Annotated in this window: 204 protein-coding genes, 4 tRNA genes and 5 pseudogenes; 107 read left to right on the top strand and 106 right to left on the bottom strand. The window is 62.3% G+C overall.

The genetic code is table 11. The features are described 5' to 3' along the window. Positions 1–42: 42 nt before the first annotated feature. Positions 43–1614 (top strand): DNA methyltransferase, encoded by a 1572-nt coding sequence (locus NKH21_RS15255; protein ID WP_352865906.1) that lies wholly within the window; start codon positions 43–45, stop codon positions 1612–1614. 33 nt (positions 1615–1647) lie between these two features. Here NKH21_RS15255 and NKH21_RS15250 read toward each other — a convergent pair whose 3' ends face one another. From NKH21_RS15250 to NKH21_RS15240, 3 genes are all read right to left on the bottom strand, one after another. Then, positions 1648–1893, bottom strand: coding sequence for a DUF982 domain-containing protein (locus NKH21_RS15250; protein ID WP_352865904.1), 246 nt, complete (start codon positions 1891–1893; stop codon positions 1648–1650). A gap of 17 nt (positions 1894–1910) precedes the next feature. Continuing rightward, positions 1911–2186 (bottom strand): hypothetical protein, encoded by a 276-nt coding sequence (locus NKH21_RS15245; RefSeq protein ID WP_352865902.1) that lies wholly within the window; start codon positions 2184–2186, stop codon positions 1911–1913. 159 nt (positions 2187–2345) lie between these two features. Beyond that, positions 2346–2573 carry a hypothetical protein gene (locus tag NKH21_RS15240; RefSeq protein ID WP_352844998.1) on the bottom strand — a complete coding sequence of 76 codons (228 nt, stop codon included), beginning with the start codon at positions 2571–2573 and terminating at the stop codon, positions 2346–2348. A 553-nt stretch (positions 2574–3126) separates the two neighbouring features. On the opposite strand from NKH21_RS15240, the gene NKH21_RS15235 reads away from it, so the two are divergent. The 3 genes from NKH21_RS15235 (at position 3127) to NKH21_RS15225 (ending at position 5202) form a co-directional block, all read left to right on the top strand. Then, complete coding sequence (locus NKH21_RS15235; protein ID WP_352865900.1) at positions 3127–3306, top strand: hypothetical protein; 180 nt, start codon at positions 3127–3129, stop codon at positions 3304–3306. 551 nt (positions 3307–3857) lie between these two features. After that, entirely contained in the window at positions 3858–4682 is an 825-nt protein-coding gene (locus NKH21_RS15230; RefSeq protein WP_352865898.1) for a GP88 family protein, read from the top strand. Positions 4683–5052: 370 nt separating this feature from the next. After that, positions 5053–5202 carry a hypothetical protein gene (locus NKH21_RS15225; protein ID WP_352865896.1) on the top strand — a complete coding sequence of 50 codons (150 nt, stop codon included), beginning with the start codon at positions 5053–5055 and terminating at the stop codon, positions 5200–5202. A 126-nt stretch (positions 5203–5328) separates the two neighbouring features. Here NKH21_RS15225 and NKH21_RS15220 read toward each other — a convergent pair whose 3' ends face one another. The 3 genes from NKH21_RS15220 to NKH21_RS15210 form a co-directional block, all read right to left on the bottom strand. After that, the gene (locus tag NKH21_RS15220; RefSeq protein WP_352865894.1) at positions 5329–5856 is read right to left on the bottom strand and encodes a hypothetical protein; all 528 of its coding nucleotides are present in this window, start codon (positions 5854–5856) and stop codon (positions 5329–5331) included. A gap of 181 nt (positions 5857–6037) precedes the next feature. Next, positions 6038–6220, bottom strand: coding sequence for a hypothetical protein (locus NKH21_RS15215; protein ID WP_352865892.1), 183 nt, complete (start codon positions 6218–6220; stop codon positions 6038–6040). Between the two features lie 36 nt (positions 6221–6256). Further along, entirely contained in the window at positions 6257–6544 is a 288-nt protein-coding gene (locus tag NKH21_RS15210) for a hypothetical protein (RefSeq protein ID WP_352865889.1), read from the bottom strand. 50 nt (positions 6545–6594) lie between these two features. On the opposite strand from NKH21_RS15210, the gene NKH21_RS15205 reads away from it, so the two are divergent. The 7 genes from NKH21_RS15205 (at position 6595) to NKH21_RS15175 (ending at position 9845) form a co-directional block, all read left to right on the top strand. Then, positions 6595–6762 carry a hypothetical protein gene (locus NKH21_RS15205; RefSeq protein ID WP_352865886.1) on the top strand — a complete coding sequence of 56 codons (168 nt, stop codon included), beginning with the start codon at positions 6595–6597 and terminating at the stop codon, positions 6760–6762. Between the two features lie 83 nt (positions 6763–6845). Continuing rightward, complete coding sequence (locus NKH21_RS15200; protein ID WP_352865883.1) at positions 6846–7265, top strand: helix-turn-helix domain-containing protein; 420 nt, start codon at positions 6846–6848, stop codon at positions 7263–7265. A 92-nt stretch (positions 7266–7357) separates the two neighbouring features. Then, positions 7358–7816, top strand: coding sequence for a hypothetical protein (locus NKH21_RS15195; RefSeq protein WP_352845010.1), 459 nt, complete (start codon positions 7358–7360; stop codon positions 7814–7816). A gap of 5 nt (positions 7817–7821) precedes the next feature. Next, positions 7822–8187 (top strand): hypothetical protein, encoded by a 366-nt coding sequence (locus tag NKH21_RS15190; RefSeq protein ID WP_352865881.1) that lies wholly within the window; start codon positions 7822–7824, stop codon positions 8185–8187. A gap of 118 nt (positions 8188–8305) precedes the next feature. Next, a complete protein-coding gene (locus NKH21_RS15185; protein ID WP_352865878.1) occupies positions 8306–8662 on the top strand; it encodes a MarR family transcriptional regulator in 357 nt (118 codons plus the stop codon). A gap of 2 nt (positions 8663–8664) precedes the next feature. Continuing rightward, positions 8665–9699, top strand: coding sequence for a tyrosine-type recombinase/integrase (locus NKH21_RS15180; RefSeq protein WP_352865875.1), 1035 nt, complete (start codon positions 8665–8667; stop codon positions 9697–9699). 57 nt (positions 9700–9756) lie between these two features. Further along, a tRNA-Leu gene (locus NKH21_RS15175) sits at positions 9757–9845 on the top strand. A 131-nt stretch (positions 9846–9976) separates the two neighbouring features. Here NKH21_RS15175 and NKH21_RS15170 read toward each other — a convergent pair. Then, positions 9977–10555 (bottom strand): NUDIX domain-containing protein, encoded by a 579-nt coding sequence (locus tag NKH21_RS15170; protein ID WP_254817694.1) that lies wholly within the window; start codon positions 10553–10555, stop codon positions 9977–9979. Between the two features lie 153 nt (positions 10556–10708). On the opposite strand from NKH21_RS15170, the gene NKH21_RS15165 reads away from it, so the two are divergent. The 8 genes from NKH21_RS15165 (at position 10709) to NKH21_RS15130 (ending at position 17404) form a co-directional block, all read left to right on the top strand. After that, entirely contained in the window at positions 10709–11812 is a 1104-nt protein-coding gene (locus tag NKH21_RS15165; RefSeq protein ID WP_352865873.1) for an NADH:flavin oxidoreductase/NADH oxidase, read from the top strand. Between the two features lie 107 nt (positions 11813–11919). Next, a complete protein-coding gene (locus tag NKH21_RS15160; RefSeq protein ID WP_352865870.1) occupies positions 11920–12237 on the top strand; it encodes an SH3 domain-containing protein in 318 nt (105 codons plus the stop codon). A 62-nt stretch (positions 12238–12299) separates the two neighbouring features. Next, the gene (locus NKH21_RS15155; RefSeq protein ID WP_352662432.1) at positions 12300–12593 is read left to right on the top strand and encodes a DUF982 domain-containing protein; all 294 of its coding nucleotides are present in this window, start codon (positions 12300–12302) and stop codon (positions 12591–12593) included. 28 nt (positions 12594–12621) lie between these two features. After that, positions 12622–12861: a DUF2188 domain-containing protein gene (locus NKH21_RS15150; protein ID WP_023674770.1), complete on the top strand. Its 240-nt coding sequence runs from the start codon at positions 12622–12624 to the stop codon at positions 12859–12861. A gap of 164 nt (positions 12862–13025) precedes the next feature. Next, positions 13026–14111, top strand: a complete 1086-nt coding sequence (locus NKH21_RS15145) for an ABC transporter ATP-binding protein (protein WP_352865866.1) — start codon at positions 13026–13028, stop codon at positions 14109–14111. Between the two features lie 33 nt (positions 14112–14144). Further along, positions 14145–15470 (top strand): ABC transporter substrate-binding protein, encoded by a 1326-nt coding sequence (locus NKH21_RS15140; RefSeq protein WP_352865863.1) that lies wholly within the window; start codon positions 14145–14147, stop codon positions 15468–15470. 187 nt (positions 15471–15657) lie between these two features. Then, the gene (locus NKH21_RS15135) at positions 15658–16509 is read left to right on the top strand and encodes a carbohydrate ABC transporter permease (protein ID WP_376705884.1); all 852 of its coding nucleotides are present in this window, start codon (positions 15658–15660) and stop codon (positions 16507–16509) included. Position 16510: 1 nt separating this feature from the next. Further along, complete coding sequence (locus tag NKH21_RS15130; RefSeq protein ID WP_352865860.1) at positions 16511–17404, top strand: carbohydrate ABC transporter permease; 894 nt, start codon at positions 16511–16513, stop codon at positions 17402–17404. Positions 17405–17442: 38 nt separating this feature from the next. On the opposite strand, the gene NKH21_RS15125 is transcribed toward NKH21_RS15130, so the two are convergent. After that, on the bottom strand, positions 17443–18429 hold the full coding sequence (locus NKH21_RS15125) for an alpha/beta fold hydrolase (RefSeq protein WP_352865858.1): 987 nt from the start codon (positions 18427–18429) through the stop codon (positions 17443–17445). 149 nt (positions 18430–18578) lie between these two features. Between NKH21_RS15125 and NKH21_RS15120 the strand changes: the two genes are divergently transcribed. From NKH21_RS15120 to NKH21_RS15100, 5 genes are all read left to right on the top strand, one after another. After that, on the top strand, positions 18579–19328 hold the full coding sequence (locus NKH21_RS15120; RefSeq protein ID WP_352865855.1) for a competence/damage-inducible protein A: 750 nt from the start codon (positions 18579–18581) through the stop codon (positions 19326–19328). 77 nt (positions 19329–19405) lie between these two features. Beyond that, positions 19406–20239 (top strand): universal stress protein, encoded by an 834-nt coding sequence (locus NKH21_RS15115; RefSeq protein WP_352865852.1) that lies wholly within the window; start codon positions 19406–19408, stop codon positions 20237–20239. 214 nt (positions 20240–20453) lie between these two features. Next, the gene (gene gpt, locus NKH21_RS15110; protein ID WP_023674762.1) at positions 20454–20954 is read left to right on the top strand and encodes a xanthine phosphoribosyltransferase; all 501 of its coding nucleotides are present in this window, start codon (positions 20454–20456) and stop codon (positions 20952–20954) included. 220 nt (positions 20955–21174) lie between these two features. Next, entirely contained in the window at positions 21175–21663 is a 489-nt protein-coding gene (locus NKH21_RS15105; protein ID WP_352865849.1) for an NUDIX hydrolase, read from the top strand. 624 nt (positions 21664–22287) lie between these two features. After that, on the top strand, positions 22288–26052 hold the full coding sequence (locus NKH21_RS15100) for a vitamin B12-dependent ribonucleotide reductase (protein WP_352865846.1): 3765 nt from the start codon (positions 22288–22290) through the stop codon (positions 26050–26052). 180 nt (positions 26053–26232) lie between these two features. Here NKH21_RS15100 and NKH21_RS15095 read toward each other — a convergent pair whose 3' ends face one another. The 3 genes and pseudogenes from NKH21_RS15095 to NKH21_RS32810 form a co-directional block, all read right to left on the bottom strand. Then, positions 26233–27243, bottom strand: coding sequence for an MBL fold metallo-hydrolase (locus NKH21_RS15095; RefSeq protein WP_352865843.1), 1011 nt, complete (start codon positions 27241–27243; stop codon positions 26233–26235). Between the two features lie 742 nt (positions 27244–27985). Beyond that, positions 27986–28777, bottom strand: a pseudogene (locus NKH21_RS15090) (glycoside hydrolase family 25 protein); the annotation flags it as partial. Between the two features lie 87 nt (positions 28778–28864). Further along, positions 28865–29005 (bottom strand): annotated as a pseudogene (locus tag NKH21_RS32810) (glycoside hydrolase family 25 protein); the annotation flags it as partial. A gap of 256 nt (positions 29006–29261) precedes the next feature. Here NKH21_RS32810 and NKH21_RS15085 point away from each other — a divergent pair. Beyond that, positions 29262–30176, top strand: coding sequence for a hypothetical protein (locus NKH21_RS15085; RefSeq protein ID WP_352865839.1), 915 nt, complete (start codon positions 29262–29264; stop codon positions 30174–30176). A gap of 13 nt (positions 30177–30189) precedes the next feature. Here the strand turns inward: NKH21_RS15085 and NKH21_RS15080 are convergent, their stop codons facing one another. The 5 genes from NKH21_RS15080 to NKH21_RS15060 all read right to left on the bottom strand — a co-directional run bounded on the left by NKH21_RS15080 (position 30190) and on the right by NKH21_RS15060 (position 32951). Further along, entirely contained in the window at positions 30190–30402 is a 213-nt protein-coding gene (locus NKH21_RS15080) for a hypothetical protein (RefSeq protein WP_023717422.1), read from the bottom strand. Positions 30403–30520: 118 nt separating this feature from the next. Continuing rightward, entirely contained in the window at positions 30521–30919 is a 399-nt protein-coding gene (locus NKH21_RS15075) for a GFA family protein (RefSeq protein ID WP_352865837.1), read from the bottom strand. A gap of 194 nt (positions 30920–31113) precedes the next feature. Then, entirely contained in the window at positions 31114–32070 is a 957-nt protein-coding gene (locus NKH21_RS15070) for an alpha/beta fold hydrolase (protein WP_352865835.1), read from the bottom strand. 24 nt (positions 32071–32094) lie between these two features. Next, positions 32095–32580: an SRPBCC family protein gene (locus NKH21_RS15065; RefSeq protein WP_352865833.1), complete on the bottom strand. Its 486-nt coding sequence runs from the start codon at positions 32578–32580 to the stop codon at positions 32095–32097. A gap of 122 nt (positions 32581–32702) precedes the next feature. Beyond that, entirely contained in the window at positions 32703–32951 is a 249-nt protein-coding gene (locus NKH21_RS15060; protein WP_023674751.1) for a ParB N-terminal domain-containing protein, read from the bottom strand. A 156-nt stretch (positions 32952–33107) separates the two neighbouring features. Between NKH21_RS15060 and NKH21_RS15055 the strand changes: the two genes are divergently transcribed. Genes NKH21_RS15055 through NKH21_RS15035 form a run of 5 tightly spaced genes read left to right on the top strand, consistent with a single transcriptional unit; the run spans position 33108 to position 38606 of the window. Further along, positions 33108–34748 carry a N,N-dimethylformamidase beta subunit family domain-containing protein gene (locus NKH21_RS15055; protein WP_352865830.1) on the top strand — a complete coding sequence of 547 codons (1641 nt, stop codon included), beginning with the start codon at positions 33108–33110 and terminating at the stop codon, positions 34746–34748. 1 nt (position 34749) lies between these two features. Next, positions 34750–36117 (top strand): aminotransferase family protein, encoded by a 1368-nt coding sequence (locus NKH21_RS15050; RefSeq protein WP_352865827.1) that lies wholly within the window; start codon positions 34750–34752, stop codon positions 36115–36117. Between the two features lie 9 nt (positions 36118–36126). Further along, positions 36127–37056 carry a 3,5-dioxohexanoate:acetyl-CoA acetone transferase gene (kce, locus tag NKH21_RS15045; RefSeq protein ID WP_352865825.1) on the top strand — a complete coding sequence of 310 codons (930 nt, stop codon included), beginning with the start codon at positions 36127–36129 and terminating at the stop codon, positions 37054–37056. 9 nt (positions 37057–37065) lie between these two features. After that, positions 37066–37578, top strand: coding sequence for a GNAT family N-acetyltransferase (locus NKH21_RS15040; RefSeq protein WP_352865822.1), 513 nt, complete (start codon positions 37066–37068; stop codon positions 37576–37578). Beyond that, positions 37575–38606 (top strand): histone deacetylase family protein, encoded by a 1032-nt coding sequence (locus NKH21_RS15035; RefSeq protein WP_352865820.1) that lies wholly within the window; start codon positions 37575–37577, stop codon positions 38604–38606. Before NKH21_RS15040 ends, NKH21_RS15035 begins: the two co-directional genes overlap by 4 nt. Before the next feature lie 18 nt (positions 38607–38624). Here NKH21_RS15035 and NKH21_RS15030 read toward each other — a convergent pair whose 3' ends face one another. Both NKH21_RS15030 and NKH21_RS15025 read right to left on the bottom strand, forming a co-directional pair. After that, the gene (locus tag NKH21_RS15030) at positions 38625–39890 is read right to left on the bottom strand and encodes a cysteine desulfurase-like protein (RefSeq protein WP_352865818.1); all 1266 of its coding nucleotides are present in this window, start codon (positions 39888–39890) and stop codon (positions 38625–38627) included. Positions 39891–39938: 48 nt separating this feature from the next. Further along, complete coding sequence (locus NKH21_RS15025) at positions 39939–41006, bottom strand: aldo/keto reductase (protein WP_352865815.1); 1068 nt, start codon at positions 41004–41006, stop codon at positions 39939–39941. A gap of 384 nt (positions 41007–41390) precedes the next feature. Between NKH21_RS15025 and NKH21_RS15020 the strand changes: the two genes are divergently transcribed. Then, positions 41391–41555, top strand: a complete 165-nt coding sequence (locus NKH21_RS15020) for a hypothetical protein (protein WP_023674744.1) — start codon at positions 41391–41393, stop codon at positions 41553–41555. 51 nt (positions 41556–41606) lie between these two features. Here the strand turns inward: NKH21_RS15020 and NKH21_RS15015 are convergent, their stop codons facing one another. Next, positions 41607–42113, bottom strand: coding sequence for a DUF1993 domain-containing protein (locus tag NKH21_RS15015; RefSeq protein WP_352663333.1), 507 nt, complete (start codon positions 42111–42113; stop codon positions 41607–41609). Positions 42114–42236: 123 nt separating this feature from the next. Here NKH21_RS15015 and NKH21_RS15010 point away from each other — a divergent pair, with 123 nt between their 5' ends. After that, positions 42237–43274, top strand: a complete 1038-nt coding sequence (locus tag NKH21_RS15010; protein ID WP_352865813.1) for a DUF1176 domain-containing protein — start codon at positions 42237–42239, stop codon at positions 43272–43274. Here NKH21_RS15010 and NKH21_RS15005 read toward each other — a convergent pair. The 6 genes and pseudogenes from NKH21_RS15005 to NKH21_RS14985 all read right to left on the bottom strand — a co-directional run bounded on the left by NKH21_RS15005 (position 43271) and on the right by NKH21_RS14985 (position 47598). Continuing rightward, on the bottom strand, positions 43271–44128 hold the full coding sequence (locus tag NKH21_RS15005) for an alpha/beta hydrolase (RefSeq protein ID WP_352865810.1): 858 nt from the start codon (positions 44126–44128) through the stop codon (positions 43271–43273). The genes NKH21_RS15010 and NKH21_RS15005 overlap by 4 nt on opposite strands. A gap of 92 nt (positions 44129–44220) precedes the next feature. Next, positions 44221–45831, bottom strand: coding sequence for an NTP transferase domain-containing protein (locus NKH21_RS15000; RefSeq protein WP_352865807.1), 1611 nt, complete (start codon positions 45829–45831; stop codon positions 44221–44223). Further along, on the bottom strand, positions 45828–46532 hold the full coding sequence (locus tag NKH21_RS14995) for an XdhC family protein (RefSeq protein ID WP_352662501.1): 705 nt from the start codon (positions 46530–46532) through the stop codon (positions 45828–45830). The genes NKH21_RS15000 and NKH21_RS14995 overlap by 4 nt, the downstream gene beginning before the upstream one ends. 6 nt (positions 46533–46538) lie before the next feature. Next, positions 46539–46877, bottom strand: a complete 339-nt coding sequence (locus NKH21_RS14990) for an XdhC family protein (protein ID WP_352662504.1) — start codon at positions 46875–46877, stop codon at positions 46539–46541. 63 nt (positions 46878–46940) lie between these two features. Continuing rightward, positions 46941–47070: pseudogene (locus NKH21_RS32805) on the bottom strand (AAA family ATPase); the annotation flags it as partial. 33 nt (positions 47071–47103) lie between these two features. Beyond that, complete coding sequence (locus NKH21_RS14985) at positions 47104–47598, bottom strand: flavin reductase (RefSeq protein ID WP_352662507.1); 495 nt, start codon at positions 47596–47598, stop codon at positions 47104–47106. Between the two features lie 179 nt (positions 47599–47777). Between NKH21_RS14985 and NKH21_RS14980 the strand changes: the two genes are divergently transcribed. After that, complete coding sequence (locus tag NKH21_RS14980) at positions 47778–48851, top strand: branched-chain amino acid ABC transporter substrate-binding protein (RefSeq protein ID WP_352865804.1); 1074 nt, start codon at positions 47778–47780, stop codon at positions 48849–48851. A 14-nt stretch (positions 48852–48865) separates the two neighbouring features. Continuing rightward, positions 48866–49885, top strand: a complete 1020-nt coding sequence (locus NKH21_RS14975) for a P1 family peptidase (protein ID WP_352865924.1) — start codon at positions 48866–48868, stop codon at positions 49883–49885. 47 nt (positions 49886–49932) lie between these two features. On the opposite strand, the pseudogene NKH21_RS14970 reads toward NKH21_RS14975, so the two are convergent. After that, a pseudogene (locus NKH21_RS14970) lies at positions 49933–50085 on the bottom strand (DUF2171 domain-containing protein); the annotation flags it as partial. A 140-nt stretch (positions 50086–50225) separates the two neighbouring features. Here NKH21_RS14970 and NKH21_RS14965 point away from each other — a divergent pair. The 4 genes from NKH21_RS14965 to NKH21_RS14950 are packed head-to-tail and all read left to right on the top strand — an operon-like array spanning position 50226 to position 53402. Then, the gene (locus tag NKH21_RS14965) at positions 50226–50951 is read left to right on the top strand and encodes a DUF2259 domain-containing protein (RefSeq protein ID WP_352865802.1); all 726 of its coding nucleotides are present in this window, start codon (positions 50226–50228) and stop codon (positions 50949–50951) included. Positions 50952–50962: 11 nt separating this feature from the next. Further along, entirely contained in the window at positions 50963–51463 is a 501-nt protein-coding gene (locus NKH21_RS14960) for a hypothetical protein (protein WP_352865921.1), read from the top strand. A gap of 59 nt (positions 51464–51522) precedes the next feature. After that, positions 51523–52830 carry an adenylosuccinate lyase gene (gene purB / locus NKH21_RS14955; RefSeq protein WP_352865800.1) on the top strand — a complete coding sequence of 436 codons (1308 nt, stop codon included), beginning with the start codon at positions 51523–51525 and terminating at the stop codon, positions 52828–52830. Next, complete coding sequence (locus NKH21_RS14950; protein WP_352865797.1) at positions 52830–53402, top strand: alpha/beta hydrolase; 573 nt, start codon at positions 52830–52832, stop codon at positions 53400–53402. The genes purB and NKH21_RS14950 overlap by 1 nt, the downstream gene beginning before the upstream one ends. Before the next feature lie 70 nt (positions 53403–53472). Here the strand turns inward: NKH21_RS14950 and NKH21_RS14945 are convergent, their stop codons facing one another. Then, complete coding sequence (locus tag NKH21_RS14945; RefSeq protein WP_352865794.1) at positions 53473–54285, bottom strand: VOC family protein; 813 nt, start codon at positions 54283–54285, stop codon at positions 53473–53475. Between the two features lie 271 nt (positions 54286–54556). Between NKH21_RS14945 and NKH21_RS14940 the strand changes: the two genes are divergently transcribed. After that, positions 54557–55105: an RBBP9/YdeN family alpha/beta hydrolase gene (locus NKH21_RS14940; protein WP_352663339.1), complete on the top strand. Its 549-nt coding sequence runs from the start codon at positions 54557–54559 to the stop codon at positions 55103–55105. On the opposite strand, the gene NKH21_RS14935 is transcribed toward NKH21_RS14940, so the two are convergent. Beyond that, a complete protein-coding gene (locus tag NKH21_RS14935; RefSeq protein WP_352662523.1) occupies positions 55102–55875 on the bottom strand; it encodes an HpcH/HpaI aldolase family protein in 774 nt (257 codons plus the stop codon). The two genes, NKH21_RS14940 and NKH21_RS14935, sit on opposite strands and share 4 nt — an antisense overlap. 120 nt (positions 55876–55995) lie before the next feature. Then, entirely contained in the window at positions 55996–56316 is a 321-nt protein-coding gene (locus tag NKH21_RS14930; RefSeq protein ID WP_023674726.1) for a DUF1476 domain-containing protein, read from the bottom strand. 269 nt (positions 56317–56585) lie between these two features. Between NKH21_RS14930 and purC the strand changes: the two genes are divergently transcribed. The 7 genes and pseudogenes from purC (at position 56586) to NKH21_RS14895 (ending at position 60362) form a co-directional block, all read left to right on the top strand. Then, entirely contained in the window at positions 56586–57380 is a 795-nt protein-coding gene (gene purC, locus NKH21_RS14925) for a phosphoribosylaminoimidazolesuccinocarboxamide synthase (protein ID WP_023674725.1), read from the top strand. A gap of 40 nt (positions 57381–57420) precedes the next feature. After that, positions 57421–57663 carry a phosphoribosylformylglycinamidine synthase subunit PurS gene (gene purS / locus NKH21_RS14920; RefSeq protein WP_352865917.1) on the top strand — a complete coding sequence of 81 codons (243 nt, stop codon included), beginning with the start codon at positions 57421–57423 and terminating at the stop codon, positions 57661–57663. A gap of 18 nt (positions 57664–57681) precedes the next feature. Further along, positions 57682–57936 carry a hypothetical protein gene (locus NKH21_RS14915; protein ID WP_352492450.1) on the top strand — a complete coding sequence of 85 codons (255 nt, stop codon included), beginning with the start codon at positions 57682–57684 and terminating at the stop codon, positions 57934–57936. Beyond that, positions 57933–58601, top strand: a complete 669-nt coding sequence (gene purQ, locus NKH21_RS14910) for a phosphoribosylformylglycinamidine synthase subunit PurQ (protein WP_352662532.1) — start codon at positions 57933–57935, stop codon at positions 58599–58601. The genes NKH21_RS14915 and purQ overlap by 4 nt, the downstream gene beginning before the upstream one ends. Positions 58602–58632: 31 nt before the next feature. Next, positions 58633–59298 (top strand): glutathione S-transferase family protein, encoded by a 666-nt coding sequence (locus tag NKH21_RS14905; RefSeq protein WP_352662535.1) that lies wholly within the window; start codon positions 58633–58635, stop codon positions 59296–59298. Positions 59299–59300: 2 nt separating this feature from the next. Further along, entirely contained in the window at positions 59301–59711 is a 411-nt protein-coding gene (locus tag NKH21_RS14900) for a hypothetical protein (protein WP_352662538.1), read from the top strand. 4 nt (positions 59712–59715) lie between these two features. Then, a pseudogene (locus NKH21_RS14895) lies at positions 59716–60362 on the top strand (Pr6Pr family membrane protein). Between the two features lie 22 nt (positions 60363–60384). Here NKH21_RS14895 and NKH21_RS14890 read toward each other — a convergent pair. The 3 genes from NKH21_RS14890 to NKH21_RS14880 all read right to left on the bottom strand — a co-directional run bounded on the left by NKH21_RS14890 (position 60385) and on the right by NKH21_RS14880 (position 61417). Further along, positions 60385–60792 carry a hypothetical protein gene (locus tag NKH21_RS14890; protein WP_352662544.1) on the bottom strand — a complete coding sequence of 136 codons (408 nt, stop codon included), beginning with the start codon at positions 60790–60792 and terminating at the stop codon, positions 60385–60387. After that, positions 60785–61036, bottom strand: coding sequence for a type II toxin-antitoxin system prevent-host-death family antitoxin (locus tag NKH21_RS14885; protein ID WP_352662547.1), 252 nt, complete (start codon positions 61034–61036; stop codon positions 60785–60787). The genes NKH21_RS14890 and NKH21_RS14885 overlap by 8 nt, the downstream gene beginning before the upstream one ends. A 135-nt stretch (positions 61037–61171) precedes the next feature. Continuing rightward, on the bottom strand, positions 61172–61417 hold the full coding sequence (locus NKH21_RS14880; protein ID WP_352467262.1) for a DUF1127 domain-containing protein: 246 nt from the start codon (positions 61415–61417) through the stop codon (positions 61172–61174). A gap of 93 nt (positions 61418–61510) precedes the next feature. Between NKH21_RS14880 and NKH21_RS14875 the strand changes: the two genes are divergently transcribed. The 4 genes from NKH21_RS14875 to NKH21_RS14860 all read left to right on the top strand — a co-directional run bounded on the left by NKH21_RS14875 (position 61511) and on the right by NKH21_RS14860 (position 66385). Then, positions 61511–62923, top strand: coding sequence for an aminotransferase-like domain-containing protein (locus NKH21_RS14875; RefSeq protein WP_352865789.1), 1413 nt, complete (start codon positions 61511–61513; stop codon positions 62921–62923). A gap of 149 nt (positions 62924–63072) precedes the next feature. Then, the gene (purL, locus tag NKH21_RS14870) at positions 63073–65310 is read left to right on the top strand and encodes a phosphoribosylformylglycinamidine synthase subunit PurL (protein ID WP_352865915.1); all 2238 of its coding nucleotides are present in this window, start codon (positions 63073–63075) and stop codon (positions 65308–65310) included. 86 nt (positions 65311–65396) lie between these two features. After that, entirely contained in the window at positions 65397–65630 is a 234-nt protein-coding gene (locus tag NKH21_RS14865) for a BolA/IbaG family iron-sulfur metabolism protein (RefSeq protein ID WP_023674714.1), read from the top strand. Between the two features lie 20 nt (positions 65631–65650). Further along, the gene (locus tag NKH21_RS14860; RefSeq protein WP_352865787.1) at positions 65651–66385 is read left to right on the top strand and encodes a class I SAM-dependent methyltransferase; all 735 of its coding nucleotides are present in this window, start codon (positions 65651–65653) and stop codon (positions 66383–66385) included. Positions 66386–66392: 7 nt separating this feature from the next. Here NKH21_RS14860 and NKH21_RS14855 read toward each other — a convergent pair whose 3' ends face one another. Beyond that, positions 66393–67187: a phosphodiester glycosidase family protein gene (locus NKH21_RS14855; protein ID WP_352865785.1), complete on the bottom strand. Its 795-nt coding sequence runs from the start codon at positions 67185–67187 to the stop codon at positions 66393–66395. Positions 67188–67349: 162 nt separating this feature from the next. Here NKH21_RS14855 and grxD point away from each other — a divergent pair, with 162 nt between their 5' ends. Both grxD and NKH21_RS14845 read left to right on the top strand, forming a co-directional pair. Next, the gene (grxD, locus tag NKH21_RS14850; RefSeq protein ID WP_023674712.1) at positions 67350–67685 is read left to right on the top strand and encodes a Grx4 family monothiol glutaredoxin; all 336 of its coding nucleotides are present in this window, start codon (positions 67350–67352) and stop codon (positions 67683–67685) included. A 200-nt stretch (positions 67686–67885) separates the two neighbouring features. Beyond that, a complete protein-coding gene (locus NKH21_RS14845) occupies positions 67886–69085 on the top strand; it encodes a multidrug effflux MFS transporter (protein ID WP_502911895.1) in 1200 nt (399 codons plus the stop codon). Between the two features lie 19 nt (positions 69086–69104). On the opposite strand, the gene NKH21_RS14840 is transcribed toward NKH21_RS14845, so the two are convergent. The 4 genes from NKH21_RS14840 to rpsD all read right to left on the bottom strand — a co-directional run bounded on the left by NKH21_RS14840 (position 69105) and on the right by rpsD (position 72016). Beyond that, the gene (locus NKH21_RS14840; RefSeq protein ID WP_352865780.1) at positions 69105–69512 is read right to left on the bottom strand and encodes a UCP034077 family protein; all 408 of its coding nucleotides are present in this window, start codon (positions 69510–69512) and stop codon (positions 69105–69107) included. A gap of 50 nt (positions 69513–69562) precedes the next feature. Continuing rightward, positions 69563–70390 carry an inositol monophosphatase family protein gene (locus NKH21_RS14835; protein ID WP_352662567.1) on the bottom strand — a complete coding sequence of 276 codons (828 nt, stop codon included), beginning with the start codon at positions 70388–70390 and terminating at the stop codon, positions 69563–69565. Beyond that, the gene (gene ttcA / locus NKH21_RS14830) at positions 70380–71261 is read right to left on the bottom strand and encodes a tRNA 2-thiocytidine(32) synthetase TtcA (RefSeq protein ID WP_352662570.1); all 882 of its coding nucleotides are present in this window, start codon (positions 71259–71261) and stop codon (positions 70380–70382) included. Before ttcA ends, NKH21_RS14835 begins: the two co-directional genes overlap by 11 nt. Before the next feature lie 137 nt (positions 71262–71398). Beyond that, positions 71399–72016, bottom strand: a complete 618-nt coding sequence (gene rpsD / locus NKH21_RS14825) for a 30S ribosomal protein S4 (protein ID WP_352865777.1) — start codon at positions 72014–72016, stop codon at positions 71399–71401. Positions 72017–72394: 378 nt separating this feature from the next. On the opposite strand from rpsD, the gene NKH21_RS14820 reads away from it, so the two are divergent. Beyond that, the gene (locus NKH21_RS14820) at positions 72395–72607 is read left to right on the top strand and encodes a hypothetical protein (RefSeq protein WP_023674706.1); all 213 of its coding nucleotides are present in this window, start codon (positions 72395–72397) and stop codon (positions 72605–72607) included. 87 nt (positions 72608–72694) lie between these two features. On the opposite strand, the gene NKH21_RS14815 is transcribed toward NKH21_RS14820, so the two are convergent. The 4 genes from NKH21_RS14815 to NKH21_RS14800 all read right to left on the bottom strand — a co-directional run bounded on the left by NKH21_RS14815 (position 72695) and on the right by NKH21_RS14800 (position 75519). Next, entirely contained in the window at positions 72695–72883 is a 189-nt protein-coding gene (locus NKH21_RS14815) for a DUF3008 family protein (protein ID WP_023674705.1), read from the bottom strand. 76 nt (positions 72884–72959) lie between these two features. Then, positions 72960–73772, bottom strand: coding sequence for a glutamate racemase (gene murI / locus NKH21_RS14810; protein ID WP_352865774.1), 813 nt, complete (start codon positions 73770–73772; stop codon positions 72960–72962). A gap of 156 nt (positions 73773–73928) precedes the next feature. Then, positions 73929–74573 (bottom strand): DUF805 domain-containing protein, encoded by a 645-nt coding sequence (locus tag NKH21_RS14805; RefSeq protein ID WP_352865771.1) that lies wholly within the window; start codon positions 74571–74573, stop codon positions 73929–73931. A 79-nt stretch (positions 74574–74652) separates the two neighbouring features. Then, the gene (locus NKH21_RS14800; RefSeq protein ID WP_352865769.1) at positions 74653–75519 is read right to left on the bottom strand and encodes an RNA methyltransferase; all 867 of its coding nucleotides are present in this window, start codon (positions 75517–75519) and stop codon (positions 74653–74655) included. A gap of 206 nt (positions 75520–75725) precedes the next feature. On the opposite strand from NKH21_RS14800, the gene NKH21_RS14795 reads away from it, so the two are divergent. Both NKH21_RS14795 and NKH21_RS14790 read left to right on the top strand, forming a co-directional pair. Then, positions 75726–76937 carry an NADP-dependent isocitrate dehydrogenase gene (locus NKH21_RS14795; protein WP_096445278.1) on the top strand — a complete coding sequence of 404 codons (1212 nt, stop codon included), beginning with the start codon at positions 75726–75728 and terminating at the stop codon, positions 76935–76937. A gap of 11 nt (positions 76938–76948) precedes the next feature. After that, the gene (locus tag NKH21_RS14790; protein WP_352865766.1) at positions 76949–77575 is read left to right on the top strand and encodes a glutathione S-transferase family protein; all 627 of its coding nucleotides are present in this window, start codon (positions 76949–76951) and stop codon (positions 77573–77575) included. 279 nt (positions 77576–77854) lie between these two features. Here NKH21_RS14790 and NKH21_RS14785 read toward each other — a convergent pair whose 3' ends face one another. From NKH21_RS14785 to recA, 3 genes are all read right to left on the bottom strand, one after another. Continuing rightward, positions 77855–78649 carry a PhzF family phenazine biosynthesis protein gene (locus NKH21_RS14785; protein WP_352662585.1) on the bottom strand — a complete coding sequence of 265 codons (795 nt, stop codon included), beginning with the start codon at positions 78647–78649 and terminating at the stop codon, positions 77855–77857. A 63-nt stretch (positions 78650–78712) separates the two neighbouring features. Further along, positions 78713–81379, bottom strand: a complete 2667-nt coding sequence (gene alaS, locus NKH21_RS14780) for an alanine--tRNA ligase (RefSeq protein ID WP_352865913.1) — start codon at positions 81377–81379, stop codon at positions 78713–78715. 259 nt (positions 81380–81638) lie between these two features. Beyond that, entirely contained in the window at positions 81639–82736 is a 1098-nt protein-coding gene (gene recA / locus NKH21_RS14775) for a recombinase RecA (RefSeq protein WP_023674696.1), read from the bottom strand. Positions 82737–83013: 277 nt separating this feature from the next. Between recA and NKH21_RS14770 the strand changes: the two genes are divergently transcribed. Continuing rightward, the gene (locus tag NKH21_RS14770) at positions 83014–83946 is read left to right on the top strand and encodes a PfkB family carbohydrate kinase (protein WP_352865762.1); all 933 of its coding nucleotides are present in this window, start codon (positions 83014–83016) and stop codon (positions 83944–83946) included. A 34-nt stretch (positions 83947–83980) separates the two neighbouring features. On the opposite strand, the gene NKH21_RS14765 is transcribed toward NKH21_RS14770, so the two are convergent. Next, positions 83981–84304 (bottom strand): TfoX/Sxy family protein, encoded by a 324-nt coding sequence (locus tag NKH21_RS14765; protein ID WP_023717364.1) that lies wholly within the window; start codon positions 84302–84304, stop codon positions 83981–83983. A 91-nt stretch (positions 84305–84395) separates the two neighbouring features. Here NKH21_RS14765 and NKH21_RS14760 point away from each other — a divergent pair, with 91 nt between their 5' ends. Continuing rightward, entirely contained in the window at positions 84396–84893 is a 498-nt protein-coding gene (locus tag NKH21_RS14760) for a GFA family protein (protein WP_352865759.1), read from the top strand. 232 nt (positions 84894–85125) lie between these two features. Here NKH21_RS14760 and sufA read toward each other — a convergent pair whose 3' ends face one another. The 7 genes from sufA to NKH21_RS14725 all read right to left on the bottom strand — a co-directional run bounded on the left by sufA (position 85126) and on the right by NKH21_RS14725 (position 92347). Next, a complete protein-coding gene (sufA, locus tag NKH21_RS14755) occupies positions 85126–85506 on the bottom strand; it encodes a Fe-S cluster assembly scaffold SufA (protein WP_006206001.1) in 381 nt (126 codons plus the stop codon). A gap of 111 nt (positions 85507–85617) precedes the next feature. Continuing rightward, complete coding sequence (locus tag NKH21_RS14750; protein ID WP_292663164.1) at positions 85618–86010, bottom strand: SUF system Fe-S cluster assembly protein; 393 nt, start codon at positions 86008–86010, stop codon at positions 85618–85620. 5 nt (positions 86011–86015) lie between these two features. After that, positions 86016–87257 (bottom strand): cysteine desulfurase, encoded by a 1242-nt coding sequence (locus tag NKH21_RS14745; protein ID WP_352474718.1) that lies wholly within the window; start codon positions 87255–87257, stop codon positions 86016–86018. Positions 87258–87380: 123 nt separating this feature from the next. Beyond that, positions 87381–88649 (bottom strand): Fe-S cluster assembly protein SufD, encoded by a 1269-nt coding sequence (sufD, locus tag NKH21_RS14740; protein WP_352662594.1) that lies wholly within the window; start codon positions 88647–88649, stop codon positions 87381–87383. A gap of 43 nt (positions 88650–88692) precedes the next feature. Continuing rightward, on the bottom strand, positions 88693–89448 hold the full coding sequence (gene sufC / locus NKH21_RS14735; RefSeq protein WP_023674687.1) for a Fe-S cluster assembly ATPase SufC: 756 nt from the start codon (positions 89446–89448) through the stop codon (positions 88693–88695). Positions 89449–89477: 29 nt separating this feature from the next. Next, positions 89478–90995 (bottom strand): Fe-S cluster assembly protein SufB, encoded by a 1518-nt coding sequence (sufB, locus tag NKH21_RS14730; RefSeq protein ID WP_352662597.1) that lies wholly within the window; start codon positions 90993–90995, stop codon positions 89478–89480. A 188-nt stretch (positions 90996–91183) separates the two neighbouring features. Next, positions 91184–92347 (bottom strand): cysteine desulfurase family protein, encoded by a 1164-nt coding sequence (locus tag NKH21_RS14725; RefSeq protein WP_352662600.1) that lies wholly within the window; start codon positions 92345–92347, stop codon positions 91184–91186. 237 nt (positions 92348–92584) lie between these two features. Here NKH21_RS14725 and NKH21_RS14720 point away from each other — a divergent pair, with 237 nt between their 5' ends. After that, the gene (locus NKH21_RS14720; RefSeq protein ID WP_023674683.1) at positions 92585–93259 is read left to right on the top strand and encodes an alpha/beta hydrolase; all 675 of its coding nucleotides are present in this window, start codon (positions 92585–92587) and stop codon (positions 93257–93259) included. A gap of 6 nt (positions 93260–93265) precedes the next feature. After that, a complete protein-coding gene (locus NKH21_RS14715; RefSeq protein ID WP_352865754.1) occupies positions 93266–93934 on the top strand; it encodes an FMN-binding negative transcriptional regulator in 669 nt (222 codons plus the stop codon). Between the two features lie 41 nt (positions 93935–93975). Here the strand turns inward: NKH21_RS14715 and NKH21_RS14710 are convergent, their stop codons facing one another. The 3 genes from NKH21_RS14710 to NKH21_RS14700 form a co-directional block, all read right to left on the bottom strand. Then, entirely contained in the window at positions 93976–94308 is a 333-nt protein-coding gene (locus tag NKH21_RS14710; protein ID WP_023674681.1) for a lipid-A-disaccharide synthase N-terminal domain-containing protein, read from the bottom strand. Then, complete coding sequence (locus NKH21_RS14705) at positions 94301–95029, bottom strand: glycosyltransferase family 2 protein (protein ID WP_352662606.1); 729 nt, start codon at positions 95027–95029, stop codon at positions 94301–94303. Before NKH21_RS14705 ends, NKH21_RS14710 begins: the two co-directional genes overlap by 8 nt. Before the next feature lie 78 nt (positions 95030–95107). Then, positions 95108–95332: a hypothetical protein gene (locus NKH21_RS14700; RefSeq protein ID WP_352865751.1), complete on the bottom strand. Its 225-nt coding sequence runs from the start codon at positions 95330–95332 to the stop codon at positions 95108–95110. Here NKH21_RS14700 and tyrS point away from each other — a divergent pair. Beyond that, positions 95319–96572, top strand: coding sequence for a tyrosine--tRNA ligase (gene tyrS, locus NKH21_RS14695; RefSeq protein ID WP_352865749.1), 1254 nt, complete (start codon positions 95319–95321; stop codon positions 96570–96572). The genes NKH21_RS14700 and tyrS overlap by 14 nt on opposite strands. A gap of 77 nt (positions 96573–96649) precedes the next feature. On the opposite strand, the gene NKH21_RS14690 is transcribed toward tyrS, so the two are convergent. Continuing rightward, complete coding sequence (locus tag NKH21_RS14690; protein WP_352865746.1) at positions 96650–100027, bottom strand: hypothetical protein; 3378 nt, start codon at positions 100025–100027, stop codon at positions 96650–96652. Positions 100028–100123: 96 nt separating this feature from the next. Between NKH21_RS14690 and NKH21_RS14685 the strand changes: the two genes are divergently transcribed. The 14 genes from NKH21_RS14685 to NKH21_RS14620 all read left to right on the top strand — a co-directional run bounded on the left by NKH21_RS14685 (position 100124) and on the right by NKH21_RS14620 (position 113081). Further along, a complete protein-coding gene (locus tag NKH21_RS14685) occupies positions 100124–100591 on the top strand; it encodes a peroxiredoxin (RefSeq protein WP_352566127.1) in 468 nt (155 codons plus the stop codon). A 115-nt stretch (positions 100592–100706) separates the two neighbouring features. Then, positions 100707–101999 carry a M23 family metallopeptidase gene (locus NKH21_RS14680; protein WP_352865743.1) on the top strand — a complete coding sequence of 431 codons (1293 nt, stop codon included), beginning with the start codon at positions 100707–100709 and terminating at the stop codon, positions 101997–101999. Between the two features lie 222 nt (positions 102000–102221). Next, on the top strand, positions 102222–103658 hold the full coding sequence (locus tag NKH21_RS14675; RefSeq protein ID WP_352865740.1) for an FAD-binding oxidoreductase: 1437 nt from the start codon (positions 102222–102224) through the stop codon (positions 103656–103658). Further along, a complete protein-coding gene (locus tag NKH21_RS14670; RefSeq protein ID WP_352865737.1) occupies positions 103655–104395 on the top strand; it encodes a FadR/GntR family transcriptional regulator in 741 nt (246 codons plus the stop codon). The genes NKH21_RS14675 and NKH21_RS14670 overlap by 4 nt, the downstream gene beginning before the upstream one ends. A 2-nt stretch (positions 104396–104397) precedes the next feature. Next, on the top strand, positions 104398–104835 hold the full coding sequence (locus NKH21_RS14665) for a VOC family protein (protein WP_352865735.1): 438 nt from the start codon (positions 104398–104400) through the stop codon (positions 104833–104835). 79 nt (positions 104836–104914) lie between these two features. Next, entirely contained in the window at positions 104915–105943 is a 1029-nt protein-coding gene (locus tag NKH21_RS14660) for an ABC transporter substrate-binding protein (protein ID WP_352865911.1), read from the top strand. Further along, positions 105943–106716, top strand: coding sequence for an ABC transporter ATP-binding protein (locus NKH21_RS14655; protein ID WP_352662630.1), 774 nt, complete (start codon positions 105943–105945; stop codon positions 106714–106716). Before NKH21_RS14660 ends, NKH21_RS14655 begins: the two co-directional genes overlap by 1 nt. Beyond that, entirely contained in the window at positions 106713–107468 is a 756-nt protein-coding gene (locus NKH21_RS14650) for an ABC transporter permease (protein ID WP_352865733.1), read from the top strand. The genes NKH21_RS14655 and NKH21_RS14650 overlap by 4 nt, the downstream gene beginning before the upstream one ends. A 120-nt stretch (positions 107469–107588) precedes the next feature. After that, positions 107589–108755, top strand: coding sequence for an ROK family transcriptional regulator (locus tag NKH21_RS14645; RefSeq protein WP_352662636.1), 1167 nt, complete (start codon positions 107589–107591; stop codon positions 108753–108755). Then, positions 108752–109516: an ATP-binding cassette domain-containing protein gene (locus NKH21_RS14640; RefSeq protein WP_023717343.1), complete on the top strand. Its 765-nt coding sequence runs from the start codon at positions 108752–108754 to the stop codon at positions 109514–109516. The genes NKH21_RS14645 and NKH21_RS14640 overlap by 4 nt, the downstream gene beginning before the upstream one ends. 39 nt (positions 109517–109555) lie before the next feature. Continuing rightward, complete coding sequence (locus NKH21_RS14635; protein ID WP_352865729.1) at positions 109556–110596, top strand: sugar ABC transporter substrate-binding protein; 1041 nt, start codon at positions 109556–109558, stop codon at positions 110594–110596. A gap of 162 nt (positions 110597–110758) precedes the next feature. After that, entirely contained in the window at positions 110759–111754 is a 996-nt protein-coding gene (locus tag NKH21_RS14630; protein WP_352865726.1) for an ABC transporter permease, read from the top strand. Further along, on the top strand, positions 111751–112536 hold the full coding sequence (locus NKH21_RS14625) for an SDR family oxidoreductase (protein ID WP_352865724.1): 786 nt from the start codon (positions 111751–111753) through the stop codon (positions 112534–112536). The genes NKH21_RS14630 and NKH21_RS14625 overlap by 4 nt, the downstream gene beginning before the upstream one ends. Further along, positions 112533–113081: a GNAT family N-acetyltransferase gene (locus NKH21_RS14620; RefSeq protein WP_352865722.1), complete on the top strand. Its 549-nt coding sequence runs from the start codon at positions 112533–112535 to the stop codon at positions 113079–113081. Before NKH21_RS14625 ends, NKH21_RS14620 begins: the two co-directional genes overlap by 4 nt. Positions 113082–113296: 215 nt before the next feature. Here the strand turns inward: NKH21_RS14620 and NKH21_RS14615 are convergent, their stop codons facing one another. Both NKH21_RS14615 and NKH21_RS14610 read right to left on the bottom strand, forming a co-directional pair. Continuing rightward, positions 113297–113614, bottom strand: a complete 318-nt coding sequence (locus tag NKH21_RS14615; protein WP_352662653.1) for a hypothetical protein — start codon at positions 113612–113614, stop codon at positions 113297–113299. Positions 113615–114349: 735 nt separating this feature from the next. Further along, a tRNA-Val gene (locus tag NKH21_RS14610) sits at positions 114350–114425 on the bottom strand. 217 nt (positions 114426–114642) lie between these two features. Here NKH21_RS14610 and NKH21_RS14605 point away from each other — a divergent pair. Next, positions 114643–114719: transfer RNA gene (locus NKH21_RS14605), tRNA-Asp, on the top strand. Between the two features lie 91 nt (positions 114720–114810). On the opposite strand, the gene rbsK is transcribed toward NKH21_RS14605, so the two are convergent. The 3 genes from rbsK to NKH21_RS14590 are packed head-to-tail and all read right to left on the bottom strand — an operon-like array spanning position 114811 to position 117295. Further along, on the bottom strand, positions 114811–115752 hold the full coding sequence (gene rbsK / locus NKH21_RS14600; protein ID WP_352865720.1) for a ribokinase: 942 nt from the start codon (positions 115750–115752) through the stop codon (positions 114811–114813). A 4-nt stretch (positions 115753–115756) separates the two neighbouring features. After that, positions 115757–116209: an RbsD/FucU family protein gene (locus NKH21_RS14595; protein ID WP_352865717.1), complete on the bottom strand. Its 453-nt coding sequence runs from the start codon at positions 116207–116209 to the stop codon at positions 115757–115759. A 30-nt stretch (positions 116210–116239) separates the two neighbouring features. Further along, positions 116240–117295, bottom strand: coding sequence for an ABC transporter ATP-binding protein (locus tag NKH21_RS14590; protein WP_352865909.1), 1056 nt, complete (start codon positions 117293–117295; stop codon positions 116240–116242). Positions 117296–117589: 294 nt separating this feature from the next. On the opposite strand from NKH21_RS14590, the gene NKH21_RS14585 reads away from it, so the two are divergent. The 3 genes from NKH21_RS14585 (at position 117590) to NKH21_RS14575 (ending at position 121418) form a co-directional block, all read left to right on the top strand. Next, positions 117590–119266, top strand: coding sequence for an ABC transporter substrate-binding protein (locus NKH21_RS14585; RefSeq protein WP_352865714.1), 1677 nt, complete (start codon positions 117590–117592; stop codon positions 119264–119266). Positions 119267–119352: 86 nt separating this feature from the next. Next, positions 119353–120474, top strand: coding sequence for a carbohydrate ABC transporter permease (locus tag NKH21_RS14580; protein ID WP_352865711.1), 1122 nt, complete (start codon positions 119353–119355; stop codon positions 120472–120474). A gap of 26 nt (positions 120475–120500) precedes the next feature. Next, positions 120501–121418, top strand: coding sequence for a carbohydrate ABC transporter permease (locus tag NKH21_RS14575; protein WP_352865708.1), 918 nt, complete (start codon positions 120501–120503; stop codon positions 121416–121418). Between the two features lie 60 nt (positions 121419–121478). Here NKH21_RS14575 and NKH21_RS14570 read toward each other — a convergent pair whose 3' ends face one another. Then, positions 121479–122222: a creatininase family protein gene (locus tag NKH21_RS14570; protein ID WP_352662668.1), complete on the bottom strand. Its 744-nt coding sequence runs from the start codon at positions 122220–122222 to the stop codon at positions 121479–121481. A gap of 5 nt (positions 122223–122227) precedes the next feature. Continuing rightward, the gene (gene hxlB, locus NKH21_RS14565; RefSeq protein ID WP_352865704.1) at positions 122228–122794 is read right to left on the bottom strand and encodes a 6-phospho-3-hexuloisomerase; all 567 of its coding nucleotides are present in this window, start codon (positions 122792–122794) and stop codon (positions 122228–122230) included. Positions 122795–122978: 184 nt separating this feature from the next. Between hxlB and NKH21_RS14560 the strand changes: the two genes are divergently transcribed. Further along, positions 122979–124001 carry an aldo/keto reductase gene (locus NKH21_RS14560; RefSeq protein WP_352865701.1) on the top strand — a complete coding sequence of 341 codons (1023 nt, stop codon included), beginning with the start codon at positions 122979–122981 and terminating at the stop codon, positions 123999–124001. 73 nt (positions 124002–124074) lie between these two features. Here the strand turns inward: NKH21_RS14560 and NKH21_RS14555 are convergent, their stop codons facing one another. The 4 genes from NKH21_RS14555 to clpP form a co-directional block, all read right to left on the bottom strand. Beyond that, on the bottom strand, positions 124075–124347 hold the full coding sequence (locus tag NKH21_RS14555) for an HU family DNA-binding protein (protein ID WP_006201846.1): 273 nt from the start codon (positions 124345–124347) through the stop codon (positions 124075–124077). A gap of 196 nt (positions 124348–124543) precedes the next feature. Continuing rightward, the gene (gene lon / locus NKH21_RS14550) at positions 124544–126955 is read right to left on the bottom strand and encodes an endopeptidase La (RefSeq protein WP_352865699.1); all 2412 of its coding nucleotides are present in this window, start codon (positions 126953–126955) and stop codon (positions 124544–124546) included. A gap of 281 nt (positions 126956–127236) precedes the next feature. Beyond that, on the bottom strand, positions 127237–128511 hold the full coding sequence (gene clpX / locus NKH21_RS14545) for an ATP-dependent Clp protease ATP-binding subunit ClpX (protein ID WP_006332719.1): 1275 nt from the start codon (positions 128509–128511) through the stop codon (positions 127237–127239). Positions 128512–128816: 305 nt separating this feature from the next. Then, positions 128817–129446, bottom strand: coding sequence for an ATP-dependent Clp endopeptidase proteolytic subunit ClpP (clpP, locus tag NKH21_RS14540; protein ID WP_352516802.1), 630 nt, complete (start codon positions 129444–129446; stop codon positions 128817–128819). 347 nt (positions 129447–129793) lie between these two features. Between clpP and NKH21_RS14535 the strand changes: the two genes are divergently transcribed. After that, positions 129794–130384, top strand: coding sequence for a hypothetical protein (locus NKH21_RS14535; protein WP_352865697.1), 591 nt, complete (start codon positions 129794–129796; stop codon positions 130382–130384). A gap of 4 nt (positions 130385–130388) precedes the next feature. Here NKH21_RS14535 and NKH21_RS14530 read toward each other — a convergent pair whose 3' ends face one another. Next, a complete protein-coding gene (locus tag NKH21_RS14530; RefSeq protein WP_352865694.1) occupies positions 130389–131492 on the bottom strand; it encodes an NAD(P)/FAD-dependent oxidoreductase in 1104 nt (367 codons plus the stop codon). Positions 131493–131589: 97 nt separating this feature from the next. On the opposite strand from NKH21_RS14530, the gene NKH21_RS14525 reads away from it, so the two are divergent. After that, positions 131590–132837 carry a cytochrome P450 gene (locus tag NKH21_RS14525; RefSeq protein WP_352865692.1) on the top strand — a complete coding sequence of 416 codons (1248 nt, stop codon included), beginning with the start codon at positions 131590–131592 and terminating at the stop codon, positions 132835–132837. Positions 132838–132871: 34 nt separating this feature from the next. On the opposite strand, the gene NKH21_RS14520 is transcribed toward NKH21_RS14525, so the two are convergent. The 6 genes from NKH21_RS14520 to NKH21_RS14495 form a co-directional block, all read right to left on the bottom strand. Then, a complete protein-coding gene (locus NKH21_RS14520) occupies positions 132872–133222 on the bottom strand; it encodes a cupin domain-containing protein (RefSeq protein ID WP_352865689.1) in 351 nt (116 codons plus the stop codon). 5 nt (positions 133223–133227) lie between these two features. Then, on the bottom strand, positions 133228–134508 hold the full coding sequence (locus NKH21_RS14515; RefSeq protein WP_352662687.1) for an O-acetylhomoserine aminocarboxypropyltransferase: 1281 nt from the start codon (positions 134506–134508) through the stop codon (positions 133228–133230). 151 nt (positions 134509–134659) lie between these two features. Beyond that, positions 134660–135181, bottom strand: a complete 522-nt coding sequence (locus NKH21_RS14510) for a CoA-binding protein (RefSeq protein ID WP_352865686.1) — start codon at positions 135179–135181, stop codon at positions 134660–134662. Beyond that, positions 135178–135954, bottom strand: a complete 777-nt coding sequence (locus NKH21_RS14505; RefSeq protein WP_352663353.1) for an AAA family ATPase — start codon at positions 135952–135954, stop codon at positions 135178–135180. The genes NKH21_RS14510 and NKH21_RS14505 overlap by 4 nt, the downstream gene beginning before the upstream one ends. A 12-nt stretch (positions 135955–135966) precedes the next feature. Further along, the gene (locus tag NKH21_RS14500) at positions 135967–136389 is read right to left on the bottom strand and encodes a VOC family protein (protein ID WP_352865684.1); all 423 of its coding nucleotides are present in this window, start codon (positions 136387–136389) and stop codon (positions 135967–135969) included. Positions 136390–136398: 9 nt separating this feature from the next. Beyond that, positions 136399–137220 carry an enoyl-CoA hydratase gene (locus NKH21_RS14495; RefSeq protein ID WP_352662695.1) on the bottom strand — a complete coding sequence of 274 codons (822 nt, stop codon included), beginning with the start codon at positions 137218–137220 and terminating at the stop codon, positions 136399–136401. 150 nt (positions 137221–137370) lie between these two features. Between NKH21_RS14495 and NKH21_RS14490 the strand changes: the two genes are divergently transcribed. From NKH21_RS14490 to NKH21_RS14465, 6 genes are all read left to right on the top strand, one after another. After that, positions 137371–137826 (top strand): PaaI family thioesterase, encoded by a 456-nt coding sequence (locus NKH21_RS14490; RefSeq protein ID WP_352865682.1) that lies wholly within the window; start codon positions 137371–137373, stop codon positions 137824–137826. 54 nt (positions 137827–137880) lie between these two features. After that, a complete protein-coding gene (locus tag NKH21_RS14485; RefSeq protein ID WP_352865680.1) occupies positions 137881–138066 on the top strand; it encodes a type II toxin-antitoxin system HicA family toxin in 186 nt (61 codons plus the stop codon). A gap of 27 nt (positions 138067–138093) precedes the next feature. Continuing rightward, the gene (locus NKH21_RS14480; RefSeq protein ID WP_292654201.1) at positions 138094–138492 is read left to right on the top strand and encodes a type II toxin-antitoxin system HicB family antitoxin; all 399 of its coding nucleotides are present in this window, start codon (positions 138094–138096) and stop codon (positions 138490–138492) included. Between the two features lie 255 nt (positions 138493–138747). Next, complete coding sequence (gene rplM, locus NKH21_RS14475; protein ID WP_023674645.1) at positions 138748–139212, top strand: 50S ribosomal protein L13; 465 nt, start codon at positions 138748–138750, stop codon at positions 139210–139212. 1 nt (position 139213) lies between these two features. After that, a complete protein-coding gene (gene rpsI, locus NKH21_RS14470) occupies positions 139214–139696 on the top strand; it encodes a 30S ribosomal protein S9 (protein ID WP_023717316.1) in 483 nt (160 codons plus the stop codon). 220 nt (positions 139697–139916) lie between these two features. Next, a complete protein-coding gene (locus tag NKH21_RS14465) occupies positions 139917–140447 on the top strand; it encodes a hypothetical protein (protein WP_352865677.1) in 531 nt (176 codons plus the stop codon). A gap of 87 nt (positions 140448–140534) precedes the next feature. Here NKH21_RS14465 and NKH21_RS14460 read toward each other — a convergent pair whose 3' ends face one another. Continuing rightward, positions 140535–141443 carry a LysR family transcriptional regulator gene (locus NKH21_RS14460; RefSeq protein WP_352865675.1) on the bottom strand — a complete coding sequence of 303 codons (909 nt, stop codon included), beginning with the start codon at positions 141441–141443 and terminating at the stop codon, positions 140535–140537. A gap of 95 nt (positions 141444–141538) precedes the next feature. On the opposite strand from NKH21_RS14460, the gene NKH21_RS14455 reads away from it, so the two are divergent. Then, positions 141539–142423, top strand: coding sequence for an aldo/keto reductase family oxidoreductase (locus NKH21_RS14455; RefSeq protein ID WP_352865673.1), 885 nt, complete (start codon positions 141539–141541; stop codon positions 142421–142423). Positions 142424–142453: 30 nt separating this feature from the next. On the opposite strand, the gene NKH21_RS14450 is transcribed toward NKH21_RS14455, so the two are convergent. Further along, complete coding sequence (locus tag NKH21_RS14450; RefSeq protein WP_352865670.1) at positions 142454–143512, bottom strand: glycerophosphodiester phosphodiesterase family protein; 1059 nt, start codon at positions 143510–143512, stop codon at positions 142454–142456. 283 nt (positions 143513–143795) lie between these two features. On the opposite strand from NKH21_RS14450, the gene speB reads away from it, so the two are divergent. From speB to NKH21_RS14435, 3 genes are read left to right on the top strand one after another with little or no spacing between them, the layout of a single operon-like run. After that, positions 143796–144803 (top strand): agmatinase, encoded by a 1008-nt coding sequence (gene speB / locus NKH21_RS14445; protein ID WP_352865668.1) that lies wholly within the window; start codon positions 143796–143798, stop codon positions 144801–144803. A gap of 29 nt (positions 144804–144832) precedes the next feature. Further along, positions 144833–145759, top strand: a complete 927-nt coding sequence (argC, locus tag NKH21_RS14440) for an N-acetyl-gamma-glutamyl-phosphate reductase (protein WP_352865666.1) — start codon at positions 144833–144835, stop codon at positions 145757–145759. Continuing rightward, positions 145760–146599 carry an aminoglycoside phosphotransferase family protein gene (locus NKH21_RS14435; RefSeq protein ID WP_352865663.1) on the top strand — a complete coding sequence of 280 codons (840 nt, stop codon included), beginning with the start codon at positions 145760–145762 and terminating at the stop codon, positions 146597–146599. Here NKH21_RS14435 and NKH21_RS14430 read toward each other — a convergent pair. Then, on the bottom strand, positions 146589–147683 hold the full coding sequence (locus tag NKH21_RS14430) for a COX15/CtaA family protein (RefSeq protein WP_352865660.1): 1095 nt from the start codon (positions 147681–147683) through the stop codon (positions 146589–146591). The genes NKH21_RS14435 and NKH21_RS14430 overlap by 11 nt on opposite strands. A gap of 151 nt (positions 147684–147834) precedes the next feature. On the opposite strand from NKH21_RS14430, the gene NKH21_RS14425 reads away from it, so the two are divergent. After that, positions 147835–148062: a DUF2842 domain-containing protein gene (locus NKH21_RS14425; RefSeq protein ID WP_352865657.1), complete on the top strand. Its 228-nt coding sequence runs from the start codon at positions 147835–147837 to the stop codon at positions 148060–148062. On the opposite strand, the gene NKH21_RS14420 is transcribed toward NKH21_RS14425, so the two are convergent. Next, entirely contained in the window at positions 148059–149120 is a 1062-nt protein-coding gene (locus NKH21_RS14420; RefSeq protein WP_352865655.1) for a polysaccharide deacetylase family protein, read from the bottom strand. The two genes, NKH21_RS14425 and NKH21_RS14420, sit on opposite strands and share 4 nt — an antisense overlap. 89 nt (positions 149121–149209) lie before the next feature. On the opposite strand from NKH21_RS14420, the gene NKH21_RS14415 reads away from it, so the two are divergent. Beyond that, positions 149210–150439 carry a GNAT family N-acetyltransferase gene (locus NKH21_RS14415; RefSeq protein WP_352865652.1) on the top strand — a complete coding sequence of 410 codons (1230 nt, stop codon included), beginning with the start codon at positions 149210–149212 and terminating at the stop codon, positions 150437–150439. 21 nt (positions 150440–150460) lie between these two features. On the opposite strand, the gene NKH21_RS14410 is transcribed toward NKH21_RS14415, so the two are convergent. Further along, complete coding sequence (locus NKH21_RS14410; RefSeq protein WP_352865649.1) at positions 150461–152710, bottom strand: GumC family protein; 2250 nt, start codon at positions 152708–152710, stop codon at positions 150461–150463. Between the two features lie 255 nt (positions 152711–152965). On the opposite strand from NKH21_RS14410, the gene NKH21_RS14405 reads away from it, so the two are divergent. The 7 genes from NKH21_RS14405 to NKH21_RS14375 all read left to right on the top strand — a co-directional run bounded on the left by NKH21_RS14405 (position 152966) and on the right by NKH21_RS14375 (position 159078). Continuing rightward, positions 152966–153529, top strand: coding sequence for a polysaccharide biosynthesis/export family protein (locus NKH21_RS14405; RefSeq protein WP_254817578.1), 564 nt, complete (start codon positions 152966–152968; stop codon positions 153527–153529). A 12-nt stretch (positions 153530–153541) separates the two neighbouring features. After that, positions 153542–154666, top strand: a complete 1125-nt coding sequence (locus tag NKH21_RS14400; RefSeq protein ID WP_352865646.1) for a glycosyltransferase family 4 protein — start codon at positions 153542–153544, stop codon at positions 154664–154666. A gap of 112 nt (positions 154667–154778) precedes the next feature. Beyond that, positions 154779–156314, top strand: coding sequence for an undecaprenyl-phosphate glucose phosphotransferase (locus tag NKH21_RS14395; RefSeq protein WP_352865643.1), 1536 nt, complete (start codon positions 154779–154781; stop codon positions 156312–156314). After that, on the top strand, positions 156311–157600 hold the full coding sequence (locus NKH21_RS14390) for an O-antigen ligase family protein (protein ID WP_352662739.1): 1290 nt from the start codon (positions 156311–156313) through the stop codon (positions 157598–157600). Before NKH21_RS14395 ends, NKH21_RS14390 begins: the two co-directional genes overlap by 4 nt. A 36-nt stretch (positions 157601–157636) precedes the next feature. After that, positions 157637–157713, top strand: a tRNA-Pro gene (locus NKH21_RS14385). A 789-nt stretch (positions 157714–158502) separates the two neighbouring features. Then, positions 158503–158736 (top strand): hypothetical protein, encoded by a 234-nt coding sequence (locus NKH21_RS14380; protein ID WP_352662742.1) that lies wholly within the window; start codon positions 158503–158505, stop codon positions 158734–158736. A gap of 147 nt (positions 158737–158883) precedes the next feature. After that, positions 158884–159078: a hypothetical protein gene (locus NKH21_RS14375; RefSeq protein ID WP_352865639.1), complete on the top strand. Its 195-nt coding sequence runs from the start codon at positions 158884–158886 to the stop codon at positions 159076–159078. Between the two features lie 38 nt (positions 159079–159116). On the opposite strand, the gene NKH21_RS14370 is transcribed toward NKH21_RS14375, so the two are convergent. Together NKH21_RS14370 and NKH21_RS14365 are read right to left on the bottom strand one after the other, a co-directional pair. Further along, entirely contained in the window at positions 159117–159575 is a 459-nt protein-coding gene (locus tag NKH21_RS14370; RefSeq protein WP_352662748.1) for a YbaK/EbsC family protein, read from the bottom strand. Positions 159576–159695: 120 nt separating this feature from the next. Beyond that, positions 159696–159974: a helix-turn-helix domain-containing protein gene (locus NKH21_RS14365; protein ID WP_352566102.1), complete on the bottom strand. Its 279-nt coding sequence runs from the start codon at positions 159972–159974 to the stop codon at positions 159696–159698. A 316-nt stretch (positions 159975–160290) separates the two neighbouring features. Between NKH21_RS14365 and NKH21_RS14360 the strand changes: the two genes are divergently transcribed. Next, entirely contained in the window at positions 160291–160482 is a 192-nt protein-coding gene (locus NKH21_RS14360; RefSeq protein WP_352662754.1) for a hypothetical protein, read from the top strand. A 126-nt stretch (positions 160483–160608) separates the two neighbouring features. Here NKH21_RS14360 and NKH21_RS14355 read toward each other — a convergent pair whose 3' ends face one another. The 7 genes from NKH21_RS14355 to NKH21_RS14325 form a co-directional block, all read right to left on the bottom strand. Continuing rightward, positions 160609–160950 (bottom strand): hypothetical protein, encoded by a 342-nt coding sequence (locus NKH21_RS14355; RefSeq protein WP_352662757.1) that lies wholly within the window; start codon positions 160948–160950, stop codon positions 160609–160611. A 74-nt stretch (positions 160951–161024) separates the two neighbouring features. Further along, a complete protein-coding gene (locus NKH21_RS14350) occupies positions 161025–161567 on the bottom strand; it encodes a MerR family transcriptional regulator (RefSeq protein ID WP_352662760.1) in 543 nt (180 codons plus the stop codon). Positions 161568–161811: 244 nt separating this feature from the next. Beyond that, positions 161812–162135, bottom strand: coding sequence for an integration host factor subunit alpha (locus NKH21_RS14345; protein WP_352662763.1), 324 nt, complete (start codon positions 162133–162135; stop codon positions 161812–161814). A 104-nt stretch (positions 162136–162239) separates the two neighbouring features. Further along, positions 162240–163211, bottom strand: coding sequence for a beta-ketoacyl-ACP synthase III (locus NKH21_RS14340; RefSeq protein WP_352662766.1), 972 nt, complete (start codon positions 163209–163211; stop codon positions 162240–162242). 9 nt (positions 163212–163220) lie between these two features. Further along, a complete protein-coding gene (gene plsX, locus NKH21_RS14335) occupies positions 163221–164291 on the bottom strand; it encodes a phosphate acyltransferase PlsX (RefSeq protein ID WP_352449317.1) in 1071 nt (356 codons plus the stop codon). 123 nt (positions 164292–164414) lie between these two features. Beyond that, positions 164415–164963, bottom strand: a complete 549-nt coding sequence (locus tag NKH21_RS14330; protein ID WP_352662769.1) for a YceD family protein — start codon at positions 164961–164963, stop codon at positions 164415–164417. Between the two features lie 41 nt (positions 164964–165004). After that, positions 165005–165544, bottom strand: a complete 540-nt coding sequence (locus NKH21_RS14325) for a ubiquinol-cytochrome C chaperone family protein (RefSeq protein WP_023674506.1) — start codon at positions 165542–165544, stop codon at positions 165005–165007. A gap of 114 nt (positions 165545–165658) precedes the next feature. Here NKH21_RS14325 and NKH21_RS14320 point away from each other — a divergent pair, with 114 nt between their 5' ends. Then, complete coding sequence (locus NKH21_RS14320) at positions 165659–166192, top strand: outer membrane protein assembly factor BamE (protein ID WP_352662772.1); 534 nt, start codon at positions 165659–165661, stop codon at positions 166190–166192. Positions 166193–166311: 119 nt separating this feature from the next. Here NKH21_RS14320 and NKH21_RS14315 read toward each other — a convergent pair whose 3' ends face one another. Continuing rightward, positions 166312–168453 (bottom strand): sodium-translocating pyrophosphatase, encoded by a 2142-nt coding sequence (locus tag NKH21_RS14315; protein WP_352662774.1) that lies wholly within the window; start codon positions 168451–168453, stop codon positions 166312–166314. Positions 168454–168705: 252 nt separating this feature from the next. Continuing rightward, positions 168706–169206, bottom strand: coding sequence for a DUF2165 family protein (locus tag NKH21_RS14310; protein ID WP_352662777.1), 501 nt, complete (start codon positions 169204–169206; stop codon positions 168706–168708). Positions 169207–169285: 79 nt separating this feature from the next. Between NKH21_RS14310 and NKH21_RS14305 the strand changes: the two genes are divergently transcribed. Continuing rightward, positions 169286–169519 carry a hypothetical protein gene (locus tag NKH21_RS14305; RefSeq protein ID WP_352662780.1) on the top strand — a complete coding sequence of 78 codons (234 nt, stop codon included), beginning with the start codon at positions 169286–169288 and terminating at the stop codon, positions 169517–169519. Positions 169520–169544: 25 nt separating this feature from the next. Here NKH21_RS14305 and NKH21_RS14300 read toward each other — a convergent pair whose 3' ends face one another. The 16 genes from NKH21_RS14300 to NKH21_RS14225 form a co-directional block, all read right to left on the bottom strand. Next, a complete protein-coding gene (locus tag NKH21_RS14300; RefSeq protein WP_352865632.1) occupies positions 169545–170294 on the bottom strand; it encodes an ABC transporter permease in 750 nt (249 codons plus the stop codon). Then, the gene (locus NKH21_RS14295) at positions 170291–171229 is read right to left on the bottom strand and encodes an ABC transporter ATP-binding protein (RefSeq protein WP_352865630.1); all 939 of its coding nucleotides are present in this window, start codon (positions 171227–171229) and stop codon (positions 170291–170293) included. The genes NKH21_RS14300 and NKH21_RS14295 overlap by 4 nt, the downstream gene beginning before the upstream one ends. Then, positions 171226–172401, bottom strand: a complete 1176-nt coding sequence (locus tag NKH21_RS14290) for an ABC transporter permease (protein ID WP_352865628.1) — start codon at positions 172399–172401, stop codon at positions 171226–171228. Before NKH21_RS14290 ends, NKH21_RS14295 begins: the two co-directional genes overlap by 4 nt. Positions 172402–172444: 43 nt before the next feature. Continuing rightward, positions 172445–173356 carry a glycine betaine ABC transporter substrate-binding protein OsmF gene (osmF, locus tag NKH21_RS14285; protein ID WP_352865625.1) on the bottom strand — a complete coding sequence of 304 codons (912 nt, stop codon included), beginning with the start codon at positions 173354–173356 and terminating at the stop codon, positions 172445–172447. 159 nt (positions 173357–173515) lie between these two features. Further along, the gene (locus NKH21_RS14280) at positions 173516–174733 is read right to left on the bottom strand and encodes an MFS transporter (protein WP_352865623.1); all 1218 of its coding nucleotides are present in this window, start codon (positions 174731–174733) and stop codon (positions 173516–173518) included. After that, complete coding sequence (nusB, locus tag NKH21_RS14275) at positions 174730–175230, bottom strand: transcription antitermination factor NusB (RefSeq protein WP_352662798.1); 501 nt, start codon at positions 175228–175230, stop codon at positions 174730–174732. The genes NKH21_RS14280 and nusB overlap by 4 nt, the downstream gene beginning before the upstream one ends. Then, a complete protein-coding gene (gene ribH / locus NKH21_RS14270; protein ID WP_352449305.1) occupies positions 175227–175721 on the bottom strand; it encodes a 6,7-dimethyl-8-ribityllumazine synthase in 495 nt (164 codons plus the stop codon). The genes nusB and ribH overlap by 4 nt, the downstream gene beginning before the upstream one ends. A 130-nt stretch (positions 175722–175851) precedes the next feature. Further along, on the bottom strand, positions 175852–176469 hold the full coding sequence (locus NKH21_RS14265; RefSeq protein WP_352662801.1) for a riboflavin synthase: 618 nt from the start codon (positions 176467–176469) through the stop codon (positions 175852–175854). A gap of 30 nt (positions 176470–176499) precedes the next feature. Beyond that, positions 176500–177630, bottom strand: a complete 1131-nt coding sequence (gene ribD / locus NKH21_RS14260; protein WP_352662804.1) for a bifunctional diaminohydroxyphosphoribosylaminopyrimidine deaminase/5-amino-6-(5-phosphoribosylamino)uracil reductase RibD — start codon at positions 177628–177630, stop codon at positions 176500–176502. Between the two features lie 2 nt (positions 177631–177632). Beyond that, entirely contained in the window at positions 177633–178142 is a 510-nt protein-coding gene (gene nrdR, locus NKH21_RS14255; RefSeq protein ID WP_292658679.1) for a transcriptional regulator NrdR, read from the bottom strand. Between the two features lie 153 nt (positions 178143–178295). Continuing rightward, positions 178296–178880 carry an invasion associated locus B family protein gene (locus tag NKH21_RS14250; protein WP_352662808.1) on the bottom strand — a complete coding sequence of 195 codons (585 nt, stop codon included), beginning with the start codon at positions 178878–178880 and terminating at the stop codon, positions 178296–178298. A gap of 70 nt (positions 178881–178950) precedes the next feature. Continuing rightward, the gene (gene glyA / locus NKH21_RS14245; RefSeq protein ID WP_352662811.1) at positions 178951–180264 is read right to left on the bottom strand and encodes a serine hydroxymethyltransferase; all 1314 of its coding nucleotides are present in this window, start codon (positions 180262–180264) and stop codon (positions 178951–178953) included. A 297-nt stretch (positions 180265–180561) separates the two neighbouring features. Then, on the bottom strand, positions 180562–181815 hold the full coding sequence (locus NKH21_RS14240; protein WP_352662814.1) for a L,D-transpeptidase family protein: 1254 nt from the start codon (positions 181813–181815) through the stop codon (positions 180562–180564). Positions 181816–182153: 338 nt separating this feature from the next. Beyond that, entirely contained in the window at positions 182154–182669 is a 516-nt protein-coding gene (ldtR, locus tag NKH21_RS14235; protein ID WP_023674486.1) for a transcriptional regulator LdtR, read from the bottom strand. Between the two features lie 202 nt (positions 182670–182871). Beyond that, a complete protein-coding gene (locus tag NKH21_RS14230; protein ID WP_352662817.1) occupies positions 182872–183294 on the bottom strand; it encodes a DUF6163 family protein in 423 nt (140 codons plus the stop codon). Next, positions 183291–184334, bottom strand: coding sequence for an enoyl-CoA hydratase/isomerase family protein (locus NKH21_RS14225; RefSeq protein WP_352662820.1), 1044 nt, complete (start codon positions 184332–184334; stop codon positions 183291–183293). The genes NKH21_RS14230 and NKH21_RS14225 overlap by 4 nt, the downstream gene beginning before the upstream one ends. Before the next feature lie 145 nt (positions 184335–184479). Between NKH21_RS14225 and NKH21_RS14220 the strand changes: the two genes are divergently transcribed. The 4 genes from NKH21_RS14220 (at position 184480) to NKH21_RS14205 (ending at position 188198) form a co-directional block, all read left to right on the top strand. Then, positions 184480–185298: a DUF2066 domain-containing protein gene (locus tag NKH21_RS14220; RefSeq protein ID WP_352662823.1), complete on the top strand. Its 819-nt coding sequence runs from the start codon at positions 184480–184482 to the stop codon at positions 185296–185298. A gap of 84 nt (positions 185299–185382) precedes the next feature. Then, positions 185383–186414 carry a porphobilinogen synthase gene (gene hemB / locus NKH21_RS14215; RefSeq protein WP_352865614.1) on the top strand — a complete coding sequence of 344 codons (1032 nt, stop codon included), beginning with the start codon at positions 185383–185385 and terminating at the stop codon, positions 186412–186414. Between the two features lie 9 nt (positions 186415–186423). Next, positions 186424–187368: a cobaltochelatase CobT-related protein gene (locus NKH21_RS14210; RefSeq protein ID WP_352662829.1), complete on the top strand. Its 945-nt coding sequence runs from the start codon at positions 186424–186426 to the stop codon at positions 187366–187368. A 182-nt stretch (positions 187369–187550) separates the two neighbouring features. After that, the gene (locus tag NKH21_RS14205) at positions 187551–188198 is read left to right on the top strand and encodes a dihydrofolate reductase family protein (RefSeq protein ID WP_352662832.1); all 648 of its coding nucleotides are present in this window, start codon (positions 187551–187553) and stop codon (positions 188196–188198) included. Positions 188199–188357 lie beyond the last annotated feature (159 nt).

Here is a 188357-nt window from a genome sequence, read left to right as displayed (position 1 = left end):
GGAACGCTACTACGCCATGTTGGATGAACCAGCCATAGCCGCGTGACTCAAACGAAACGGCCTCCGGAAAACCCGGGGCGGTTCAACCCGCCATTTAAGTCCGACGCGAATTACAATCTGCTCTACAAAAATATGACTGGCAAACCGGTGCCGGAGCAGGCGGAGGCATTCTTCGACACTTGGGACCTCGATGCAACGAAACTGGAAATCGCTCGGACGATGCCAGTTCTGATGCGAGAGCATGGCGTGGATGATCACTACGTTGCGTTTTGGAGCATCTGGATGCAGGCCCTGCGCAATACTCAGCCGGAGCTGCTGGCGTATCTGATCTATATGGTCCAAAGATTGCTCTACATGAAGAGCATCCTACGCCCGACAGGGTCCATTTACCTGCACTGCGACCCGACTGCTAGCCATTACTTAAAGGTGATGATGGATGGTATATTTGGGCATCGGAACTTCCGAAACGAAATTATCTGGAGGCGGACACACTCCCACGGCGACACGAAGCGAAAGTTTGGGGCCGTCACCGATACGATCCTATACTACACCGTCTCGGACAAATATATTTTCAACCCGCAATATCGCCCGTTCAAAGCGGACTACATCGACGACACCTTCAAGAAGGATGCCAGCGGCCGCCATTGGCAATCCGTGACGTTGCGAAGCCCGAGCCTACGACCCAACCTGCATTACCCGTACGCAGCTTCGAATGGCGTAACCTACCATCCGCATCCCAATGGATGGTCCTGTGATATCGACAGGATGAGGACATATGACGCAGAGAAGCGGCTCCACTATCCAAGCAAATCCACGGGAGCATTGCGGCTCAAGATGTTCCTGGATGAGTCCTCAGGCGTAAAGGTCCAGAGCCTCTGGGACGACATTGACGCCATCCCGGCTAAGTCGCAAGAGCGGTTAGGTTATCCTACGCAGAAGCCAAAGGAGCTTTTGAAACGGATCGTGGCAGCCTCAACGAACGAGGGGCAAGTCGTATTCGACCCGTTTTGCGGATGTGGGACAGCAATATACGCAGCTCACGAGCTCCATAGAGAATGGATCGGCTGCGATATCGCCATACTGGCCGTTAAACTGATCAGAGAAGTTTTACAGGAACGGTACGCGCTCGCGGAGGGCGCGCACTTTGCGCTGGATGGGATCCCGGTGAGCGTCGAGCAGGCTGACGAGCTCTTCAAAGTCGACCCATTCCAGTTCCAACACTGGGTTGTCGAGCGAGTAGGCGGCTTCCCTATGCAAAAGAAGGTTGCGGACCGAGGGATAGATGGTCGCGTGTATTTTGAAACACGAAACACACTGGAAGAGATGATTATTTCGGTCAAAGGCGGGAAGCTTCGCCCAACCGATATTAGAGACCTCCGTGGAACAATGGAGCGAGAAAAAGCAGCTATGGCTGGATTTCTCAGTCTTCAGGAGCCATCCAAGGCAATGCGAGCCGAGGCGGCCGATGCGGGCGTATATACATACAACGACGTGGGGTACCCGCGCCTTCAATTGTTGACTGTCCGAGACATCCTCGAAGGTAAACGGGAGTTCCACATGCCAACTCGCGTCAATACCAAGATCAGCACCGGCCAACAGTCTCTTGCACTGTGAGGGCGTAGCCGAGGGCACAAGGACATAGAAGACCTAACCAGAGGAGCGTAGCACCCCCTCCTCCTTGGCAGCTGCCTCGAAGGCCTTACGGGCCTCCTCCGGGGTCGCCCGGTCCTCGACAGCGTCGATGCATAGTTGCACAGCCTTCCGCCACTTGGGCCCCATCTTGGTCCACTTCAGGAGTTCCTCGGCGGCACCCTCGACATTGTTGCAGCCGTAGGTGACCCCAGGTCGGTCGGTCTTGACGTACACCGGTGGGGAGAACCAATGGGTTGTCATGGGGGAATGTAGGGCGACTATGGAATTTCGTCGGCCGATTCTTGCTTCCGCAGCTCAAACTCTTCTGAAAGCTCCCGCGCCAGTGCGGCAAGCGCCATAGAAACCTGCGCTGCCAAAGTGGTGGCGCTCCAATCGACCTGCTCGCGCCGCTCAAGCTCCTGCAACAATGCAGCAAGGGACGCCGGCAGTTTCTCGTCGACTTCAAGACCAAGCCTGTTGCGGAGCATCTGACGATTATCTTCTGAGCTGATCAGCCGTCGGAAGGCTGTCCCTGCTGTTGGTCGTGCCGGCATAAGGTCGTCCCCAGATTCGGTCTCAAACACTTTCGTTGCGAAAGGGTTCCGAAGGGGAGCGAAATAATTTTGTTGAAATTTCTGAGCGGGGGATCGCGCGAAGACCCCCCGTCGCCCCTCTCGATCCCATAGAGGGTGAGCCAATGGGCTGCCATGCGGCTATTCGCGAAGATCGAACCCGACAAACAGGCCAAAGGCTGGGGCAATCTCGACAATAAGCTCGACCAGCGCGCAGTCACTTTCCACCAGATGCGGCGCGTCTCGGCGCACCGCTGCGATGGTCTCTTTGACGGAGATGATTTGCCCGCGACCGGCTTGTAAGATCAGCTCTTCAACAAGCTTATGGGCAGTCACTTTGCTCGGTCGGCAGTTCGTCAGAACGTTCATCCGAGGCCTCCCACCCCAGCGAGAACCCAAGGGAACATTGATGATCCTGTTGGGAAAAATCAAGGGGAATGTTGGGTAGAAATTTCTGAGCGGGGGATCGGATCACTGGCTCGCGCGAAGACCCCCCGTGCCCCCTTCGTTTCCCACACCGCGCCGCTCGGATCGCCTTCCCTCCCACAATCATTCCCACAACACGGCAGATTGTCGAATGATTTCAAAGGGGCAAACAGGATAATGCATCTCTTATGGCCATGAGGGGCGCATAGCGGTGTGATCGAGGCGCGAAGAGGTGGCAAGGCATAGGCAAATGTTCCTACGCTTCCCTTTCAATCGGTGCTTTTGCCAATTGACAATCTGTCACAAAATGACCCGGCGATAACCCCACGGTTCAACGCTAGGTGCAACGCTAGGGGCACATCGGCAACGCACATCGGCAAACCTTGCCCTGTCAGTAGCTCCGCGCAAATACGTAGGGGCTGCCAGTGGCGGTGGCGGGCATTTCGTGGGATTGATGCACTGAATTTGGGGCCGCGCCGGCCAGGGGGAAAAGACCATGAAAACCGCCATCAGAGTACTCATTGTTCTGCAAGTCGCCAATTTGGCGGCCACGCTTGGGGCCGATTACTTTGGTCGTCGCCGCGCCACGGCTATTCGCTGCCTGATCTATGCCACGCACGCCATGGGCGAGCCGAAGGCTTGCACGGAGGCATTTCCACGGCCCGAGCTGCCATAGGACGCGCGTGCCTAGGCGCGACCCATTGCGGTGAGCGTCCCAAGAAACAGGCCACAAATAAGCCCGCGCGCATGGTTTCCCTTCAGTGGGACTGATAGGTCAATCCGCGGCAACATTCTCAAACTTTCTTTCTCAATGATTTCAGCATCTTAGGCTAAAAATTCACCTCATCTGTCGTTTTTTTAAATCATCCCACTTGCGGGATAATCCCACTTGTGAGACAAAATGTCATCGAACGAGACGGCAACGCCAACTGGTTCGAGGCCGGGGACAAACCCTCGGCGCACGGCAAGGCCACCCTGGCCTTGGACCTTACAGCGGAACCAAAGGTCAGACTGGCGCGGAGCCGGGAGACAGCGCTTAACCGGGATGGTTGCGAGATAAGAGCCTAGAGCGAAAGCTGAAGAACTAGGTGGACCGTAACCAACGCAGTGGCAAGGCCGAAAGGCTGAACCGGGCGGCGCGACAAGTTTGACCTTGTCTATCCACTGTCGGGACATTCCCATTAGTGCAGCGGATTGACAAGCTCACGCAAACCACGGGTTTCCATCATGTATCGCGGAACGCTTATCCGTAGTGGCGGCAACGCCAAGACAATCAAGGGCGACAAGGCCGGCGAGTACGAAACAGCCATCATGTACCTAGCGCCGGCTGCACAATCGGGCATGGGCAACGTCTGCCCAATGGCTGCCACGGCAGGCTGTGAAATGGGCTGCCTGTCAAAGGCTGGCCGCGCGGCAATCTTCAATTCCATCGTCAACGCTCGGATCGCCAAGACGCGGCGCTATTTCAGCGACCGTGCGGCGTTCATGGCCGAACTGGTCAAGGACATTGAAGCCTTCGTTCGCTACTGCGAGCGCAAGGGCGTCAAGCCAGCGGTGCGGCTGAACGGTACCAGCGACATTCAATGGGAAGTAGCGCACCCATGCGTTCGCTACATCAAGCCTAAGCACCCTCAGCAGGAACGCGAGGCGCACTTCGCGTCGATCTTCTATGCGTTCCCCGAGGTGCAATTCTACGATTACACCAAGATCACCAAGCGGGCTTACCGCTCGCTGCCGGCTAACTACGCGCTGACCCTGTCCTATAGCGAGGCCAATCCGGCCTATGCTGCGGCTGTCATCAAGACTGCCTGCGAGACCGGCATGAATATGGCTGTCGTCTATCGGTCAAAGGCCCTCCGCGATAACATGCTGTACAGCGGCGATGCCTTCGGGGATGCCTCCAACGGCGTTGTGTCGACCACCCGCGTCATCCGCCAAGTCATCGACGGCGACGAAACAGACATGCGCTTCAGCGATCCTCGGGGGGTCATCGTCGGGCTCTACGCCAAGGGACCGGCCAAGCGCGACAGCTCGGGCTTTGTCGTCGGCTAACCTCTCCACTCACGCAACAGTTCCCTGAGCGCATCGGTCGGCAGCCTCCAGTTGCTGGCCGGTGCCGCTCGGGCAAACCCTCAAGGAAACCGCATGCCCACCGAGACAATCGTCGCCGCTGTCCTGTGGTCGGCCCTGATCACCGGCTGCGCCGTGTTCTTCATCGCAACCCTTCGGAGCCCGTCATAATGGACACCTCACTGCTAATTCACGATGGGACGACTGTAAGGGGCGTCCAAAAACGAGAGCAGCGCGTAAGTCTCCGGAGTGATCCGAAACCCTACGCGCTGCATTACGCGTACCGTCCATATAGTGAGTCGGGAATTACTTCCCCTTCTTCTCATCCTGGCTAAGCGCGGAGGCCGCCAAGGTGGCGATCTGGGCTTTGCTAGGCTTTATTGCGCCGGACAGGACTTTTCCGGCAAGACTCGAAACCTTTGGTGAAGATTGCTTTTTCGACATGATTTTTTCCATGAAAGGGTTGAGTTTTCCGCAAGGATCAAGCCGCAGAAAACGTTGACTGATTCGAATTTTACTGCTAGTAAAGTGCCGTAGCCAAAAGGCCACGGCACCCGAGCTTCGGATGCTAACGCAGAGCCTTAGCCCTGCTTAGTGTAACAACTCGGCTTGCCACATGGGATACTCCTTAATCAAAGACCGCTCCGGTCGGGTTGGGAGTTTGAACAGGACGGGAATCCTGTTCGACGTCTGGGGGGGCACTTGCCTCCCCATTCTCGTTCGGAGGCAACGACTCCGCGATTTCTTTCTTGCCGCTTTCTGTAACCCGAAATGTTCCGGGCGTTACGCGTTCAAGGACGCCACGCGTAACCATGTTTGCGGCTTGCGTACGTACGCTTGGACGCTTCATGTCCGGGTGTCCGATAATGTCCCCAGCCATCACAATGTCGTCTATGCCAAATTCGCTGGTTCCCTCATCGGACGCTAAAGACAGAAGTTGTGCCCATTGGACTGAAATCCCGCGTTCGCGCGATGCCGACGCCCGGCGCGTTCGGGCGCCACTCGACTGTGGGTTCAGATATTGCAGTGCATCGCGGTATGCGGCGATTTCCGCCTTGAGCGCGTGCCGCGACATCTCAAGCCCTTTAATCTGGGCATCAATATCTTCGAGCTGCGCTTGACGCTCTGCGATTCGTCTTTCGATAGGGTGTGCCATTACGGGTCTATAGCAAAATTCGCCTCACGCGTCAAGTGTACAGTCAACCTTAACCGACTGCAAACGATACGGCCGCCCAGCGTCAAGTGAATACGTTAAACGCGTAACAAGCGGTATTTGACTGTACGGTCAAATTTTGATGGGGAATGGCAGACCGGTCACCTATTGAGAGACCGTGCGTTCAGGCGTCGAACTTCAGCGGCTCGTGGCCTTCATCTTCGTGCCACATGACCTGGGCTAGATCGCGCATGTCGACGAGTTGGCCACAGTGAGCACACCGATAGAAATGCTCACGCTCGTCTACCACCGGCTTGCCATGTTTCTTGCCGGGATACGAGGGATCGAGGTCGGATAGCTTTGTCATAGCCGGTCAAACCACCGGCTCCCGCGAAGGTTCCCGTCAGTGACCCTTTGCAGTCACCTTCCTGGCCAGCACTGCCACACCCCTAGTGAACCATATTTCCTCGACTTCCCTCGCGGCCTCGCGGGGGGTGTCTTGGAACCCACCGTGGCTGAAGCCTGTGTGCCCGATCATGGCATTCATTGTCCAATACCAGCGTCGACCCTGCGGGCCACCAGCCATTTTGTAGATGCGGCCTACTCCCTGCTCCTCGGCAAAGGCCGAGAAGTCGTCGGGATGGTCATCCCACGTCCGCCTCCACCTCAACTTCAACTCGATCTCGCTCATGCCTGGGCAAATAGGGCCTCGCCGTGAACGGAGCAAGAACAGGAGACACCATGCACATCATCAACGAGCAGTTCCTGACCGAGGGCAAGGCCTTCGCGTTCATGCGCGGATACACCGACCGCTATCGCCCGGCGATCTTCGGGACTCGCCTCGTGAAGCGCCGCTCCCGCTGCGGCCAGTACTGGGAGGTGGTCGGCTCCCGCTTCGCCATCAACTGATGGCACATCTCTTGCATTTCGTAAGCCCGGTTCGGGTGGTCCGCCCGGGTCAAAACTCTCAGCAACTCTCAAAGGCAACTGACATGCTCAAGAAGGAATTTTTCAAAGGCCAGCGCATCCGCATCATCGTGCCGGCGTGGGCCGACCACACCGATGGCTTCGCTACGGGCAACACCGTGACCATCACCGAGCCGGACCTTCACGGGCTGGTCGAAGCGGTCAGCGCCACGACAGGCAACACCGGCATACTTTACCCCGACGAGTTCGAGGTGATCGACGCCAAAGAGCCCACCGCACCAATGACGAAGTCGGTCCTCGATCTGCTGCGCCGCAAAGGTGCGATCACCTCGCTCGAAGCTCAGGGTGTCCTGCGCTGTCGCCAGTTGCCGGCCCGCATCCTAGAGCTGAAGCGCCTGGGTCACAGGATTGTCACCGAACTGAAGTTCGACCCGACCGGCCAGAAGTACGCCCGGTATCACCTTCAGAAGCCCGCCGCGGCATAAATGCCACAGGCGCGTGAGCCGCCACTAATGGGCCCTCGCGCTTCCTTCCGCCTGATCCTAAGTCTGCCCAAAGAACAGACAGGGATTACCCCATGCCTAACATTCCAGCAAAAGAGCGACTGAGGCGTGTCGCCGTAATCGAGCTTATCCTCGGTACGAACGCAGAGTTGGCCGCGCTGGGTGATAGTCGAGACCTGCATGTCGTCCTGATGGCGATCCGCCTCGGGAACTACCAGAAGCGACCAATGGATGTGACGGCGCTCGCTGCGGCAACGAGCCTGCCACGGACGACTGTGATCCGCCACATTAAGGCTCTGGAGGGGCTGGACAGGATCAAGGTGGTGAACGCCGGTCGCCGGGCAATCCCGATCCTCATTGGTACTGATCGCCCGCTGACAAAGGGCTTCTACAGGAGGCTGGAGCAGCTCGTTCTTCAAGCATCAGCTAACCTGTCCAAAATGGACAGTTCACCGATAGACACAAATCGTAATGAAGTGTTAATCGCCCGCCAGCCGTCCCGCAAACGGGATAGAGGCCAACCCAGGGAATAACTATCATGCTACAGAAGTTCGAGGCGATCCTCGTTCAGCTTACCCGTATTGCAGACGCATTAGAGAATGTTGGAGGGTCCGCGTTGGGGGTCGGCGCGGCAGTACCCAGCAACCCCTACACCAGCCCCGAAGTGCCAGCCGGCTACGACACGGTGCTGAACTACCTTGCAAGAACTAACCCGGAAGCTCTTGATTTAATGGGTGATCCGGTCGCTGACACACAGCGCGATGGCTTCTGGTTGAAACACCAAGCCAGCCGCCGCGACCTTCAGATCACCTCGGTCGAGGCCCCAGCTCCGTTGAAGGAAGTGGGTATCGAGATGGTCAATGCATACCCAATCGAACTGCTGCGGGAACGTCTCGGGGACTAAGAGATGCAACGCAGGGAGGCATTCGGGGGACCTTCCCTAACGTGGGATGGTCCCCTTATTGCAAAGGGTGCGGCTCAGGAGTAATCAACACCACGTAACACCATGTGGAGGACTACCAATGAACACCTTTGCCGGTCGTCAGACCGAGAACAAGACCGCGCGTCGACTGCTCTCCTTCATTGAGGAGTTCGGCAAACTCGACCCGGAAATGCAAATCCAACAGATCGCCGTCTTCCTGCACGTCATGGGCAAGCCGGGGGTCACTATGCGGGAACTGGAACAGCTTACGGGGCTAAGCTCGTCGTCAGTCAGCCGCAACGTGTCGGCCCTGTCCAAGACACACCGAAAGGGACAGCCAGGACACGACCTTCTCGCAACCGTCGAGGACCCGATGGACCGGCGCATCAAGCGCATCAGCCCAACGTCGAAAGGCACCAAGGTCTTCAACACACTCATCAACATTCTCGGGAGTTGAACATGGCTGTCGCCAAGCGAGGAAAAGGATTTCAGGCTGAGTTCGTGGTGGCAGGCCAGCGCTTCCGCGAACAGTTCGAGACTGAGGCGGCAGCGGAGAAGTGGGAGTTCGACACCCGCGCCGCTTTGAAGGCCGGCAAGGCGCTGCCTGAGGGTCCTGCCAAGTCGACCGGGGGCAAGGATGTCGGCACCCTCGGTGAGGTTCTGCGGTCGGCCATCAAGTTCCGCTGGACCAGCGACAAGGGCTGTGTTGGTCAAGTCAGGAACGCCACGACGTTCGTCAAATGGGCGGGCGAGAAATCCGACCCGGCGCAGACCCTCAGCACGGGCAGCGTGTTGGACTTCGTCGAGCATCTGATGGACGAGCGCAAGGTCGCAAACCAGACGATCAACCGCTACCTGTCCGCAATCTCGGTCCTCGCCAAGCAGGCTCGGGTGGCCAAGCCTGATCTGCCTTGGCAGAAGGGAAAGAAGGGCCGGCTGCGGTTCTTCACCGAGGAGGAAGTGGCGCTGGTCATCCAGACCCTCACGCTGTGGGGGAAGGATCGCATCCGCGACCTGTTCATCTTCCTCGTCGACACTGGCGCCCGCCCGTACTCCGAAGCAACCGCCTTCAGGTGGCTCGATCTACGCGGCAACGTGGTGACCTTCGAGCAGACCAAGAACGATCTGCCTAGGAGCATTCCGCTGACCAAGCGCGCCCTCGAAGCGGTCGAACGGCAGCGGCCCTACACGGGCCACCTCGAAGGCCCGTTCTGCGACATCGGCAAGTGGGAGGTCATTGAGGTGTGGCGCAGCATCCGCGAACACATACCGGGGCTGTCCGACACCGTAGTCTACACCACGCGGCACACATGCTGCTCGTGGCAGATCATCCGTGGGATAGACATCCGTCGCGTCCAAATCTGGATGGGTCACAAGTCGATCCAGACCACCCTGAACTACGCCCACCTTGCGCCGAACCATCTGCTCGACAACCTCACCGCGCTCGAAGGTGGCGCGGCTCCGAGGCTCGTGGTAGTGAACGGCAAATCCTAAGCCGACCGTGTGGGAAACCATGTGGGAGACCGGTGGGATTTCCCCACAATGTGGGAGGTGGGCGTGGCGGAACTGGTATACGCAGCAGACTTAAAATCTGCCGGTGTTTCAAGCACTTACGGGTTCAAATCCCGTCGCCCACACCAAGCTTCGCAACGGACTTAAAATCCCTCGATCTCTGATCGTACGGGTTCGATTCCCGTCGTCCGCACCAGATTGGTCTTCGTTTTTAGTTTCGTAACTGGAGACCAGGGCGCTCGACCCGGTTCTGGCCGCCTCACCTCCCGATCGGGTTCAGCTTCAAATGCTGGATCAGGATAATCGTCTTGGCGTCGATGATCCGACCGTCGTGGATACCGGCCAGCGCCTCGTCGAGCGGCATTTCCAAAACTTCGATGTCCTCGCCTTCGTCGTGGGCGCCGCCGCCGTCGGAAATGCGGTCGGCGGGCGAATAACGGGCGACGAAGAACCAGAGCCGCTCGGTCACGCTGCCGGGGCTCATATAGGGCGAAAACAGCCGCTGCACGTCCTTCAGCCGGTAGCCGAGTTCCTCCTCGGCCTCCTTGCGGATGCAGGTTTCGGGATCGTCTTCGTCGAGCAGGCCGGCACAGGCCTCGATCAGCGGCTCCTTGTGGCCGGTGACATAGGCCGGATAGCGGAACTGCCGCACCAGAAGCACCGTCGAGCGCTCCGGATCGAAAGGCAGGATCACCGCGCCGTCGCCGCGATCGTAGGTCTGGCGGGTGTGCGTTTCCCATTTGCCGTCGCGCCGGCGGTAGTCGAAGACGGTCTTTTTCAAAACCGCCCATTCGTCGGAAAGGACTTCCTCAGAGCGGATGCGAATGCGATCTTCCATGGTGGACTCCCTGCTGCCGCGGCAAGGCGTAGCCGCGGACGCCCGTTCGTGCAATCCGGCCAGCTATTGGTCCAGAGCACCGGTTCACCGTCTCGTGTCTGGCGCTGGCACAATCGGCTGCATAAATAGCGGCAACCCTTCGCGGAGTTTTTTATGACCTCATCGCTTTTCCAGCCGATCACCCTCGACGGCCTCACCTTCCCCAACCGCATCGCCGTCGCGCCGATGTGCCAGTATTCGGCCGAGGACGGCTCGGCCAGCGATTGGCACCTTTATCACTGGATGAACCTGGCGATGTCGGGCGCCGGCATGGTCACCGTCGAAATGACCGATGTCGAGCGGCGCGGCCGCATCTCGCACGGCTGCCTCGGCCTCTATTCCGAGGACAACGAGGCGGCCGCCCGGCGCACCCTGGATGCAGCCAAGCGTGTCGCCGCACCGGGCACGAAATTCGGCACGCAGCTTGCCCATGCCGGCCGCAAGGCCTCCAACCGCGAACCCTGGGAGGGCGGCGGCCCGCTAAGCGCCGATCAGGACCCGTGGCCGATCGTGTCGGCCTCGGCGATCGCCTACGACACCGGCTGGCAGGTGCCGCGGGCGCTGGAGGACGCCGAGATCCTGCAAATCATCGAACGCTTCGCCGAAGCGGCCCGGCGGGCCGAGCGGGCCGGCTTCGACTTCATCGAGTTGCATGCCGCGCATGGCTATCTGATCTTCCAGTTCCTGTCGCCGCTCTCCAACCGGCGCACCGACCGCTGGGGCGGCTCACTGGAAAACCGCATGCGTTTCGCCGTCGAGATCGCCAAGGCGGTGAAGAAGGCAGTGCCCAGGCTGATGCTGGGCGCGCGTCTGTCGATCAAGGAATGGGTCGATGGCGGCTTCGAGGTCGAGGATGCGATCGAAGTGGCAAAAGCGCTGAAGGAAGCCGGCGTCGCCTATCTCTGCTGCTCGAGCGGCGGCAATTCGCCGTTGCAGAAGTTGCCGTCCGGGCCCGGTTACCAGGTGCATCTGGCCGAAGCGGTGCGCAAGGCCGTCGGCATCCCGACGCGGGCCGTCGGCCTTATCGACGATCCGAAACAGGCCGAGGCGATCGTTGCCGACGGCCGCGCCGACATGGTGGCGCTGGCGCGCGCCTTCCTTGCCGATCCGCGCTGGGGCTGGCGCGCCGCGGCCACCTTCGGCGAAAAAATCCACCCGGCGCCGCAGCTTGCCCGCTCGGTGACGACGATGCAGCACTGGATGAAGGCGGCGAACTGACGCCGGGTTCGTCTCGCTGGACGGGCCAGCACAGCTTCGCATTGATCCACTGCCGGTGTAGAGTGGCCGGCCGCGGCTGGGCGCGGCGGGTTGGGGGGAGCAGAGACATGTCGTTCAGGGGGATTTCCATTGCGGCCGCCGCCGCGGTTTTGGCCGGGCTGTCGTTCGGCGCATCGACGACGGCCGGGGCGCAATATTGCGAAGGTACGGTGCACGGACTTTCCAGGCACTACAATCTGGCAACGGGAAGCGGCTTTCTCGCCGTTCGAGCCCGACCGAACTCGTCGTCACGCATGATCGGGCAATTGTTCAACGGCGACCAAACCGAGATCTTCGACCGCCGCGGAAACTGGTACCAGGTCGATTTCGGCGGCCGCACCGGCTGGGCGAATGCGCGCTGGCTGCGCAATGACTGCGGCTATTGAGCTATTTTCGCCTGAGCTAAAATAGCAGTTGCAACCAAATCGGCCGCTCCGCGTTGGCGGCGATGATGGACAGCAAGCCATTTGAAAAGCCGGTCGTGGTCGAACTCGGCCATGTCGGCAAGTATCGCCACATCCGCAGCGCCCAGGAGGCGGCGGAGTGCCTGATGACGATCTGGCCGCTCAATCGCGGGCCCCGTCATCGTGATGCCCTCGACACTTGCCTAAAAGTGCTGGAAGGTTATCGTTCGACGGCGGATGCGCGCCGGGCACTGATCGAAGCCGCCAGGGAATCGGACGTGCTGGTCGCAGACGACAGGCTGCCAGACGACAGACTGGCCGACGACAGGCTGCATTGAGGCAACGGGCTTTCAACCGGAGGGTTTCATGGCGAAACTGACCTACAAGATCGTCGAGCATGACGGAGGCTGGGCCTACAAGGTCGGCTCGACATTCTCCGAAACGTTCCCGACCCATCAGGACGCGTTGCGCGCCGCCGAGATCGCTTCCGCCGAACAGCAGGTCGCCGGCAACACCGACGGCATCCAGTACGAGGACGCCGACGGCAAATGGCACGACGAGCTCGCCGACGGCCGCGATCGGCCGCAGACCGAGGTTTCGGATTAGGGTGTATCGATATCCCAGTGATGCCGGCGTGCTTTACAGGTCGGTTTGGTAGCGCTACCGTCTCACATCGCGCGTGACCAGGGAGGAGCCTGGGCGCTGTCGCGGGCCAGGCAGGAAAGCGGTTTCCTTCGAAGTCGTTGCAGGAATCAATCGGGAGGAGATCGATGGCGTCTGTCGCAATCGGCGATGTCTACAAATCATTCGGGAACGTCGAGGTCCTGCACGGGGTCAGCGTCGATATAAACGACGGCGAGTTCGTCACGCTGGTCGGTCCTTCGGGTTGCGGAAAGTCGACCCTTCTCAGAATGATCGCCGGCCTGGAAAAGATCTCGCGCGGCCAGATTGCGATCGGCAAACGTGTCGTCAACAACGTTGCGCCAAAGGAGCGCGACGTCGCCATGGTCTTCCAGAACTATGCGCTCTACCCGCATATGACGGTCGCCGAGAACATGGCGTTTTCGCTGATGCTCAAGGGCGTTCCCAAGACGGAGAGCGATGCCGGCGTGCGGCGTGCGGCCGAGATCCTGGGACTGGTGCCGCTGCTCGACCGCTATCCGCGCCAGCTTTCCGGCGGCCAGCGCCAGCGCGTCGCCATGGGCCGGGCGATCGTGCGCGATCCGCAGGTCTTCCTGTTCGACGAGCCGCTGTCCAATCTCGATGCTAAGCTCCGGGTGCAGATGCGCGCCGAGATCAAGGAACTGCACCAGCGCCTGAAAACGACGACGGTCTACGTCACCCACGACCAGATCGAGGCGATGACCATGGCCGACAAGATCGTCGTCATGCATGACGGAATCGTCGAGCAGATCGGGCCGCCGCTCGAACTCTACGACCGGCCGAACAACCTTTTTGTCGCCAGCTTCATCGGCTCGCCCGCCATGAACATGCTCAGGGGCGAGATCGTAACCGACGGCTCGCCGTCGTTTCGCGGCGCCGGCGGAATTTCGGTCCCGTTGGCCTCGGCACTTTCCATCGGCAATGGTGAGCCGGTCGTGCTGGGAATACGGCCCGAGCATTTACGGCTGTCCGACCATCAGGGCATTCCGGTCACCGTCGTGGTGGTCGAGCCGACAGGGTCCGAAGTGCAGCTCATCGGCCGCACCGCCGGCGGCGAGGAGATCGTCGCCAATTTCCGGGAACGCCATTCCTTCACGCCGGGCGAAACCATCCGGCTTACGGCCGAGCCTGGCCTCATCCATCTCTTTCACGGCAAAACCGGACAGCGGTTCGAAACACCCATCGAGCAGTAGGACGGCAAGGACAATAAGCAGGAGGAAGCGAGCATGAAATTCAGCAGACGCGACGTGATCCGCACCACCGCCGGCGTGGCGGCGGGAGCCTTGGGAAGCCGGCTCATCGGTTCTCCCGCCTTTGCCCAGGAGGGGTTGAAATACAAGCCCGAGGACGGCGCCAAGCTCAGGCTGCTGCGCTGGTCGCCTTTCGTGCAGGGCGACGAGGATCAATGGCTGGCCAACACCAAGCGCTTCACCGAAGCGACCGGCGTCGAGGTCCGCGTCGACAAGGAAAGCTGGGAGGACATCCGTCCCAAGGCGGCGGTCGCCGCCAATGTCGGCTCGGGCCCGGACCTGATGTTCGTCTGGTTCGACGACCCGCACCAATATCCCGACAAGCTGCACGACGTGACGGAACTGGGCGAATATCTCGGCTCGAAATATGACGGTTGGCACGATGGACCGCACCAATATGCGACGCGGCAAGGCAAGTTCCTCGGCCTGCCGCTGGCGACCATCGGCAATGCCATCGTCTATCGCGAAAGCTGGGTGAAGGAGGCCGGCTTCTCCGAATTTCCGAAGGACACGGCAGGCTTGCTCGAACTTTGCAAGGCGTTGCAGGCGAAGGGCCATCCGGCCGGCTTCACGCACGGCCACGGCGTCGGCGACGGCAACAACTACGCCCACTGGCTGCTGTGGAGCCACGGCGGCAAAATGGTCGACGAGAGCAGCAAGGTGACGATCAACAGCCCCGAGACGCTGAAGGCGATCGAATACGCGCAGGAGCTCTACAAGACCTTCATTCCCGGTACCGAAAGCTGGCTCGACGTCAACAACAACCGCGCCTTCCTAGCCGGCGAATTGAGCGTCATCGCCAACGGCATTTCGGCCTACAACACCGCCAAGGTCAACAAGGACAAGGATCCGAAACTGGCCGAGATGGCCAAGGACATCCGCACGACCAACCTGCCGATCGGCCCGGTCGGGAAATCCGTCGAGCTGTTCCAGGTGACCACGGCCGTGATCTTCGACTACACACCCTACCCCAACGCCGCCAAGGCCTACCTGCAGTTCATGTTCGAGGAACCGCAAATGGCCAAGTGGATCACGTCCTCGGCGGGCTATTGCTGCCAGACGCTCAAAGCCTTCGACAATAACCCGGTGTGGACGGCCGATCCTAACAATGCCGCCTATGCCAAGGCCTCGGCGACGCTGCGGCCCAACGGCTATGCCGGCCCGCTCGGCTATGCCTCGGCGGCGACCATGGCCGACTATGTGCTGGTCGACATGTTCGCAAAGGCGGTGACCGGCCAGGCGACGCCGCAAGAAGCGATGGAAGAAGCCGAGAAGCGCGCAAACCGCTACTATCGCGTTTGAGCCGGATTCAGCCGGGCAGCCATGCTGCCCGGCTTCGAATCGCGCATGGCCGCCTGGCCGATCAATGAGACCTTAGAGGAGCCGACCCATGGCCGTGACCTCCGCTGCCGCTCAGCCACGCCGGTCGACGCTGTCGCGCATTTTGACGTTCGTGTCTGAAAGTCATAACGCGCTTGGCTTCGGCTTCATGCTGCCGGCGGCGGCACTGCTGCTGGTCTTCCTGACCTATCCGCTCGGGCTCGGCGTCTGGCTCGGCTTCACCGATGCCCGCATCGGCCGCCCCGGCATCTTCATCGGCATTGAGAACTACGAATATCTGTGGGACGACGCCGTCTTCTGGCTCTCCGTCTTCAACACCTTGCTCTACACGATCAGCGCCTCGATCCTGAAGTTTGCGCTCGGCCTCTGGCTGGCGCTTATCCTCAACCAGAATCTGCCGTTCAAATCGTTCTTCCGCGCGATCGTCCTGCTGCCCTGGGTGGTGCCGACGGTGCTGTCGGCGATCGCCTTCTGGTGGATCTACGATTCGCAGTTCTCGATCCTGTCCTGGGCACTTATGGAAATGGGCCTGATCGACCATCGCATCAATTTCCTCGGCGACCCGGAGAATGCGCGGGCTTCGGTCATCGCCGCCAATGTCTGGCGCGGCATTCCTTTCGTGGCGATCACGCTGCTTGCCGGCCTGCAGACGATTCCGCAGTCGCTCTACGAGGCCGCCACGCTCGACGGCGCCAGCCGCTGGCAATTGTTCCGTTACGTGACGCTGCCGCTGCTGACGCCGATCATCGCCATCACCATGACGTTTTCGGTGCTGTTCACCTTCACCGATTTCCAGCTGATCTATGTGCTGACGCGCGGCGGGCCGGTCAACGCCACCCATCTGATGGCGACGCTGTCGTTCCAGCGCGGCATTTCCGGAGGCCAGCTTGGCGAGGGCGCCGCGATCGCAGTCGCCATGATCCCGTTCCTGCTGGCGGCGATCCTGTTCAGCTATTTTGGCCTACAGCGCCGCAAATGGCAGCAGGGCGGCGGAGATTGACATGACCGCGATCGAAACGAGCAAACGCCCGGAACTCGACGAAGGCGGTATGGGCTACCTGCAGAGTTTGCCGCGCCGCGTGGTGACGGTCTACCTGCCGCTGCTGATATTCGTCATCGTGCTGTTGTTTCCGTTCTACTGGATGACGATCACAGCGGTTAAGCCCAACCTCGAGATGACCGACTACGCCAATTTCAATCCGTTCTGGGTGGTGCATCCGACGCTCGAGCATATCCACTATCTTCTTTTCGAGACATCCTATCCAGGCTGGCTGCTCAACACGATCATCATCTCGACCGCTGCCACTGTGCTCTCGCTGCTGGCTGCGGTGTTCGCCGCCTATGCGATCGAACGCTTGCGGTTCTCCGGGGCGCGGCAGGTCGGCCTCGCGGTGTTCCTCGCCTATCTCGTACCGCCCTCGATCCTGTTCATTCCGCTGTCGGTGATGGTGTTCAACCTTGGGCTTTACGACACGCCGTTCGCGCTCATCCTCACCTATCCGACCTTCCTGATCCCGTTCTGCACATGGCTGCTGATGGGTTACTTCCGCTCGATCCCGTTCGAGTTGGAAGAATGCGCGCTGATCGACGGCGCGAGCCGCTGGCAGATCCTCACCAAGATCGTGCTGCCGCTGTCGGTGCCGGGGCTGATTTCCGCCGGCATCTTCGCATTCACCCTGTCATGGAACGAGTTCATCTACGCCTTGACCTTCATCCAGTCGTCCGAAAACAAGACCGTGCCGGTCGGCGTGCTCACCGAGCTGGTGCGCTCGGATGTCTATGAATGGGGGGCGCTGATGGCGGGAGCGCTGATCGGTTCATTGCCGGTCGTGGTGCTCTATTCGTTCTTTGTCGAGCACTATGTTTCCTCGATGACCGGAGCCGTGAAGGAATAGGCGGCATGGTCAGGAATGCGTGAGCTTCCCGGAGGGTGTCAGCTGCTAGTGTCGGACTTCGGCGCAAATGCGCGGTCGGCAATGCGTTCGATGAAAGCGACGACCCGTTCCGGCTCGACGAATTGTGGCATGTGGCCAAGCCCCTCGACCGGCTCGAAATCGAGCCCGCTGATCTTTTCCATCAGCGGCCAGCCATGGATATCGATCCCCAGGACGATGTCGGAAGCACCAAACAGAATGCCGGCTGGCATGGCGATCTCACCATAGCGTTGTTCGATGCGGCCAAGGTCGTGCTCGATGGCCGCGACGTCGGTCGAGGTTGCATAGAAATGGCTTGGCCTCAGCCCGCACCAGCCGCCGCCCTCGACCATATAGTCGGCCGGCGCGGTCTGCGGCGCGAAAATGAAGGCAAGCGTCGCTTCGGCATATTTGAGAGCCGCCGGGATCGCCACCGTATGCGCCATGATCCGCCGCCGCAGCGGCGACCTGACGTATAGCGGGCCGAACTTCTCGCGCACCTCCGGCTCCAGATGGGTCAGCGGTGCCAGCAAGGCGATACCGGAAATCGCCTCTGGACACTCGACAGCCAGCGTCAGCGCGATGGCGCCACCCAGCGAATGGCCGACGACCAGAGGCTTTTCCAGCCCAAGCGCCTCGATAAAGCGCCGCACGATCTCGGCCTGCTCGGGCAGCCGTCCGCTGGCGCCGCTGGCCCGCACCGAATAGCCGGAACCCGGACGGTCGAGCGCGATCAGCCGATAATTCGGGCCGAACCGTCCGAACAGCGTGTGGCCGAATTGATGAAGCTGCGCGCCAAGCCCGTGTAGGAAGACGATCGGCCGCCCCTCGCCCGTCTCGACATAATGGATGCGATTGCCGTCGACCTCGATGAATTTCCCGCTGGCCGGCACCAGCCTTTCGGCCTTCGCCGCGATCCGCCGCGTCGCCAGTATCGGATAGGCTGCCACGACGAGCGCCAGCAGAAGCAGCGCGCCGGGCAGCCATAGAAGAATCGAGACCGGCATGTCTTGCTCATGGCTCCAAACCGGCACGCAGCATCACCCGCCGAAGGGTCCACTGCAAGGGAGGTGGCACAGGTGGATCCGTCGTTTGGCGGCATTGCCGCCGGCCGTCCGCCGCGCTATCTCAGGCGACCCGTTTGCCGGAGCTAGTCATGACCGAAATCGTCACCGCCGCCATGCTCGTCATCGGCGACGAGATTCTGTCCGGCCGCACCAAGGACAAGAACATCGGCCACCTCGCCGACATCATGACCGCGATCGGCATCGACCTGAAGGAAGTGCGCATCGTTGCGGACGAGGAAGACGAGATCGTCGCTGCGGTGAATGCGCTGCGCACCCGCTATACTTATGTCTTCACCACCGGCGGCATCGGCCCGACGCATGACGACATCACCGCCGATTCGGTTGCCAAGGCCTTTGGCGTGCCATGCGAATACGACGCCAGGGCCTACGCCCTGCTGGAAGCAAGCTATGCAGCCCGCGGCATCGAATACACCGAAGCGCGCAAGCGCATGGCGCGGATGCCGCGCGGGGCAGACCACATCGACAATCCGGTGTCGGTTGCGCCGGGCTTTCGCATCGGCAACGTCCATGTCATGGCCGGCGTGCCGGCGATTTTCCAGGCGATGCTCGACAATGTCGTGCCGACATTGCGGGCCGGCACCAAAATGCTGTCGGCAACCGTGGAATGCCCGTTCGGCGAAGGCCTGATCGGCGGGCCGCTGGGCGACATCCAGAAGGCGCATCCGGACACGATCATCGGCTCCTACCCGAAATATGGCGACGGCAAATTCTGGACGGAACTGGTGGTGCGGGCCCGCAGCCAGCCGGCGCTGGACTCGGCACGCGCCGACGTAGAGGCTATGGTGGCGAGCTTGATCAGGGCAAGCAGAGTGGGTTGATCGGCCGGCCTGACGGAACCAGCATCGCGCAGTGACGTTTGTCACGAGTGGGATCGCCGTAAAACTGAGGGATTGCCATGCGCTTCAAGACCATCGTTGCCATATTGCAGAATGAACAGGATGCCGAGCGCGTCCTCGACTGCGCGATCCCGCTGGCCAGCCGATTCCAGAGCCATCTAATCGGCATTCATGCCGAGGCGCTGCCCGTGCCCTACACCTCGGCCACCGGCTTTCCGGACACCGAGTTCCTGCAGGTTTCCGCCGACATGAACCGGGAGCGCGCCGAGAAGTTGCAGGCCGCCTTTTACAAGCGCATCGAGAATTCCGGCCTGTCGTTCGAGTGGCGCAGCCTCGAGAGTTTTTCCGGCGACAGTGCGCTGACCGGCATCTCGACCGTTCGCACCGCGGACCTGATCATCGCCGCCCAGCGCGAATCGGGCAGCGATCCGAGCGCCGACGTCGACACGCTGGTCTACGATGCCGGCCGGCCGGTGCTGGTGGTGCCGCATTTGGGTCCCCTCGTCACCAGCTTCAAGCATGTGCTGCTCGCCTGGAACGGCAGCAAGGAAGCCGCGCGCGCGGCCTTCGACGCCCTGCCCTTCATCATCGAGGCCGAGAAGACGGACATCGTCGTCATCGATCCGCCGGATACGCTCGACGAGGCGCCGGAAACGGCCGGCGCAGAGATCGCCGCCTCGCTGTCCAGGCACGGCGCGACCGTCAGCGTCTCGGTGCTGAGGTCAGGCGGCGCCTCGGTCGACGACATCATCCAGACCAGGGTCGCCGAGTCGGGTGCGGACCTGCTCGTGCTCGGCGCCTACAGCCATTCCTGGCTGCGCCAGCTGCTGTTCGGCGGGGTGACGCGGACGGTGCTGCGCACCGCCCCGGTGGCGGCTTTCCTGTCGCGGTAGAGCATGATCCCGAAAAGTGGAATCCGGTTTTCGGAAAGATCATGCTCAAGAAAAAAGAATAGAGCCCCATCCCGATCATGTCGGGATGGAACAGGCTTTAGGTTCACAGGGATAGCTTTGCCACTCCCCTTGCCAAGGCCAAGCCTTTCCAGTTAATTCCGCGCGCATTCCATAGTGTCTGCGCGCGATGCGCGCTTTGCGGAGTGCGCGAAAGATGTCCCTGCCCGAAAAAGCCTTCCCGGTCTCCTGGGACCAGTTCCACCGCGACGCGCGCGCGCTCGCCTGGCGGCTTGCCGGCGCCAACAAGGGGCAATGGAAGGCGATCGTCTGCATCACGCGCGGCGGCCTGGTTCCGGCCGCCATCATTTCGCGCGAGCTTGGCATCCGCATCATCGAGACGGTCTGCGTCGCCTCCTACCATGATTATACCAGCCAGGGGCAATTGCAGGTGCTGAAGGAGGTCACGCCGGCGCTGCTCGCCGATGACGGCGCCGGCGTGCTGATCATCGACGACCTCACCGACACCGGCAAGACGGCGGGCATCGTGCGCGCGATGATGCCCAAGGCGCATTTCGCCACCGTCTATGCCAAGCCAAAAGGCAGACCGATGGTCGACACTTTCGTTACCGAGGTCAGCCAGGACACCTGGATCTATTTCCCTTGGGACATGGGCTTCACCTACCAAAAGCCGATCGCCGACGACCACGCCGGCTGATTCGCGGCAACGCCGCTCATTGCAGCCGGTCGCCCAAGGCACCATCCGCGACCGACAAATGCCTGCGTGATGCTCGCGCGGCCGCGCCATTTGGGCGAGACCGACGTAAATTGGCGCAATTTCGTTGGTCCATGAAAGATTTTTTACTTTTATTGCTCATGATTAGCCGTAAGATTCGTAAGACGGCAAACGATTCTGGAAGCTGGGGCAAGCTTCTCCGATGTTGACAAGGCCAACGACGCATAACCATCTGGCCGAAAGGGTCCGGCGACTCTTCGGCACGGTGCCGTCCCGCCTGCAGGTTGCCGCCCTGCCCTGGCGCGATAGCGGCGACGGCGTCGAAATCATGCTGATCACCAGCCGCGACACCGGCCGCTGGGTGCTTCCCAAGGGCTGGCCGGAAGCAAAGGAGCCGCTTTGCGAGGCGGCGGCGCGCGAAGCCGGCGAAGAGGCCGGGCTGCGCGGCACGATCTCGCATCACGAGGCCGGCCGCTATTTCTATGCCAAGGTGCTGGATTCCGGCGAGGAAGTGCCGTGCGAGGTGCTGGTGTTCCCGCTGCAGGTCGACAAGGTCGCCGACCGATGGAAGGAAAAGCGGGCACGCACCCGCAAGTGGGTCAGCGCCGCCGAGGCTGTGGGCATGGTGCATGAACCGGACCTTTGCCAGATCATCGCCCATTTCTGCGCCGATCCACGCCGGTTCTCCTGAGCCCGAGCCGCGCATAGCCGCGATCAGGTGCCGCTATGCGGAGGCGAACCTCCCTCGCTGCGCTCCGTTTCTATCCCCGTTATCCACATATGTGACACACAAGATGTTGGGGTCATAAAAGCTACGCAAACGAATCCTTGACGCCGCAAAACGAGTCGCCTTTTATAGGCCATGCGCTCCTGTTGAGAGTGCGACCGGAAAAGTTTCGAGGCCGGTCTTTTTCCCGGAATATGTGCGTTTTGAACCGCATTCCCGCCTGTTCACGAGGCCGGCGAAGGCGTGGAATTTTGAAGCTCTTTTGGGGCGAAAGGGAGGATTGTCGGACTTGAATAAATTGTCTGTTAATACTATATTTAGTGTTTGCAGGTAGGTTCGACGCTAGATAATGTGAAGTTCCCTCGACCGAGGGTGTTACAAAAAGTTTTCAGTTTTGAGGGACCCACAGGGTCCGTGAGCGCGTTGGACAGCGGCCTCGCAAGAGGTTCGACCGGCAGGGCGGCGGAGACTGTGACGATGAGAGCCGGCGGTTTTCGAGCGCCGGCAGACGGCGGACATGCGCGTTTCGTCAAGAGGGCAGAAATCCTCTGGGAAAAGCGCTATATGTAGACAAAAGGGACCGGACCAATGCGCATCGAGCGTCGTTTCACCAAGCAGGGACAATCTGCCTATGCGGAGATCGAATTCCGCAAGGCGCTTTCGGAGATCAAGAATCCGGATGGGTCGGTGGTGTTCCGCTTGGACAACATCGACGTGCCGGCGCAGTTCTCCCAGGTTGCCGCCGATATCCTGGCGCAGAAATATTTCCGCAAGGCGGGCGTCCCGGCACGGCTGAAGAAGGTCGAGGAGACGCAAGTCCCCTCCTTCCTGTGGCGCTCGGTCGCCGACGAAGCTGAACTGGCAAAGCTGCCGGAAGCCGAGCGCTACGGTTCCGAGACCGACGCCCGCCAGGTCTTCGACCGGCTTGCCGGCACCTGGACCTATTGGGGCTGGAAGGGCGGCTACTTCAAGTCGGAGGAAGACGCGCGCGCCTTCCGCGACGAGCTCGCCTATATGCTGGCCACCCAGCGCGTCGCGCCGAATTCGCCGCAATGGTTCAACACCGGCCTGCACTGGGCCTATGGCATCGACGGTCCGAGCCAGGGCCATTTCTATGTCGACCCGTTCACCGGCAAGCTGACCAAGTCGAAGTCCTCCTACGAGCATCCGCAGCCGCATGCCTGCTTCATCCAGGGCGTGCAGGACGACCTCGTCAATGAAGGCGGCATCATGGACCTGTGGGTGCGTGAGGCGCGCCTGTTCAAATACGGCTCCGGCACGGGCTCCAACTTCTCGTTCCTGCGCGGCGAAGGCGAAAAGCTGTCGGGCGGCGGCCGCTCGTCGGGGCTGATGAGCTTCCTCAAGATCGGCGACCGCGCGGCGGGCGCCATCAAATCGGGCGGCACGACGCGTCGCGCGGCGAAAATGGTCATCGTCGACGCCGACCATCCCGATATCGAGGAATTCATCGACTGGAAGGTCAATGAGGAGCAGAAGGTCGCCTCGCTGGTAACCGGCTCGAAGATCGTCAAGAAGCACCTCGAAGCGATCATGAAGGCCTGCATCAACTGCGAAGGCAATGGCGACGATTGCTTCGATCCGGCGGTCAACACCGCGCTGAAGCGCGAGATCAAGGCGGCCAAGAAGGACGCGGTGCCGGAGAACTATATCTACCGCGTCATCCAGTTCGCCAAGCAGGGCTATACCTCGATGTCGTTCAAGACCTACGACACCGACTGGGATTCCGACGCCTATCTCACCGTTTCGGGCCAGAACTCCAACAATTCGGTGTCGCTGAAGGACGATTTCCTGCGCGCCGTCGAGCAGGACGGCGACTGGCATCTCACCGCCCGCAAGGACGGCAAGGTGCTGAAGACGCTGAAGGCACGCGATCTCTGGGAAAAGATCGGCTATGCCGCGTGGGCATCGGCCGATCCAGGCCTGCATTTCAACACGACGATGAACGACTGGCACACCTGCGCCTCGGCCGGTGCGATCCGGGCGTCCAACCCGTGCTCGGAATACATGTTCCTCGACGACACCGCCTGCAATCTCGCGTCGATCAACCTCCTGCCCTACCGCAACGCGGACGGCACGATCGACATATCAGCCTACGAGCACACGGTACGGCTGTGGACCATGGTGCTGGAAATCTCCGTCATGATGGCGCAGTTCCCGTCGAAGGAGATCGCCAAGCTTTCCTACGAGTACCGCACGCTCGGCCTCGGCTACGCCAATATCGGCGGCCTGCTGATGACCTCGGGCATTCCCTATGATTCCGACGAGGGCCGCGCCATCTGCGCCGCCCTCACCGCGATCATGACCGGCACCGCCTATGCCACCTCGGCTGAAATGGCCGCCGAGCTCGGCGCCTTCCCCGACTACGACCGCAATGCGCAGAACATGCTGCGTGTCATGCGCAACCATCGCCGCGCTGCCTATGGCGAAAGGGATGGCTACGAGAAGCTCGCCGTCAACCCGGTGCCGCTGGTCGCCTCGGATCTCAAGCAGCAGGAACTTGCCGACCATGCCAAGGCCGCCTGGGACCGCGCCATCGAGCTCGGCGAGGAGCATGGCTACCGCAATGCGCAGGCAACAGTGATCGCGCCGACCGGCACGATCGGCCTGGTCATGGATTGCGACACCACCGGCATCGAGCCCGACTTCGCGCTGGTAAAATTCAAGAAGCTCGCGGGCGGCGGCTATTTCAAGATCATCAACCGTGCGGTGCCCGAAGCGCTGCGCACGCTTGGCTATTCCGAGAGCCAGATCGCCGAGATCGAGGCCTATGCGGTCGGCCATGGCAATCTCAACCAGGCGCCGGGCATCAACCCCGGCTCGCTCAAGGCAAAAGGCTTTACCGACGAAAAGATCGCCGCGCTCAATGCGGCGTTGAAATCGGCGTTCGATATCAAGTTCGTCTTCAACCAGTGGACGCTGGGCGCCGACTGGGTGAAGGAGACGTTCGGCTTCACCGACGAGCAGCTCAATGATTTCTCGTTCGAGATGCTGCCGGCGCTGGGCTTCTCGAAGAAGGACATAGAGGCCGCCAACATCCATGTCTGCGGGGCGATGACGCTGGAAGGCGCGCCGTTCCTGAAGGTCGAACACCTGCCGGTGTTCGACTGCGCCAGCCCGTGCGGCAAGATCGGCAAGCGTTCGCTGTCGATCAACAGCCACATCATGATGATGGCGGCGGCACAGCCCTTCATCTCCGGCGCCATTTCCAAGACCATCAACATGCCGAACGACGCGACGGTGGAAGACGCCAAGGGCGCCTACATGCTGTCGTGGAAGCTGGCGCTGAAGGCCAACGCGCTCTATCGCGACGGCTCGAAGCTCTCCCAGCCGCTCAATGCCTCGCTGCTCGCCGATAGCGAGGACGACGAGGACGAAGCGGTCGAGCAGCTGATCGCGGCGCCGGCGGCACAGCGCGCCGTACAGGTGACCGAAAAGATCGTCGAGCGCGTCGTCGAACGCCTCTACCGCGACCGCGAGAAACTGCCGAACCGCCGCAAGGGCTATACCCAGAAGGCGGTCGTCGGCGGCCACAAGGTCTATCTCAGGACCGGCGAATTCGATGACGGCCGTATCGGCGAGATCTTCATCGACATGCACAAGGAAGGTGCCGCCTTCCGGGCGATGATGAACAACTTCGCCATCGCCATCTCGCTCGGCCTGCAATACGGCGTGCCGCTCGAGGAATTCGTCGAAGCCTTCACCTTCACCAAATTCGAGCCGGCCGGCATGGTGCAGGGCAACGACGCCATCAAGAACGCCACATCGATCCTCGACTATGTGTTCCGCGAACTGGCCGTCTCCTATCTCGGCCGCCACGACCTCGCCCATGTCGACCAGTCGGACTTCGACAAGACCGCACTCGGGCGCGGCATCAACGAAGGCAAGGCGACGCCCTTCTCCAAGGGCCTGACCCGCGGTGCCTCGCCGGTCAAGCTGGTGTCGGGCATGGGCGCCGAGCCGAAAGGCTTTGCCGGTTCGGGCTCCGGAACTCCAGCCCGTACCGCCCCGACCGCCTTCTCCGGCTCCAACGTGCTGACGCTAAAGCCGGCCAGCGACGAGGCCATCGCCTACAAGCGCGACTACGAGGAGCGCGCCAGGGAACTGGTCGAGGACATCGTCTACGCGGAAGCGTCCGACCCGACGGAGCTGTTCACCGACGAGGCCGCCAAAGAAGCAGCCGAAGCAAAAGCCCTTGCCGCCAACCGGCGCCAGCAATCGTTGATGCAGGGCTACACCGGCAACGAATGCTCGGAATGCCACAATTTCACGATGGTGCGGAACGGGACTTGCGAGAAGTGCGATACTTGTGGGGCTACGAGCGGGTGTAGCTGAGACAGCTGATAGGCAAGTTGATCGCTTGGAGGTGGGTTGACGGCAACCCACCTCTAACGGCCAAAGCAAGCAAATTGCCACCACCCGATCAGGCACGCCCGATGCCTAGCTACTCAAAGCTCGCGACGTTGCTCGTGCGGTCGTTCAAACGCTGTGCTCGGCCCTAACCCAATAAGCGGGTCAGTAGTCCCAGACAGCCGGCACGCAACGAAAGACATCGCCGTCCACCGCCACATGGCAGATAGACGGGAACGGCAGGTGAGTGGCCACCAGCGGCTCGCGGGTCGCCGCCAGCTCCCGCAAAAGATTGATCCGGACGCGGGCCGCCTCCTCGGGGTCGTGTTCGAAGCCGTTGTGCCAGTCGGGTTGGTCGAACCCGACCTGGAACACGGCGTCGCCGGCGAAGGTCAGCCGATCGCCGCCGGACGCCAGGCGGACCACGCTGTGCCCAGGGGTGTGGCCGCCGGTGAGCGTGACGACCACCCCCGGCGCCACCTCGTGCTCCGTCTCAAACGGCCGCAACTGGCTGTGGTAGTCGTTCACGAACCGCTTGGCCGCCCGCCGCAGCGCATCCGGGAACCCCGTTGGCATGGAGACGTGGGAGAAATCGGGCGACTCCCAGAACTTGAGCTCGGCGGCCGCCACGTGAATCCGCAGATCCGGACGCAGCCGGTCCTTCACCCCGTCGATGAGTAGCCCGCCGATATGGTCCATGTGCATGTGGGTAAGCACCACGTCGGTGACTGATGCGAGATCGATGCCGGCGGCCTCCAGTCGCGAGACCAACCGCCCGGCCCTCGGCAAGTGCAAGTCCGGGTCCATCCCCAGCCCGGCGTCCACCAGTATGGTCCGGTCGCCGCTGCGTACGACGACCACGTTCAGCGGCCACTCGAGCACGTCCGGCGGCAGGAACATGTCGTCCAGCCAGGCCGCCCGGAGGGCCGGGTCGACGTTGTATGCCATAACCGGGGCTGGTATCGGCAGCACTCCATCGCTGACCACCAGCACGTCGATGTCGCCGACCTGCAGCGCGTAGCGCGACGGAACCAATTCGGGCTCCGGTCTACCGTTGCTGTGCTTGGCGTTCAGGCTGTCGGCGCAGTGCTGGATCGAGGGGTGTGAAATGTTGTCCAAGCTCATGTTTGTCTCCTGCTGACCAGTCGTGCGGGTTTTTGTTTCTACCTGCGACATGATGCGCTCCTGTTTTGCGTGATCGAGACGTGTCGGTCACGAGCCACGTCGGGGACCCTATGGGGAAGCGTGTCGGCTATCGAGCTACACCTGAGGATGGGTCAGCCTGTGCTCTCAGTGGACCCCAGCGAGGATTTGGTGGTGAAGACGCTGGCATGAGGGAGTAGACGCTCTCGCCCACCGAACCGCGCCCCGCGCTCAGCGTTGACTCGAAGCCGTCCTCGATATCCGCGACGATGTGCTCTTTAGAGCAGGAAAGATCTCAGGAGGAGCTGCCGTTCAACTACGTCGGTGTAGATGATCGGCCGCTGGCCATAATGACATTTCCAACCGAAGAGGTTGCGCCAGGAACACTGAACAGCATCCTCGAGCATTCCGGACGCTTTCATATCGAAGGCTTGCGTGCGGATGGACTGCATGTGCCCAAAGGTGTCAGCCTGGCGGAATATGTAGAGGCGTAGAGCCGTCAGCCGAACCAGGGCTGGTAGCTATCACCGCGCGTTTCGCTTCGACGGCACGGCCTGGATCCCAGGGTCTGCGTTCCGCTTCGCGTTCGCTCCGCCCTAGGATGACGAAGACACGGAGGCCGAAGGCCAATCGCCAAGGCCGGTAGTAGCGGGAACGTCCCTTTCGTCATCCTAGGGCGGAGCAGGAGCGAAGCGACGTTGCGGAGACCCTAGGATCCATGCCGTGCCCCACGCGGCGGACGCCGACGGTGGAAACCAAGCACTCGACCGATGTGCTACTCCGCCTCGGCCACCATCTGCCGGCCACCGACCCAGTCGCGCCAGCTCTTCTCGTCGCCGTGGAAGACGTTGAGGTCGATGCGGCCCCTCACCCCGTGCGACAGGCCGGAACCGGAATATTGCCAGAACAGCCATTTGCGGTCGGGATAGACCTTTGACGGATGCGCGGCCACCGCGCGCAGCCAGAATGGATAATCCGGGAAGGCGCCGCGCAGGTTGTCGCGGTAGAAGTCGGGCGCGGTGTAGATGATCGGGCGCTGGCCGTAGTGGCGCTCGAGCTTGTCCATGAACACCTGCATTTTTTCCAGCACCTTTTGCCGCGAGGGGCGGCGCTTGCAGCTGGATTCGCCGTTCCACTCGACGTCGATCACCGGCGGCAGCGCGCCCTCGACCCGCGGCACATTGCGGATGAACCAGTCGGCCTGCTCGCCGGCGGTGCGGCACCAGTAGAAGAAATGATAGGCGCCGCGCTTAAGGCCGGCGGCGTCGGCATTGCGCCAGTTCCTGGCAAACATCGGGTCGAGATGATCGCCGCCGTCGGTCGCCTTGATGTAGGCGAAGTTGGCGCCCTGGGCGCGCAGCTTTTGCCAGTTCACATTGCCCTGCCAGCGCGAAACGTCGACGCCATGGACGGCAAGGCGCCTTGGCGAGGAGGACTTGCCGAAATTGATCGGCTTGGCGTCGCGAAAACCATAGCGCGTGACCGGCTCGGCAAGCATCGCCGGTGCTGCGCGTGTCAGCCGCTTCGGCGGCGACACCAGCGCGATCACCTCGGCCGGCGGTTCGACGCCCTGGTCGGGTACGTCCATCGCGACCGGCTGTTCGTCCTGCTCCTGGTCGGCGAAGGCTGGCGCGGCGTCGGCAATCGCCGGCGATGCAATCGGCGCTGGCGGCCGCACAACCGAGCTGGTGGTCTCGCTGGACGGCACTTGCAGCGCATCGACGCCGGAGGTCGACGTGCAGCCGGCAAGGCACAGCGCTGCGATCGAAAAGATGACGACGCCTGATATCCGCATCTGGACCTGTACGCAAAACACAACAGACCGAAGGCAGGACAACGCCGCCGGACAAACCAAGCTGGATTCCTAACAAGAAACTACCAACAAAGTTTGAATCGAATTGTTAGGGCTTTGCATCGGGACGCTGGTCCGGAGGTGCGCTATCCCCAAACGTTCGGCCACGTCGCTGCCTCGCAATGCCGCTTGACAACTCACGGCATGAGATTAGTCTTCACTAATCTTACAGTGTAAGGCCCGTACTTGGGAGGAAGTGATGCAGCCCGCCGCCCTGTCAGAATTGCAGCCCGTAGCCCCGCCGGAGCCACACTCGCCCGCCATCGGGATCGACGAGATATCTGGCGATCTCAGCCGCACCATCGAACGCGCCGAGGTCAAGGCCTGGCTCGATCTCTATCGCGCCGCCCCGGCAGACTTTGCCGCAAGGCAAGGCTTAGCCATCGCCGAAGATGGCGATCTCGTCTGGGCCACCTGCACGACGATCCCGTTCATCCATTTCAACTGCGTCAAGAATTTCGGCGTCGAGAGCGCGGCCACCGAGAGCCGGCTCGATGCGCTTCTGACGCATTATCGCGACGCCGGCATTCTGCGGCCCTGGTTCTACACCAATCCACACACCGAGCCCGCGACGCTCAGCTGCTGGCTCGAGGCGCGCGGCCTGCAGCGTCAGGGCGGCTGGGAACGCATCTTTCGCGACGCCACGCCATTGCCAGCGGAGCCGCTTTTCCCGACTGAGAACGTCTCGGTCGAGCGGGTGACGCCGGCAACGGCAAGGGAATGGGCGGGGTTCATCGACAGCCAATATCGGTTGCCGACTTCACCGTGGTTGCTGGCGCTGGCCGGCCGGCGCGGCTGGTATCATTACATGCTGCGGCGGGAAGGCGCGGTGGCGGCGGTGCGCTCGATGTTCATCGGTGCCGACGGCGTGGCCTGGAGCGGCATCGACGCGCCGGTTCCCGGCATCATGGCGCCGAGCTTCGACCTCGATGCAATGCTCGGCGAAGCGATGGTGCGCGACGGACTTGCGGCCGGTGCAAAACTGTTCGTGGCCGACATCGAGGCGCCGCACGCCGAACGAAACGGGCCGGCGTATCGCAACTATGCGCGCCTCGGCTTCAGGCTCGCTTATTTCCGCAGCCATTACAGCTATTTGCCGGCAAATTCCGGCTGACCGCTTCAAGACCCTAGCCGCACAGCCACAGCTTGTGGCAGGTCGTGGCCATCAGGTGGGCCGGCGGTACAAAACGATCGTTGACCGCCACATCATCGTCGGCCCGGCGGACCTTTTCCTCGAGCAGCGTGCGAAGTTCTGCCGGCTGCACGCGGTCGCGCTCCATCACCAGCTTGATCATCGGATCGCTCAAGAGCTCGTCCAGGGTGTTGATGCTGTCGTTCATTCCGTCGCCTCCTCGACTGCTGCCCGCACGCAATAGATAGGCAGCAATGATGGCCCGCCAATGACGCTTTGCCGGCTATCTCGTGTCGCTTCGGATTAAATTTTGTCCAGATTTCACCTCAAGCCGGAGGTGGCGCGCCTTCATATTGCGGCAGGCCGTCGTCGATCTGCACCCAGGGCTGCTTCGAGGCGGTCCAGATATGCATCTCAGGCCTGAACACGCTGGGATCATCGAGCGAACCGGTGGTGACGCCGATGATGCCGGCGGAATCGCGCCGGGAAAACATCGTCGTGCCGCAGCGGGGACAAAAGCCGCGCTTGAGATCGGGCGAGGAATTCACCGTCGCCAGCGGTCCGTCGACCGTCACATCGTCGATGCGGAACAGCACGCGCGCGTTGAAGGCGGCACCCAGCGCCTTCTGGCAGAGCCGGCAATGGCAGACGCGCTCATTGATCGGTGCCGCCTCGGCACGGTAGCGCACCGCACCGCACAAACATCCACCCTGATATATTCCCATCGCCCGCGTCCCTTCCCTGGAGGATAGGCGATACCTATCGATAGGCGTGGCACCGTCAATTGAAAAGCTTTGATGGCGCCATCTATAGCTGTGATGCGGCTGATGGGCGATTGACTCGATGCGCCGCGCCAAGGCCTCATCGACGAAATGCCGGCCATCTCGCGGGAGATGGCCGGCAGACAATTGATTGGGCGTCAGTTCGTTTCGTTGACGACCTCGTCCCAGGTCTTGACCTTGGTCTCGCCATTGAGGAACGGCAGCGCGGCAGCTGTCAGTTCCGGCGCGAAGAACACGTCGTAATGGGTGCGGTTCGGCAGGATCGCCAGGCGGTTTTGCGACAGGTTCTCGCGCATCCAGCCGGCGTCCTTCAACCCGCCGCCAAGCATCTGATAGAACTTGATCTCGTGCTCGGGCCGGTACATGTCGCTGTCGCCGAACACCAGCATCACCGGCATTTTTAGCTTCGGCACGTCGGCCGAATAGTCGTAGTCCTTGCGCATATAGGCGCCGAGCTGGTCCAGCAGTTTCGGAAAATCCTCCGGATGCGGCGCAACCGCGACGTAGGATTTGTACATCGGCGTGTCCTTCATCATGTCGGCCATCGCCGCGCCGACCTGTGCCTGCTGGCCACGCATCTCGGCATAGAAGCCATCCGCGGCGTAGCCGGTCGAGACCAGCACGAGGCGGCGCACCGTTTCGGGATGCTGGACGGCCATGCGGAAGGCGACGCCGCCACCCAGCGAATAACCCATGACGTCGACCTTGTCGTAGCCGAGCGCCTTGACGATCGCCGCCATGTCGTCGCCCATCGCCTCCAGGCTGAGGGGCCGGTCGCCGAGCGCGGTACGGCCATGGCCCTGCAGGTCGACGCCGATGACGGTGCGGTTTTCGGTAAGCTTCGGCAGGATCGGCGCGAACATGTCGGTCGTGCCGAGACCGCCATGCAGCAGAAGCAGCGGCTCGCCCTTGCCATAGACGGCGTAATAATAGTTCAGGCCGTTGATCGGCAGCAGGCCGGATTTTTCCGGCGTCGGCAGTGTTGCGGTTGCGGTCGTCATGGCGGGCTTGGCCTCCTCTGCGTTGATGGTGCCCGGCGCGGCAAAGAACGCGGCGGCCGAGGCGAAAATGGCAAAAAATATCGATCTGGACATATCAGTCTCCCTCTCCCGTTTGCATCAAAGTCGCTTTGCGACCTCCTCGAGCTGTTCGGCGCACAGGCCCCAGCCCTCGTGAAAACCCATTTTCTCGTGCTGTTCGCGGTCGGCGACCGACCAATGCGCAACCCGGGCGATGTAGCGGGTCTTGCCCGTGCCCTCGTCCTCGAGTGTCACAATCCCGGTCATGAACGGTTTGGCCGAAGGCTCCCACGCTTTTGTATAGGCATCGGTGAACACGAGCTTCCTGCCCGGCACGACTTCGAGGAAGACACCGGGGTTCGCAAACTCGTTGCCGTCGGGACCGGCCATGACGACCAGGCTGGTGCCGCCGGCGCGAACGTCCATCTCCGCGCGCGGCGTCGTCCACGGCTTCGGCGCGAACCATTGCGTCAACAGCTTCGGCTCGGTCCAGCAGCGATAGACGTTCTCGCGCGGCGCATTGATGATGCGCGCGAGAACCAGCTCGCGGTCCGAGTTGGGGGCGATGTCGAGCCTGGTGGTCATGATGTTTCCTCACATGTCGGTTTTGGCTTTCGTGTCTAGGACGAACCGACAAGACGCAAGCCGACACGGTCCGTGAAAAAATCCGCGGGACCGGCGATTCGAACGAGCGAAATAAAGTGGCTTCAGTGGCGCTTGGCTTGCACCAGATAGGCGTCAATCTCGGTCTCGCCGAGCCACTTGGCCGCTTCCAGCCGATGCAACCCTTCGACCAGGATGTGGCGCTTGCCGTCATGGCGCACCTGGATCGGCATCTTCATGCCGTTTTCCAGAATGTCCTCGGCTAGATGGCGGACGGTCTCGGGATGCAGCGTCTTCTTGCGCGCGGTCGGCACGTAGATGTCATTGACCCTGACCTTTTGCACTCTCAGCATATCGGCTCCCGTGGCGGACAACGCCGCCCTTTGTGAGATAGTCTGTTTGGCCGGCAAGGCCAAGGGAGCGGCCCGGCAATGGCTGGCCCGATCGTTTCCAATTGACGCTTGGCCGCCCGATGGCCGAAATGGCGGCCTTCGACCTTAGCGGTGTCCATGAACCATCTGCCGACCGAGTTTCCCGATTTCGGACTGACGCCGGAGCAGCGACGCGAGGCGGTGCGCAGCCATTACTGGGAATGGCCCGGTATGGATGGCGGGCGCGGCGAAATCTGGTGCTACAGCGACCGTCTTTCCTATCGCCCTGGCGAGATGGTGGCGCTGCATGTCAGCTCGACGGCCGCCAGTTTCGGCGTCGCGATCATCCGCGACGGCGGCGCGGAAGCGACAATGTTCGAGGAGGCCGGTATCGCGGCGCGCTGGCAAGATACGCCGGACCAATGTTCGGTCGAAGGCTGCGGCTGGCAAGCGTCGTTCGAGTTTCGCATCGGCGACGATTGGCCGTCCGGCGCCTATCGCGTCACGCTTGAAGCGGACGGTCGCGACGGCAAGCCGATCCGCGGCCATCATCTTTTCATCGTCGCGCCGCAGCCCGGCAAGAAGCCCGGCCGCGTGCTGCAGGTGGCGGCCACCGGCACCTGGCTCGCCTATAATACATGGGGCGGTTCCAACCATTATGAAGGCATCACCGGGCCAGGCCGTGACCAGTATGCACGAATGGTGTCGACGCAACGGCCGTGGTGCCGCGGCTTCGTCGTGCTGCCCAAGGACGCGCCGCGGGTGCCGCTCGAAGTCGCGGTGCCGCCGAAAGCCGTGCCGCGCTATCCGCATATGGAATGGGCCTTTGCCACCGGCCATTCGAAGAAATACGCCTCGTCAGGCTGGGCAAGCTACGATAGCCATTTCTTCCGCTTCGCCGAGCGTGCCGGCTACGCCGTCGATCTCGCCAGCCAGCACGATCTGCATTTTTCGCCCGACATCCTCGACGGCTACGACTGCGTCGTCTTCGTCGGCCACGACGAATATTGGACCTGGGAAATGCGCGATGCGGTCGACAGCTATGTCGAGCGCGGCGGTCATGCGGCGCGCTTTGCCGGCAATTTCATGTGGCAGACCAGGCTGGAGGACGAAGGCCGCCGGCAGGTCTGCTACAAATACCGCGCCCGCGCCGAGGACCCGGCCTATCGCGGCGGCGATATAAGGCGCGCCACCAATTCCTGGGAAGCGCCGGAAATCGGCCGGCCGGGTGCGGCGACCTTCGGCCTCAACGCGACACGAGGCGTCTATGCCGGCTGGGGCGGCTGCGCGCCGCGCGGCGTGCGCGGCTTTCCGGTCTACCGGCCGGAGCATTGGGCGTTTGCCGGTACCGGCATCTACTATGGCGACCTGCTCGGCGCCGACAGCCATGTCTATGGTTACGAGGTCGACGGGCTCGACTTCGAGATCCGCGGCGGGCTACCCTACCCCACGCCGGACAGCGGCGCACTGGACGGCCTGCAGGTGCTCGCGGTCGGCATGGCTGCCCAGGTCGAGGAAAGTGCCGACATTCCGTTCGAGGACCAGTTCCTCGGCGACGAGGATGGACGCTTCACCGCCGAGACGCTGTTTGGCGAGGCAAGCGACGCCAATCTCGACAAGGTCAAACGCGGCAACGGCATGATCGTCAATTTCCCGCGCGGCAAGGGCGAGGTGTTTCACGCTGGAAGCTGCGAATGGGTTGCCGGCCTGCTAAGGCAGGATGCGATGGTCGAGCGTGTTACCAAAAATGTCCTCGACCGCTATCTCGGAAAGTCATGACATGCTGAAGTCCCCTGCCCCGGAAACTCGCGAAGCCTCGCATCTGTTTTATCTGTCCAGCCTGCGCCGGCCGCTCATCGACCGCGCCGAGGGCATCTACATGTGGACGCAGGACGGCCGCCGCTTCATCGACGGGTCGAGCGGGCCGATGGTCGCCAATATCGGCCATTCCAACCGCAACGTGCTCGACGCGATGAAACGGCAGATGGACCGCGCCACCTTCGCCTACCGCCTGCACTTCGAGAACGAGCCGGCAGAGGAACTCGCGCGGCAACTGGCGGCCAAACTCCCCGAGAGCCTGGACCGCATCTTCTTTGTCTCCGGCGGCTCGGAAGCTACGGAATCCTGCATCAAGCTGGCGCGGCAATGGGCGGTCGCCACCGGCCAGCCCAGCCGCTGGAAGGTGATCACGCGCTTTCCCTCCTATCATGGCGGCACGCTCGGCGCGCTCGCCGTCACCGGCGACGATGCGCTGGCCGAAAATTTTATGCCGATGATGCAGGTCATGCCGACGGTGCCGGCGCCCATCGCCTGGCGCGACCGCGACAATCTTTCCATGGAACAGCGCGGCATCCGCTACGCCGATATGCTGGAGGAAAAGATCCTCGCCGAGGGGCCGGAAAGCGTGCTCGCCTTCATCATGGAGCCGGTCGGCGGCGCTGCCACGGCAGCACTGGTGGCGCCGGACAGCTATTATCCGCGAATCCGCGAGATCTGCGATCGCTACGGCATCTTGCTCATCCATGACGAAGTGATGAGCGGTGCCGGCCGCACCGGAAAATTCCTCGGCGGCGACCACTGGAACTGCAAGCCCGACATCGTCGCGCTGTCGAAGGGGTTGGGCTCTGGCTACGCACCGCTTGGCGCGCTGGCGGCACCGATGCGGCTGGTGCAACCGTTGCTCGCATCGGGCGGCTTTCAGCACGGCCATACCTATGCCGGCAACCCGCTCGCCTGCGCCGCCGGGCTCGCCGTACTCGGCGAAATGGACCGCCTCGGCCTGATCGCCAACGCGGCCGACATGGGCGAGCTTTTGATGGACGAACTGAAGGGATTGGCCAAGCGGTTTCCATTCATCGCCGACGTCCGCGGCAAGGGCCTGCTCACCGGTGCCGAAATGGTCGCCGACCCAGAAACGCTGAGGCCGATCGAGCCGGCAAAGAAGGCCACCCAGCGGCTGCTCGACCTCGCCTATGAGCGCGGCCTGATCATCTACGGACGCAAGGTCAAGGGCGGCGTCGACGGCGACAATTTCATGGTCGCGCCGCCGATGATCGTCACCGCCGCGCAGATCGGCGAGATCATATCCATCATCGGCGACTCGCTCGAAGTGCTGGCCGGCGAGCTCGACCTGCCGGTCGAAGGCTGAGGGCGAACCATGGCGCTGCGAAAAATCATTATCACCTGCGCCGTCACCGGGTCGGTGCACACCCCGTCGATGTCGCCACATCTGCCCGTGACGCCGGACCAGATCGCCGCAGAGGCAATCGCCGCCGCCGAAGCCGGCGCCTCGATCCTGCATCTTCACGCCCGCGACCCCAAGGACGGGCGGCCGACCGCCGATCCCGAGGTGTTCATGCAGTTCCTGCGGCGCATCAAGCAGGCGACCGACGCGGTGATCAACATCACCACCGGCGGCTCGTCGCTGATGACGCTCGACCAGCGATTGGCCGCGCCGCTCAGGGCCGAGCCGGAAATGTGCTCGCTCAATATGGGTTCGATGAATTTCGCGCTGTTCCCCATGCTCGACCGGCCGCGGGAATGGCAGCACGAATGGGAGCCGAAGCTGCTCGAGGCAACCCGCGACACGATCTTCAAGAACACCTTTGCCGACATGGAGACGGTGCTGGAGAAGCTTGGGCGTGGTTGCGGCACGCGCTTCGAATTCGAGTGCTACGATGTCGGCCATCTCTATTCCCTGGCGCATTTTCGCGATCGTGGGCTGGTGTCGGGACCGCTGTTCATCCAGTTTGTTTTGGGCATCCTCGGCGGCATCGGCGCCGACCCCGAAAACCTGATCCACATGAAGCGCATCGCAGATAAACTGTTCGGCGACGCCTATCAGTTTTCGGTGCTGGCCGCCGGACGCTACCAGATGCCGATGATCTCGATTGCGGCGGCAATGGGCGGCAACGTCCGCGTCGGGCTGGAGGACAGCCTCTACGACGGGCGCCAGCTCGCCAAGTCCAATGCCGACCAGGTCCGCCGGATCCGCGGCGTGCTCGAGGGGCTGTCGCTGGACGTCGCAACGCCGGCCGAGGCACGGCAGATGCTCGCGCTCAAGGGCGGCGACCGCGTGGCGTTCTGAGATGCGGCCGTGACCAATACAGCCACCAACGACATTGTCATCCGCCCCGGCCGGGTGGAGGACGTCGAAACCATCCACGCCGCACTCCTACGGCTCGGCGTGCATGTCGGCGCACATCAGGAGATCACCTCGACTGCTCAGGATCTCCGCACCTATGGCTTTGGCGAAAAGCCTGCCTTCTCGACCTTGATCGCAGAAGTCGGTGGCGAATTTGCCGGGCTGTGCCTCTATTTTCCGATCTTCTCGACATGGATGGGCCGACCCGGCGTCTATGTGCAGGACCTCTATGTCGAGGACCGGTTTCGTCGCCGCAGGATCGGCGAGCGCCTGCTGCGCCGGGTCGCGGCGCAGTGCCGGAAGGCAGGCGGCGTCTATCTCAGGCTGTCCGTCGACACCGACAACAAGACCGCCAAGGCTTTTTACGAACGGTTGGGCATTGGCTGGTCGAGCTACGAGCAGGTGCAGAAGATCGTCGGCGACGCCTTTTTCGCATTTGCCGATGCATCGGAGGAGCCAACATGAAAGCCTTCTATGCCGAAGAACAGAAGCGCCACGACCCGAAGGCGTTCCTCTCAAGCGGCGCGCCGCAGCCCAATCCCGAAAAGCCGGAGCGGATCGAGCGATTGTTAGCCGGCGCAAAGGCTGCCGGCTGCACGATCGAACGGCCTCGGGATCACGGGCCCGGCCCGATTGCGGCGGTGCATACGCCGGAATATCTCGATTTCCTCCAGCATATCTTCGCGCGCTGGCAGCGCATCGAGGGCGCCTCGGCCGAGGTCATCCCCAACATCCATCCGATCGCGCGGGACGGCTCCTATCCGGCCTCGGCGGTCGGCCAGGCCGGCTACCACATGGCCGACACCGCCTGCCCGATCTCCGGCGAGACGTGGCAGAGCGCACTGTGGAGCGCCTGGAGCGCGGTTGAAGCAGCCGAGGCCGTGATGTCGGGAGCGCCGGCCGCCTATGCGCTGTGCCGGCCGCCCGGCCATCACGCCTTTGCCGATGTCGCCGGCGGCTTCTGCTTCATCAACAATTCGGCGGTCGCCGCACAGGTTCTGCGCAAGCAGGCGGCGCGGGTGGCTATCCTCGATGTCGACCTGCACCACGGCAACGGCACGCAAGGCATCTTCTATGCCCGGCCGGACGTGCTCACCGTGTCGCTGCATGCCGACCCGGTACGCTTCTATCCGTTTTTCTGGGGCCATGCCGACGAGCGCGGCGAAGGCGCCGGTCTCGGCTACAATCTCAACCTGCCGCTACCGCGAAAATCCGGCGATGCAGCGTTCCTCGAAGCGCTGGCGGCAGGATTCCAGCGCATCGACGCCTTCTCGCCCGATGTGCTTGTGGTGGCGCTGGGGCTAGATGCCTTCGAAGGCGATCCGTTCGGCGGGCTGTCGGTGAGCACGCCTGGCTTTTCGCGCATTGGCGAGGCGATCGCGGGGCTCGGCCTGCCAACGGTCATCGTCCAGGAAGGCGGCTATCTCTGCGACGAGCTCGGCGACAACCTCACCGCCTTCCTCACCGGTTTTGGCGGCGCCCACAAGCGATGATCCGCCCGTGAGGCCCGCTCAGGATCGTTCCTGCCTCAGCATGGCGACAACGCAGTGCACGTTCTCCAGCGTCTCGTCGATCTCGGCTGAAGTGTTGTAATGAGCTATGCCGATGCGCACCGCGCCCTGCTCGGCCGGAATGCCGAGCTGGTGCACTATCTCCCAGGCGTAGTTGTGGCCGGACCACAGGAAGATGTTTTCGGCATTCATCTGCCGCACGATCGTCTCCGGCACGATGCCGTCGACAGTGAACGACACCGTCGGCACACGCTGATTTATCCGCTTCGGATCGGTGATGCCGTGAATGGTCAGGCCGGCAATATCCGACAGACCGTCGATCAACTGTTGAGTCAGCGCGTTCTCGTAAGCGATTGACACTTCGAAGGCCTTGGCGATTTTCCGCCGACGCGACCCTTGCGCGCCAGCTGCCGCGCCCAACTCGGCAAAATAATCGACAGCCGCCGACAGGCCGGCCATCAATTCAATTTGCGGCGTGCCGAGTTCGAAGCGCTCCGGCAGGGCATTGGACGAGCAACGGCATTTATACGGCTTCAGCGCATCGATGACGTCCAGCCTGCCCCACAAAATTCCCATATGCGGGCCGAAGAACTTGTAAGCCGAGCAGATCAGGAAATCGCAGCCGAGGTTTTGGACGTCGATCACGCCATGCGGCGCGAACTGGACGGCATCGACGTAGACCAGCGCACCAGCCTGCCTGGCGATGCCGGTCAACGCCTTCACCCGGTTGATCGACCCGGTGAGATTGCTGGCGTAGTTGAGCGCGACGAGCCGCGTCCTCTCGGAAAGCAGCGCGGCGAGTGCTGCCTGCTCGACCTGCCAGCTCTGCTGGTCGAAAGGCAGCCAGCGCACGACAAGGCCAAGGTCTTCAGCCAGTTGCAGCCAGGGTGAGACGTTGCCCTCATGGTCCATGCGGGTGAGGATGATCTCGTCCCCGGGCTTCATCGTGCGGCCGAGCGTTCGCGACATGTGGTAGGTCAACGTCGTCATGTTGGCACCGATGATGATTTCCTGCGGGCTCGCAGCGCCGAGGAAATCCGCCATCGCCAGATGGGCCTCGTCCACGATGTCTTGTGCCGCAACGGTGGTCTCGAAGAAGCCGCCGAGATTGGCATTGGTGGTCAGCAGGCAGCGTGACACCGCCTCCGCCACCGCCTGCGGCACCTGCGTGCCGGCAGGATTGTCGAGATAAATGCGCCTGCGGCCCCTGTCGGTCAGCGACAAGGCCGGAAATTTCGCGCGCACCGCGTCGATCCGGAAGTCCATGGCTGTTCCCCTCTCCTTATGACGATCGGACAACTACGTCCCGACGCATTAAGGGCACGGATTGCCGACACGCTGGTGGATCGCATCGACGGCTTTCTGCATGTCCTCGGTCCAGACCACGTCGGCGGAAGAGAGCGCCATTTCGAGTTGCGAAATGGTGGTGGCGCCGACGATGTTCGAGGTGACCAAGGGCCGGTTCGAGACATAGGCATTGGCAAACAGCGCCGGCTCCATGCCGAAGGTGCGCGCCAACCGGTTGTATTCGAGCTGCACCTCGGCAGCATTCGGCGTCTCGTAGCGCTGGCCGCGGTTGAACAATTGCGAGCGCGAGCCCTGCGGCCGCGCGCCATGATCGTATTTGCCGGTCAAATAGCCTTGCGCCAGCGGCGAATAGGCAAGCAGCGACACCTGCTCGCGCTCGCAGACTTCGGCAAGGTTCACCTCGAAGGTGCGGTTGACGAAATTATAGGCGTTCTGCAGCGAGGCGACGCGCGGGCCGAGGCCCTTGTCGGCTTCGGCAATGAAGCGCATGACGCCCCAGGAATTCTCGTTCGACAAGCCGAAATGGCGGATCTTGCCGGCCTTCACCAGTTCATCGAATACGGCAAGCGTCTCGGCGATCGGCGTCTCGCCCTCCGGCACGCCGGCGGTATCGGAGCGTCGCGGCACAGCGCCGATGCGGTTCGGATTGGCGCCCCACGGCACGTCGCGTTCCGGCCAATGGATCTGATAGAGGTCGATGTAATCGGTGTTGAGCCTGGCGAGTGACTTATCGATAGCGTCGAAGATATCGGCGCGCACCAGCTTGGACGGGCGGTCGCCGCGAAACCAGGTGTTGGCGGTGCGACCAACTACCTTCGAGGCGATGATCACCTGGTCGCGATTGCGCTTCTCCTTCATCCAATTGCCGATGATTGTCTCGGTACGGCCTTGTGTCTCCGCCTTGGGCGGGATCGGATAGAGTTCGGCGGTGTCGATGAAATTGACGCCGCGAGCAAACGCCAGATCCATCTGGGCGTGACCGTCCGCCTCGGTGTTCTGCTGGCCCCAGGTCATCGATCCGAGGCAGATTTGCGACACGAAAAGATCGGTCTGGCCGAGACGGCGTTTGTGCATGGAGTTTCTCCGGCGGGAATTTTGCGCGGCTGCGCGAGGAGGAAGCGATAACATACAGGAAAGCGCCGCCCGCTTCCAAGCCCACCGACGGCAGGCCAGGCGACTTTCCCAGAATGCCGGCGAACGGGGGTTATCCCTGCGGCTAACAAAAAAGCCGGACTGCATGTGCATGCAGTCCGGAAGTTCGCCAGGAATGGCGAGGAAAAGCCGGCCAAGTGCCGGCACTGAGGCCTACGGTCGAAGCACCGCAGAAGTTTCGCCGACACAGCCGAATTATGTCGAAAAAGATCAGGGCAGCATGGCTGCCATGCGAATGCTGCACTGCACAATTGTCATGATCTGCCTATACTGACGGCCGTGGAGGTTCAATACGGGGCTTGAATCATGGGATTCTTCACTGAAATGTTCGCTCGCCCGCGTCCGCGGGAACAGCTGCGCTATCGTGCGGCACTGGCGCTGCTCCATTCGATGAGCAATGCCGATCGCGCCGATATCGGCGTCAAGCCGGCCGATTTCCCGCGCATCGCCAGGGAAATGTCCCTGCGCTAAACAGCGCACCGTGAGATATCACGCCGCGGCGGGATATCTCACGAGCGGATCTCAACGCGATCCGAGGAAAATCGACTTGCCCAATGGCACGCCGTTGTGGCGCAGGATGTCGTAGGCAGTGGTCAGGTGGAAATAGAAATTGGGCATGGCGGCGTGCAGCAGGTACTGCATTCCCGCCATCGAAACCTCGCGTCCCGCAAGCCGCAGTTCAACCATCCTGTCATCTGAACCATCGAATTCGGCCGCCGAAAATGTCGAGAGATAGTCGAGCGTCTTGGTGAGGCGTGCCTGCAGATCGGCGAAGCTCGCCTCATTATCCTCGTATTTTGGCACCTCACGCCCGGCAAGCCGCGACGGCGCGCCCTTGGCGTGATCGGTGGCAATCTGCACCTGCCTGGTCAGCGCAAACATGTCCGGCGCCAGCCTCGCTGTCAGATACACCTGCGGATCGATCTTGCGATCAGCCGCATTTTGCTCGGCAATGTTCAGCACATTGGCTAGTGCCTTCAGTCTCGCCGAAAATACCGGCACGGATGCTTCATACATTGATATGGTCACAAGAAATCTCCACGCGGCCCGACTGCCGACGGCGAGAGGTAGCGCTTTCGCAGGGGGTTGTTCAAGCGTCACCACGCCGCCGCAATCGATATGATAGGATTTTTCATCGAGTGGAGGTTCCCGATGAGACGCGCCTTTTTTGCAGCGACCGCTTTTATCTCGCTTGCCGTTGCCGGCCAATCGGCGCTCGCCGCAGACGCGCCTTATATCGACGACAGGTCGAATGCCGAAGTGGTCATCCGGTCGCTTTATAGTGCCATCAGCCGGCACGAATTCGCGCGCGCCTGGGACTATTTCGGCGACACCAAGCCGGCCAAGGATTTCAATTCCTTCGTCAAAGGCTATGACGGCACGGACACGGTCGAAGTCAAAACCGGTGGCGTATCCGAAGATGGGGCTGCCGGCAGCATCTACTACAGCGTTCCGGTCGCCATCCGGGCGACGGCCAAGGACGGCAGCGAAAATGTCTTTGCCGGCTGCTATACGCTGCGCCAGATCAACGCCTCGATCCAGGAACCGCCATTTCGCTCGATCTTCATCGACAAGGGTGCGCTGAAACCCTCAAAGGCCGATTTCGAGGATGCCGTGCCGGCAAGCTGCGGCGATGGACCGCCGCCGCCGAAGAAGGACGCGGCGCTTGAGCAGGCCAACAAGGCGTTTGCCGCGACTTATGGCGACCAGTGCGACAAGGATCTTTTGGCGCAGGAGCCGGAGATTTTCTCGATCCACTATAAGGGCAAGGATGCGGCTGCCAGCGATCCCGAAAGCGAAACGCGGCTTTTCCATTTCGCCTGCTCGGCCGCGGCCTACAACGAAAACTCGATCTATTACATGAGCGACGACGTGCTTGGCGTGAGACAATTGCAGTTCGCCGAACCTGAAATGGACATCCGCTACGAGAACAATGACAGCGACGGCAAATTGCTGGGCATGACCATAGTTGGCTTCCAGACCTCCGGCTGGGCAACCAATTCCGATTACGACGAAGAGACCAAGACGATCACCACCTTCAACAAATGGCGTGGCATCGGCGATGCCTCTTCATCGGGGACCTATCTGTTTCGCAACGCCGATTTTTCCCTGGTCCAGTACGATGTCGACGCGTCTTATGACGGCGAGGAAAATCCGCAGACGGTCGTCGACTACAATACCGCGCCTTAAGGAGCCTTCGACAACATCCAGTTGAGCGTGCCGCGCCAGTCGGTCATGCGGATCGGCGTGCCGTGCGTGCCGGTCTCGAAGCGGACGAAGCGGGTCGGATAGGTTTTCGACTTGGCCAGAATTGATCGGAAGAAGGCTTCCTGTTTCTCGATTGGAAACACCGGGTCCTTGCTGCCTTGGCCGAAGAAGACTGGGACACGACGCTTGAATGCGGGGCTTGAGAAGAAACTCTCATCCCATAGCGAGCCGAGCAGCAGAAGCCCGTCGATGCGCCCGCCGGTGTCATTGCGGGCGGCCAGCTTCCAGCATAATGAGCCGCCCATCGAGCCGCAGGCGACGAAGATTTTTGCGCTCGGCGATTGTTCGGCATAGTGGTCGATCAGCGCGGCGACCTGGGTGGCACCGGCGTCGCCGAAATCGGAAAAATCCGGCGACAGATAGAGGCCGCCATTGCCGGCCATCAGGTTCTTGATGCGGTTGAAATTGCCGCCGAAGGTGAAGTCGTCGGTGCCCTGCTTGCGGCTGCCGCCCTGCCCGTGCAGATAAAGCACGATGATGCTGGCGCCCTCGGTCTTGCCGACGGCGATGTGGCGGACATCGCCGGCATCGGTCTTCAGCAACAAATCCTGCTGCACCTTGCGCACACCGGGATCGGTGTATTGCGCATGCACACGACGTTCAGGCACTTCGTCACGAGCGTTGATGTCGCGCAGCTCACGATAATCGACAACCGTATAGGCGCCGTTGCTCTCGGACGAGAGTGTGACCGGATAGGCGAAGAGATCATCCTTGAAGGGTTTGAGTTCGAGAGCGTTGGCGTGGGCGGCACAAGAGAGCGACAAAAGAATCGCCATCAGCAGGGCCGGGAGGCCAGAGGGAGGCAAGCGGAACCGGAAGCAGAAACGAAAGGCCATGCCTCAGCCATGCGTTTTTCGGCTTCGGTTTGTCAATCCTGCAGCACGCCGCCGGCGCTTTCCAGCGCCTCGCGCGTGTCGACATCGACGGCTGCCCCTTCGCCGATCTCGACATCGATGACGTCGAGCCCTTCGGCCTCGACCAGATGGCGGGCCCCGGTATCGCCTTCGAGGTGAGCGATCGCGGCAAACAGCGAACGCGGCAGCAGCACGGGATTGCCCCGCCGCCCATCGTGCGAGGCCCGCACCACCGATCGGCCTTCGCACCTGCGGAACGCCTCGATCAGCCTGTCGAGGTCGGCCGAGGCGACGCCAGGCATATCGCCGAGGACAATCATGGCGCCGGCGGCGTCGCCGGAAATCTTGGCGATGCCGGCCTTCAGCGACGAAGACAGACCCTCGGCGAATTCCGGATTGTCGGCGAACGTCACATCGAGGCCAGACAGTGCATCGCGCACGCGCTCGCGCTGATGGCCAGTGACGACGATGGTGGCCGCGGCTTTCGAACCGACCGCGCGTTCGGCAGTGCGACGGACCAGCGGCTTGCCGTCGAAGAGCGCCAAGAGCTTGTTCGGCCCGCCCATGCGGCTGGAGCGGCCGGCGGCCAGAAGCACGATCTCGACCTTTGGTTCGGCTTTGGCCGGCAATGGCTCGCGCGGCTGCGGCCGCGTCGGAATTTCCATCAACAGCCCGCCGACACCCATGCCGGCAATATCCCTGGCGGTCACGTCGAGGCCGGCGATCAGCCGGTCGAGCACCCAGTCGAAGCCGTTCTCCTTGGGACTGCGGGCGCAGCCCGGCGCACCGATGATGCGCTTGCCGCCTAGTGTGCCTAGCACCAGCAGATTGCCGGGATCGACCGGCATACCGGCGCGGATGACAGTGCCGCCTGCCTTTTCGATCGCAGCGGGAACGACGTCGCCAAAATCGGCCATCGCCGAGGCGCCGAAGATAACCACCATATCGTTGTCGCGTATCAGCGAAGCCGCAGCCTCGGCGACGGGGATAATTTCATGCGGCGTTCGACGCTCCGCCGCCAGCCTGCCGCCCGAACGCGCCAGGCGTGCTTCGGTGACGCGCATCGTCTTGTCGAGCACGCTGGGTTTGATGCCGGGCAGCACCGTCTGGATGACGCCGACGCGCACCGGCTGATAGGCGTTGACCGCAAAGATCTCGCCGCCGGCGCAGATCCCTGCCACCGCATCGACCAAAGCGGAGGCGACCGCAAACGGAATGATCTTCACCGTTGCTACCATCTGACCTTTTTCGACCGGCGCATACTGCGCGAGCGTGGCGATGGTGATCGTCGGATCGACGGCGTTGATAGCATCGATCATCGCCGCGTCGACGGTGAACATGCCGGCAGCCTGCGCGTGGAGGTTGACCCTGCCGGTCGCGGCGGGCTTCGCCTCGATGTTGCGGTGGATCATGGATGCAGCGATCTTTTCGGCGGCGACGTCCTCGCTGAGATCATCGGGCGCCAACACCGCCGCGACGACCTCGGAAATGCCAGCGGCCTTCAACAGGGACACATCCCCGGCGCTTAGCCTGTGCGCCTTGCGGAAGCGGCGCTCGCCGGCCGTGGTGGCGTGCGCCAGCACTGCCCCTTCGGCCGCATCGATCGCAACGGGACCAAATTTCACGCGACCGCGCCTTTGGATTCGAGGCCGCGCGAGCGAAAGGCGTGGATCGCTTGCGCCAACACCGCGACGGCGATCTCGGCCGGGCTGGCAGCCCCAATGTCGAGGCCGATCGGGGCATGAATGCGGGCGATCTGGTCGGCCGTCGCCCCCGAAGCCAGCAGGCGTTCCACACGTTTGGCGTGGGTCTTGCGGCTGCCGAGCGCACCGACATAAAAGCAGCCGGCGTCGAGCGCCGCCTTCAGCGCGAAATCGTCGATCTTCGGATCGTGGGTGAGAGCAGCCAGCGCCGTATAGCTATCGAGCGGCTGACGCGTCAGCACATCCTCTGGCCATTCGGCATGCAGTGCGATATCGGGAAAACGATCGGGCGTGGCAAAGGCCGTGCGCGGATCGATGATCTCTACGGGATAGCCGGCGATCCTGGCCATCGGTGCCAGCGCCTGGCTGATGTGGACGGCGCCGATCACCACCAGACGCGGCTGCGGCAGATGTACGTTGAGGAAGAACGTCCGCCCCTCAGCTTCGACCGAACCGGAATTGCCGGTGCGAAATGCCTTGGCGACGGCCGCCCCGAGTTCGCCGGCTACCCGGTCGCCCTCGCGCACGACACGGTCGCGGCCGTCGCCGAGATCGGTGACCAGGATTGCCGCGCGGCGGGCGCGGCGTTCGGCGTTGAGTGTCTTCAGGGCATAGGGATCCATTCGAGATCAACCCAATCTTTCGACATAGACCTTGATGCGGCCGCCGCATGACAGGCCGACTTGCCAGGCGGTCTCGTCTGCGACGCCGAACTCCAGCATCTTCGCCTTGCCGCTATCGATGACGTCGACCGCTTCGGTCACCACGGCGCCTTCGACGCAGCCGCCCGAAACGGAGCCGTGGAAATTGCCTTCGGCGTCGATGACCAGATGGCTGCCGACCGGCCGCGGTGCCGAACCCCAGGTCTCGACCACGGTGGCGATGGCGACATCCTTGCCGTCCTTCATCCAGCCCTCCGCGATGATCAGCGGGTCGCGAGCCTCATCGAGATAGATACTGCGTTCCATGATTTTCTCCCTGGGAGACATGTGGTTATGCGACGCGCATCACGCCAGCCTCGATCCACCGGCGCGGGTCGACCGAACGCATAAAAACAGCACGGTCGCCAGCGACCGGTCCGCCACATAATCCGCACAGGTCAACAGATCGAGCGTCTCGTCGATCGTCCGTGGCGCCGGACGCGGTTTTCAACTCGGTCATTCTCTCTCCGCGGGCGCGGCCATCTGAAAGCCTTTACAGAGCGTGGTAGCCGCGGTTGTGATAGATCAGCGGCCGCAAATTATCGCCGATGCGCAAACCTGTAACTTTGCCAAAAAGCACACGATGGGTGGCCAGATCCTTGGTATCGATCAGTTCGCAGTCGAAGACGGCGAGCGCGCCCTTCAGCGTCGGCGAACCGGTCGAGATCACATCCCATTCGGCCAACGCGAAACGCTCCTCGACCGGCAGGCCGGTAATGCCGGAAAAGCCGATCGACAGCGGCTCCTGATCCGAAGCCAGCGTGTTCAGGGCAAATTTGCCGTTTTCCACGAACGGCTCGTTCTTGGGATTTTCACGATTGAGGCAGACCAGGATGGTCGGCGGCGTGTCCGACACCGAGCAGGCCGCGATCACCGTCGCGCCGCGCCTGCCGGCGGGGCCATCGGTGGTGACTACATGTACATGGCCGGCAAAATGGGCCATCGCGTCGCGGTAGGCCTGCGGCCCGATGTCATTCTTCTTCAGCACCGATGATTTTCCACTAGTCAGAACCAACCGTTATATATGGGGGGATATTGCATGCCACAAGCGAAGTGCTTGACGTATATCCAGAATTCGCGTGTTGCACCAAAGCTGGCCAGCCTTTAGGTCTTGACGGCATTGGCGCCAGCAACCACGCGACCGGTGCAGAGGAATTCTTCGCTCGCATGCGACCTTGGACGACCACGATAGCGGTGCTGGCCTGGCTCTCGGTCGCCGGTAGTGCAAGTGCCGAGACGCTGCTGGTCGGCGTCGCGGCACCTTTGTCGGGGGCGTCGGCGATCCTCGGCAAACAGATCGAGGCCGGCGCGACAATGGCGGCTGAAGCGAACGATGCCGAAATCAAGACGATCGATGACGCCTGCACGGCCGACGGTGGCGCCGCTGCCGCGCGGGAGTTCACCGCAGCCAAGGTCAACATCGTCATCGGGTTTTTGTGCACCGACGCAATCGAGGCGGCTCTACCGATCCTCAAGGATGCCGGCATACCGGTGATCACAGTCGGCGTCCGTACGGAAAGCCTGACCGACCGGCGCGCCAAGACCGGATGGCCGATCTATCGTCTCGGGCCACGCGGCGACGACGAGCGCAATGCCGTCGCCGCCATCCTCACCCGCCTATGGCAGAACGAGCTGTTCGCCATCGTCGACGACGGCACGATCTATGGCCGCGAAATGGCCGAGACGTTTCGGGCAGCCGCCGAGCAAGCGGCGCTGAAGCCGGTGTTCGTCGACACGTTCCGGCCGCAGCTCGACAACCAGATCGGCCTGATCGGCCGACTTAAGAAAGCCGGCGCAACGCATGTCTTTGCCGGCGGCGACGGCGATGATGTCGCCATTATGGGCCGCGACGCCGGCCAGCTCGACACCGGAATGGTGTTTGCCGGCGGCGAAGCGTTGCGCGCGCCGCTCGGCGACGTGCCTTATGCCGTCGGCACGCTGATGATTGCGCCGCCCGAATGGGCCGATGTCGCCGACCCCAAGGTGCTGCAGAGCTTTGCCGGACAAAACATCGTGCCGGAAGGTTACACGCTACCCGCCTATGCCGCGGTCGAGATCGCCAAGGCCGCTTCAGCATTGACGCAAAGCTCCGGCGAGAGGCTGGCTAACGTGCTGACCGCGCATGACTTCACCACGGCGATCGGACCGATCCGCTTTGACGAAAAAGGTGACCTGGCGCAAAATCCTTATCAAGCCTACCGTTTCGACGGCGGCCGTTTCGTGCCAGCGGAGAGCCAATGATGTCAAGCACGGGGATGTTCCATACGGGTCCGCGCAATCTCATCACCGACGTCGCCGGCCTGCGTGTCGGCAATGCGGCGAATGCCAAGCTGAAATCCGGTGTGACCACCGTCATCTGCGACGAACCGGCCGTGGCCGGTGTGCAAATCCTGGGCGGTGCGCCGGGCACCCGCGAAACCGACCTGCTCGAGCCGCACAATTCGATCCACGCCATCCATGCCGTGGTGCTGTCGGGCGGCTCGGCTTTTGGCCTTGACGCCGCGTCGGGGGTGCAGGCGGCCTTGCGCGAAAGAGGCATCGGCGTCGAGGTCGGCGGCTTTCGCGTGCCGATAGTGCCGGCGGCGATCCTGTTCGACCTGCGCAATGGCGGCGACAAGGATTGGAGCCGGTATCCGCCTTACCGCGACCTCGGCTACGAAGCCGCGCAAGCCGCCGCGATCGACTTTGCGCTCGGCACTGCCGGCGCAGGTTGCGGGGCTTTGAGCTCCGGCCTGAAGGGCGGGCTCGGCTCGGCCTCGACAGCGCTGGACAGCGGCGTCACCATCGGCGCGCTCGCCGCCGTCAACCCGACCGGCTCGGTGACGGTCGCCGGGACCCGCCATTTCTGGGCGGCGCCGTTCGAGATCGGCGACGAGTTCGGCGGCTTAGGCTTTCCCCACCCGGTGCCTGACGATGCCAGAAAGATCGTGCTGAAGTTCCGTGACAAGCATGCCGCAGGGCAGGCGGAAACCGGCGCCAACACGACCATCGCCGTGATCGCCACCGATGCGGTACTCACGAAGGCCGCAGCCAAACGCCTGGCGATATCAGCGCATGACGGCTTCGTCCGTGCCATTTGGCCGACGCACACGCCCGCAGACGGCGATCTGGTCTTCGCGCTGGCAACCGGCAAGAGCGGCATCGAGCTCGCACCCAACGATGCCATCGATCTCTACGCCGCGGCCGGCGCCACGATGGCGCGCGCCATCAGCCGCGGCGTCTTTGCCGCGACGCCGGCCGAGGGCGATCTGTTCCCGGTCTGGTCATCGCGCTGACCGCGCAACGCTCATTCGGGTTTGCCGTAATCAGATTGGACTTTTGATCAGCTGGGTTCGGATTTTTCTTCTTCGAACGTGACCGCAACATCCGAGTTTGCTGAGAGCCGCACCTTCTGGCCCTCGACCTCGGCGACAAGGCTGAGAGGAATGAAGTGGTGATGGCCCCTGTGAGCGCCCTCGCCGCTGTCGCGCTTGGTCGAGATGCAGCCAAGATTCGCGAACGTATGGAAGCACGACGGCCGGATTGGATGCATCGACCTTGTGTTTCAGTCAGCACGATCTTTTGACGGCATCGTGATAGGAATTTAACGGCGTCGACCGCCTGAATGGAAGCCCCATGCGAAATCTTGCCCTGTTTGCCGTCTGCCTGCTTGCCCCGCTTGCAACTTTGGTCGCCGCCCACGCAGGCGATGTCGCCGAGCTTGAGATCCTCGGCTTCAGCCGTGATGGCGGGGTCTTTGCCTTCGAGGAATACGGCGTCCAGGACGGATCGGGATTTCCCTATGCGAACCGCTATTATGTCGACACGGCCAACGACAGTTTCCTGAAGGGCTCGCCGATCCGTGTCCGGCTCGACGACGAGAATGCCGCGGTGGACGCAGCGCGGCTGCAGGCCCGGCAAAAGGGCGAAGCGATCGTCAGTCAGGCGGAACTCACGGCAATTCGCGGCATCACCGCCGGCTTCAACCCGGTGACCGAGCTTTCTGCCGATCCCTTCCGCATGGTGGTCAATCCGCGCCCGATCTTCTCGCCGGTCGACGATCCGCTTGAGTTCCGGCTCGACCAGATCGGCATGAACGACACCGAACGCTGCCAGAGCCTGGGCGAGATCAACGGCTTTCGCCTGCTGCGCATCGAGGCGAAGGACGGCGGCCAGACAAGGATTATTCACGAGGACAAATCGATCCCGCAAAGCAGAGGCTGTCCGACTGGCTACCAGATCGGCGCGGTTCAGACATTTTCGCTGGATAGCCTCAGCGCCTATGCCGTGCTGATCGCGGTGCGCCAATACGGCTTCGAAGGGCCGGACTATCGCTGGATCGCGGTAACCGGACGGCTGTGACGCTCCTGGCCATGCGCACCCGCGCCTTGCATCGTCTGCGCCGCGCTTTACCGCCGCTGCGTGCTGCGTCCGTCGGCGCGCTGCTGTGGGCCATAGCGATGGGCGCCAGCGCGCTGCTCAATCTGCTGCAGTACGACTGGGAGACCCCGGCAAAGATCCGCTTCGTCTCGCTGCTTTATGCTGCCGGCGGTGCGCTGGCTTTCCCGATTGGGCTGTTCCTGGCGCGGCTCGTCTCGCTCGGACGCCACTGGGAGATCGCCCTCGCGGCCGCCTTCGTCTGCTTTCTCGCAGCGACGATCGCCGTCACCGGCGGCCTGTTTGGGCTGCAATACCGCTCCTACTACGTCCAATGGCATGCACCCGCGCTTACCATCACCTGGGTTTTCCAGTTCGTGTTCACGATGTTGACGGCACTCTATCAGTTTGTCGTCCTCGGCATCCGGCTGTATTTTCCGCTAGGTTTCATCGCGCTCGCAATTGCCAGCATCTGGTTTGCGCGCCAGCAGCGTTGAGCATTCCATCTCGCTCTGTTAGGACGCTGGCGAACGCTCCCGCAAGTCAGGACTGACCGATGATCCCTCGCTACTCCCGGCCGGAAATGGTGGCCATCTGGTCGCCCGAAACCCGGTTCCGCATCTGGTTCGAGATCGAGGCCTACGCCTGCGACGCATTGGCCGAGCTCGGCGTCATCCCGAAGGGGGCCGCCAAGACCATCTGGGAGAAAGGTGGGGCGGCGAAGTTCGATGTCCAAGCGATCGACGAGATCGAGCGCGTCACCAAGCACGACGTCATCGCCTTTCTCACGCATCTTGCCGAATTCGTCGGGCCGGATGCCCGCTTCATCCACCAGGGCATGACATCGTCCGATGTTCTCGACACCTGTTTTGCCGTGCAGCTCACCCGGGCCAGCGACATCCTGCTGGCCGACATTGACGGGCTGCTTGCGGCGCTCAAGCGCCGCGCGTTCGAGCACAAGGACACCATCACCATCGGCCGCAGCCACGGCATCCATGCCGAGCCGACCACCTTCGGCATCAAGCTGGCACAGGCCTATGCCGAATTCTCGCGTTGCCGCGAGCGGCTGGTGCACGCACGCGAGGACATCGCCACCTGCGCCATCTCGGGTGCGGTCGGCACCTTCGCCAATATCGATCCTTATGTCGAAGAATACGTGGCCAAGAAACTCGGACTGAAGCCCGAGCCGGTGTCGACGCAGGTGATTCCGCGCGACCGCCATGCGATGTTCTTCGCCACGCTCGGCGTCATCGCCTCGTCGATCGAGCGGCTGGCGATCGAGGTGCGCCATCTGCAGCGCACCGAGGTACTTGAAGCAGAAGAGTACTTTTCACCCGGACAGAAGGGCTCGTCGGCGATGCCGCACAAGCGCAACCCTGTGCTGACCGAGAACCTCACCGGCCTTGCCCGCATGGTGCGCTCCTTCGCATTGCCGGCAATGGAGAATGTGGCGCTCTGGCACGAGCGCGACATCTCGCATTCCTCGGTCGAGCGCATGATCGGGCCCGACGCGACGGTGACGCTCGATTTCGCGCTCTCACGGCTGACCAGCGTCGTCGACAAACTGCTCGTCTACCCCGACAACATGCTGAAGAACATGAACAAATTCCGCGGCCTTGTGCATTCGCAGCGCGTGCTGCTAGCGCTGACGCAAGCCGGCGTTTCGCGCGAGGACGCCTACCGGCTGGTGCAGCGCAATGCGATGAAGGTGTGGGAGCAAGGCGCTGATTTTCTTGAGGAACTTCTGGCCGACAAGGACGTGGTCGCAGCCTTGCCCGAGGCCGAGATCCGCGAGAAATTCGACTTGGGCTACCATACCAAGCACGTCGATACGATCTTCAGCCGAGTGTTCGGAGAAGCCTGATGATTTCGTCGGCCGGAGATTTCGATTTCCTTGCCCTGCCCGGGCGCGGCAATTCCGGGCCGGATCATTGGATGTCGCATTGGTGCCGGGTGTTCCCCAATTCGAGCCGCGTGCTGCAGGCTGAGTGGGACCGGCCGAAGCCTGAAGACTGGATCGGCCAGGTGGATGCCGCGGTGGCCGCCGCACCCCGCCGCATCGTGCTGCTTGCGCATTCGCTGGCGGTGGCGACGGCGGTGAAGTGGGCTGCCGGCGCCAGTCAAAGCCAACTCGACAAGGTCGCGGCGGCACTCCTGGTTGCCGCGACCAATGTCGAGGATGCCGATCCCTCATTCGACGCGGTGCGCCCGTTCGCGCCGATGCCGCTGAAGCGCCTGCCCTTCCCAACATTGGTGGTGGCGAGCCGCAGCGACCCCCGCGTCACCTTCGACAAGGCGACCGCTTTTGCCGCCGCCTGGGGCGCGGATATCGCCGATGCCGGCGATCTTGGCCATATGGGGAACGAGGCCGGCCTGGGCGTATGGCCAGCGGGCCTGCTCATGCTTGGACGCCTGCTTGAGAAGGCGAACCTCTAATCTAGATTCTTGTTTTTATGCATGTCGTTATCGCAAAACCGCTGCACACTTTTGCGCGACATGCATTGGCCTACGCCTTGCCGGGAACCGTCCTTATCACTGTGCCCCACGGGTCCTCGCGGGTGGTCTCGCTTGCGGCATTGTCCGAACGCATCTCGACCCAGGCCAAGCCGGAGCGGGAGGGATCTCGGCGACCGGCGCCCGCGCTCTGCCACGCATTTGCGCCAATGTGGTGATGATAGCCGCCGGACGACAGGAACACCGCCGCGCCGCCGTACTTTGCCACGGTGTCGAAACCGAACTCCTGATGCCACCATGCTTCGGCTTCTTCCGGCCTGCCGACCCGCAAATGGGCGTGACCGATAATGCTGTTTTCCGGCGCGCCCTGCCAGCCGGTGTCGCCGGCCGGCACTTCGGCAACGACCGACTGAATGTTCAGCCGCTCCGTCGCCATCGCGATCTTGTCCCCGTTCCATTTCCAGTCCTGCGGACGGCGGTCGGCATAGATCTCGATGCCGTTGCCTTCCGGATCGGTTAGATAAAGCGCCTCGCTGACCAGATGATCGGATGCACCCTCGATGCCGATCTTGCCGGCGATGGCGTGATTGATCCAGCGGCCGAGATCGGCCCGACTGGGTAGCAGGAAGGCGGTGTGGAAAAGACCGGCGCTGCGCGGGTCATCGGGTTTCGCGGCCGGATCCGCTTCGATGTCGAGCAAAGGGCGATTGACTGCGCCGAGCGTAATCGTGCCGCCGGCGCGGCTCAGTTCCTGCAAACCGACGACTTTGCGATAGTAGGCAGCGAGATTTTCTGCTTCGCGCGCCCGCAAGCCGACGCGGGCAACGCTGACCGGGGTCGTCGCGGCAAAAGGCAGTTCGCTCATCAAAGTGCTCCGTTCAAGCGGCGCTCGACAAGCTTCCAATGGAGGAACCCGGCGCCATCAATCATTCTACGCCGTGTCCGTGCCAAAATCTCGGAACAGCCATTCTTTCCCGGCGACAGATCATCGATCGCGATCGTTCACACAAGAGTGCAAGAAGCGAACATGGTGTTCACAATAACGAGCAGAACCGGGCTCGTGAGAGACCGTTTGCGTGTCGCTGTTGAGTTTATACCCGGTTGCACCCGACAGCGCCTCTCGCTACATGCGCGCCATGAAAGTCAGGGAAGCAGATATTCTCATCGTGCCGGGCTACACAAATTCCGGCCCCGATCATTGGCAGAGCCGCTGGCAGTCGAAACTGTCGACAGCGCGCCGCGTCGAACAGACGGAATGGTCGAAGCCGGTGCGCGAGGATTGGACGGCCGGTGTCGCCAAGGCGGTCAACGAGGCCGAGCGGCCGGTCGTCATCGTCGCTCATTCGCTTGGCGTCGCCGCGGTCATCCAGGCCTTGCCTCGGTTTGAGCGGCAGGTCGCCGGCGCCTTCTTCGTGGCGCCGCCCGATGTCGCCAATCCAAAGATAAAGCCCAGGCACCTGATGACCTTCGGCCCCTATCCGCGCGACCCGCTGCCGTTTCCGTCGGTGGTGATCGCCAGCCGCAACGACCCGTTCTGCGCCTTCGGCGTCGCCGAGGACATTGCCGCGGCGTGGGGCTCGCTGTTCATCGACGCCGGCGATGCCGGCCATCTCAACGCAGATTCCGGCTTCGGCCCTTGGCCCGAAGGATCGATGACCTTCGCGAAATTCCTGACGGATCTCTAGGAAGCGATTGAGCCCCTGACGCTGTTCAGCAGGGTCTTTGCCCCAAGCGAAATCAGCGAATGCTCGGAACCCATCGCCAGCAGCCGGTAGCCCATCGACACCACGCGACCGGCAATGGCCGGTTCCATCACATAGATCGCCGCATGCTTCCCGGCTTTACGGGTGCGCTCGGCGATCGAGGCGACGGTCTCCATCATGCTCTCCAGCGTCGAACTGACGGTGGTCCCCTTCGACCAGGCGATCGAGAAATCCGAAGGGCCTAGGAAGATACCGTCGATGCCCGGCGTGTCGAGGATGCCGTCGAGTGCCTCAAGCGCGGCGCGCGTTTCGACCATGGCGAACGCCATGGTGCGCTGGTTGCTGTCGCGCAGCCAGTCGGCATGATCGCCCTTGCCATGGCGCGGAAAGGCATAGGTGGGGCCCCAGGAGCGCTCGCCGAGCGGCGGGTATTTCATGGCGGCGGCAAACAGCTTTGCGTCCGCCACTGAATTCACCATCGGCGCGATCACCGCCTCGGCGCCGAAGTCGAGCGCGCGGCTGGCCATGTCGAAGCGGCCGACCGGAATGCGCACCAAAGCCGGCTTGTTGGCGGCCAGCACCGGCACAAGCCCGCGCAGTACGCTGTCCTCGTGATGGCCACCATGCTGCATGTCGAGCGTAACCGCGTCGAACCCTTGCCTGGCCAGTATCTCGACCGTCAAAGCATCCGGCACGCCGGACCATGCGGTGAACAGCGTCTCGTCGGCCGCAAGGCGTGACTTCAGGGACATTGGCGATTTCCTCTTTGCTTGCAGCAATTCAGCCGGAAACGACCGCAAAGGCAAAGAAAAACCGCCCGGCTGGGCCGGGCGGTCGATTGGTCCAGCATTCTATCGATACCGGCGGAAAGATCAGGTGTTCTTGATCTGCTCGATCGCCTGCGCCATCAATTCATCCATGGTGCGGCGGATCTGATGGTCCGACTGGTCGATGCCGGCCGCATCGAAATCCTTGCGTATCTTGCGGAAAACGTCGTGATCGCCGGCTTCCTCGATGTCGCTGACGACCACTTCCCTGGCATAAGCGTCGGCGTCGGCGCCTGACTTGCCTAGCTTTTCGGCAGCCCACAGGCCGAGCGCTCTGTTGCGGCGTGCCGCGGCCTTGAACCGAAGTTCCTCGTCGAATGCGAATTTGCGCTCAAAGCCTTCTTCGCGGTCTTTCATGCTGCTCATGGCATCCCTCCGTGAAATCCGATTCGTTGCGCCAATATGTGTTGCCGGAGCACAAACCAAAAGGGCGCCGGCCGGTCAATATGCTACATTGGTTGCTGCGCTGCGGCATTTCGGTCCCCGAAAGCGGTTGATTGAAAGGATTTGCCGATTGAGCAAACAGTGCGATTGGGATAGACACCGGCATTGAACCCCACCGTCGCCATCTTATTTTAGGCAGACGGACAGTACTGGTCGCTTGCCGCCTGCCCGCAAATCCAGAGAAAAATCAGATGAAAAATCGCCGCCGCATTTATGAAGGCAAGGCCAAGATCCTTTATGAGGGACCGGAGCCTGGCACGCTGATCCAGTTCTTCAAGGACGACGCTACCGCTTTCAACAAGAAGAAGCATGAAATCGTCGATGGCAAAGGCGTGCTCAACAACCGCATTTCCGAGCACATCTTCAATCATCTCAACCGGATGGGCATTCCGACCCACTTCATCCGCCGGCTCAACATGCGCGAGCAGCTGATCAAGGAAGTCGAGATCATACCGCTCGAAGTGGTGGTGCGCAACGTCGCCGCCGGCTCGCTGGCCAAGCGCCTGGGCATCGAGGAAGGCACCGTGCTGCCGCGCTCGATCATCGAATTCTATTACAAGGCCGATGCGCTCGACGATCCGATGGTATCGGAAGAGCACATCACCGCCTTCGGCTGGGCGAGCCCGCAGGAGATCGACGACGTCATGGCGCTGGCCATTCGCGTCAACGACTTCCTTTCCGGCCTGTTCATGGGGGTCGGCATCCAGCTCGTCGACTTCAAGATCGAATGCGGCCGCCTGTTCGAAGGCGATATGATGCGCATCGTCGTCGCCGACGAGATTTCGCCGGACTCATGCCGGCTGTGGGACGTGGCGACCCAGGACAAGCTCGACAAGGACCGCTTCCGCCGCGACATGGGCGGGCTCGTCGAAGCTTATCAGGAAGTTGCCCGCCGCCTCGGCATCATGAACGAGAACGAGCCGCCGCGTCCGGCCGGACCGGTGCTCGTCGCATCGACCGACGGCGTCAAAGGCAAGCCGCACTGACGGCTTGCCCGCTCAACAGGTGAACAGGAGCATGTCCAGCGTGATCAAGGCCCGCATTACCGTAACCCTCAAGAACGGCGTGCTCGATCCACAAGGCAAGGCAATCGAGCATGCGCTGTCCGCAATGGGTTTCGGCGGCGTTGGCCAGGTGCGGCAAGGCAAGGTTTTCGATGTCGAGCTTGCCGAGGGCGACAAGGCCAAGGCCGAGGCCGATCTGAAAGCCATGTGTGACAAGCTTCTGGCGAATACGGTGATTGAGAACTATAGTGTGGCCATTACCTGAGGTTGTACCGGAGGGCAGATGACGGAAGCCACGAATGAGTTGATGTATGAGCTCCTCAAGCGTGTGCATCACGAAGTCGCTGAACTTCGCCAAGATGTTTCCGAAGTGAAGCGGGAGTTGAACGTAGTTCGGGGTCACATGGTCGCAACGCAAAGCGACATTCACAACATCTATGGCATTCTCGGCCGTCAAGACGATCGCCTTGAGCGCATAGAACGCCGCCTAGAATTGCGCGAACTCGCCGAAGCCCAGAGGCCCTACGAACCAAAATGAAATCAGCCGTCGTCCTGCTCCCCGGCCTCAATCGCGACCGCGACATGATCGCGGCGCTGACCAAGATTTCCGGCACGCCGCCGGTCACCGTCTGGCAGACCGACACCGAAATTCCCGATGTCGACCTGATCGCCATTCCCGGCGGCTTTTCCTTTGGCGATTATCTGCGCTGCGGTGCCATTGCCGCGCGCATGCCGGTGATGCGGGCTGTGGCCGAAAAGGCGGCCAGGGGCGTCACGGTCATCGGCGTCTGCAACGGTTTCCAGATCCTGGTCGAGGCAGGCTTGCTGCCGGGCGCATTGATGCGCAACACCTCGCTGAAATTCGTCTGCCGGCAAGTCAAGCTGCAGATTGCTAATGCCAACACGATGTTTACCCGCCGCTATCAGCCGGGCCAGGTCATCCGCGCGCCGGTGGCGCATCATGACGGCAATTATTTTGCCGACGTGGAAACGCTGGCTCGCCTCGAGGGCGAAGGCCAGGTGGTGTTCCGCTATGCCGAAGGCACCAATCCCAACGGCTCGATCAACGACATTGCCGGCATCGTCAACGGCCGCGGTAACGTGCTCGGCCTGATGCCGCATCCGGAAAACCTGATCGAAGCGGCGCATGGCGGCAGCGACGGCCGGGCGCTGTTCGAAAGCGCGCTGGGCATCGCCGCTTGATGCCTTCAATTTTCCTCCTGGAGCGACGGTCATGAAACTCTATTCGCGGCCGTTGTCGCCCTATTCGTCGATCGTGCGGGCGCTGGCCTATATCAAGAACGTGCCGCTCAAGGTCATTGCACCACCGCCGGGGTTTCCCATCCCCGAAGCCTTTCGTGCCATCTCGCCGCTCAACCGGATTCCGGTGCTGATCACCGGCTCGGGCGAAACGATCGTCGAATCGGTGGTCATTGCCGAATATCTGGAGGAGCGCTTTCCCGAGCCTGCATTGCTGCCCAAGGATTCGAAAGACCGGGCGCTGGTGCGCATGTTCGCCCGCATCACCGACCTCGACGTGCTCGCGCCGATGATGAAGCTGTTCGAGCTCTATTTCGTGCCGCAGCGCAATGAGGCGGAGATCAAGGCCCAGTTCGCCCGATTGCATCACGGGCTTGCTGCAATCGAGACCCGCATGGCGCATGGCCCGTTCGCGCTCGGCGACGACATCTCCTTCGCCGATGCCTGGCTGACGCCGACCCGCTTCATCTTCAACAATTTCAGGACAACGATCGGCCGCCCCGACCTGCTTGACGCCTATCCGAAATTCGATGCCTACGAGCAAATCGCCTTGCAGCATCCGGCGCTGTCGCGCGTCTGGGGTGAGATGACAGACGGTCTGAAGATCTTTCTGTCCGAACTCGAGATGGGCGCCGCTTGAACATGAGACTGACGACCACGCGCCTCGCCGTCGCTACTGTCGCCGGGCTTGTACTCGCCTCATGCCAGTCAGGCCCGAAGAGCACGCCGGCGCCGGCGGGCAAGAGCGCGTCACTGCTTGCCATGGAACAGGTGGCAATCGCTGCCCACAAATGCTGGATCGCCAGCAAGGACCCTGCCTTCAAATCTTACCAGATGGCCAACGAACTGAATTCGTTTAGCGGCACGCCCCGCTTCCTGCTGGTGCCGGCCAAGCATTATGGCGGAAAGCCGCTGCTGGTCGTGCAGGCGCAAGGCAATTCGAGCCGCGTCGACGTGTTCGGCCCGCTGATGGCGGAACCGCTCGGCGCGCGCATCGGCTCGGACATTGCCCGCTGGCAGGCGGGCAATCCGGCCTGCGGCGCTGCTGCCTAGCCCAGTGGGTCGCTTGCTGCAGATCACCGGTCTGGTTATCGGCCTGGCCGGACTCGTCCTGCAGATCTGCATCACCGTCCCGGCATCAATGGCGGCCGGCCGCGGCTTTGTCGGCTCGCTGGTCTTCTATTTCAGCTTCTTCACCGTCCTGACCAACATCGGCGCGGTGCTTGTCCATGCCTCGTTGCTGTCATCGACGGGTTACGCCTGGTTTCCGGCCTTTGCCGGGCCACGGATGCGAGCGGGCGTAGCCGTCGCCATACGCTGGTTCTCATCGTTTATGCAACGGTCCTGGCGCAGCTCTGGCAGCCGCAAGGGCTGTTCCTGCTCTGCGACGTTCTTCTGCACTATGTGACGCCGGTGCTGTTTGTGCTGTGGTGGCTTGTGGCGGGAGCTGACGGCTCGACGCGGTGGCGCGACATCTCCTGGTGGATGATCTATCCGATCGCCTACCTGGCCTACGCGCTGCTACGGGCGCCGATTGCCGGTGAAGTGCCCTACCCGTTCCTCGATCTCGCTAAGAACGGTGCGACCAGCGTCGCCGTCTCAGCTCTGGCCATCACCGGGCTTTTTCTGATGCTGTGCATTGTGGCGGTGCTTGTGGACCACGGTGTCACGCGGATCAGGGCGGAACGCATGCATCCGCGATGACGTTCTCCCGCCCTGGCTGCCTTTAGCGTCTTGGCACGGTTCGCGCGGCGCCTGCACGGATCGCCGCAGCAGCTTCACCGGCGATCCGTGACATGAACTTGCGCGTGAATTGGCCAAGCGGCTTGGCATCCTCGAGCGCCCAGCTCGTCGCGAGATCATCGGTGTTGAACTCATCGACGATAACCCAGGCTGGCGTATAGAGCGTGGCGCGACGGGCCTCCGTCTCAGGAACCTCGACATAGTACGCGTCAGGGCGTGGCGGCTGACTCGTGACCGGAAAGAGCAGCGCCTGCTTGCGGCCATTCTTACCGGCAACGATCAGCATGACGCAAGCCGGCCGCGCCTTGCGTCCGCTCTCCTCGCCGCGGTCATATTCCCTTGCCCACAGATAGGAGTAGAGAATGATCTGTCCGTGACCAAGCTCAGTCATCCCGGACATCATCTCGCGCAATTGCGTCGAGGCCGGCCAGAAGCTCGTCGCGTTCCTCGGCCGACAGATCCTCAACGCGGTGTGCCCGCTGAGCGCTGCGGCCGGTGATGCGGTCAAACTGCTCCGCCGTGAGGAGCACGAACTTTCGCTTGCCGCGCTTGGTGATGTCGACGGGACCACGGAACGCAGCCTCGACGACCTCGCCAGACTTATTGCCGAGATCTGTGAGCGTGAAACTCGCCATGGTAATCTCCTTCACGCCGGAAAATAGGTGAAATAGCTGTTTTCAGCAATACCCCTATTTATCGGAGGCGTCGCAGGTGAGAATCCTGTGAAGGCAAGAAGGAGGTCGCATCTCCGCGATGACCAGCGTGGCGGCTCAGTCCCAGAACGGCCTCAGACCCTCACGATGGGCATCGCAGCGCGAAATGCCGATATCCTTGAGCTGGGCGTCGGTCATCTCGAGCAGAACTAGCCGACTGCGTCGGCGATCCAGCAGGCTGTCGATCCATCGGACGAATGACGTGACCACTTGCACAAGCCGGCGAACATAGGATCTCCGGCCCGACGAGCGGCTTCCGGTCAATTCAACTGCCGCGTAGCGGATTGTCTCTATTGTACCCATTTTCTTTCTGCCAAGATTGCAATTGTGCCGTTTTGTACGGCTTGCTTCATATGTATTGACTCCCAAATCGGTGCAATGTACAAAATTGTCACGATGACAACTTGGCTTCCAGACCTTACCGCCGGCACCGGCCCGCTCTATCAGCGGCTTGCCGATTCCATCGAGACGGACATCGACCGCGGCCTGATCGGTGCAGGGGCAAAGCTGCCGCCGCAGCGCGATCTGGCATACGACATCGGCACGACCGTCGGCACGGTCGGCAGGGCCTATCAACTGCTGCGCGAGCGGGGATTGGTCAGCGGCGAGGTCGGCCGCGGGACCTATGTTCTCGCTCAACAGTCGGAGAGCGCGAAGCCGGAGTTCCTGGGGCCGGTCGAACAAGGCACGCGCTATATGGATGCGCCCGGCGACAAGCTGCGCTTCGATAGCACGGCCGCACCGGATGTCGGCCAGGGTGCCATCGTCGCCGATGTGTTGACACGCACGGCGCAAGACCATCCGCATGAGATTTCAAGCTATACTCGTGATTTCCCGGACCGCTGGTTCGAAGCCGGCAGGCGCTGGCTGTCACGCAATTCCTTTCGCCCAGCCGCAGATGCGATCGTACCCACGCTCGGCACCCACGCCGCGGTGATGGCAACCATTGCGGGGCTCACCGCCCCAGGCGACTATGTCGTCTTCGAGCACCTCACCTATTCGCAGATTTCCCGCAGCGCCGGCCTTATCGGTCGCCGGACCGCATTGGTGGCGGCTGACGACGAGGGCATCGATCCCGAGGATTTCGAACGCGTCTGTGCACAAAAGCATCCGAAGATGATGTTTTTGATGCCGACGGCCAAAAATCCGACGCTGACAACGCTGTCGGCCTCGCGCCGCGAGGCAATCGCGCAAGTCGCCCGTCAATACAACGTCGTCCTGATCGAGGACGATCTCTATGGCGGACTGACCGATGATCCGACACCTTTATTGGCCGAATATGCTCCCGAACGGACCATCGTTGCCGGCGGCCTGTCGAAATCGGTCGCGGCGGGTGTTCGCGGCGGTTGGCTCGCCTGCCCGCCGGCCTATCGTCATCGCATCCGGGTCGCCCACAAGATGATGACGGGCGGCCTGCCCTTCCTGCTGGCGGAGGTGGGCAGCCGACTGGTGCTGTCCGGTCAGGCCGCCGAGATGCGCAAGCGCAGCATTGGCGAGATCGGTGCGCGCATTGCGATCGTGCGCGAGACACTCGACGGATTCGACTTCAAGGCGCTGGATAATGTGCCCTTCGTCTGGCTCACTTTGCCGGACCCATGGCTTTCCGGCACTTTCAAACAGGCTTGCCTCGAACATGGCGTGCTCATCGACGACGAGGACGAGTTCAAGGCGGGACGTTCCGAACAGGCCTTTCACGGCGTGCGGTTTGGCATCTCGCAGCCGCGACAGCGGGGCGATATCGCGCACGGCGTCGCGGTGATCCGGCGGCTTCTGGACGAAGGCCGCGCCGGCTATGACAGCTTTTCCTGAACCGGCTTGAAACCGGCGGGTCGAGTGGCGATCTTTCGCTACTTGCGGCCAGCTGTTGCTTTCCGTTGTTTTAGTCATCGGACGGGGTGTATCGGCTGCAAAGCTTGCGATAAGACGGGACTCGATCCCAAGGACACAAATTGCCGACCATGACCATTTCCAATTCCGTGCCGATCACTCCGGAACTCATTGCCGCGCACGGGCTGAAGCCCGACGAGTACCTGCGCATCCTCGACCTGGTCGGGCGCGAACCGAGCTTTACCGAACTCGGTATTTTTTCCGCGATGTGGAACGAGCATTGTTCCTATAAATCCTCGAAGAAGTGGCTGCGCACGCTGCCGACCACCGGGCCGCAAGTCATCCAGGGCCCGGGCGAGAATGCCGGCGTGGTCGACATCGGAGATGGCGACTGCGTCGTCTTCAAGATGGAGAGCCATAACCATCCCTCCTACATCGAGCCTTATCAGGGAGCGGCGACCGGCGTCGGCGGCATCCTGCGCGATGTCTTCACCATGGGCGCGCGGCCGATCGCGGCGATGAACGCGCTGCGCTTCGGTGCGCCGGACCATCCCAAAACCAGGCACCTCGTTGCCGGCGTCGTTTCCGGGGTCGGTGGCTACGGCAATTCCTTCGGTGTGCCGACGGTCGGCGGCGAGGTCAATTTCGACGCCCGCTACAATGGCAATATCCTGGTCAATGCGTTTGCCGCGGGCCTCGCGAAGACAGACGCAATCTTTCTGTCCGAGGCCAAGGGCGTCGGCCTTCCGGTCGTCTATCTCGGCGCCAAGACGGGGCGCGATGGTGTCGGCGGCGCCACCATGGCCTCGGCTGAGTTCGACGACAAGATCGACGAGAAGCGGCCCACCGTGCAGGTTGGCGATCCGTTCACCGAAAAATGCCTGCTCGAAGCCTGCCTCGAACTGATGGCGTCCGGCGCAGTTATCGCCATCCAGGACATGGGTGCCGCCGGCCTCACCTGCTCGGCAGTCGAAATGGGCGCCAAGGGCGACCTCGGCATCGAGCTCGATCTCGACAAGGTGCCGGTGCGTGAAGAGCGCATGAGCGCCTATGAGATGATGCTTTCGGAGAGCCAGGAGCGCATGCTGATGGTGCTGCGCCCCGAAAAGGAAAAACAGGCCGAGGCGATCTTCCACAAATGGGGCCTTGATTTTGCCATCGTCGGCAAGACCACCGACGATCTGCGCTTCCGCGTGCTGCACCAGGGCGACGAGGTCGCCAACCTGCCGATCAAGGATCTCGGCGACCAGGCGCCGGAATATGACCGTCCCTGGGTCGAGCCGAAGAAGCCGGCGCCATTGGCTGGCGATGCACCGCAAGCCGATGTGGCCGACGCACTGCTCAAGCTGCTGGGCGGCCCGGACCTTTCCTCGCGCCGCTGGGTGTGGGAGCAGTACGACACGCTGATCCAGGGCAATTCGCTGCAGCTTCCCGGCGGCGACGCCGGTGTCGTGCGCGTCGACGGTCATCCGACCAAGGCGCTCGCCTTTTCCTCCGACGTGACGCCGCGCTATTGCGAGGCCGACCCTTACGAGGGCGGCAAGCAGGCCGTTGCCGAATGCTGGCGCAATCTTACCGCCACCGGTGCTCTGCCGCTCGCTGCCACCGACAACCTCAATTTCGGCAATCCGGAACGGCCGGAGATCATGGGCCAGTTGGTTGGTGCCGTGAAAGGCATCGGCGATGCTTGCAGGGCGCTCGACTTCCCGATCGTCTCCGGCAACGTCTCCCTCTACAATGAGACCAACGGACAGGGCATCCTGCCGACTCCAACCATCGGTGGCGTCGGTCTGATTGCCGACTGGTCGAAAATGGTGCGGATCGGCTTTGCCGCCGAAGGCCAGATGATCGTGCTGGTCGGCGCACCGACCATGTGGGGCACGCATCTTGGCCAGTCCGCCTATATGCGCGACATCCATGGCCGCGCCGACGGCCAGCCGCCGCCGGTCGATCTCGGCCACGAGAAGCGGGTCGGCGACCATGTGCGGGCGCTGATCGCCTCCGGTGTCGTTACCGCGGCGCATGACGTTTCCGATGGCGGCATCGCGGTGGCGCTGGCCGAGATGGCGATGGCCTCCGGCATCGGCGCGACCATCCCCGGCCTGATCGGCACAGGCCCAATCCCGGTCTGGTTCGGCGAGGACCAGGGCCGTTATCTGCTGACGCTGTCGATCGACCCGCAGAGCGAGCAATGGGACGCCATTCGCGAACAGCAAAACAAGCTCGGCGTTTTTGCGCCGTGGATCGGCTCGACCGGCGGCAGCGAATTGAAGCTGGGTGAGGCGCGTGCCATACCGGTCAGCGAATTGACCGCCGCCCACGAATCCTGGTTCCCTCGCTTCATGGCAAATGAGGTCGTGGATCCGTGATGTGATCGAGCGGGGCCCTTTCTCTGTGGTTCGTCCGCCTTTTCGACCATATCTATGAGATCACGACCTGAACAAGGAATCCTCGCATGGCAATGGACGCCCACGACATCGAACGGCTGATCAAGGAAGGCATTCCGGACGCCAAGGTTACGATTCGCGACCTGGCCGGCGACGGCGACCATTATGCGGCCGAGGTTGTGGCCGAAAGTTTTCGCGGCAAAAGCCGCGTCCAGCAGCACCAGATGGTCTATGACGCGCTGAAGGGCAACATGGGCGGCGTGCTGCACGCGCTTGCCCTGCAGACCAGCGTGCCGGACTAATTCTACGCAAGCGGGAAGTCATGGCCAAAGGCGACAGCGATCCGGTTGCAGTGAGTGCCTATGCTTCCTTTGCCGAGCGCTATGATGCGCTGGCGCCGATCAAGCCGCACAACGCCCTCTATGAACGGCCGGCCTCGCTGGAGTTGCTGGGCGACGTGAAGGGTCTGAACATACTGGACGCCGGTTGCGGCTCCGGTATCTGCTCGGAAAAGCTGGCTCGCTCAGGTGCGCGGGTAAGTGCCTTCGACATTACGCCGGAAATGCTGGCTTTGGCACGTCAGCGCTGCGCTGGGCTCAATGTCGATATGCGGCTTGGCAATCTCGAAAGGGCTCTCGACTGGCTCGCGGATGGCAGTTTCGATCGCATACTTTGCTCGTTGGCGCTCGACTATGTCGAAAAACTGGGCCCGGTATTCGCTGAGTTTCATCGCGTCTCCTGCCCGGGCGGCTGGCTGGTGTTCTCTATGAGCCATCCAATGCGCGACTGGCAGGACACGCGCACGCGCGGGACGAAAACCTATTTTGAAACGAATCGCTGGGGCATGCATTGGGGAGGTTTTGGCGAACCAAATCCCTATGTTGAATCCTATCGTAGACCGCTCGGCGATATCCTCAATGGCCTTGCCGATACGGGCTGGACGCTCGACCGCTTCGTCGAGCCACTTCCCGCGCCTGAGATGGAAATGGTCGACCCCAGGCATTTTGCCGACCTGAGTTTGGCGCCTGCATTCATATGCGTGCGTGCGCACAAATAACCCTCCCTCACCTTTTCGCCGAAACGGCAATGATCGGCCCGGCCGGATAGTTTCCACCAACAATCATCCGCTCGCCGTTCGACAGCGCCGAAACGACGCCGTCGAAGAAGAGCGCGTTGGCGCAGTCGAGCCCATCGCGAAACAGCCGTGCAAAGCTGCCGAGGCTGACTTCAGAGCGCGAGATCGCCAGCACGACGGTGTTTTCGTCACGCATACCGACGCCGTTGCGGATATAGCGCGATGTGCCGTTCTGCTCGAAGCGGGGATGAAGCCGGCCGTCGATCACCAGCATCGGGCCGGATTGCGTGGCAAACATCACGTCCGGCCTGGCGGCGGCATAGGCGCTTGTCTCCATGACCGCCGCCTTGCCGTCCTTGCGGACCAGGAACACGCCGTTCGGTTTCAGGAAGAAATTGCCTTCGCTATCGGCGACGTTGATCGGCGCCTTCTCCCGGCCGTCTTCGACGAGAAGGCCGACCGGAGTCAGGTCTTGGTGATACATGCCGGCGTTCATGGCGAGCAGCACCGGGCGGCCCTGATCCGCCATCGCCTTGTCGAATTTGTCCAGTGAACCGAAAGCCTTGCCATCGAGGCCTGTGTGGAACACACCGACGTCATAGCGGCGCAGATCGATCTCGCAGATGACATAGGCGACCGCCTCGAAGCTCGCATCGCGGCACGGCGCCGGCAATTCACCGCCGACGACCAGCGGTGGCTCTCTCGGCGACTTGGCCCACCAGATCAAGATCAATGCGGCGACCAGAACGGCGAGGAGGAACCCGGCGGGATATCGTCTTTTCATCGCGCCTCGGGGAAGATGGTGGCCAACGGCTTGGCCCAAGATCGGACGTTCCTTTGCGCCATTTGCATGGCAAGGCGGCAAACATCTTGTTTCGCGCAATCCATGGGTTTATTTGAAGGGTAATGTTCGAGCCTGACTCCCACAGGCATGAAAGGGTTTTCCATGAGCGGCATCAACGACTACATCGACAATGAAGTGAAGGGCAACGACGTCGTTCTCTTCATGAAGGGCACGCCCGGCTTCCCGCAATGCGGATTTTCCGGCCAGGTCGTGCAGATCCTCGACTATATCGGCGCTGACTATAAAGGCGTCGACGTGCTGACGTCGGCCGAACTGCGGCAAGGCATCAAGGACTACTCCAACTGGCCGACCATCCCGCAGCTCTACGTCAAGGGCGAGTTCGTCGGCGGCTGCGACATCATCCGCGAGATGTTCCAGGCAGGCGAATTGCAGACCTTCCTCGTCGAAAAGGGTGTCAGCGTCAAAGGCGCCGCCTAACTTCTGTTTCTGCGTATGAGCTTCCGATTGCGATTTTCGGGGTTCATGCGCTAAGCGCCGGGGCAGCTTGGCAAAAAGTTCTGCCCGATATCGGGTAATCAACGAATGGATGCGTCGGCCAGCCGGCGCATTTTCGTTTGGGGATCGGACTGGCCGTGGATCAGCAAGCACAAGCGCAGCAAAAGGCAAGCACCTTGCCCATTCCGCGCTGGGAATTCATTGCGCTGTGCGCGGCGCTGATGGCGCTCAATTCGCTGGCCATCGACATTATTTTGCCGGCGCTGCAGCAGATCGGCGCTTCGCTTGGCGTCGAAAATGAAAACCACCGGCAATATGTGGTCACCGCCTATATCCTTGGCTTTGGCGGCGGACAGCTGTTCTTCGGGCCGATCTCGGACCGTTTCGGGCGCCGCGCGCCGCTTGTCGCAGGGCTGGTGATCTACGTCGTGGCGGCCGGCGCTGCGGCAATCGCCCCGTCATTCGCCACGCTTCTGCTATGCCGCACCGTGCAAGGCATCGGTGCGGCGGCGACGCGCGTCATTGCCGTCTCGATCGTGCGCGATACGTTCGACGGAAGGCGTATGGCCGAAGTCATGTCCTTGATCTTCATGGTGTTCATGGCCATTCCGGTGGTGGCGCCCGGTATCGGCCAGTTCATCATGCTGTTTGCGACCTGGCATGTGATCTTCGTCACCATGGCAGCCGGCGCGCTGATCGTGTCGGCCTGGTCGCTGCTGCGCCTGCCCGAGACACTGCACCCCGAATATCGCCGGCCGCTGACGCTGTCCTCCATCATCGGCGGCTTCCGCATCGTTCTCACCAACCGCATCGCGCTCTGCTACGCCTTCGCCAGCACCTTCATCTTCGGCGCCATGTTCGGCTTCATCGCCTCGGCCCAGCAGATCTATGTCAGCGTGTTCGATGTCGGCGAGATGTTCCCGGTCATCTTCGCGGGGGTTGCGGGCGTGCTTGCTTTTTCGAACTACCTCAACGCGCGCCTCGTCGGCCGTATCGGCATGCGCCGCCTGTCGCAAAGCGCGCTGCTGCTGTTTCTGGCCATCAGCCTTGCCTGGCTGGTCGTTTCCATCGAAATGAAGATGCCGCTCTGGCTCTTCATTACCTTCTTTGCCTGCGCCATGGTCCCGTTCGGCGCGCTCGGCGCGAACTTCAACGCGCTCGCCATGGAGCCGCTGGGGCACCTGGCCGGCACTGCGTCATCGATCCTTGGGTTCATGCAGACATTTCTTGGCGGCATTCTCGGCACGCTGATCGGCCAAGCCTTCAACGGCACGGTGACGCCGCTGGCCGCCGGGTTCTGCAGCGTGTCGGTGGCGGCGCTGCTGATGATCCTCATGGCCGAGCGCGGCAGACTATTCCAGCCGCATAACCCGCCGGTTTAATGCACATTGCCGGGCGCGCCTAGGATGCACCCTCACTGACCGCGGTGAAGCGAGGGAACAGCGTACGTCCTGCGATTGCTCCACCCATGCTGTCCGAAACGGGCAATGGAAGAGCCCTGTCGAGCGCCTCGAGGACGGAAGCCACGAAGGCCCGGTTGAGCGGACCATCGTCGCCTAGATGGGAGTAAGTGGCGCGCGGCTTGCCGATAAGCGTGCCGTTTCGGCGAATTGAGAACTGCAGCGTCAGGGTCATGCCCGCGGTTCCGGGCGGCGGCTCCCAGCAGGCGAAGATCGCGGAGAACATCTCGTCTATGGTGTCGACGGAGTCGGGGCTGCGACATGCGCGTTCCCCAGATCTTGCTTCATTGACACCGGCAACCAAGGCAAGGGCAAAGGCCGTTGCAACAATTGCGGACCGAGGTTTCATTCGAGGTCTCCGGTTTTTGCACAAGATTGGATAACTTTGGCAGCGAAGAGTTATTCCGCCCAGAGCTCGCGGCGCAGCTCTCGCCAGCTTTCCCGGTCCGGCGCGACCAGCAGGCCACCTCCGACATGCGATGGCAGATAGGCGCTGCCGTCGAAGCGCGCGGCATGGCCGCCGGCCTCCGCATGGATCAGCACGCCAGCCAGGTGATCCCAAGGCATCAGCTTGTTGTAGACGACGAAATGGCCGTGGCCGCTGGCCAGCAGGCGGTATTCGTGAGCGGCGCAGCGATAATTGAACTGCGACAGCGACTTGGTCTGGTTGCGCGCCAAACGTGAGCGGTCCGGCTCGGGCACATAGTGCCATGAGACCGCACCGGTCATTTCCGATATCGGCGCCGGTTTGGCGACATGGACCTTTTCCAGATTGCCATGGGCATGGCGGATATGGCTGCCGGCGCCACTAACGCCGATCAGCCAGTCCTTGCCGACGGGATCGTGGATGATGCCGGCGACGGTCTCGCCCTTGACCACGACGCCCAGCATGACGCCGAACAGCGGCACGCCGGAAGCGAAGTTGAAGGTGCCGTCGACCGGATCGATGACGAAGGCGAGATCGGCATCGCCGAGGCCCTCAAGCAGCGCCGGATTGTCGGAGCACGCCTCCTCGCCAACGATCATCGCCTGGGGGTAACGTTCGCGCAGCTTGACGGTGATCAGTCGCTCGGCGTTGACGTCGGCCTCCGTCACCAAATCGGCGACCGAAGTCTTCTGGCGAATGTCGCCCTCGTTCAGCCGGCGAAAACGCGGCATGATCTCGGCCTTGGCGACGTCGGACAGAAGTTCAGCGAGCCAGTCGATCGCGGTATCGTCAAATGTCATCGGCTTGCCTTGCGGTGAGGGTGTCGTTGAGGGCGGTAAAATCGAAGAGTTTGCGGTCGAGCAGATGCGAGGGCCTCACATTGGCCATGGCGCGGATCATCGTGTCCTTGCGGCCGGGCATGCGCTTTTCCAGATCGTCGAGCATCGCCTTCATGGCATTGCGCTGCAGGCCTTCCTGGCTGCCGCAGAGATCGCAGGGGATGATCGGGAACCTCATGGCGCCGGCGAATTTTTCGAGATCGACCTCGGCGCAATAGGCGAGCGGCCTGAGCACCATGACGTCGCCCTCGTCGTTGATGAGCTTTGGCGGCATGGCGGCGAGGCGTCCGCCATGGAACAGGTTCATGAAGAAGGTTTCGAGGATATCCTCGCGGTGGTGGCCGAGCACCAGGGCCGAACAGCCCTCCTCCCGCGCGATGCGGTAGAGATGGCCGCGCCTCAGCCGCGAGCAGAGCGAACAATAGGTGCTGCCCTCGGGGAGCTTGTCGGTGACCACCGAATAGGTGTCCTGATATTCGATGCGGTGCGGGATGCCATGGCTGTCGAGATAGTCGGGCAGGATGTGTTTGGGGAAGTTCGGCTGACCCTGGTCGAGATTGCAGGCCAGCAACTCGACCGGCAGCAGGCCGCGCCATTTGAGATCGAGCAGCAGAGCAAGCAGGCCGTAGGAATCCTTGCCGCCCGACAACGCCACCAGCCAGCGAGCGCCGGGCCTTGCCATCGCGAAATCGTCGATCGCCTGACGGGTAAGCCGCAGCAGCCGCTTGCGCAGCTTGTTGAACTCGACAGAAGACGGCACATCGGCAAACAGCGGATGAAAGCCGCCTTCGGCATCGGCAACCGGTTCGAGTGTTTCTGGCAGCATGTTCATGGCGCGTCGGCCCCAAAATCCTTGTTGCCGCCCGGAGTAGCGCATCGGCCTGAAAATCGAAATCGATTTTCGGATGCCTAAAAGAAAAGGCCGCCTCGACGGGCGGCCTTCGATGGTGTCGCAGACGAAGAAATCGATCAGCGCGAATAGAATTCGACGACCAGGTTCGGTTCCATCTGTACGGCGAACGGAACGTCGGCCAGGCCGGGGATGCGCGTGAAGCTCGCGGTCATCTTGTTGTGGTCGGCTTCGATGTAATCCGGGACATCGCGTTCGGCCAGGCCCACCGATTCGAGGACGATCACCAGCTGCTTCGACTTCTCGCGCACTTCGATGATGTCGCCCGGCTTGCAGCGGTACGAGCCGATGTTGACGCGCTTGCCGTTGACATTGACGTGGCCGTGATTGACGAACTGGCGCGCCGCAAAGATTGTCGGCACGAACTTGGCGCGGTAGACGACCGCGTCGAGACGCGATTCGAGCAGGCCGATCAGGTTCTCCGAGGTGTCGCCCTTGCGGCGGTCCGCCTCTTCATAGACCTTGCGGAACTGCTTCTCCGAAACGTCGCCATAGTGGCCCTTCAGCTTCTGCTTGGCGCGCAGCTGCAGGCCGAAATCGGAAAGCTTGCCCTTGCGGCGCTGGCCATGCTGGCCGGGGCCGTATTCACGCTTGTTGACCGGGGACTTCGGGCGGCCCCAGATGTTTTCGCCGAGACGGCGGTCGATCTTGTACTTCGCGGATTCGCGCTTGCTCATCGCATTCCCTTTCAAAACAACACACCCGGAGCCTCATGGTCCGGGTGAAGGAAACGCGCCCTCCTCTGGCCTCCGTTTTCGAGACCTGACAGGGTTTTCCACGCAACGCGACGGAAAACCCACGGGACACGTCATTTCAAACAAGACATAGGGAAAGTAAAACCGGCTTCCCAAACGCCTTGCACATAAAGAAAACCACCGGGCATTGCGGCCCGGTGTTGGTGGGCTGGTTAAACGGAGATTTAACCGCTGTCAAGCTTCTGGCTGGCGCGAATCGCCGAAGCGGGTAGTGTTATGGTTGTAGAACGTGCCGGATGTGGCGGGAGGTTGCGCCAGCGGCATCAGGAAGCGACTGAAGTCAGAGGAGCTGAAATTCGCATGAAGAAGTTCTTCCTTACGTTGGTAGGTGCCGCGGTGATGGCCGGCACGATGGCGGTCGCGCCCGAGCCGGCGCAGGCCCGGCATTGGCATGGGCACAGGCATCACCAGGTCTGCCGCATCGTGGTCAAGAAGAAAGTGGTATGGCGCCACGGTCATCGCAAGGTCATCCGCTACAAAGTGCGGCGCTGCGGTTGGGGCTGGAACTGGTAATTTTTCGCCCTCGCCCGTTGAGACTTCAGGGCCCGCGGCTCAGCCGCGGGCCTTTTGTTGACCGGCATCGCCAGAATGGTCAGTCGATCAGTGTTTCGACTTCTTTTCCGGCAGGCCCTTGCGCTTGGTCTCGGCGAATTCCTCGAGCTGTTTTTCGCTCATGGATTTATACATTCCCTTCGACGCGCCTTTGAGCGCGCCCTTCTTGGTCTCGCCGCGCTTGGCTGACAATGCCGCGCCGGCCGCTTTCTGCTGGGCTTTTGAGGTGGCTGGCATGATGGTTTCTCCCGTTTCCAATGAGAGGAAAACGCATTGTCTGGTGCGATGTTCCCAAAGCGACAATTGCCTGCGGTCAGGATATCGCCAGGCCAAATCCCTGCATCAGCCGGCGCGTCGGAAAATCGGCGCTGTTCGAGGTGAAGAACGCAAGGTCGGCGCCCTCCGGCAGCGCCTCTCTGCGATAACCGGCCTCGGTGTCCGCCAGCAGCGAAAGCGCCCGGCGTGCGATAGCCTCGGCCGGGTCCAACCAGTCGACCGGCCAAGGTGCTGTCTTGCGCATGCGGTTGGCCAAAAAAGGATAATGGGTGCAGGCAAGCACGACGATGTCTGTGCGCAACCCGTCATGCTCGACGAAGCACGGCGCGATCTCGGAGCGCACGGCGTCCTCGTCGACAAAACCGTCGCGCATATAGGCTTCGGCCAATCCAGCCAGCCTGTCGCTGCCGACCAGGCGGACGTGGCATTTCTGCGCCCATTTGCTGATCAGATCGCGCGTGTACTGGCGCTTGACGGTGCCGGGCGTCGCCAGCACCGAGACCAGACCTGAGCGCGTGCGTTCCGCCGCCGGCTTGATGGCCGGCACGGTGCCGACGAAAGGGTGGCCGGGAAACCTCTCGCGCAAGGCATCGATGACCAGTGTCGAGGCGGTGTTGCAGGCGATGACCGAAATGGCCGGCGAAAACCGGTCGAGCAGCCTGGCGAACAACTCCAGGATATGTGTTCTCAGCGCCGGCTCCTCCCAGGCGCCGAAGGGGAACGCCGCGTCGTCGGCGACATAGATGAAGCGGCGATCAGGCATCAGGACGCGCGCCTCACGCAGCACGGTGAGGCCGCCAATGCCGGAATCGAACATCAGGATCGGACGGGCGCTCGATGGATCGGTCATTGTCATTGAGTCACTAAGGGCTGGGAATCACTGAAGGCTGGGGAATCACAAACGAGATCACGAGAGAAGGCCGGCCCAAGCATTTTGCTTCGGCCAATGATGCATTATCCCGGATGCTTCTATGTGGAGCCATCGTGGCCTTGATGCGGCAGCCGCTCACACAAGGCCGCGCTTGCCGAAGCCGCCTGCCCGCGGCCGGCCGGTCGCCGGAGATACAGGTTGAGATGCAGGGTGGCTCGACGGCACCGGTGCGGCCCGCATGGCGTAGGGCGGAGCCTGGGCGGTGACGCCGGCGGCCGACGCTGAATGGAGCGCCGCGGTGCCGCGCAGCGGCCCGGGTGGGTCGAAATCGTCGAAACTCAGGGATGACGCCATATCCGAAGAGCCGCCACCCGCCGGCCTGGCCGCCAAGATGACGGCCCACAGCCCGACAAGAGCTAATCCCAGCAGGTTAAGGCCGGAATGCGAATCTTCGCCGTCGAATTTTACGACAAGAACAATGCCGGCCTGCAGGATCGCGAACAGCGTCGAGAACACGATATACGACCAAAGGATCCAACCCGACCCTTGCGCGTCGCGGCTTCGACGCCAGGCGAAATTCGCGCGGAATAGAACGATCACCAGCGAGGCGACGAGAACGGCCGCGGCCAGTCCTTCCCTGGAAGGACCAGGTTGCGAATTGGCCAAGCCCTCGATGCCGATGGTCCACAAGACGCACAGCACAAAGGTCACGATTTCCGCGACCAGCAGAGCCACGGAATAGAAGAAAAAGCGAAGACGACCGATATTTGAGCTAAACATCCCAGAATCCATCGTTTTGAAAATCATGGATCAAACCAAATAAAATTCGGTTACTGGTGAGGTATGGGAAGTTCCGAGGCTAGTCTTTGCCTTTCGCCCTCGCAGCGCGTGCTGCGGCCGCCGGGAGCCGCCTTGGATCGTCGCCGGGCGATCCGTCGCCGCGCGGCATGGCCGGCGAGAACCTGTCCAGCGATGATATTATTCCGCGCAGCACCTTGAGCTCCGGCTCGGCGAAGCCGGGGCGGGTCAGCACGGCGCGCAAATTGTCGACCATCTTCGGCTTCTTCGCTGCCGGGCGGAAATAACCGCGCGCCTCCAGTGCACCTTCCAGATACGCAAACAGGCCGTGCAATTCTTCCTTGGCAGCAGGCGGCATTTCGGGGCCGGAGAAGTTGGTTTTGGTCTCGTCTTCCAGGCCGGACTTCATCCATTCATAGGACATCAGCAGGGCCGCCTGGGCGATGTTGAGCGAGGAGAAGGCTGGATCGACGGGGAAGGTGACGATCTCGTCGGCAAGGCCGACCTCGTCATTATAGAGGCCGAAGCGCTCGCGGCCGAACAGGATGCCGGTGCGCAGGCCGGCCCGCTGCCGCGCCCGCAGCGCCCTGCCCGCCTCGACCGGGCCGCGCACCGGCTTGAAATTGTCGCGCGCGCGCGCCGTGGTGGCGAAGACGAAGTTCAAATCGGCAACCGCCGAGGCGAGGTCATCGAACACCGTGACGGCATCGATGACGTGGTCGGCGCGGCTTGCGGCGGCACGCGCCTTCTCGTTCGGCCAGCCGTCGCGCGGATTGACGAGCCGCAGCTCGGCAAGGCCGAAATTGGCCATGGCGCGCGCGACCATTCCGATATTCTCGCCGAGCTGCGGCTCGACCAGGATGATCGCCGGTCCGGACGCAGGCGTTCCGGAGGCAAGAGGGATATCGGGATCCTGGGTAGCGGCCATGATTGTCAATGAACTGCTGTTTGCGGCATTTCGCAGTCCCCTGCCACATTTGGCGGCGAAAATGAAGCTTTCGCAAGGAATGCCGTCACTGCGGCGCGGTTCGCCGTTTGCGCGGCCAAAAAGCCTTTGATATACGGGCCGCATCCCAGGGCCGGCAGCCGTGCGGGCAAGGCCGTTCCGTTCCCCAAAAGCGAGGCATTCTTTCCATGGCGAAGATCAAGGTGGCGAACCCGGTCGTCGAACTCGACGGCGACGAGATGACCCGCATCATCTGGCAGTTCATCAAGGACAAGCTGATCCACCCTTATCTCGACCTCAAGCTCGAATATTACGACCTCGGCATCGAGCACCGCGACGCCACCAACGACCAGGTGACCATCGATTCGGCCAACGCCATCAAGAAATACGGCGTCGGCGTGAAATGCGCGACGATCACGCCCGACGAGCAGCGCGTCGAGGAATTCAAGCTGAAGAAGATGTGGAAGTCGCCGAATGGCACCATCCGCAACATTCTCGGCGGCACCATTTTTCGCGAGCCGATCATCATGAAAAACGTGCCGCGGCTGGTGCCCGGCTGGACCAAGCCGATCATCGTCGGCCGCCACGCCTTCGGCGACCAGTACCGCGCCACCGACTTCCGCTTCCCCGGTAAGGGCAAGCTGACGATCAAATTCGTCGGCGAGGACGGCCAGGTGATCGAGCACGACGTCTTCGATGCACCCGGCGCCGGCGTCGCCATGGCCATGTACAATCTCGACGAGTCGATTCGCGAATTCGCCCGCGCCTCGCTGAACTATGGCCTGCTGCGCAATTACCCCGTCTACCTCTCGACCAAGAACACCATCCTCAAAGCCTATGACGGCCGCTTCAAGGACATCTTCCAGGAGGTCTACGAGGCGGAGTTCGAAGCCGAATTCAAGGCGAAGAAGCTCTGGTACGAGCACCGGCTGATCGACGACATGGTGGCCTCCAGCCTGAAATGGTCGGGCGGCTATGTCTGGGCCTGCAAGAATTATGACGGCGACGTGCAGTCCGACACGGTGGCGCAAGGCTTCGGCTCGCTCGGCCTGATGACCTCGGTGCTGATGACGCCGGACGGCAAGACCGTCGAGGCGGAAGCCGCGCACGGCACCGTTACCCGCCACTATCGCCAGCACCAGAAGGGCGAGGAGACCTCGACCAATTCGATCGCCTCGATCTTCGCCTGGACGCGCGGCCTCGCGCATCGCGCCAAGCTCGACGACAATGCCGAACTGAAGCGCTTTGCCGAGACCCTGGAAAAGGTCTGCATCCAGACGGTCGAGTCCGGCTTCATGACCAAGGACTTGTCGCTGCTGATCGGCCCCGACCAGCCATGGCTTTCGACCACCGGCTTCCTCGACAAGATCGACGAGAATTTGCAGAAGGCGATGGCCTGAGCCCAACCCACATGGGCAAGCCCGTCGTCTACGGCGCGGACTACAGCGTCTATGTGCGCATCGTCCGGCTGGTATTGGAGGAAAAGGGCGTCGGCTACGAGCTCGTTCCCGTCGACATCTTTGCGGCGGACGGCATTCCCGGCTGGTACTTCGAGCACCAGCCGTTCGGCCGCATCCCGGCCTTCGAGCATGACGGCTTTCGCCTCTACGAGACCGGCGCGATTGCCCGTTATGTCGACGAAGCCTTTGACGGCCCGGCGCTGCAGCCGGCCGGAGCCCGGCCTCGAGCACGCATGAACCAGATCACCGGCCTGCTCGATGCCTACGCCTACAGGGCCATGGTCTGGGATGTGGCGGTCGAGCGGCTGGAAAAAACGCCGCCCGACGAAGCCGTGATCGCCAACGGTTTGCGGCAGGCGAGAACAACGCTGCAGGCGCTCTCTTCGCTGAAAGCCGAAGGGCCTTGGCTGTTGGGGACGGACCTGACGCTGGCCGACCTGCACGCCGCGCCAATCATCGGCTATTTCGTCAAGGTGGCCGAGGGGCGAAAATTGCTGGCCGAGTTTGCCGATATTCGGGATTGGTATGCGCGCATCACTCAACGCGCGAGTTTTGCGAAAACCGAAAAGGCAGGGTGAGGAGACAAGCGTTCGGCAATAGGCCCCTCTGGTGACTAGCGAAAGCCGAAGTGACATCCAATCTCCCCCCTTGCGGGGGAGATGTCCGGCAGGACAGAGGGGGGTATGAAGGATCGCCAACCTTCGACTGATCCTTCCAACTGGGAACGGCCTGAGAACATGGCTCCGATTGGGCTGGCAAGCCGGAGGGACAGCACCCCCCTCTGCCCTGCCGGGCATCTCCCCCGCAAGGGGGGAGATCGGCAGCTTCGCCGAAGGCGACCCACTGCGAAATACCGCTCAATCGGGAAGGTAGACCTCCGCCTTCATGAAGGTCCTCGCACGGCCTGTGATCAGCACGCGATCTCCGGCCAGCTCGCATAGCAAATGCCCGCCGCGCTGCGAGCATTGGAATGCCGACAGATGCGTCTTGCCGAGCTTTTCAGCCCAGTACGGCACCAGCGTCGCATGAATGGAGCCGGTTACCGGATCCTCGGGAATGCCTGCTCCGGGCACGAAGTAACGGGAGACGAAATCGTGGACTCGCCCAGGCGCGGTAATGACCAGGCCGAGAGGATGAAAACGTCCGATCCTGAGCAGATCGGGAACGAAAGATCGCACGGTTGTCTCGTCGGCAAGCTCGACAAACAGGTTCTCGAAATTGCGGAAGCTCGCAACCGGCCGCTGAGGCAATATTGTTTGCAGCGCCGAGTTCAGCTCTTCCTCGATGGGCTGCGGCGGAAAACACGGCAGATCGAGCTGATAGGTCCCTTCCCGCCGGGAAACCCGCAGCTCGCCCACCCGGGTGGCGAAGGCCATTTCGCCCTGACCATTGTATTCGGTAGCCAGCACATGGGCGGCCGCAAGAGTGGCATGGCCGCAGAAGTCGACTTCATGGACCGGCGTGAACCAGCGCAAATCCCACCCTTTGCCATTCGGCCGCACGAACGCCGTTTCAGCAAGATTGTTTTCGTTGGCAATGGCCTGCATTACCTCCTCCGACAGCCACTCCTCCAGAAGGAGAACGGCGGCAGGGTTGCCCTGGAAGGCCCGTTCGGCAAAGGCATCGACCTGATACATCGTCAGCGTCGGCATATCGGCCCTCAAAGATCTCCGCTGGGCGGCGCGCCAGTTCGGCCGTGCCGCCCCGGTGCAGGTTCACGCCGCTTCGAGAGCCGCTTTCACCGCAGCGATCGCGTCTTCGGCCTTCGAGGCGTCCGGCCCGCCGGCCTGAGCCATATCGGGTCGGCCGCCGCCGCCCTGCCCGCCCAATGCCGCGGACGCGACGCGCACCAGATCGATGGCGCTGAAGCGGCCGGTCAGATCATCGGTGACGGCGACGACGACGCTCGCCTTGTTGTCCTCGCCGGCGCCGACAAAGACGACGATGCCGGAGCCGAGCGACTTCTTGCCGGCATCGGCCAGCGGCTTCAGATCCTTTGGCGAGACGCCCGATACCGCCTTGCCGAGAAAACCGACACCGGCAATGGTTTCGTTTTCCGCAGGCACACCGGCTGGCGAGCGATCGCCGAGCGCCAGCTTCTTGCGCGCCTCGGTCAGCTCCTTTTCGAGCTTCTTGCGCTCGTCGAGCAGCGCCTCGACGCGGGCCGGCACATCCGCCGGCGAAATCTTCAGCGCGGCGGCGGCTGCCTTCAGCCGCTTGTCCTGTTCGTCGAGATGCTTTCTGGCCGCCTCGCCGGTCAACGCCTCGATGCGGCGCACGCCGGCAGCGACCGCACTGTCGGATACGATGCGCACCAGACCGATATCGCCGGTTGCCCTGACATGGGTGCCGCCGCATAGCTCGACCGAATAGGGCCGGTTGGCCTTGGCGCCATGCAAGCCCGTGCCCATCGAAACGACGCGCACTTCGTCGCCATATTTCTCGCCAAACAGCGCCATGGCGCCTTCGGCAATGGCGTCGTCGACCGACATCAGGCGCGTGGTTACAGGGCTATTCTGAACGACGATCTCGTTTGCCATGCGCTCGACCTCTTCGAGCTCGTCCGGCGAGATCGGCTTGTTGTGCGAAATGTCGAAGCGCAGACGCTCGGGCGCGACCAGCGAGCCCTTCTGCGCGACATGCGTACCCAGCACCTCGCGCAGCGCCTCATGGATCAGATGCGTGGCGGAATGGTTCGCGCGCAGCCTGGAGCGACGCGCGTGGTCCACCTTCAGCTCGACGGTCGCACCCGTCTTGACGGTGCCGTTGGCCACCTTGCCGAGATGGACGAAAAGCCCATCGGCCTTCTTTTGGGTATCGGATATCTCGATCGAGAACCCGTCGCCCGAAATGACGCCGGTATCGCCCATCTGGCCACCGGACTCGCCATAGAACGGCGTCTGGTTGACAACCACGGCAACGGCGTCGCCCTTGCCGGCACTGTCGACGGTCTTGCCGTCCCTGACCAGCGCCTGGATGAGGCCTTCCGCCTGCTCGGTCTCATAACCCAGGAATTCGGTGGCGCCGTTCTCCTCACGCACCGCGAACCATACCGTCTCGGTTGCGGCCTCACCGGAACCAGCCCAGCTTTTGCGCGCCTCCGCCTTCTGCCGCTCCATCGCCTCGGTGAAGCCGGCAAGGTTGACCGAGATGTTGCGCTGGCGCAGCGCATCCTGCGTCAGATCGAGCGGAAAGCCATAGGTGTCGTAGAGCTTGAACGCTGTTTCGCCATCCAGCATGTCGCCGGAGGCCAGCTTTTCCGTCGCCTCCGAAAGCAAGCCCAAGCCGCGCACCAGCGTCTTGCGGAAACGAGTTTCCTCAAGCTTCAGCGTCTCGGTGATCATCTGTTCGCCGCGCACCAGTTCCGGGTAGGCTTGGCCCATCTCGCGCACCAGCGCCGGCACCAGGCGCCACATCAGCGGATCGCGGGCGCCGAGCAACTGCGCGTGGCGCATGGCACGGCGCATGATGCGGCGAAGCACATAGCCGCGGCCTTCGTTGGACGGCAGCACGCCGTCGGCGACCAGGAAGCAGGACGAACGCAAATGGTCGGCGATGACGCGGAACGATGCGACGGTGTCCGCATCCGGACCTTTGCCAAGCGCCGACGATGCAGCGTCGATCAGGTGGCGGAACAGGTCGGTTTCGAAGACGCTTTCAACCCCTTGCAAGATAGAGGCCATGCGCTCGAGGCCCATGCCCGTGTCGATGGACGGACGCGGCAGGTCGACGCGCTCGTCCTTCGTCACCTGTTCGTACTGCATGAACACCAGGTTCCAGAATTCAAGGAAACGGTCGCCATCCTCCTCGGGGCTGCCGGGGGGGCCGCCCCAGATGTGCTCGCCACGGTCGATGAATATCTCCGAACACGGCCCGCAAGGTCCGGTGTCACCCATTGCCCAGAAGTTGTCCGAAGTCGCGATGCGGATGATGCGATCGTCCGAAAGGCCGGCGATCTTCTTCCAGTACGAGGCCGCCTCGTCGTCGGTGTGGTAGACGGTGACCAGCAGCTTGTCCTTCTTCAGCCCGAACTCCCTGGTGATCAGGTTCCAGGCAAGCTCTATGGCCCGCTCCTTGAAATAGTCGCCGAAGGAGAAATTGCCGAGCATCTCGAAAAAGGTCAGGTGGCGCGCGGTGTAGCCGACATTGTCGAGGTCGTTGTGCTTGCCGCCGGCGCGAACGCTCTTCTGGGCGGTCGTGGCGCGCGAATAGGGCCGCTTCTCCAGACCGGTGAAAACGTTCTTGAACTGCACCATGCCGGCGTTGGTGAACATAAGCGTCGGATCGTTGCGCGGCACCAGCGGGCTCGACGCGACGACCTCGTGACCTTCCTTGCGAAAATAGTCGAGAAATGCCGACCGGATCTCGTTGACGCCACTCATGAATACTGCCTTTTCGAGAGAACCGCCGGCTGCCGGCGGAAAATAGACATGGCCTTTTAGCGGTCGCACCGCAGCCTGTCCAGAAACACCAAATGGGCTAAAATCCCGGCTTTCACCAGCGCTTTGAAACGCGTCTGCCCCGCCGTCAAACGCGAACCGCCGGCACGGAGCCGGCGGTTCGAAACGCATCGATTACACAAACTCAGAATCAAAACATCAAATCCAAACCTGTCTGATGCTCCGCGAGATGTCGCTTGCCCTACATCACCCCGGCGTCGTCCTCGAAACCGTCGTCGCTGCTTTCGGAGCCGCCGTTCTCGAGGAATTTCTCGGCGATCAGCCCGGCATTCTGCCGCAGCGCCAGCTCGATCTCGCGCGCCGTGTCGGGATTGTCGCGCAGGAACAGTTTTGCGTTTTCGCGGCCCTGGCCAAGACGCTGCGAATTATAGGAGAACCAGGCGCCCGACTTTTCGACCACGCCCGCCTTGACGCCGAGATCGACCAGCTCGCCGGTCTTGGAGACGCCCTCGCCATACATGATGTCGAACTCAACCACCTTGAAGGGCGGCGCCAGCTTGTTCTTGACCACTTTGACGCGGGTCTGGTTGCCGACGACCTCGTCGCGATCCTTGACCGAGCCGATGCGGCGGATGTCGAGGCGGACCGAGGCATAGAATTTCAACGCATTGCCGCCGGTCGTCGTCTCGGGCGAACCGAACATGACGCCGATCTTCATGCGGATCTGATTGATGAAGATGACCATGGTGTTGGAGCGCGAGATCGAGGCGGTGAGCTTGCGCAGTGCCTGGCTCATCAGGCGGGCCTGCAGGCCGGGCAGCGAATCGCCCATCTCGCCTTCGATTTCCGCCCGCGGCGTCAACGCCGCCACCGAATCGACCACCAGCACGTCGATGGCGCCGGACCGCACCAGCGTGTCGCAGATTTCTAGCGCCTGCTCGCCGGTATCGGGCTGCGAGATCAGCAGGTTTTCGAGATCGACGCCGAGCTTGCGGGCATAGACCGGGTCGAGCGCGTGCTCGGCATCGACGAAGGCGCAGATGCCGCCCTTCTTCTGGGCTTCGGCCACCGTGTGCAGCGCCAGCGTCGTCTTGCCCGAGCTTTCCGGCCCGTAGATCTCGACGATGCGGCCGCGCGGCAGGCCGCCGACGCCAAGCGCGATGTCCAGCCCAAGCGAGCCGGTCGGCACCGTTTCGATCTCGACGACCTGCTCGTTCGCGCCGAGCCGCATGATCGAGCCCTTGCCGAAGGCACGCTCGATTTGCGACAGCGCCGCATCCAGAGCCTTTGATTTGTCCACCGCTTTGTCCTCTACAAGCCGCAAAGAATTCTGAGCCATGATACATCACCCCGTGGTCGTCAATGGAGGCCGGACAATCCCGCAATCCCTAAAAGGAATGTACCTCATTTGTTCTCATTTGTCAATGAGCGCCAAGGGTTTGAAAAATAACGCACATTCATATTTGTTCTATTTTTGTTTCGCAATTTTGCTTCCGGATGTATCCCGCCTCGCATGCGGCGCCGTTGCCGTCACCAACCGAATCGGAGCCGCGATTGCAGGGTTCCGCCCGGCGACCTAGTCTCCTCCCGGGCAACAGCAAGGGGCATTTGCCGGCATGATGAACTCCCCGACGATCCTGGCCGTGGGCGGCGCCTATATCGAGCGGCGCGGCCGGGTTGCCGGCGCCTTCGTGCCGGCCGCTTCCAACGCCGGCACGATGCGCGAGCATGTCGGCGGTGCCGTCTTCAATGCCTTGCGCTGGGCGGTGCGGCGCGGCGCCTCGGCCTCGCTGCTTTCGGTGCGCGGCGGCGATGCCCTTGGCGACAAGGTTTTGCGCGCCGTCGCCGAGGCCGGCATTGCCGATTTGTCGGCGGTTTTTCTCGACCGGGCAACGCCAAGCCATACGATGCTGGTCGATAGCGACGGCGCGCTGATCGCCGGGCTTGCCGACATGGTGCTATACGAGCTGGCGCTTCCCAAGCAGATCCGCCGCGCCAAGGTGCGGGAAGCGATCGGTTCGGCCGACGCGGTGCTGTGCGATGCCAACCTGCCGTCTTCCGCGCTGGAGCGGCTGGCGGCACTCGCCGCCGGCAAGCCGGTGTTTGCGCTTGCGGTCTCGCCCAGCAAAGCGGCGCGGCTGACGCCAGTGCTCGACCGTCTGGCCGTGGCGTTCATGAACCGGCACGAGGCCGGCGTGCTTGCCGGCACCGATATCGATGCTGGCGATCAAGGCATCGTCGACGGCCTGAGACGCGCCGGCCTGAAAAGCGGCGTGATCACTGCCGGCGACGGACCGGTGCTCGGTTTCGACCAAACCGGCGCGTTCTCGATCTCGCCACCGCCGCTACAGAAGCGGACCGATGCTGCCGGCGCCGGCGACGCATTGGCCGGTGCGACGATCGCCGCCCTGCTGCGCGGCCTGACGCTGCGCGCAGCGCTACGGGAAGGCGTTGCCGCCGCGATGCTCGCCGTCGAGAGCGCCGCCTTCACCAGCGCCAGCTTTGCCGAGGCGCTGGCGCTCGTGCCCGAGGCGCGCGAACTGGCGTGAAATGCGGCCCGGACTTGCCGAAGCATGACGCAGCCTATTTGCCGGCGCGCCGTCCTGCCTCGTAGGCACGCCGCGCCCAGATCGCCATCTCGTCGGGATCGTCGAACGCGCTGTCGGGAACGCTCCAATAGGGCATCGACACGAGCTTGCCGTGGCGCGAGCCGGTATAAGTCCATTGCCGGCAGCCGGCCGCTTCGAAATCCGGGGCGCTTTCCGCGTCGGCCTTCAGCATCAGTTCGCCACGGATGACGATGGCGACGATGACGCCGTCGAAATAGATGCCCTTGCCGCCGAACAGCTTGCGGATGCTGACCGGGCCGAGGCCTTCGAAAAGCTCTTCTATGCGCTCGTTGTCCATGCGGCGATCATGTCACCAGGATTTCCCCTTGTCATCGACGCAACCGGCACCATTCTGACAAGTTCAGAATCAATTTCGTCGGAGTTTTTTCATGCCGCTTCTGCTCAAGGGGTCCTGCCGGTGCAATGCCGTGCGTTTCGAGGTGGAAAGCCACACGCCGGTGCCGTTCATGCTGTGCTATTGCTCGATCTGCCGCAAGCAGCAGGGCGGTGGCGGTTTCGCCATCAATCTCGGCGCCGATTACGAGACGCTGAAAATCCAGGGCAAGCGCGATCTCGGCGTCTACCGCGCCGAGATCGAGGACGACGAGCACCCGCAACGCGAGATCTCGACGGGCGAACGGAATTTCTGCACGAAATGCGGGACGGCGCTCTGGCTCTACGATCCGACCTGGCCGGAGCTGGTGCATCCGTTTGCCTCGGCGATCGACACCGACCTGCCGAAGCCGCCGGAGAAGGTGCATCTGATGCTGAAATACAAGGCGAACTGGGTCGAGCCGGATATCGGCAAGGGCGACAAGGTTTTCGATGTCTACCCGGAGGAGTCGATCGCAGACTGGCACAAGCGAACGGGGATGTGGGTGGATTAGCGTTCTTCTCCCCGTTTACGGCAGAGCTATCGCATATGGACAAGCGCCCCCTCACCCGGATTGCCAACCGAATTGCGAAGGGCAATTCGGGGCAATCAGACCTCTCCCCGAGGGGAGAGGAAGTCGCCAGCGCTGGCGCCAGCCTCTTCTCCCCATCGCGGAGAAGGTGGCCCGAAGGGCCGGATGAGGGGGCTCTCCGTATGCGATTGCCGCCGGGAACGGCGAAGGAAAATCAAGCCGAAGCGCGTGCTTCGGCCAGTGCCTTCAGATCAGCCGGCTTCAGCTCGACCGATTCGCCGCAGCCGCAGGCCGAACTCTGGTTCGGGTTGCGGAAGGTGAAGCCGGTGCGCAGCGTCGTCTGCTCGAAGTCCATCTCGGTGCCGAACAGGAAAAGCGCTGCCTCCGGCGCGACATAGACGTGGGCGCCGTCGCGCTCGATATGATCGTCTTTGGTGTTGGGTTCGGTCACCAGATCGACCGTATATTCCATGCCGGCGCAGCCGCCCTTCTTGATGCCAAGGCGAATGCCGTGCGCATTCTCACGGGTCGCGACTATCTCGCGCACCCGGTCGGCGGCCTTTTCGGTCATCGTGATGACGGCGAAGCGTCCCATCTTTTTCCTTCTCCATTGCGCGCAGGTTCAAGGCCTGCCGAATGATTCCTCACCTAAAATGGTGAAGTTTTGTACCCGGCGCAAGTGCGTCAGCCTCTGGCTGGTCGGATGCTAGTACCACCCAACCGCCACCTGCGCCTCTTCCGACATACGGTCGGGCGACCAGGGGGGATCGAAGGTCATGTTGACCTCGACGCCGGAGACGCCTTCGACGGCACCGACGGCATTCTCCACCCAGCCCGGCATTTCGCCGGCCACCGGGCAGCCCGGCGCGGTCAACGTCATGTCGATCTTGACCGAGCGGTCGTCCTCGATGTCGATCTTGTAGACGAGGCCGAGTTCGTAGATGTCGGCCGGGATTTCGGGGTCATAGACCGTCTTCAGCGCCGAGACGATGTCGTCGGTCAGCCGGGCCAGTTCGTCGGCGGGAATCGTCGATCCGGAAACCGCCGCATTGGTCGTCGTTTCCGAAGCGGTCTCGGCGGTGTGGCTGGCATCATCCATGATCGTCACCCGAAGAACTTTCGCGCCTTTTCCAGCGCATCGGCCAAAGCATCGACTTCGGCCCTGGTATTGTACATGCCGAACGATGCCCTGCATGTGGATGTTACGCCGAAGCGTTTCAACAGCGGCTGGGCGCAATGCGTGCCGGCGCGGACCGCCACGCCCTGCCTGTCGATGACCATCGACACGTCATGGGCGTGGATGCCCTGCAGCTCGAACGAGATGATGGCGCCCTTGCCGGGCGCATCGCCGAAGATGCGCAGTGAATTGATGGCGCGCAATTTTTGATGTGCATAATCCTTCAGATCGGCCTCATGCGCGGCGATGCGCTCGCGGCCGATCTTTTCCATGTATTCCAGCGCAGCACCAAGCCCGATCGCCTGGACGATCGGCGGCGTGCCGGCCTCGAAACGGTGCGGCGGGTCGTTGTAGGTGACGATGTCTTGCGTCACCTCCTCGATCATTTCGCCGCCGCCCATGAACGGGCGCATGCGCTCCAGAATGTCCTTCTTGCCGTAGAGCACGCCGATGCCCGACGGGCCGTAGACCTTGTGGCCGGTGAAGACGAAGAAATCGCAGTCGAGATCCTGCACGTCGATCGGCATATGCACGGCGCTCTGGCTGCCGTCGACCAGCACCGGAATGCCGCGGGCGTGCGCGATGCGCACGATCTCCTTGATCGGCGTCACCGTGCCCAGCGCATTCGACATATGGGTGATGGCAACCAGCTTTGTCCGGTCTGTCAGCCGCTTTTCGAATTCCTCGATGTGGAAGACGCCGAGATCATCGACCGGCACCCATACCAGCTTGGCGCCCTGCCGCTCACGGATGAAATGCCACGGCACGATGTTGGAGTGGTGCTCCATGATCGAAAGCACGATCTCGTCGCCTTCGCCGATATTGGGCATGCCGAAGCCGTAGGCGACCGTGTTGATCGCCGCCGTGGTGTTCGAGGTGAAGACGATGTTGTCGGTGCTCGGTGCGTTCAGAAACCTCTGCACTATCTTGCGCGCGTTCTCATAGGCGTCGGTCGCCGCATTCGACAGGAAATGCAGGCCGCGATGGACGTTGGCATATTCCTGGGAATAGGCGTGCTGGATAGCGTCGAGCACGGCCTGCGGCTTCTGCGCCGAGGCGCCATTGTCGAGATAGACCAGCGGTTTGCCGTAGACCTGCCGCGACAGGATCGGGAAGTCGCGGCGGATCGCCTCGACGTCGTAGGGGATGTTTTCGACTTTCTGGTCCATCGTCTCGACCGTCATCCTCGGGCTTGTCCCGAGGATCTACTAGCCCTCGGATTTTGCCAGTTCCTCGTCCACGCGGCAGATCCTCGGGACAAGCCCGAGGATGACGCCGGAGTCTTGAGCCACTCACCCATGCGCCACGAACCAGTTGTCGAGACGTGCTTCCAGCGCCTCGACGATGGCCTCGTCGTCCAGTTCCTCGATCACTTCGGCGACGAAGGCCTTGACCAGCAAGCCGCGTGCGGTCTTCTCGTCGATGCCGCGCGCCATCAGGTAGAACAGATGGCTGTGGTCGATCTCGGTGACGGTCGCGCCATGGCCGCAGACAACGTCGTCGGCGAAGATTTCAAGCTCCGGCTTGGTCGAGAACTCGCCGTCATCCGACAGAAGCAGCGTGTTGCAGGCCATCTTGGCGTTGGTCTTCTGCGCATATTGGTGGACGTTGATGCGGCCCTGGAAGACGCCGCGCGCCTTGCCGGTCACCACGTTGCGGATGACTTCGGTCGACGCAGTATGCGGCACGGCATGGTCGAGCACCATGGTGACGTCGGTATGGGTGTCGCCGGCGAGCAGATTGATGCCGCGCAGCGTGAATTCGGCGCCCTCGCCGGTCGTCTTCACAACGACCTCCTGGCGGACCAGCTTGCCGCCGGCATTCATCACGAACAGCGTCAGTTTCGAATTCTTGCCGAGATGCGCCTTGAACTGGGCGAGATGCGTTGCCGTATCCGGCTGCTCCTGCACGACCAGCCATGTCACCTCGGCGCCCTCGCCAAGCACAAGCTGGCTGACCGAACTGACCAGCGCCGCCCCCTCGCCTGCCTGGCGTTCGACGATGACAGCATTGGCGCCGGCACCGACACGGATGGTCAGGCGTACATGCGTCTGGCCACCGGCCTGCAAATTCTGCAGTTCGAGCGGCTTTTCCAGTTGGGTACCGTCAGCGATGTCGACGAAATAGCCGTCGGCAACAAAGGCAGTGTTCAGCGCGCCTATGGCGTCGTCGCTGCCATAGGAATCCAACCCAGGTGCTGCGCTGCCGTCGGTCAGCTTCTCCGACAGGCGCTGCACGACAACGCCTTCGATATCGGGCAGTTTCGTACTCGAAACGCCGTTCAGCACCGGCAAAACGCTGGAGCCTTCGACGATCGGCGCAATGGCTTTCGCGACCGCTGCCGGATCGAAGTCCGGCACCGAGGTCAGCAGCCGGCGCAGGTCCGTATAATGCCAGGATTCGATGCGCCGCGTCGGCAGGCCGCTCTTGATCGCCTCAATGGCGTCGTCGCGCTTCAGCATCACCGCGCCGTCGCCGGGCAGCAGCGACAGCCGCTCGCCAAAGGCGTCGATCAGCGCCGTTTCGGCCAATGTTCGCTGGGGTGTCGTGTGCATATTCATCAGTATCGCCTTGTTTGGCTTGCCTTCCGGGCCTGCTGGCATCTCACGCGGCTTGCCCGATCACGCCGGCATAGCCATTGGCCTCGAGGTCGAGCGCCAGCGACTTGTCGCCCGACTTGATCACCTGGCCCCTGTAGAGCACGTGCACCGTATCCGGCACGATGTATTGGAGCAGGCGCTGGTAGTGGGTGATGACGACGATGGCCCGGTCCGGCGAGCGCAGCGTGTTGACGCCGTCCGCGACGATCTTCAACGCGTCGATGTCGAGCCCGGAATCGGTCTCGTCGAGGACACACAGCTTCGGCTCCAGCAGCTTCATCTGCAGGATCTCCGCGCGCTTCTTCTCGCCGCCGGAAAAGCCGACATTGAGCGGCCGCTTCAGCATCGCCATGTCCATGTTGAGCGAGGCCGCCGCTTCCTTCACGCGCTTGAGGAATTCCGGGATTTTTAGCGGTTCCTGGCCGCGCGCCTTGCGCTGCTCGTTCATCGCAACTTTCAGGAATTCCATGGTCGCCACGCCCGGTATCTCCATAGGATACTGGAAGGCGAGGAAGATGCCCGCGGTAGCGCGCTCGGCCGGATCCATTTCGAGGATCGACTGGCCGTTGTAGAGGATGTCGCCTTCGGTGACCTCATAGTCCTCGCGGCCGGCAAGGATGTAGGACAAGGTCGATTTCCCCGAGCCGTTCGGACCCATGATGGCGGCAACCTCGCCGGCCCTGACCGTCAGGTTCAGGCCGCGAATGATCTCGGTGCCGTCATCGACGATACGGGCATGGAGGTTTCTGATTTCAAGCATTTTTTTCTTTCCTGAAAATTCTTGTCCGGTCAGCCGACCGAGCCCTCAAGGCTAATCCCGATCAGCTTCTGCGCCTCGACCGCGAACTCCATCGGCAGTTGCTGGATGACGTCCTTGACAAAGCCGTTGACGATCAGCGCGATCGCCTCTTCTTCCGGGATGCCGCGCTGCATGACGTAGAATTTCTGGTCCTCGGAAATCTTCGAGGTGGTGGCTTCGTGCTCGAACTGCGCCGTCGAATTCTTGGCTTCCATGTAGGGCACGGTGTGTGCGCCGCATTGGTCGCCGATCAGCAGGGAATCGCAATTGGTGAAGTTGCGGGCGTTGGTCGCCTTGCGGTGCGCCGATACCTGGCCGCGATAGGTGTTTTGCGAGAAGCCGGCGGCAATGCCCTTGGAGATGATGCGGCTCGACGTGTTCTTGCCGAGATGGATCATCTTGGTGCCGCTGTCGACCTGCTGGTAGCCGTTCGAGACGGCGATCGAATAGAACTCGCCGCTGGAATCGTCGCCGCGCAGGATGCAGCTCGGATATTTCCAGGTGATAGCCGAGCCGGTCTCGACCTGCGTCCACGAAATCTTCGAACGATGGCCACGGCAGTCGCCGCGCTTGGTGACGAAATTATAGATGCCGCCCTTGCCCTCGGCATCGCCGGGATACCAGTTCTGCACCGTCGAATATTTGATCTCGGCATCGTCGAGCGCGATCAGCTCGACCACCGCGGCATGAAGCTGGTTCTCGTCGCGTTGCGGCGCCGTGCAGCCTTCGAGATAGGAGACGTAAGCCCCCTCCTCGGCGATGATCAGCGTGCGCTCGAACTGGCCGGTGTTCTTCTCGTTCATGCGGAAATAGGTCGACAGTTCCATCGGGCAGCGCACGCCCTTGGGCACGAAGACGAAGGAACCGTCGGTGAACACGGCCGAATTCAGCGTCGCGTAGAAATTGTCGGAGGTCGGCACGACCGAGCCGAGATATTTCTTCACCAGTTCCGGATGCTCGCGGATGGCTTCCGAGATCGAGCAGAAGATAACGCCGGCCTGCGCCAGTTCCTTCTTGAAGGTGGTGACGACGGAGACCGAATCGAACACCGCGTCGACGGCGACGCGGCCCGACTTGTAGACGTTGTCGCTGGCTTCCTCGAACTCCGACGCATCGGTCTTCTGCACGCCAGCGAGGATTTCCTGCTCCCGGAGCGGAATGCCGAGCTTCTCATAGACCTTCAGCAGTTCGGGATCGACCTCGCTGAGCGAAGTCGGTCCGGGCGTGCTCTTGGGCGCGGCGTAATAATAGAGATCCTGGAAATCGATTTTGGGATAGTGGACGCGCGCCCATTTCGGCTCGTCCAGCGTCAGCCAGCGGCGATAGGCTTCCAGGCGCCATTCAAGCATCCAGGACGGCTCGTCCTTCTTCGCCGAAATGAAGCGGATAATGTCTTCGCTCAGGCCCTTGGGGGCCTTGTCCATCGCGATTTCGGTCTGGAATCCGTATTTATACTGGTCGACATCGATCTTTCGGACTCGATCGATCGTCTCCTGCACAGCAGGCATCAGCGTTCTCCATCCACGCCGGGGTCAAGGCCCGGCAGTTTTCAAACTATGGCACCGCAAACGAGCACCCTTGGACACCCGAGGCAGCGTAAGTTTCATATAGTGCGTTCATGCCGGAAATTCACCCGGCCAAATGCGAACGCACGGCTCTACCAGGCCACAAGGGCCCAAATATTCCGTTGCCGCGCTCAGGCGGCCTTTTCCCTGTTTGCCCGCCGCGCGACGATCGTCGCCAGCGCCGAACGAAACAGCTCGATGTCTTCAGCGCTGGTCGCGTGGCCGATGGACACGCGCAGCGCGCCAAGGCCGTCGCCGTAACCCATGGCTTTCAGCACGTGACTCGGCCCGACTTTGCCCGACGAACAGGCCGATCCGGCCGACAGCGCCACGCCGGCCAGGTCGAAAGCGATCTGCGCCGTCTCGGCCTTGATGCCGGGAATAGCGAAGAACATGGTGTTGGCAAGCCTCGGAGCGCCGGTCCCGAAGATTTCGGCGTCTGGCACCTGCGTTTTCACCATCGCCTCGACTTCGTCGCGGCGCTGCCGCACCGCATCGATCGTTTGCAACCCGGCAAGCGCCTCGCGCGCCGCCGCGCCAAACCCAGCAATCGCCGCCAGGTTTTCAGTGCCGCCGCGATGGCCTTTCTCCTGGCCGCCGCCGCTGACCAGCGGTTTCGGCATCATCAAGTCCGACGCCGCGACAATGGCGCCGACGCCCTTGGGGCCGCCGATCTTGTGCGAGGAGAGAATCAAATAGTCTGCGTAACCCGCTGACATATCGAGCGGAATGCGGCCGGCCGCCTGCACCGCATCGACAACCAGGATGCCACCCGCCGCCTTGACGATTTCGGCAACGCGGCCAATCGGCTGGATCACGCCGGTCTCGTTGTTGGCGGCGTGGATCGCGACTAGCGGCAAACCGTCGGCCTTGTCATGCGCACTAAGTGCTGACGCCAAGGTGTCGAGCTTGGCGATGCCGTCGGCATCGACGCCGATCCGCGTTACCTGCCCCGCGGGGAAGCGCCCGCCATTGAGCAGGCAGGGATGGTCAGCCTCGGACACGTAAAGCCGGCTCATGCGGACGGCGCCGCGCCCCATCTGCCAGTCCGGCGTCAGCAGCGTCGAGGCCGCTTCCGTCGCGCCAGAGGTGAATACGACATGCTCGGCTTTGGCGCTGACCAGTCGCGCCACGTCGCGCCTGGCGTCTTCGATCAGCCGCCGCGCAGCGCGGCCCTCGGCATGGACCGAGGACGGGTTGGCGGCGATGTCGAGCGCAGCGACCACCGCCGCGCGCGCCGAGGCAAGCAGCGTCACGCTGGCGTTGTAGTCGAGATAGGCGCGTGCTCCGGCCATTTCCGTCCAACTGGTCCCTTCAAAAGCCGTTCCGCGAAGATAGCGCGTTATTTCCTTGAAATTGCAAGGCAAGACGTCCTATTTACGCGGCTTGCGGCGTGGGTGGCCGAGCCACAGCTTTTGGCCGCCCAGTTTTGAACAATTCTAAACTAGCTTCTAGAAAGACGCTCGCCCTGCGTCAAGGCCTAGGGAAAGTTGTTCCGGGCGCCGCGCAATTTATGCCAAGTGGAGTATTTCATGCCTGAGGTCATTTTCACCGGTCCGGCCGGCCGCCTGGAGGGTCGCTATCAGCCCTCGAAGGAAAAGAGCGCGCCGATTGCCATCGTCCTGCACCCGCACCCCCAGTTCGGCGGGACGATGAACAACAAGATCGTCTACGACCTCTTCTACATGTTCCAGAAGCGCAATTTCACCACGCTGCGCTTCAATTTCCGCGGCATCGGCCGCAGCCAGGGCGAGTTCGACCACGGCACCGGTGAGTTGTCCGACGCCGCCGCGGCGCTCGACTGGGTGCAGTCGCTGCATCCGGATTCCAAGAGTTGCTGGGTTGCCGGCTATTCGTTCGGCTCGTGGATCGGCATGCAGCTTCTCATGCGCCGGCCCGAGATCGAGGGCTTTATCTCGGTCGCGCCGCAGCCCAATACCTATGATTTCTCGTTCCTGGCGCCATGCCCGTCGTCCGGCCTGATCATCCATGGCGATGCCGACAAGGTCGCGCCGCCCAAGGACGTGCAGGGCCTGGTCGACAAGCTGCACACGCAAAAGGGCATTACCATCACCCAGAAGACCTTGCCCGGCGCCAACCATTTCTTTGCCAACCATGCGGAGCTTCTGATCGAGGAATGCGCGGACTATCTCGATCGCCGGCTGGCCGGGGAACTGTCCGACCCACGGCCGAAGCGGCTGAGATAATCGGCGATGTACCAACCACCTCACTTTCAGGAAACACGGCCGGACGTCCTGCACGGGCTGATCCGGGCGCATCCGCTTGGCCTGCTGGTGTCGAACGGCACCGAGGGGCCGGTCGCCAACGCAATTCCCTTTCTTCTAGACGCGCCCTCCCTGCTCAACGCGGATGTGCCGCCGAATGGCAGGCTGCGCACACATCTGGCGAAAGCCAATCCGCAATGGCGGCTTTTGGCCGACAATCCCCTGGCGCCGGTGCTGGTCGTCTTCCAGGGCGCCGACGCCTATGTGACGCCGTCCTGGTATGAGACCAAGCGTGAAACCGGCAAAGTGGTACCGACCTGGAACTACGCCATCGTCCAGGTGCGCGGCATCGTCACGGTGATCGAAGACCAGGATTGGCTGGCCGAGCAGATTTCCGATCTGACGATGTCGCAGGAGGGCAACCGCTCGGCGCCATGGGCGGTAACCGACGCGCCGGCGCCCTTCATCCAGTCGCAGATCAAGGGGATCGTCGGCCTGGAAATCGAAATCACCGAAATCAGCGGCAAATGGAAAGTCAGCCAGAACCGCCCGGCCGCCGACCGCGTCGGTGTCGCCGAGGGGCTCGAGAGCGAGACTGCCGATTCGGCCGACATGGTCCGGCTGGTAAGGTCCTACGGCGGGCTGGACGGCAAGTAATCTGGATTGCTTGCTCGACCGGTTTCAGGCCGGTCGTGGGCTCAATCGACCTTGGTCATCGCCGCCTTTCGCTCGTTGGCGATCAGCCAGAGATTGCGGATATAGATCAACAGGCCCATGGCCTGGCCGGCGATGAACACCGGATCCTGACGCTGGATGGCGTAGATCAGCAGCAGGCCACCGCCGAACAGCGAAAAGAACCAGAAGGCGATCGGCACGACGCTGCGCTTGGCCTTTTCCGACGCCACCCACTGCACCAGAAAGCGCATGGTGAAGAAGAACTGGGCGACGAAGCCGAGCAGAACCCAGGCATCGAATTGCTTGACGAAAACATCGTGAAGCCAGGTCGCCAATTCCTGAAGCACGTTACCCATGCTTGATTTCCTCTACTTTGGGCATTCTGCGGCGCCTGCGGCGCAGCCACCAGACGCCGGCAAGATCGAGCACGCCCTGAAGGCCGCGATCGAAGATGCCGTAATTCGATTTGCCGTGACGGCGGGAGCGGTCGACGACGTCGCAATGGACGACGCGGTAGCCCTCCTGGATGACCAGCGCCGGAACAAAGCGGTGGGTGCCGTCGAAGAACGGCAATTTCCGCAAGATGTCGGTGTGGATCGCCTTGAGGCCGCAACCGGTATCCCGCGTCTCGTCGTGCAGGATGGCTTTTCTCAGCCCGTTAGCGAAACGCGACGCCAGTTGCTTGATCTTGCTGTCGCGGCGCTTCAGACGCTGTCCCTGCGCGGCCCCGACTTCGGGACCAGCCTGCCGCAGCGCGTCGATCAACACTGGGATATAACCGGGGTCGTTCTGACCGTCGCCGTCGATGGTGGCGACGATATCGCCGCGCGCCGCCCAGGCGCCTGAACGCACCGAAAGCGACTGTCCGGCGGATTTTTCATGCCTGAGATGGCGCAGCGGAAACCGGCGAAGCGCTGCTTCTGCGGCAAGCACCGAAGGCGTATCGTCGGTCGAGCCATCGTCGACGACAATGACTTCGAAGTCGCGCCCGGCCATGGCAATGCCGATCTCGTCGAGCAGAAGCGGCAGGTTCGCCGCCTCGTTCCGGCAAGGAATGACGATGGATATCTCCGGCATCTCGACTCTGTCACAGGATATGGCATTCGATCGATGCCGCGCGGTCCAGAGGAAGAGCCCCGCTGGCGCGGCGCCTCATTACGCCAGCCGAAACAATGACGCAAGCAGGCCGCACTCTATCCGCGCCGACGCGAAAATCGGATTCCACTTTTGCTGATCGCACAAAGCCATCCGAAGCGCGATCGGACGCAAAACCGGATTCCACTTTTGCTGATCGCGCTTGAGTGCTAAACGCCCGCCTTCATGCATAGCCGGGCCGCGTTCGGCCGGAAGCTTTTCGGGAAAGAAAATGTCCGCCTTCAAATCCGATTTCCTGCGCACCATGAGCGAGCGCGGTTTCATCCACCAGACCTCGGACGATGCCGGCCTCGACCAGCTTTTCGCCACGGAAACGGTGAGCGCCTATATCGGCTTCGACGCCACCGCGAGGAGCCTGCATGCCGGGTCGCTGATCCAGATCATGATGCTTTACTGGCTGCAGCAGACCGGCCACCGGCCGATCGCGCTGATGGGCGGCGGCACCTCGATGATCGGCGATCCGTCGTTCAAGGACGAGGCGCGCAAGCTTTTGACGCCGCGGGACATCGAGGACAATCTCGCCGGCATCCGCCGCAACTTCACGCCTTACCTCAAATTCGGCAGCGGCCCGAACGACGCCGTCATGATCAACAATGCTGACTGGCTGATGGACATCAACTACGTCAATTTCCTGCGCGATGTCGGCCGGCATTTTTCGGTCAACCGAATGCTGGCCTTCGATTCGGTCAAGCTCCGGCTGGATCGCGAGCAGTCGCTGTCGTTCCTAGAATTCAACTACATGATCCTGCAGGCCTACGACTTCGTCGAGCTCTACAAACGCCTCGGCTGCCGGCTGCAGATGGGCGGCTCCGACCAGTGGGGCAACATCGTCAATGGCATCGATCTCGGCCATCGCATGGAAGGCGCGCAGCTTTATGCGCTGACGACGCCGCTGCTCACCACCTCCTCCGGCGCCAAGATGGGCAAGTCGGCCTCGGGCGCGGTCTGGCTCGATGCGGAGATGCTGAGCCCCTACGAGTTCTGGCAATACTGGCGCAACACCGAGGATGCCGATGTCGGCCGTTTCCTGAAGCTCTACACGACCTTGCCGCTCGCCGAGATCGCACGTCTCGAACGGCTCGGCGGCTCGGAGATCAACGAAGCCAAGAAGATCCTCGCCACCGAAATCACCGCCATGCTGCATGGCCGCGAGGCGGCGGAGGAGGCCAGCGAAACGGCGCGTAAGACGTTCGAAGAAGGGGCGCTCGCCGAAACACTGCCGACCGTCGAGGTGGGCAGGGCCGATCTTGAAGCCGGCGTCGGCATATTGTCGCTGTTCGTCACCGCCGGGCTGGCTGGGTCGAACGGCGAGGCACGGCGGCATATCCAGGGCGGCGCCGTGCGCCTCAACGACCAGCCGGTTTCCGACGATCGCAGGATGGTGACGCTGCAGGACCTTGGCCCGGAAAACGTCGCAAAGCTATCGCTCGGCAAGAAGAAGCACGTTCTGGTGCGGCCGGTTTGACGCTCAAAGTTGCTGTCGGCGAAGGATCACTGCAGAGCGATTTTATTCCGAGCCATCGCCGCCTACCTTACCCCGCCTCAGCGATACTCGAAGATCGACCGGAATATCCCGGGCGCGATTACCGATAGCGGATTGACGTCGAGGATTGGCTTGTTGGCGTTGCCCCTGAGTCTGTAGGTGACGCCGATCAGGCCGCGGTCGCGTCCGTTGCCGAGCAGCGCGCCGATCAGCGGCAGTTCGCCGAAGATGCGGTTTACGCCGTAGGCCGGCATGAACGTGCCGGTCATGTCCATGTTGTTGTTCTGGTCGTAGAGCGTGCCCTGGAAGGTGGTGCCGATGCGCGAGCCGCGCAGCACGCCGTTGCGCAGCTTGAGATAGCCGCTGCCCTTGTCGATCTCGCTGAAACCGCGCTCGAACTTCACCCTCGACGTGTCGAGATTGCCTTTGACCGCCTCGTTGAGGCTGCGGCTGTCGCCGGCCGGCGTCGTCGATACGATCGAGGCGAGCTTCGGCTCGTTGACGACAAAGAAGTTCTTGGCGTCGACCTGGCCTTTCATCGGACCGTCGCCGGCCCCGGTGAGCGCCAGCGTGATCGAGCCGCCTTCCATATGCTCGTAGATGTTGAGGAAGCGTAGTATGGCGCCGGCGTCGGCCGACTTCATGTTGAGCGTTCGCAGGCCGTCGCCGGTCGTGTTGCTGACAGTAATCGCGGCTCCCGAACTTGCGGTGGCGCTCACCCTGAGCCCGTTTACCCTGGAGCCGGCGGCGCTGTAGTCGAGCTTCAGATTCGACAGCACCTCGTCATGGAAGCCGGTCAGGGAGCTGACGTCGGCGCTGACCGAGATCGTATCGACGCCGGTGGTCTTGGTGGCGGTATCGACGTCGGACGTGAATTGCTTGATCAGCGAGCGTGCGTCCAGCGCGCTGCCGCTGACCTCGACCGCATAGGCCTTGCCTGACCGCTTCACCGAGACGGCGACGTCGTCGCCCCTGTTCAACGTGACCTTGCTGAACCGGGCCGAGGACAAGGCTCCGTTGACCAGCACCGCGCTGCCGTCGATGGAGAAGGTCTTGCCGTCGAGTTCGAAATTGGACAGCGTCGTGGTGTCGCCGGTCTTCGTCATGGCGAAGACGACCTTGGCGGGAATGCCGGGCCCCTTGCTCCAGCCAGCCCAGGGAATGTCCAGCCTGGCATTGGTCAGGTCGGCCGACACGTTCTGGTTGCCGGTGCCACTCTTGTCGATCGCCACCTTGATGGTTCCGGAAAGCAGCGTCGACAGGCCAGGCATGGCGATGGCGCGCGTCTTGTCGTCGAGCACCAGCGCCACTTTGCGGCTGCGCGGCGGGCCGCCATCCCTGAGCGGCTCAATCAGGTCGAGTTCGGCCGGAATGCCGTTGAGCAGTGCCTTGGCCGAGATCACCGCCCGGTCGGGCGCGACCGTGATCGAGCCGTCGGCATGGCTGACCGTCTGGCCCTCGAACGGCTTGCCCAGCGACAGATCCTTGTAATCGAGCGCCACCAGCCAATCCAGTTTGGACGAGTCGACACCGGACTGCAGCGGAATATCGGCCTTGACGTGGCCGGTCACCGTGCCGGACAGGTCGTCCGGCAGCAGGCCGACATGGCGCATGGCGTTGATCGGGTCAAACGATGCCAGTTCGGCGATTGCCGGCGCCTCGCCGGCGACATCGATGTCGAGCGCGCCGATCACCGGCGGATGGTTCGCCGCCTTGACGGTGAGCGTGCCGTTGCTCGCCGCCACGGTGCGGCCGCTCGGCATATAGACGCTGCCCGAGGACAGCGCGACGTCGACGTCGTTGCCGTGGAAGCCGACGACGCCGACGGCATCGCGGATCGGCGGAATGCGGCCGGCCGTGTCGAAGCGCGATCCTTCGACCTGGAACCGGCCGAACACTTCATCGGCTGAAAGCGGCACGCCGTTGCCGAGCCGCCCGGGTACGACCTGGAACTGCAGGCTGCCATCGACGACGCGGCCGCCGAACAGGTTCTTAAGCACCCACAGCCTGGCATTGCGCGCCGAAAACCATGGCCATAATTGCTTGACGTGCGAGACCGGCATGTCGTGGACGTTGAGCGCCACCGATATGCCCGGCGCCTGGTTGGCGACGAATGCAACCGAAGCCGTGCCCAGCACTTCGCTGCCCGGGCCGGACCGGACGCCGATCTGCTCGGCGACCAGCTTTTGGCTCGTCGGCTGGTAGACGCCTGCAATACGGGCAATGAAGCTGAGCGCCGGCTCCGGCGAATCCGAAGGCGCCAGGGTCGAACCGTCGCTGGTCAGGTCGTAACGATAGGATGGCTCCTCGCCCGCTGTGCCGGTAACCGGCTTCGGCCCGATCGAACCGGCGAAATCGAAGGTCGAGCGGCCGGTCTTCACCAGCAAGCTGTCGACCTGGATCTTGTTCGAGCCGGCGACGAGCGTCGCATCGAGATCGATGTCGGCCGGGAGCAGGCCGCGCGAACCGAGATCGAGCACCGACCCGGTCAGCGACAGGGCAGCGGTCAGCCGCGAGCCGTTGTCGCCGGCTCCTTCCGACCCCGTCAGCTTCAAGGCGATCGCGCCCAATTTGCCACCTGCTGCCGCAGCGTCGGCATCCGCCGCCAGGATACTGGCGTCCAGCGTGGTGATGCGTCGCGTCGCCGGATCGCGGGTGGCGGAAGCGGCGATGGTAAGCGCCCTGCCGTCGACATCGGCGTCGGATGAAAACTCCATGCTTCCCGGTCCCGACTGCGAGACGGAGGCGTCGGCGATGGTGACCGACTTGACCGATCCGGTCTCGGGCAGTGCCAGCTCGACATTGCGCAGATCGATCTGGCGCATCGAATCCTCGCGCACCGCATCGAGTGCGCGGTTGAGATTGGCGAAGACGGCGGCGGAAAGTTTTTCCGGATCGATGAGGCCGTCCTGGTTGCGCAGCCCGGCCGTCCAGTCGCCGCCGGACGGCATCGCCGCCATGACGATGTGCGCGTCGGAAATCCGGGCGCTGGTCAGCCGTACCTCGCCCGAAAGCAGCGGGATCAGCCGGATGCCGAAGCGGACCCGGCCGGCATCGGCCATCGGTTTTCCGTCGGCGGTCTTGAGGCTGATGTCGCTCACCTGCAGCGCAATGAAGCTCGACCCGTCAAGCGTCAGCCGGGCCGGCCCGACGGCAACGTCGACATCGAAGCCGGCCAATTTCTCGATTGCCGTTTCGGCTTCCGCGCGAAGCCGCTCCGAGCCGAAGCCGGACACGCCGATCGCATAGACGCCGGCGGCGGCCAGCAGCACAAGGGCGAAGAGGCCGGCAAACAGCCGCGCCATCAAACGAACGCCGCGACCGATCGACGCCTGCCCAAGCGGCGGGACGCGGCACGCGGACGGAAAGGTTCCCAGGTCGGTGATCTCGTCACGCCTGAACCTGATCTTCTCGTGCTGCGGTAGCTCCTGATCCACGCAATCTTCCGTTGAAACGAATTCGATCGTGGACGAATCCCCGCTCGACATTATATCGATGCAGCCTGGCGCGTAACCTCAAACAAGGGCATCGGTATGGCTGACCTCGACGTGGGCGATGTTGCGCCGCAATTCGATCTTCCGCGCGATGGCGGCGGTTCACTCAGCCTCGCCGCACTGCTGGGAAAGCCCATCGTACTCTATTTCTACCCACAGGACGACACCACAAGCTGCACCAACGAGGCGATCGGCTTTTCGCAGTTGAAGCCGGAGTTCGAAAAGGCCGGCGCTGTCGTCATCGGGCTGTCGCCGGACAGCATCAAAAAACATGACAAATTCAAGGCGAAATACGATCTGAGCGTCGACCTTGTCGCCGACGAGGAGCGCAAGGTGATCGAGGCTTACCATTTGTGGGTGGAAAAGAAGCTCTACGGCCGCACCTATATGGGCGTCGAGCGGGCGACGTTCCTGATTGGCCGCGACGGACGCATCGCCAGGATCTGGCGCAATGTCCGCGTCAAGGGGCACGCCGAAGACGTGCTGGAGGCGGTTCGCGCAATTTGAGAGCTGCGGCAGGCCGCTGCAATTCGATACCCGTTTTGCGCGAAGACAAAACTTTGTTAACCCTAATAATGTGTAATCAGGCTCGTCGTTGGTGTCGTAACGAAAGCTTGGTCCCGTGAACGTAGCCAGTCAGTCAGCGGTCTTCGGCAGACGCAAAGAGCCCCACACGGTGATCATCGCCCGGGGCGACCAGATAAGGCATTTCACCATACGCCCGTGGCTTGCGGCATTTTGCGGCTCGGCGCTGGCGGCGATCGTCATTGGCTACCTGCTGGCGACCTCTTATCTGGTGCTGCGTGACGATCTGATCGGCGCCACGACGGCGCGGCAGGCGCGCATGCAGCAGGCCTACGAAGACCGCATCTCGGCACTGCGCAGCCAGGTCGACCGCATCACCAGCCGGCAGCTACTCGATCAACAGCTGATGGAAACCAAGGTCAGCGAGCTGCTGGAACGGCAGAGCCAGCTCAGCCTGCGTCACGGCCGCCTCGGCCCGATCCTCGAACGAGCCGAAAACGAGGTCGCGACGCCGCCCGTTCCGACGGCAAAGCCGGACGAACATGCCGACGCGACCGGCAGCATCCAGCCGACGGCCTATTCCGTCGCCAGCCTTGCCGCCCCGCTTGCCGCTCCTGTGGGCGATGACGACACCAGGCCGTTCTCGCTGTGGTCGACCCGCGCCGATCCGCTGCCGAGCGAAAGCACGGCCGACCGGGCAGACAAGCTCTTCGTTTCGATCAACAACTCGCTGAAGGCCATCGAGAGCCAGCAGCTCACGCGTATCGCGACGCTCGCCGACAATGCCTACAAGAGCGCCGACGCAATCTCGCAGGCGCTCGAGGCCGCCGGCTTGCCGGTCGACAGCGAATTCGAAAAGAGCGATGTCGGCGGGCCACTGATACCGCTCGACAGCTCGTTGGTCTTCGATAGCAAGGTCAAGGAGTTGGACGAAGCACTTGACGCGCTGGATCACCTTAAAAAGGAAGCGCGTCGGCTGCCGCTCGCCAACCCCGCCCCCGGCCATAGCGTCACCAGCCCGTTCGGCGTGCGCACCGACCCCATCCTCGGCACGGCCGCCTTGCATTCCGGCATGGATTTCAGGGCGCCGGTCGGTATGCCTGCCAAGGTCACGGCAGCCGGCGTCGTCGTCAAGGCCGGCTGGAACGGCGGCTACGGCCGCATGGTCGAGGTCGACCACGGCAACGGTTTTGTGACGCGTTACGGGCATCTCAGCGAAATCGACGTCGCCGTCGGCCAGAAGCTCGATGCCGGAGACGTCATCGGCAAGACCGGCAATAGCGGCCGCTCGACCGGCCCGCATCTGCACTACGAGGTTCGCCACAACGGCGAGGCGATCGACCCGCTGCGGTTTTTGACCGTCGGCAAGAAGGTCGAGCGGTACCTCTAGGAGCCCGGCTGCTCCCCAGACGAACCAGCAATTGACCGGCATCGGCCGGCGCAGCCACGCTAGGCAGCCTCGCGTAAGTATCCTCCGGCGACCGCCCTTCGCTCTCTTCTCCCAACAAACATTTCGGCTCCAGCCTTTGATGGCTTGCGCCTCACAGCGTTGACTCGAGCGCGGTTGTAGGATGATATGTATAAGCCTATGCCTTAGCCCAACAGGCTTGTAATGACCGTTCATGGTATCCCGCCTGAAATTCTGAATGCCCTGGAGGGCGCCGTCGGACGAAGCGGCGTGGCTGCCGACGCTGCCGGCATGGCGAAGTATCTTGGGGACTGGTCCGGGGATCATCGCGGCGGAGCCCTTGCGGTGCTGAAGCCTGCTTCGGTCAGCGAAGTCCAGGCCGTGGTGCGGCTCTGCGGTACGCTCGGGCTCGGAATCATCCCGCAAGGCGGGAACACAGGGCTGGTGGCGGGCGCGATCGACATCGACAGCCGTGGCGCGGTTGTCGTCAGTCTGGAGCGGTTGAACGGCATCCGTCTCGTCGACGCCGACAATTTCATCCTGCAGGCCGACGCCGGCTGCATCCTGCAGCACATCAAGGATGCGGCAGAGGCACAGGATTGCCTGTTTCCGCTGGCGCTCGGCGCGCAGGGAAGCTGCCAGATCGGCGGCAATGCGGCCAGCAATGCCGGCGGCACCAACGTGCTGCGCTATGGCATGGCGCGCGATCTCATCCTCGGCCTCGAAGTCGTCCTGCCCGACGGCGAGTTGTGGAGCGGCTTTTCCGGCCTGCGCAAGGACAATCGCGGCTACGACCTGAAGCAGCTCTTCATCGGCAGCGAAGGAACGCTCGGCATCATCACCGGCGTCGAGCTCAAGCTGTTCCCGAAACCGGCCCGGGTCGAGACCGCCTATCTCGGTCTCGCCTCGTTCGAAGCGGCCATCACCCTGTTCCGGCAGGCTCGCCGGGCATCATCCGATCTGATTTCGGCCTTCGAGATCATCGGTTCGGAGTGCATCGACCTCGCCCGCATGATCGATGCCGACACGGTTTCGCCGGTCGAAGCTCCCGTCCACGTGCTGATCGAACTCTCCGCAAGCGCCGCGGTCGATCTGCACTCCATGCTGGTCGATTTCCTGGCCGGAGCCATGGAGAGCGGCCTGGTTGCCGACGCCGTCCTTGCTGAAAGCATCGCGCAGGCCAGGGCGTTCTGGGCCATTCGCGAGGGTTTGGTCGAGGGCCAGGCAAGACGCGGCTATCATGTGCGCACCGACCTTGCGGTCAGGATATCGGACATCCCTGCCCTCATCGATCAGGCCCGCCAATTCGTGGCGCTGGAACATCCCGGCTGGCTGCCGCAGGCCTATGGCCATGCCGGCGACGGCAATATCCATTTCAACGTCCTGCCACCGCCTGGGCTCGCCGAGCGTGAAGCTCGTGCCCAAGGCGCGGAGATCACCGCCGGACTCTACCAGATCGTCGGCGCGCTTGGCGGCTCGATCAGCGCCGAGCACGGTATCGGCCGCACCCGTCATCGCACTTTCTGGGCCGGCCTGACACCTGCCCATCGCCGGCTCGTCACGGCGCTCAAGAGAACGATCGACCCCCAGGGATCAATGAACCCCGGCTGCCTGCTGCCACCGACGGAGACCTTTCCATGAAGCAAAGACTGGCCGCTATCGGCACGGTGGAGGCGCTGCCGCATCGCGTCGCCGCATTCCTCAGCCGCGAGATCGAATCCGGCGAGCTCAATCCGGGCACGCGGCTGCCGACCGAGCAGCAGCTCTCGGAAAAATTCGGCGTCAGTCGCAATGTGGTGCGCGAGGCGATCGCTCAACTCAGGGCCGATGGCATGATCGAAGCCCGGCAAGGCGTCGGCGCCTTCGTGCTGGCGCCGGAGCAGCGCGCGTCGATCCGGATCGATGGCGAGGCGCTGAAGGCGACCGGGAATATGGAGCGGCTGTTCGAGCTGCGTTGCATACTGGAAGCCGAGTCAGCCGCGCTCGCCGCCGAACGGCGCGGGCAGGAGCACCTCGACGCAATCAAGGCGGCGCTAGACCGGATGAGCGGCGAGGAGCGCTGGGAAGAAGGCAGCATCGACGCCGACCTTTTGTTCCATCGCGAGATCGCGCGGGCGACCGGCAACAATTACATCCACACCTTTATCTCCTTCGTTTGCGAGCAGATCCGCCGCTCGATCCACTACGCCCGCCTCACCAATCCGCTGCACGACCTGGTCGAAATCAATGTCGGGGAGCATGTGCGTATCTACGAGGCGCTGGTCGCGGGCGATCCCACGGCCGCCGAGGCGGCGATGCGCGCCCACATCATCGGCGCCGCCGACCGCGTCGGCGTCAAGCTGCCGGCATCGCGCGCCGCGCACAGCACAGGGAGATAGCCATGCCGCTCGGAGGCGCATATGCGATTTCGGACGTCTGCCTGCTCGTCGAAAACATCGAGCGGACGGTTGAATTCTATGTCGAGAAACTCGGCTTTCGCCTGCGGCGCCGCGCCGAGGGCTTTGCCGACTTCCATGGCGAGGGCGTCACGCTGGCGGCGTGGGAGATCGATCACATCAACCGGCACACCGGCGTCTCGAAGTTGAGGTCGCCGCGCCAGGCGCACAAGGTCTGCATGGCGGTCAGGCTAGACGCGCCCGGCGAGATCGACCGGCTCCATGGCGAACTGGCGGCCAAGGGCGTGCCCTTCTACGGCCCGCCGGAGGATTATGTCTGGAACGCGCGCTGCGCCTATTTCACCGATCCCGACGACACGCTTTGGGAACTATACGCCTGGCTCGACGGCGGCCCCGGCGACTACCACGACGAACAGCCGTAGACGACGCCGCGCCACGGGAACGGCGCGCAACGAAGAGACGCAACAGGAGCGAAAAATGAGTGGGAACAGAGACTACGACATGAACCGGCGCAGCTTCGTGAAAGCCGGCTTCGCCGCCGTCGCGGCAGCTTCGGCCGGAATGCAGCTCGTGCTGACGCCCGGCGCCAGGGCTGCCGGAAAGGTCGTCATCCAGTATGACTGGCTGATGTCCAACGGACAGATCGGCGACATCGCGGCCGTCGCCAACGGCTATTTCAAGGACGTGGGCCTCGAGGTGGAATTCAGCCCCGGCGGCCCCAATGCGGCGACGGTGCCGCCGGTGATTTCGGGCGCCGCACAACTCGGCCAGTTTTCCGAAACACCGCAGCTCTACGCGGCGCGTGCCAGCGGCGTGCCGGTGAAGATCATCGCCTGCGGTTTCCGCACCGGTCCCTATGCCTTCACCTCGAAGCCTGCCAAGCCGATCCGCGGCGTGGCCGACCTCAAGGGCAAGAAGATCGGCATCCAGCCTACGGCGCGCTTCGTCATCGACGAGATCCTGGCCAAGAACGGCATTGATCCGTCCGAGGTCACCGTCGTCAATGTCGGCTTCGACAAGGCGCCGCTGGTGCGCGGCGACGTCGACGCGATTGGCGGATGGATCACCAACACCCAGGCGCTGAGCGTCGTCGGCGACGACAGGATCGATCTTCTGGTGCGCGATCTCGGGCTGAACTCCTATGCCGACGTCTATTTCGCTACCGACACCGCGATCGAACAGGATGCGGAAACGCTGGCGAAATTCATCGGCGCCGTCGCCAAGGGCTGGGGCTGGGTGCACGCCAATCCGCAGGAAGCCGTCAAGAAAATGGTCGAGGCCTATCCGGAAATGGACCTCGGTTGGGAGCAGAAGACGATCAATCTGGTGCTGAAACTTTCCTTCGACGGTGCAACCGCCAAGGACGGATGGGGAACCTTCGATCCCGCCTCGATCGAGGAGCAGCTGGCACTGCTGGACAAGGTCGGCCAATACCCGAACGGCCGGCCCGCGGCAGCCGATGTCTACACCACCAAGATACTCGAATTGTCGGCCCCCGACCGACCCAAGCTCGACGCGCCCGCCGCTTGATGGCGAACGCGATCGAGGCCCGCAGGCTGGATGTCGGCTATGGCGGCCGGCAGCCGATGGTGAAAGTGCTCTCCGGTCTCGACCTGTCGGTCGAGGCCGGCTCCTTCCTGTCGATCCTTGGACCTTCGGGATGCGGCAAGTCGACCTTGCTCCGGGTAGTCGCGGACCTGCTCGATCCGCTCGGCGGCTCGATCAGCGTGCTTGGCGAGACACCGCATGCTGTCCGTTCGCGGCGCGATGTCGGTTTCGTCTTCCAGGACTCGACCCTGCTGCCCTGGCGCACCGTGCGCGACAACGTCCGCCTGCCGCTCGATGTCGGACAGGGACGCCTGACCCGGACAATAGACGATCGAACCGACGAGCTGCTTGATCTGATGGGGCTTGCCGGGTTCGGTGAGCGTCTGCCGCACCAATTGTCCGGCGGCCAGCGCCAGCGCGTGGCGATCGCCCGGGCGCTGCTCGGGCAACCTAGGCTGCTTTTGATGGACGAGCCTTTCGGCGCGCTGGACGAGATCACCCGCGACCGCCTCAACGACGAGCTTTTGTCGTTGTGGCGGCGCACCGGCACGACCATTCTTTTCGTTACTCATTCGATCGCCGAAGCGGCCTATCTCGGAGAACGGGTCATCGTTCTCGCCGCCAACCCGGGCCGCCTGGCCAGGGACCTCGACATGCGGCCGTTCAAGCAGGCGGGCAACCGCTGTTCGCGCGAGGATCCGGCGATCGTTGCCGCGATGGCCGAACTGCGCGGCGCGCTGGAACAGGCCTCATGAGGCAGGCGCCCTTGCCATCGGCGCTGGCCGTCGCCCTGCCCGTTCTTGGCGCGGCTTCGATCCTGCTCGCCTGGCAGTTCCTGCTGCCATGGCTCGGCGTGCCGGCCTATATCGTGCCGACGCCGACGGCCATATCAGGCGTGTTCCGGAAGAGTCTCGCTTTACTGCTCAGCAATCTCTGGCCGACGCTGATCGAGGCACTGGCGGGATTTGTCATCGGCAATCTCGCCGGTGTGCTGCTGGCGGTGGTTTTCGTGCACAGCCGCATCCTGCAGGCCGCCTATTTTCCGGTCGTGCTGTTCTTCAACACCATTCCCATCCTGGCGCTGTCCCCGATTATCATCCTAATCTTCGGGCTCGGCATGACGCCGAAGATCGTGATCGCTGCGGTGATCTGCTTCTTCCCGACGCTGGTCAACATGATCCGCGGGCTGGACTCGGCCAGCGACAACGAGCACGAACTGTTCCGGGTGCTATCGGCTACGCGCTGGGAGATCTTCTGGAGCCTGCGCCTGCCAAGAGCATTGCCGATGCTGTTCTCCTCGCTGAGAATTGCTTCGGCCACGGCCGTGATCGGCGCCATTGTCGGCGAGTGGATCGGGTCGGATAAGGGCCTCGGCGCGCTCATCATCCAGGCGACCTTCAACTATCAGTCGGACCGGCTCTATGCGGCGATCGTGCTGTCGTCTTCGCTGTCGATCGCGCTGTTTGCGATCGTGGTTCTGCTGGAGCGACGTACCATCCGCTACTGACCGTGCAGTTGAGCGGCCATCCGCCGGCTTCGCTCAGCGCGGCTGTCGATTTATTTTTGAATTCCATTTGACTGAATAAATCTTCGGTGCCAGTCTGGCCTCTCTCGAGGGCGCAAAGGCATGGCACTGCGGGGGACCAATCAGGAGTTCGGGCGGCCGTATAACCGGCGCATCGTGCTCGAATCGATCCGCCTTCATGGCCCGATCGCCCGTGGCGACATTGCCAGGCGGGTCGGGCTCACGGTGCAGACGGTGTCGACCATCGTTCGCGAGTTGGAAGAACACGGTTACGTGCTGTCGCTGCGCGAAGAGCCCAAGGGGCGCGGACTGCCGCCGGCAACGCTGCGCATCAATCCGGAAGGCGGCTATGCCGTCGGCATCCACGTCACCCCACTGGGCATCAATGCCGCGCTGATCAACCTCAGCGGCGATGTCATCGAGAGCACCTACCGCGAAGCCCCAAATGCAACGCCCGACCACGCTTTCGAGCTGATCGGTGCCATGGTGCTCGAATTGACCGTATTGCGGCCCGGTGGCCGCGTTCTCGGCATCGGCATGGCGCTGCCCGGCCCGTTCGGCGTGGAGTCCATGAGCTTTGTCGGACCGACCACTATGACCGGCTGGAAAGATGTGGCACTGCGCGAGCGGCTGGCCGCCTCGACCGGGCTGCCGGCCTTTTTCGAAACCGACATGGCGGCGGCTGCGATCGGCGAGCGCCTTTATGGCCTCGGCACGGCATATTCCGAGTACTACTATCTCTATTTCGGCGTCGGTCTCGGCGGCGTCATGGTGCATGACGGGGCCGCATTGCGCGGCGCCTGGGGAAATGCCGGCGAGATCGGCCACATTCCCGCAGTGCCGGGCGGCGAGCCCTGCCCGTGCGGCAATCGCGGCTGCCTCGAACGGTATCTCTCGCTCGAGGCGCTGCGGCGCCGCAACATCGCCGACGCCGACTGGGTGAGCGAGATCGCGCCGATCTTCCGCAACGCCGTCACCATCATCGAAAATCTGTTCGACCCCGAAACCATCATCCTCGGCGGGCTGGCGTCCACAGATCTGCTCGAGAGGCTTGCCGGCGCGGCCGCGCACCTGCCCAATTCGGTCTCGGCGCGAAGCGACCGCACGACGCCCCGCGTCAGCGTCGCGCGGGGCGGCCAGCATGCGGTGTTGCGCGGCGCCGCCGCGCTTGCCGTCTCAGGAGTGCTTTCGCCACGCTTCGGCCAGATCTTCACCGCCGAGCGCGAACGCGGGCGAGATCTCCTGCACAACAAGGGGATCGCGGCATGAGCGAACCGCTGCTGGTGCTCGATAACGTTGCCAAGAATTACGGTGCCATCGAAGCGCTGAAAGGCATCAGCTTTTCGATCGGCAAGGGCGAAGTGGTGGCGCTTCTGGGTGACAACGGCGCCGGCAAATCGACGCTGGTCAAGATCATTGCCGGCGGCCTCGAGCCGACCTCCGGCCGCATGCTGTTCGAAGGCAAGGAATTCCTCGCCAAATCCCCCGCCGAGGCCAAGGCTGCGGGGATCGAGACCGTCTACCAGGACCTGTCGCTTTGCACCAATGTCGACGTGGTCGCCAATTTCTTCATGGGCCGCGAGATCACCAGAAAGGTTCTCGGCATTCCGGTGCTCGACGAGCGCGCCATGGAGCAGGTGGTACAAAAGGCGCTGGCCAGCGCCGGCACCCGCATTCCCTCGCTTCGCACCAATGTCGAGCACCTTTCCGGCGGCCAGCGGCAGGCCATCGAGCTCAACCGGTTCGTGCATTTCGGCGGCAAGCTGGTGCTTCTCGACGAGCCGTTCGCGGCGCTCGGCGTCGAGCAGACGCGGCGCGGCCTCGACATGATCCGTCAGGTGGCGAGCCAGGGCATCGGTGTCGTCATCATCACCCATATCATGCAGCAGGCCTTCCAGGTCGCCGACCGGATCGTGGTGATCCGGCAGGGCGTCGTGGCTGGCGATGTCGCACGCAACAAAACAAGTCCCGACGCGGTGATCAACATGATCACCGGAGAGACGCTCGCCGGTGCCGGACCGGCGAGCTGAGGGACAAATGAGGGGTCCGGCGCAAGAGGAGCGAACGACATGAAGAAAATATTTCTTTCCGTCTTCGGTATCCTGGCACTGGCCTTTGCCACGCTCACGCCGGCATTCGCTCAGTCGAAGGGCACCGTCTACTACATGGTGCCGACATTGCTCGATGAGTTCCAGACCGGTTCGGTGAGCGCGCTGGAACTGTTCCTGAAGCAGGTCGGCTACGAGATGAAGACGCTGAACGCCGACAACAAGACCGACGCGCAGCAATCACAGATGAACGACGTCATCGCGCTGAAGCCGGCGGCGATCATTCTTGCCGCCGTCGATTTCAATGCGCTGAAACCGTCGGTCGAGGCGGCCCGTGCCGCCGGCATCCCGGTCGTCGAGTTCGACCGCCAGATCACCTCGACCCCGTCCGACTTCACCTCGGTGGCCGGAACCGTCGAAATCGGCTACGTCGCCGCCGATCAGGCGCAAAAGCTCCTGACCGCGAAGAACGGCTCGGTGAAGGGCAAGATCCTGCAGGTGCTCGGCGATCCGGGCGACCCCTACACGCTCGACATCCAGAAGGGTTTCGAGGAGAAGATGAAGGCCTTCCCGGATGTCAAGATCATCTCGCTCCCGGCCATGCAATGGGAGGCCAGTAACGCCGGCACCATCGTTGCCGACCAGATGCTCGCCAACCCCGACATCGACCTGATCTTCAGCCATGCCGCGCATCTTTCGGTCGCTGCCGTCGCCTCGCTCGAGGCCGCCGGCAAGAAACCGGGCGACGTCATGCTGATGAGCTCGAACGGCGCTCCGGTCGGCCTCGACCTGATCCGCAAGGGCTGGCTCAATGTCGAAGTCGAGCAGCCGCTCTACGCCCAGGCCGCGGCGGTCGCGATGTTCATGGACAAGGTGGTCAACAAGCAGGAGATCAAGCCAGGCGAATATGATGTGCTTGGCCTGAAATCGACCCTGACCAAGGAAGCGTGGGGCCCGAACATCAAGATCCCCGGCGCTGCGATCACCAAGGAAAATGTCGATAACCCGGCCTTCTGGGGCAACATGAAGCCGCCGACCGAAACCATAAAGCCGGTCGAATAGCGAACTCGCCAGAAGCTCCGGGCCACACAGGCCCGGAGCCAGCCCTGCAGCCCTGGTGCGTTCGAACGGACGCGCACGGGAACGTTGCAGCAATTTTCAACCGCGCCTGATCTTTCCGAAAACCGAGTGGTTTTTCGCGGTCGGCGCCAACCGGATCCTGAGATGAACCCCCGCACGCGCCAAACCCTCGAGTTCATCCTCGACAATCTCGTCTGGTTCATGCTGGTCTTCGTGCTGGTGGTCTTTTCCATCCTCATCCCGAACTATTTTCAGCTCGGCATCTTCGCCAACATCATCGAGGCGTCGAGCGTGCTCGGCGTGATGTCGATCGGCCTGGCGCTGGTCATCATCGCCGGTCACATGGACCTGTCGGTCGAATCGGTGGCGGCGCTCAGCGCCATGGCGGTCGGCATCCTGTTCTGCTCGTCGGGCATCGGCCTTGGCATCCAGTTGCAGCCGCAATGGCTCATGGTTCCGGTTTCGCTGCTCATCGCGCTTGCCGTCGGCGGCATCATCGGCGTCATCAACGGCTATCTGGTCGTCAAGGTGAGGATGAGTGCTTTCATCATCACGCTGGCGTCCTACATCTGGGTGCGCGGCCTCGTGCTGGTTATTTCGGGAGGCCGCTCCGCACAGGATCTTGCGCCGGCAATCCGCTGGTTCGGCATCCAGCGCCTGGGTGGCCTGCCGCTGACGGCCTGGATCGCCATTGCGTGTTTCGTGGTATTTTCGCTGATCATGGCCAAGACGCCCTTCGGCCGGCACCTGGTCATGATAGGCGGCAACGAGACGGCGACCTTTCGCGCCGGCATCCGCGTCAACCGCAATCTGGTCATAGCCTTCGTTCTCGCCGGCACCATCGCCGGCCTTGCCGGTTGGCTGCTGGCGATCCGCACCTCCGGCGCAACCGCCAATCTCGGCGTCGGCCTGTTGTTCAATGCTTTCGCCGCAGTCGTCATCGGCGGCGTCAGCCTGAAAGGCGGCGTCGGCACCTTGCCCGGCGTCTATGCCGGCGTGCTGCTGCTCTCGGCCATCAACACGGCGATCAATTTGATGGGCCTGCCGGCCAACTTCACCCAAGTGATCCACGGCCTGCTTGTGCTCGCCGCCGTGCTGCTTGACGCATTCAAGCAAACCATCCGCCAGAGGCTCGCATGAGCAGCCTACCGCAAACCGGGAGACTTTTTGGCAAGGTGGCGCTGGTCATCGGTGCTGCCCGCGGCATTGGCAAGGCGATCGCGCAGCGCTTTGCCGAGGAAGGCGCGAAGCTGGTGCTGGCCGATACCGAGACCGAAGCCGGACACGCAACGGCAGATGAGGTCGGCGCCCACTTCATTCGCACCGACATCTCGCAGATGGCCGATGCGGAAGCCGCCGTCGCACTGGCGCTCGACCGTCACGGCCGGCTCGACATCATGGTGCAGAATGCCGGCATCTATCCCTGGCAATTGCTGGAAAACACCAGTCCCGACGACTGGGACCGGGTCATGGCGGTAAATTTGCGCGGCAGCTTCATCGCTGCTCGCGCCGCGCTGGTGCCGATGAAGGCACAGCATTTTGGCCGCATGCTATTCACCTCCTCGATCACCGGCCCGCATGTCACCAGCCCCGGCCACGGCCATTATTCTGCGACCAAGGCCGGCATCAATGGGCTGATCCGTTCGGCTGCGCTCGAATTCTCGGGCTACGGCATTACAGTCAACGGCGTCGAGCCCGGCAACATCCTCACCGAAGGCATAGAGCAGCACCGCGGTGCGGCCTTCATCAAGAACATGGAAGACGCCATCCCACTCGGCCGTCTCGGCAGCCCTCGCGACGTGGCCAATGCCTTCCTGTTCCTGGCCTCTGACGATGCCAGTTACATCACCGGCACGACCATCATCGTCGATGGCGGGCAGCTTCTGCCCGAGGGCAAGGACTTCCGGCTGCTGCCGCCATGATCCTCGATTTCGGCGGCGGTTTCTTCCTGCGCCGGGCGACCGCCGCCGATCATCCAGCACTTGCAATGATCTGTCTTAAGACCGGCGATGCCGGCAAGGACGCCAGCAGCCGCGAGGGCGACCCGGAACTGCTCGGCCTGCTCTACACCATTCCCTACCAGGTGCTCGAACCCGAGCTGGCCTTCATTATCGATAGTCCCGCAGGTGCGGCCGGCTATCTGCTTGGCGCCGCCGACACAGCCGCTTTCAATGCCAGCCTGGCGTCAGACTGGTATCCGGACCTGCAGCGGCGCGTCGCCGACCCGGGTCCCGACAGCTCACGCTGGCGCGGCAGCGATTGGGCGCGGCACCGGGTCCATCATCCCGATTTCGCTGTTCCGCCTGCGCTGGCGGCCTATCCGTCGCATGGTCATATCGACCTGTTGCCGCAGGCGCGCGGGAAAGGCATCGGCAGGCGCGCGATGGCCTTCCTCGAAAGCGCCTTGCCGCGAGCGGCTCGACCGGCGTCCACCTCGAAGTCATGCCGGAGAATAATGATGCGTTGAAGTTCTACAAGGCAATCGGCTTCGAGGTGCTGCAGGATCCGGAACCAGCGAAGCAATGCGTCTACGTCGGAAAACGGCTTGCGAATACGGCGGAAGCTGCAGGCTGAGCCGCGGCGGGCAATCGCACAAGCCGCACACGACATCCACGGACATCAAAGGATCGCAACATCAACACGGTGCGGGCCAATCGGAGTCTTGGCGGAGCGTCTAACAGTTCAGTGTGGGGGCAGAGGAACATCCGCGACCGTTTCCCCGGCCACGATGGAGAACACATAAAGCAGATAAATGGTTAGCACCAATAACGCTAGGAATGACCCCCTGGCAAAGATTCCCGCAACCGTGGCGCGGCGATACGGTTCAACTTTTTCCTTCTTAAAGGTGTCTTCTTCGCTCCGGGTTGTCAAAACCCGTTCGCCTGGAAGCTGTATTTTTTCAGCCTCCTTCGATATCTTATCCGCGAGATCTCCTGCGATCACAGGATCATTCGGAAGATGACTCGTAAGCCATCCAGGAATATTTTCGCTCCCGCCCATGCCCATACGCAAGTAAGGTTTAGTTTTTGTTTGTGATCTCTAGAATTACTGCAAGTTTTAGCTTTCGGCAATCGTTTGCCACCTAAGGAGGCAGCAGATCAGACTTAGGTCCCAACGGGAAAGACCGATTGATCAGACCAAAGTCCTAGTACCTATGCGCCCTACCCCGGACCGTGAAGCGTTTGGGAGCGAAGTTACCGCAACAAAGACGAAACCATTGGTTGCATTGATCGCTGGCCTGTTTGCCGGGCGGCTCAGTATCCAGGGTCCGTGTGCTCTACGAGGGACGTTAGCATCGACAAACCACGTGCTTGTTAGCCAATCTCGATACCATCACTCTCGAGACGCCTGCCTTGGCTCTGCGACCTCTTCAGGAGTGAATGTGACGCCTCGATCAGCCGGCGCGATATGGCGATCGTGTAGCGAAGTTCCTCAATCAGCGCGGTTCCGTGTTCAGTGGCCTGACGAGCACGTGCTACTTGGTTATCGTCGGGCTTCCGAGGGAATTCTTTCACGCTCCGACCTCCAAACCATGCCGAAATTATCGCGAAGAGCAATGCCTGGGCAACGAAGAAGCCCGCCGCGTCTTTTCGACGGTGGGCGATCAGGAAAAATGATAAGGGATGCCAGATAGTTGCGTCTACCAACCGCCAGTTGGACGAATCTCCGACAGTGCAGGCTGTGTGAACCGGACATCGCAAAAAGACAATGCCTGGATAAACACATCGAGGAAAATGGTGGGCGATGACGGGCTCGAACCGCCGACATCTTCGGTGTAAACGAAGCGCTCTACCAACTGAGCTAATCGCCCGCTCCGGGCCGGACCTTTAAGCAGTTAGGACCGGCTTCGCAAGGCCAAATGAGCGGCCAGTGGCTTGGCCGGGGGCGGGTTTCGGCAACAAAGTTCGGCTTGTCAAAAAACCTTCTGCTGTTTGCTGTTATGCTGTCCGGGTCCGCTTGACACCCGCTGGCTTACCCCTTATCCACCGCCCCAACGACGAACACGGCTGACACGTGCTCGTCCATGCGCGGGTGTAGCTCAGTTGGTTAGAGTGCCGGCCTGTCACGCCGGAGGTCGCGGGTTCGAGCCCCGTCACTCGCGCCATTTCTCCTTCGGGCCACGGCCCTTGGTGTCGGAGAAATGTCGACGTTGATTTGTCAAAACCATCGTCGTTCGTGAAGTAATCCACAAGACCTCACACCTTGGCGAGCAACGCCTCGACTTCCTGCAGCGTCGGCATAGACGGCGCGGTGCCCGGGCGCGTCACCGAGATGCCGGCGACGGCGCAGGCGAAGCGCACAGCCTGCAGGGGTTCGATCCCCCTCGACAGCGCCGCAGCCAGGCCGCCATTGAAGGCGTCGCCCGCGCCGGTGGTCTCGACAACCGGGCCGGCGGCGACCGCTGCGACATGTTCGGAACGATGGGCCGTGTGCAGCAGCGCACCTTTTTCGCCAAGCGTCACAATGACCGCGCCAACGCCTTTCTCCAGCAAACTGTCGGCAGCACGGCGGGCATCGTCGATGGAGGACACCTTGATGCCGGTCAACTCCTCGGCCTCGGTCTCGTTCGGCGTGACATAGTCGCAAAGCGTGTAGATCCGGTCCGGAAGCTTGGCCGCCGGCGCCGGGTTCAGGATGGTGGACACTCCCGCCCCGCGCGCGACCTCCAGCGCCCGCAGCGCCGCCTCGATCGGCTGTTCGAGTTGGGTGACGAAGACGCCGGCCGCGCGGATCAGGCCGGCATTTGCCTCGATATCGGCGGGCGAGATCAGCATGGCCGCGCCGGGGCTGACGATGATGGCGTTGTTGCCGCTGGTCTCCTCGATGAAGATATAGGCGGCACCGGTGTAGCTTTCCGGCGTGTCGATGACGGCGCTCTTCACGCCGGCATGCGACCAGGTCTGCCTCGCCATCTCAGCGAAAGGATCGACGCCGAGGCGGGTCAGGAAGGTGATGTCGGCGCCGAGCCGGCCGGCCGCCACCGCCTGGTTCGAGCCCTTGCCGCCAGGGCCGAGCGTAAAAGACGTGCCCAGGATCGTCTCGCCCATCCGCGGCTGGCGGGCGGCGCGGTAGGCGGTGTCGGCGACGAAGACGCCCAATATGACAATAGGCTTCATGACGATCGGTCTTCCCGGCATGCCGCTACTCCGCATCCGGTGGCACGACGCCCTTGCGGAAGGCAAAACAGCCATAGAAGCGGCGCTCGCCGGTCTGGATGACGCAATAGGCCTTCTTGGCGCGTTCGTAGAAGGCGTAGCGCTCGACCGAGATCATCGGCCAGGCCTTGCCCTCGGCGGCACCGATCTCTTTTTGCACTTCCTGCTGCACGGCAGGGATTTCGTCCGGCTTGCCGACGATCTCCATGCGCGCGGCCGCGTCGTCGACGAAGGTGTCCAGCGGATAGAGCGAAAGCACCGCCTTGACCACGTCGGCCGCCGACGCATCGATGCGCAGCAGCCGGCCAAGCACAGTCTGGCGCGCCACCGAATCGGACGGGAAATTGGTGTCGGCGATAATCAGATCGTCACCGTGGCCCATCGCCCGCAGCGCCTGCAGCACATCGGCATTGAGCAGCGGATTGATTCCTTTGAGCATGGCATTCCTCGCGAAGTTTGCTGGGGCGAATCAGAGACGTTTGCCGGTCTCTGCGTCGAAGAGATGAACCTGGTCGAGCCGCGGTTTCAGGTGCAGTGTGTCGCCCGGCTTGAAGTCGTGGCGCTCACGGAACAGCGCCACCATCTCGCCCTCGCCGAAGCGCAGGAACACCAAAGTCTCGGAACCGGTCGGCTCGACCACCGAAATCTTCGCCGGAACACCATCGGGATGGATTTCGAGATGCTCGGGCCGCACGCCGTAGACGACATTACGGCCATCCTCGACGGCAGTCGCCGCAATCGGGAACGGCGTCCCGGCGATCTCGACGACGGGCTTGTCGCCCTTGCGCACGACGCCCTTGAGCAGGTTCATCGAGGGCGAGCCGATGAAGCCAGCGACAAACAGGTTGGTCGGCCGGTCGAACAATTCCAGCGGCGCGCCGACCTGTTCGATGCGACCGTCGCGCATCACCACGATCTTGTCGGCCATAGTCATGGCCTCGATCTGGTCGTGGGTGACGTAGATGGTGGTGGTCTTCAGTCGTTGGTGCAGTTCCTTGATCTCGGTGCGCATCTGGACACGCAGCTTGGCGTCGAGATTGGAGAGCGGCTCGTCGAAGAGGAACACCTGCGGGTTGCGCACGATGGCGCGGCCCATGGCGACACGCTGACGCTGGCCGCCGGAAAGCTGGCGCGGATAGCGCTTGAGGTAGGGGTTGAGGTCGAGGATGTCGGCGGCGCGCTTGACCCGCTCAGTGACCACCGCCGGGTCGGTTTTGCGCAGCTTGAGAGCAAAGGCCATGTTCTGCTCGACCGTCTTGTGCGGATAGAGCGCGTAGTTCTGGAACACCATGGCGATGTCGCGCTTGGCCGGCGGCAGATGGTTGACGACGCGCTCGCCGATGGCGATGGTGCCGCCGGAAACGGTTTCCAGCCCGGCCACCATCCTCAGCAGCGTGGACTTGCCGCAGCCGGAAGGCCCGACCAGCACCACGAACTGCCCGTCGGCGATGTCGACGCTGACATCGTGCAGAACCTTGACGGTTCCGAACGCCTTGGCCACATTGCGGATCGCGACTTGAGCCATCATTCCCCCTTCATTTGCCGTGAAGCTAAACAACGCAAACGGCGAGGGCAAGTCAGTCTCTTATAGATGAAAAACCCATTCACGTTGACACCGCACTTCGTTGTGCGAATAGTGACAACTGCCCGGCTTATGACCCTGTTCCGGGCGCACCGGTACGCTTGTCCGGCACTGAATGCCAAGCGTCGCGGGAGGGAGAATTCGGGCCGCTATTTACGGGAGTCGCTGTCGTTGGGGAACATAATCGGCGCTCCACCATCTGAACCTATTCACAATTGACCTTCTGGGAGGAACGAGATGAAAATCAGCCTTTATAACCAACTTGTCCGCGCCGGGGCCACCCGCCGCGACGTGCTGAAGGGGGCGGCCAGCATGGCCGCGATCGCCGCGGCATCCGGCGCCGGCCTCGGCGCACTGACGCGGCCGGCTTCGGCTGCCAGCGAGCTGCGCACCAAGATCCTGCAGATCCCTGGCGTCGGCAAAGGTCAGCCGACCGATGCCGACTTCCAGAAGGTCGGCGAGCTTTGCCTCGAAGCCACCAAGGCCAACGTTAAGGAAGACGAATTCGCCGGCGTCGAGCTCTCCTTCATGGGCCTCAACAACCAGAACCTGCACAATGTGCTTTTCCGCGGCTTCCTGAAGCCGTGGGAGGCCTATACCGGCGCCAAGATCAACTGGATCGACCTTGCACAGGCGGACTACAATCCGCGCCTGCAGCAGGCTATCGCCACGAACACAATCGACTTTGATATCGTCGAGATGGGCGCTCCTTTCGAAGGCGATGTCTGCGGCAAGGGCCTCACTTCCGAGATGCCCGACTGGGTAAGGAAGCAGATCGATATGGACGATCTGGTGGCCTATCTGAAGCCGCCGGTCGGCACCTGGAACGGCAAGCAGTATCGCGTGACCGTCGACGGAGACGCGCACAACTTCAACTACCGCACCGACGTGTTCTCCGACTCTGATCTGGCAGCAGCCTGGAAAGCCGATAGCGGCGACAAGGTAGGCCTGACGGAATGGGGCGTGCCGAAGACCTGGCAGCAGGTGCAGGCCGTGACCAAGTTCCTCAAGGGCAAGCAGATGAAGGGCCAGGACGTCTACGGCTACCTCGACGCGCCCAAGGCATGGGGTGGATTCGGCTTCTACTTCCTCGGCAGCCGTGCCAGTGCTTATGCTAAGCACCCTGATGACAAGGCATGGCTGTTCGACGCCGATACGATGAAGCCGCGCGTCAACAACCCGGCTTGGGTGCGGGCGATCCAGGACGTGATCGACGCGCTGCCCTTCGAACCGCAGGATCAAATCAATGCCGACCCGAACCAGACCTGTTTCTCCCAATTCCTGGGCGGCACTGGTTCGATGCTGGCTTGGTGGGGAGACGCTGGCTCGAATGCGAAGACTAACGACTCCTCGGTCGTCGGCGACGTCACAGGCTTCTCGATCCTGCCGGGCTCGGACGATGTCTATAATTCCAAGACCGGCAAGTGGGACAAGCTCGCCAGCGGCCCGAACTATGCGCCAAACTGCGCCTATCTCGGCTGGGGCGTCTATGTCATGGCCCGCGTCGACAGCGACGAGAAGAAGAAGAAGGCAGCCTGGTCCGCCGCCGCCCATCTCGGCGGCAAGGACCTGTCACTGTGGTGCGCGGCGTATCCGTCGGGCTTCCAGCCTTACCGCAACAGCCATTTCGATATTCCGGAGTGGGTGGCGGCCGGCTACGACGAGGCGTTCATCACCTCGTACCTCAAGTCGGAATCCGACAGCTACAACCATCCGAACGCGGCGATCGAGCCACGCATCCCCGGCATCTTCCAATACTACAGCGCCGCCGAGGATATTTTGGCCAACACCTTCGCCGGCAAGATGAAGGCACAGGAAGGCGCCGATGCCATTGCGGCGGCCTGGGAGAAGCTGACCGACCAGATCGGCCGCGACAACCAGATCAAGCTCTACAAGGCCTCGCTCGGCATGTAGGCTATGTGAAACCGTGGTCCGGCGGCAACGCCGGCCCACACCAGACAGCTCCGGCTCCTCGATGAGCCTTCAAACGGGCGAAATTTGTGGCTGACCAGACTTCGACCGTAAACCCGTGGCCGGCGGATGCCGTCCCTTCCGATCTGATTTCCCCTCGCCGCAAACGGCTCGGCTGGGGGCTGATGGCCGTTGCGACGCTTGGCTTGCTGGCGGTAATCGCGCTGGAGATCCTGTACAAGACCGAAGCCGACACCATCGGCTTCGAGACCTGGCGGCCCGTCGTCTATGCCTATGTTCTGTGGGGCCTGGCGATTGGCGCCGGCCAGGTGCTGACGCGCGGCGAGGACGGCCAGCGTGCCCTGTTCCTGCTGCCGGCGCTGCTGTTCACCATCGCCATGGTGATCTTCCCGACCCTGTTCGGTGTCTACATCGCGCTCACCGACTGGAACCTCAGTTCCTTCAGCGGCCGCACGTTCAACGGGCTCGCCAATTTCTGGCAGATGCTGGGCGATCCCTACTACCGCAACGCGCTGTTCAACATGGCGCTCTATGTGCTGGCGGTGTCGGTCGAATATATCATTGCCTTTGGCTTGGCGTTGTTGCTCAACGCGCAGATCCGGGCGCGAAAATTCTTCCGCGTTGTCTTCCTCTTGCCCTTGATGCTGTCACCCGTCGCGGTGTCGTGGATGATCGGCAAATCGCTGATGGAGTACCGCTTCGGACCGGCCGCGACGCTGGCGCGGCATCTCGGCTGGGAAAACCCGGCCTTCTTCTCCAACCCGATCACTGCCCGCATCTCGATCATGGTGCTCGACGCGTGGACCTTCATCCCGTTCATGATGATCATGCTGCTGGCCGGGCTGCAGGCGATGTCGCGCGAGGTGCTCGAAGCCGCGCGGGTCGACGGCGCCAACGCCTGGCAGACCTTCTGGCAGGTCACTTTCCCGCTGATGCTGCCGGTGTCGGTGACGGCGGTGATCCTGCGCATCATCTTCAAGCTGAAGCTTGCCGACATCATCATCACGGTGACGTCCGGCGGTCCGGGCGGTGCGACAGATTCCGTGTCGAGCTTCATCTATCGCGAGTATCGCGACCGCTCGAATGTCGGCTACGGCACTATGCTGGCGATGGCCTATCTGGTCATCATCGTTGTGTTCGTCACGTGGCTGTTGAAATTTGCCAACCGCTTCGTGCGCAATGTCAATTGAAGCAAGATCGGGTGAATTGAAACAAGATGAGCGTCCAGACCACCGAATATGTCGCCTCGGAGATCCGCTCGCCGGCGAGCTTCGTCGCCAGTCGCGTCTTCATCTACGGCGCGCTCGCCTTCTGGGCATTCATCTGCCTGTTCCCGATCTATTGGACGATAACCACCTCGTTCAAGACCGCGGTCGATGTCACTCAAGGTCATTTGATCCCGTTCGTCGATTTCCAGCCGGATTGGAAAGGCTGGCGCTCGCTCGGCCTTTCACCGGACTCGATCTTCCAGACCTCGACGGTGCGCGAGGAATTCCTCAAGCGCTTCATGAATTCGGTGATCACCTCGGTCGGCGCATCGAGCCTCGCCATCGTCATCGGCAGCCTCGCCGCCTACGGACTTACCCGCTATCGCTACCATTTCGCCTGGTTCAAGAACGAGGACATCTCGTTCTTCTTCCTGTCGCAGCTGATCCTGCCGCCGGTCGTGTTGGCGCTGCCCTTTCTCGTGCTTTACCGGGAAGTCGGCATGCTCGACACGCGCGTCGGGCTGATCCTGCTCTATACGCTGATGGTGCTGCCGATCGTCATCTGGATCATGCGCGACCAGTTCAATTCCATTCCCGTCGAGCTTGAGGAAGCAGCCCTCGTCGACGGCCTGTCGATCTGGGGCGCGTTCTTCCGCATCGTCATGCCGATCGCGCTGCCGGGCATGGTCGCCGCCTTCATCCTGGCGATGGTGCTGTGCTGGAACGAGTATTTCTTCGCCGCGCTTCTGACCTCGACCGACGCCAAGACCATTCCTGTCATGGTGGCGAGCCAGACCGGCTCACAAGGCATCAACTGGTGGTCGATGGCAGCGCTTGCCACCGCCGCCATCACACCGCTCGCCGTCATCGGCATCGCGCTCGAGCGTTACCTGATCATGGGCATGACTGCGGGCGCGGTGAAGTAATTGCGCCAGCCTTCCCTTCTCCCACAACAAGGCACAACAAGGGGAGAAGGGAAAACCGCGCTAACCCGAAAGTGTTGCCCGCAAATGCTCGAGGATCATGGCAACCCCTTTTTGCCCCAATTCCGCCGAGGCTTCGGGCGCACTTGCCGTGTACCAGCCGGTGTTGTCGGCGAAGCGGCCGGCATCCACCGCTTCCGGGCACAACGCCAGCATCAGCGACGTCTCGCCGGTGCCGGCATGGTCGAACGGGTACTGGCTGTGCATTGAAGCCGGCATCAGCGGATGCACCTGCACCCAGTTGAAGAAATTGCTGCCCTCGGCGTGCTCGGCATAATAGTCGGCCATCGCCGCAGAGCCCCACCAGCCTTCGCCGCGTTCTTTCTCCAGGAAGCGGAAGATCGCCTGCCGGCCGGCGGCCTTGAAGGCGAGATCGGTTGGCATGCCGGCGGCAAAATTTTCGGTCTGGTGGTGAATGATGGCATGGATGTTGCGGAAGCCGATGCGCAGCAGGCTATAGAACAATTCTTCCGCAAATGGCGCCAGCACATTGCCGCCGACCTGCACCGAACCACTACCTTCCGGCGCCGCCACCGCATAGCTCGCCGCGCCGTAATAGAAGGGCGGCAGAATGACGATCTCGGCTTCTTTTTCGAACAGTTCCAGGCTCTTGACCACCGCCAGCGTGTCCATTCCGACGGCCATGTGCTCGCCATGATATTCGAGCACACCGAGCGGCAACACGACCGGCCGGTTCTCGGCGATCGCCTTGCGGATCTGGTGCGGCAGCATCAATTCGTAGCGCATGACACCTACTCCATATTGGTGTGGCGGGCGCGCATCGCTTCCGGCGAGACGCCGGTCAGATCCCTGAGCTTCAGCACCATCACTTCGAAGAGGACGAACAGCGCGCCTTCGAAAACCGAGCCCATCGGCAGGACGGATGTCTTTTCGGGACCCTGGTCGTCGGCCATGGTCTGAGCAGGAATAAGCAGTGTGAAGTCGGCCAGCTTCGCGGCAGTGCTGTCGGCTTGCGCGGTGAGCAGCAGGACGGCTGCACCGGCATCGCGTGCGACCTGCATCAAGGTCAGCACGGTCGAGGTCTCGCCCGGGCCGGAACTGCAGAGGAAGACATCGCCAGCGCCCAGCGGCGGCGTGGTCATGTCGCCGACGACGAACACCGGCAGACCGAGATGGTAGAGCCGCATGGCAAAACCCTGGACCTGCAGCGCCTCGCGGCCGCAGCCATAGGTGACGATCTTTTTCGCACCGGCCAGGATGGCGCAAGCCGCGTCGATGCGGCTTGCGTCGATACGCTCCAGCACGGTGCCAAGCTCGTTCAGCGCAATCCCAAACAGGTTTTCGCCGACGTCCGTCATGACATTTGCACCAGCTTGCAGGTGCTGTAGAACCACTTGAATATCTCAGTCACATCTGCCCCGAACGGCTTGTTTTCATTCATGCTATCACCGCGAAAATCGGTGTCCAACGATACGCAGTGCTTTTGATGCGCCACAGCCGTGATAGTGTCACGGCAAATCGCAAATGAGGAAACGACAGCATATGAAGACACGGCATTTCGACCGCATTGGCAATGGCGGCATCACCTTCACCGAGCTCGGCTTCGGCACCGCGCCGCTCGGCAATCTCTACCGCGCCGTTTCCGATGCGGATGCCAATGCCACCCTGGAGGCGGCATGGCGGGTCGGCTGCCGCTACTTCGACACCGCGCCGCTCTATGGGCTGGGCCTTGCCGAAACGCGGCTCAATCCGTTCCTGCGTTCGAAGAAGCGCGACGACTACCTGCTGTCCAGCAAAGTCGGGCGCATCATGCGCGCCTGCCCGCCGGAACAGCGCACCGGCATCGGCAAGTTCTTCGACACCCCATCGCGCCGCGAGGTCTACGACTATAGCTATGACGGCGTCATGCGCTCCTTCGAAGCCTCGCTGGAACGGCTCGGCGTCGACCGCATCGACATCCTCTTCGTGCACGATGTCGACATCTTCACCCATGGCAGCAAGGAAGCCTCGGACCAGCGCATCCAGGAATTCATGAGCTCCGGCTACTACGGATTGCTGGCATTGCGCGATCAGGGCGTGATCAAGGCATTCGGCGGCGGCATCAACGAGTGGCAGGTTGCCCAGACGCTGGCCGAGCGCGGCGATTTCGATCTGTTCCTGCTTGCCGGGCGTTACACGCTGCTGGAGCAGGAAGCGCTGCAGTCTTTCCTGCCGCTATGCCAGCAACGCGGCATCGGCATCGTTCTCGGCGGGCCTTACAATTCCGGCATCCTGGCAACCGGGCCGAAGCCCGGCGCCTACTACAACTATTCGGAGGCGCCGCAGGACATCATCGACCGCGTCACCCGCATCGAGGCCGTCTGCAAGCGCCACGGCGTGCGCCTGATCGAGGCGGCGCTGCAGTTCCCGCTGCTGCATCCTTCCGTTGTCTCGGTAATCCCCGGCGGCCAGCGGCCGGGCGAAGTCGAAAGCAATCGCTCGCTGCTCGACGCGAAGCTGCCATCGGCGCTGTGGGCCGATCTCAAGAAGGAAGGCTTGATGCGCACTGACGCGCCAACGGTATAGGCCGCCTTTTCCAACAGAAAAGAAAAACCGGATATGCCGGCTTTTCTTTTCTCTGAAAGACTTAAGGAGGCGCTTAGTTGACCGCGTCCTTGAGGCCCTTGCCGGCCGAGAACTTCGGCACGGTGCGCGCCGGGATCTTCACTTCCGCACCGGTCTGCGGATTGCGGCCGGTCGACGCGGCGCGTTTTGACACGGTGAAATTTCCGAAGCCGACAAGCCGGACATCGCCGCCCTTTTTCAGTTCGCCGGTGATGACGGAAAACACCGCATCAACCGCCGACTGCGCGTCACCCTTCGAAATACTCGCGGCATCGGCGACAGCGGATACCAGTTCGTTCTTGTTCATAAAAATTCCCTTCCATGAGAAAACCGGAATACTCGACTCATCCGGCAGGAAACGGACTTTAGAAAGAAGCGCTCCGGCAACCAAGTCGAAAAGCGCCAAGAAAGTCGAAAAAAGCCCGGAAATCCGCGGTTCTTCACATGAAAAAGCCGGGCTCAAGGCCCGGCTCTCTCTTTGTGCATTGCAACTTTAGCACGCGCTAATGCGCCAGCGATTTACCAGCCTCGTCTCCGACATCGACCACGGCCGGCGCATTAACGGGCTCGACCCACTGGATCGGTTCCGGCATGCGCACCAGCGCATGGCGCAACACTTCGCCAACGCGTGAGACCGGAATGATTTCCATGCCGCTCTTCACGTTTTCCGGAATCTCCGCCAGATCCTTGGCGTTCTCTTCCGGGATCAGCACCTTCTTGATGCCGCCGCGCAGTGCGGCAAGCAGCTTTTCCTTAAGGCCGCCGATCGGCAGCACCCTGCCGCGCAGCGTGATCTCGCCGGTCATCGCCACATCGGCCCTGACCGGGATACCGGTCAGCACCGAGACGATCGCCGTCGCCATCGCCACGCCAGCCGACGGTCCGTCCTTCGGGGTTGCGCCCTCTGGCACGTGGACGTGGATGTCGCGCTTGTCGAACAGCGGCGGCTCGACGCCGAAATCGATGGCCCGTGAGCGGACGTAAGAGGCCGCCGCCGAGATCGATTCCTTCATCACGTCGCGCAGATTGCCGGTCACCGTCATGCGGCCCTTGCCGGGCATCATGACGCCTTCGACCGTCAGCAGCTCGCCGCCGACTTCCGTCCAGGCAAGTCCGGTGACGACACCGACCTGATCGTCGGCCTCGACCTGGCCGAAGCGGAAGCGCGGAACACCAAGGTAATCGGCGAGATTGTCCGCCGTGATGTTGATCGTCTTCTTCTTCGTCTTCAGGATCTCGGTCACCGCCTTGCGGCCGAGCTTCATCAGCTCGCGTTCCAGGCTCCGCACGCCCGCTTCACGGGTGTAGGTCTGGATGATGCCGCGGATCGCGTCCTCGCCGACGGAAAACTCCTTCGGCTGCAGCGCGTGATCGCGGATCACCTTGGGCATCAGGTGGCGCTTGGCGATCTCGATCTTTTCGTCTTCCGTGTAGCCGGCGATACGGATGATCTCCATGCGGTCCATCAAGGGCGCAGGGATGTTCAGCGTGTTCGCCGTCGTCACGAACATCACGCTCGACAGGTCGTATTCGACCTCGAGGTAATGGTCCATGAACGTCGAGTTCTGCTCGGGATCGAGCACCTCGAGCAAAGCCGATGACGGATCGCCGCGGAAATCCTGGCCCATCTTGTCGATCTCGTCGAGCAGGAAGAGCGGGTTGGATTTCTTCGCCTTCTTCATCGACTGGATGACCTTGCCGGGCATCGAGCCGATATAGGTGCGGCGGTGACCGCGGATCTCGGCCTCGTCACGCACGCCGCCCAGCGCCATGCGGATGAACTCGCGGCCGGTCGCCTTGGCGATCGACTTGCCGAGCGAGGTCTTGCCGACGCCGGGAGGTCCGACGAGGCACAGGATCGGCCCCTTCAGCTTCTTCTGGCGGCTCTGCACGGCGAGGTATTCGACGATGCGGTCCTTGACCTTGTCGAGGCCGAAATGATCCGTATCGAGCACATTCTGGGCAAAGGCCAGATCCTGCTTGACCTTGGAGTTCCTGCCCCACGGGATCGACAGCAGCCAGTCGAGATAGTTGCGCACGACGGTCGATTCAGCCGACATCGGCGACATCGTCCGCAGCTTCTTCAGTTCGGCTTCCGCTTTTTCGCGGGCCTCCTTGGAGAGCTTGGTCTTCTTGATGCGCGCCTCGATCTCGGCGGCCTCGTCGCGGCCGTCCTCGCCCTCGCCGAGCTCCTTCTGGATCGCCTTCATCTGCTCGTTGAGGTAGTATTCGCGCTGCGTCTTCTCCATCTGGCGCTTGACGCGCGAGCGGATGCGCTTCTCGACCTGCAGCACCGAGATTTCGGCTTCCATGAAGCCCATCGCCTTTTCCAGCCGTTCCTTGACGGACAGCGTGGCGAGCATCTCCTGCTTCTCGGGGATCTTGATGGCAAGATGCGAAGCGACCGTGTCGGCGAGCTTGGAATAGTCGTCGATCTGGCTGGCGGCACCCACCACTTCGGGCGAGATCTTCTTGTTCAGCTTGACGTAGTTCTCGAAGTCGGTGACCACGGAACGTGCCAGCGCCTCGACCTCGACCTCTTCCTCATCCGGTTCGACCAGCGCCGCAGCACGGGCCTCATGGAAGTCGGGACGGTCGGTGAACGCGACGATTTTCGCGCGCGAGGCACCTTCGACCAGCACCTTCACGGTGCCGTCCGGCAGCTTCAGCAATTGCAGCACGTTGGCGAGCGTGCCGATGTCAAAGATGGCATCGGGCTCCGGATCGTCGTCGGCGGCATTCATCTGGGTCGCGAGCAGGATCTGCTTTTCCTGACCCATCACTTCTTCCAGCGCCTTGATCGACTTTTCACGCCCGACAAAGAGCGGAACGATCATGTGCGGGAACACCACGATGTCGCGCAGTGGGAGGACTGCGAAGACGCCGTCGCTGGGAGCCTTGGATAATTTGGCCATTGTCCAACCTTTCATGTCGCGGCCGCCAATCGGCCAACCGCGAATCTCATATTAACGACCGGGGATCGTTCCGCCTACCACCGTTTGTGACGGGAGTTTTACAGCACAGAATTCGGCACCACGGCCTTCTGCCATTAGTTGGAGGCACAGGGCGTAAAGATCAAGGGTCAACACGGTCCGTCCCTCCAATCCGCGGCCAATTACGCGGCGCCGTACGCTGGGTGCGACAGCAAAACGGCGCCCTGCGGCGCCGTTTCAGAAAAATCCATTGCCGGCTCACGTCAGGCGCTGACGTTGCCCTTCTTTTCCTTCTGCTCGGAATAGATGTAGAGCGGCCTGGCGTTGCCTGACACCACCTCTTCCGAAATAACCACTTCGCGCACGCCTTCCAGTGCCGGCAGCTCGAACATGGTGTCGAGCAGGATCGCTTCCATGATCGACCGCAGGCCGCGCGCGCCGGTCTTGCGCTCGATGGCGCGCTTGGCGATCGCCGAGAGCGCGTTCTCGTGGAAGGTCAGGTCGACATTCTCCATCTCGAACAGCCGCTGATACTGCTTGACCAGCGCGTTCTTCGGCTCGGTCAGGATCTGGATCAGTGCCGGCTCGTCGAGATCCTCCAGCGTCGCCAGGACAGGCAGACGGCCGACGAACTCGGGAATGAGGCCGAACTTCAAGAGATCCTCAGGCTCGACCAGGCGGAAAACATCGCCGGTGCGGCGATCCTCGGGCGAAGCGACGATGGCGCCGAAACCGATCGAGGTCTTCCTGCCGCGATCCGAAATGATCTTGTCCAGGCCGGCGAAAGCGCCGCCGCAGATGAACAGGATGTTCGCAGTGTCGACCTGCAGGAATTCCTGCTGCGGATGCTTCCTGCCGCCCTGCGGCGGCACGGAGGCGACAGTGCCTTCCATGATCTTCAAAAGTGCCTGCTGCACGCCCTCGCCCGACACGTCGCGGGTGATCGAGGGGTTGTCCGACTTGCGCGAGATCTTATCGATCTCGTCGATATAGACGATGCCGCGCTGGGCGCGCTCGACGTTGTAGTCGGCCGACTGCAACAGCTTCAGGATGATGTTCTCGACATCCTCGCCGACATAGCCGGCCTCGGTTAGCGTCGTCGCGTCGGCCATGGTGAAGGGGACGTCGATGATGCGGGCCAGCGTCTGCGCCAGCAGCGTCTTGCCGCAACCGGTCGGGCCGATCAGCAGGATGTTCGACTTCGCCAGCTCGACGTCGTTGTTCTTGCCGGCATGGGCGAGGCGCTTGTAGTGGTTGTGGACGGCCACCGACAGCACGCGCTTGGCGTAGGGCTGGCCGATGACGTAGTCGTCGAGAACCTTGAGGATTTCCTGCGGGGTCGGCACGCCCTCGCGCGACTTCACCATCGAGGTCTTGTTCTCCTCGCGGATGATGTCCATGCACAGTTCGACGCATTCGTCGCAGATGAACACCGTCGGCCCGGCGATCAGCTTGCGCACTTCGTGCTGGCTTTTGCCGCAAAACGAGCAATAAAGCGTGTTCTTGGAATCACCGCTGTTGTTGCCGACCTTGCTCATTTTCCTGTCCTTTCATGGCCGCCCGCCGATGGTCTGGTTGAAAGGGCGCATATTCAATCTATCGCGGGAATCCGCTGCCGCCAGTGCCCCGGCTCCCCGCAACGCATTCCGTACGAAACACAAATCGGAAAACGGGGCAATGATTCGAACAACCCCACGCAAAGCTAAGCCGTCGAAAATCAACATAGCCTTAACGTAGGCAATTGCACCCGTCGAGGGAACAGCCAATTGTGGCCGAAATGCCGCAAGCTGCGCCAAAAGCGCGTGATCCGGCCACTCATTGCCACCGCGGGGGCGCCTCGGGCCTATAGGGCAATACCTTCGACCGGCTCACGTGACGAAATGACCTTGTCGATGAGACCGAAATCCCTGGCCTCGTCGGCAGTCATGAAATGGTCACGGTCGAGCGTTTTTTCAATCTCATCGTAGCTCTTGCCGGTGTGCTTGACGTAAACCTCGTTGAGGCGGCGCTTCAGCTTGATGATGTCCTGGGCATGGCGCTCGATGTCCGAGGCCTGGCCCTGGAAGCCCCCGGAAGGCTGGTGGACCATGATACGGGCATTCGGCGTGGCAAAGCGCATGCCCTTCTCGCCTGCGGTGAGAAGCAGCGAGCCCATCGATGCGGCCTGGCCGATGCACAGCGTCGACACGGCAGGCTTGATGAACTGCATGGTATCGTAGATCGCCATGCCCGAGGTGACGACGCCGCCGGGCGAGTTGATATAAAGGTTGATTTCCTTCTTCGGATTCTCCGCCTCGAGGAACAGCAGCTGCGCGCAGACCAGCGTCGCCATGCCGTCCTCGACCGGACCGGTGATGAAAATGATGCGCTCCTTGAGGAGCCGCGAGAAAATGTCGTAGGCCCGCTCGCCGCGATTGGTCTGTTCGACCACCATCGGAACGAGGTTCATGTAGGTTTCGACGGGGTTCTTCATGGACTATCCCTTTTTGAGGATGGGATTCCGGCGCCGGAGATTTGCAATCGGGCAGAATCGGTTCTGGATCGTTATTGTGTAAATAGGATGCCGGCTCACCCTAGCGCAAGGCCGCCTCTCCTAGCCATCCGGTTAAGTCGAATCAAGGTTTCCAAACCAGTTTCGCCTGTCGCCGTCCCGGCAGCCCCTCTCCTGCGGTGGGAAGGGGCGCTCATGCCTGGCCGTTGTTTAGCAGTTTCTTAACCGCATCGCTTAACGAAAAATAGTGAAACCGCTTTTTCCGGTCACGGCTTGCCCTACAATCCAACGTTGAACTCGCCTCACGCAGTTCAAACAGGGGGAGTGCGATGATCAGGAAAGCTGCTTCCTTGGCCCTTACCGGCATCACCGTTCTCGGCATGGCGTCCGCAACGGCCGCCGGCGGACGCGCGGTCGAATGCTACGAGCAGGTCAACCGGCCGGCCGTCTACGACACGGTCTATGAGGACGTGCTCGTCAGCCCAGCCGGCCAGCAGGTGGAATACGAGGCGCCAATCTACGGGACGCGCGAGCGCGTGGTGCAGATCGCACCGGCGCGCGTCAGCTACGAGATCGTGCCCGCCATCACCCGCACCATCTACCGCACCGTGAGGGTCGATGACGGCGGCTATTCCTGGGAATGGCGCATCATTCATGGCCGCAAGGTGCTGTGCAAGGTCAGGCACAGGGCGCGCTATGAACGCGTGGCCGAAATCGTCGTGGTTGAGCCGGAACGCCGGCGGCGCGTTGTCCTCCCCGCCGAATACGAAAGCGTCGCCGAAGAGGTGCTGGTGCGGCCGGAGCAGCGGCGCATAATCGACATTCCGGCGTCCTATCAGACAGTGGCTCGCCGTGTGGTGGTCAGGGAGCGCTCGTCGAACTGGCGGCGCGTGCATATTCCGAGGCATTGCCGATACTAGGCGCTCAGGCCGCCTCGGCCCTGAGCCATTTCTTCAGGCCGTCGACATCGCCATTGCCGACGCAGGCCGCAACCCTTCTGCCAACTGCCGCGCCGAACTTGTAGCCGTGGCCGGAGCAGGCCGAGACGACCAGGCATCTGCCTTTCCGGTGGGCCAGGAACTTCTCGTCGGCGGTGAAGGTGTAGGCGCAGGTGACCACTTCGGTGACCTTGTATTCCTCGATGCGGGCAATCGGCGGCGAAAACAGGTTGCGGATCGCCTCACCCTCGCCCGGCACCGGCTGGCGGTTCCAGTCGGCATCGCTGGTCGGCACCCTGTGCAGGCCCGAGCCGAATTTCATGCCGGCTCCACCTGTCGGCGGGATTGCATAGCCGTCGACGCTGCCGCCGATGTCGAGGACAACGGGTGCAGCCTGCCAAGCTGCTTTCAGATCCGCAGGCGGTTCGACATAGGCGAGCGCGGTGCGCCAGGTTTTCAGTTGGCCATCCAGCTCCGGGAACAGCTTTAGCACCCAGGCGCCGGCAGCGACGATGATCCGGTCGGCCTGCATCGTTTCGCCGCTCGCAAGCACGACATGTCCGGCGGCCGCGTCGATCTCGACCACCTTGCTGTTTTCGTAGACATTAGCGCCATTCGCCCGCAGCCATCGGGCGAGGCCCGAGGCGATCTTGCGGCAGTGCAACGCGCCACCGTCCGGTGAAAAATAGGCATAGCGGAACGAACCGGGCTGCAGGAACGGCCAGCGTTCGACCGCGGCGTCCGGTTCGAACAATTCGATCGGATAATTTCCGGCTTCCATGCCTTCGCGGTATTCCTCCGCCTCATCTCCCGGCTCCCGCGAAATACAGATGAAGCCGCGCGGATCGAGATGGCTTTCGCCGAGATCGGCCCACATCTCGTCCCATGCTTCGTAGGCTTCGGTGATCAGCCGGCCGTAGCCCGTTCCGGCCCGGTAGGCGCGGCGGATAATGCGATGATGGTCGCCCGACGCGGCAAGCGGATTGGAAATCGGTCCCTGCTCGACGATCGAGACGAGGTGACCGGCCTTGACCAGCGACCACGCCGTCGAAAGCCCGGCAATGCCTGCACCGACCACGATCACATTCATGAAAACTGTCCTTCCGCAACCACTTCGGGCGGCTCACCTCACGGGAGGGCAACATACGGTCTGGCACCAGACTGGCAAGCCGCGCCAATGATCTGGCATGACCGAATTGAAGCCGCCCTACCTTGCCTTTGATCCAGCTACGCGTCGCCTGCGGCTCGATCCGCACGAGCCGGCTTTTTTCCAGAATCCATACGAGGCGTATGCCTTCCTGCACGGCGCATCGAACGCCTTTGTCTGGGAAGAATTTGGTTTCTGGTGCTTTGGCGGCTTCGACGACGTCAACCGTCTGTTGCGCGATCGCCGCTTCGGCCGCCAGAACCCGGCCGGCATTCCAGACAGCCGGGGCATCGGCCAGGACCGCACGCATCTCAGCGCCTTCGACGGTGTCGAGGCCAATTCGATGCTGGAGCTGGAGGCACCGGTCCACACACGGCTCAGAACGCTGGTCAACCGCGCCTTCGTCTCGCGCCAGGTCGAGCGGCTCAGGCCGCGCGTCGAGGCGCTGGCCAATGAACTGATCGACCGTTTCGAACCAGGAGGAGTCGACCTGCTGCCGGCGTTCGCCGCTCCCTTGCCGATCACCATCATTGCGGAAATGCTCGGCGTGCCGGTCGACATGGGGCCGCAGCTGCTCGACTGGTCGCATCGGATGGTCGCCATGTACATGCATGGCCGCACCCGCGAGACGGAGGACACGGCCAATCGCGCCGCGCGCGACTTTTCCGATTTTCTGCGCGGCTACGTCGCCGAGCGGCGAAAGAGGCCGGGCGAGGATCTTCTGTCGCTGCTGATTGCGGAACAGGAGGACGGCCAGAAACTGTCGGAGGACGAACTGGTGTCCTCAGCAATCCTTTTGCTCAATGCCGGCCATGAGGCAACTGTCCACCAAACCGGCAATGCGGTGCGCTCGATCCTTGCGCAAGGCGGCGACCCACGCCGCTTCTTCGCCTCGCCGGAAGCAACAGCCGCTACAGTCGAAGAGTGCCTGCGGTACGACGCGCCACTGCACATGTTCACGCGCCACGCCTATCAGGAGGTCGAGGCCGGGCCTGGGATCATCGTTCAGCCGGGCGAGACAATCGGTCTTCTGCTCGGCATGGCCAATCACGACCCGGTGGCCTTTGCCGAGCCCTTCGCCTTCAGGCCGGACCGTGCCGACCAGAAGAACATATCGTTCGGCGCCGGCATCCATTTCTGCATCGGCGCGCCGCTCGCCCGGCTCGAACTGCAGGTGTCGCTAAAAACCTTGTTCGAGCGCTTACCGCGGCTGCATCTTGCCGAACAGCCGCGCTTGCGCGACACCTATCATTTCCATGGGCTGGAGACGCTCGCCGTGCGCTTTTGAGCATTCGGTCCTGCAGGCTCAGCCGCAGGGGTGATCAAAGCTTGATCACATACTCCTTGCGAGTCGTTTCAAGCACTTCCCAGCTGCCCTTAAAGCCCGGCCTCAGCACGAAACTGTCGCCGGCCCTGACAGTGCGCGCATCGCCGCCGTCTTCGGCGATCACCGAAACCCCTGACAGGATGTGGCAGAACTCCCATTCATCATATTCGATGCGCCATTTGCCTGGCGTCGCTTCCCAAATGCCGGCATAGAGGCCGCCGTCCTGTTCCTCGACATTCCAGGTGCGGAATTTCGGATCGCCCGAAATCAGGCGATCCGGCGCCGGTGCGCCAAGTTCCGGTTCGACGGTGTCGACGCCGACGGAAAGAAATCTCGGCGTGGTCATGGCGATCAAACCTTGGCGAGAGCCTGTTCCAGATCGGCGACGATGTCATTGACGTCCTCGATACCGACCGAAAGCCTGACCGTGTCCGGCCCTGCCCCCGCGTTGATCTTCTGCTCGTCGGAAAGCTGGCGATGCGTGGTCGATGCCGGGTGGATGACCAGCGACTTAGTGTCGCCGACATTGGCCAGGTGCGAGAACAGTTCGAGCGCCTCGACGAACTTGATGCCCGCCGCGTAGCCGCCCTTCAACCCGAAGGTGAACACCGCGCCGGCGCCGAGCGGCGAGTACTTCTTCTGCAACGCATTGTTCTTGTCGTCGGGCAGGCCGGGATAGGACACCCAGGCAACCTTGGGGTGGTTGGAGAGCCATCCGGCGACCGCCGCCGCATTGTCGCAGTGGCGCTGCATCCTGAGGGGCAAGGTTTCCAGGCCGGTCAGGATCAGGAAAGCGTTGAACGGCGAAATCGCCGCGCCGATATCGCGCAGGCCGAGCACGCGGGCAGCGATGGCGAAAGCGAAATTGCCGAAGGTTTCGTGCAGCACGAGGCCGCCATATTCGGGGCGCGGCTCCGACAGCATCGGATATTTGCCCGACTTCGACCAATCGAAGGTGCCGCCGTCGACGATGGCGCCGCCGATGGAATTGCCGTGACCGCCGATGAACTTGGTCAGCGAATGCACGACGATGTCGGCGCCATGTTCGATCGGCCGCAGCAGATAGGGCGAGGCCAGTGTGTTGTCGACGATCAGCGGCAGGCCGTGCTTGCGGGCAATGTCGCCGATCTTCTCGATGTCGACGAAGACGCCGCCCGGATTGGCCAGGCTTTCGATAAAGATCGCCTTGGTCCTGTCGTCGATCTGGCTCTCGAAGGTCGAGATGTCGTTGGTGTCGGCCCAGCGCACCTGCCAACCGAAATTCTTGAAGGCGTGGCCGAATTGGTTGATCGAGCCGCCGTAAAGCTTTGTCGCTGAAACGAAATTGTCGCCGGGCTGCATCAGATTGTGGAAGACCAGCACCTGCGCGGCATGGCCGGAGGCGACCGCAAGGCCTGCCGTGCCGCCTTCGAGTGCCGCGATGCGCTCTTCCAGCACCGCCTGGGTCGGGTTCATGATGCGGGTGTAGATGTTGCCGAACGCTTTTAGCCCGAACAGCGAGGCGGCATGGTCGGCATCGTCGAAGACGAAGGAGGTCGTCTGGTAGATCGGCGTCGCTCGCGCGCCGGTCGCCGGATCCGGTTTGGCGCCAGCATGGACGGCGAGCGTGTTGAAACCGGGCGTGCGGGCCATCGAAAACCTCCCTGAATGGTGAATGGTGAATGGTGAATGGTGAATGGTGAATGGCAAAGTCGGCCAGCCTCACCCTGATTGCAAGCGGCTCATATGCCGCCTTGCCGGCCTTCCAGAAAAATCCTTCTATTCACCATTCACTATTCGCTACCTACTTCTGGCGAACGCCGAAACTCTGGAACCCCGGGCGCATCAGCGGCTTCTTCGACGACAGCACGCCTGAATTGACGCCGGTCCAGCCGATCTCGCCCGACAGCTTGCCATATTCGATCTTGGGGCAACGGTTCATCACCACCTTGATACCGGCGGCTTCGGCGCGCGCGGCCGCCTCGTCATGGCGTATGCCAAGCTGCATCCAGATGACCTTCGGCAGCGGATCGAGCCGCAACACCTCGTCGACAATGCCCGGCACGGCAGAGGAAGCGCGAAAGACGTCGATCATGTCTACGGGCACCGGAACGTCGGCGAGCCTGGCGTAGGTCATCTGGCCGAGGATCTCCTTGCCGGCCTGGCCGGGATTGATCGGGAACACCGAAAACCCCTTGCCGAGCAGATATTTCAGCACGAAATAGCTCGGCCGCACGTCATTGGCCGACGCGCCGACCATGGCGATGGTCTTCACCGAATTGAGGATGCCGGCGATATAGGCGTTGTCGTAGGCGTCGTGATTCATGCCTCGTCCTCATACAGCGCTTCGGCGAGAAAACCATCTGGATCATTGCAAAAATTGCGCATCATGCGGAAATGGTCGGTATCGCTAAAATCGGCGGGGTCGAGCCCGGACCGGCTGATGCGGAACAGCCGCGCGCCGGGACAGGCCATCAGCAGCGGCGAATGCGTCGCCATGATCACCTGTGCCGTGCCGGACTGGTCCATCCGCCGCAGCATCTTGAGAAGTTCGATCTGCCGCGTCGGCGACAAGGCGCTTTCGGGCTCGTCCAGAATGTAAATGCCTTGCCGGCGGCAGCGCTCCTCGAAGAATCTGATGAAGCCCTCGCCATGCGACCAGGACAGGAAGTCGGGCGGCGCCTCATGTGCGTCGATGGCAGCCTGATCGAGATAGCGGGCGACCGAATAGAAGGATTCGGCGCGAAAGAACCAGCCAGCAGTGACCTTCGGCAGCCAGTGGCCGCGCAACGTTGCCGCCAGCGCCGCGCCGCTCTTGTCGATGGCGCGGGAGTGGTCGACCGGCATGTAGCCCTTGCCGCCGCCGGCTTCATCGTAGCCGGCCAGCGCGCCGATCGCTTCGAGCAATGTCGATTTGCCGGTGCCGTTCTCGCCGACGATGATGGTGATCGGCGTGGTGAATTCGAGCTCGAATTCATGACCGTGAAAGATCGGCAGGTTCCAGGGATATTTTTCCCAATCGACGACCCGGCTGGGCTCGATCAGGATGCGTTTGAGATAGGGCGCCTTCAGCCGCGTCAGTTGCTTGCGATGAGCCAGAGGGGAACCTCGTCAGGCCGGCAGCGAAATCGATCCGTCTTCCGCGATCGGAAAAGCCGGATTGTGCGCCACTTCCCAGACATGCCCGTCCGCATCGGCGAAATAGCCGTACCAGCCACCCCAGAAGGCGCGCCCGGCCGGCTTGACGATCTTGCCGCCGGCCTTCTCTGCCATCGCCAGCACTTCGTCGACTTCGGCGTCGGAGCGGGTGTTGTAGGCAAGGTAGACCGCCGACGGCGCCCTGGAGAAGGTAACGCCCGAATCCTCTTCGGCGCTTGGGCGTGGAAACAAGCCAAGAATGGCACCCCCCATCTGGAAGAAGGCAACGCCGTCGGTGATCCCGGCATGGCGGGTCAGGCCCATCGCCTCATAGAAGCGCGTCGCGCGCTCGAGATCGTCGGTGGCGATGGTGATGATGGAGATGCGCGGTTCCATATCCGCCTCCTATTCCTCCGGCCATTCCGGCTTGCGCTTGCCGATGAAGGCGCCAATGCCCTCTTCCGCATCGCGCGCCAGCATGTTCTCGACCATGACGCGCCCGGTGTAATCATAGGCCTCGGCCAGCCCCATTTCCGCCTGCTCATAGAAGGCTTCCTTGCCGATCTTGACGACCAGGGACGATTTGGACGCAACGGTTTGCGCGTATTTGGTGACAATCTGATTCAGATATTCGCGCGGCACGACGCGGTTGACCAAGCCGAATTCCTTGGCGGTTGCCGCATCGATGGTCTCGCCGGTCAAAAGCATCTCCATGGCGTGCTTGCGCGAGACGTTGCGCGACAGCGCCACCATCGGCGTTGAGCAGAACAGTCCGATATTGACGCCAGGCGTGCAGAAGGTCGCCTCGTGCGAGGCGATGGCGAGGTCGCAGCTGGCGACCAGCTGCAATCCGGCCGCCGTCGCCAGGCCGTCGACTTCGGCGATCACCGGCTTGGGATGGCGAACGATCGCCTGCATCAGTGAAGCGCAGGCGGAAAACGTCTTTTCGAAGAAGGCCCTGCCGCGATCGGCATCGGCGCGATGCGTGCTCAACTCCTTGAGGTCATGCCCGGCGCAGAACACTTTGCCGGCCGCCCCAAGGATGATGACGCGGACGGACTTGTCGGCCTTGGCGCGGTCGAGTTCCGTCGTCAGTGCCGCCATCACTGCGAGCGAAAGAGCATTGGCCGGCGGATTGGCGAGCGTCAGGCGCAGGACGCCCTTATCCAGCCGGGCGGCGACCGGCCCTTCGGCAACGGCAGGCTTGATGGCGACGATTTCGGCCATGGGTCATTCCTCCGCGATTCCGGATCGGTGATCGACTAATCTAGTATGCGGGTCTCGCTTCGTCCAACACTCCGCTTCTGCCATAATGAATGGCTGTTGCCAGAAACCGCACGCTGCGCTCAAACAGGCAGGCGCAAACGAGAGACCGCCATGCCTGCCCAAAGCAATCTCAAGCCGGTGCTGACGGCTGCTGATGTCAACGCGCTGATGGCGACCGTTTTCCCGCAACTCAACGACCAGTTCAACTTCTATGAGGCGTTGGAGGTGTTTCCAGGCGGCTGTGTCGTGCGGCTGAATGCCGACGAGCGCCATTTGCGTCCCGGCGGCACCGTCTCGGGTTCGGCGCTGTTCACGCTGGCCGACATAGGCGGCTATGTCTGCGTGCTTTCGCATGCCGGACCGGATGCGCTTTCGGTCACCACCAGTCTCAACATCAATTTCGTCCGCAAGGCCGAGACCGGGCCGATCGACGGCCATTGCCGCATCCTGAAGCTGGGCAAGAGCCTGATGGTGTTCGATATCGACATCGTCGCCGGCCCGGAAGGACACACGGTAGCGCACGCAACGGGCACCTATTCGATCCCGCCAAGGCGGATTCCGGCCTAATGCTTTCTATTGAATTTTTTTGTTGATGTGTATATATGTGCGCATAGGTGATGTTTGCTTGAGCGTGACAGCCGCAAAGTCGTGAAGCGTCTCAAGGATGATGGTTTCGAGCTGGTTTCCGTACGCGACTCGCATCACAAGTTCCGAAAGGGCGAGATCGTGGTGATCGTTCCGCATCCGGAGAAGGATCTACCAACCGGTACAGCTCGCGCCATCGCCAAACAAGCGGGCTGGATATAGGTGACCTGAAGCGTCTTGGAGGCTGAGATGAAGAACTATTTCGCGTTGGTCGATAAAGATCCCGACAGCGCGTTCGGCATTCGCTTTCCAGACATTCCCGGCTGCTTTTCAGCCGCGGACGAGGCGGAAGACATCGTACCGAATGCAGTCGAAGCGTTGCAGTTGTGGGCGGAGGACATGCCTGTTCCCGAACCGTCCAGCCATGAGGCGATCGTCGCGCTTGCGGATATACGCAAAGCACTTGCTGAAGGAGGCTATCTGGTGTCGGTACCACTCATCGACAACGACAGCGCCGTCGTGAGGGCGAATGTAACTTTCGAGCGCGGCGTCTTGCGGGCGATCGACGCTGCGGCGCGCGACCGAGGTATAACGCGATCCGCATTCCTCTCCAGCGCAGCTCGCAAGGAAATCGAGGCAAAGCACTGAGATTTGTCTGACACAGAGCCAAGTCGTGATGTGGTAAAATGATACCTTCAACTCAAGTACTTGTTTTTATTTAGCTTTATCTTCTGGCAAGCATTTCACGCGCCTTGACGCGATAACCACCCTCCCCTATAAGCCCTCACGGAACAGCGGCCCGCAAAGGCCGCCGTTTTGTTATTGGCGACGGCAAGTGCCTTTCGCCAATCCAAGCAACAAGAAACGCCTTCTTTTGAAGGTCCGAACCGAAAGCAACAATCCATGGCAACCTTTTCGCAGAAGCCTGCGGATGTGGTGAAGAAGTGGGTGCTGATCGACGCCGAGGGTCTCGTCGTCGGCCGTCTCGCCACTGTCATCGCCAATCATCTTCGCGGCAAGCACAAGCCCACCTTCACCCCGCATGTCGACGACGGCGACAACGTCATCGTCATCAATGCCGACAAGGTGGTGTTCACCGGCAAGAAGTTCACCGACAAGGTCTATTACTGGCACACCGGCCACCCCGGCGGCGTCAAGGAGCGCACCGCGCGCCAGCTGCTCGAGGGTCGTTTCCCCGAGCGTGTCGTCGAGAAGGCCGTCGAACGCATGATCCCGCGTGGCCCACTCGGCCGTCGCCAGATGAAGAATCTCCGCGTCTATGCAGGCACGGAACATCCGCATGTCGCCCAGCAGCCCGTCGTCCTCGACGTGGCCAAGCTGAACGCCAAGAACAAGAAGGTTTCGTAAGATGGCTGAGCTTTCCTCGCTCGCAGAACTCGGAACTGCCACCGGCAATACCAACACCCAGCCGGCAGCACCCGTCCATGTCCAGAAGCTCGACAAATCGGGCCGCGCCTATGCCACCGGCAAGCGCAAGAACGCCATCGCTCGTGTCTGGGTGAAGCCCGGCTCCGGCAAGATCGTCGTCAACGACAAGGTGTTCGCCGAATATTTCGCGCGCCCGGTCCTGCAGATGATCCTCAACCAGCCGATCATCGCCGCCAATCGCGCCGGCCAGTACGATATCGTCGCCACCGTCATCGGCGGCGGCCTTTCCGGCCAGGCCGGTGCCGTGCGCCACGGCATCTCCAAGGCGCTGACCTATTACGAGCCGGCGCTGCGCGCCGTACTCAAGAAGGGCGGCTTCCTGACCCGCGACAGCCGCGTCGTCGAGCGCAAGAAGTACGGCAAGGCGAAGGCCCGCCGGAGCTTCCAGTTCTCGAAGCGCTAAATACCCTATTTTCTATCGATTTTTTCAAAGGGGCTGCGTACTCGCAGCCCCTTTTGTTTGTCGACATAGCAATCCCGCATCTTCAGGTGACCCAACGTAATATTAGTAGTATCTTAATTACAGGCGCGTTCCAGACCCCAGGGCAGCAGCCAACTTCAAAGAGCGGGAGCTGTGCACGTTGCGACGCGCCGGCAACCTGACGCTCGCGAAGGAGGAGGCAATGCGCATCCATTCCAGCAGTGTATTTCTAGCAGCTGTCGCCGTGACTTGGGCATTCGCCGCGCCTGCGGCCGATAAAAGCGACGAGCAGCTGATCGAGAATGCGACTACAGCGGCACCGGAGGCTGTCGGCAAAAACGCCGCCGTCGTGAATTGGGAGATGAAGACGTTGAGGAAGGGCACCAACGGCTTCACTTGCATCCCGGACGACCCTGGCACTCCCGCAGACGACCCAATGTGCACGGATGAGAATGGAATGGCGTGGATGCACGCGATCATGTCCAAGAAGGAGCCGCCAGCAGGAAAGGTTGCCTTCGCCTATATGCTGAAGGGAGGCGATGCGGCCAGCAATACCGATCCCTTTGCAACCAAGCCGCCGGAAGGGGCCGAATGGCTGCATGACGGTCCGCACGTGATGGTCATGAATGCACCGGACTTGATGGCGTTGTATCCCCACGAGCCGAATCCGACGCAGCCATATGTCATGTTCCCCGGTACGCCGTACGCGCACCTGATGATCCCGGTCAAATAGTCCAAGCAAGACCTGCCGCGAAGCATAGCGGGAGGTCACCTGAGGGAAGGGAGCCGCGCTTATTTTCGGGCGCGGCTCTCCCAGATATCAGGGCTGGCCGGCCGATACCTTGATGAAATCGATAAACGCCCGCAGCGGCGCCGGTACGAGGCGCCGGCCAGGATAATAAAGGAACGGCCCGGAGAAGCTCTGCCACCACGGCTCAAGCACCGGTTCGAGCGCCCCGCTCTCGAAGTGAGGGCGCAGCCAATCCTCAAACAGGCTGACGATGCCTGTGCCGGCGATGGCTGCATCGACCTTGAGGTCGGTCGCCCCGCCCAGGGTCACGAGAAGCGGCCCACTTGGGTCGACCCGCACCACCTCGCCGTCGCGCTCGAATTCCCACGGCGGCATTGCACGGTTGGCAAAGCGGCCACGCAGGCAGGCGTGGCCGAGCAGGTCGCTCGGGTGTTGCGGCCGGCCATGACGATCCAGGTAGGCCGGGCTGGCGGCGGTGGCGAAGCGCTGCACGCGCGGTCCGATCGGCACGGCGATCATGTCCTGCTCCAGCCGCTCCTCATAGCGAATGCCGGCGTCACACCCCGCCGCCAGCACATCGACGAAGCTCTCCTCTGAGATCACCTCCAACCGGATGCCTGGATAGGCGGCGAGAAAAGGCGGAACGATGCCGGGCAGCACCAGCCGCGCCGCGCTGACCGGCACATTGAGGCGCAACGTACCTGCCGGCCTGTCGCGAAAGCCGTTCACCACGTCGAGGGCCGACTCCACCTCGGTCAAGGCAGGACCGAGCCGCGCCAACAGGCCTTCGCCGGCTTCCGTCAGGACAACGCTGCGGGTCGTCCGGTTGAGCAGCCTGACACCGAGCTGCGTCTCCAGGCGCCGCACCGCCTCGCTCAAGCCGGACGCACTGCCGCCGCTCATGCGCGCCGCATCGCGAAAACCGCTGGCGCGCGCTACGGTCACGAAGGCGTTCAGATCTCCAAGGTCGATTTTCATTGTTCGCTATTCCGTACAGCCCGTGCAGATTGTACCCAATTATCATGAGATCGGACAGCGTGTATCTGTGCATCATCCCAGAAGGAGCAAAGATCATGTCCAGCATCGACAAGTCAGGCACATTCACTCTCGGCGACCGCACCGTGAAGCGGCTCGGCTACGGCGCCATGCAACTCGCAGGGCCGGGCGTTTTCGGTCCGCCCAAGGACCGTCACGTGGCATTGGCCGTGCTGCGCGAAGCCGTCGCGCAAGGTGTCGATCACATCGATACCAGCGATTTCTATGGTCCGCATGTCACCAACCGGCTGATCCGAGAGGCGCTCGCGCCCTATTCCGACGACCTCACAATCGTCACCAAGATTGGTGCCCGGCGCGGCGCGGACGGCTCGTGGATCCCGGCCTTCTCGCCCGAAGAATTGACCCAGGCGGTGCACGACAATTTGCGCAATCTCGGGCTCGACGTGCTGGATGTGGTCAACCTCAGAATCACATTCGACGTGCATGGCCCCGCCGAAGGATCGATCGAGGCGCAGCTCGCCGTTCTGGCCGAGCTTCAGCGGCAGGGCCTGGTGCGTCACATCGGGCTGAGCAACGTCACCGCTGCGCAGATCGCGGAAGCGCGGCGGATGGTCGAAATCGTCTGCGTGCAGAACCAGTACAATCTGGCGCACCGGGGCGACGATGCCCTGATCGACAAACTTGGCCGTGACGGCATCGCCTATGTGCCGTTCTTCCCGCTTGGCGGTTTCAACCCGTTGCAGTCGTCGACCTTGTCGAATGTCGCGGCGCGCCTCGGCGCCACGCCAATGCAGGTCGCACTCGCCTGGCTGCTGCAGCGTGCGCCCAACATCCTGCTGATCCCGGGCACGTCTTCCGTCGCGCATCTCAGGGAGAACCTCGCCGCGGGCGATCTCGCGCTGCCGGAAGATGCGCTCGAGGAATTGGACGGTATCGGCGGCAATGTCCCCGCTCACGCGTAGCGTGGCAATCACTCTGGTTCGTGCCAGGCGTTAGTTAATGCTGGCCGTGTTGGCCGGCTCGGACGGGCGCTTCTCACCGGCGTAGGGTACGCGAAAACCGTTCGCCGCCAGCCAACCGATGGCGGCCCTCGGTTCGTCGGTCTGGATGATGGTCGCTCCGCGCTCGACCCAGAAGCCGTAGGTCTCGCGCGGCAGGCTGGCCGCCACCGCCAGCTCGTCGCCGCGGCCGCCGGCGAGGAAGCCACCCGGCTTGTTGACGATGGCGTAGGTGTCGGCCCAGATGTGCCAGTCGCCCCTCACCGCCAGCGCGCGCATGCGCGGGCTGAACAGCGGACCGCCGGTCTCCGTCAGTGTCTCCGATCCCATGCGCCAGTTGATCATCTCGACTGCGCGCACCGGGAAGGCCTGGCTGACTTTCTCGGCAAACATGGCGTCGCGAACCGCGTCATCGGCGATGATCGGCATGAACTGGAAGCCGCTGCCGATCGCGTCCATGGCAGCCTTGACCGTGGTGATCCTCTCCGCACTCCACAGGTTCTCCTTGACGATCACCTGTTCGGCCATGCCGAGATCGCGCGCAACCGCAATCATGCCCGCCAGGCTATCGACATCGAGCTTGTTGTCGAGATTGATGAGGATCCTGTCCCTGGTCGCCATCAACATTTCGCCCAAGGTCGAGACCGTCTCGCCGGTAACGGCGCCGGTGCCTTCGATCACTAAACGGCACGTCTTGAGTTCGGCCAGCATTCGGTTGACCACCTCGCCCTTGCAGGTCGTGGTGCGGTCAAGCCAGCTGTCATGCATGACGACGAATTCGCCGTCCTTCGAGCGCCTGATGTCGACCTCGACGATTTCGGCGCCCATTGCGATCGACGCCTCGACGGCGGCGATCGAATTTTCGGGATAGAGCGTCTTGCCGGCCTGCATGCCACCGGCGCGGTGCGCGGCCACCATCACATGGTCGCGCCATTGGTTGGCGTGCTCGAACCGGTCGAGAATCTGCCTGGCGCGCGTTTCGCCTGCCGATGCATGACCAAGGGAGACCACCAGCGCCGCGGAAAGCACAAGGCTCAGCCAAATCGTTCGCATGAGAATCGCTCCGTACCGGGATCGCACCCCGGTTAAGCGATGCCCGTGACAGGCAGGTGAACGAAGCCGGCTTGCAAAATGCCGGAAAATCAGTTCAGCGACGGCCGAAGCAGTCGGCGGCGGCTACTTTTGCTTGCCAGGCAATCTCCTGGCGAGCCATGCGGGGTTCGCCTGGCGAGCAAGGATTTGTGACCGGATCGAATGGCCATGATCCTCCCCAGGGGTCGCAATTCTGAGAATTATGTCCAATAAGGTTGCGTGTCGACGCACAGGAGATATCTTCATGCCGCCAAGGACCATCGATCACGCCTTCACCACCCGCTCCAGGACGGGTGCGTCGTTCGAGCCGACCTATGCCGGCGCGCTGTCGTTCATGCGGCGCAAATATTCGAAGGACGTGAAGGACGCCGATGCAGTGGTATGGGGCATTCCCTTCGACGCTGCGGTCACCAATCGGCCGGGCGCCCGTTTCGGACCGCAGGCGATTCGCCGCGCCTCGGCCATCCTCGACAACGATCCGCAATATCCGTTTTCGCGCGACCTGTTCGAACAGCTTGCCGTTGTCGATTATGGCGACTGCCTGCTCGACAGCGGCAATCACCAGAAGACGCCTGCCACGATCGAACGCGAAGCGGCGAAGATCCTGAAATCCGGCGCCTTTCTGCTGTCACTCGGCGGCGATCACTTCGTCACCTGGCCGCTGCTCAAGGCGCATGCCGCCATCCACGGCCCGCTGGCTCTGGTGCAGTTCGACGCACACCAGGACACCTGGCCCGACGACGGCAAGCGCATCGATCACGGCTCCTTCGTCGGCCGTGCGGTCAAGGAGGGCATCATCGACCCCGACCGGTCGATCCAGATCGGCATCCGCACCCATGCGCCCGACACGTTCGGCATCAAGATCCTGTATGGTCATGAAGTGGAGGAAATGCGTGCGTCCGACATCGCCTATGCCATCGTCGACCGCACCGGCGGCAAGAAGGCCTACGTCACTTTCGACATCGATTGCCTGGATCCGGCTTTTGCGCCCGGCACCGGAACGCCGGTCGCGGGAGGCCCGTCTTCGGCAAAGATCCTGTCGGTGCTGCGCCAGATCAACCAGATCGATATCGTCGGCGCCGACGTCGTCGAGGTTGCGCCAGCCTATGATCACGCCGATATAACGGCAATTGCCGGGTCAATGGTGGCCATGCACTATCTCGGGCTGCTGGCGGAACGAAAGGCGCGGCTCGAGGAAATGAACCAGGGCAATCACAGCGTTGCCGGATTGAATCAGGCAAGCGGCATATAGCTTTGAGATAACAGGAATTTTGGCAAGCAATGAAACCGAAAATCTTCATCGACGGCGAGCACGGCACCACCGGTCTGCAGATAAGGGCGCTGCTTGCCGAGCGCGGCGACCTGGAAATCATCTCCATCCCGACCGAGCGCCGCAAGGAAACGGCAGCGCGCGCCGAGTTCCTCAATGCTGCCGATGTCGCGATCCTCTGTCTGCCGGACGCGGCCGCCAAGGAAAGCGTTTCGCTGATCGCCAATGACACCACCAAGGTGATCGACGCCTCGACGGCGCATCGTGTCGCCGATGGGTGGGAATATGGTTTCGCCGAAATGGACAAGGACCAGGCGAAGAAGATCGCTTCGGCGAAGCGCGTCGCCAATCCGGGCTGCTGGCCCCAAGGACCGATCGCGACGCTGCGGCCGCTGATTGCGGCGGGCCTGCTGCCGGCCGATTTTCCGGTCACCGTCAACGGCATTTCCGGCTATTCCGGCGGCGGCCGGCCGATGATCGAGGATTATGTCGCCAAGGGCGAGGATGCGCCGGAATTCCTGCCCTACGGGCTGACGCTGCAGCACAAGCACGTGCCTGAGCTCAGGACCTATGCCAGGCTTTCGTACGATCCGATCATGCAGCCGGCGGTCGGCAATTTCGCGCAAGGCATGATCACCGTGGTGCCGCTGCAACTCGGCGGCCTCGACCATGTGCCGACCGGCGCCGAGCTTCACGCTGCGATCGCCGATCATTTCGCTTCCATCGTTGGCGGCGTGGTCGAGGTGGCGCCGTATCTGCATCAGGAACGCGTGCCTGAGATCGATCCGGAGATCTATAACGGCACCAACCGGATGAAGCTCTACGTCTTCGCCAATGACGATCGAGCGCAGGCGCTGCTGCTTGCGGTCTACGACAATCTCGGCAAGGGCGCCTCGGGCGCCGCCGTGCAGAACATGGATCTGATGCTCGGCCTCTGAATGGATGCGCCGGCATTTCCGAAGCGCTGGAAGGTCGGCGCGCCCGAACTGATCGTCGAAACGTTCAGCAGCCGCATCTGGAAGGTCGCGCGCGAGGACGGCTCGCCGGCAATCGTCAAGGATCTAAAGCCTTTCGACGATGTCGAGGACGAGTTGCGTGGCGAGCATTTCCTCGCCTGGCGACGCGGCGAAGGCGCGGTGCGGCTGCTCGGCGGCGACGGCCACCGCATGCTGCTCGAATACGCCGGCGAAATCTCGCTGTCACAGATCATTGCGGATCAGGACGACAATGGCGCCACCGCCATCGCGGCGGAGGTGATGGCCAGACTGCTCTCGCCGTCGACGCATCCTGCCCCGCCGGACCTTCAGCCGCTGCGGACACGGTTTTTCAGCCTGTTCAGAAAGGCGAAGGCCGATCGCGCCGCCGGCGAAAGGAGCCTGTATGTCGAAGCTGCCGAAATCGCGGAACGGCTGTTGTCCAATCCGCATGACGCGCGGCCGCTGCATGGCGACCTGCATCACGACAACATCATGCACGGTCCACGTGGCTGGCTGGCGATCGATCCGAAGGGCGTTCTCGGCGACCCTGGCTTCGATGCCGCCAACATGTTCTACAACCCGCTCGACCGAGACGATCTTTGCCTCGATCCGCGGCGGATCGCCCATATGGCGCAAGTCTTTGCAGCAACGCTCGGCCAGACGGCGCCCGCCATACTGGACCACGCCATTGCTTATGGCTGCCTGTCGGCTGCATGGCACCATGAAGATCGCAATGCGGTCGACGAAAACCGCGAGCTGGCGATTGCCGCGGCAATCCGGCGGGTGCGGCTCAGCCTCTGAGAGCAATCTCGTGGGGCAGCGGGTATGCGCCCTTGGTACCGCGCCAATGCGCGGCGGCGAAGCCCAGCAGAACCAGCGCGAATGCCTGATGCGTCAGGGCCATGTGCAGCGGCACCTGCATCAATAGCGTGCCGATGCCGATCGATGCCTGCACCACAACAATCAGGAACAGCAGCGTCGCGCGTCGAGCATGCGTCGTGCCCGGCAGACGCCCGCGTGTCGCAATCATGTGCCAGAGCGCGACCGCGAAGATCGTGTAGGCGCCGACCCGGTGGACGAACTGCACCGTCTTCGGATTTTCGAAGAAATTGCGCCATGCCGGCTCGAGCAGCAGCAGGTCGCCGGGGACCAGCTTGCCGTCCATCAGCGGCCAGGTGTTGTAGCTCAAGCCGGCATCTAGCCCTGCGACCAGCCCGCCGAGATAGATCTGGACCAGCGCCAGCAGCACCAGGAAGCCGGCCAGACGTTGCGTCGAGCGGTCGGCGGCAGGTTCCGAGTGCGGCGCCAGCCCACGCGCGACCACCATGGTCGCCGTAAAGATAAGCGCCGCCAACGTCAGATGCGTCGCCAGCCGGTATTGGCTGACCGAAACCCGGTCAACCAACCCGGACGCCACCATCCACCAGCCTATCGCGCCCTGCAGTCCGCCGAGCAGGAGGATGCCCGACAATTTCGTGCCGAGGCCCGGCTCGATGCGGCGCGTCGCCCAGAAGAACAGCAGCGGCAGGGCGAAGACCACGCCGACACTGCGCGCCAGGATGCGGTGCACCCATTCCCACCAGAAGATCGATTTGAACGCCTCGATGCTCATGCCCTTGTTGAGTTCGGCATATTGTGGGATCTGCTGGTAGCGCACGAACTCCTCCTGCCACTCGGCATCATTGAGCGGCGGGATGACGCCGTGTATCGGCTGCCATTCGGTGATCGACAGGCCGGAATTGGTGAGCCTTGTAGCGCCGCCGACCAGTACCAGCGCAAACACCACCAGAAGCACGACATAGAGCCAACCGCGTACCAGCGCGCGGTTGCGAAGGTCGGGATCGCGGGCGGCGAAAGGCGCGGCATCGGATATGGCAGCAGCCATGGATTTGTCCCGGCAGTTGAACTCGCGGATTGGTGAACCATCGCAACCCGGCTTGCAAGACCGGACAGCGCGGCACGCCGTCGCGCCGTTTCCGGCGGGTTGCGCGTATTGGCTGTTCGGCCTAAGCGATAACGATCAACGAGATCGCGCCATGCCCATTCGCCTGAAAAAGCTGATCGGAAGCTTCCTGCTGGTAGTGCTGGTCATAGTCTATGCACTGGTCGCCTCGATCGTGGCGGTCGCCCAATTGTCGCAATCCGGGCCGCTGGCGCACTTCATCTTCTTCCTGCTCAGTGGGCTTTTGTGGGTGCTGCCGGCGATGGGCATCATCAAATGGCTGATCCTGGAGCCGCGGCCGAAGAGCCGAGGCAACAGTTAGATCGTCACCACCGTCTTGCCGGCATTGGCCAGCGGCGTCGTCACGCCCGACAGCATGGTTCGGATGTGGGCGACGCTCTGATAGCGGCCGTTGACCGAAATGCGCGGCAGGGCATGCAGGAACTCGGCATGCTCGGCGCGGAGTATGCCGTGGCGGGTCGTCACCGCCGAGGCATAGCCGGCATCGCGAACTAGGCCCACTTCGCGGCGGCCGACGGCGCTGGCATAACCATAGGGATAGGCGAAATGGCGCGGCTCCTCGCCGAGTTTGGCCTGCAATATGCGCTTGACGTCGCCGATCTCATGTCGCGCATCGCTCTCGGAAAGCCGCTTCAGATTGCAGTGATTGACGCTATGTGCGCCGATCGTCACCAGCGGGTGCGCGGCCATGGTGCGGATCTCGTCCCAGTTCATCAGCGTGCTCGGGCGCGGACCGCCCAACTCGATGCCGTTCGAGCGCGCCAGATCCCGCAACACCGCACGCTGGTCCTGCTCGCGCACCTTCAGCGTCAGATGAGCGTGCAGGCGCGCATTGGCCTGGACCTTTTTTCCCGGACTCGAGCAGTCGATCGTCACCGGGCCATCCGGCGCCGTCAGCGTCAGGCGATCGCGCGCATTGACGATGTCCTCGACCACGTCCCACCACAAATCGGCAGCGCCGTCGATCAGTCCAGGCGCGACGTAGATGGTGATCGGCGCGCCGTGTTTCTCCAGCACCGGCAGCGCCTCGGTCATGTTGTCTCGATAGGCGTCGTCGGCGGTGATCGTCGCAAACTGGCCGCCGTCCTTGTCGCCAGCCTTGATGCGCTCGATCGCCTCGTCAAGCGTGACGAAACTGTAGCCGTTCGCCTTCATGTCGGCGATCACGGTGTCGAGAAACCCAGGCGCGATATTCAAGTGGCGGTTGACGCCGTTCGGCTTTTCCGGTGTTGCGGTGACCCGATGCAGCATCAGGATGGCGCCGAGGCCGCCGATAAACGGCTTGGCCAGCGGCGCGAGACCGGAATAACGGGCGAGATTGAGCGCCAGTTTGCGGATTGCCTCGCCCGCGTCGATCATTCATTCACCTTTTGCGCCTAAGCTCATCAAGCATGGAATGCGCCTGCGCGGACCCCCAATCGCGACGAATACGCCCTAAGGATTGAGGTATGGTTGACGCCACCGCATCATTTGACGGCAATCGGCTGGCAAGCAGCGAGGCGTCGCCGTGTGTCTTGCCGGCCGGCAAGGCCGGCCTGTCAACCTCGGTCGCCGATGGTGCGGCGCTGGCGGCGTACGCAGAATTCTGCCATTCGGCGCTTTTTGCCCCGGCGCAGAGCGCAGGCTGGATCCGGAACTGGGCCGCACATACCGGCGCCGACGTTGTCGTTGCGACGCTGCGCGCCGACGACAGGCCGGTCTTCTCGTTGGCGCTGGAGGTCACTCGCAGTGGAGCGTTCCGCGTCGCCCGGTTCATGGGCGGCCGCCATGCGAACGGCAATTTTGCCGCCGCCGAACCGCAATGGCTGGAGAATGCCGATAGCGCGGCGATCCGCTTGATGCTGGCTGCAATTGCCAAGGCGCGACGCGACATCGATCTTGTCGCGCTAGAGCGGCTGCTGCCCGATCTCGACGGCGTTGCCAACCCGCTCTCCGCCTTGCCGCATTTTTCGAGCCCCAATCTGTCGCTGGCCGCCAGTCTTGTAGGAGGATTTGATGCGCTGCTCACCCGCGTGAGCGGCAAGCGCAGGCGCAAGAAACATCGCTCGCAGGCGCGCAAGTTCGAGGCCGTCGGCAGCTATCGTCGCATCGAGGCGAAGACTGCGGACGAGGTGCACATGCTGCTCGATGCCTTTTTCGAGATGAAGGAATTCCGCTTTCGCAAGATGGGTATCGCCAATGTTTTCGGTGAAGCGGAGGTGCGCGCTTTTTTCCGCTCGCTGTTTGCCGACGCGCTTCAAGAGGAAGATCCGTCCTTCGTCCTGCATGGGCTGGAAGTCGCCGGCAAGCTCCGTGCTGTCACCGGATCGAGCCGCTCGGGCAAGCGGCTGATCTGCGAATTCGGGGCGATTGCCGAGGACGACCTCGCACACACCAGCCCGGGCGACTTCCTGTTCTTTGAGAACATCCAGGAAGCCTGCGAGGCGGGTTTCAAAATCTATGATTTCTCGGTTGGCGACGAACCCTACAAGCGATTGTGGTGCGATGTCGAAACGCAGCATTTCGAGGTGCTGGTTCCGCTGACGCTGAAGGGTCGTGCGCTGGCGCTTGCGCTGAGGCACGGCGCAAGCCTGAAGGCATTCATCAAGCACAGCCCAATGGTCTGGAAGCTGACCAAGCTGCTGCGCCGCAAAGCCGTGGGGCGGACAGCACCGGCCGCAGGCGAAGACGACAGCTGATTTCGATTTGAGAAAACTGCCTCAGGCGGCCGAGCGCCGTCCCGGCATTGGCCCCGGCGCCACATGGCCGATTGGCGTGACCAGCGTCAGGTCAGGATAGCCGCTCTCGATGAGCGCGATCGCGGCCTGCGTCACCTCGTCGTCCGGCTCCAGCATGGAGAGCAAGACCTCGGTCCCCGCGCCCACCAGGCGGCTGATGCCTTGCGCGTCGGCCGGTCCGCATTCGACCACGACCAGATCGTAGGCGGTGGTCAGCGACTGCATGATGATCGGCAGCCGGTCGGCGGCGCGCATGGCGCGGACCGGATCGGCTGTGCCGACGGGAATAACGTGGCAGTCCGAATAGAGATCGGGATGGATCACATCGCTGAACTGCGCTTGCGAGGCGAGCAGATCGGTGATGCCCGGAAACAGCCCGCTGTCCAGCATCGGCCGCGAGGCGGCACCCGAAGCGGTGAGATCAAGCAGCAGCACGCGTAGCCCGGCGTCAGAGACCGCACGCGCCACCAGCACCGCCGAGGCGGCCGCCTCGTCGCCTTCCGGCGACACGAATATGGCGCGGGCGGCACCGGTGGCGATCAGTTTTTCCGCGGCCTTGTCGATGTCGACCTCGCCGAGGACAGAACGTGCCGGTTCAATGTCTGCAGCAGCCATTTCAGAGTACTCCGGTTCGATTTTCTCGGCAGCCGCTTCCGCCACCGCGACGGGTTCCGGCTCCACTTTGGTCTCGATAATCTTGTCGTCGTCGGTCTCATCGATCTCGGCGGCTGCCGGTTCGGGCCGGGCAATCGGTGGGTCGGGCTCGGCCATTACGCGTTCGGCCTGGACAGCCGGCATCGCAACCTGCTCGATGCGCTCGAAATGGGCACCGGCGGCCGGACGCATGGCGCGGCCGGAAAACAGTTCCTGCAGCAGCGTGACAATCGCCATGATGAGCAACGAGCCGACAAAGGCCGCACTGACAATCGGACCAATCTTGGGGAAATAGGGTTCGGCCGGCACCTGGGCCTCCGAAAATACGCGAGCATCGACAGGCAGGTAGTTGCGATCCTTGCGTGCAGCCGCCTGGAGATAGCTGGACGAATAGAGATCGAGCTGCTGACGCTTGGTCGCTGCATCACGCTGCAGCGCATCGAGTTCCACCTGCTCTTCGCCGGCGCGGGCGGACGCCGCCTTCAGCGTGTTGACGTCTGCCACGAGTTGAGCCTCTCGCGCCTTCGCCGTCTCGGCCTGCGCCATCAGACCCTTCATGATCTTTTCCGCTTCGTTGCGGATTTGGCGGTCGAGATCGGCGAGCTGCGACTTCAGCGCGCGGATGCGCGGATGGTTGTCGAGCAAGGTGGTGGAAAGGTCGGCGATGTTATTCTTGAGTTCGACTTGCCGCTCGCGCAGGCGCTGGATCAGTTCGGAAGACAACACCTCCGGAACGGCATCCAGCGAGCCGCCATTGCGCAGCGCCCTGCGCACGCCGTCAGCGGTCGCTTCCGCCGAAGCGCGATTGGCGCGCACGCGTGACAGTTCGCTCGACAATTCGGACAGCTGCTGGGTGGCAAGCACCGAATTGTTGCCGCCCATCAAAAGATCGGACTGCGCACGGAATGCGGCAACCTTGGCTTCCGCCTCCTTCACCCGGTTCTGCAGATCCGCGATTTCCGGGGCCAGAAAGTCGGTGGCGGCGGAATTCGATTCGAGCTTGGCATTGCCCTTGGAGGCGATATAGGCATTTGCAATGGCGTTCGGGATCGCGGCGGCAAGCTTTGGATCCTCTGACGAGAACTCGATTGCGATCGCGCGGGTTTTTTCAACGCCATAGACGTTGAGCTTCTCATGCATTGCGTCCAGCACGCGCTCTTCCAGCGGAATCTCGAACGGATCGCTTTTCAAGCCAACAAGGACAAGGGCGCGGCTCAGCGCCGACATCTTCAGCGCCTCGTCGAATTCGGGCAATTTCGCCAGGTTGAGCTTCGCCGCCACCTGCTTGAGGATGTCGGGGGACGAGATGATCTGGACCTCGGTGGCCACAGCCTCTTCGTCGGGAATCGACCGCTCGTTGCCGTTGGCCCCGGCTGGCCGCGTGAACTCCGATTCTCGAGGCCCGATCTCCAGCTTGGCTGCCGCCTTGTATTCGGGCGTTGCAAGCCAGGCGAGCGCAAAGGCCAGGCCGGTTACAACCAGCGCGACGACAAGGATACGCAGCCAGTTTCGCGCCAGGCTGGCGAAAAGCTGCCTGAGATCGACGTCGACATCTGCGGCCGCGGATTGAACGGACATGCATCCCTGCTCCGGTACTGAGTCAGCATGCACCGTAAACAACTATGGTAACTCAGCCGTTAATATCGCGGTAAGAACCTGTTAGGCTCTACTAACAATCAGCAAACAAGAGGCTGAAAACCATCTGCATTTGTCGATCCGGCCCGCATCGGCCGCGCGCCTTTACCGGCCATTAACCCTAACAGGATGATAACCGAGCTCGATCGTTAAGGTTTGCCGCAGAGTCGCCGGCTATTCAAAGGTACGTGTCCGCTCATGAAAAGCACTGCTCCCCTTTTCCGCGCGCTGCTTGCCGTATCGATGCTTTCGGGCTGCTCCAGCTACCGGCCGACGCCGGCCGCATTCCATGAAGTTCTCGACCAGCCCTATCGCCTCGGCGCCGGCGACCGCGTCCGCGTAACCGTGTTCGAGCAGGAAGGACTGACCAATACCTACAGCGTCGACCAGTCCGGCTATCTCTCGCTGCCGCTCGTCGGCAACGTGCCGGCGCGCGGCCACACCGCCCAGCAGCTCGAGGGCGAGATCGCCGAGAAACTGCGCCAGGGTTATTTGCGGGATCCCGATGTTTCGGTCGAAATCGATCGCTACCGGCCGATCTTCGTCATGGGTGAAGTGGGTGCGGCGGGGCAGTATTCCTACGTTCCAGGCCTGACCGTACAGAAAGCCGTCGCCATCGCCGGCGGGTTCACGCCGCGCGCCAACCAGGAAAGCGTCGACATCACCCGCGACATCAACGGCAAAGTGATAACCGGACGCGTGGTGACCTCCGATCCGCTACTACCCGGCGATACAGTCTATGTTCGCGAACGCCTGTTTTGATGTGCTGACCAAGTGGCGGACACACTCAGGATCGTCCACTGCTTTCGCTCACCGGTCGGAGGCATCTTCCGGCATGTGCGCGACCTGACCGAGGCTCAGGTCGCCGCCGGCCATGCCGTCGGCATCGTCTGCGATTCGACCACTGGCGGCGATTTCGAGGAACGGCTGTTCGAACAGATGAAAGGCAGCCTGGCGCTCGGCATTCATCGCACCCCGATGCAGCGGCATGTCGGGCCAGGCGATCTCGCTTCGGCCCGGCGCACCTATAGGATCATAAAAGAATTGCGGCCGGACGTGCTGCACGGGCATGGCGCCAAAGGTGGCGCCTATGCCCGTCTGTTCGGCTCATTGTTGCGGGTATCCAGGTCTCGCGTAGCCCGCCTTTATTCGCCGCATGGCGGCTCGCTTCACTATGACGAGACTACCGCCATGGGGAAGCTGTTCTTCGCGCTCGAGCGCTTCATGGCTCGCTTCACCGATTGCCTGCTGTTTGTTTCCGATTATGAGCGGCGGACTTATCGCAGGAAGGTCGGCGAGCCGCCCATTCCGAACGCTCTCGTCCACAACGGCCTGCGCGGCGCCGAGTTCGAGCCGGTGTGGACCGAGCACGATGCGGTTGACCTCCTCTATATCGGCATGATGCGAGACCTCAAAGGCCCCGACATCTTCATCGATGCGCTGGGGCTAGCCGCGACACGCCTCGGCCGCCCATTGAAGGCGCTGATGGTCGGCGACGGCGACGACCTGCCGCGCTATCGCGCCCAGGTGAATCAGCTCGGCCTCGAGGTCAGCTTCCTGGCGCCGATGCCGGCCAGGCTCGCCTTCACGCTGGCCGAACTGGTCGTCGTTCCCTCGCGCGCGGAAGCCATGCCCTATATCGTTCTGGAAGCGCTCGCCGCCGGCAAGCCGATCATCGCGACGGCGGTCGGCGGCATACCGGAAATCTTCGACACCGGCTCGCCTGCCCTGATCCGGCCCGACCCGCGCGAACTCGGCGACAAGATAAGCGCCGCATTGGCCGATCTCGACACCTACAAGGGCCTGATGCCCGGCCTCGCCGACCTCAAGGCACGCTTCGGCGCCGATGTAATGGCCGCTGAAATCGAAAAGGCTTATTTCGCCGCGCTCAAACAATAGAGCAACGGCTGCAAAAGGCCCCCCGGTGAAAGCGTCTCCAAAGCCATCTGTTGTTTCAAGGGTTTCTTAGCTCTCTTTTGCTATTCACCTGAGGGAAACCTGCGGACGCCCCATGAACGAAATCGACCCAGCGCGCCGTTTTTCGCTAGACGCGGTGCGCAAATTCGACGCCCCTGCCGAGAACAATACGGCCGGCGGCATGAACGATGTTGCCCGCCAGGTCGCCTCGCAATACCGGCGCGATACGATGTCGCCGATCATGGTGAGCGGCGTCCTGCGTATGGTGGAATTCGCGCTGCTGTTGGTGTCAGGTCTTGCCGTCTATTTCTATTATGTCGGCTTTTTCAACTATCTTGCCTGGCAATACTCACTGACAATCGCCGCCACCTCGTTCCTCGCGGTCGTTCTGTTCGACGTCACCGACTGCTACCAGATCGTCGCGTTGATGCGGCCGATCGCCAATTTCGGCCGTCTCCTGCTGGTCTGGGCCGGAACATTCGCCTTGATGGCGCTCACCGCCTTCACCATGAAAATGTCGGAAGACTATTCGCGCCTGCTCTTCGGCACGTGGTTCGTCGTCGGCTTCGTGCTGATCCTGGGTCTCCGCCTGGTGATGTCGAAGCTGATCAGGCGCTGGGCACGCGACGGGCGGATGGAGCGCCGCGCCGTCATCGTCGGCGGCGGCAAGGCGGCGGAGGTACTGATCCGCTCGGTCGAAAGGCAGCCCTACAACGACATCCGCATCTGCGGCATCTTCGACGACCGGGGCGACAAGCGGTCGCCGCCGGTTGTCGCCGGTTATCCCAAGCTCGGCACGATTTCCGAACTCATCGAATTTGCCCGCATCGCGCGCATCGACATGCTGATCGTATCGCTGCCGCTGACCGCCGAATCGCGCGTGCTGCAGTTATTGAAGAAGCTGTGGGTGCTGCCGGTCGACATCCGGCTATCGGCGCATTCGAACGCGCTGCAGTTCAGGCCGCGCGCCTATTCCTACATTGGCTCGGTGCCGATGCTAGATATCTTCGACAAGCCGATCAACGACTGGGATTCGGTCGCCAAGCGCGCCTTCGACATCGTCTTTTCGATCATCGGCATCATCGCGTTCTCGCCGGTGATGCTGGCGACCGCAATCGCGATCAAACTCGACAGCAAGGGGCCGGTGCTGTTCCACCAGAAGCGGCACGGCTTCAACAACGAGATCATCGAGGTCTACAAGTTCCGTTCGATGTACACCGACAAGGCGGACCCGACGGCGAAGCAGACCGTGACCAAGAACGATCCACGCGTCACCCGTGTCGGCCGCTTCATCCGCAAGACCTCGATCGACGAACTGCCGCAGTTCTTCAATTCGCTGTTCGGCTCGCTGTCGCTGGTCGGGCCGCGCCCGCACGCCATTGCCGCGCAGTCGCACAACCTCCTCTACAATGAGGTGGTCGACGGCTATTTCGCCCGTCACAAGGTCAAGCCCGGTGTGACCGGCTGGGCGCAGATCAATGGCTGGCGCGGCGAGATGGATACCAACGAGAAGATTCGCATGCGGACGGAATACGACCTCTATTACATCGAGAACTGGTCGCTCCTGTTCGACCTCAAAATCCTGTTCCTGACGCCGATCCGCCTGCTCAACACGGAAAACGCATATTGAGCGCGACGGCCTATGAATTGTCGGCTGCGGCGGTCAACGCCAAGCTGATTGCACTGATTGCGTCGGGGGCGGTTTTCCTCGGCGTCTTCCTGTCCGGCTTCGTCATTGCCGAGCCCGCGCCGTACGACCTCTATATGATCGGGCTGATCGTGGTGTGGCCCTTGTTCGGCCTGCGCATACAGCGCGTGGCGGTGCCGCTGCTGGTGCTGCTGGTTATCATGAACATCGGCGGCATGATCTCGATGACGCAGATGTCGGACCTCGCCGGCACGCCGCTCTATCTCGCCGTCTCGCTGTTCCTGGCCCTCACCGCGGTTTTCTTCGCTTCCGTTACGGCCGTCCGGCCCAGTCTCTATCGGGTGATCTTCGTCGCCTATGTGGTGTCGGCGGTGCTGACTTCGCTGGTCGGCATAGCCGGCTATTTCCATGCCTTTCCAGGAGCCGAGATCTTCACCAAATACGACCGCGCCGCCGGCGCCTTCCAGGACCCGAACGTGTTCGGGCCTTTCCTGGTGCTGCCTGGCATCTACCTGCTCTACCTGCTGCTTACCGGTTCGGTCGCGCGCATGCCGCTATTGGCGGTGCCGCTGCTGATCATCACCGCCGGCATCTTCTTTTCCTTTTCGCGCGGCGCCTGGGGCATGTTCGCCGTTTCGGCGATCCTGCTGACCGGTGCCTTGTTCCTGCAGAGCGCCAGCGGCAAGTTCAGGCTGCGCGTCGTCGTCATGACCATCGCCGCCGTCGGACTGCTGGTCATCGCGATGATCGTCATCCTGCAACTGCCGGGCGTCGCGGAGATGTTCTCGAACCGCGCGCAACTCGAACAAAGCTACGACACCGCCCGCCTCGGCCGCTTCGCCCGCTATACGATCGGCTTTCAGATGGCACTGGAGCATCCGTTCGGCATCGGCCCGCTCGTGTTCGGCAAGATGTTCGGCGAGGACACCCACGACATCTGGCTGAAGATGCTGATGGATTACGGCTGGCTCGGCTTCGTGTCGTTCCTGACGCTGACGTGCTGGACGATCGCCGCCGGCTTCCGCATTCTGCTGCGCGACCGGCCGTGGCAGCCTTATCTTCTATGCGCCTACGTCGCCTTCATCGGCAATATCGGGCTCGGCACCTTCATCGACATCGACCACTGGCGCCATGTCTACCTGCTGCTTGGCCTGATCTGGGGTGCCATCGCGCTCGAATACCGCCACCAGTGGCAGTTGCGGGCGGCGCAGCGACCGGCAATCCCCGTTGCTGTTACTTCAGGCAGGATAGCAACCGAATTCGGTTGACCGGAGCCGGTCTATCACGATACATCGCGACCGGTCCGGAGTGTAGCGCAGCCCGGTAGCGCACTTGACTGGGGGTCAAGGGGTCGTCGGTTCGAATCCGGCCACTCCGACCATTAAAATCCAAAGGCTTAGCCAGTTTTCCCCCAAACTGGCTATACAGACAATAGCCGCATTGCAGCCAGCGCAGCGTACGAAGGCGCGTGATCTCATCGAGGAATCGATCACGCATCACTTAGGCGCGAGGCACGGAGGCTGACGTCTAGCCAGAAGCCCACCGAGAAACCGCGCGGTAATGGCTAGGTAAGGTTTGCTGCGTACGCCAACCTTCACCGTGAGCCCGTGTTCCAGCTTCAATGAAAAAAGGTCCCGCCGCACATGCCAGAACGGCGGGACTCGATCAGGCGCCTTGCATCAGGCAGGGGTGACTCGGGGGTTGGGCATGCCCGGTGCGCGCGGATCGTAGTGAACCCTAGGCGCATCAGCTGCAATGCGTCCACCAACCGTCGGTTGGAAAGAACTAGTTCAATGCCGATGGCTGGCCTGACCTGAACAAGCGCCTGCTCAAGGCTTAGTTTCTTCCCGGGGAGGAGCTTTTTGGTCAGGACAATCAGGATAGGGCAATTCTTTACACGGAGAGGGCCGGTCGCGAACGCCGCCATAATGTTCCGCGAGTTTTGCGAAACCGTAGGCGAAGGCGAAAAGAAGCGCGAGGACAACCGCTATTCGGACGGCCATCCCGTATTGTAGCAGTATCCTCCCATTGGAGCGCGCGGCGTTTTGGTACGATTGAATGTTGAGTTCGAAAAAGGTTGGTTTTAGTTGAATCGCCGTCGTCCGCAGTTGTAAGGGCGAGCGGACGCTTCGAAGATGCCACGCGCTTTCGCCCTTTCAGGAGAGATGCAATGTCGCTTCAAGGAGTTGCCTGTCCTGCCGAGCTGACCATGTTGACCAGGGCACTTGATGCCCGATGCCGTGAACTAGGCCTCGCTGACGGCGATCCAGGCAGAGACGTGCTCGGCCGCAGGGTGATGGATTTATTTGAAAGCGGTCAGCTCAGCGCCGAAGATTTGAGACTGGCTCTGAGCGGCGAGATCTTTAACGCCAAAAATCCTATGGCCGCAGCCGGTGGGCTTTGATACGGCAAGCGGCTATCCGCGCAACCAATTGAATTGCTGGGCCAGCGTAGGCTTCCGTGTGCGCAAGAGCGCGTGTGAACAAATGTGATTTTGCGGTCGGCGCCAGACGGGCTAACTTTACCCATCGAACGAAAGAGGAGAGTGACCATGAAGACATTCCTCGCAATGGCTGCGGCACTGACCATGTCCATATCAGCTGCCTCTGCGGACTGCCCCGCGCATTCCAAGGTCCAGGCATCGGTCGACACGCAGACGAAGACAGCGAGCGTCGAGAAGGCCGATATGTCGACTGTCACGGACGCTCAGACGATCAAGAAAGAAGAGTCGCAGAAGACCGAATAGCGGTAGCGCTCAGCGGGTCCCAGGACCCGGATAAATGGCTACTGGCAAACATCCACCCATTCTGCGCCAACGAGTTCCGCCATGCGTTGCGGGCTGAGCCGCACGGCGGCGTTGGTTGCGCCTGCGGCGGGGACAACTTCGTCAAAGGCGCGCAGCGAGATGTCGCAATAGACCGGCAGCGGTGATGGCAGGCCGAACGGACATACGCCGCCGACGGGATGACCGGTCGCGGCGAACACCTGCTCGGCGTCCAGCATTCGCGCCTTGCCGCCGAACCGGTCCTTGAACTTGCGGTTGTCCAGCCTGGAGACCCCGCCGGCCACGATCAGCATCGTCTGGTCGCCGGCGCGCAAGCAGATCGTCTTGGCGATCTGCGCCGGCGCTACGCCGTGCGCTTCGGCTGCAAGAGGCACCGTCGCCGAGCTTGCCTCCGTGACGATGACGTCAATGTCGGGCGCGTGTGCGGCGAAGAAGGCGCGAACGGATTCGAGGCTCATCTCCAGCAATTTCCGTCTGGCGTCGCCGTGGCGGCCGGCAAGTCTACTACGTGGCCGAAAAAAACGAAGCCCGCCAGGGCGACCCATGGCGAGCTCGTGGAACAAAAGCATGGCACGCCGCTACGACACGGATCGCCTTTTGGCGGGCAACACGGCTTCATCAAACAGAGCGCTTTCCGGAAACTGAAGCGCGGAGGCAATACGCCGACGTTTCGAGGGATCGGCATCCTTGCCGCTTTCAATGTCGGCAATCTCATAGGCTGCCAGCCCGCACGCCAGGGACAGCTCTTCGATGCTGTATCCACGGGCTTCCCGGGCGGTTCGGACAGCACTGCGTTCAGGCGTAACCGCGCTCGCCGCCAGTTCGGAGTAAGGTTCGCGTTTTGCTATTTGGGGCATTGGCAACTCCGTGGGATGAAAGAGTTAGATCAAATCATGTTGTTGCCTGAGACGATCGGGAGAATGCCCGCTCGCCGGTGATTTGCCAAGCATCAAAGATAGCGTCACGGCATCGTGAACCGACGCCGGAATGAAGGCGGATGCCGGCGAGCCGACATCTGGCCGGATCGTCGGCAGACACAGTCCGGAAACAAAATTCTACAGGCCGGAAAAACTACCGAAAAACTCCAAGGCGATAGTCCCAACTGCAGCGCTCGAGTCACCAACCTGAATCAGTGACGCTCGAATTCCGCCTGCGCAAAAAGGAAACGATGTCATGAAGAAGCCTCTTCTCTCCGCCCTTGGACTTGCAATCGCACTTGCCCTTTCAATGCCGATCATCGGCGCAAGCAGCGCGAACGCAACGACGATGCAGACCACCGTCAAGAAGCATCACCGCCATCACTACCATCACCGCGTCCACCACTACCGCCACCACCACAAGAAGGTTGTGGCGAAGAAGTACTGAAAACACCCTCGGGCGAACGACCGGCAAGCAGGCGTTCTGGTCCTTGACCAAGGGCGGCGCGCTTGCCGGGTTTGCCGTGTCGGCGAAAAATGGCGGCGGTCCGCCGACCACCGCCATTTGCTTATCTCAACGTGCCGACCTTGAACGCGCTCGCGGCACGTTTTGCTGCCGGCCAGTGAGGAACAGACTGGCGACGAGCCCGACCAGAACCAGCCCGACAGCGGCCGCTGTCGCCGGGTGATCTCGGGCGGTCTGCTCGATCGCCCGGCCTTGCCTTCTGATTGCCGGCAAGGCGTGGCCGAGCCGCTCAGTGATATCCGAATAATAATCCGACGCGGTATCGCGCCCGTCTTCGTAAAAGGCGCCGCCCTGCTTCAACACGGCTTTCTTCAAGGTGGCCAGTTCCCTGGTCAAGGCCGCGACCTGCTTGTTCAGATCGGTGTCGGAGATGCTCGAAAGCGATGCCATGACGTGCTTCCTTCATCTGCAGAAGGAAGCCTAACGCATGACCCTGAAGACCGTTCCGGTCAACCCGGCGGGCTCTAGCGAACCTGATCGAGCAGGCGCTTGCATTCCAGGAGGTCGAATAGCGCCTCCTGCAGCAAAGCGCGATTGTCACGGGAAAGTTTTGACGTGTCCGGCGGAACCGGGCCTTCCTCGTCGGTCTTGCCTATGCCGAAAAAACGACGGCTGGGTTTCACCCTCGGCTGGCCGACCAGCATTTCGTCGTCCGGGCCGCGCGGCTGCGCCGCTTGCGTCAGCGGTACCGCGTCAGCCTGTCGGCGCTGCGAGATCGCCTCGACCGCCGCCATGTCGCCACTGCCGACGGCGATCAGAAACTGGTTGCCGTTCTCGCGCAACAGCTTCTGCACGCCCTTGATCGTATAGCCCTGATCGTAGAGCATATGGCGAATACCCTTGATCAGCTCGACGTCCTGCGGACGGTAGTAGCGGCGGCCGCCGCCGCGCTTCATCGGCTTGATCTGGTTGAAACGCGTCTCCCAGAAGCGCAGCACGTGCTGCGGCAAATCCAGATCCTCCGCGACCTCGCTGATGGTGCGGAAAGCATCGGGGCTCTTGTCCATGGACGAATCCTCACGCTAGAACATGATCGCGAAAGGTGGGAACCGGTTCGGGCGACATTACGCTTAACAAGGAGAGCAGCTTCCCGTCCCGTCGGAACGGATCACACCCAAATACCGATCCGGCCTGCCGAATCGCATCTTATTTCAGCGGTTTATGAAACAATATTCAAGCCCGGCGCAAAAGCAGGGTTCGTTTTTCAACCGAAGCCTGGAGCATGATTCTCGGCAAAGCGGGAGTGGACGTCTACTTGCTGCCCTTGGCTTTGCTGCTTTGATGGGAGCGCAGGATACGGTTCTTCAGCACGTTCGATGATTTGAAGGTCATCACCCGGCGCGGCAGGATTGGCACTTCCTCACCGGTCTTGGGATTGCGCCCGATGCGCTCGTTCTTGGAGCGGACATGGAAGGTCGCGAAGGACGACAGCTTCACCGTCTCGCCGCGAACGATCGCTTCGCAGATCTCATTCAGCACCGCCTCGACAAGCTCGGCGGATTCAGTACGTGACAGCCCAACCTTGCGATAAACGGCTTCGGCGAGGTCGGCGCGCGTAAGTGTCTTTCCCCCCATACGAACCGTCCCATCAGCTCAAAAACATAAATCGATACAAGCAACGGCAGAACCTAAGTAATTGATCCGTCAAGGTCAAGGACCCGAACCCGATAGTTCGGCACTTACCAGCGGAGCAGGACCGCGCCCCAGGTGAAGCCCCCGCCCATCGCCTCGAGCAGCACCAGGTCACCCTTTTTGATGCGACCATCGGCGACGGCCGCGGACAGTGCCAGCGGCACGGAAGCAGCCGAGGTATTACCGTGCAAATCGACGGTCACCACCACCTTCCGCTCCTCTATCCCGAGCTTTTTGGCCGAAGCGTCAATAATTCGTTTATTGGCTTGATGCGGCACGAACCAGTCGAGGTCGCCGGCGCTGATGCCGGCCTGTGCGAACGTCGCCTCGATGACGTCGGTGATCATGCCGACCGCGTGCTTGAACACTTCGCGGCCTTCCATCCTGAGGTGCCCGACCGTTCCTGTGGTCGACGGCCCACCGTCGACGAAAAGCTTGTCCTTGTGGATGCCGTCGGAGCGCAGGCTGGCTGCCAGAACGCCTCGGTCGCCGATGCCGCCTGCCCCCGTGCCTGCTTCCAGCACCATCGCGCCGGCGCCGTCGCCGAACAAGACGCAGGTCGAGCGGTCGTTCCAGTCGAGAATACGCGAAAACGTTTCCGAGCCGATCACCAGCACCCGTCTGGCCAAGCCGCCGCGGATATAGAGGTCGGCGGTCGTCACTGCATAGACGAAGCCGGAGCAGACCGCCTGCAGGTCGAAGGCAAAACCGTGGTGCATGCCGAGCCGGTTCTGGATCTCGACCGCCGTCGCGGGAAAGGTGTTGTTGGGCGTCGAGGTCGCCAGCACGATCAGGTCGACGTCGTCAGCCGTCAGGCCGGCGCTGTCGAGGGCTGCGCGCGCTGCCGCCTCGCCCAGCGAGGCCGTCGTCTCGTCGTCGGCCGCAATGTGGCGCTGGCGAATGCCGGTGCGCTGGACGATCCACTCGTCCGACGTCTCGACCATGCCTTCGAAATCGGCATTCTTCATAATGCGGCGAGGCAGCGCGGCGCCCGTGCCGCGCACGACTGATCTGATCAATACTCTTTCCTATTCCTTTGCGTCGATGACGACGTCGGATTTCCGGATTGTCTGGGCATTCGGATTGCGGGCATGGAACAGGTCGAGATCGGCCTCGATGCGGTCGAGCAGATTGTTGCGCACCATGTCGTAGCCAAGCTCGATCGCCGCCGCGAAGCCATCCGAATCAGCCCCGCCGTGGCTTTTCACCACGATGCCGTTCAACCCGAGGAAGACACCGCCATTGGAGCGGCCGACATCCATCTTCTCGCGCAGGCGATCGAAGGCGGTCTTGGCGAAGATATAGCCGATCCTGGCCATCAGCGTCCGGTTCATCGCCGCGCGCAGATAGCCGGCGATCTGCCTGACGGTGCCTTCCGCCGTCTTCAGCGCGATGTTGCCGGCAAATCCTTCGGTAACGACGACGTCGACACTGCCCTTGCCGATGTCGTCACCCTCGACAAAGCCATGGTAGTTCATCGAGGCCATGTTGGCCTCGCGCAGCATACGGCCCGCCTCCTTGACCTCCTCCTGACCCTTGATCTCCTCGACGCCGACATTGAGCAGGCCGACGCTCGGCCGTTCGATGCCGAAAACCGAGCGCGCCATGCCGGTGCCCAGAATGGCAAAATCAACCAGTTGATGCGCATCCGCGCCGATGGTGGCGCCGACGTCCAGCACCACGCTTTCGCCGCGCAATGTCGGCCAGAGCGCCGCGATTGCCGGGCGATCGATGGTCGCCATAGTGCGAAGGCAGAATCTGGACATCGCCATCAGCGCGCCGGTATTGCCGGCTGAGATGCAGGCGTCGGCAGTGCCTGCCTTAACCGCCTCGACGGCCTTCCACATCGATGATTTCCAGCGACCGTGGCGCAGCGCCTGGCTCGGCTTGTCGTCCATCCGCACTGCAATCTCGCAGTGGATGAACTCGCTCACTTCCGCCAGCTTGGGGAATTTTGCGAGTTCGGGCCGTACCACTTCCTCGCGCCCGTAAATGACGAAGCGTATATCCGGACGGCGGGTGGCGACAGTCATGAGCGCCGGGATGACCACGCTTGGCCCGTGATCGCCGCCCATGGCATCGATGGAAATCCTGATCACGCGGTGTTCATCTCACGGTTGCTTGGCCAGCGGGCTTGCCAAGATACGGGGCTCGCGAAGGTTCGGCGAAAATAACGGTTTTGGGCTGCCGCACAACCAACTTTTCTCAAATTGGGTCAGCCATCAGGATTTTCCCAACAGTGATCTGAGCTTTTGCTGGAATTCATTCTCCACAGGCTCGGCATCGCCGGCGGCCTCCAGCGACACACCCGGCTTGCGCGGATAGGGATCGATCGCCAAGCCAAAGAACTGCTCGGCAAGCGCCCCGACGTCGATCGTATCGCCCGAAAAGGTTTCCGGGCTGTCCGGGCCTTCGGCGTCGAGCAGGATCTCACCGCCGCCGTCGAAACCTTGCCGCCCGAGCTTGGATTGCTCTGGCAGGAACAGCGCTTCGAGCGGCTCGTCGATATGCGCCTCGACCGGGTCGAGGGTGACGATGCAGGCCTGCGTTATATCGGCCTCGACATGGCCGCTGACTTTTACCCCGTTGCGCTTCCAGGGCTCGACCAGGAGTTCGGCGCGATAGTTCTCGACCGAAAGCAGCTCGTGCTCGACGGCCAGCAGGGCGCGCTGCCCAGCGTCGGCATCGATCACCACCGGTAGCCCCTTTTGCGGCAGCCGGGCGACATTTGCCAGGAACGACACTGGGCTGTGGGTATCAGGATGTTTCATCTTCGCCTCCACTTCGCCACCTTCATTCGGCCTGCCGTCGCTCAAGCGTTGGCCACGGGAAATGCCACCGTGCCGGAAACGATCGATTCGGTCGGCTGTTCCGCGAGTTGCCTGGATGCATCGGCGGCATAGAGTGCCAGTTGCGACGCTTGCGGCCAGGCGCCGGCATCCGGCCGGACATTGCGGGCAAGGGCGGCGGCAAGCGCATCATGGTCATTTCGTTGCAGCGCATCATCATAGGCGGCAGTACGGCCATAAAACATCTTCGCCAGTTTCCGCATGCGCTTCGGCACGCCGACGTCGCCAATGCCCAGTTCCCGCAACGAATGTTCGACATCCATGAAGAACTCGTCGATCAGCACCTGCGCTACCTCTGCCGCGGCACCGCCCTCGCCGCGCAACCGGTGCTGGAACAGGAACATGTGCAAAGACAGCATCTCGAAGCGGCCGAGCGGCGTGTCCGGCACGTTCCAGGCGGAATAAAACACCGTTTGCCGCGCCGCCGCCACGATTTGTGCGTAAAGCGCCTCGGTGATGGCGCGGTTGGCATGACGTTCGCGGCCAAAGAGGCGCTGGAACATTAGAGGGTGGTCTCCCGGGACCGTTTGTTGAAGTGGCCTTGTTGCATCGGCAAGCAAGCTGGTTTACCGGTTTTGCGGCCCAGCGCAAGTTGCGGCCAGCTTATGGAGTTGTAGTTGCACGCGCTGAAATTCAAGTCGACTTTCCTGCCCAGGCCCGCCGGTGCGGTTTCGCTGCTGGTGATCGCCGCGGCGCTTTCCGCCTGCAATTCGTCCAAGATGATCGGCGATCTCAATCCGAGCGAGACGCTGACGCAGGGCTACGTCATCGACCAGCAGGCGATCGACTTGGTGCCGGTCGGCTCAAGTCGCGAACAGGTGCTGCTGGCGCTCGGCACTCCCTCGACGAAGGCGACCTTCGACAACGAGGCCTTTTATTACATTTCGCAGACGCGCAAGCGCTATGTCGCCTTCGACAAGCCGCGGCTCGTCGACCAGCATGTGCTGGCGGTCTATTTTGGCGATGACGGGCGCGTCACCCAGATCGCCAATTACGGCCTGAAGGACGGCAAAGTGTTCGACTTCATCTCGCGCACCACGCCGACCGGCGGCAAGGACCAGAACTTCCTCAGCCAGATCATCAGTGGCGCCAGCAAGCTGGCGCCTGGTGTTCCAGGCGCCAGCGGCGGCAGCACACTCGGCGGCACCTGATCCACCCCGGCGGTATCGGCTTTCGTTCCTTTCGCTTCCCTGTAAGCGGCACATCTCAGGCAATGAAAAACCCGCGGGAGCGATCCCGCGGGTTTTGTCTTGAGTCGTAGCGGCTGAGCTTAGCCGTGCGCGAGCACGGCCAGCAACAGCAGCGCGACGATGTTGGTGATCTTGATCGCCGGGTTGACCGCCGGCCCAGCAGTATCCTTGTAGGGATCACCCACCGTGTCGCCGGTCACCGAGGCCTTGTGCGCTTCGGAGCCCTTGAGGTGCTTGAGGCCGTCCTTGTCGACGAAACCGTCTTCGAACGACTTCTTGGCGTTGTCCCAGGCACCGCCGCCGGAGGTCATCGAGATGGCAACGAACAGGCCGTTGACGATGACGCCGAGCAGCGAGGCGCCGAGGGCGGCAAAGGCGGATGCCTTCGAACCCGAGATCAGGAGGACGCCGAAATAGACCACCAACGGCGCCAGCACCGGCAACAATGATGGAACGATCATCTCCCGGATCGCTGCCTTGGTCAGAAGGTCGACGGCGCGCGCATAGTTCGGCTTGGAGGTGCCGGCCATGATGCCCGGATCCTCGCGGAACTGCTTGCGCACCTCCTGGACGATAGCACCCGCGGCTCGGCCGACGGCGGTCATGGCGATGCCGCCGAACAGATACGGGATCAGGCCGCCGAAGATCAGGCCGGCGACGACATAAGGATTGGAGAGGTCGAAGGAGACCTCGCCCATGCCCTGGAAGTAGGGGTATTTGTCGCCATTGGCGGCAAAGAACTTGAGGTCGTTGGAGTAGGCCGCGAACAGCACCAGCGCGCCGAGACCGGCCGAACCGATGGCGTAGCCCTTGGTTACCGCCTTGGTGGTGTTGCCGACCGCGTCGAGCGCGTCGGTGGACTGGCGCACTTCCTTTGGCAGGCCGGCCATTTCGGCAATGCCGCCGGCATTGTCGGTGACCGGGCCGAAGGCGTCGAGCGCGACGATCATGCCGGCGAGGCCAAGCATCGTCGTCACCGCGATCGCCGTGCCGTAGAGGCCGGCAAGCTGGTATGTCGAGATGATGCCGCCGACGATGACGATCGCCGGCAACGCCGTCGATTCCAGCGACACCGCGAGGCCCTGGATGACGTTGGTGCCGTGACCGGTGACCGAGGCCTGGGCGATCGAGTTCACCGGGCGCTTGTTGGTGCCGGTATAATATTCGGTGATCACCACGATCAGGCCGGTTACCAAAAGCCCGACCAGGCCGCAGATGAACAGGTTCGTGCCGGTGATGGCCATGCCGGCGACGGTGCCGATCTCGCCCCAGCCGATACATGCCGAAGTGGCTACGGCAAGGCCGACAATCGACAGCAGGCCGGTGACGATCAGGCCCTTGTAGAGCGCGCCCATGATCGAGCCGCTGGAACCGAGCTTGACGAAGAAGGTGCCGACGATCGAGGTGAGGATGCAGGCGCCGCAGATGGCCAGCGGATAGAGCATGGCCGCGCCGAGAACGGCGGTGCCACCGAAGAAGATGGAGGCGAGGACCATGGTGGCGACCACGGTCACCGCATAGGTCTCGAACAGGTCGGCGGCCATGCCGGCGCAATCGCCGACATTGTCGCCGACATTGTCGGCAATGGTCGCCGGATTGCGTGGATCGTCTTCGGGAATGCCGGCTTCAACCTTGCCGACGAGATCCCCGCCGACGTCGGCGCCTTTTGTGAAGATGCCGCCGCCGAGACGAGCGAAGATCGAGATCAGCGAGGCGCCGAAGCCGAGCGAAACAAGCGAGTCGATGACGACGCGATCGTTTGGCTGCAGACCCATGAACTGGGTCAGGATCAGGTAGTAGATCGAGACGCCGAGCAGGGCCAGGCCAGCAACCAGCATGCCGGTGATGGCGCCCGACTTGAAGGCGATCTCGAGGCCGGCAGCGAGGCTGTTGGAAGCTGCCTGCGCGGTCCGCACATTGGCGCGCACCGAGACGTGCATGCCGATGAAGCCAGCGGCACCCGAGAGAACGGCGCCGATCAGGAAACCGATGGCGGCGGTGATCGAAAGCAGCCACCAGGCAAGCAGCAGGACCACGACGCCGACGATGGCGATGGTGGTGTACTGGCGCGCCAAATAAGCTTGGGCGCCTTCGCGGATGGCCGCGGAAATTTCCTGCATGCGTGCATTGCCCTGATCGGCCGCGAGGACCGAACGTGTCGCCCAGATGGCGTAAAGGACTGAAAGCAGACCGCAGGCGATGACAGCTGAAATTATGGTCATTGCCGAATTTTCCTCGATTGGTGGCCCAAAAGAACCCCTCCCCGGGCCGTTGAGACAGGGACGAATTTTCCGCAACCGGAATCCGTCCCTTCGCAGCGGCTTATGCGAAACAGGGCTCGGAACGTCAAGATATTGTTCGGTTCTTGTCCGGCTTTCGCCCAAAAGATCCCGGGTTTCGTCCAAAAGGCTGGACGGCAGTGCGCCTGTCGACACTGCCGCCCGGTTAGATCGATCGAAATCGGCGAACGGTCGTCAGGCTTTGCGCGGGTCGCCGTCTGGCTGCATGACGAAGACCAGCACCACCAGCATGGTCATGTAGAATTTGAACGCCGCTTCCTGACCATTCCATGTCGAAGACTGCCACATGGCGAACCACTCGCCGCCAACGACCATGAAGCCGAAATACCAAACGAGGAAACCCATGGTGGCGGCAATGATGGCGAACTTCTTGGCGTCGTTGAAAGCCTGTCCGCTGGCGTTGCGCGCCTGCCAGAGTTGCCAGGCGGCGATCAAGTAGAGCAGGCAGGTCAGCGCCTCGCCAATGATGATCAGCCAGTAGCCCGCCGTCCACAAGGCCGGGTTGGTGATCGAGCGGTACATCAGTGCGTTGCCGGGAAAGGTCGTGTCCATGCTCAGCACATGCTGGACAAAGGCGAAGTTTGACCCGTAATCGGTGATGTTGCCGAAGGCGACGAGGAAGGCGAAAGCCGCCAGACACAAACACATGACGATCTTGGAGAAACGCGCGGTCATGGCAAGAACTCCTGCTGAAAGATCGGGGCATCACATTCATCAATCGCCGAGTCCCGAAGATCGCGCAACGGGTGGGCCAGTGATCATCGTGCTCACAGCTGTCGCGAGACATTATGCCGGCAAGCAAGACATTGCCGAGACTGTCGAAGCCCTCGATCTCGACAGTGATTGCGCGGTGGGTGACTTGGTCTCTGTGGTTAGAGCCGACACACGGCATGATTTCGCCATCATCCGCCGCCGCTGGGTCGCTAGCGAAACGGGCACCACGCTCGAACTGACGCTCGATCATCCAGCGCGTTCAACGGGCCGCTGAAAGAAACGAACTTCGCCCCGAGAGGTTACTCGGCCTCGCGTCCCATGCGCCGAGCCGTGTAGCGCTCGATCGCCGACAGCCCGTCATAGATCAGCACGGCAAGGGCGGCGACGATCAGGCCGCCCTGCAGGATGAAGGCGAGGTTGTTCGACAGCAGGCCGGCGATGATCACCTCGCCCAGTGTCCTCGCTGCCACCGTCGAGCCGATGGTCGCGGTGGCGAGGCTGATCACCACCGACAGCCGGATACCGCCAAGAATGATCGGCGCGCTGAGCGGCAGCTCGACCTTGACCAGCCTTTGCCAGCCGGTCATGCCGGCGCCACGCGCCGCCTCGACGACGTTGGCCGGCAGCGTCGTCAGGCCGGTCAGCGCGTTCTCGAAGATCGGCAGCAGCCCATAGAGAAACAGCGCAATCAGCGTCGGCTTTTCGCCGAAGCCGACTGCCGGCACGGCAAGCGCCAGTACCGCCACCGGTGGAAAGGTCTGGCCTATATTGACCAGGCTGCGCGACAGCGGCAGGAATTCGGCGCCGGCCGGCCTGGTGACCAGGATGGCGAGCGCGACTGCAACGATCGTCGCGGCAACCGTTGCGATCAGCACGGTCCGCAGATGCAGCAGCGTCAGCGTCAACAGGCTGCCCTGATTGTAGATTACCGGCGCATTGTTCTCTGTCAGCGGCTTCAGCAGCGGTTCGAACCAGCCGGGATTGGTGACGAAGGCAATAAGCACCACCACCAGGGCAAGCCTGAGCAGCGAGGGAAGCCGGGCCTTCATGCCGGCCTCGCCGCGCGCTTAACCAGCCCGTCCACCGTGACGCGGCCAAGCGGCTTGCCTTCGGCATCCTTCACCGGCAGCGCCGGGCGGCCCGACCACAGGAGTTCGGCGAGCGCGTCGCGCTGGCTGGCATCACCGGGGATCGCCTCGCCTTCGGCGGTGCCCTTTTCCACCGCGTCGCGGACCCGGCCAAGCGACAACAGCCGGAACGGTTTTTCGCTGGCACCTACCAGGGTTTCGACAAACGCACTGGCCGGTTTTGCCAGTATCTCGGCCGGCCCGGCATATTGCACCACTTTGCCGCCATCCATCACCGCGATCTTGTCGCCCATGTGAACAGCCTCCTCCATGTCATGGGTGACAAGGATGATGGTGGTGCCGAAGCGCTTCTGGATCGCCAGCAGGTCCTCCTGCGCCTTGTTGCGAATGATCGGATCGAGCGCGCCGAACGGCTCATCCATCAACAGCACGTTGGGTTCCGCAGCAAGCGCGCGGGCGACGCCGACGCGCTGCTGCTGGCCGCCGGAAAGCTCATGCGGATAGCGTGGCCCGTAGGCTTCGGGGTCGAGTTGGTAGAGCCTCATCAGCTCGTCGACGCGGGCCTTGATGCGGTTGGCATCCCAGCCAAGCAATACCGGCACGGTGGCGATGTTCTGCGCCACCGTGCGATGCGGAAACAGGCCGTCGCCCTGGATGGCATAGCCGATGCTGCGACGCAGCTCGTAATCCGGCACCGAGCGGTTGTCGACGCCGTCGAGCTTGATCACGCCCGACGTCGGCTCGACCAGCCGGTTTATCATGCGAAGCAGCGTCGTCTTGCCGGAGCCGGAGGTGCCGACGATGACGGCGATGCTGCGCGGCTCGATTACTATCGACACGTCGTCGACAACTGTCGTCTCGCCGTAGCGCTTGGTGATGCCTTCGATCTCGATCATGTCGTTTCAACCCTGCGCTTGCTGGCGCTCATTTCGATCACTGCATCGAGGATGATGGCGGCGGCGAAGGCCAGCGCGACCGTCGGCACGGCACCGAGCAGCACCAGATCCATCGCCGTCTGGCCGACGCCCTGGAACACGAACACACCAAAGCCGCCGCCGCCGATCAGCGCGGCAATCGTGGCGAGGCCGATATTCTGCACCAGCACGATACGGATGCCGGTGAGGATCACCGGGAAGGCCAGCGGAAACTCAACGCCGAACAGCCGCTGGCGGTCGGTCATGCCCATGCCGCGCGCTGCGTCGTTGGCGGCACGCGGTACACCGGCAAGGCCGACCACGGTGTTAGCCACCACCGGCAGCAGCGAATAGAGGAACAGGGCGACGAAAGCCGGCGCTGTGCCGATGCCGCGAATCCCGAGCGCGGCAGCACCCGGCACATGCGAAGCAACCCAGCCGAGCGGTGCGATCAAGAGGCCGAACAGCGCGATCGAAGGAATGGTCTGGATGATGTTCAGTACGTTGAGCACACCGGCCCGCAATTTCTCGACGCGGTGGCAAAGGATGCCGAGCGGCAAGCCGATGATTACTGCTGCCGCCAGTGAACCCAGCGCCAACCTCACGTGTTTGGAGCCTTCCGCCCAAAAACTATCGGCGCGATTGAAATATTCCTTGAGGATCGACAGGCTGTTCCAGCTCCCCGAGACCAGCAGCAGGCCGATCGCCGCTGCGGCGACAACGAGCACGCCGACCCGTGCCTGCGGCGACAGGTTCAGCCTTGTAAGCACGTCGGCGAGCAGAAGCGTGAAGGCGAAGATAAGCAGCCAGAAGCCCGAAGCCGGCGAGATACGGGCGAAGGTGTTGCCGGCGGGCGTCAGGAAGCTGCCGGCAACGCCGATCAGCAGCGCCAGCGCCGCAAGTGCAACCGCACTGGCGGCGAGGCGCAGAGCAAGCGGCGTTTTCAGCAGCGCAATGAGCGCCGCTGCGACAACAATCGCCATCAATAGCGGACCGACTGCCGCAGGCAAAGATTCGAGGATCGAGCGCGCCTCGCCGGGTACGATGCGATTGGCGCGGAAGGTGGCGAATGGCGCCGCAAAAGCCGCATAGGCCGATATCGCCGCGATGACCACGCCGAGCTTGTCGAACCGGATGCGCACGCCCTCCCCCATCGGCCGATCCGGCGCACCTCGACAGCGGCGCGCCGGAATCGCCTTACTTCAGGAAGCCGTTCTTCTTCAAAAAGTCCTCAGCGACGCCCTTGACCGGCTCGCCGCCAACCTGCACGCGGCCATTCAACTCCTGCAGCGTGACGAGATCGAGCTTGGCGAAGACCGGCTTCAGCAGCGTCTCGATTTCGGGATGCTCCTTCAGCACCGCCTCGCGGATGATCGGCGCCGGCTGGTAGACCGGCTGCACACCCTTGTTGTCTTCAAGCACGACGAGGCCGGAGGGCGCGATGCCGCCGTCGGTGCCGTAGACCGTGGCGGCGTTGGCGCCGTTGGTCTGGTTGGCCGCAGCGGCAATGGTCGCCGCCGTATCGCCGCCCGACAGCGTGATCAACTGGTCCGGTTTCAGCGTGAAGCCATAGGTCTTCTGGAAAGCGGGCAGCGCGGCCGCCGAATTGACGAACTCGGCGGAGGCCGCCAGCACCACCTTGCCGCCGCCCGAGGCGTATTTGCCGAAGTCGGAGAGGGTGACGAGCTTGTTGGTATCGGCGACTTCCTTACGCAGGGCGATCGCCCAGGTATTGTTGGCCGGTGACGGGGATAGCCAGACGATCTTGTTGGCGTCGTAGTCGAGCTTCTTGGCAGTCTCGTAGGCCTTGGCGGCATCTTTCCACACCGGATCGTCGGCCTTCTCGAAGAAGAAGGCGGCGTTGCCGGTGTACTCGGGATAGATGTCGATCTCGCCGGCTGTAATCGCCTTGCGTACCACGGGCGTGCCCCCGAGCTGGATGCGGTCGGTGGTCTGGATATTGTTGGCGTTCAGCACCAGCTGGATGATGTTGCCGAGCACGCCGCCTTCGGTGTCGATCTTCGACGACACCACCACCTGGGCGCTTGCCGAGGCTGCCGTGATGCCGAGCGCCAGTACAGCGCCGGCCAGAACCTTGATTGAAAACATCTCACAAATCCCTTGCTGTGAACCGGAATACGGCTGCCGCATATGAGCATGGCTTCGATGTCACGTCGGGGTACACGGTTTCATAAGAAGGGGGATGGACGCAATAATTTTGTTCGGATGCGAGTGACTCCGCTGTTGCCTCGTCCCGACAGCGTGACGTCAGCTGGCCGCGCGCAAGCCTGTCATCTTCAACACGCCCAGTGCCACGAAGCACAGCGCGACGACCGGGAAAATCATCCAGTTCAGCATCTCCCAGCCCCAGGCATTGTAGACCGCGCCCGACATCAGCGAGGCGAAGGCGACGGAGCCGAACAGGACGAAATCGTGGAACCCCTGGACCTTGCCTTTTTCGGATGGCTGGTAGCTGTCGGCCACCATGGCGGTGGCACCGATGAAGCTGAAGTTCCAGCCAAGGCCGAGCAGGATCAGCGTCGTCCAGAACTGCCACAGTGCCAACCCCGACAGCGCGACTATACCGCAGCCAATGAGCAGCACCAGCCCGATGGCCACGATCCGTTCCGCGCCAAAACGATGGATCAGCGACCCCGTGAAGAAGCTCGGCGCGAACATCGCCATGACGTGCCAGGAAATGCCGAGCGTGGCGTCGTCGGTCGAAAGGCCGCAGCCGACCATGGCCAGCGGCGCGCCGGTCATCACGAAGCTCATCAGTGCGTAGCTGCCGATGGCGCAAAACAACGCCGCGATGAAGCGTGGCCTGGTGACGATTTCTGAGAGCGGCCGGGCGTCGCTGTCGGCGATTTCCACCTTCTCGGTTGCCTTGGCTGGGATGCGCAACAAAGAGAGAATGGCGGCGCCAACCGCCGCCAGCACCAGGATGGACGAAAACGCGCCGGCAAACTTCACCGGCGAGAACAGATCGCCGGTGAAGATGACGATCTGCGGCCCGAGTATGGCGGTGACGATGCCGCCGGCCAGCACGAAGGAGATGGCACGCGCCTTGAATTCCGGCGGCGCATTGTCGGCGGCGGCAAAGCGGAATTGCTGGACAAAGGCACCGCCGATGCCGATTACGGCAAGGCCGAAAGCGAACAGCCAGAAGCTGGCATGGAACAGCGCCAACGTGGCGATCAGGCCGCCAAGCGCTGTCACCGCCGTGCCGGTCATGAAGCCATCGCGCTGGCCGAGCCGGCGGATGATCGCCGCGGCCGGTAAGGAACCGAGCGCCACGCCGACATTGAAACCGGTGATCGGCGCGGTTGCCAGCGACTTGTCAGCATCGAGCAGGTACTGCCCGGCCAATCCACCCATGGAAATGGCGATGGGTGCCGCCGAACCGATGACCGCCTGCGAGGCTGCAAGGATGAAGGCGGTGCGACGCGCTTCCCTGCCCGCCTCAACGGCGACGACGGCAGTCATGGGGCGTCCTTGCCGCGGCCCTCGCCGCGCACCCGGCGCGACACGCGATCAAGCACCGCATTGACCAGTTTCGGCTCGTCTTCCTCGTAAAATGCCTTGGCGATGTCGACATATTCGGAAACGATGACCGCCACCGGCACGTCCTCGCGCTGCATCAGCTCGTAGACGCCGGCGCGCAATATGGCGCGCAATGTGGAATCGAGCCTCGACAGAGGCCAGTCCTCGGTCAGCGCCTGTCGGATGACTGGATCGATGGTCTTCTGGTGCTCGACAACGCCGGCAAGAATGGCGCGGAACCATTGCGCATCGGCTTCGCGATAGAGCGCGCCGTCGACTTCCTTGCCGAGCCTGAACGCCTCGTATTCGGCGGTGATCTCAAACACACCGCTGCCGGCGACGTCCATCTGGTAGAGCGCCTGCACAGCGGCCAGACGGGCAGCACCGCGCTTGTTGGCATGGCGAACCGCAGGCTGGCCGGGCGAAGCGGGTTCGCTCACGTTCGCTCTCCCAGCTGTTCCTTTAGAGCGATCATGGTCAGCGCCGCACGCGCCGCAAAGCCGCCCTTGTCGCCTTCCGAACGCCTGGCCCGTGTCCAGGCCTGTTCGTCGTTTTCCGTGGTCAGGATGCCGTTGCCGATGCAGACCGCATCCTGCACGGACAGGTCCATCAGGGCACGGCTGGATTCATTGGCGACGATATCGAAATGATAAGTGTCGCCGCGGACCACCGTGCCGAGGGCGACGAAGCCGTCATAGTTCGTCCCGCCTTCGGAGGCACCGTCGAGCGCGAAGGAAATCACCGCCGGGATTTCGAGCGAGCCCGGAACAGTGACGACATCGTATGTCGCGCCCGCTTCCTCGAGGGCCTTTGTCGCGCCTTCGAGCAACGCGTCGGCAAGGTCGTCGTGAAAGCGCGCCTCGATGACAAGAAGGTGGGCCTTCTTCTTCGGACGGATGAACGCTTTGCCGTGTTGGGATGTGCCAGCCATAGATGTCTCCGGGGATCGCCGGTGACTTAGGCCGAAGCCGGTTTGATCGCAAGCGGAAGATTGCCGAAGGAACTTTCAAGGCCAACTCGGCGGCGGTCGCATCAGAGAATGGGCTTTATGGACGAGCGCCTCAAAGCCCCTCTTTAGCCGCCTCCACCAGTCGCGCCGCGTAGCGGGCCATGGTGTCGATCTCGAGATTGACCCAGTCGCCGACCTGGCGTCCGCCCCAGGTGGTGACCGTCAGCGAGTGGTGGATCAACAGCACGTCAAAGCGGCTGCCTTCGACCTTGTTGACGGTGAGCGAAGTGCCGTCGAGTGCGACGGAACCCTTGGGGGCGATGAATTTGGCAAGCTCGCGCGGTGCTTCCAGGGTAAAGCGCACGGCATCACCCTCTTCCTTGCGGGCTACGACCTCGGCCATGCCGTCGACATGGCCTGACACAATATGGCCGCCAAGCTCGTCGCCGATCTTCAGCGCTCGCTCCAGGTTGATCCGCGTGCCGGATTTCCAACCCATCGCGGTCGTCAGCCTGAGCGCCTCTTCCCAGGCCTCGACCTCGAACCAGCGTGCGTTGGCGCCACCTTCCGGCAATCCGGTTACCGTCAGGCAGACGCCGCCGCAGGAAATCGAGGCGCCGATGGCAATGGTCTGCGGATCGTAGGCGGTGTCGATACGCAAACCGACGCCTTCCCTGAGCGGCTTCACGGCAGCGACGGTGCCGACATCGGTGACGATTCCAGTGAACATTAGTTTGGCCCCGTGAACATCAGTTCGGTCCTAGATGTCTCTTATCCATTCCGCATATGTATCTTCGCCGAAACGCATGTTGCGCAATTTGCGAAATCCCGGCGGGATATTGCTGGCATCGATCGGCGATGCAATGCCGCCCTCGCCGATCGCGTCCGGCCCCTGAAACAGCACGATACGATCGATCAGTTGTTCGTCGAGGAACGCCTTGGCCACCTTGGCGCCGCCCTCGACCAGGACACTGGCCATGCCGAGCGCCGCCAGATCCTCGAGCAGTTCCGGCAGCGCAATATCGCCTTCATACGTCTCAGTGCCGATGAAGCGAACGCCGGCGCGTTCGAGCGCGGCGCGCCGGTGCGGATCGGCCTCGGCGCAGGCAGCGATATAGAGCGGCACGCGGTCGACGCCGGCGACCAATTTCGAAGTCTCGGGTACCCTGATCTGACGGTCGAGCACGATGCGCGCCGGCGAACGGCTCTCCAGTCCCGGAAGCCTAACCGTCAGCGCCGGATCGTCTTCCAATGCCGTGCCGATGCCGATCAATATGCCATCGGCTTCGGCGCGCATCAGATAGACTTCGCGCCGGGCGATATCGCCGGTGATGGAGACCTGCCCCTCGCCTCTCACGCCGATCTTGTTGTCGCTCGAAAGCGCAAGTTTCAGGATCACTTCCGGGCGTTTGTTCAAAGATCGAATCAAATAGCCGGCCATCTGCTCCGCGGCCTCGGCCGCCAGCACTTTTTCCACCACCTCGACGCCAGCGGCATGCAAGATTGCATAGCCCTTGCCGGAAACACGCGGGTCCGGATCGCTGGCAGCGCCAACCACACGCGTCACGCCGGCACTGACGAGCGCATTGGCGCAAGGCGGCGTGCGGCCGTGATGGGCGCAAGGCTCCAGCGTTACATAGGCGGTGGCGCCGCGCGCCAGTTCGCCGGCCTCCGCCAAAGCCTCGGTCTCGGCATGCGGCCGGCCGCCGACGGCGGTGACGCCGCTGCCGATGATCATCGGCCCGTCGCCGTCATCGCGTACGATCAGCGTGCCGACGGAAGGATTGGTCGAGGTCCGGCCGGCATTCTTGCGCGACAGCCTGAGGGCCGCCGCCATATAGCGGCGATCGAGGACCTCTTGCTCCGCCGTGCTGCGCTCGGACCCAGCCATGCTCAGCCGGCGTCCTCTTCGCTCTTCAGCTCTTCGCCCCTAGGCTCGTCGGTTTTGAGCTCGTCGCCCTTGAGCTCGCCCAACACGTCGTGGAAATCCTTGGCCTCGCGGAAATTGCGGTAGACGGAGGCAAAGCGCACGTAGGCGACATCATCGAGTGACTTCAGTGCCTCCATGACCAGCCGGCCGACTTCGCCGGATGCGACTTCGGTCTCGCCCGAGCTCTCAAGCTGGCGCACGATGCCGGTCACCGCGCGGTCGATGCGCTCGGGATCGACATTGCGCTTGCGTACCGCGATTTCGACCGAGCGCAGCAGCTTGTCGCGGTCGAACGGCACCTTGCGTCCAGACTTCTTCACCACGACGAGGTCGCGCAATTGCACGCGCTCGAAAGTGGTGAAGCGGCCGCCGCAATCTGGGCAGACGCGCCGCCTGCGGATCGCCGCGCCGTCTTCGGCGGGGCGCGAATCCTTCACCTGCGTATCTTCGGACTGGCAGTAGGGACAGCGCATGGAGAGCCTTCGGTTCGCGATTCTCGTGGAGCGAAAGGCTTAGAGGTTTTTGCCACGATGGCAAAGTATGGCCGATGACCGATCGCGCCTCAGAGATAGCGAGGCACGAGCAAAATTGCGAGAGCGGCAATCAGTTGGACGGCAATACGCCAATCAGGGAGCGACGTCGCCGGTCGGGAAGCCGCAGGACGTGCCGAGATAGCGATAGGCCTTGGTGAAGCCGTCCATCGATATGGTCGCGACCGGCTTGTCGGCGAAGCTGACATCGAGGGCGCTGGTGCGGCGCATGGCACGCAGTATGGCAAGCGTGGTCTCGCGTTTGTTGTTCACTATCCACTGGCCGTCGGCGATAAGATGAAAACCAGCCTTGATCTTGTCGTTGACGTCGCGGAACACCGCCGGGATGTTGTCGCCTTTGGGCAACTCACTGTTTTTCACGGCGATGATGAGGCTCGGATAGCCCTCGGGTGGCAGTACGTCGCCATTCGAGATGGCCAGCGTGAGGGTGCCACTGGTCCCGTTAGCGTCGAAAAAGACCGTCGAGGCGGCGCAGGTCTTGCGCACATCCTCGCCGGTGTTGACCTCGTCCACCGTGGTGGACCAACTGCCGAAGGTCTCTGTCTTGGGTGCTGCCGGGGTCGGCTCGGTCTGCGCAAAGGCCGCGCCGAGTAGCTGCGAGGTGGCTAAGGTGAGCAAGGCAGCGCCAACACTGGCGAAACGGAAAATTCGCATCATCATCAAGCGTCTCCGAGATGAAGCCGTGCCCAGTTGATCGGCGCCGTCACAGTTGGGGGAACGACGCCCAGCGTCAACCAAGATACGGGTAAAGCGGAAAACGATCCGTCAATGCCGCCACCTTGGCCTTCACGGTTGCCTCGACGGCCGCGTTGCCCTCGTCGGAATTGGCGACCTTCAGTCCATCGAGCACTTCGGCGATCAGCTTGCCGATCTCGCGGAACTCGGCCTGGCCGAAGCCGCGCGTGGTGCCGGCCGGCGTGCCGAGCCGAACGCCCGAGGTCACGAAAGGCTTTTCCGGGTCGAAGGGGATGCCGTTCTTGTTGCAAGTGATATTGGCGCGGCCAAGGGCAGCCTCGGCGCGCTTGCCGGTGGCGTTCTTGGGGCGCAGGTCGACCAGCATCAGATGGTTGTCGGTGCCGCCGGAGACGATGTCGAGACCGGTTTCCTGCAGACTGGAGGCCAGCGCCTTGGCATTGGCGACGACGCTCTCGGCATAGATCTTGAAGCTCGGCTTCAGCGCCTCACCCAGGGCCACCGCCTTGGCGGCGATGACATGCATCAGCGGGCCGCCCTGCAGGCCAGGGAAGACGGCCGAATTCATCTTCTTGGCAATATCCTCGTCATTGCAAAGGATCATGCCGCCGCGCGGCCCGCGCAGCGATTTGTGCGTCGTGGTGGTGACCACATGGGCATGCGGCAGCGGCGACGGATGCATGCCGCCGGCGACCAGGCCGGCGATGTGGGCCATGTCGACCATCAGATAGGCGCCGATCGAATCGGCGATCTCGCGAAAACGCTTCCAGTCCCAGACACGTGAATAGGCTGTGCCGCCGGCCAGGATCAATTTCGGCCTGGTCTCATGGGCGGTCTTCTCGATTGCGTCCATGTCAAGCAGATGATCGTCCCGGCGCACGCCATAGGAGACGACCTTGAACCATTTGCCGCTCATATTGACCGGCGAGCCATGCGTCAGGTGTCCGCCGGAATTGAGGTCGAGGCCCATGAAGGTATCGCCGGGCTGCAGCAGCGCCAGGAACACCGCCTGGTTCATCTGGCTGCCGGAATTCGGCTGGACGTTGGCGAAGTTGCAGCCGAACAGCTTTTTCGCGCGTTCAATGGCCAGTTCCTCGGCGACGTCGACGAATTGGCAGCCGCCATAGTAGCGCTTGCCCGGATAGCCCTCGGCATATTTGTTGGTCATGATCGACCCCTGTGCCTCGAGCACGGCACGCGAGACGATGTTTTCCGAGGCAATCAGCTCGACCTCGTGGCGCTGGCGGCCGAGTTCGTCGCGGATGGCGCCGAAAATCTCGGGGTCGGCATCGGCAAGCGTGGTTTCGAAAAAGGATTCGAATTTGTTCGACACTGCCGCTGCTGTTGCCATGGGCTGAAATCCTCAAGGTTCGGGGTCTGTCGCGCCATTAACACAGTTGCTTTCGGCCCGCCACGTTTGCAGCGCGAAATTTGCTGGCCGGATTGCGCCAGCACCCTGAAAGCACGTTAATTTCCTCGCCTGCCGGTCGGCAGCAGGGCTTTGGGTGATCTCCTGAACTGCGCCGCATGGTTTGCATATGATCCGTGGCGAACCGATTTTCGGAATCATGCGCAAAGCTCAGAGCCAGTCGGCGACAATAAAAAAAGGCCGCCCTTCCGACGGCCTTTTGCAAATGAACTCAGCTGCTTAGAGCGCGGATGTGATCTGCAACTCGTTGGCTCCGTCGAGGCCGTAAATGTCGTCGCGGAACTGCACCACGCCCGGCCCCGTCGACCAGGCCGAAACGTAGAGAAAATAGACCGGCACCGGATTGGTGACCTGCACCGGCGTGTTCTCCCCGGTCTTGATCGCCGCCTCGAAATGCTGGCGGTCCCAGCCCGGTGTGTCGCGCAGAATCCAGGTGACGAGGTCGCGCACGTTCTGGACCCGCACGCAGCCAGAGGAATCGAAGCGCATCAGCTTGCCGAACAGGCTCTGCTGCGGCGTGTCGTGCATGTAGACGCCGTCCGGGCTGGGGAAATTGATCTTGACCGAGGCCATCGCGTTGCCGGAACCCGGATCCTGGCGGAAGCGGTATTTGGCGGCATCGTCGGTCGACCAGTCGACCGTCATCGGGTCGACCTCGCTGCCGTCCGGCGCAAACAGGCGGATATGGCTGTCCTTGAGATAGTTGGGGTCCTTCCGCATCAGCGGAATGATGTCCTTACGCACGATCGAGACCGGCGCGTTCCAGTACGGATTGACGATGATTTCGTTGATCTTGGAATTGACGATCGGCGTCTGGCGATCGATCTTGCCGACGATTGCGGTGTGGCGCAGCACGACGCGGTCGTTCTCGACAGCCTCAATCTGCGCCGCCGGGATGTCGACCAGCACATAGCGGTTGCCAAGCGTGCCGGCCCGCTCACGCAGCCGCTGCAGATTGGTCTGCAGCTGACCAAGCCGAACCGGCGCCGACACATTCATTGCCGCGAAAGTATATTTGCCCGTGGTTCCGTCGGCCGGCAAGCCGTGACGCAACTGGAAGCGCTTGAGCGCCGAGTCGACGTAAGAATCGAATGCTTCCGAAAGCCCGGCGCTCTGCGCCAGGTCGCCCGATATCATCAAGCGCCTGCGCAGCGGCACCACATCGGGATCCTCGACGCCAAGCTGCAGCTTCTTGGTATCCGGAACCTGCTCCCAGCCGCCTTGCGCGACGATATTCTGATACTGCATGATCGCCTGCTCGGTGAAGGACACCGTCTGCAGGCTGAAGATCGGCAGCGTCGAGGCAACCTTGCCGCCTTCGCTGGCACGCGCATCGAACTGGTCGTCCCAGTTGCCGCGCGCCGAGGATTTCAGGATATCTCCGATCACATCCTGCGCACTGGCGCGGCCGGCGACCATTGCGGCTGCGAGCACGGAGGCTCCTGAAAGGAAGAAACGGCGGCTGGTTCTCATGGACGTTCCAGACATTCTTGCTACAATTCAACCCACCGGGCGGTCTCGCCCGCACTCTAGAGTTGGCTTCTTAACAATTAGCCAACCATGGCCCGCATCACTTCGGTGTAAAACCACATGGGAAGTGACTTGAGCACAGGACAAATGCACGGCTTTGGCCCCAGCATCACCCGCATCTTCGGTTCCATTGGAATATGGCGGCAACGTGGCTGTTGCTCGAATTTGGAGCGGCCGGCCTGACGAAACGGAAAGACCGGTGCTTTTCGGCACCGGCCTTTGGTCTACTCCGCGGCAGCGCTTCCGTGGCGCGGCTTCAGATCTTGCTGCGGCGGATGCGACTACATCCGATAGGCGATGGTATCGTTCCAGAACCGATCCAGCCGCTGCAGGGCGCGGTTCATCTGCTTGAACTCTTCGGTGTTGATGCCGCCGACCTGCTCGATCGAGCCGACATGGCGCTCGTAGAGGCCGGCGACGACTTCCGCCACCTCATTGCCCTTCGGCGTCAGCGAGACCCGCACCGAACGACGGTCGATGCGCGAGCGCTGGTGGTTGATGAAGCCGAGATCGACCAGCTTCTTCAGATTGTAGGAGACATTCGAGCCGAGATAATAGCCGCGCGAGCGCAGTTCGCCGGCGGTCAGCTCCGAATTGCCGATGTTGAACAGGAGCAGCGCCTGGATGGCGTTGATGTCGGAGCGGCCGTTGCGGTCGAATTCGTCCTTGATCACATCAAGCAGACGGCGATGCAGCCGCTCGACCAGCTGCAGCGATTCCATGTACAGCGAACGGATCGCCTCGCGGCGGTCATCGGATACGTTGGCGGTCTTCGCCGCCGGACGCGAATTGATCATTGTCTTTGCCTCTCGTTTGTCGCCCGGTGATTTTTTGTTCTTCACCTTGATCGCGACACTATCGAATACTCATAAAATTCGACTTAAACGCCAAGGCTAACAAGAGCTTACCGGTAAGGGGTTTCGAAAGAGGCTTAACGGACGGTCACCCGAGCAAGGATAATTAACCTAAAGATTTAGCCAACGATCCTGGCCGGAATTGCTATCGCCGGGCTTGCCGCTTCTGGATCCAGATCACCACGCGGAACACTATGTAGAGCAGCGCCACCGCAAGGTGCGAGGCGACGATCAGCGGCCGGTGGCCGAACAGCTCGGGGAAGCCGGCATACATGACGCTCTCGGTCACCGCGCAGATGAACCAGATCACCGGCCCCCAGGACGCCAGCATCCAGAGGCCGGCGGCGGCGAATGGAAAAAACACCGCCAGCACCACCGCCGCCACCTGCCAGTGCACCGGCATCAGGTCGAAGCGCCACAACGGCCCTGGGTAAAAGCCGATCAGCCGGATCCAGTACAAGATGCCAAACAGCAGACAGTAGCCGGCGATAACGCGCTGGAACCAGGCGAAGATGACCTCGATCGTCGAGGGCTGCAGCACCACGCGTCTCGAGGCTGCCTCGCTCACAGCTTCAGTTCCCGTTCGCCGAGCGGTGCGAAATAGGCGTCGACCTCGGCGGCGCTGACGTCATCGATGCTTTCCGGCCGCCATTGCGGCGTTGAGCCCTTATCGATGATAGCGGCGCGGATTCCTTCATAGAAGTCGTGCCCGGCAAGCATGCGGTTGAGGATACGGAACTCCATTTTCATGCACTCGTCCATTGACAACGTCTGCCCGGCGCTGATCTGGCGCCATGCAACATGCAGGCTGGTCGGTGAACGGGTGCGGATGGTGGCCAGCGTCTTTGCCGCGAACTCGTCGGCAGCGGCTGCCCGCTCCAGGCTGGCGACGATATCGGCCAGCGACGGCTGCGCGAAATGCCGGGCGATGGCTTCCAGCGTCGGCCTATCGGTCTCGCGCCTGGCCGGGACGAAGCAGCCGCGCAGCACCGATTCCGGGTCGCCGCTTGCCACCAGCCGGTCGAGAAAGCCGGCCTGGTCCTCCGCCTTGATCGTATGGGTGGCGAGGCCCGACCACAAAGCATCACCGTAGCGGATGCGGTTGCCGGTCAGCGCCAGATACATGCCGAAGCTGCCGCCGAGATCCGGCAACAGATGGCTGGCGCCGACATCCGGGAAAAAACCGATACCGACCTCGGGCATGGCAAACTGCGCGTTCTCGGTCAGCACCCGCTGCGAGCCGTGGAAGGAGATGCCGACGCCGCCGCCCATGACGATGCCGTCGATCAGCGCAAGATAGGGTTTCTTGAAGCGGGCGATGCGGGCGTTCAGCCGGTATTCATCGGCGAAGAAATCGACCGGAGGCTTTCCTGCGCGGCCGGCTTCGTAGATGTGGAGGATGTCGCCGCCCGCCGAAAATGCCCTGCCCTCGGCCTTGACGACGACAACGTCGACGCCGTCGTCGCGCTCCCAACTGCGCAGCGCCTTGTCCAGCGCCTTGACCATGCGGTGGGTTACGGCATTGAGCGCCTGCGGCCGCGTCAGCGTGACGATGCCGGCCCTGCCCAATCTTTCGAAGCGAATCTCGTCGCCTCCGCCAAAATCCATCGCCAGAGAATCCCTCCCGCGCCCCGCCGGGAGTGAAGTGCTAAAGCGTGGCGCATGGCCCCGTCAATGGCGGCGCCCAATCCACTGCTTGGTCGTCGGCATCACCCAGTGCTAATGCTGGCGCTTTGAACCGGAAGGTTGAACCATGCCTTGGTTGCCGCGCCTTGCTGTTGTGGTGATCGGCCTGATCGCTGCGAACACTCCTCCCGTATCGGCCGAAACCGTCGACGAGCTCTATCAATCGCAGACCATCGTTACCGGCCAGGGCGAGGTCAACAGGCAGACCGGTTTCAAGGCCTGCCTCGATGCGGTGCTGGTTCGTGTGTCCGGCGATCAGCGGCTGCCGAAGAGAGCTGAGATGGCGGCGCTGCGCGAGAAGGCCGGCAGCTTCGTTGCCGAATTCCGCTATCGCGACCGCATGGAAGGCATTCCAGTCCATGACGAACAAGGCACCCATGACCGGCCCCATGATCTCACTTGTCTGTACAGGCCTGACGTTATCGATCCGCTGCTTGCCGCGCTTGGCAGCAAACCATGGCTTGGCGAGCGGCCACGCCTGGCAATTTTCCTGGCGGCGGAGCAAGGCACAAGGCAGTTCGCGCCGACCGCCGACGATGAGCGCGGCGCGCCCATGCGGGAATCGTTTGCAAACGCTGCCGATCCGCTGGCCATGCACATTCTCTTTCCCCAAGCATCGCTGTTGTCCGGGCACGACGATCAGACGCTGCGTAGTGCCGATATGGTGACGCTGGACCAGCTTGCCCGAAAGGCCGGTGCCGATCAGGCGCTCGCCGGCAGCCTGATCTGGAGCGACAAGGAGTTGGGCTGGATCGCCGATTGGCGGCTTGCCATGAACGGCAAGGCTTATAAATGGCAAGTGCGCGGTGTCAGCTTCGACGAGGCATTCCGCGTCGCCATGCGGGGTGCTGCGCAGATCCTGTCGGGCAATGGTCAACCAGAATAGCCAACAGTACCGCTGGCACAATCGTGTCGCATTGGTCAGCAGCGGAAGCTCGTGGTAAAAGCCGCCCGATCCGGAGTTTTTGCGATGAACAAATTCACCCCTGCAAAGCCTGCCGGCGCGCGCAGCGTCGACGAGATCACCGGCAGCCGGCGGCTGCGGCGCATGCGCAAGGCCGATTGGTCGCGCCGCCTTGTCCAGGAGAACCGGCTGTCGGTCGACGATCTGATCTGGCCGATCTTCGTCGTCGACGGCAGACAAGTGCGCGAGCCGATCGCCGCCATGCCCGGCGTCTTCCGCCTGTCGCTCGACCTCGCCGTCAAGGAGGCTGAGCGCGCGGCTAAGCTTGGCATTCCGGCGATCGCCACTTTCCCCAATGTCGAGCTCGGCCTGCGCGATCAGACCGGTTCGCACATCCTCGATCCGGAAAACATCATCAACCGTGCCACCCGCGCCATCAAGCACGCAGTGCCGGAGATCGGCATCATCACCGACGCGGCGCTCGATCCGTTCACCTCGCATGGCCACGACGGCATCTTGCGCGAGGGCATTATCGTCAATGATGAGACGGTGGAGCAGGTGACAGCGGCGGCCGTCATCCAGGCGGCGGCGGGGGCCGACATCATTGCCCCCTCGGACATGATGGACGGTCGGATCGGTGCCATCCGCGATGCGCTCGATGCCAATGGGTTTCAAGATGTAGCGATCATGTCCTACGCGACCAAGTTCGCATCCGCATTTTACGGCCCCTACCGCGAGGCAGTCGGCACCGCCGGCCTGCTCAAGGGCGACAAGAAGACCTATTATATCGATCACGCCAATTCCGACGAAGCGGTGCGCGAGGCCGAGCAGGATCTCGCCGAGGGCGCCGACATGCTGATGGTCAAGCCTGGCCTGCCCTATCTCGACATCATCCGCCGGCTGAAGGACGAGTTGCAGATGCCGACCTTCGCCTATCAGGTCTCGGGCGAATATTCGATGATCAAGGCCGCCGCCGCCAATGGCTGGATCGACGGCGAACAGGCGATGCTGGAATCGCTGCTCGCCTTCAAGCGCGCCGGCTGCGACGGGATTCTCACCTACTTTGCGCCCGAAGTGGCGGCGATGCTGAGGGGCTAGCAAACGTTGTTGTGGGGGCTGGGCAAGCATTTCAAAACGGTGTTTGGTCCCAAGCCACGCGGCGACACAGATACGCTTGGGTATCACGCCTATGTCACGCTTTATGACTGGATTGTGCCGAGTTCCAAGCTGTCCAGCGCTATTGGTCGAATCTCGGACAAGCAAAAATCCGCGCTTGACGCCGCATGGATCGAGCTTGAAAGCGGCCTCGCCGGGTGGAAGACGAAGAACCATATCCTGGCGGCGGATATAGCGGCCGAGATCCGAAACAGCCTCTCGGAATCAGACCTCGACGACACCGTCGTTTCTATCCTCCTCGATCAATCCGGCTCGATGCGCGGCCAAAAAATTCTGTACGCGGCTGCATCCGCCGACATTGTTCAGGAATTCCTGAGCACACTGGGCCTCAAGGTCGAACTCTTGGGCTTCACAACGCGCAATTGGCGCGGCGGAGAATCAAGACGCACTTGGAACGAAGATGGCCGGCCCGCCAATCCGGGAAGATTGAACGACCTGCTTCATATCGTCTACAGGGAGGCCGGCGACAAGCGCCAGAGCAGTATGGGCCATGCCCTCAAGCCGATGCTGCGACCCGACCTGCCCAAAGAGAATGTCGATGGTGAAGCCATCGAGTGGGCGGCCGGGCGGCTGCTGCAACGTCCTGAATCCCGTAAAATACTATTTGTCGTATCCGACGGCGCGCCGGTCGACGATGCCACACTTTTAGCAAACAGCCCGCGCTATCTCGACGATCATCTTATTCATGTGGTTCGGCAGCTCGAGAAAGCCGGCCGGGTTGAGTTGCTGGCGGTTGGATTAGGCTTTGACGCAAGCCGCTACTATCGCGTCTCAGCGAATTGCGAGGCTCCCGATCAACTTGCCGGAACCATGCTGACGTTGTTGAAACGTGAGCTTGTCGCCGAGCCCAGAGCGCATAGCAACGACCGTGGCTGACGAGAGGCTAGTTCAATCAGAACCAAGTCAGCCCCATCGTCCCGACCGGCCCTCCATCGGCATTTCCGATGCCATCGTCGTCATTTTACAGATGTGGCAGCAGATACCGCTTGCAAAATGCAATCAGTTAAACTACCCCGATAACTGCTTGCATCTCACAATTGGTTATCGAGGAGGCTCTCATGTCCAAACTTCGCGTCAGCGCTTTCACCCTGTCGATCGACGGCTTCGGCGCCGGTCCCGACCAAGACCTGAAGAACCCGCTGGGTGTTGGCGGGGAAGCCCTGCACGAATGGATGTTCGGCACCCGCACCTTCCGCAAGATGGTCCTCGGCAAGGATGGCGGGACCACGGACACTGACGAGGCGTTCGCGGCGCGCAGCTTCGAAAATGTCGGCGCATGGATCCTGGGCCGCAACATGTTCGGCCCGATCCGCGGCGAATGGCCGGATGACAGCTGGAAAGGCTGGTGGGGTGACAACCCACCCTACCACGTGCCGGTCTTCGTGCTCACGCACCATCCGCGTGATCCCATTGTCATGGAGGGCGGCACGACCTTCTATTTCGTGACCGACGGCATCCACTCAGCGCTGCAAAAGGCGAAAGCAGTGGCTGACGGCAAGGATGTACGGCTGGGCGGTGGCGTTTCTACGATCCGGCAATATCTGAAGGAAAAGCTCATCGACGAGATGCATCTGGCGATCTCACCGGTCCTGCTAGGCGCCGGCGAGAGCCTTTTTGCCGGCATCGACATGCCCAAGCTCGGCTATCGCTGCAGCGAGCAGGTCGCGACGCCGAAGGCCACGCATGTCATCATCGAGCGCGATTAGGACGTAGCGTCGGATTTTTGTCTGCGCTGTTGGCGAAACCCTTGGTGCAGGCCCCTTTCTCCCCGTCACTATACCAGGGCTATCGCATATGAGTGATGGCATTGATGAGATAGTCGTCGTTCCAGGCGCATTTCTTGATGCGATGGCTGATGGGAACTT

Origin of the sequence: Mesorhizobium sp. M1329 (assembly GCF_040318035.1) — a bacterium.
In the GTDB taxonomy this organism is placed as follows: domain Bacteria; phylum Pseudomonadota; class Alphaproteobacteria; order Rhizobiales; family Rhizobiaceae; genus Mesorhizobium.
The sequence above is the reverse complement of the archived record's forward strand: the minus strand, read 5'-3'. Positions and strand labels throughout refer to the sequence as shown.

Excerpts from the sequence above, each read along its gene's own strand:
- NKH21_RS14525 (WP_352865692.1), top strand. The coding sequence starts at position 131,590 with ATGACCGAATTGAAGCCGCCCTACCTTGCCTTTGATCCAGCTACGCGT.
- NKH21_RS14685 (WP_352566127.1), top strand. The coding sequence starts at position 100,124 with ATGGCTGACCTCGACGTGGGCGATGTTGCGCCGCAATTCGATCTTCCG.
- NKH21_RS14940 (WP_352663339.1), top strand. The coding sequence starts at position 54,557 with ATGAAAGTCAGGGAAGCAGATATTCTCATCGTGCCGGGCTACACAAAT.
- NKH21_RS14430 (WP_352865660.1), bottom strand. The coding sequence starts at position 147,683 with ATGGCTGCTGCCATATCCGATGCCGCGCCTTTCGCCGCCCGCGATCCC.
- NKH21_RS14535 (WP_352865697.1), top strand. The coding sequence starts at position 129,794 with ATGATCAGGAAAGCTGCTTCCTTGGCCCTTACCGGCATCACCGTTCTC.
- NKH21_RS14375 (WP_352865639.1), top strand. The coding sequence starts at position 158,884 with ATGAAGACATTCCTCGCAATGGCTGCGGCACTGACCATGTCCATATCA.
- NKH21_RS14520 (WP_352865689.1), bottom strand. The coding sequence starts at position 133,222 with ATGACCACGCCGAGATTTCTTTCCGTCGGCGTCGACACCGTCGAACCG.
- NKH21_RS14405 (WP_254817578.1), top strand. The coding sequence starts at position 152,966 with ATGAAAAGCACTGCTCCCCTTTTCCGCGCGCTGCTTGCCGTATCGATG.
- NKH21_RS14945 (WP_352865794.1), bottom strand. The coding sequence starts at position 54,285 with ATGAGCGAACTGCCTTTTGCCGCGACGACCCCGGTCAGCGTTGCCCGC.
- NKH21_RS14590 (WP_352865909.1), bottom strand. The coding sequence starts at position 117,295 with ATGGCTCAAGTCGCGATCCGCAATGTGGCCAAGGCGTTCGGAACCGTC.
- NKH21_RS14250 (WP_352662808.1), bottom strand. The coding sequence starts at position 178,880 with ATGATGATGCGAATTTTCCGTTTCGCCAGTGTTGGCGCTGCCTTGCTC.
- NKH21_RS14835 (WP_352662567.1), bottom strand. The coding sequence starts at position 70,390 with ATGACATTTGACGATACCGCGATCGACTGGCTCGCTGAACTTCTGTCC.
- NKH21_RS14980 (WP_352865804.1), top strand. The coding sequence starts at position 47,778 with ATGCGACCTTGGACGACCACGATAGCGGTGCTGGCCTGGCTCTCGGTC.
- NKH21_RS15080 (WP_023717422.1), bottom strand. The coding sequence starts at position 30,402 with ATGAACGACAGCATCAACACCCTGGACGAGCTCTTGAGCGATCCGATG.
- hemB (WP_352865614.1), top strand. The coding sequence starts at position 185,383 with ATGAACAAATTCACCCCTGCAAAGCCTGCCGGCGCGCGCAGCGTCGAC.
- NKH21_RS14650 (WP_352865733.1), top strand. The coding sequence starts at position 106,713 with ATGAGGCAGGCGCCCTTGCCATCGGCGCTGGCCGTCGCCCTGCCCGTT.
- NKH21_RS14785 (WP_352662585.1), bottom strand. The coding sequence starts at position 78,649 with ATGCCGACGCTGACGATGTATCAGGTCGATGCCTTTGCCGAACGGGCC.
- NKH21_RS14705 (WP_352662606.1), bottom strand. The coding sequence starts at position 95,029 with ATGCCGGAGATATCCATCGTCATTCCTTGCCGGAACGAGGCGGCGAAC.
- NKH21_RS14395 (WP_352865643.1), top strand. The coding sequence starts at position 154,779 with ATGAACGAAATCGACCCAGCGCGCCGTTTTTCGCTAGACGCGGTGCGC.
- NKH21_RS14860 (WP_352865787.1), top strand. The coding sequence starts at position 65,651 with ATGGCCAAAGGCGACAGCGATCCGGTTGCAGTGAGTGCCTATGCTTCC.
- NKH21_RS15060 (WP_023674751.1), bottom strand. The coding sequence starts at position 32,951 with ATGCTGAGAGTGCAAAAGGTCAGGGTCAATGACATCTACGTGCCGACC.
- NKH21_RS15170 (WP_254817694.1), bottom strand. The coding sequence starts at position 10,555 with ATGGAAGATCGCATTCGCATCCGCTCTGAGGAAGTCCTTTCCGACGAA.
- NKH21_RS14225 (WP_352662820.1), bottom strand. The coding sequence starts at position 184,334 with ATGGATTTTGGCGGAGGCGACGAGATTCGCTTCGAAAGATTGGGCAGG.
- NKH21_RS14410 (WP_352865649.1), bottom strand. The coding sequence starts at position 152,710 with ATGTCCGTTCAATCCGCGGCCGCAGATGTCGACGTCGATCTCAGGCAG.
- NKH21_RS15240 (WP_352844998.1), bottom strand. The coding sequence starts at position 2,573 with ATGAACGTTCTGACGAACTGCCGACCGAGCAAAGTGACTGCCCATAAG.
- NKH21_RS14815 (WP_023674705.1), bottom strand. The coding sequence starts at position 72,883 with ATGCCAGCCACCTCAAAAGCCCAGCAGAAAGCGGCCGGCGCGGCATTG.
- NKH21_RS14555 (WP_006201846.1), bottom strand. The coding sequence starts at position 124,347 with ATGAACAAGAACGAACTGGTATCCGCTGTCGCCGATGCCGCGAGTATT.
- NKH21_RS14455 (WP_352865673.1), top strand. The coding sequence starts at position 141,539 with ATGTCCAGCATCGACAAGTCAGGCACATTCACTCTCGGCGACCGCACC.
- NKH21_RS14265 (WP_352662801.1), bottom strand. The coding sequence starts at position 176,469 with ATGTTCACTGGAATCGTCACCGATGTCGGCACCGTCGCTGCCGTGAAG.
- NKH21_RS14460 (WP_352865675.1), bottom strand. The coding sequence starts at position 141,443 with ATGAAAATCGACCTTGGAGATCTGAACGCCTTCGTGACCGTAGCGCGC.
- NKH21_RS14310 (WP_352662777.1), bottom strand. The coding sequence starts at position 169,206 with ATGACCGCGCGTTTCTCCAAGATCGTCATGTGTTTGTGTCTGGCGGCT.
- NKH21_RS15250 (WP_352865904.1), bottom strand. The coding sequence starts at position 1,893 with ATGACAACCCATTGGTTCTCCCCACCGGTGTACGTCAAGACCGACCGA.
- NKH21_RS14435 (WP_352865663.1), top strand. The coding sequence starts at position 145,760 with ATGGATGCGCCGGCATTTCCGAAGCGCTGGAAGGTCGGCGCGCCCGAA.
- NKH21_RS15055 (WP_352865830.1), top strand. The coding sequence starts at position 33,108 with ATGAACCATCTGCCGACCGAGTTTCCCGATTTCGGACTGACGCCGGAG.
- NKH21_RS14645 (WP_352662636.1), top strand. The coding sequence starts at position 107,589 with ATGGCACTGCGGGGGACCAATCAGGAGTTCGGGCGGCCGTATAACCGG.
- NKH21_RS14420 (WP_352865655.1), bottom strand. The coding sequence starts at position 149,120 with ATGATCGACGCGGGCGAGGCAATCCGCAAACTGGCGCTCAATCTCGCC.
- NKH21_RS15075 (WP_352865837.1), bottom strand. The coding sequence starts at position 30,919 with ATGGGAATATATCAGGGTGGATGTTTGTGCGGTGCGGTGCGCTACCGT.
- rplM (WP_023674645.1), top strand. The coding sequence starts at position 138,748 with ATGGCAACCTTTTCGCAGAAGCCTGCGGATGTGGTGAAGAAGTGGGTG.
- NKH21_RS15085 (WP_352865839.1), top strand. The coding sequence starts at position 29,262 with ATGCAGCCCGCCGCCCTGTCAGAATTGCAGCCCGTAGCCCCGCCGGAG.
- NKH21_RS14360 (WP_352662754.1), top strand. The coding sequence starts at position 160,291 with ATGAAGAAGCCTCTTCTCTCCGCCCTTGGACTTGCAATCGCACTTGCC.
- NKH21_RS14765 (WP_023717364.1), bottom strand. The coding sequence starts at position 84,304 with ATGGACAACGAGCGCATAGAAGAGCTTTTCGAAGGCCTCGGCCCGGTC.
- NKH21_RS14635 (WP_352865729.1), top strand. The coding sequence starts at position 109,556 with ATGAAGAAAATATTTCTTTCCGTCTTCGGTATCCTGGCACTGGCCTTT.
- NKH21_RS14415 (WP_352865652.1), top strand. The coding sequence starts at position 149,210 with ATGGTTGACGCCACCGCATCATTTGACGGCAATCGGCTGGCAAGCAGC.
- clpX (WP_006332719.1), bottom strand. The coding sequence starts at position 128,511 with ATGAGCAAGGTCGGCAACAACAGCGGTGATTCCAAGAACACGCTTTAT.
- purB (WP_352865800.1), top strand. The coding sequence starts at position 51,523 with ATGATCCCTCGCTACTCCCGGCCGGAAATGGTGGCCATCTGGTCGCCC.
- recA (WP_023674696.1), bottom strand. The coding sequence starts at position 82,736 with ATGGCTCAGAATTCTTTGCGGCTTGTAGAGGACAAAGCGGTGGACAAA.
- NKH21_RS14220 (WP_352662823.1), top strand. The coding sequence starts at position 184,480 with ATGCCTTGGTTGCCGCGCCTTGCTGTTGTGGTGATCGGCCTGATCGCT.
- NKH21_RS14840 (WP_352865780.1), bottom strand. The coding sequence starts at position 69,512 with ATGAAACCTCGGTCCGCAATTGTTGCAACGGCCTTTGCCCTTGCCTTG.
- murI (WP_352865774.1), bottom strand. The coding sequence starts at position 73,772 with ATGACCGATCCATCGAGCGCCCGTCCGATCCTGATGTTCGATTCCGGC.
- NKH21_RS15130 (WP_352865860.1), top strand. The coding sequence starts at position 16,511 with ATGACCGCGATCGAAACGAGCAAACGCCCGGAACTCGACGAAGGCGGT.
- NKH21_RS14315 (WP_352662774.1), bottom strand. The coding sequence starts at position 168,453 with ATGACCATAATTTCAGCTGTCATCGCCTGCGGTCTGCTTTCAGTCCTT.
- NKH21_RS14380 (WP_352662742.1), top strand. The coding sequence starts at position 158,503 with ATGTCGCTTCAAGGAGTTGCCTGTCCTGCCGAGCTGACCATGTTGACC.
- NKH21_RS15215 (WP_352865892.1), bottom strand. The coding sequence starts at position 6,220 with ATGACAAAGCTATCCGACCTCGATCCCTCGTATCCCGGCAAGAAACAT.
- NKH21_RS14560 (WP_352865701.1), top strand. The coding sequence starts at position 122,979 with ATGAAGACACGGCATTTCGACCGCATTGGCAATGGCGGCATCACCTTC.
- NKH21_RS15120 (WP_352865855.1), top strand. The coding sequence starts at position 18,579 with ATGACCGAAATCGTCACCGCCGCCATGCTCGTCATCGGCGACGAGATT.
- sufB (WP_352662597.1), bottom strand. The coding sequence starts at position 90,995 with ATGCCTGCTGTGCAGGAGACGATCGATCGAGTCCGAAAGATCGATGTC.
- NKH21_RS14885 (WP_352662547.1), bottom strand. The coding sequence starts at position 61,036 with ATGGCGAGTTTCACGCTCACAGATCTCGGCAATAAGTCTGGCGAGGTC.
- NKH21_RS15180 (WP_352865875.1), top strand. The coding sequence starts at position 8,665 with ATGGCTGTCGCCAAGCGAGGAAAAGGATTTCAGGCTGAGTTCGTGGTG.
- kce (WP_352865825.1), top strand. The coding sequence starts at position 36,127 with ATGGCGCTGCGAAAAATCATTATCACCTGCGCCGTCACCGGGTCGGTG.
- ldtR (WP_023674486.1), bottom strand. The coding sequence starts at position 182,669 with ATGATCAATTCGCGTCCGGCGGCGAAGACCGCCAACGTATCCGATGAC.
- NKH21_RS14990 (WP_352662504.1), bottom strand. The coding sequence starts at position 46,877 with ATGGAACGCAGTATCTATCTCGATGAGGCTCGCGACCCGCTGATCATC.
- rpsI (WP_023717316.1), top strand. The coding sequence starts at position 139,214 with ATGGCTGAGCTTTCCTCGCTCGCAGAACTCGGAACTGCCACCGGCAAT.
- rpsD (WP_352865777.1), bottom strand. The coding sequence starts at position 72,016 with ATGAGCAAGCGCGAATCCGCGAAGTACAAGATCGACCGCCGTCTCGGC.
- NKH21_RS14575 (WP_352865708.1), top strand. The coding sequence starts at position 120,501 with ATGAGCGTCCAGACCACCGAATATGTCGCCTCGGAGATCCGCTCGCCG.
- NKH21_RS14495 (WP_352662695.1), bottom strand. The coding sequence starts at position 137,220 with ATGGCCGAAATCGTCGCCATCAAGCCTGCCGTTGCCGAAGGGCCGGTC.
- NKH21_RS14670 (WP_352865737.1), top strand. The coding sequence starts at position 103,655 with ATGAAGCAAAGACTGGCCGCTATCGGCACGGTGGAGGCGCTGCCGCAT.
- NKH21_RS14915 (WP_352492450.1), top strand. The coding sequence starts at position 57,682 with ATGACGGAAGCCACGAATGAGTTGATGTATGAGCTCCTCAAGCGTGTG.
- NKH21_RS15190 (WP_352865881.1), top strand. The coding sequence starts at position 7,822 with ATGCTACAGAAGTTCGAGGCGATCCTCGTTCAGCTTACCCGTATTGCA.
- NKH21_RS14930 (WP_023674726.1), bottom strand. The coding sequence starts at position 56,316 with ATGAGCAGCATGAAAGACCGCGAAGAAGGCTTTGAGCGCAAATTCGCA.
- gpt (WP_023674762.1), top strand. The coding sequence starts at position 20,454 with ATGTCCCTGCCCGAAAAAGCCTTCCCGGTCTCCTGGGACCAGTTCCAC.
- NKH21_RS14205 (WP_352662832.1), top strand. The coding sequence starts at position 187,551 with ATGTCCAAACTTCGCGTCAGCGCTTTCACCCTGTCGATCGACGGCTTC.
- lon (WP_352865699.1), bottom strand. The coding sequence starts at position 126,955 with ATGGCCAAATTATCCAAGGCTCCCAGCGACGGCGTCTTCGCAGTCCTC.
- NKH21_RS15165 (WP_352865873.1), top strand. The coding sequence starts at position 10,709 with ATGACCTCATCGCTTTTCCAGCCGATCACCCTCGACGGCCTCACCTTC.
- NKH21_RS14570 (WP_352662668.1), bottom strand. The coding sequence starts at position 122,222 with ATGCGCTACGAATTGATGCTGCCGCACCAGATCCGCAAGGCGATCGCC.
- NKH21_RS15235 (WP_352865900.1), top strand. The coding sequence starts at position 3,127 with ATGAAAACCGCCATCAGAGTACTCATTGTTCTGCAAGTCGCCAATTTG.
- NKH21_RS15245 (WP_352865902.1), bottom strand. The coding sequence starts at position 2,186 with ATGCCGGCACGACCAACAGCAGGGACAGCCTTCCGACGGCTGATCAGC.
- NKH21_RS14615 (WP_352662653.1), bottom strand. The coding sequence starts at position 113,614 with ATGGGCGGGAGCGAAAATATTCCTGGATGGCTTACGAGTCATCTTCCG.
- NKH21_RS14745 (WP_352474718.1), bottom strand. The coding sequence starts at position 87,257 with ATGGACCAGAAAGTCGAAAACATCCCCTACGACGTCGAGGCGATCCGC.
- grxD (WP_023674712.1), top strand. The coding sequence starts at position 67,350 with ATGAGCGGCATCAACGACTACATCGACAATGAAGTGAAGGGCAACGAC.
- NKH21_RS14790 (WP_352865766.1), top strand. The coding sequence starts at position 76,949 with ATGGGCAAGCCCGTCGTCTACGGCGCGGACTACAGCGTCTATGTGCGC.
- NKH21_RS14900 (WP_352662538.1), top strand. The coding sequence starts at position 59,301 with ATGAGACTGACGACCACGCGCCTCGCCGTCGCTACTGTCGCCGGGCTT.
- NKH21_RS14295 (WP_352865630.1), bottom strand. The coding sequence starts at position 171,229 with ATGATCGAGATCGAAGGCATCACCAAGCGCTACGGCGAGACGACAGTT.
- NKH21_RS14450 (WP_352865670.1), bottom strand. The coding sequence starts at position 143,512 with ATGCGAACGATTTGGCTGAGCCTTGTGCTTTCCGCGGCGCTGGTGGTC.
- NKH21_RS14710 (WP_023674681.1), bottom strand. The coding sequence starts at position 94,308 with ATGGGTAACGTGCTTCAGGAATTGGCGACCTGGCTTCACGATGTTTTC.
- NKH21_RS14975 (WP_352865924.1), top strand. The coding sequence starts at position 48,866 with ATGTTCCATACGGGTCCGCGCAATCTCATCACCGACGTCGCCGGCCTG.
- NKH21_RS14585 (WP_352865714.1), top strand. The coding sequence starts at position 117,590 with ATGAAAATCAGCCTTTATAACCAACTTGTCCGCGCCGGGGCCACCCGC.
- NKH21_RS15065 (WP_352865833.1), bottom strand. The coding sequence starts at position 32,580 with ATGACCACCAGGCTCGACATCGCCCCCAACTCGGACCGCGAGCTGGTT.
- NKH21_RS14490 (WP_352865682.1), top strand. The coding sequence starts at position 137,371 with ATGCCTGCCCAAAGCAATCTCAAGCCGGTGCTGACGGCTGCTGATGTC.
- NKH21_RS14890 (WP_352662544.1), bottom strand. The coding sequence starts at position 60,792 with ATGACTGAGCTTGGTCACGGACAGATCATTCTCTACTCCTATCTGTGG.
- NKH21_RS14725 (WP_352662600.1), bottom strand. The coding sequence starts at position 92,347 with ATGGCCGGAGCACGCGCCTATCTCGACTACAACGCCAGCGTGACGCTG.
- NKH21_RS14500 (WP_352865684.1), bottom strand. The coding sequence starts at position 136,389 with ATGGAACCGCGCATCTCCATCATCACCATCGCCACCGACGATCTCGAG.
- NKH21_RS14350 (WP_352662760.1), bottom strand. The coding sequence starts at position 161,567 with ATGGACAAGAGCCCCGATGCTTTCCGCACCATCAGCGAGGTCGCGGAG.
- NKH21_RS14995 (WP_352662501.1), bottom strand. The coding sequence starts at position 46,532 with ATGGATCCCTATGCCCTGAAGACACTCAACGCCGAACGCCGCGCCCGC.
- NKH21_RS15105 (WP_352865849.1), top strand. The coding sequence starts at position 21,175 with ATGTTGACAAGGCCAACGACGCATAACCATCTGGCCGAAAGGGTCCGG.
- NKH21_RS15030 (WP_352865818.1), bottom strand. The coding sequence starts at position 39,890 with ATGGACTTCCGGATCGACGCGGTGCGCGCGAAATTTCCGGCCTTGTCG.
- NKH21_RS15195 (WP_352845010.1), top strand. The coding sequence starts at position 7,358 with ATGCCTAACATTCCAGCAAAAGAGCGACTGAGGCGTGTCGCCGTAATC.
- NKH21_RS15160 (WP_352865870.1), top strand. The coding sequence starts at position 11,920 with ATGTCGTTCAGGGGGATTTCCATTGCGGCCGCCGCCGCGGTTTTGGCC.
- glyA (WP_352662811.1), bottom strand. The coding sequence starts at position 180,264 with ATGGCAACAGCAGCGGCAGTGTCGAACAAATTCGAATCCTTTTTCGAA.
- NKH21_RS15220 (WP_352865894.1), bottom strand. The coding sequence starts at position 5,856 with ATGGCACACCCTATCGAAAGACGAATCGCAGAGCGTCAAGCGCAGCTC.
- NKH21_RS14515 (WP_352662687.1), bottom strand. The coding sequence starts at position 134,508 with ATGGCCCGCACGCCCGGTTTCAACACGCTCGCCGTCCATGCTGGCGCC.
- NKH21_RS14935 (WP_352662523.1), bottom strand. The coding sequence starts at position 55,875 with ATGTCCCTGAAGTCACGCCTTGCGGCCGACGAGACGCTGTTCACCGCA.
- NKH21_RS14805 (WP_352865771.1), bottom strand. The coding sequence starts at position 74,573 with ATGTTTAGCTCAAATATCGGTCGTCTTCGCTTTTTCTTCTATTCCGTG.
- NKH21_RS14630 (WP_352865726.1), top strand. The coding sequence starts at position 110,759 with ATGAACCCCCGCACGCGCCAAACCCTCGAGTTCATCCTCGACAATCTC.
- NKH21_RS15230 (WP_352865898.1), top strand. The coding sequence starts at position 3,858 with ATGTATCGCGGAACGCTTATCCGTAGTGGCGGCAACGCCAAGACAATC.
- rbsK (WP_352865720.1), bottom strand. The coding sequence starts at position 115,752 with ATGCCGGGAAGACCGATCGTCATGAAGCCTATTGTCATATTGGGCGTC.
- NKH21_RS14240 (WP_352662814.1), bottom strand. The coding sequence starts at position 181,815 with ATGAGAACCAGCCGCCGTTTCTTCCTTTCAGGAGCCTCCGTGCTCGCA.
- NKH21_RS15150 (WP_023674770.1), top strand. The coding sequence starts at position 12,622 with ATGGCGAAACTGACCTACAAGATCGTCGAGCATGACGGAGGCTGGGCC.
- NKH21_RS15095 (WP_352865843.1), bottom strand. The coding sequence starts at position 27,243 with ATGTCGCAGGTAGAAACAAAAACCCGCACGACTGGTCAGCAGGAGACA.
- NKH21_RS14795 (WP_096445278.1), top strand. The coding sequence starts at position 75,726 with ATGGCGAAGATCAAGGTGGCGAACCCGGTCGTCGAACTCGACGGCGAC.
- NKH21_RS14665 (WP_352865735.1), top strand. The coding sequence starts at position 104,398 with ATGCCGCTCGGAGGCGCATATGCGATTTCGGACGTCTGCCTGCTCGTC.
- NKH21_RS15145 (WP_352865866.1), top strand. The coding sequence starts at position 13,026 with ATGGCGTCTGTCGCAATCGGCGATGTCTACAAATCATTCGGGAACGTC.
- clpP (WP_352516802.1), bottom strand. The coding sequence starts at position 129,446 with ATGAAGAACCCCGTCGAAACCTACATGAACCTCGTTCCGATGGTGGTC.
- NKH21_RS15010 (WP_352865813.1), top strand. The coding sequence starts at position 42,237 with ATGAGACGCGCCTTTTTTGCAGCGACCGCTTTTATCTCGCTTGCCGTT.
- purC (WP_023674725.1), top strand. The coding sequence starts at position 56,586 with ATGAAAAATCGCCGCCGCATTTATGAAGGCAAGGCCAAGATCCTTTAT.
- nrdR (WP_292658679.1), bottom strand. The coding sequence starts at position 178,142 with ATGCGCTGTCCCTACTGCCAGTCCGAAGATACGCAGGTGAAGGATTCG.
- NKH21_RS14290 (WP_352865628.1), bottom strand. The coding sequence starts at position 172,401 with ATGGGGGAGGGCGTGCGCATCCGGTTCGACAAGCTCGGCGTGGTCATC.
- NKH21_RS14865 (WP_023674714.1), top strand. The coding sequence starts at position 65,397 with ATGGCAATGGACGCCCACGACATCGAACGGCTGATCAAGGAAGGCATT.
- NKH21_RS15020 (WP_023674744.1), top strand. The coding sequence starts at position 41,391 with ATGGGATTCTTCACTGAAATGTTCGCTCGCCCGCGTCCGCGGGAACAG.
- NKH21_RS14465 (WP_352865677.1), top strand. The coding sequence starts at position 139,917 with ATGCGCATCCATTCCAGCAGTGTATTTCTAGCAGCTGTCGCCGTGACT.
- NKH21_RS14480 (WP_292654201.1), top strand. The coding sequence starts at position 138,094 with ATGAAGAACTATTTCGCGTTGGTCGATAAAGATCCCGACAGCGCGTTC.
- NKH21_RS14365 (WP_352566102.1), bottom strand. The coding sequence starts at position 159,974 with ATGCCCCAAATAGCAAAACGCGAACCTTACTCCGAACTGGCGGCGAGC.
- NKH21_RS14620 (WP_352865722.1), top strand. The coding sequence starts at position 112,533 with ATGATCCTCGATTTCGGCGGCGGTTTCTTCCTGCGCCGGGCGACCGCC.
- NKH21_RS15050 (WP_352865827.1), top strand. The coding sequence starts at position 34,750 with ATGCTGAAGTCCCCTGCCCCGGAAACTCGCGAAGCCTCGCATCTGTTT.
- ribH (WP_352449305.1), bottom strand. The coding sequence starts at position 175,721 with ATGGCTGGCACATCCCAACACGGCAAAGCGTTCATCCGTCCGAAGAAG.
- NKH21_RS15185 (WP_352865878.1), top strand. The coding sequence starts at position 8,306 with ATGAACACCTTTGCCGGTCGTCAGACCGAGAACAAGACCGCGCGTCGA.
- NKH21_RS14425 (WP_352865657.1), top strand. The coding sequence starts at position 147,835 with ATGCCCATTCGCCTGAAAAAGCTGATCGGAAGCTTCCTGCTGGTAGTG.
- NKH21_RS14640 (WP_023717343.1), top strand. The coding sequence starts at position 108,752 with ATGAGCGAACCGCTGCTGGTGCTCGATAACGTTGCCAAGAATTACGGT.
- NKH21_RS15210 (WP_352865889.1), bottom strand. The coding sequence starts at position 6,544 with ATGAGCGAGATCGAGTTGAAGTTGAGGTGGAGGCGGACGTGGGATGAC.
- NKH21_RS14820 (WP_023674706.1), top strand. The coding sequence starts at position 72,395 with ATGAAGAAGTTCTTCCTTACGTTGGTAGGTGCCGCGGTGATGGCCGGC.
- NKH21_RS14770 (WP_352865762.1), top strand. The coding sequence starts at position 83,014 with ATGATGAACTCCCCGACGATCCTGGCCGTGGGCGGCGCCTATATCGAG.
- alaS (WP_352865913.1), bottom strand. The coding sequence starts at position 81,379 with ATGAGTGGCGTCAACGAGATCCGGTCGGCATTTCTCGACTATTTTCGC.
- NKH21_RS15115 (WP_352865852.1), top strand. The coding sequence starts at position 19,406 with ATGCGCTTCAAGACCATCGTTGCCATATTGCAGAATGAACAGGATGCC.
- sufD (WP_352662594.1), bottom strand. The coding sequence starts at position 88,649 with ATGAATATGCACACGACACCCCAGCGAACATTGGCCGAAACGGCGCTG.
- tyrS (WP_352865749.1), top strand. The coding sequence starts at position 95,319 with ATGTCCGCCTTCAAATCCGATTTCCTGCGCACCATGAGCGAGCGCGGT.
- NKH21_RS14595 (WP_352865717.1), bottom strand. The coding sequence starts at position 116,209 with ATGCTCAAAGGAATCAATCCGCTGCTCAATGCCGATGTGCTGCAGGCG.
- argC (WP_352865666.1), top strand. The coding sequence starts at position 144,833 with ATGAAACCGAAAATCTTCATCGACGGCGAGCACGGCACCACCGGTCTG.
- NKH21_RS14330 (WP_352662769.1), bottom strand. The coding sequence starts at position 164,963 with ATGAAACATCCTGATACCCACAGCCCAGTGTCGTTCCTGGCAAATGTC.
- NKH21_RS14625 (WP_352865724.1), top strand. The coding sequence starts at position 111,751 with ATGAGCAGCCTACCGCAAACCGGGAGACTTTTTGGCAAGGTGGCGCTG.
- NKH21_RS14655 (WP_352662630.1), top strand. The coding sequence starts at position 105,943 with ATGGCGAACGCGATCGAGGCCCGCAGGCTGGATGTCGGCTATGGCGGC.
- NKH21_RS15155 (WP_352662432.1), top strand. The coding sequence starts at position 12,300 with ATGATGGACAGCAAGCCATTTGAAAAGCCGGTCGTGGTCGAACTCGGC.
- ribD (WP_352662804.1), bottom strand. The coding sequence starts at position 177,630 with ATGGCTGGGTCCGAGCGCAGCACGGCGGAGCAAGAGGTCCTCGATCGC.
- NKH21_RS15140 (WP_352865863.1), top strand. The coding sequence starts at position 14,145 with ATGAAATTCAGCAGACGCGACGTGATCCGCACCACCGCCGGCGTGGCG.
- NKH21_RS14880 (WP_352467262.1), bottom strand. The coding sequence starts at position 61,417 with ATGGGTACAATAGAGACAATCCGCTACGCGGCAGTTGAATTGACCGGA.
- speB (WP_352865668.1), top strand. The coding sequence starts at position 143,796 with ATGCCGCCAAGGACCATCGATCACGCCTTCACCACCCGCTCCAGGACG.
- purQ (WP_352662532.1), top strand. The coding sequence starts at position 57,933 with ATGAAATCAGCCGTCGTCCTGCTCCCCGGCCTCAATCGCGACCGCGAC.
- NKH21_RS14510 (WP_352865686.1), bottom strand. The coding sequence starts at position 135,181 with ATGAATCACGACGCCTACGACAACGCCTATATCGCCGGCATCCTCAAT.
- ttcA (WP_352662570.1), bottom strand. The coding sequence starts at position 71,261 with ATGAACATGCTGCCAGAAACACTCGAACCGGTTGCCGATGCCGAAGGC.
- NKH21_RS14660 (WP_352865911.1), top strand. The coding sequence starts at position 104,915 with ATGAACCGGCGCAGCTTCGTGAAAGCCGGCTTCGCCGCCGTCGCGGCA.
- NKH21_RS15135 (WP_376705884.1), top strand. The coding sequence starts at position 15,658 with ATGCTGCCGGCGGCGGCACTGCTGCTGGTCTTCCTGACCTATCCGCTC.
- NKH21_RS15200 (WP_352865883.1), top strand. The coding sequence starts at position 6,846 with ATGCTCAAGAAGGAATTTTTCAAAGGCCAGCGCATCCGCATCATCGTG.
- NKH21_RS15100 (WP_352865846.1), top strand. The coding sequence starts at position 22,288 with ATGCGCATCGAGCGTCGTTTCACCAAGCAGGGACAATCTGCCTATGCG.
- NKH21_RS14905 (WP_352662535.1), top strand. The coding sequence starts at position 58,633 with ATGAAACTCTATTCGCGGCCGTTGTCGCCCTATTCGTCGATCGTGCGG.
- NKH21_RS15005 (WP_352865810.1), bottom strand. The coding sequence starts at position 44,128 with ATGGCGATTCTTTTGTCGCTCTCTTGTGCCGCCCACGCCAACGCTCTC.
- NKH21_RS14800 (WP_352865769.1), bottom strand. The coding sequence starts at position 75,519 with ATGGCCGCTACCCAGGATCCCGATATCCCTCTTGCCTCCGGAACGCCT.
- NKH21_RS15125 (WP_352865858.1), bottom strand. The coding sequence starts at position 18,429 with ATGCCGGTCTCGATTCTTCTATGGCTGCCCGGCGCGCTGCTTCTGCTG.
- NKH21_RS14300 (WP_352865632.1), bottom strand. The coding sequence starts at position 170,294 with ATGAAGGCCCGGCTTCCCTCGCTGCTCAGGCTTGCCCTGGTGGTGGTG.
- NKH21_RS15025 (WP_352865815.1), bottom strand. The coding sequence starts at position 41,006 with ATGCACAAACGCCGTCTCGGCCAGACCGATCTTTTCGTGTCGCAAATC.
- osmF (WP_352865625.1), bottom strand. The coding sequence starts at position 173,356 with ATGTTTTCAATCAAGGTTCTGGCCGGCGCTGTACTGGCGCTCGGCATC.
- NKH21_RS15035 (WP_352865820.1), top strand. The coding sequence starts at position 37,575 with ATGAAAGCCTTCTATGCCGAAGAACAGAAGCGCCACGACCCGAAGGCG.
- sufA (WP_006206001.1), bottom strand. The coding sequence starts at position 85,506 with ATGGGACGCTTCGCCGTCATCACGATGACCGAAAAGGCCGCCGACCGG.
- NKH21_RS14280 (WP_352865623.1), bottom strand. The coding sequence starts at position 174,733 with ATGACTGCCGTCGTCGCCGTTGAGGCGGGCAGGGAAGCGCGTCGCACC.
- NKH21_RS14855 (WP_352865785.1), bottom strand. The coding sequence starts at position 67,187 with ATGAAAAGACGATATCCCGCCGGGTTCCTCCTCGCCGTTCTGGTCGCC.
- NKH21_RS14760 (WP_352865759.1), top strand. The coding sequence starts at position 84,396 with ATGCCGCTTCTGCTCAAGGGGTCCTGCCGGTGCAATGCCGTGCGTTTC.
- NKH21_RS14370 (WP_352662748.1), bottom strand. The coding sequence starts at position 159,575 with ATGAGCCTCGAATCCGTTCGCGCCTTCTTCGCCGCACACGCGCCCGAC.
- purL (WP_352865915.1), top strand. The coding sequence starts at position 63,073 with ATGACCATTTCCAATTCCGTGCCGATCACTCCGGAACTCATTGCCGCG.
- NKH21_RS14720 (WP_023674683.1), top strand. The coding sequence starts at position 92,585 with ATGCCTGAGGTCATTTTCACCGGTCCGGCCGGCCGCCTGGAGGGTCGC.
- NKH21_RS14950 (WP_352865797.1), top strand. The coding sequence starts at position 52,830 with ATGATTTCGTCGGCCGGAGATTTCGATTTCCTTGCCCTGCCCGGGCGC.
- NKH21_RS14530 (WP_352865694.1), bottom strand. The coding sequence starts at position 131,492 with ATGAATGTGATCGTGGTCGGTGCAGGCATTGCCGGGCTTTCGACGGCG.
- NKH21_RS14875 (WP_352865789.1), top strand. The coding sequence starts at position 61,511 with ATGACAACTTGGCTTCCAGACCTTACCGCCGGCACCGGCCCGCTCTAT.
- hxlB (WP_352865704.1), bottom strand. The coding sequence starts at position 122,794 with ATGACGGACGTCGGCGAAAACCTGTTTGGGATTGCGCTGAACGAGCTT.
- NKH21_RS14675 (WP_352865740.1), top strand. The coding sequence starts at position 102,222 with ATGACCGTTCATGGTATCCCGCCTGAAATTCTGAATGCCCTGGAGGGC.
- NKH21_RS14750 (WP_292663164.1), bottom strand. The coding sequence starts at position 86,010 with ATGGATGATGCCAGCCACACCGCCGAGACCGCTTCGGAAACGACGACC.
- NKH21_RS14960 (WP_352865921.1), top strand. The coding sequence starts at position 50,963 with ATGCGCACCCGCGCCTTGCATCGTCTGCGCCGCGCTTTACCGCCGCTG.
- NKH21_RS14715 (WP_352865754.1), top strand. The coding sequence starts at position 93,266 with ATGTACCAACCACCTCACTTTCAGGAAACACGGCCGGACGTCCTGCAC.
- NKH21_RS14965 (WP_352865802.1), top strand. The coding sequence starts at position 50,226 with ATGCGAAATCTTGCCCTGTTTGCCGTCTGCCTGCTTGCCCCGCTTGCA.
- NKH21_RS15205 (WP_352865886.1), top strand. The coding sequence starts at position 6,595 with ATGCACATCATCAACGAGCAGTTCCTGACCGAGGGCAAGGCCTTCGCG.
- NKH21_RS14345 (WP_352662763.1), bottom strand. The coding sequence starts at position 162,135 with ATGGGGGGAAAGACACTTACGCGCGCCGACCTCGCCGAAGCCGTTTAT.
- NKH21_RS14325 (WP_023674506.1), bottom strand. The coding sequence starts at position 165,544 with ATGTTCCAGCGCCTCTTTGGCCGCGAACGTCATGCCAACCGCGCCATC.
- NKH21_RS15070 (WP_352865835.1), bottom strand. The coding sequence starts at position 32,070 with ATGTCCAGATCGATATTTTTTGCCATTTTCGCCTCGGCCGCCGCGTTC.
- sufC (WP_023674687.1), bottom strand. The coding sequence starts at position 89,448 with ATGCTTGAAATCAGAAACCTCCATGCCCGTATCGTCGATGACGGCACC.
- NKH21_RS14355 (WP_352662757.1), bottom strand. The coding sequence starts at position 160,950 with ATGGCATCGCTTTCGAGCATCTCCGACACCGATCTGAACAAGCAGGTC.